Annotated in this window: 188 protein-coding genes and 2 tRNA genes (2 of these 190 cut by a window edge); 82 read left to right on the top strand and 108 right to left on the bottom strand. The window is 45.3% G+C overall.

Annotation, left to right across the window (positions count from 1 at the left end):
- On the bottom strand, positions 1-1,158 hold the beginning of the coding sequence (locus tag LDX50_RS22155) for a PD-(D/E)XK nuclease family protein (RefSeq protein ID WP_225698395.1). It extends 1,629 nt beyond the left edge of the window; 1,158 of the gene's 2,787 nt are visible here — the first part of the coding sequence; its start codon is at positions 1,156-1,158; its stop codon lies off the left edge, out of view.
- Entirely contained in the window at positions 1,155-4,307 is a 3,153-nt protein-coding gene (locus LDX50_RS22160) for a UvrD-helicase domain-containing protein (protein WP_225698396.1), read from the bottom strand. The genes LDX50_RS22155 and LDX50_RS22160 overlap by 4 nt, the downstream gene beginning before the upstream one ends.
- 94 nt (positions 4,308-4,401) lie before the next feature.
- Between LDX50_RS22160 and LDX50_RS22165 the strand changes: the two genes are divergently transcribed.
- On the top strand, positions 4,402-4,944 hold the full coding sequence (locus LDX50_RS22165) for a hypothetical protein (protein ID WP_225698397.1): 543 nt from the start codon (positions 4,402-4,404) through the stop codon (positions 4,942-4,944).
- Here LDX50_RS22165 and LDX50_RS22170 read toward each other — a convergent pair.
- From LDX50_RS22170 to LDX50_RS22200, 7 genes are all read right to left on the bottom strand, one after another.
- Entirely contained in the window at positions 4,941-5,792 is an 852-nt protein-coding gene (locus LDX50_RS22170; protein WP_225698398.1) for a universal stress protein, read from the bottom strand. The two genes, LDX50_RS22165 and LDX50_RS22170, sit on opposite strands and share 4 nt — an antisense overlap.
- Positions 5,793-5,931: 139 nt before the next feature.
- Positions 5,932-6,858, bottom strand: a complete 927-nt coding sequence (locus LDX50_RS22175; RefSeq protein ID WP_225698399.1) for a 1,4-dihydroxy-2-naphthoate polyprenyltransferase — start codon at positions 6,856-6,858, stop codon at positions 5,932-5,934.
- On the bottom strand, positions 6,839-8,623 hold the full coding sequence (gene argS / locus LDX50_RS22180; protein ID WP_225698400.1) for an arginine--tRNA ligase: 1,785 nt from the start codon (positions 8,621-8,623) through the stop codon (positions 6,839-6,841). Before argS ends, LDX50_RS22175 begins: the two co-directional genes overlap by 20 nt.
- Positions 8,605-10,164 (bottom strand): bifunctional GNAT family N-acetyltransferase/carbon-nitrogen hydrolase family protein, encoded by a 1,560-nt coding sequence (locus LDX50_RS22185; RefSeq protein ID WP_225698401.1) that lies wholly within the window; start codon positions 10,162-10,164, stop codon positions 8,605-8,607. Before LDX50_RS22185 ends, argS begins: the two co-directional genes overlap by 19 nt.
- Before the next feature lie 2 nt (positions 10,165-10,166).
- Complete coding sequence (locus LDX50_RS22190; protein ID WP_225698402.1) at positions 10,167-11,138, bottom strand: deoxyhypusine synthase family protein; 972 nt, start codon at positions 11,136-11,138, stop codon at positions 10,167-10,169.
- A 3-nt stretch (positions 11,139-11,141) separates the two neighbouring features.
- Positions 11,142-12,104: a citrulline utilization hydrolase CtlX gene (gene ctlX, locus LDX50_RS22195; RefSeq protein ID WP_225698403.1), complete on the bottom strand. Its 963-nt coding sequence runs from the start codon at positions 12,102-12,104 to the stop codon at positions 11,142-11,144.
- Positions 12,105-12,115: 11 nt separating this feature from the next.
- On the bottom strand, positions 12,116-13,033 hold the full coding sequence (locus tag LDX50_RS22200; RefSeq protein WP_225698404.1) for a dimethylarginine dimethylaminohydrolase family protein: 918 nt from the start codon (positions 13,031-13,033) through the stop codon (positions 12,116-12,118).
- A 140-nt stretch (positions 13,034-13,173) separates the two neighbouring features.
- On the opposite strand from LDX50_RS22200, the gene LDX50_RS22205 reads away from it, so the two are divergent.
- On the top strand, positions 13,174-14,577 hold the full coding sequence (locus tag LDX50_RS22205) for a type III PLP-dependent enzyme domain-containing protein (protein WP_225698405.1): 1,404 nt from the start codon (positions 13,174-13,176) through the stop codon (positions 14,575-14,577).
- A 48-nt stretch (positions 14,578-14,625) separates the two neighbouring features.
- Positions 14,626-15,117, top strand: coding sequence for a hypothetical protein (locus LDX50_RS22210; RefSeq protein WP_225698406.1), 492 nt, complete (start codon positions 14,626-14,628; stop codon positions 15,115-15,117).
- On the opposite strand, the gene LDX50_RS22215 is transcribed toward LDX50_RS22210, so the two are convergent.
- Positions 15,114-16,841, bottom strand: coding sequence for a M3 family oligoendopeptidase (locus LDX50_RS22215; protein ID WP_225698407.1), 1,728 nt, complete (start codon positions 16,839-16,841; stop codon positions 15,114-15,116). The genes LDX50_RS22210 and LDX50_RS22215 overlap by 4 nt on opposite strands.
- A gap of 2 nt (positions 16,842-16,843) precedes the next feature.
- On the bottom strand, positions 16,844-17,959 hold the full coding sequence (locus tag LDX50_RS22220) for a ferredoxin--NADP reductase (RefSeq protein ID WP_225698408.1): 1,116 nt from the start codon (positions 17,957-17,959) through the stop codon (positions 16,844-16,846).
- A gap of 274 nt (positions 17,960-18,233) precedes the next feature.
- On the opposite strand from LDX50_RS22220, the gene purB reads away from it, so the two are divergent.
- Positions 18,234-19,577 (top strand): adenylosuccinate lyase, encoded by a 1,344-nt coding sequence (gene purB / locus LDX50_RS22225; RefSeq protein ID WP_225698409.1) that lies wholly within the window; start codon positions 18,234-18,236, stop codon positions 19,575-19,577.
- Between the two features lie 3 nt (positions 19,578-19,580).
- Here purB and LDX50_RS22230 read toward each other — a convergent pair whose 3' ends face one another.
- From LDX50_RS22230 to LDX50_RS22245, 4 genes are all read right to left on the bottom strand, one after another.
- Entirely contained in the window at positions 19,581-19,979 is a 399-nt protein-coding gene (locus LDX50_RS22230; protein ID WP_225698410.1) for a hypothetical protein, read from the bottom strand.
- A gap of 153 nt (positions 19,980-20,132) precedes the next feature.
- Positions 20,133-21,620 carry a TolC family protein gene (locus tag LDX50_RS22235; protein ID WP_225698411.1) on the bottom strand — a complete coding sequence of 496 codons (1,488 nt, stop codon included), beginning with the start codon at positions 21,618-21,620 and terminating at the stop codon, positions 20,133-20,135.
- On the bottom strand, positions 21,613-22,902 hold the full coding sequence (locus LDX50_RS22240; protein ID WP_225698412.1) for an ABC transporter permease: 1,290 nt from the start codon (positions 22,900-22,902) through the stop codon (positions 21,613-21,615). The genes LDX50_RS22235 and LDX50_RS22240 overlap by 8 nt, the downstream gene beginning before the upstream one ends.
- A gap of 37 nt (positions 22,903-22,939) precedes the next feature.
- Positions 22,940-24,223, bottom strand: a complete 1,284-nt coding sequence (locus LDX50_RS22245; RefSeq protein WP_225698413.1) for an efflux RND transporter periplasmic adaptor subunit — start codon at positions 24,221-24,223, stop codon at positions 22,940-22,942.
- Positions 24,224-24,376: 153 nt separating this feature from the next.
- Here LDX50_RS22245 and LDX50_RS22250 point away from each other — a divergent pair, with 153 nt between their 5' ends.
- Positions 24,377-25,156: a class I SAM-dependent methyltransferase gene (locus tag LDX50_RS22250; protein WP_225698414.1), complete on the top strand. Its 780-nt coding sequence runs from the start codon at positions 24,377-24,379 to the stop codon at positions 25,154-25,156.
- Here LDX50_RS22250 and LDX50_RS22255 read toward each other — a convergent pair.
- The 7 genes from LDX50_RS22255 to LDX50_RS22285 form a co-directional block, all read right to left on the bottom strand.
- Entirely contained in the window at positions 25,143-26,108 is a 966-nt protein-coding gene (locus tag LDX50_RS22255) for a glycosyltransferase family 2 protein (RefSeq protein ID WP_225698415.1), read from the bottom strand. The two genes, LDX50_RS22250 and LDX50_RS22255, sit on opposite strands and share 14 nt — an antisense overlap.
- Positions 26,108-27,067 (bottom strand): glycosyltransferase family 2 protein, encoded by a 960-nt coding sequence (locus tag LDX50_RS22260; protein WP_225698416.1) that lies wholly within the window; start codon positions 27,065-27,067, stop codon positions 26,108-26,110. Before LDX50_RS22260 ends, LDX50_RS22255 begins: the two co-directional genes overlap by 1 nt.
- A gap of 10 nt (positions 27,068-27,077) precedes the next feature.
- Positions 27,078-27,608, bottom strand: coding sequence for a DUF4199 domain-containing protein (locus tag LDX50_RS22265; protein ID WP_225698417.1), 531 nt, complete (start codon positions 27,606-27,608; stop codon positions 27,078-27,080).
- Positions 27,609-27,612: 4 nt separating this feature from the next.
- Positions 27,613-28,143: a DUF4199 domain-containing protein gene (locus LDX50_RS22270; RefSeq protein ID WP_225698418.1), complete on the bottom strand. Its 531-nt coding sequence runs from the start codon at positions 28,141-28,143 to the stop codon at positions 27,613-27,615.
- A gap of 1 nt (position 28,144) precedes the next feature.
- On the bottom strand, positions 28,145-29,398 hold the full coding sequence (locus LDX50_RS22275; RefSeq protein ID WP_225698419.1) for a dihydroorotase: 1,254 nt from the start codon (positions 29,396-29,398) through the stop codon (positions 28,145-28,147).
- Between the two features lie 24 nt (positions 29,399-29,422).
- On the bottom strand, positions 29,423-31,420 hold the full coding sequence (locus LDX50_RS22280; RefSeq protein ID WP_225698420.1) for a BatA domain-containing protein: 1,998 nt from the start codon (positions 31,418-31,420) through the stop codon (positions 29,423-29,425).
- Positions 31,421-31,490: 70 nt separating this feature from the next.
- On the bottom strand, positions 31,491-31,847 hold the full coding sequence (locus LDX50_RS22285) for a single-stranded DNA-binding protein (protein ID WP_225698421.1): 357 nt from the start codon (positions 31,845-31,847) through the stop codon (positions 31,491-31,493).
- Between the two features lie 102 nt (positions 31,848-31,949).
- On the opposite strand from LDX50_RS22285, the gene LDX50_RS22290 reads away from it, so the two are divergent.
- Positions 31,950-33,911 (top strand): M1 family metallopeptidase, encoded by a 1,962-nt coding sequence (locus LDX50_RS22290; protein WP_225698422.1) that lies wholly within the window; start codon positions 31,950-31,952, stop codon positions 33,909-33,911.
- On the opposite strand, the gene LDX50_RS22295 is transcribed toward LDX50_RS22290, so the two are convergent.
- Positions 33,912-35,714, bottom strand: a complete 1,803-nt coding sequence (locus tag LDX50_RS22295; protein ID WP_225698423.1) for an OmpA family protein — start codon at positions 35,712-35,714, stop codon at positions 33,912-33,914. It lies immediately after the preceding gene.
- A gap of 104 nt (positions 35,715-35,818) precedes the next feature.
- On the opposite strand from LDX50_RS22295, the gene LDX50_RS22300 reads away from it, so the two are divergent.
- A complete protein-coding gene (locus LDX50_RS22300; RefSeq protein ID WP_225698424.1) occupies positions 35,819-36,583 on the top strand; it encodes a carboxypeptidase-like regulatory domain-containing protein in 765 nt (254 codons plus the stop codon).
- A gap of 124 nt (positions 36,584-36,707) precedes the next feature.
- Positions 36,708-37,457, top strand: a complete 750-nt coding sequence (locus LDX50_RS22305; protein ID WP_225698425.1) for a lysophospholipid acyltransferase family protein — start codon at positions 36,708-36,710, stop codon at positions 37,455-37,457.
- On the opposite strand, the gene LDX50_RS22310 is transcribed toward LDX50_RS22305, so the two are convergent.
- Positions 37,441-40,887 (bottom strand): pyruvate carboxylase, encoded by a 3,447-nt coding sequence (locus tag LDX50_RS22310; RefSeq protein WP_225698426.1) that lies wholly within the window; start codon positions 40,885-40,887, stop codon positions 37,441-37,443. The genes LDX50_RS22305 and LDX50_RS22310 overlap by 17 nt on opposite strands.
- Positions 40,888-40,962: 75 nt before the next feature.
- On the opposite strand from LDX50_RS22310, the gene LDX50_RS22315 reads away from it, so the two are divergent.
- The 5 genes from LDX50_RS22315 to LDX50_RS22335 all read left to right on the top strand — a co-directional run bounded on the left by LDX50_RS22315 (position 40,963) and on the right by LDX50_RS22335 (position 44,807).
- Positions 40,963-41,415, top strand: coding sequence for a heme-binding domain-containing protein (locus LDX50_RS22315; RefSeq protein ID WP_225698427.1), 453 nt, complete (start codon positions 40,963-40,965; stop codon positions 41,413-41,415).
- Complete coding sequence (locus LDX50_RS22320) at positions 41,412-41,999, top strand: hypothetical protein (RefSeq protein ID WP_225698428.1); 588 nt, start codon at positions 41,412-41,414, stop codon at positions 41,997-41,999. Before LDX50_RS22315 ends, LDX50_RS22320 begins: the two co-directional genes overlap by 4 nt.
- 5 nt (positions 42,000-42,004) lie before the next feature.
- Positions 42,005-42,655 (top strand): hypothetical protein, encoded by a 651-nt coding sequence (locus tag LDX50_RS22325; RefSeq protein ID WP_225698429.1) that lies wholly within the window; start codon positions 42,005-42,007, stop codon positions 42,653-42,655.
- Between the two features lie 44 nt (positions 42,656-42,699).
- Complete coding sequence (locus LDX50_RS22330) at positions 42,700-42,861, top strand: DUF1328 domain-containing protein (protein ID WP_225698430.1); 162 nt, start codon at positions 42,700-42,702, stop codon at positions 42,859-42,861.
- 146 nt (positions 42,862-43,007) lie between these two features.
- The gene (locus tag LDX50_RS22335; RefSeq protein ID WP_225698431.1) at positions 43,008-44,807 is read left to right on the top strand and encodes a serine hydrolase; all 1,800 of its coding nucleotides are present in this window, start codon (positions 43,008-43,010) and stop codon (positions 44,805-44,807) included.
- 3 nt (positions 44,808-44,810) lie between these two features.
- Here the strand turns inward: LDX50_RS22335 and LDX50_RS22340 are convergent, their stop codons facing one another.
- From LDX50_RS22340 to LDX50_RS22360, 5 genes are all read right to left on the bottom strand, one after another.
- Entirely contained in the window at positions 44,811-45,815 is a 1,005-nt protein-coding gene (locus LDX50_RS22340; protein ID WP_225698432.1) for an HAD family hydrolase, read from the bottom strand.
- A 174-nt stretch (positions 45,816-45,989) separates the two neighbouring features.
- Positions 45,990-47,360, bottom strand: a complete 1,371-nt coding sequence (locus LDX50_RS22345; protein ID WP_225698433.1) for a cystathionine beta-synthase — start codon at positions 47,358-47,360, stop codon at positions 45,990-45,992.
- A gap of 60 nt (positions 47,361-47,420) precedes the next feature.
- Positions 47,421-48,347, bottom strand: coding sequence for an aspartate carbamoyltransferase catalytic subunit (locus LDX50_RS22350; protein WP_225698434.1), 927 nt, complete (start codon positions 48,345-48,347; stop codon positions 47,421-47,423).
- 1 nt (position 48,348) lies between these two features.
- Positions 48,349-48,897: a bifunctional pyr operon transcriptional regulator/uracil phosphoribosyltransferase PyrR gene (gene pyrR / locus LDX50_RS22355; protein WP_225698435.1), complete on the bottom strand. Its 549-nt coding sequence runs from the start codon at positions 48,895-48,897 to the stop codon at positions 48,349-48,351.
- Positions 48,898-48,971: 74 nt separating this feature from the next.
- Positions 48,972-49,988, bottom strand: coding sequence for an LIC11966 family surface protein (locus LDX50_RS22360; RefSeq protein ID WP_225698436.1), 1,017 nt, complete (start codon positions 49,986-49,988; stop codon positions 48,972-48,974).
- Positions 49,989-50,080: 92 nt separating this feature from the next.
- Here LDX50_RS22360 and LDX50_RS22365 point away from each other — a divergent pair, with 92 nt between their 5' ends.
- Positions 50,081-50,602 (top strand): YfiT family bacillithiol transferase, encoded by a 522-nt coding sequence (locus LDX50_RS22365; protein ID WP_225698437.1) that lies wholly within the window; start codon positions 50,081-50,083, stop codon positions 50,600-50,602.
- Here LDX50_RS22365 and LDX50_RS22370 read toward each other — a convergent pair whose 3' ends face one another.
- Genes LDX50_RS22370 through LDX50_RS22380 form a run of 3 tightly spaced genes read right to left on the bottom strand, consistent with a single transcriptional unit; the run spans position 50,603 to position 57,506 of the window.
- A complete protein-coding gene (locus tag LDX50_RS22370) occupies positions 50,603-53,971 on the bottom strand; it encodes a methylmalonyl-CoA mutase family protein (RefSeq protein WP_225698438.1) in 3,369 nt (1,122 codons plus the stop codon). It lies immediately after the preceding gene.
- 59 nt (positions 53,972-54,030) lie between these two features.
- On the bottom strand, positions 54,031-56,325 hold the full coding sequence (locus LDX50_RS22375) for a patatin-like phospholipase family protein (RefSeq protein ID WP_225698439.1): 2,295 nt from the start codon (positions 56,323-56,325) through the stop codon (positions 54,031-54,033).
- 29 nt (positions 56,326-56,354) lie between these two features.
- Entirely contained in the window at positions 56,355-57,506 is a 1,152-nt protein-coding gene (locus LDX50_RS22380; protein ID WP_225698440.1) for a THUMP domain-containing class I SAM-dependent RNA methyltransferase, read from the bottom strand.
- An 86-nt stretch (positions 57,507-57,592) separates the two neighbouring features.
- Between LDX50_RS22380 and LDX50_RS22385 the strand changes: the two genes are divergently transcribed.
- The gene (locus tag LDX50_RS22385) at positions 57,593-58,177 is read left to right on the top strand and encodes a TroA family protein (protein WP_225698441.1); all 585 of its coding nucleotides are present in this window, start codon (positions 57,593-57,595) and stop codon (positions 58,175-58,177) included.
- Between the two features lie 67 nt (positions 58,178-58,244).
- On the opposite strand, the gene LDX50_RS22390 is transcribed toward LDX50_RS22385, so the two are convergent.
- From LDX50_RS22390 to LDX50_RS30870, 4 genes are all read right to left on the bottom strand, one after another.
- Complete coding sequence (locus LDX50_RS22390) at positions 58,245-58,994, bottom strand: succinate dehydrogenase/fumarate reductase iron-sulfur subunit (protein WP_225698442.1); 750 nt, start codon at positions 58,992-58,994, stop codon at positions 58,245-58,247.
- A gap of 25 nt (positions 58,995-59,019) precedes the next feature.
- Positions 59,020-60,954: a fumarate reductase/succinate dehydrogenase flavoprotein subunit gene (locus tag LDX50_RS22395; RefSeq protein ID WP_225698443.1), complete on the bottom strand. Its 1,935-nt coding sequence runs from the start codon at positions 60,952-60,954 to the stop codon at positions 59,020-59,022.
- 26 nt (positions 60,955-60,980) lie between these two features.
- Positions 60,981-61,658: a succinate dehydrogenase cytochrome b subunit gene (locus tag LDX50_RS22400; RefSeq protein ID WP_225698444.1), complete on the bottom strand. Its 678-nt coding sequence runs from the start codon at positions 61,656-61,658 to the stop codon at positions 60,981-60,983.
- A 140-nt stretch (positions 61,659-61,798) separates the two neighbouring features.
- Positions 61,799-61,930 (bottom strand): hypothetical protein, encoded by a 132-nt coding sequence (locus LDX50_RS30870; RefSeq protein WP_255647363.1) that lies wholly within the window; start codon positions 61,928-61,930, stop codon positions 61,799-61,801.
- 139 nt (positions 61,931-62,069) lie between these two features.
- Here LDX50_RS30870 and LDX50_RS22405 point away from each other — a divergent pair, with 139 nt between their 5' ends.
- Positions 62,070-63,326, top strand: a complete 1,257-nt coding sequence (locus LDX50_RS22405; RefSeq protein WP_225698445.1) for a M48 family metallopeptidase — start codon at positions 62,070-62,072, stop codon at positions 63,324-63,326.
- On the opposite strand, the gene LDX50_RS22410 is transcribed toward LDX50_RS22405, so the two are convergent.
- Together LDX50_RS22410 and mobA are read right to left on the bottom strand one after the other, a co-directional pair.
- Positions 63,302-65,755: a YfhO family protein gene (locus tag LDX50_RS22410; RefSeq protein ID WP_225698446.1), complete on the bottom strand. Its 2,454-nt coding sequence runs from the start codon at positions 65,753-65,755 to the stop codon at positions 63,302-63,304. The two genes, LDX50_RS22405 and LDX50_RS22410, sit on opposite strands and share 25 nt — an antisense overlap.
- A gap of 66 nt (positions 65,756-65,821) precedes the next feature.
- Entirely contained in the window at positions 65,822-66,409 is a 588-nt protein-coding gene (gene mobA, locus LDX50_RS22415; protein WP_225698447.1) for a molybdenum cofactor guanylyltransferase, read from the bottom strand.
- A 229-nt stretch (positions 66,410-66,638) separates the two neighbouring features.
- Between mobA and ffh the strand changes: the two genes are divergently transcribed.
- On the top strand, positions 66,639-67,970 hold the full coding sequence (ffh, locus tag LDX50_RS22420) for a signal recognition particle protein (protein WP_225698448.1): 1,332 nt from the start codon (positions 66,639-66,641) through the stop codon (positions 67,968-67,970).
- Here ffh and LDX50_RS22425 read toward each other — a convergent pair.
- Together LDX50_RS22425 and LDX50_RS22430 are read right to left on the bottom strand one after the other, a co-directional pair.
- Positions 67,967-68,572, bottom strand: coding sequence for an LON peptidase substrate-binding domain-containing protein (locus LDX50_RS22425; protein ID WP_225698449.1), 606 nt, complete (start codon positions 68,570-68,572; stop codon positions 67,967-67,969). The two genes, ffh and LDX50_RS22425, sit on opposite strands and share 4 nt — an antisense overlap.
- A gap of 18 nt (positions 68,573-68,590) precedes the next feature.
- Complete coding sequence (locus LDX50_RS22430; protein WP_225698450.1) at positions 68,591-69,118, bottom strand: adenine phosphoribosyltransferase; 528 nt, start codon at positions 69,116-69,118, stop codon at positions 68,591-68,593.
- Positions 69,119-69,138: 20 nt separating this feature from the next.
- Here LDX50_RS22430 and LDX50_RS22435 point away from each other — a divergent pair, with 20 nt between their 5' ends.
- On the top strand, positions 69,139-69,555 hold the full coding sequence (locus tag LDX50_RS22435) for an OsmC family protein (RefSeq protein ID WP_225698451.1): 417 nt from the start codon (positions 69,139-69,141) through the stop codon (positions 69,553-69,555).
- A 3-nt stretch (positions 69,556-69,558) separates the two neighbouring features.
- On the opposite strand, the gene LDX50_RS22440 is transcribed toward LDX50_RS22435, so the two are convergent.
- Positions 69,559-70,590 (bottom strand): hypothetical protein, encoded by a 1,032-nt coding sequence (locus LDX50_RS22440; protein ID WP_225698452.1) that lies wholly within the window; start codon positions 70,588-70,590, stop codon positions 69,559-69,561.
- 209 nt (positions 70,591-70,799) lie between these two features.
- Here LDX50_RS22440 and LDX50_RS22445 point away from each other — a divergent pair, with 209 nt between their 5' ends.
- The gene (locus LDX50_RS22445) at positions 70,800-72,023 is read left to right on the top strand and encodes a DUF3667 domain-containing protein (protein ID WP_225698453.1); all 1,224 of its coding nucleotides are present in this window, start codon (positions 70,800-70,802) and stop codon (positions 72,021-72,023) included.
- Here the strand turns inward: LDX50_RS22445 and hemL are convergent.
- From hemL to LDX50_RS22485, 8 genes are all read right to left on the bottom strand, one after another.
- On the bottom strand, positions 72,020-73,309 hold the full coding sequence (hemL, locus tag LDX50_RS22450; RefSeq protein ID WP_225698454.1) for a glutamate-1-semialdehyde 2,1-aminomutase: 1,290 nt from the start codon (positions 73,307-73,309) through the stop codon (positions 72,020-72,022). The genes LDX50_RS22445 and hemL overlap by 4 nt on opposite strands.
- Positions 73,306-75,054, bottom strand: coding sequence for an outer membrane protein assembly factor BamD (locus LDX50_RS22455; protein WP_225698455.1), 1,749 nt, complete (start codon positions 75,052-75,054; stop codon positions 73,306-73,308). The genes hemL and LDX50_RS22455 overlap by 4 nt, the downstream gene beginning before the upstream one ends.
- A 7-nt stretch (positions 75,055-75,061) precedes the next feature.
- Entirely contained in the window at positions 75,062-76,591 is a 1,530-nt protein-coding gene (gene guaA, locus LDX50_RS22460; protein ID WP_225698456.1) for a glutamine-hydrolyzing GMP synthase, read from the bottom strand.
- 94 nt (positions 76,592-76,685) lie between these two features.
- Positions 76,686-77,984 carry an amidohydrolase family protein gene (locus LDX50_RS22465; protein WP_225698457.1) on the bottom strand — a complete coding sequence of 433 codons (1,299 nt, stop codon included), beginning with the start codon at positions 77,982-77,984 and terminating at the stop codon, positions 76,686-76,688.
- 11 nt (positions 77,985-77,995) lie between these two features.
- Positions 77,996-79,345: an amidohydrolase gene (locus LDX50_RS22470; protein ID WP_225698458.1), complete on the bottom strand. Its 1,350-nt coding sequence runs from the start codon at positions 79,343-79,345 to the stop codon at positions 77,996-77,998.
- Positions 79,346-79,370: 25 nt separating this feature from the next.
- The gene (locus LDX50_RS22475) at positions 79,371-81,047 is read right to left on the bottom strand and encodes an amidohydrolase family protein (RefSeq protein ID WP_225698459.1); all 1,677 of its coding nucleotides are present in this window, start codon (positions 81,045-81,047) and stop codon (positions 79,371-79,373) included.
- 128 nt (positions 81,048-81,175) lie between these two features.
- Positions 81,176-81,520: a translation initiation factor gene (locus LDX50_RS22480; RefSeq protein WP_225698460.1), complete on the bottom strand. Its 345-nt coding sequence runs from the start codon at positions 81,518-81,520 to the stop codon at positions 81,176-81,178.
- A 4-nt stretch (positions 81,521-81,524) separates the two neighbouring features.
- Complete coding sequence (locus tag LDX50_RS22485; protein ID WP_225698461.1) at positions 81,525-82,565, bottom strand: PorP/SprF family type IX secretion system membrane protein; 1,041 nt, start codon at positions 82,563-82,565, stop codon at positions 81,525-81,527.
- A gap of 266 nt (positions 82,566-82,831) precedes the next feature.
- Here LDX50_RS22485 and LDX50_RS22490 point away from each other — a divergent pair, with 266 nt between their 5' ends.
- The 3 genes from LDX50_RS22490 to LDX50_RS22500 are packed head-to-tail and all read left to right on the top strand — an operon-like array spanning position 82,832 to position 88,264.
- The gene (locus tag LDX50_RS22490) at positions 82,832-87,292 is read left to right on the top strand and encodes a PKD domain-containing protein (RefSeq protein WP_225698462.1); all 4,461 of its coding nucleotides are present in this window, start codon (positions 82,832-82,834) and stop codon (positions 87,290-87,292) included.
- 59 nt (positions 87,293-87,351) lie between these two features.
- Positions 87,352-87,708, top strand: a complete 357-nt coding sequence (locus LDX50_RS22495; protein ID WP_225698463.1) for a carboxypeptidase regulatory-like domain-containing protein — start codon at positions 87,352-87,354, stop codon at positions 87,706-87,708.
- On the top strand, positions 87,701-88,264 hold the full coding sequence (locus LDX50_RS22500; RefSeq protein WP_225698464.1) for an NUDIX hydrolase: 564 nt from the start codon (positions 87,701-87,703) through the stop codon (positions 88,262-88,264). The genes LDX50_RS22495 and LDX50_RS22500 overlap by 8 nt, the downstream gene beginning before the upstream one ends.
- Here LDX50_RS22500 and LDX50_RS22505 read toward each other — a convergent pair.
- Entirely contained in the window at positions 88,247-88,408 is a 162-nt protein-coding gene (locus tag LDX50_RS22505) for a hypothetical protein (protein ID WP_225698465.1), read from the bottom strand. The two genes, LDX50_RS22500 and LDX50_RS22505, sit on opposite strands and share 18 nt — an antisense overlap.
- A gap of 131 nt (positions 88,409-88,539) precedes the next feature.
- Here LDX50_RS22505 and LDX50_RS22510 point away from each other — a divergent pair, with 131 nt between their 5' ends.
- Positions 88,540-89,499 (top strand): L-threonylcarbamoyladenylate synthase, encoded by a 960-nt coding sequence (locus LDX50_RS22510; RefSeq protein ID WP_225698466.1) that lies wholly within the window; start codon positions 88,540-88,542, stop codon positions 89,497-89,499.
- A 94-nt stretch (positions 89,500-89,593) separates the two neighbouring features.
- A complete protein-coding gene (locus tag LDX50_RS22515; protein WP_225698467.1) occupies positions 89,594-90,781 on the top strand; it encodes a phosphoglycerate kinase in 1,188 nt (395 codons plus the stop codon).
- Here the strand turns inward: LDX50_RS22515 and LDX50_RS22520 are convergent.
- A complete protein-coding gene (locus LDX50_RS22520; protein ID WP_225698468.1) occupies positions 90,778-91,953 on the bottom strand; it encodes an ABC transporter permease in 1,176 nt (391 codons plus the stop codon). The two genes, LDX50_RS22515 and LDX50_RS22520, sit on opposite strands and share 4 nt — an antisense overlap.
- Positions 91,954-92,002: 49 nt before the next feature.
- Between LDX50_RS22520 and LDX50_RS22525 the strand changes: the two genes are divergently transcribed.
- The 5 genes from LDX50_RS22525 (at position 92,003) to LDX50_RS22545 (ending at position 96,416) form a co-directional block, all read left to right on the top strand.
- Positions 92,003-93,235 (top strand): exo-beta-N-acetylmuramidase NamZ family protein, encoded by a 1,233-nt coding sequence (locus LDX50_RS22525; RefSeq protein WP_225698469.1) that lies wholly within the window; start codon positions 92,003-92,005, stop codon positions 93,233-93,235.
- A 27-nt stretch (positions 93,236-93,262) separates the two neighbouring features.
- Positions 93,263-94,198: a methionyl-tRNA formyltransferase gene (fmt, locus tag LDX50_RS22530; RefSeq protein WP_225698470.1), complete on the top strand. Its 936-nt coding sequence runs from the start codon at positions 93,263-93,265 to the stop codon at positions 94,196-94,198.
- On the top strand, positions 94,195-94,701 hold the full coding sequence (locus tag LDX50_RS22535; protein ID WP_225698471.1) for a dihydrofolate reductase: 507 nt from the start codon (positions 94,195-94,197) through the stop codon (positions 94,699-94,701). The genes fmt and LDX50_RS22535 overlap by 4 nt, the downstream gene beginning before the upstream one ends.
- Entirely contained in the window at positions 94,694-95,488 is a 795-nt protein-coding gene (locus LDX50_RS22540; RefSeq protein ID WP_225698472.1) for an SDR family oxidoreductase, read from the top strand. The genes LDX50_RS22535 and LDX50_RS22540 overlap by 8 nt, the downstream gene beginning before the upstream one ends.
- 172 nt (positions 95,489-95,660) lie before the next feature.
- Positions 95,661-96,416 (top strand): sulfite exporter TauE/SafE family protein, encoded by a 756-nt coding sequence (locus tag LDX50_RS22545; protein ID WP_225698473.1) that lies wholly within the window; start codon positions 95,661-95,663, stop codon positions 96,414-96,416.
- Here LDX50_RS22545 and paaN read toward each other — a convergent pair.
- A complete protein-coding gene (gene paaN, locus LDX50_RS22550; RefSeq protein ID WP_225698474.1) occupies positions 96,413-98,080 on the bottom strand; it encodes a phenylacetic acid degradation protein PaaN in 1,668 nt (555 codons plus the stop codon). The genes LDX50_RS22545 and paaN overlap by 4 nt on opposite strands.
- 87 nt (positions 98,081-98,167) lie before the next feature.
- Between paaN and LDX50_RS22555 the strand changes: the two genes are divergently transcribed.
- Entirely contained in the window at positions 98,168-102,361 is a 4,194-nt protein-coding gene (locus LDX50_RS22555) for a S8 family serine peptidase (RefSeq protein ID WP_225698475.1), read from the top strand.
- Here LDX50_RS22555 and LDX50_RS22560 read toward each other — a convergent pair.
- Positions 102,358-103,071, bottom strand: coding sequence for a DUF4197 domain-containing protein (locus LDX50_RS22560; protein WP_225698476.1), 714 nt, complete (start codon positions 103,069-103,071; stop codon positions 102,358-102,360). The two genes, LDX50_RS22555 and LDX50_RS22560, sit on opposite strands and share 4 nt — an antisense overlap.
- 98 nt (positions 103,072-103,169) lie before the next feature.
- Here LDX50_RS22560 and LDX50_RS22565 point away from each other — a divergent pair, with 98 nt between their 5' ends.
- The 4 genes from LDX50_RS22565 (at position 103,170) to LDX50_RS22580 (ending at position 108,648) form a co-directional block, all read left to right on the top strand.
- Positions 103,170-104,438, top strand: a complete 1,269-nt coding sequence (locus LDX50_RS22565; RefSeq protein ID WP_225698477.1) for a competence/damage-inducible protein A — start codon at positions 103,170-103,172, stop codon at positions 104,436-104,438.
- Between the two features lie 65 nt (positions 104,439-104,503).
- Positions 104,504-105,832 carry a dihydrolipoamide acetyltransferase family protein gene (locus LDX50_RS22570; RefSeq protein WP_225698478.1) on the top strand — a complete coding sequence of 443 codons (1,329 nt, stop codon included), beginning with the start codon at positions 104,504-104,506 and terminating at the stop codon, positions 105,830-105,832.
- 45 nt (positions 105,833-105,877) lie between these two features.
- Positions 105,878-107,017, top strand: coding sequence for a cystathionine gamma-synthase (locus LDX50_RS22575; protein WP_225698479.1), 1,140 nt, complete (start codon positions 105,878-105,880; stop codon positions 107,015-107,017).
- Positions 107,017-108,648 carry a M1 family metallopeptidase gene (locus LDX50_RS22580; RefSeq protein ID WP_225698480.1) on the top strand — a complete coding sequence of 544 codons (1,632 nt, stop codon included), beginning with the start codon at positions 107,017-107,019 and terminating at the stop codon, positions 108,646-108,648. Before LDX50_RS22575 ends, LDX50_RS22580 begins: the two co-directional genes overlap by 1 nt.
- Position 108,649: 1 nt before the next feature.
- Here the strand turns inward: LDX50_RS22580 and LDX50_RS22585 are convergent, their stop codons facing one another.
- Positions 108,650-109,207, bottom strand: coding sequence for a thioredoxin family protein (locus tag LDX50_RS22585; RefSeq protein WP_225698481.1), 558 nt, complete (start codon positions 109,205-109,207; stop codon positions 108,650-108,652).
- A gap of 98 nt (positions 109,208-109,305) precedes the next feature.
- On the opposite strand from LDX50_RS22585, the gene LDX50_RS22590 reads away from it, so the two are divergent.
- Positions 109,306-109,806, top strand: coding sequence for a metallophosphoesterase family protein (locus tag LDX50_RS22590; RefSeq protein ID WP_225698482.1), 501 nt, complete (start codon positions 109,306-109,308; stop codon positions 109,804-109,806).
- A gap of 61 nt (positions 109,807-109,867) precedes the next feature.
- Here LDX50_RS22590 and LDX50_RS22595 read toward each other — a convergent pair whose 3' ends face one another.
- A complete protein-coding gene (locus LDX50_RS22595) occupies positions 109,868-110,065 on the bottom strand; it encodes a hypothetical protein (protein ID WP_225698761.1) in 198 nt (65 codons plus the stop codon).
- Positions 110,066-110,202: 137 nt separating this feature from the next.
- Between LDX50_RS22595 and hisS the strand changes: the two genes are divergently transcribed.
- From hisS to LDX50_RS22615, 4 genes are read left to right on the top strand one after another with little or no spacing between them, the layout of a single operon-like run.
- The gene (hisS, locus tag LDX50_RS22600) at positions 110,203-111,561 is read left to right on the top strand and encodes a histidine--tRNA ligase (RefSeq protein WP_225698483.1); all 1,359 of its coding nucleotides are present in this window, start codon (positions 110,203-110,205) and stop codon (positions 111,559-111,561) included.
- Positions 111,562-111,609: 48 nt separating this feature from the next.
- Positions 111,610-113,511 carry a T9SS type B sorting domain-containing protein gene (locus tag LDX50_RS22605; protein WP_225698484.1) on the top strand — a complete coding sequence of 634 codons (1,902 nt, stop codon included), beginning with the start codon at positions 111,610-111,612 and terminating at the stop codon, positions 113,509-113,511.
- A gap of 47 nt (positions 113,512-113,558) precedes the next feature.
- A complete protein-coding gene (locus LDX50_RS22610; protein ID WP_225698485.1) occupies positions 113,559-113,891 on the top strand; it encodes a YbaB/EbfC family nucleoid-associated protein in 333 nt (110 codons plus the stop codon).
- The gene (locus LDX50_RS22615) at positions 113,892-114,920 is read left to right on the top strand and encodes a glycosyltransferase family 2 protein (protein ID WP_225698486.1); all 1,029 of its coding nucleotides are present in this window, start codon (positions 113,892-113,894) and stop codon (positions 114,918-114,920) included.
- Between the two features lie 6 nt (positions 114,921-114,926).
- Here the strand turns inward: LDX50_RS22615 and LDX50_RS22620 are convergent, their stop codons facing one another.
- Positions 114,927-115,148 (bottom strand): PspC domain-containing protein, encoded by a 222-nt coding sequence (locus tag LDX50_RS22620; RefSeq protein ID WP_225698487.1) that lies wholly within the window; start codon positions 115,146-115,148, stop codon positions 114,927-114,929.
- A gap of 221 nt (positions 115,149-115,369) precedes the next feature.
- Here LDX50_RS22620 and LDX50_RS22625 point away from each other — a divergent pair, with 221 nt between their 5' ends.
- Both LDX50_RS22625 and LDX50_RS22630 read left to right on the top strand, forming a co-directional pair.
- The gene (locus LDX50_RS22625; protein WP_225698488.1) at positions 115,370-117,169 is read left to right on the top strand and encodes a hypothetical protein; all 1,800 of its coding nucleotides are present in this window, start codon (positions 115,370-115,372) and stop codon (positions 117,167-117,169) included.
- Positions 117,170-117,292: 123 nt separating this feature from the next.
- On the top strand, positions 117,293-118,273 hold the full coding sequence (locus LDX50_RS22630; RefSeq protein WP_225698489.1) for a pyruvate dehydrogenase complex E1 component subunit beta: 981 nt from the start codon (positions 117,293-117,295) through the stop codon (positions 118,271-118,273).
- Here LDX50_RS22630 and LDX50_RS22635 read toward each other — a convergent pair.
- From LDX50_RS22635 to LDX50_RS22645, 3 genes are read right to left on the bottom strand one after another with little or no spacing between them, the layout of a single operon-like run.
- Positions 118,266-119,861, bottom strand: a complete 1,596-nt coding sequence (locus LDX50_RS22635; protein ID WP_225698490.1) for a hypothetical protein — start codon at positions 119,859-119,861, stop codon at positions 118,266-118,268. The genes LDX50_RS22630 and LDX50_RS22635 overlap by 8 nt on opposite strands.
- A gap of 51 nt (positions 119,862-119,912) precedes the next feature.
- Positions 119,913-121,457, bottom strand: coding sequence for a hypothetical protein (locus LDX50_RS22640; RefSeq protein ID WP_225698491.1), 1,545 nt, complete (start codon positions 121,455-121,457; stop codon positions 119,913-119,915).
- Complete coding sequence (locus LDX50_RS22645; protein ID WP_225698492.1) at positions 121,458-121,865, bottom strand: EVE domain-containing protein; 408 nt, start codon at positions 121,863-121,865, stop codon at positions 121,458-121,460.
- Between the two features lie 79 nt (positions 121,866-121,944).
- Here LDX50_RS22645 and LDX50_RS31055 point away from each other — a divergent pair, with 79 nt between their 5' ends.
- Positions 121,945-123,642, top strand: a complete 1,698-nt coding sequence (locus LDX50_RS31055) for a helix-hairpin-helix domain-containing protein (protein ID WP_225698493.1) — start codon at positions 121,945-121,947, stop codon at positions 123,640-123,642.
- Positions 123,632-124,648, top strand: coding sequence for a glycosyltransferase family 9 protein (locus tag LDX50_RS22655; RefSeq protein ID WP_225698494.1), 1,017 nt, complete (start codon positions 123,632-123,634; stop codon positions 124,646-124,648). Before LDX50_RS31055 ends, LDX50_RS22655 begins: the two co-directional genes overlap by 11 nt.
- Positions 124,649-124,715: 67 nt before the next feature.
- Here LDX50_RS22655 and LDX50_RS22660 read toward each other — a convergent pair whose 3' ends face one another.
- From LDX50_RS22660 to murI, 10 genes are all read right to left on the bottom strand, one after another.
- Complete coding sequence (locus tag LDX50_RS22660; protein ID WP_225698495.1) at positions 124,716-126,602, bottom strand: amidophosphoribosyltransferase; 1,887 nt, start codon at positions 126,600-126,602, stop codon at positions 124,716-124,718.
- Positions 126,603-126,611: 9 nt separating this feature from the next.
- Complete coding sequence (locus LDX50_RS22665; RefSeq protein WP_225698496.1) at positions 126,612-128,051, bottom strand: NADH-quinone oxidoreductase subunit N; 1,440 nt, start codon at positions 128,049-128,051, stop codon at positions 126,612-126,614.
- Positions 128,048-129,754, bottom strand: coding sequence for a complex I subunit 4 family protein (locus tag LDX50_RS22670; protein WP_225698497.1), 1,707 nt, complete (start codon positions 129,752-129,754; stop codon positions 128,048-128,050). Before LDX50_RS22670 ends, LDX50_RS22665 begins: the two co-directional genes overlap by 4 nt.
- 4 nt (positions 129,755-129,758) lie before the next feature.
- Entirely contained in the window at positions 129,759-131,849 is a 2,091-nt protein-coding gene (locus tag LDX50_RS22675) for an NADH-quinone oxidoreductase subunit 5 family protein (RefSeq protein ID WP_225698498.1), read from the bottom strand.
- On the bottom strand, positions 131,846-132,151 hold the full coding sequence (gene nuoK, locus LDX50_RS22680) for an NADH-quinone oxidoreductase subunit NuoK (RefSeq protein WP_225698499.1): 306 nt from the start codon (positions 132,149-132,151) through the stop codon (positions 131,846-131,848). Before nuoK ends, LDX50_RS22675 begins: the two co-directional genes overlap by 4 nt.
- Entirely contained in the window at positions 132,148-132,657 is a 510-nt protein-coding gene (locus LDX50_RS22685) for an NADH-quinone oxidoreductase subunit J family protein (RefSeq protein WP_225698500.1), read from the bottom strand. The genes nuoK and LDX50_RS22685 overlap by 4 nt, the downstream gene beginning before the upstream one ends.
- Positions 132,650-133,477, bottom strand: a complete 828-nt coding sequence (locus LDX50_RS30965) for a 4Fe-4S binding protein (RefSeq protein ID WP_275951758.1) — start codon at positions 133,475-133,477, stop codon at positions 132,650-132,652. The genes LDX50_RS22685 and LDX50_RS30965 overlap by 8 nt, the downstream gene beginning before the upstream one ends.
- A 39-nt stretch (positions 133,478-133,516) precedes the next feature.
- A complete protein-coding gene (locus tag LDX50_RS22700) occupies positions 133,517-135,469 on the bottom strand; it encodes a tetratricopeptide repeat-containing sensor histidine kinase (RefSeq protein WP_225698501.1) in 1,953 nt (650 codons plus the stop codon).
- A gap of 81 nt (positions 135,470-135,550) precedes the next feature.
- Entirely contained in the window at positions 135,551-136,633 is a 1,083-nt protein-coding gene (locus LDX50_RS22705) for a complex I subunit 1/NuoH family protein (protein ID WP_225698502.1), read from the bottom strand.
- Between the two features lie 61 nt (positions 136,634-136,694).
- Positions 136,695-137,504, bottom strand: coding sequence for a glutamate racemase (gene murI, locus LDX50_RS22710; RefSeq protein ID WP_225698503.1), 810 nt, complete (start codon positions 137,502-137,504; stop codon positions 136,695-136,697).
- Between the two features lie 154 nt (positions 137,505-137,658).
- On the opposite strand from murI, the gene LDX50_RS22715 reads away from it, so the two are divergent.
- Both LDX50_RS22715 and ispE read left to right on the top strand, forming a co-directional pair.
- Positions 137,659-138,471: an enoyl-ACP reductase FabI gene (locus tag LDX50_RS22715; protein WP_225698504.1), complete on the top strand. Its 813-nt coding sequence runs from the start codon at positions 137,659-137,661 to the stop codon at positions 138,469-138,471.
- A gap of 3 nt (positions 138,472-138,474) precedes the next feature.
- Entirely contained in the window at positions 138,475-139,281 is an 807-nt protein-coding gene (gene ispE / locus LDX50_RS22720) for a 4-(cytidine 5'-diphospho)-2-C-methyl-D-erythritol kinase (RefSeq protein WP_225698505.1), read from the top strand.
- Here the strand turns inward: ispE and LDX50_RS22725 are convergent.
- The 3 genes from LDX50_RS22725 to tgt are packed head-to-tail and all read right to left on the bottom strand — an operon-like array spanning position 139,273 to position 142,388.
- The gene (locus LDX50_RS22725) at positions 139,273-140,184 is read right to left on the bottom strand and encodes a DMT family transporter (RefSeq protein ID WP_225698506.1); all 912 of its coding nucleotides are present in this window, start codon (positions 140,182-140,184) and stop codon (positions 139,273-139,275) included. The genes ispE and LDX50_RS22725 overlap by 9 nt on opposite strands.
- Positions 140,184-141,257 carry an LptF/LptG family permease gene (locus tag LDX50_RS22730; RefSeq protein WP_225698507.1) on the bottom strand — a complete coding sequence of 358 codons (1,074 nt, stop codon included), beginning with the start codon at positions 141,255-141,257 and terminating at the stop codon, positions 140,184-140,186. The genes LDX50_RS22725 and LDX50_RS22730 overlap by 1 nt, the downstream gene beginning before the upstream one ends.
- The gene (gene tgt, locus LDX50_RS22735) at positions 141,258-142,388 is read right to left on the bottom strand and encodes a tRNA guanosine(34) transglycosylase Tgt (RefSeq protein ID WP_225698508.1); all 1,131 of its coding nucleotides are present in this window, start codon (positions 142,386-142,388) and stop codon (positions 141,258-141,260) included. It abuts the gene before it with no gap.
- 175 nt (positions 142,389-142,563) lie between these two features.
- On the opposite strand from tgt, the gene LDX50_RS22740 reads away from it, so the two are divergent.
- The 8 genes from LDX50_RS22740 to LDX50_RS22775 all read left to right on the top strand — a co-directional run bounded on the left by LDX50_RS22740 (position 142,564) and on the right by LDX50_RS22775 (position 150,617).
- Entirely contained in the window at positions 142,564-143,595 is a 1,032-nt protein-coding gene (locus LDX50_RS22740) for a glycosyltransferase (protein ID WP_225698509.1), read from the top strand.
- Positions 143,586-144,194 (top strand): RNA polymerase sigma factor, encoded by a 609-nt coding sequence (locus LDX50_RS22745; RefSeq protein ID WP_225698510.1) that lies wholly within the window; start codon positions 143,586-143,588, stop codon positions 144,192-144,194. Before LDX50_RS22740 ends, LDX50_RS22745 begins: the two co-directional genes overlap by 10 nt.
- 50 nt (positions 144,195-144,244) lie before the next feature.
- Entirely contained in the window at positions 144,245-145,420 is a 1,176-nt protein-coding gene (locus LDX50_RS22750) for a prolipoprotein diacylglyceryl transferase (RefSeq protein WP_225698511.1), read from the top strand.
- Between the two features lie 92 nt (positions 145,421-145,512).
- Positions 145,513-146,943, top strand: a complete 1,431-nt coding sequence (locus LDX50_RS22755; protein WP_225698512.1) for a POTRA domain-containing protein — start codon at positions 145,513-145,515, stop codon at positions 146,941-146,943.
- Positions 146,944-146,984: 41 nt separating this feature from the next.
- Positions 146,985-147,767, top strand: coding sequence for a hypothetical protein (locus LDX50_RS22760; protein ID WP_225698513.1), 783 nt, complete (start codon positions 146,985-146,987; stop codon positions 147,765-147,767).
- Entirely contained in the window at positions 147,745-149,634 is a 1,890-nt protein-coding gene (locus LDX50_RS22765) for a ComEA family DNA-binding protein (protein WP_225698514.1), read from the top strand. Before LDX50_RS22760 ends, LDX50_RS22765 begins: the two co-directional genes overlap by 23 nt.
- A gap of 159 nt (positions 149,635-149,793) precedes the next feature.
- Positions 149,794-150,165 carry a DUF3127 domain-containing protein gene (locus tag LDX50_RS22770; RefSeq protein WP_225698515.1) on the top strand — a complete coding sequence of 124 codons (372 nt, stop codon included), beginning with the start codon at positions 149,794-149,796 and terminating at the stop codon, positions 150,163-150,165.
- Complete coding sequence (locus LDX50_RS22775) at positions 150,165-150,617, top strand: hypothetical protein (RefSeq protein WP_225698516.1); 453 nt, start codon at positions 150,165-150,167, stop codon at positions 150,615-150,617. The genes LDX50_RS22770 and LDX50_RS22775 overlap by 1 nt, the downstream gene beginning before the upstream one ends.
- Here the strand turns inward: LDX50_RS22775 and LDX50_RS22780 are convergent.
- From LDX50_RS22780 to LDX50_RS22800, 5 genes are read right to left on the bottom strand one after another with little or no spacing between them, the layout of a single operon-like run.
- Positions 150,601-151,863, bottom strand: a complete 1,263-nt coding sequence (locus LDX50_RS22780) for a metallophosphoesterase (RefSeq protein ID WP_225698517.1) — start codon at positions 151,861-151,863, stop codon at positions 150,601-150,603. The two genes, LDX50_RS22775 and LDX50_RS22780, sit on opposite strands and share 17 nt — an antisense overlap.
- Positions 151,864-151,904: 41 nt before the next feature.
- Entirely contained in the window at positions 151,905-155,309 is a 3,405-nt protein-coding gene (locus tag LDX50_RS22785) for an efflux RND transporter permease subunit (RefSeq protein ID WP_225698518.1), read from the bottom strand.
- A gap of 6 nt (positions 155,310-155,315) precedes the next feature.
- Entirely contained in the window at positions 155,316-156,479 is a 1,164-nt protein-coding gene (locus LDX50_RS22790) for an efflux RND transporter periplasmic adaptor subunit (RefSeq protein ID WP_225698519.1), read from the bottom strand.
- Between the two features lie 28 nt (positions 156,480-156,507).
- Positions 156,508-157,899 carry a TolC family protein gene (locus LDX50_RS22795; RefSeq protein ID WP_225698520.1) on the bottom strand — a complete coding sequence of 464 codons (1,392 nt, stop codon included), beginning with the start codon at positions 157,897-157,899 and terminating at the stop codon, positions 156,508-156,510.
- Positions 157,896-158,516 carry a TetR/AcrR family transcriptional regulator gene (locus LDX50_RS22800; protein ID WP_225698521.1) on the bottom strand — a complete coding sequence of 207 codons (621 nt, stop codon included), beginning with the start codon at positions 158,514-158,516 and terminating at the stop codon, positions 157,896-157,898. Before LDX50_RS22800 ends, LDX50_RS22795 begins: the two co-directional genes overlap by 4 nt.
- A gap of 141 nt (positions 158,517-158,657) precedes the next feature.
- Between LDX50_RS22800 and LDX50_RS22805 the strand changes: the two genes are divergently transcribed.
- The 9 genes from LDX50_RS22805 (at position 158,658) to LDX50_RS22845 (ending at position 167,091) form a co-directional block, all read left to right on the top strand.
- Complete coding sequence (locus tag LDX50_RS22805) at positions 158,658-159,482, top strand: alpha/beta fold hydrolase (protein WP_225698522.1); 825 nt, start codon at positions 158,658-158,660, stop codon at positions 159,480-159,482.
- 38 nt (positions 159,483-159,520) lie between these two features.
- Complete coding sequence (locus tag LDX50_RS22810) at positions 159,521-159,886, top strand: hypothetical protein (RefSeq protein ID WP_225698523.1); 366 nt, start codon at positions 159,521-159,523, stop codon at positions 159,884-159,886.
- An 85-nt stretch (positions 159,887-159,971) separates the two neighbouring features.
- The gene (purL, locus tag LDX50_RS22815; protein WP_225698756.1) at positions 159,972-163,670 is read left to right on the top strand and encodes a phosphoribosylformylglycinamidine synthase; all 3,699 of its coding nucleotides are present in this window, start codon (positions 159,972-159,974) and stop codon (positions 163,668-163,670) included.
- Between the two features lie 85 nt (positions 163,671-163,755).
- The gene (locus LDX50_RS22820) at positions 163,756-164,331 is read left to right on the top strand and encodes a DUF4136 domain-containing protein (RefSeq protein WP_225698524.1); all 576 of its coding nucleotides are present in this window, start codon (positions 163,756-163,758) and stop codon (positions 164,329-164,331) included.
- A 71-nt stretch (positions 164,332-164,402) separates the two neighbouring features.
- Positions 164,403-164,475, top strand: a tRNA-Gln gene (locus tag LDX50_RS22825).
- 60 nt (positions 164,476-164,535) lie between these two features.
- Positions 164,536-165,468 carry a ribose-phosphate pyrophosphokinase gene (locus LDX50_RS22830; RefSeq protein ID WP_225698525.1) on the top strand — a complete coding sequence of 311 codons (933 nt, stop codon included), beginning with the start codon at positions 164,536-164,538 and terminating at the stop codon, positions 165,466-165,468.
- Positions 165,469-165,492: 24 nt separating this feature from the next.
- The gene (locus tag LDX50_RS22835) at positions 165,493-166,155 is read left to right on the top strand and encodes a 50S ribosomal protein L25/general stress protein Ctc (RefSeq protein WP_225698526.1); all 663 of its coding nucleotides are present in this window, start codon (positions 165,493-165,495) and stop codon (positions 166,153-166,155) included.
- 69 nt (positions 166,156-166,224) lie between these two features.
- Positions 166,225-166,785 carry an aminoacyl-tRNA hydrolase gene (gene pth / locus LDX50_RS22840; RefSeq protein WP_225698527.1) on the top strand — a complete coding sequence of 187 codons (561 nt, stop codon included), beginning with the start codon at positions 166,225-166,227 and terminating at the stop codon, positions 166,783-166,785.
- 3 nt (positions 166,786-166,788) lie between these two features.
- The gene (locus tag LDX50_RS22845; RefSeq protein ID WP_225698528.1) at positions 166,789-167,091 is read left to right on the top strand and encodes a thiamine-binding protein; all 303 of its coding nucleotides are present in this window, start codon (positions 166,789-166,791) and stop codon (positions 167,089-167,091) included.
- Here the strand turns inward: LDX50_RS22845 and metG are convergent.
- A complete protein-coding gene (metG, locus tag LDX50_RS22850) occupies positions 167,088-169,151 on the bottom strand; it encodes a methionine--tRNA ligase (protein WP_225698529.1) in 2,064 nt (687 codons plus the stop codon). The two genes, LDX50_RS22845 and metG, sit on opposite strands and share 4 nt — an antisense overlap.
- Positions 169,152-169,268: 117 nt before the next feature.
- Between metG and LDX50_RS22855 the strand changes: the two genes are divergently transcribed.
- From LDX50_RS22855 to LDX50_RS22865, 3 genes are all read left to right on the top strand, one after another.
- The gene (locus LDX50_RS22855) at positions 169,269-169,781 is read left to right on the top strand and encodes a RidA family protein (protein WP_225698530.1); all 513 of its coding nucleotides are present in this window, start codon (positions 169,269-169,271) and stop codon (positions 169,779-169,781) included.
- On the top strand, positions 169,781-170,566 hold the full coding sequence (locus LDX50_RS22860) for a DUF3667 domain-containing protein (protein ID WP_225698531.1): 786 nt from the start codon (positions 169,781-169,783) through the stop codon (positions 170,564-170,566). Before LDX50_RS22855 ends, LDX50_RS22860 begins: the two co-directional genes overlap by 1 nt.
- Before the next feature lie 64 nt (positions 170,567-170,630).
- Positions 170,631-171,062, top strand: a complete 432-nt coding sequence (locus tag LDX50_RS22865; protein ID WP_225698532.1) for a hypothetical protein — start codon at positions 170,631-170,633, stop codon at positions 171,060-171,062.
- Here the strand turns inward: LDX50_RS22865 and LDX50_RS22870 are convergent.
- On the bottom strand, positions 171,059-173,389 hold the full coding sequence (locus tag LDX50_RS22870) for a DUF748 domain-containing protein (protein WP_225698533.1): 2,331 nt from the start codon (positions 173,387-173,389) through the stop codon (positions 171,059-171,061). The genes LDX50_RS22865 and LDX50_RS22870 overlap by 4 nt on opposite strands.
- A 179-nt stretch (positions 173,390-173,568) precedes the next feature.
- Here LDX50_RS22870 and LDX50_RS22875 point away from each other — a divergent pair, with 179 nt between their 5' ends.
- On the top strand, positions 173,569-177,087 hold the full coding sequence (locus tag LDX50_RS22875; RefSeq protein ID WP_225698534.1) for an AsmA family protein: 3,519 nt from the start codon (positions 173,569-173,571) through the stop codon (positions 177,085-177,087).
- On the opposite strand, the gene LDX50_RS22880 is transcribed toward LDX50_RS22875, so the two are convergent.
- Positions 177,084-178,148, bottom strand: a complete 1,065-nt coding sequence (locus tag LDX50_RS22880) for an AI-2E family transporter (RefSeq protein ID WP_225698535.1) — start codon at positions 178,146-178,148, stop codon at positions 177,084-177,086. The two genes, LDX50_RS22875 and LDX50_RS22880, sit on opposite strands and share 4 nt — an antisense overlap.
- A 100-nt stretch (positions 178,149-178,248) precedes the next feature.
- Here LDX50_RS22880 and LDX50_RS22885 point away from each other — a divergent pair, with 100 nt between their 5' ends.
- Positions 178,249-179,259, top strand: coding sequence for a Gfo/Idh/MocA family protein (locus tag LDX50_RS22885; RefSeq protein ID WP_225698536.1), 1,011 nt, complete (start codon positions 178,249-178,251; stop codon positions 179,257-179,259).
- On the opposite strand, the gene LDX50_RS22890 is transcribed toward LDX50_RS22885, so the two are convergent.
- Positions 179,242-179,868 (bottom strand): NADPH-dependent F420 reductase, encoded by a 627-nt coding sequence (locus LDX50_RS22890; RefSeq protein WP_338030004.1) that lies wholly within the window; start codon positions 179,866-179,868, stop codon positions 179,242-179,244. The two genes, LDX50_RS22885 and LDX50_RS22890, sit on opposite strands and share 18 nt — an antisense overlap.
- Positions 179,869-180,135: 267 nt before the next feature.
- On the opposite strand from LDX50_RS22890, the gene LDX50_RS22895 reads away from it, so the two are divergent.
- A complete protein-coding gene (locus tag LDX50_RS22895) occupies positions 180,136-180,342 on the top strand; it encodes a YgaP family membrane protein (RefSeq protein ID WP_225698538.1) in 207 nt (68 codons plus the stop codon).
- A 1-nt stretch (position 180,343) separates the two neighbouring features.
- Here LDX50_RS22895 and LDX50_RS22900 read toward each other — a convergent pair whose 3' ends face one another.
- Positions 180,344-181,402, bottom strand: coding sequence for an SDR family NAD(P)-dependent oxidoreductase (locus tag LDX50_RS22900; protein ID WP_225698539.1), 1,059 nt, complete (start codon positions 181,400-181,402; stop codon positions 180,344-180,346).
- Complete coding sequence (locus LDX50_RS22905; protein ID WP_225698540.1) at positions 181,402-183,630, bottom strand: molybdopterin-containing oxidoreductase family protein; 2,229 nt, start codon at positions 183,628-183,630, stop codon at positions 181,402-181,404. The genes LDX50_RS22900 and LDX50_RS22905 overlap by 1 nt, the downstream gene beginning before the upstream one ends.
- Before the next feature lie 86 nt (positions 183,631-183,716).
- On the opposite strand from LDX50_RS22905, the gene LDX50_RS22910 reads away from it, so the two are divergent.
- From LDX50_RS22910 to LDX50_RS22925, 4 genes are all read left to right on the top strand, one after another.
- On the top strand, positions 183,717-185,330 hold the full coding sequence (locus tag LDX50_RS22910; RefSeq protein WP_225698541.1) for a sulfatase family protein: 1,614 nt from the start codon (positions 183,717-183,719) through the stop codon (positions 185,328-185,330).
- A 10-nt stretch (positions 185,331-185,340) separates the two neighbouring features.
- Positions 185,341-186,438 carry a Gfo/Idh/MocA family protein gene (locus tag LDX50_RS22915; RefSeq protein WP_225698542.1) on the top strand — a complete coding sequence of 366 codons (1,098 nt, stop codon included), beginning with the start codon at positions 185,341-185,343 and terminating at the stop codon, positions 186,436-186,438.
- A 253-nt stretch (positions 186,439-186,691) separates the two neighbouring features.
- Positions 186,692-187,636, top strand: a complete 945-nt coding sequence (locus LDX50_RS22920; protein WP_225698543.1) for a fatty acid desaturase family protein — start codon at positions 186,692-186,694, stop codon at positions 187,634-187,636.
- 74 nt (positions 187,637-187,710) lie between these two features.
- Complete coding sequence (locus LDX50_RS22925) at positions 187,711-188,799, top strand: Sb-PDE family phosphodiesterase (protein ID WP_225698544.1); 1,089 nt, start codon at positions 187,711-187,713, stop codon at positions 188,797-188,799.
- A 4-nt stretch (positions 188,800-188,803) separates the two neighbouring features.
- On the opposite strand, the gene LDX50_RS22930 is transcribed toward LDX50_RS22925, so the two are convergent.
- Together LDX50_RS22930 and LDX50_RS22935 are read right to left on the bottom strand one after the other, a co-directional pair.
- The gene (locus LDX50_RS22930) at positions 188,804-189,796 is read right to left on the bottom strand and encodes a ligand-gated ion channel (RefSeq protein WP_225698545.1); all 993 of its coding nucleotides are present in this window, start codon (positions 189,794-189,796) and stop codon (positions 188,804-188,806) included.
- Entirely contained in the window at positions 189,789-191,477 is a 1,689-nt protein-coding gene (locus LDX50_RS22935; protein ID WP_225698546.1) for a DUF885 family protein, read from the bottom strand. The genes LDX50_RS22930 and LDX50_RS22935 overlap by 8 nt, the downstream gene beginning before the upstream one ends.
- A 181-nt stretch (positions 191,478-191,658) precedes the next feature.
- Between LDX50_RS22935 and LDX50_RS22940 the strand changes: the two genes are divergently transcribed.
- The 3 genes from LDX50_RS22940 (at position 191,659) to LDX50_RS22950 (ending at position 194,936) form a co-directional block, all read left to right on the top strand.
- Positions 191,659-192,585, top strand: a complete 927-nt coding sequence (locus LDX50_RS22940) for a DUF3078 domain-containing protein (RefSeq protein ID WP_225698547.1) — start codon at positions 191,659-191,661, stop codon at positions 192,583-192,585.
- Positions 192,586-192,696: 111 nt separating this feature from the next.
- Positions 192,697-193,968 carry a cation:proton antiporter gene (locus LDX50_RS22945; protein ID WP_225698548.1) on the top strand — a complete coding sequence of 424 codons (1,272 nt, stop codon included), beginning with the start codon at positions 192,697-192,699 and terminating at the stop codon, positions 193,966-193,968.
- 113 nt (positions 193,969-194,081) lie between these two features.
- Positions 194,082-194,936, top strand: coding sequence for a hypothetical protein (locus LDX50_RS22950; protein WP_225698549.1), 855 nt, complete (start codon positions 194,082-194,084; stop codon positions 194,934-194,936).
- 39 nt (positions 194,937-194,975) lie between these two features.
- On the opposite strand, the gene LDX50_RS22955 is transcribed toward LDX50_RS22950, so the two are convergent.
- Positions 194,976-196,568 carry a sulfatase gene (locus LDX50_RS22955; protein WP_225698550.1) on the bottom strand — a complete coding sequence of 531 codons (1,593 nt, stop codon included), beginning with the start codon at positions 196,566-196,568 and terminating at the stop codon, positions 194,976-194,978.
- A gap of 151 nt (positions 196,569-196,719) precedes the next feature.
- Here LDX50_RS22955 and LDX50_RS22960 point away from each other — a divergent pair, with 151 nt between their 5' ends.
- Positions 196,720-197,820: an acyltransferase family protein gene (locus LDX50_RS22960; protein ID WP_225698551.1), complete on the top strand. Its 1,101-nt coding sequence runs from the start codon at positions 196,720-196,722 to the stop codon at positions 197,818-197,820.
- Between the two features lie 7 nt (positions 197,821-197,827).
- On the opposite strand, the gene LDX50_RS22965 is transcribed toward LDX50_RS22960, so the two are convergent.
- The 5 genes from LDX50_RS22965 to LDX50_RS22985 form a co-directional block, all read right to left on the bottom strand.
- Positions 197,828-198,193: an energy transducer TonB gene (locus LDX50_RS22965; RefSeq protein WP_225698552.1), complete on the bottom strand. Its 366-nt coding sequence runs from the start codon at positions 198,191-198,193 to the stop codon at positions 197,828-197,830.
- Positions 198,194-198,220: 27 nt separating this feature from the next.
- The gene (locus LDX50_RS31110; RefSeq protein ID WP_420828563.1) at positions 198,221-198,487 is read right to left on the bottom strand and encodes a GIY-YIG nuclease family protein; all 267 of its coding nucleotides are present in this window, start codon (positions 198,485-198,487) and stop codon (positions 198,221-198,223) included.
- Positions 198,488-198,919: 432 nt separating this feature from the next.
- A tRNA-Ala gene (locus LDX50_RS22975) sits at positions 198,920-198,993 on the bottom strand.
- 64 nt (positions 198,994-199,057) lie between these two features.
- Complete coding sequence (locus tag LDX50_RS22980) at positions 199,058-199,876, bottom strand: class II glutamine amidotransferase (RefSeq protein ID WP_225698553.1); 819 nt, start codon at positions 199,874-199,876, stop codon at positions 199,058-199,060.
- A gap of 35 nt (positions 199,877-199,911) precedes the next feature.
- Positions 199,912-201,300 (bottom strand): FAD-binding oxidoreductase, encoded by a 1,389-nt coding sequence (locus LDX50_RS22985; RefSeq protein WP_225698554.1) that lies wholly within the window; start codon positions 201,298-201,300, stop codon positions 199,912-199,914.
- A 132-nt stretch (positions 201,301-201,432) separates the two neighbouring features.
- On the opposite strand from LDX50_RS22985, the gene LDX50_RS22990 reads away from it, so the two are divergent.
- Positions 201,433-203,112, top strand: a complete 1,680-nt coding sequence (locus tag LDX50_RS22990) for a PQQ-dependent sugar dehydrogenase (protein ID WP_225698555.1) — start codon at positions 201,433-201,435, stop codon at positions 203,110-203,112.
- Here LDX50_RS22990 and LDX50_RS22995 read toward each other — a convergent pair.
- Positions 203,109-203,579, bottom strand: coding sequence for a C40 family peptidase (locus LDX50_RS22995; RefSeq protein WP_225698556.1), 471 nt, complete (start codon positions 203,577-203,579; stop codon positions 203,109-203,111). The two genes, LDX50_RS22990 and LDX50_RS22995, sit on opposite strands and share 4 nt — an antisense overlap.
- Positions 203,580-203,690: 111 nt before the next feature.
- On the opposite strand from LDX50_RS22995, the gene LDX50_RS23000 reads away from it, so the two are divergent.
- Together LDX50_RS23000 and asnB are read left to right on the top strand one after the other, a co-directional pair.
- On the top strand, positions 203,691-206,615 hold the full coding sequence (locus LDX50_RS23000) for an FAD-binding and (Fe-S)-binding domain-containing protein (RefSeq protein ID WP_225698557.1): 2,925 nt from the start codon (positions 203,691-203,693) through the stop codon (positions 206,613-206,615).
- Between the two features lie 4 nt (positions 206,616-206,619).
- The gene (gene asnB / locus LDX50_RS23005) at positions 206,620-208,521 is read left to right on the top strand and encodes an asparagine synthase (glutamine-hydrolyzing) (protein WP_225698558.1); all 1,902 of its coding nucleotides are present in this window, start codon (positions 206,620-206,622) and stop codon (positions 208,519-208,521) included.
- A 3-nt stretch (positions 208,522-208,524) separates the two neighbouring features.
- On the opposite strand, the gene LDX50_RS23010 is transcribed toward asnB, so the two are convergent.
- The 16 genes from LDX50_RS23010 to LDX50_RS23085 all read right to left on the bottom strand — a co-directional run bounded on the left by LDX50_RS23010 (position 208,525) and on the right by LDX50_RS23085 (position 227,685).
- The gene (locus LDX50_RS23010) at positions 208,525-209,646 is read right to left on the bottom strand and encodes a glycoside hydrolase family 16 protein (protein ID WP_225698559.1); all 1,122 of its coding nucleotides are present in this window, start codon (positions 209,644-209,646) and stop codon (positions 208,525-208,527) included.
- A 129-nt stretch (positions 209,647-209,775) separates the two neighbouring features.
- On the bottom strand, positions 209,776-210,303 hold the full coding sequence (locus tag LDX50_RS23015; protein ID WP_225698560.1) for a hypothetical protein: 528 nt from the start codon (positions 210,301-210,303) through the stop codon (positions 209,776-209,778).
- 295 nt (positions 210,304-210,598) lie between these two features.
- Entirely contained in the window at positions 210,599-213,001 is a 2,403-nt protein-coding gene (locus tag LDX50_RS23020) for an ABC transporter permease (RefSeq protein WP_225698561.1), read from the bottom strand.
- Between the two features lie 90 nt (positions 213,002-213,091).
- Positions 213,092-213,253 (bottom strand): hypothetical protein, encoded by a 162-nt coding sequence (locus LDX50_RS23025; protein ID WP_225698562.1) that lies wholly within the window; start codon positions 213,251-213,253, stop codon positions 213,092-213,094.
- Entirely contained in the window at positions 213,253-214,482 is a 1,230-nt protein-coding gene (locus tag LDX50_RS23030; RefSeq protein WP_225698563.1) for an OmpA family protein, read from the bottom strand. Before LDX50_RS23030 ends, LDX50_RS23025 begins: the two co-directional genes overlap by 1 nt.
- Positions 214,483-214,546: 64 nt before the next feature.
- A complete protein-coding gene (locus LDX50_RS23035) occupies positions 214,547-215,845 on the bottom strand; it encodes an OmpA family protein (protein WP_225698564.1) in 1,299 nt (432 codons plus the stop codon).
- A 199-nt stretch (positions 215,846-216,044) separates the two neighbouring features.
- Entirely contained in the window at positions 216,045-217,307 is a 1,263-nt protein-coding gene (gene ilvA / locus LDX50_RS23040; protein WP_225698565.1) for a threonine ammonia-lyase IlvA, read from the bottom strand.
- A gap of 3 nt (positions 217,308-217,310) precedes the next feature.
- Positions 217,311-218,360 carry a ketol-acid reductoisomerase gene (ilvC, locus tag LDX50_RS23045; protein WP_225698566.1) on the bottom strand — a complete coding sequence of 350 codons (1,050 nt, stop codon included), beginning with the start codon at positions 218,358-218,360 and terminating at the stop codon, positions 217,311-217,313.
- 42 nt (positions 218,361-218,402) lie between these two features.
- The gene (gene ilvN, locus LDX50_RS23050; RefSeq protein WP_225698567.1) at positions 218,403-218,948 is read right to left on the bottom strand and encodes an acetolactate synthase small subunit; all 546 of its coding nucleotides are present in this window, start codon (positions 218,946-218,948) and stop codon (positions 218,403-218,405) included.
- A 16-nt stretch (positions 218,949-218,964) separates the two neighbouring features.
- A complete protein-coding gene (gene ilvB / locus LDX50_RS23055; protein WP_225698568.1) occupies positions 218,965-220,698 on the bottom strand; it encodes a biosynthetic-type acetolactate synthase large subunit in 1,734 nt (577 codons plus the stop codon).
- The gene (gene ilvD / locus LDX50_RS23060; RefSeq protein ID WP_225698569.1) at positions 220,691-222,367 is read right to left on the bottom strand and encodes a dihydroxy-acid dehydratase; all 1,677 of its coding nucleotides are present in this window, start codon (positions 222,365-222,367) and stop codon (positions 220,691-220,693) included. The genes ilvB and ilvD overlap by 8 nt, the downstream gene beginning before the upstream one ends.
- A complete protein-coding gene (locus LDX50_RS23065; protein ID WP_225698570.1) occupies positions 222,367-223,257 on the bottom strand; it encodes a branched-chain amino acid transaminase in 891 nt (296 codons plus the stop codon). Before LDX50_RS23065 ends, ilvD begins: the two co-directional genes overlap by 1 nt.
- Positions 223,258-223,458: 201 nt before the next feature.
- The gene (gene leuB, locus LDX50_RS23070; protein WP_225698571.1) at positions 223,459-224,541 is read right to left on the bottom strand and encodes a 3-isopropylmalate dehydrogenase; all 1,083 of its coding nucleotides are present in this window, start codon (positions 224,539-224,541) and stop codon (positions 223,459-223,461) included.
- On the bottom strand, positions 224,538-225,125 hold the full coding sequence (gene leuD / locus LDX50_RS23075; protein WP_225698572.1) for a 3-isopropylmalate dehydratase small subunit: 588 nt from the start codon (positions 225,123-225,125) through the stop codon (positions 224,538-224,540). Before leuD ends, leuB begins: the two co-directional genes overlap by 4 nt.
- Positions 225,118-226,518 carry a 3-isopropylmalate dehydratase large subunit gene (leuC, locus tag LDX50_RS23080; RefSeq protein ID WP_225698573.1) on the bottom strand — a complete coding sequence of 467 codons (1,401 nt, stop codon included), beginning with the start codon at positions 226,516-226,518 and terminating at the stop codon, positions 225,118-225,120. Before leuC ends, leuD begins: the two co-directional genes overlap by 8 nt.
- Before the next feature lie 3 nt (positions 226,519-226,521).
- On the bottom strand, positions 226,522-227,685 hold the full coding sequence (locus LDX50_RS23085) for a 2-isopropylmalate synthase (protein WP_225698574.1): 1,164 nt from the start codon (positions 227,683-227,685) through the stop codon (positions 226,522-226,524).
- 140 nt (positions 227,686-227,825) lie between these two features.
- Here LDX50_RS23085 and LDX50_RS23090 point away from each other — a divergent pair, with 140 nt between their 5' ends.
- The 3 genes from LDX50_RS23090 to LDX50_RS23100 form a co-directional block, all read left to right on the top strand.
- Positions 227,826-229,409, top strand: a complete 1,584-nt coding sequence (locus tag LDX50_RS23090) for a hypothetical protein (RefSeq protein WP_225698575.1) — start codon at positions 227,826-227,828, stop codon at positions 229,407-229,409.
- Positions 229,410-229,487: 78 nt separating this feature from the next.
- Positions 229,488-229,874: a hypothetical protein gene (locus LDX50_RS23095; RefSeq protein ID WP_225698576.1), complete on the top strand. Its 387-nt coding sequence runs from the start codon at positions 229,488-229,490 to the stop codon at positions 229,872-229,874.
- 525 nt (positions 229,875-230,399) lie between these two features.
- Positions 230,400-230,686, top strand: partial view of an ammonium transporter gene (locus tag LDX50_RS23100; RefSeq protein ID WP_420828565.1) — the beginning only. The gene runs 907 nt beyond the window's last position; 287 of the gene's 1,194 nt are visible here — the first part of the coding sequence; the start codon lies at positions 230,400-230,402; its stop codon lies off the right edge, out of view.

Here is a 230,686-nt window from a genome sequence, read left to right on the forward strand (position 1 = left end):
CAGAATCTGACGGTAATGAAATTTGATTTCCCCGTCCTGTTTGCGGGCCAGCAGATGTAATTCAGAAATGAGTTCGATAAATCCGCTCAGTGGAGCATAGATCAGCGGAAAACCCATGGTGATATTAATGGTCTGTACAGATTCGGGCAGCGAATGCAATACGGGCAGCAATAATGTTTCATCAGCAAGTACGACCGCTATGCGGCGTTGATCAAGTTCCGGGTTTTGCTCCAGTGTCTTTTGAAGCAAACTGCTGCAAAGTTTGGCCTGTCCGACATATTGAGGCACGCCGATAATTTGAACCTCCTGATCACCTGCACCGATCATGGCAGGCAGCACTTCAGGAATGGTATGTTTCAATTGCCTGTCATGCCGGAAAGCACGGATAAATCGTCCGGCTTCCTGACGTTTGTCGTTAACGTAATATTCGTCTACATCCCAGAAAATTCGTGTTGTCGGACGCCCGAGCAGGTGCTTGACAATCTTCTCTTCCGCAAACGTGAGGGCATTGAAGCCTGCAAACCACAAAATATCACCCGGTTGTCTCCAACTATGAGTCTCCACGTTTTCTGCAAGCTGTCTGTACATACTGCCCTCATAGCAATAACCATCTTCCTTGAGACGCGCTGTGAATGCGTCATATACATCATTCAGCCGGTTCCATATTTTAAGAAATTGTTCCTGTGACTCAGATCGATCACCATCAAATCCACGCCAGAATGACTGAATAAGCGCTTTCTGTTCTTCACTGAGAAAATCAAACGCCATATCAAGCTCTTTCTGGCGGCTCAAATCTTTATAGATATTCTGAGCAGGAACGAGGTATTTATCAATCTCATCAAAATCACGGAGCAACATCTGCCCCCAGAAGTAAAAATCCTCAAAGGCTTCGCCTGTGGGAATAATTTTATGATAAACCTTATACAACTCAAAGGTGAGAAAAAGCGCATCCGGAACAACCAGGTTTGATTCACGTTGAACAAGCTCCCGAAAAGAAATGATGGACGGGGCCCAAACAGGTCGTTCTGCCCTGGTTCTTAAAATCTGGCGCAAATACAATCCGGCACGCTGGTTTGGAAATACCACTGTTACACGACTCATATCGTCGCCATGTTCCCGGATCAATTCTTCCGCAACCTGGTATAAAAACCCCTTCATTGTACTTGAATTATATTTAAATCTTCCAGGTATAAAATTCTTCCCTCCACCTTACCGGTATATAGTTCCTTTACAAGCGAGAGGTAAGTCTTCATTTGTTCCATATCCGCTGATTTGGGGATTCCGGTTTTATAATCGATCACCATGGTATGGCCCTGCCGGTGTATTACCCTGTCAGGCCTGAATTCCTGACCATTCGAAAAAATAGCCTGTTCATTTCTTACTTCCCAGGAATTATCAAACCACTGTCGCACTTCAGGCGTTCTGAAAGCTTCCTTAAGTCGCGACCGGAGCCCTTCAAACTGCTGATCAGTCAGACCTTCAGCAAAACGTGTTTCGGTAAGTACCCCGGAAACATCATCCAAATATTTAACCCTTGAAAGAATATCATGCACGAGAATTCCAATGGAAATGGAAATCTGCTGCTGCTCATTACGAATTCGCTCCGGAACAGGTTTTAACCTCGTTTTTTTCTGCCAGTCAAAGAATGAATAATGATCAATTTCTATCTCCGGGAAGGGTGTCCCTGGCGCTCCGGCATAAACAAAATCAGGATTGCCATAACTAATAATATCTTCCTCCCGCTGTATGGGAAGCGGGAAAGAAGGATTCAGCAAAAGTTCTTCCACTACCTTTGAAATTCTTGAGTCCCAATCGCCTCTCTTTGCCATAAACCAGAGGTCGTGTGCCGAGCGTGTAAAAGCCACATACAACATATTCAGACTATCCAGGTAGTTCTTATACGATTCTTCTCTGAATTCACCAGCAAAGGCTGTATCCTTCAGCCCGCTGGAGAAATTAACCGGCACACGTGTCGGACCGGTAGGATCCGTCTCATATATGAACCAGTTAACGCCCTTGTCATTATTCAAATCCCAGTTCAAAAAAGGAAGCAGCACAGAATGAAATTCAAGCCCCTTAGCCTTGTGAATGGTCATTATGCGGATGGCGTCAAGGTCATCGGCAATTCGAATGCTTTCTTTATGAAGCTTGTCATCCCAGAAATCAATAAAACCCTGAACATCCCCTTTCTCCCTTTTCATATATGAAAGGACATGGTCCTGAAATGTCTGTAAATAGGGAAAATGACCCCTGGAATCCTGCAACCCAAGAATGCTTATCAAATTTTCAACCATGGAGAAAAGCGGGAGGCGCTTTAGTGCGGCGATGTGCAAAAGCAACTTCTGCTCCATTTCATCCTGTTGAAAAACATGCCTCTCCGATCCCGAAGAATTCAGCTGTCTGTAAAAATGCAGAAGTGCCGCACGGGTTAAATCATCTTCTGCATTATTTATATAACGAAGCGCAGCAATTAAACAGCTCACTGCGGTGGAGGCCGACAGATGAAGGGTCTCATTGGAAACCACATCAAATGAATATCCCTCTTCATGGTATTGCATGAGATACTCCGCGATCTTTTTCCCATCCTTGTTACGCCGTACCAGGATTGCCGTTTCTTTCAAAGGAACCTTCCGGTCCTGAAGATTTTTAAGCACTTCCACAATCTGCGGAAACACCATTTCATCATACGTATCATTATCCAGAAACCTACCCTCTACGTAGCCTTCCGGATCCGATGCTTTGCCAGCAAAGTTTTGCTTAACGTCACTGAAAATGTCCCGTAATCTCAATTCAATATCATATACCGGATCTTCAGTGAGTTTTTCAAAAGACTTTTTTAATACTGCCGGAATCTCTGAAAAAACCGCATTATTGAAGTCGACGATATTCTTGCGGCTTCGATAATTGGTAGCCAGGTTCAGGACACGCGGACCAAATCTTTGGAAGGTGTTCTCCACTTCGGTTTGCAGTAATTCCAGATCTCCTCCCCTCCACCGGTATATAGATTGTTTTACATCTCCCACGATAAGGTTCGTCTTGCCTTCAGACAGGCTGTTTTCTATGAGTGGACGAAAGCTGTCCCATTGAAACCTGGACGTATCCTGGAACTCATCAATAAGATAGTTTTCAAAAAAGGAGCCTACCTTTTCATAAATAAAGGGCGCATCCGTCTCCTTGACAAGTTTTCGAATAAGTCGGGTTGCATCGGATATAAAGAGAATATCGTGCTCTTTTTTATTAGTATCCAGTTTTCGGAGCAGATCCCTTGCCAGCGCAAAGAGATAAATATTTTTATATACTGCCTTTGCGGTTTTATATTCAAAAATGTGGTCATCCCAGAAGGTTAGCACCTGGTATGCAATTTCCTGAAAAGCTGATGCATCCAGGGTGGCTATTTCACCAGCCAGTATCTTGGTATTAGCTTTGGAAAACCAACTTCCTTCACCGGAGGCACAGGTTCGGAAGGTTTTGGTTAGTTTCTTCTCATCATAATTTCGGGCAGAAAGATTAAACAGGAAATTTGCTGCGCTTGCCCGCATGAAATCATGCTGTTCCAGTCCGCAAGCATGAATGGTGCTTACAGCCCTCTGACCCAGCTGCTGGAGCTTATCTTCAAATCCCCTGACTTTCCCGGCAGCAATTTCACGAAGCTGTTCAAACCTTGAATCTTCATACGTTTTAATTTCATTTTCGATGGAACGAAATGACTCCTGATCCAGCTCCTTGAGAAATGCCAGCAGTTCTCTCTCCACTTCCCACGCCTTTGCATACTCCAGTTTGGAAAAACTAAATTCTGCCAGCCAGCTGCGGATGTGTTTGTTCGAATCAACCTCTTCCATCAGGTCACGAATCACCTCCCGGTAAACCAGATCCTGTTCCAGTTCAAGCCGGTACCCACCAGCAATATGAAGCTCCCGCGCAAAGCTGCGAATGATCTGCTGAAAGAAGGCATCGATAGTGGTAATGGCAAAATGACTGTAGTGATGCAGGACTTCAGATAGCAGCGCTGCGCAGCGTTCCTGAAACTCCTTCGGAGACCAATCCAGTTGGCGCTGAAGTTCCTTCGCCATAGTATCCTCCAGATCACCCCTGGAAAACTGGTCAAGCTTCGCGATGATCCGATCTTTCATCTCCTTCATCGCCTTATTGGTAAACGTCACCGCCAGGATCTTCCTGTAGGCATAGCGATCTCGGGCTGATAATGCCAGCAGAATATATTCCCGCGTTAACGTATATGTTTTACCCGAGCCCGCAGAGGATCGGTAAATGGTGAGTGACTCAGTCTCCAGGAAATCTTGTGTGATCATGTCTGACTAAACTAGGATTTAATGCCGGTTTTGGCAATATTCACATACAGATCATTTCAGGTTACCCGTTCCTTAAAAAGCGAATAAAGAGTATATGAGATCACTGTTATTATTTTTAGTTGTCGGCTTAGTTGCAATTTCATCCTGTGATGAAACAAAATTCATATCAGCAACCAGATCCACCAGCATCAGTGATAGTCTTGTTGCCGTGGTTCTGGAAGCAATGCCGAACGAAATTACCGGTGAACGGATACTGAGTACAGCGACCAATCCCGAAATCGCAGAATTCGAGGAACGGATATCAGATTTTGACGTTGATTCACTGGTCTTTTCCATTTCCGAATACGTAGGAGATATGGACATCGAACTCCGGTCTAACCAGCTTTTGCTGATGGATCTGGATCGAAATGAATTATTACCCGCCGTTAATGTTCCGGACATTTCCCTTTATGAATTTAGCGAACAGGGTGAAGACTATATTCTTCGGTTTACCGACGAGGAGTCGCAGGTGATCGCGGATAACTTCATTGCAGACGAGGGAATTATTGTTCAATTCCACTCCTACATAACCGGTAAGCCGGTTTCGTTCCGTATCAAAGCGACGATGTATCTAAAGGTTACCGGCGAAATACTTTAAATATCCTTATCCACATAGGTCAGAACAGGACGGTGAGTGTGATTCACAACCGATTCTGCCAGGCTGCCGGTTAATAAGTGCGCTAAACCCGTTCTGCCATGTGTTGCCATGGCTATCATGTCTGCATCGATCTGTTCGGCAAAATTGAGGATTCCTGCTTCTTCAGTGGCATCGTTGTACACATGCAATTCAAAATTTCTCAGGGAGGAGTTCTCTGCAATCTTTTCCAGTAATGGCAAGGAGTCATGATCAGCCTTAAAATTATTCGGTGTATTTACCCTGACAAGATGGATCGTAGCGTTAAAAGCTTCCTGAATATCTTTCAAAACGCTTGCGCAAGAATGTTCAGGTTTCTCGAGTGAGTTTGCGTAAACGATTCTCTCGATCTTCAATGCCTTCATGGGCTCATGGATCGTAAGTACAGGACACTTCGCATGGCGTACGACCCTCTCTGCATTGGAACCAATGATAAATTCCTCGAACCCGCTCGAGCCCTTGGTGCCCATTACCACCAGATCGATATTCTTCTGTGAAATGATATCCTTCACTCCATAATAAATATCGCCAACGTGTAATTCAGTATTCACCTTAAGGTCCTTCATGTCAGGCCTTTTCAGAATTTCAGCAAGCTCTTCCTTTCCTTTTTCAATCAATTTCAGCACAAACAGGCGATCCTGCATATCTGGTAAGGCCACTTCACCGGTATAATGAACAGTGGGCAGGGTACCATCTACCACTACGTGAAGAAATGTTAATTCGGCGTTAAGCTTTCGGGCAAGATATGCACCTAAATCCACGGCGTATCCCGCCTGAGTGCTAAAATCTGTGGGTACGAGTATATGTTTCATTGCTTTTTTCTCTGTTTGCTACAAACTAACCATTAACCTGTAGTAAATGTATGAAAAAAGCCCCTTACAGGGCCTGAGATTTGTCAGTTATTTGAACTTGTAAACAGTCCGTTTTCTCGAAGGCATTCAGCCTTTCCTTTCAGGAATTTGATAGGATTATTCCAGCGCCAAAGGTAAGAACAAATAACAGTGTGCTCAGCGCCATTTGCTTCAGATACGGATCAAGGGCTGCACTTGTGCGTGCATTTTTAACAGCAATCCCATTTCGGATGATCACCGGAAATGATACTACAAACAACCACTGCCAGACATCCTGGTAATTCAGTAATACAAATACGACCGAGGCAGCCATTCCGCTCACAAGCAGAAACCAGTGATATCTGACTGCTTTTTCACGTCCGATTCGAACAGGAATGGAATATTTGCCGGCTTTACGGTCAGATTCGATATCCCGGATATTATTCACATTCAGCACTGCCACGGCAAATACGCCACAGGAATAAGCGGGCAGAAGGTAGGCTGAAATGAATTGCTGAGTATAGAGATAATAGGATCCCAGAACCCCTACCAATCCAAAAAATAATAAAACCGACAGGTCACCCAATCCCATATATCCATAAGGCTTTCTGCCGGCAGTGTAGGCGACAGCTGCAAGAATGGATAATAATCCCAGTCCGAAGAAAAACAAAAGGGCCTCAGGATTCCACCCAAAGGCAACATAAAGCAATGATATCCCGCAAATGAGAGCGAATGCGACAAAGATACCCATGGCGGTTTTCATTTGCGCCAGGGAGATCACACCGGATTGTACCATGCGACTGGGACCAGTCCGTTCGCCGTGATCTGCGCCATGTACCGAATCTCCGTAGTCATTGGCCAGGTTGGAAAGAATCTGAAGCAAGATGGTTGTTAGCGCACAAAGGACGAAGACGGGCCATTGAAAATGACCGTCTCCGGCAGCCAGAAAGGAACCCATGCCGATACTCGAAAGTGCGAGCGGCAATGTGCGTAGACGAAATGCGGTTATCCAGGGAGAAACTGCCATATCACATTCGTTCTGGTACATGAATTCCCAGCAGGCTCATTCCAAGCCGGATAACCCGGGCAATTTCCGATGAAATGAGCACCCGTATCTTCAGTTTATTCGTATCCTCTTCCGCAAAAATCGGTATCTCCTGATAGAACCGGTTATATTCCTTGGCCAGGTCATAAACATAATTGGCAATGATATCAGGGGCATAATTTTCACCTGCCTCGCTCACCTTTATGGGATACTGACTTACAAGTTGAATAAGATATGTTTCAACTTCCAGCAGACTGGTATCTGAGTCGATGTTATCAAATCCAATTTCAAGTTGTTCCGCCTTTCGGAGGATAGCACAGATTCGTGCATGAGTATATTGAATGAACGGTGCGGTATTGCCCTGAAACTGGATGGACTCATTAGGGTCGAATAACATACGTTTCCTTGGATCAACCTTCAACAGGAAGTATTTCAACGCGCCCAGTCCGAGTGTCTCATATAACTCTCGAGCCTGGGCATTGGTAAAACCCTCAATTTTTCCAAGCTCCTGGGTATGCTGACCGGCTGTTTCAACCATTTCCTCCATCAGATCATCTGCATCTACCACGGTCCCCTCGCGTGATTTCATTTTACCGGTTGGAAGATCCACCATTCCATAGCTGAGGTGATAGCATTCTTTTGCCCACGAATAACCGAGCTTATCCAGGATCAGAAACAGGACTTTAAAGTGATATTCCTGCTCATTGCCAACCGTATAGATCTGCCTGATAATATCGGGGAATTCACGATATCTGAGTATCGCCGTACCAATGTCCTGGGTCATATAAACCGATGTGCCATCGGCCCGAAGCAATAATTTTTGATCCAGTCCATCCTCGCTCAAATCCACCCAAACAGAATTATCTTCTTTTTGATAGAAGATTCCCTGTTCAAGTCCTTTCAATACTTCCTCTTTCCCGAGCAGAAATGTTTCGGACTCATAGTAGAGCTTGTCAAAATCCACACCCATTCGTTTATATGTGGCATTGAATCCTGTATAAACCCATTGATTCATTTGTTCCCACAAGGCATAAACCTCCGGATCCTTCTGCTCCCACTTACGCAACATGTCCTGGGCCTCCAGCATGATGGGAGCCGATTTTTCAGCCTCCTCCTGTGACTTGCCCTGATCAATCAGTGAAGCGATCTCCTTTTTATATTCTTTATCGAATTTCACATAATAGTCGCCTACCAGCTTATCACCTTTCTTTCCGGTAGAATCGGGTGTTGCTCCTTCTCCAAAACGTTTCCAGGCAACCATCGATTTACAAATGTGTATACCCCGGTCATTAATGATCTGGACTTTGTGCACTGTATAACCGTTGGCTTTCAGTATTTCCGCGACCGACCAGCCGAGGAAATTATTTCTCAGGTGCCCCAGGTGCAGCGGCTTGTTTGTATTTGGTGATGAATATTCTATCATCACTTCCTCTCCACGCGCTGTACTGAACCCATATTGTGCATTGGCGTGTATACTGCCAATCACACTGATCCAGGCTGAGTCATGGAGCGACAAATTCAAAAATCCTTTAACAACGTTGAAGTCACGAACCAGTGGTGAGTTAGCGGCCAGCCACTCCCCCAGTTGTTCGGCAGTTTGTTCCGGTCCTTTTTTTGAAATCCTTGAAAAGGGGAAACAAACAAGAGTATGCGAACCTTCGAAATCCTTTCTGGTTGGTTGCAACGTTACATCACCTTCTGCAATTTCAGCATCAAAGCAGGCACCAAATGCGCGAATGATATCTTTGATCAGTTGTTCTTCAAGCATTCTTTTTTCTTCAGTTTTACTTCATACAGATCCTTGCGGCGATCCAGCAGGTTTCGAACACTTCCATGCATATGAAGTTCCCGCAAATCATCCAGATCTACATCGGCTATGATCGTATTTTCTGTATTCGGAGTGCCCTCGGCAACCACCGCGTTCTGAGGAAAAGCAAAATCAGATGGTGAAAAAACCGCCGACTGCCCAAACTGAATATCCATATTTTTCACTTTAGGCAGGTTACCCACACTTCCCGAAATTGCTACATAACACTCATTTTCAATAGCCCTGGCCTGGGAACAAACACGCACGCGCTGGTAGCCGTTCTGCATATCGGTGGCAAAGGGGACAATAAGTATTTCCATCCCTTTTTCTGCCATAATTCTGCTGAGTTCGGGAAATTCCACATCGTAACAAATGAGAATGCCAATTTTCGCCACATCCGTGTCAAAAACATGGATCTTATCACCTCCCGACATACCCCAGTCGCCCCGTTCCGCCGGTGTGGGGTGAATTTTATACTGAGCCTCGAATGTACCGTCCCTTCGGCAAAGATAGGCCACATTGTAAAGCCGTTCATTCTCATAAACCGGCATGCTTCCAGCGATTATGTTTATGTTGTAGCTAACGGCGAATTCCACGATCTTCTCACGGATCTGTTCGGTATAATTTGCAAGCTTCCGGATCGCCTGTGCGGTATCACTTTCATTGAACTCAGCCATGAGCGGGGCATTGAATAATTCCGGGAAAACAAGGAAATCCGCTTTATACCCGCTTACCGCATCCACAAAAAACTCAACGTTATCGAAGAAAGACTCAACCGACCGAACTGCACGTAATTGCCATTGAACCACACCGATCCGGGCATAACTCTTACGAACGCGGATAGGATCTTCCGACTCTTCATAATAAATATTATTCCACTCTACCAGCACCGCATAATTACGGGAAGCCTTATCACCCGGCAGGTAGTTGTGGAGAATTTTCTTGACATGGAAATCATTGCTGATCTGGAAATAAAGCACCGGATCATAGATTTCTTTGGTTCTTACTTTCTGTATATAATCCTTTGGTTTCAGGTCATCACTGTATTTGTGATAGTTTGGCATCCGTCCACCCGCAATGATCGATCGCAGATTCAGCTGTTCACAAAGTTCCTTCCGTGCGTCGTATAGCCGCCGTCCCAGACGCATACCACGGTACTCAGGATCAACGCAAACTTCTATCGCATACAGAACATCCCCGTTGGGGTTATGTGTGTCAAAGGTTTCATTACCCGTGATTTTCTGAAACGTATGGTTATCGCCGAATTTTTTGTAATCCACTACCAATGACAAGGCAAATGCTACGATCTCACCATGATCCTCAACACCTATCTGTCCTTCAGGGAATAATTTCAGTAATTTCTTAATCTGTGATTTACTCCAGACATCATGCATTAAATGATAGGAGACCGCCATGATTTCAGCAATACGATCATAATCCCGGATTGTCAGATTCCGGGTTACAAGCAGATGTTGGGTACTTTCATTTTTATTTTCGATCATAATTACCAGCCCAGTATGTAGGCGAATATCAAGGGTGCCACGATAGTCGCATCCGATTCAACGATATATTTTGGAGTATCTATGCCCAGCTTTCCCCAGGTTATTTTCTCATTAGGAACAGCACCGGAATAGGAACCATAACTGGTGGTTGAATCAGAGATCTGACAAAAATAACTCCAGAAAGGCGTATCGTGACGTTCCATGTCCTGATATAGCATAGGAACAACGCAAATGGGGAAATCTCCTGCAATACCTCCTCCGATCTGGAAAAATCCCACTCCTTCATCCCCGGCAGAAGCAGTATACCAGTCGGCCAGGAAGGTCATGTATTCAATGCCAGATTTCATCGTTGACGGCTTCAATTCTCCTTTTAAACAATAGGAAGCGAATATATTTCCAAGTGTTGAATCTTCCCACCCTGGAACCACCATTGGTAAATTCTTTTTGGCAGCTGCAATCATCCAGCTGTTGGACGGGTCTATTTCATAGTATTCCTGCATCACACCCGAGTTCAGTAAGCGAAACAGATACTCATGGGGGAACAAGCGCTCACCATTGTCTTCCGCATCCTTCCAAATCTTAAAAATGTGTTTTTGTATTCTTCTGAAGGCCTCCTCTTCCGGAATACAGGTATCGGTCACGCGATTCAGTCCCTGTTCGAGCAGATCCCACTCTTCCTGAGGTGTGAGATCCCGGTAGTTGGGAACCCTCTTGTAATGATTATGGGCAACCAGATTCATTACATCCTCTTCCAGGTTGGCTCCGGTGCAACTGATGATATGAACCTTATCCTGACGAATCATTTCGGCCAGTGATTTTCCCAGTTCAGCTGTACTCATGGCGCCCGCCAGGGAGATGAGCATTTTCTTATTTTCTGAGAGGTGTTTTTTATAACCACGGGCGGCGTCAACCAATGCAGCTGCATTGAAATGAAGATAGTGGTGTTCGATGAATTCAGAAATTGACTTGTGCATTTTTTATGTTTTAATGGTTTTGCTTGCAGGGAGGAATACTTCAGCCATCATGCAACGGGCACTCCCGCCGCCAAGAGCTTCAATCGTATCCAGCGAACTGTAAATAATTTCGCAATGTGCCTGCAACTGATTGAGTTGTTTCTCAGTAAGTGATTGATATGCCGCTTCAGACATCACCAAATATTTATTTTCAGGAGTATCATATGAACGTACTTGAAGCATATTCCCGGCAAATTGCTGTACCTGGTCCTCCGTAATATAAATAATTTCCTTTCCTGTTTGTTCAAGGACTTCTATTACCTTCAATTTTTCATCAGGGTCATCTATGCAATCAGCACAAACCACCGCAAATGTATCCCCTACACACATCATTACATTGGTGTGATAAATAGGCAGACGGTTTTGGCCCACACTCTGATACGCGGTAAATGTGACTGCCTTATAATCGAACGACCTGCAAAACTCTTCGAGCACATCAATATCAGTCCGTTCAGACAACGCAGCATATGCAATTCGGTTTTCCCTGTCGAAGACCATGCTGCCGGTTCCTTCGAGGTATTTCCCATCGTCCTCAAATCGTGTCAGGTCGATTTTATCAGTAACCTTCAACGAATATTCAGTACCCAGCTTATCAAACATATCTGCTCGTCGTTCTTTCCGCCTGTTCTCAGCAAACATCGGATATAGCCCGACACGACCGTCAGCGTGAAATGAAACCCAGTTGTTCGGAAAGATTGAATCAGGAGTTTCAGGATAGGGTGTATCTTCAATAACTATGACACGCACACCATTTTTACGTAAAATGGCCACAAAATTATCAAATTCAGTCTGTGCCCGTTGTTGTACTTCAGCCGGATCCAGGTCATCCAGCACCTTTTGATAATAGTTATTAACAGCGGTTTGTTCATTAAAATGAAAATTCACCGGCCTAACCATGAGGATTGTATCGGTAATAAACTTAGGCATCTGAAGTAAATTTAAAAGGTTCGCAAAAGTGGAAGTGTGGCACATCGCAGCAGACCCTCCATCTTTGATATTTCAGCAAAGTTTATCTCTTCAACAATAAACCCCCGCTCTCGTAAAATGCCATTTAACCGGGTAAAGCCTTTTTCCGAAACAATAACGTCGGGTGCAATGGAAAATACATTTGAATTCATAAAATACATTTCCTCCCGGGTAATCTCTATAAGATTTTGGCGTCCAAAAAATTCCACAAGGAATTCATAATCATCAGGATTTTTAAATCCACCCTTATAGATAATCGCTGAATCTCTGCCAATGGGCTGAAAGCAACAATCCAGGTGTAACGCATTGTCCCGCGGGTCTGTGTCGGACTTCTTTAATTCGAACGCCATAACCTTCTTGGCAGGAAATGATTCCTTCAGGAATTGGACACCCTTCTCATTGGTCCGCGCCACAACATATTTTTCAAAATCCGGGGATTTCGAATAACCGACAAAAATATGGTCCTTCCAGGGCATTACGTCCCCTCCCTCAATACGAACTTCATCTGGCACCTCCAACAAATGGTCAGGATCAATCTGATCCACGATATAATCGATTCCATCGATCTCTTTCCGGCGGTGTTTCAGAATATTTGGAATGATAAATTTATCTTCAATTACAAACCCGATATCCCGTGAAAATACCTGGTTACAGTTCTCTATGATCTGTGGCCTGTATACTGTAACTCCGTATTTTTTTAATACTGTTTCAAATTCAGTCAATTCTGACCGCAAATCGGCTTCGAGCGGAAATGAATCATTCAAAATATGTTCCCTGGTTTTTGGGTCATAGGCTTCCTCCAGTTTTGGTGTCCCGCCAAAGCTTTCCGCAGTACCTAAAACTACCGCTTTTAAGAGGGAAGTCTCATCATTAACATATACTTTGATCATAGCTCAGACTTGATAGGCTGCAAAGGTAAGGATGGCATACCTGATTAAAAAGCAGGATGTGATTTTCGATATGAGTTTATTCCTTTTATCTTATCTGATATTATGCGTACAATTGCAAAAAAATTAATTATACTTTATAGGTGAAAAAATACATTGACCTCATAGAACAGACCTTCGAATTCCCACAAGAGGAATTCAGGGTTGAAAAAAACGAATTATTATTCAATGAAGTCCCGCTGATGCCGATTATTGAAAAGTACGGCACCCCGCTAAAACTCACCTATCTTCCCAAAATTGGCGAAAACATTAAGTATGCGCGTAGAATATTCAATAACGCCATAAAAAAACATAATTACAGTGGAAGCTATACCTATTGCTACTGTACCAAATCCTCACATTTCAGTTTTGTACTTGAAGAGGCTTTGAAACACGGTGCACACATAGAAACCTCTTCTTCCTATGACATTCCGATAATCCGGAAACTTCATGAGGCTGGCAAGATCGATAAGGACCTCTTCATTGTGTGTAATGGATTCAAAAGACCGTTGTACCGGGAATACATCAGTGAACTGCTGAATGACGGATTTAAAAATACCATACCGGTACTGGATAATCTGAATGAATTGAGCCATTACGAGGAACATGTTAAAAAATCCTATAAGGTAGGCATCCGTATCGCAGCCGACGAAGAACCCAATTTCGAATTCTACACCTCCCGCCTGGGTATTCGATACAGTGACGTGAATACCCTTTATCGTGAACAGATAAAACCAAGCAAGAAAGCAAAACTGAAACTGCTCCATTTTTTCATCAACACGGGGATTCGGGATACGGCCTACTACTGGAGTGAACTAAGCAGGTTCATTTTTAAATACTGTGAATTGAAAAAAGAATGTCCTGAACTCGATACGATTGATATCGGTGGAGGATTTCCCATCAAAACCTCGATGCAATTTGAATTCGACTATAAATATATGGCCGAGCAGATTGTTGAGAATGTTAAATGGATTTGCGGTAAGAATAATGTTCCGGTTCCCAACATTTTCACGGAATTCGGAAGTTTTACCGTCGGTGAAAGCGGCGCGGCCCTTTATTCGATAATGGATCAGAAACTGCAGAACGACAAGGAATTATGGTATATGATCGATGGATCATTTATCACCCACCTGCCTGATGTCTGGGGCTTAAGCCAAAAATATATCATGCTTGCGGTGAATAAGTGGGATGATATTTATCATAAGGTCAACCTCGGCGGACTCACATGTGACAGCCAGGATTACTATAATTCCGAATCACACAGCAGCGAGGTTTTTCTTCCCATGCTTGATCCGAAAAACAAGAAAGACAAACTCTATATCGGCTTCTTCCATACCGGGGCTTACCAGGAATCACTGGGCGGATATGGAGGTATTCAGCATTGCCTGATTCCTGCACCACAACATGTGCTGGTCGACAAGGACAAAAATGGCGAGTTTACCACACGTCTGTTTGCTGCCGAACAAAATAGCGACGGCATGTTACAATTGCTGGGTTACAGCGGGTAGTTCCAACGGCAAGGAAGAATTGCGGGTCTTTCAACAAACACCCGCAAGATGAAGATCCGATATATCCTTTTCTCTCTGATATTACTCTTCTTTGGATGTAATGAAGAGGAAAATGATCCTTTTTGCCCCAACGGGAAATGTTCCATGGAAGTATTGCCAAATTCTTCCATCAAAATTACAGCGATCACATTCCATGGATTGTTTATCGATATAATCGAGGGTGAAAAACTGGTCTTTAAGCGCACCTACACGTATGATGATTCCAGAGAAATCATCGATGATGAACTCACCGAAATCCTGGTTTTTGAAGTTCCGGAGGAAGCAGAATCATTCAAATTCACGGATCAGGAACTCTCAGATGCGACTGTTCTTTTCGGAAGATTTTGCTATTGCGCAGATCCGGGATATTATCCTGTGCTGGCCGGCACACTATCGGGTGTGATGAATTCCCAGGGTATATGGAAAATTACCGCCAACCTTCGTGTATCCACGAATGCAGTCGAATATGACATTATATTTGAGGAATTTGTACGCCCCTAGAGTTTATCCAGTTCCTCCCTTACAAAGCTCATTAATTCCCTGATGTAGTTCCTGCTGAAATCAAATCGGATATCAGCCGCCGCATACACATCCGGGATAGACTTTGTATAGCCCAACTTGAGGGCATTCAGATAACCGGCGAGGCCTTTCTCCGGGTTCTCCCGGAAATTTTTCCATACCGCAACGGCCCCTAACTGGGCCATTCCATATTCGATGTAGTAAAAAGGCACCTCATATAAATGTAGTTGCTTCTGCCACAGGTTATCCCTGAATTTTTCTTGCCCTTCCCAGCTGGTTACGGTATCTGTAAAATCAGCAAAAATCGCATTCCAGGCCGTTGTGCGTTCCGCTACATCGTGACCCGGATTTTCATAGATCCAATGCTGAAATTTATCGATGGTGGCAACCCATGGCAATGTTTCGATGATCTGTTCCAGGTGCTCCTGTTTGGCCCTCTTCAAATCATTTTCATTCTCAAAGAATAAATGCCATTGATCCATGCTGATTAACTCCATACTCATGGATGCAAGTTCAGCTACCTCGGAAGGTGTATGTTTGAAGTCTGTCAGCTCCAGGTCACGCGTCAGAAATGAATGAACAGCATGACCTCCTTCGTGCAACAGAGTAACCAGGTCACGCAAGGTGGAGGTAGCATTCATGAAAATAAAAGGCACACCAATCTCTGAAAGCGGATAATTATATCCACCGGGCGCCTTGCCCTTGCGCGATTCCAGATCTAAATGCCCCATTTCCCGCATTATTCTGAGACATTCACCCAGGAAGGGATCCAGATTACTGAATGCGCGGATCGTTTTTTCAGTTAGTTCTTTACTGTCTTTAAAAGGTTTGAGCGGAGGCAGATTTTCAGGATCCACCGCCTTGTCCCACGGTTTAAGCTCATCCAGACCCAATTTTTCCTTCCTCTTCTGCGCCAGGGCGGAAAGCATCGGCACTATTTCATCCTTCACCGAATCGTGAAAATTAAAGCAATCTTCAGGTGAGTAATCGAACCGGCCCATTGCCCTGAACATGTAATCCCTGAAGTTATCAAACCCGGAATTTCTGGCTACCTGGGTCCGCAATCCAATGAGCTGATTGAAAAGGTCATCCAGTTTGTCCTTGTCTTCTATCCGGCGTCCGGCAATTTTAAAATAGATACGCTCCCGTAAGTCACGGTCTGTTTCCTGCAACATTACTCCCGCTTGCTGTAATGTCAATTCCTTCCCATCCACATCCACGGTCATGGCACCTGATATCTGGCCATATTTCTGCGTAAGTGTCTGTATTTCGGTGAATAATGGTATGTTTTCTTCCCGGAATATCTCGATATCCTTACGGATCTCCCGCAGCATTATATCAAACCCGGGCTGGGCTTCGAGTTCTGCGACGAACGGACTGTCAACGACTTTCTTATTCAAACTGTCGGAATACGGTGCGATATGAGGCTGAATATTTTGAACAAAATCGATATATGATTTATTGTATTCCTCATTGTCGGTAAAACGAGTCATCCGGATATACCTCCATCCGGCATCCTCAGAAATAACAGATTCAAGTTCACTCCTGTCCTGCAACCATTTTCGAAGTTCCGATTTATCGGAAATATCCCGATTCAACAAATCATCGAAATAGGGCTTCAGGCCTTCCCAGGATTCAACTTTGAAGTTTTCCGGTAAAAATTTTCGTTCAGGCCTTGCGGGTACTTGTACTGTTTGTTCACTCATTTCTATCCTATCTCAATTACAACATCATCTGTTAACGGATGTCCCACACAAGTGAGGACATATCCTTCGGCCAATTCAGACTCTGAAAGTCCTTCCTCCTCATCAAGCTTTACTTTTCCGGATTTACACTTTCCACGACAAGCTGTGCATAATCCACTCTGGCAGGAATAAGGCAGGTCAATACCCAGATCCAGCGCGGTCTCGAGAATGGTATCTCCGGGTTTCACAGTAAACTTGTGCTCCTCCCCGTCGTAAATAACCGTCACTTCCCGTTCCTGAATAGTATCTGCCGTGGCAGCAGTTTCGGGAGACTTAAGCTCCTTATCAATCGTTCCTGTAACGAAGCTTTCCTTGTAAATATTAGTCTCGGGGATATCATGTTCCTTCAACAGGTTCTGAACATTTTTCATCATTCCTTCCGGTCCGCACATCAGGTATGTCGTGTGTTCAATGCCCCAGTCCGGAATCCGCTCAAATATTTTCACGAGCATATCATGGTTCAAAAGACCCGAATGACCCTGCCAGTTCATAGGCGCATCATCAAGAATATGGATCACATGTAATCTTCCCTGGTTATCAGTCTGCAGTTTGTCCAGTTGATCTTTGAAAATTATACTGTCGATATTTCGATTGCAGTAAATCAGCGAAGTGATGCTGTTGGGTTCCAGTTTGAGCATAGATTTAACGATCGACATCATCGGGGTAATCCCGCTTCCTCCAGCAAAAAGGATCAGGTGCCGTTTATTATCCGAATCATATTCGGTTGTAAATGACCCCATAGGAGCCATCACGCGAATGGCATCACCTGCATGAAGGTTATCGTTCAGCCAGTTGGAAACCAGTCCATTATCAACACGCTTTACCGTTACAGCCATATATTCATCCACATCCGGCGAAGAACACAGGGAATAAGCCCGTCGAACTTCCTTGCCATTGATATCAAGTATTAGCGTAAGGAATTGACCTGATTTATACGGCAAGCCTTCCGCTTTTTCAAAGACAATCGATATGGCGTCCCGGGTTTCCTTAATGATTTCCCTTACCCGCAGTTCCCTGTATTTCCCTGTCTTAGTTTCTTCTTTTTTTTCGCTTTTCTTTTTGAAAAAGTTAAATGCCATAATTCAATTTTTAATCACAGTAAATTTTCAAATTAATGATGCCGGCGGCAGCGTTCACCATTGGCCTGTTAAAAGAACAATTAAATCAGCCGTAGGTTCATGGTAATAAACGGATTCAACAACCCTTTTAATTCTTCTGCAAAGGTAGCAAGTATTCGTGTATCCATTCAATGTTCAGCTCACTTTCGGCAAAGACTGATGGAATACTTTTAACCGGTGAATTTATCGTTCAGTCTGGTCTAATTTGGTATTTTTGCAACTTATAATTGAAATTATGGATAACGCTGCATTAAATGCCATCTCTCCGATCGATGGAAGGTACCGGAAACAAACATCGGATTTAATTCAATACTTTTCAGAATTTGGTCTGATCCGATACAGAGTTCAGGTTGAAATTGAATACTTCATCGCGCTTGTTAATGCAGGAATACCCCAGCTGGCATCGGTTGATCAGTCAGTTTTTGATTCATTGAGAAATATTTATGTTGAATTTTCATCTGAAGATGCCGCACAGATCAAGGAGATAGAAAAAACGACTAATCATGATGTAAAAGCTGTTGAATATTTCATCAAAGAAAAGTTTGATGACCTTGGGCTTTCTGAACAGAAGGAGTTCATTCATTTCGGACTTACGTCCCAGGACATTAATAACACAGCCATTCCCCTGTCCTTAAAGGCCGCAATGGAAGAAGTCGTTATGCCACTTCTTGAAGCACAGGTAGCAACATTACAAACGCTGTCAAAAGAATGGAAGGATGTCCCCATGCTGGCCCGAACACACGGTCAGCCGGCTTCGCCTACCCGAATGGGCAAGGAGATAGAAGTTTTTGCCGTACGGTTACAAGAGCAGATCAGTCAGTTGAAGGCTATCCCTTTCGCCGCTAAATTCGGAGGTGCTACCGGCAATTTTAATGCGCATCATGTGGCCTATCCCAAAACAGACTGGAAATTATTCGGAAACCGCTTTGTTGAGGAAATTCTGGGATTGAAAAGAAGTCAGCCCACTACACAAATTGAACATTACGATCATCTTGCGGCACTGTTCGATGCTTTGAAAAGGATCAATACCATCTTTATTGATTTCTCAAGAGACATCTGGCAGTATATTTCCATGCATTACTTTAACCAGAAGATCCGTAAAGGTGAAGTAGGATCTTCGGCTATGCCACATAAGGTAAACCCGATTGATTTTGAGAATGCTGAAGGTAATCTGGGTATTGCCAACGCACTTTTCGAGCATTTGTCGGCAAAGCTCCCCATTTCGAGACTTCAGAGAGATCTGACAGACTCTACAGTTCTAAGAAACATTGGCGTACCACTGGGGCACAGCCTGATTGCATTGCGATCACTGGAAAAAGGATTGGGCAAACTTGAAATCAATATTCCGGCAATCGAACAGGACCTGGAAGACAACTGGGCTGTAGTCGCCGAAGCGATTCAGACAGTTTTACGAAGAGAGGGATTCCCAAAACCCTATGAAGCGCTGAAAGAGTTAACCCGGAAAAATGAGAAAATTACACGGAATACCATGGCCCATTTCATAGCCCAGCTCCATGTATCGGATGAAATAAAAGAAGAATTATCGCGGATCAGTCCGTATAACTACACAGGAATATAGCTCTTAGCCGACAAAATCACCGGTCTGTTCTCTGCATTTCTTGCGCTCTTTCTTCAGTCTGAATTTCCAAAAGGGACCATTTCTGAACATGATCCCAATTTTGGCGCCAAAATTATGGGCGAGTCTTCCCAGTTCATTACGATAACCGGGCTGTCCCTTTATCTGAATCACGTATTCAAACCGCATTTCGTCAATTACATCGGTCATGCAACGGTTACCGAGCAGAAGCCCTTCGCTATCGTTCTTAATCCATTGAATCGGACGTTTTGATTTGGATTTTTTTCGTGTCTTATAGGTAGGATCCATATTGGTTGTATTTGTATCACCAAATTTGAGATCATCATCCTGTGCCATCAGCAGAGACGGCACACTCAACATCAGGATAAACAGCCAAATCTTCATAACGGGAAGATGCAAAAAAATATAACGGAATAAAACATTCACAACCGGCGGGACCATGGGCAAGAAAGACTGATGACAAATTTTACAAAAGGTCCCTGCCTACCCTACCGAAATCGAGTCCCCGTTTAGCAGTAAATAAATGAAAACAGAAGGTTAATTTTTGAATTGATCTTCATCTACTTCCGCATCCTGATCATAAAGCAACTCCTTCTCCACAAAATCAAAAAGAGTCAGCCTTCTCAAATCAAAATAAGCTGTCCAGAACGCACGAAGCGCATTAATATAGCTTCGTTTCGCATTATCCTTTTCAGTAAGAGCGATATTGAGGTTGGTAATATCAATCTTTCCGATCAGGTATCGGTTCTGAGCCACCTCATAACGTTCCTGGGCCACCTCATCAGATTTCCGCGTAATTTCAAGTTGAGAGCGAAGTACTTCAAATTGGCGAACCTGGGTAAGTATTTCCTGGTCAAAATTTTGCTCATCCTGACTGATAATATATTCATTCAGACGCATGTTGGCCAGGGCCGTTTGCATCCGGGCTTTATTTCTTCCCCAGTCAATTAAGGGAATGTTAAATGCAACATTTACACGTTGCTGATTATTTGGATCCTGATAGAGTCCGTCAATCTGCGTTCCTGCGTTATTCAGACCGTAGGAGGCTATCAGGTCTGTTTGAAAACGCTGCGACCTGGCTCGTGCCACCTCTCGTTCTGCCTCAAGCCTTCGTCTTTCAAAGGCGAGGTAGTCTGACCTGTTCTGCTGAGCGTACTGGAGTGCTTCCGGGTAGGTCACATCGAAGTTGGGGATATCGGTAGGCAGAATGAGCTCAATATCAATATTATCATTCAAACCGATATAAGTTTGCAGGCTAAGTCTGGACGTCTCGAGATCAAGCCGAGCCTGGGCAACATCCTGTTGAGATCTCAATAATTGCAGTTCTACCTGCAGCAGTTTATCCTTGGATGTGGTACCGATGTTGTAACGACCCATTTCGATTTTATAGATCGTATCGTTATTGGCAAGGTTAAATTGGGCGATCTGAAGATTTATCTGTGCGTCCAGATAACTAAAAAACCGCTGCGTTGCTTGACGGGAGATAAATTCCATTTCCTCGACATATTCCCGTCGCGACTCCTCGTATCGGAGCGGTTCGGTTTTCCTGTCCCATTTAAGGGAGTTAAAGCCAAATATGGGCTGAACAAGTCGCACATTCAGCAATGTGGTATTAAACTGCGTCAAATCTCTTTCAAGATCCTTAAAATGACTTAAGTTCGAATTGACCGAAACGTTACCTCCGGTCCATGGAATAGGTTGTTCAATTCCCAGGTTGACGAATGAATTGATTTGCTCCCGTCCCTGGAAAACAATCGTACCATCATCCTGCCGGTTACTGAAAAAGTCCCTGTTGTAATCAGGTGCCTGACCATTCAGGCGCAGTTGTGGATTGTAATTGGATCGGTACAGTCGGTACTGCCAATAGCGGTTTTCCCTACGCGTTTCGGCTTGTTTAGCGGATGGAGACTGTTCCTTAGCGCGCTGAATGATCTCCTCCAGATTAAAATATCGTGTCTGTCCCGGCGAGGGGAGGCTTAGTATAAAGGACAGCAGCAAAAAAGAAATGATAGATTTCTTATTCATATCGTAGAGAGGATATAGGGTTCTGACTGGCTGCACGACGGGCCGGTGCAATTCCAAAAACTAGACCAACAGATGCAGCAACTCCAAATGACAATATCACAGATGACACGGACACGATCGTAGGAATTTCAGCAAAACTGGATACTACAGTGGCAAGAATAATTCCCAGGATTACGCCCAGTACACCACCTGATATACTGATCATGACCGCTTCAAGAAGAAACTGCCAGATGATATCGGCCTTTTTGGCCCCAATTGCCAGACGAAGACCAATTTCTTTGATTCGTTCAAGAACGGAGGCAAGCATAATATTCATAATGCCGATTCCACCTACCACCAGGGATATCCCGGCAATGGCGCCCAGTACCAGGTTAAAAATATCACGCGTACGCTGCTGTTGCTTTAATAACAGCTCCGGAATACTAACCGCATAATCGATCGATTCATTATGGCGGCGCTCCAGGAGCCTGGAAGTGACATCAGCAACGGGATTTAAATGTTCAGAATCATTCACCTGGATGGTAATGCGATCCAGCTGATGATAATTATTGCTGCCTTGCTGCGGATTATTACTATTCGCATTCTGAATATTGGCCTGCGTAATGAGCGCGCGGTTCTTGTACCTCAACAAAACTGTATTTACCGGGGCATAGATATCAAGATTATAATCCCTGATACCCAGGCTTTCGATACTTTTCTCACTTATGAAACGCTCTTCAAGAACACCCTGCACCTTTAGCCAGTGGGGACCAACTTTGATCAGTTTCCCGATTGGATCCTCCTGCGGGAAAAATTTTGCTCTGATTGCCGAGCCAATGATACAAACCGCCTCCCCTTTCTCGAGTTGAAAACTATTGAAGTAACTTCCTTCTGTGAGACCAAATTGGGAAATATCAAAATAGGAATTTTCGACTCCCACGACCTTGGCAGATCTCCGCAATCCTTCCCGCAAAACATAGGTATCAACCACAATCTCGGGACTCACAAATTTAATCTGGTCACCCAGCAGCTTTTCCATGCTTCTTACATCAAGCAAAGTCAGCCCAGAAGAAAACCGCTTCTTTTCAGCTTGTGCCTGCTGCTCTTCACTTACTGCCTCTTCAAACTGTTCGACAACTGGTGTTATCACTATATTATTTACACCCACCAGCTTGATCTGGTCAAGTATTTCCTGTTGTGCACCATTTCCGATGGCCAGCATGGAAATAACAGCTGCCACACCAAAAATGATACCCAGGGCAGTCAGCACGGAACGCAGCCTGTTAGCCAAGACTGCATCCATTGCAATTTGGAAATTGGAGACTATTTTTTGCCACATACTAGTTTTCTTCTTTTACTGCGACGTTTTCAGGAACATCTGTGAGAAGAGCAAGGGGCGTATCCTCAACATCCGGAGGGATCGAAAGGTAGAGTTCATCACCTTCAGAAACGCCGTCGAGGATTACAGCCTCATTTGCGTTGGTCTTACCCACCAGAACCTGCTGACGGGAATACGTCAAACCGTTTTTACGGATCACATAGGTGAGCGAGTCCCCCTGATTATGCAAACACTCAAGTGGTACAAAAACAACATCAGGAATACGGTCGGCCAGAATGGTGTTACTCGTGGTCATGGACGGACGTAAGGTCGTATCGGTCTCATTTACTTCAATATTCACCATGAATACCTTAGCGTCTGAATTGGGCCGCTGTTCACCGATATTGGCAACATCTATCACAACTCCTGTCAATTCTTTTTCAGGATAGGCATCCAGACCAATTTTAACAGTTTGACCCTTTTGTACAGAACGGATATCTATTTCATTTACAAATGTGCGGGACATCATTCTTCCGAGATCGGGCAGTGTAGCAACAGTAGGATCCCAGGGCTCAACGGTGGCGCCAACACCCTGTTTTTGTCCGTTTCGTCCGCGTTTATACGTTACCATGCCGTCTTCAGGGGCAGTGATCCTAAACTGCGAAAGCAACGCCTTCAGTCTGTCAAGCTCCATCTGATCCTCTCTTAGATCTGCAGCCGCCTCAGACATTCGGGCTGCCGCTTTTCTTTTTGTCAATTTATAGTTCTCAAGGGCCTGCCTGTAGGCACGCTGTGCCTTTTCCACGTTAATTTCAGCCTGTTTGATCGTTGCCGGTGGTTCATATTGAGATTGAGAAAGAATAATCTCCTTTTCCTCCACAGCAAATTTCAAATTGATCAATTCGTCCCTTGCGCGTCGTAATTCAAGTGCTGTATCAAGCTGAACCTGTGTATACTCAGAAATGCTCTGCTGCACTTCAATGTCACTCGATTCAGTTCGGCTCAGAATCTCTGTCTGATCCAATTGGGCGACGTAATCACCTTTTTTAACTTTTGTTCCCTCATCTACGATATCACGAATCTCAACCCGCCAGATCCCTACAGACCGCAGCCCTGAAGGCCCCAGAATATTCACGGAGTTTCGTGCTTCCAATTCACCTGAAGTAGTGATTTCGACGGTAAAGTCACCTCTCTTCGCTGTTACCAGGATATCACGTTCACTGGTTTCTCCACCCTGAGTAAGTATATAGGTGAGTGCAATTGCAGCAATCGCCACGATAATGTAAATCCAATATCTCTTCTTCATAGTAGACAACGTTTTATAAGTCAAAGTTAGATCATAACAGTCGTAAAAGTCTTACCATAAAAACAACTACGATACCGTCGATATAATTGTATCTGCACTCATCAACTAGAGGTAAAACTGCTTTTTTCCGTACAATCTCTATCTTTACAACACATGAAACGACTCGTTAGTTTTTTACTTCGGAACGTACCACGGAAATACTTGCAGCTGATCAACAAACCGGCACTGAAAGTTGCCGGTTTATTTCTGCGCGGAAATAATGTCACTTGTCCGATAATAAACCGCAGCTATCGCAAATTTCTGCCTTATGGCCGGCTCAATCCGCGCGAAAATGCGCTTTGCCCGGATTCACTATCCCTGGAAAGACACAGACTGCTATGGCTTTATCTAAAAGAAAAGACTGACTTTTTCTCACAGCCGGCCTCCTTCCTTCATATTGCACCGGAGCAGTGTTTCATGAAACCCTTTGAGGAGATGCACGGGCAGGGGTACATTACTGCCGACCTGGAATCACCGTTGGCGAAGGTTAAAATGGATATCCACCAGATCCCGTTTGAAGAAGGTACATTTGACATCGTCATGTGTAATCATGTGATGGAACATGTAGATAATGACATCCAGGCGATGCAGGAAATTTTTCGGGTGCTGAAGCCCGGCGGATGGGCCATTATGCAGGTACCGTTCTTTTCGCCCATCCCTGAGGTTACGCAGGAAGACAAGACAATTGTAAAACCAAAGGACAGGGAAGAAGCCTACGGACAGGATGATCACGTTCGGTTGTACGGAAAGGACTATGGCGCCAGAATACGATCGGTGGGCTTTGATGTGCGCGAGGATCACTATGCCGAGGAACTTGGACCTGAAACTGTTCAAAAATATGCCTTGCCGCCCCGTGAGATCATTTACTTTTCCAGAAAACCTAGCCTTTTGTAATCCGGCGTATCCCTTCGGTAATAAAACCTATTCCATAGGCGAACAATTGAATAAATCCCGCTGGAATACTAAGCACAGCAACGAGCAGGTTTTTAGTTTTGAACAACGAAGTAATAAACAGCAGCAAAAAATAAACACCATACAAGCTTATCCCAATATTAAAAAGCTGTAATGAGATAAATGGCAAAACCCAGAGCAGGAGAAAACCAACCGTGAACAACGCGGGGAAGAAATGAACTGTCCTGATCTCACCGGGAAAAAACCTCCCTATATTGATTCTTGCACGTCCAAAAAAATGCAGCTGACGGTAGAAATCAACCAAATTAGTTCTTCGCTTATGATACACGAAGGCATCAGGAATCAGGCCGACCCTGAATCCCGATTCATGGATTCGAATACTGAATTCTATATCTTCTCCCATACGGGTAATTTTGTAGCCTCCGATGGCCTCAAAGACTTCTTTTGAAATACCCATATTGAAGCTGCGTGGATGAAACGGACCAAGACGCTTTTTCCCGCCCCTGATTCCTCCGGTAGTTAATGGGGATGTCATGACGCAACTGATCGCCTTCTGTAACAATGTAAATGAAGGATGTGACCGATCCGGCCCTCCGAAAGCATCAAGTCTGTCTGCCGATAAGAATTTCTCCACCGACTGAAAATAGGTCTCCGGAATGATACAGTCGGAATCAAATACCAGATAATAATCTCCTTTCGCAGCCTCAAAGCCTACATTTCTGCTGAATCCCTGACCGCTATTCTTTTTTTCAATGTATGTAACAGCTAATTGATCCTTGAATCTGTTCACAACATCTTCACAGCGACGGGAGGAACCGTCTTCAATGACAATTACTTCAAAATTAGTATAGTGCTGTCGTGTAAGACTCGACAGAAGTTCTTCAAGTTCATCCGGGCGATTGTAGACAGGTATGATTACAGAATAAAAATACATTACTCAAAACCAACCCTTTTGGAAACAAGGTATTCTTTGCTGGATTGTGACCGCATGGCCATCATTTCGGCAAGGAAGCCGGCAAGAAAAAGTTGGACACCCACAACGAGTGCTACAAGTGCCAGGAAGAATAACGGCTGATCAACCACTTCACGAACTTCTTTACCTGCATATATACCATAGACCTTTTGTCCGATCAGCCATAAGGTTATGAAAAAACCGGAGAGAAATGAAAGGGTCCCGAGCGTTCCGAACAAATGCATTGGCTTCTGCCGAAATTTGGAAACAAATGTGACGGACAGAAGATCAAGGAATCCCGTAATAAATCGTTCCAGACCAAATTTTGTCGTGCCGTATTTTCGCGGGCGATGCTCCACAACCTTTTCGCCAATCTGCTTATATCCATTCCACTTGGCGATCACAGGAATGTAACGGTGCATTTCACCATATACCTGAATGTGTTTAACCACCTCGCCTCTGTATGCTTTCAAACCACAGTTAAAATCATGCAGCTTAATTCCTGAAATCTGCCGGGTAACCGAATTAAAAAAACGCGAGGGTATGGTTTTACTCAGGGGATCATGTCTTACTTTCTTCCAACCGGAAACCATATCAAAACCCTCCTCGGTAATCATTCGGTACAGTTCAGGAATCTCATCGGGGGAATCCTGCAGGTCTGCATCCATAGAGATAACTACTTTGCCGGATGATGCTTTAAATCCGGTATTCAGGGCTGCGGATTTTCCAAAATTCCTGTTAAAACGAATTCCCCGAACCTGTTCAAACTTTTGATTCAGGTCCTCAACGATAGCCCAGGAACGGTCGGTACTGCCATCATCTACAAAAATTACCTCATAAGTAAAGCCGTGTGATTGCATCACACGGCTTATCCAGTCATTTAGTTCCGAGAGTGATTCCTCTTCATTGTACAGGGGAATAACAACCGAAACGTCAGGCATATTAGTCATATTACATCTCTAATTCGGGATTGCTGTTCTTTGTGAACGCAGTGATGATCAAAGATAAAATAAACCCGACTAATGTAATTATGAAAACCGCAATAAATGATATGAATCCCGGGGACATGAAGGATTCTGTCATGCTCATTGCCTGCTCAATCTGTGCGTCGGACATGCCTCTTCCTTCCATATCGGAGATCTGCTGATCGCGGATCATATCCATAACCGTAGGGTCAATCATGGTCATGTAGATATAGCTGAAGATGGCACTAAGAACCGCTGCAATCAAGGTTGTTAATGTACCTATACCAAGTCCCTTTCCGTAAGACATATATCCATCGCCCGAATCTTTATATTCCTTATGGGCCATGATAATGCCGAAAATAATGAACACGTAGGAAACAGCTCCAAGTGCCTGATTGCCAAACTGACCCATCATGTTAATCACCAGTGAATAAACGATCATGATCAGTCCAGTGATAAGGCCCCACTTAAAGGCAACTTTCCCAACTGAAGGAGGATTTACGTATTGTTCTTCCATGTTTCTAATTTTTAGGTTGACGTCTTAAGATAACAGAAATTATGATGGTTAAAAATAACCCAATGAACATACTTTTAAGCAAATAATCCACTGCGAGGTCGGTTATCGTGGTGAACGGCAAGGTTTCAACCTGATTTTTATATGCTTCTTCTCCTACCTTCTCAATTATCTCAGATTCACTTGTTCGTAAAATGGTGCCGATCTCATCAATATAATGTTGGGTATATTCAGGAACGAGGGTTCCAAAGACTCCCAAAAAAACGGAAACTACCAGTGAGATGGTCAGATAACACGCCATTCCAATAATCATTCCCTGCCAGAAATGCAGGACGTCGGCTTGTTTGAAATCACGGAATTCACGGATGCTGAAGAATATAAAAATAGCAAACAGGAGAATCCTGAAATCGAGGAAGACTGGAAACAGCTGCGGGTGATTGGTGCCGAAATAAAAAATAAACACCATCACGGCAATACCCAGCAATCCACCGAAAAAGCCATACTTAAGAGGGACACGAAGAATTGGTGGAATAGTCATCTCAAAGGAGTTCAGTAGTTGTACCCCGAATCACTGCAACCGCCTTTCCTTTTAACTTTTTACCGATGTACGGGCTGTTCCTGGAATTACTTCGATTTGAACTTCCATTGAACTCCCACTCGGCATTTGGATCAAACAGGGTCAGGTTCGCTTCTCGTCCATCATCGATAACAGCTGCAGGCATTCCCAGTATCTCCCTGGGCCTTACAGAGACTTTATCCAGCAGTTGCTCCAGAGGAATTTCTTCAGATAGCGATACCAGGTTTGCTCCAAGGGTTTGCAAACTGATCAAGCCAAAATCAGCGAGATCAAATTCAAGTTTCTTACTTTCTTCGTCCTGCGGACAATGAGCAGATACAATGACATCAACAGTATTGTCCTTCAGTCCCCGGATCAAAGCCCGACGATTGGTTTTATTACGAAATGGAGGATTCACTTTCAGATTTGTATCAAAATCATTCAAGTCCTCATCAAGAAATTCAGTCTGAAAACCAGCCATATCACAGGTTACATTCAGTCCTTCCTTTTTGGCTTGTCGGATAAGTGCAACAGATTCTCCGGCTGAGATCGTACTGAAGTGAATTTTTCCCCCTGCATAACGGAGCAAATCAATATCCCGGCTGATCATTAGTGATTCAGCCAGTTCAGGCATTCCCTTCATTCCGAGCATCGTACTTTGAATTCCTTCATGCATCGTAGCAAACTGCGTTAAATGCCGATCCTCCGGCCTGTTGATAAGAATACCATCAAACTTTTGAAGGTATTGCAGGCTCTTTAATAAAATATCTGAATGCCAAATTGGATTGAAGCCATCGGTAAAACCAACAGCACCTGCGGAATGTAAATCAATCATTTCCGTCAGTTCTGTACCATTCGTTTCCCTCGTAACGGCAGCAAGCGGGAATATTTCGGTTACACCCTTCGCTGCATTTTTCAGGGAAATAATATCGTTCTTTGATTGTGTAACCGGCTGATTATTAGGAAGAAGAGCAATGCCGGTAAATCCGCCAGCAGCTGCTGCGCTCAGGCCAGACTCAAGCGTTTCCTTATGTTCAAAACCCGGATCAGCAAGCCAGCACCACATATCAACCCATCCCGGGGTAAGAAACATACCTTTCCCATTAATTACCTTATCCGTCTTTAATCCTTCGGCTGCTATGCCAATCCTGCCCCTGTCGATGAGTACATCCTTGACCTTACCATGAAATGGTGAGTTTCTGTCACAGATCCTTGCTCCTTTTATCAATAATTTCATTCGGGATAATTAATTAATTGCAAATTAAGGCATAAATCGTATCAGTAAAACTTCCAGCAATAAAAATAACAAAGCAAGCATCAACGCCTCCTTCCATAACGTCTTCCCAATGAATTTCTCTGAAATTACACCGGCAAAATCGCTCTGACTATCAACACTTAATACATCAACCAGCTTTCCCTGAAATGCCTGAACCACTTCTTCCCGGTTCATTTGCCGGATATCCGATTCTTCGGGATCTGTATTAAAAGCCACAAGGCCAAGAAACGTTTCATCACGGTACAATTCATAGAACCCTGTGGAGAGTGTGAACCTCGGAACCTCAAAATAAATTCTGTTGCCATCAACCCGTTGTTGAGGGATAATCTCTTCATCTTCCCGAATAAGTTTGTATAATGAGTTCGTAGCTGTGCTGTCCTGTTTCAAAGAGAACGAACTGCGATTGATGTAACGATATAATTCATTCCTCTCTGATTTACCTGAAACAGCTACCTTGTACATAACCGGCACAAATAATGCATGTCTTGAGAAATTCCCATATGCTTCGGAAAGAGGGGTTGACATTAAATAAATATCTCCGGTTCCACGGCGGACCGACAGGAATGGTTTTCCATCCGGAAAGGATAATATTTTTTCCCTGAAGATATCTGATGTTACGATCGGAATGGCTGCCGGCATCTGAAGCCGATCATTTCTTTCTTCAAATACATTATCAAAGAATGGGTTATCATAATCCGGGGTTGACAACGTATTCAGACCCATAGAATCATATAGTTGCAAGCTTCCCAAACCATTGAGGTTTCTGTAAGATTCGACCGAAATATTTTCTCCCGGGATCATCATAACTGTACCGCCTGCACCAAGATACCGGTTGAGAGCGGTTGCCAGGGGAGGATCAAGTACATTTATTCCATTGATAATCACCAGGTCTGACAATTCAATTTGGTTGTAATCCAAATTTGAGGCCGGTTGCGAAACAAGGTCGAATAAATCGGAGTTTCCATAAACAAGTTCTACCGGTGTTATCGCATCCCCCCCCTTAATATCCAGGACAACAATGGTCTCAGGGATATTTAGCACAAAATTAAACTCATTATCGAAGGTCACAGGAAACTCCTCAAAGACTATCTTCCCCCGGTGCGGCCTGGAGCGATCAACAGACAAATCAAAAACCAGTTCCTGGCGACTGTTGGCCGATAATGATACGCTGGCAGTTCCCGACTGAACACCATCCAGATATACCTTTGCAATAACCTCGCCCGAACCGGATCCACCCACTTTGCTGAAAATCACATGAAGACGAACCTGCTCATCGGTGATCATCAGCGGATTTTCCACATAAAGTGAATCGACAAAAGCGTTTGCGTCATTGCTGAATTCAAATGGAACAATATTGATCTGCCGGCTTGAATCAAAGTTCAATACATCAGCACCCAACGTTGCTTTTTGAAAATCACTTAGCCAGAAAAGATTGACACTGCTACCCTGCGTGTCTGCTTCCAGCCGGCTCAACACCTCATCCATACGGCGGGGCACCCCGCTATATTCAATTTCTGTGATCAATTCCTCCATTTCCCTTGCACTTTTCAGGGTCCTGGAAGAAGCGAGAAAGTCGTTGGTGAGCAGCTTATATTGCGTTGTTGGAGGAAATTGACGCACTAATTCATCCAGAAAACCAATGCTTCGATCCAGTGCGGGTACACCATCATCCACCTCATTGCTCATACTCCATGAATTATCCAAATAAACGAATACCGGATCCCCCGACGAACTGCTTTCTGGTGCCGGCAGGAAAGGCTGGGCAAATGCCAAAACCAGAAAGAAAATGAATAACAGTCTTGATGCGAGAATAAGGTAGTGCTTTAGCCGCTTCCGCGTTGCTGTCGATTCTTTAACTTTCTGAAGAAATCTCGTGTTTGAAAAATAGACTTTCCTCGTTTTACGAAAATTAAAAAAATGGATCAGAATGGGAATGACCAGTGCAAAAAGACCAAAAAGAAGCTGAGGATTCTGAAAACTCATTTCATGCAAAAGTAGTAAAAACAGTCATACCTGTGCTACATGCTTCCGCATTTACTCCGCCAATCAACAACTAACCTTTAACAGCCTTTGCCGATTTTGGGCCGAGCATCAGGATTTCGTCGACATTAATTTCTGTAATATAACGAACCTCTCCCTTTCCTGTTTCATATTTTCTGTGTATCAGCTTTCCTTCGAGGGCTACCTCGTTCCCCTTCTTGAGATATTCCGAGGCAATTTCAGCCAGTTTTCCCCATACCACAATATTATGCCATTGAGTCTCCTCCACCCTTTCCCCGTCACCGTTTTTATAATTATCAGAAGTCGCAAGGGAAAAATTCGCCACCATTTTTCCCCCCGGAAGATTCCGGACTTCCGGGTCTTTTCCTAACCGACCGATCAAGCGAACATTATTCTTTAATTTCTTCATCTTTATATAATTTGATTAAACATGTCGAAATATGAATACTGTGACGGACTACCACAAGTACATAATATCTGCTTAAGTCAGGAAATATTTTTACATTGTACTATGAGAAAATCGGTACTTATATTGTTTTTGATTCTTTACGGAACCACCTACGGACAGGATCTTACACCAGCTATTTGTGTAAAAGGCACCAGTCCTGTTAATCGGCCAGGCTATGCTTCGCGGCCATTGGAAGACAGCCGCCTGCATGATTATGATGTAAACTTCTATCACCTGGACATTAGTGCAGATAATCTGTCAACCGACCTGGACGGTTCTGTTCGAATACTGGCAACCGCCCTGAAGGACCCGCTGGCAGAAATGGTTCTTGAACTTACCGACGCCCTGATTATCGACAGAATCGAAGACCTTTCCACATCCTCGGATATCCCTTTCACCCATGCCAACGATCTCGTTGTCATCACACTCCCCGACCCGGTCACTGCCGGTGATCCTGTTGATATTCGAATTTACTACCATGGCACACCGCCTGTGGATGCCGGATTTTTCAAAGGAATCAGCAGTGAGCTGGATCCCGACTGGAATCGACGTGTAACCTGGACGTTATCGGAACCCTTCAACGCACTGGATTGGTGGCCAACCAAACAGGTCCTGACCGATAAAGCAGATTCCGCCTACATTTACATCACCGTACCATCCTCTCTGAAGGCAGGCGCTGCCGGGACCCTGTCCCGCATTACGGAATTACCCGATAACCGGTCTCGCTATGAGTGGGAAACCAGGCACCCGATTGCATACTACCTTATATCTATGGCAATTGCTGATTACCAGGATTATTCCTACGATGTTTCCCTGGCCGGGCAGCCCACATTTCCAGTAGTGAATTACATCTATGACCATCCAGGCACACTTCCTCAGTATCAGGATGACCTGGATCAGGTTGGAGATATGCTGGAACTCTTTTCAGAACTTTTCGGACCTTATCCCTACTCCGATGAAAAATATGGCCATACCATGGCACCACTTGGAGGTGGGATGGAGCATCAGACTATGTCGACCATGGATTTCTTCTCGTTCACCATCGATGCCCACGAATTAGGCCACCAATGGTTTGGCGATCATATAACCTGCGAAACCTGGAACGACATCTGGATCAACGAAGGCTTTGCACGGTATTGTGAATACCTGGCGATCGAATTCCTTATCGATGAAAATACTGCAAGGTCCTGGATGGACTCACGCCACCAAAGTATCCTCAGCGCACCACTCGGATCTGTCTATGTACCCTCGGGACAGGCCGATGACCCCTTTCGAATTTTCGATGGCAGATTGACCTATAATAAAGGTGGGGCCATTCTCCACATGCTTCGATACCTGATAAACAATGACGATGCATTTTTTCAGGGCCTCCGGACTTATCTCTCTGCATACGGCGACGATGTGGCAACCGGTGAGGATTTCAGAGATCTTATGTCGGCCGAAACCGGGCTGGACCTTACTACATTCTTTAATGAGTGGTATTTCGGTCAGGGCAATCCGGTCTATGATATTATTTGGGAACACAGAAATGACAGCCTGATTGTGAATGCACGGCAATCTCCTTCAGCCGCCGGAGGAGTAGCCTTTTTCACAACGCCGATGCCGGTTAATGCAGTTCTGAACGGCTCTGATACGTTGCTTCGGCTGGTACCAGCTTCTGCCAGTGAAACTTTCAAAATCTATCTTCCAGGTGAAGTGAATGAAATTACATTTGATCCGGACCGCTACCTGGTAAAGCGGGTAAATTCAATTACAAGGGCAGGTGTAACGGGAATTGAAGGCTTGAACACAGCCGGCATTTCCGTCTATCCAAACCCGGCGAAAGGGTATATTCAAATACAGGGGGGAACTGAGCCACTCAGGCTTCTTCAGGTGATGGATATGCAGGGACGGATCCTTTTGCAAAAGGAAAACCTGTCAATGACAGAAAGAACAGTATATACCGGAAACCTGGGTCCCGGTATATACTTGTTACTTGTGAATGTCGGCAGCCAGCGCTACCAACAAAAAATTCTGATTGAATAGTTATTTACTCAGAATAGTAAATTCAACACGGCGATTAATCGCACGACCGGCATCTGTATCATTGGTGTCCACCGGAACACTTTCGCCATAACCGTGGGCAATGATCCGTTCATCTTCAATTCCCTGATCGATGAGGTAATTCACTACAGCCTGTGCCCTTCCCTGGGAAAGATTTATATTGTATTCATCGGATCCCTTATTATCGGTATGTCCGGCAATCTCGATGTTCACCGAAGGATTGCTTTCCAGGAAGTTTAGCACCTTATTCAGTTCCCCGTAAGATTCCGGCTTCAGGGTAGTCTTGTCGAAATCAAAGAAAATATTATCCAGTCTTACGGTCGCGCCAATCTCAATCGGATCCAGATACAAATCGCGCTGAACGAGTAATTCCGATCGGTCGTTGTGAATGCTGTCGTTTGCATTCATATAGCCTTCAGAGGTACCCGTAAGCATATACCAACCTTCTACGTTGAGCTCTTTTTCAAAATACCCATCACTGTTCGTTTTGATAATGATTTCTTTTCCATTACCCGCAGGATTATCCATCATTACGGTTCCGGAAATGGGTTCAAGCGTCTCTGCATTATAAAGGATACCAGTAAGCATTACTGCTCGTTCATTAGCCTTCAGGGCAAAATCACGAACAATTGTGGAGTCAGACAAAACCTCGCCCACTGTAAGTGAAGCTTCCAGTGGCTCATAGCCATCTGCAATTACCTCAAACTGGTAGCTGGTTTGTGCATTGATCATGGTTTCATACGAACCTTTTCCATCGGAAATCCAGAGAGTATCTGCTTCATTATGCTGGCTCACAATACGTATTTCTCCATCGATTGACTGGCGGTTCTCCTCATCGACCAGCATTCCCATCAGACGAATATTGATTTCACGTGGCTTGAGGGTAAAAATGTCAAGATTACCGCCATCGATAGTGCGGCCAGACTGTGTAACGAAAACATTCATGTCTTTATCAACACACAGATATGCATCGAATGCACGCGTGTTCACAGGCCTTCCAACGTTTTCCGGTTCAGACCATTTCATCCAGGTATCATCAAGACGGCGCGTCATATAAATATCCGCACTTCCAATTCCAACATCTTTACGACCACTTGAAAAATAAAGTGTCTTATCATCCGGCGCAAGGTAGGGAGCAAATTCATCACGACCGGTATTCAGTCCATTCAGCTTCACAGGTACGCCATAATCACCATTGTCCTTGCGTTTACTTATGTACAGATCACTGAAATTACTATTCTCACGTTCGCTGAAGTAAAGTATCAGAAACTCCCCGCTGGCTGAAATTGTCGCACCGTAAAATTTCCCCTTATTCATTTGCTTAAACTGATCGACTTCTACCTCCTGGGGCTCCGACCAGCCATCGCCATTCTTTCGGATAAATGAGAATCCCTTATTGTTTTTGCGTGAACCACCACGAATAAAGAGGACACTTCCTCCTTCGAGCATTCCAAAGACCTGATTTGAGCGATGAATATTGAATGGTTTATCAAGGTGTTTAGCCTCACCCCACTGTCCTTCGTCGTCTTTTTGAACAAACCATACATCCTGACTACCCTCTTTACCATAGTTGTTTTCGGGATGATTATGCACAAAAAAGTATAAAGTACGTCCATCCGGTGATATAACCGGACCGGCTTCATGATAGCCTGTATTCACTTTTCTGCCCAGGTTCACTAGCTCCATATTCTCGCCAAACGGCTGAGATACAGCTAAAAAGACATTTCCAACTGTAATAAGTAAGAGTAGAATGATCTTCTTCATGAGTTTAACAAACTGGTTCATATTAAATGTACGAACCAGCCCGTTGCAAAAACGCTGAGAAGGTGTTCAGGCAAAACAGTTGTAAGATTTTGTATCCAAATGGCAAAAATTGCGTACCATTACATATGCCATTGCGTATTTTCACGATTTTATTCTGCCTTATTGCATGTAAGGCAGCTGTTTTTGGTCAGACCAACTTACCATTCATAGAAATTGAGGGTGAAATACGTGAATCCGATACCAAAGATCCTGTACCCTACGTCCACATCATGAATCCGAATTCCGGACTGGGAACGGTGAGTAATACAGAAGGAAGGTTCTGGATGAAAATGATGCCCTCCGATACAATTCTGTTTTCCGCCATCGGCTATGAAACATATGCTTTCACACTAAATCCTGATCAGAACAGCCGGCGACTTCGAATTGTAATTGAACTAAATACCTCCACTCAGGTCCTTAAGCCAGTTAATATTTTCGCTTATCGCGACGAGGAAAGTCTCAAACAGGCGCTCATTGAACTTGAGGTTCCGGATGATAATCAAAACGTGGCTTTACAAATCCCGGGTGTCCGTACGGGTCCGATGACTGAAAATCCGGTATTTCAGATTGGAGGTCCTTTTTCGTTTTTCCATAACAAATTCAGCCGGGAGGCCAAAGCTTCCAGGAAACTGGAGAAGGACATTGCCACCTACGATTATACAAAAATCCTGAAAGCGAAATACAATGAACAGGTCGTAATGCAACTGACCGGCCTGCCCGAGGACGAGGTTGAGGAATTCATGAATTTCTGCAAGATCGATGAAGCTTATATCTACTCGGCCACTGAATATGATATCGCACTCCTGGTATCAGATTGCCTTAAAAAATTTAACGAACAGCCCGGGGATTAAAAAAAACACCTGCCCTTCCGGACAGGTGTATGCAAGCAAAGAGTTAAATAATTAATTTAATTCAGCCAAACTACTGCATTAATTGGATTTTTACAAACCGATTTTTTGTATGTAATTTGTCCGCATGATGTTACGAAATATCGTGGGTGGCCTTTATACTGGATGGGTGATTTTAGTTTTTACCGTCTTCATGATCATCCTGCTGCCATTCATTCTTTTTCCGGTAATGATCAGTGAAAAGCTGGGATTCATTACCTACGGAGCACTCAAGGTCTGGTCATGGATTTTCAGCATGCTCACCTTCATCCGATATGATGTCTCGGGCCGCGAAAAAGTCAACTGGAAGAATTCATACATATTTGTTTCCAATCACACATCGTTTCTGGATGCACCCGGAATCAGCCTGGGCATTGTGTCTCAATTCAGGCCATTGGCAAAAAAGGAATTAAAGAAAATACCCATTTTCGGATGGATTGTCGCGGCGGCTACCATCGTTGTGGATCGCTCGAGTCCGGAAAGCCGAAAAGCCAGCCTTAATCTTTTGAAAAAAATCCTGAGCCATGGCATATCGATCCTTATCTTCCCTGAGGGAACACAAAACAGGACCGACCAGCCGTTGCAGCCATTTTATGACGGGGCTTTTCGAACTTCATTTCAAACGGCCACGCCTGTAGTACCCATTGTGATTGTGAATGCCGGAAATCTCATGCCACCCGGAACCCTGCGCGTGCGCCCAGGAAGAATAAAGGTAATCTTTGAATCACCCATATCCCCGGAAGATTTTGAAACACCGGCAGCTTTGAGATCACATACCTATGCAACCATGTACAGGATGCTGACCGGAGAAGACCTCCAGGTCACTCAAGCTCAATGACCAGATCATCCTGTTCGACCATTTCTCCGGCCTGAATGTAAATCCTTTTCACTTTCCCATCCCGGGGAGCGCTAACAGTAGATTCCATTTTCATAGCTTCAATAACGAACAGCGGATCACTTTCAGAGATATTTTGCCCTTCCTTCACCTTTACTTCTGCAATTCTACCCATCAGGGGCGAACCTACATGTAAATCACTGCTCACCTTCAGGTGTGCCGGCCTGTCGGATTTAAAATGAATATCCTTCACTTCCAGCACTCGGGTTTGTCCGTTCATTTCAAAATACACCTTACTGATACCCTTCTCATCGGTAGGAGTTGTGTACAATTTTTTAATAATGATCGCCTTACCCTTGCCTATTTCCACGAAGATCTCCTCACTGTCATCCAGTCCGTAGAAGAACGCCTTGGTAGGCAGTCTCCATATTTCACCATACTCCTGCCATGCATGATAGAAATCAGTAAAAACCTTGGGATACAAGCTATATGACAGGAAATCCAGCTCATCGCAGTATTCATCAAACTCCTTCTGGAATGCCTTGAACTCCTTAGTGAAATCTATGGGTTCCAGGTGTTTATTCGGACGGTCTGTAAAAGGCTTATCACCCTTCAGGATGATCTCCGAAATCTTCCCGGGGAAACCGCCAAACGGCTGACCAAGCTCTCCTTTGAACAAACTGTGAACCGACTCCGGAAATGATAATGTATGGCCGCGCTCCAGTACATCCTCTACGGTAAGATTATTCGCAGTCATAAACAGGGCCATGTCTCCCACCACCTTAGATGAGGGGGTCACCTTGACCAGGTCTCCGAATAACTTATTGACAGCCGCATAATTCTTTTTAACCAGCTCAAATTTATCCTCAAGTCCGAGAGATGCTGCCTGTGGCCTGAGGTTGCTGTACTGTCCGCCTGGAATCTCATGATCATAGACTTCGGCAGTTCCGGCTTTTAAACCGGATTCAAAAGGATAATACAACTCCCGCACATCTTCCCAGTAGACGGCAAAATTATTAAGCGAATGAAGATCCATTTTCTGTTCCCTTTCATTGCCTTCCATCGCCGCCAGAAGAGAATTGAAGTTTGGCTGTGAAGTAAGTCCCGACATGGAGGAAATCGCTACGTCAACCACATCCACGCCTCCCGCAATAGCTTCCAGATAGGTCGCGGCCTGTATTGAAGATGTATCATGGGTATGAAGGTGGATCGGAATATCAACAGCCTTTTTTAATGCTGGTATCAGTAAGGCAGCTCCGGAAGGCTTCAGCAATCCCGCCATATCCTTAATCGCCAGGATGTGCGCCCCCTCATCCTCCAGCTGTTTCGCCATATCCAGGTAATACTGAAGATTATATTTGGTATCGGTGTGAGTTACATCACCTGTATAGCAAATGCATGCCTCCGCCAGCGAATCGGTTCGTTCACGTACAGTCCGTATACTTACCTTCATGGCTTCAATCCAGTTCAACGAATCGAAGATTCTGAAAATATCAATTCCATTTTCGGCAGATTTCTCGATAAATTTCTCAATCAGGTTGTCGGGATATGCCTTGTATCCAACCGCATTGGATCCGCGCAATAACATTTGAAAGAGAATATTGGGCATTGCTTCCCTCAACAATTTCAGCCGATCCCATGGGTTTTCGTGGAGAAATCGCATACAGACATCAAAGGTAGCACCACCCCACATTTCAACACTAAAGACCTCCGGATGATTCTTGGCATAACTCTCCGCTACTTTCAGCATATCGATCGTTCGCATCCTTGTTGCCAACAGGGACTGATGCGCGTCGCGAAATGTTGTGTCTGTGAATTGAATCTTCTTCTCCTCACGGAGCCAATTTACAAAGCCTTCCCTTCCGAGCTCATGAAGCCGGTCCCTGCTTCCTTTAGGATAATCCCCCAGACGATCATACACGGGCACTTTCGGCTCCCGGAATTTTTTCGATTTGTCAACTTTCTTAATGTTCGGATTCCCATTCACCGACATATGGCCGATGTAATTTAACAACCGCGTACCCCGGTTCAGCCTCCTGGGCATATCAAACAGCTCCGGATGGTCATTGATGAAGTTTACGGTTGCCTCCCCCCGATAGAATACCGGGTGATTGATTACATTTTCCAGGAATCCGATATTGGTATTTACCCCGCGTATCCGGAATTCGCTTAACGCACGATTCAAGCGCTCTGATGCTCCCTTGAGCGTGCGCCCCCAGGACGAAACCTTTACAAGCAATGAATCAAAAAATGGGGAAATAGTAACGCCTGCATAGCAATTGCCGGCATCGAGTCGTATACCAAAACCACTTGCACTACGATAGGCAATGATGGTTCCGTAATCAGGCTGAAAGTTATTGGAAGGATCCTCCGTCGTAATCCGGCATTGTATGGCGAATCCATTACACTTCACATCATCCTGAGTACGCAGGAAAATACGTCGGTCTGAAAGTTCGAAGCCGCGTGCAATCAGGATCTGACTGCGAACGATATCCACCCCGGTAATTTCTTCTGTAATGGTATGCTCTACCTGAACACGGGGATTTACCTCGATGAAATATACATTTTCCTCGAGATCGACCAGAAACTCCACAGTTCCGACATTATTGTAGGATACACTCCGGGCTATTTTAAGGGCATATTCATAAAGCTTATCCCTGGTTTCCTGTTGCAAGGTGACACTTGGTGCAATCTCCACGACCTTCTGAAAACGGCGCTGTACCGAGCAATCCCGTTCGAACAGGTGTACAGTATTACCGTAATTGTCAGCCATGATCTGCACTTCTATGTGCTTGGGCTGATCAATAAATTTCTCCAGGAATACTGTGTCATCACCGAATGCCTTCAGTGCTTCATTACGGGCCTCTTCATAGGCATTGGCAAGATCTTCACGTTTTCGTACCACACGCATACCCCGACCTCCTCCGCCTGATGCAGCCTTAACCACAACGGGAAAACCAATGCGGTCTGCTTCCTTCTTCGCAATTTCAACGGAGGTAAGTGATTCATCACTATCCTCAATAACCGGGACTTCAGCCGCGCGCGCAATTTTCTTGGCTTCAACCTTATCCCCGAGACGTTCCATTACCTCCGGTTCAGGTCCAACGAAAATGATGCCTTCCTCACGACAACGCCTTGCCAGTTTCACATTTTCCGACAAAAAACCATATCCCGGGTGAATCGCATCCACATTATTTCGTTTCGCTAGAGAAATAATCTCCTCAATATCGAGGTAGGGTTTGAGCGGATCATTATCAGCCCCGATCTGGTACGCCTCATCGGCTTTATATCGATGGAGGGAGTACCTGTCTTCAAAAGTAAAGATGGTGACAGTGCGGATTCTGAGTTCAGATGCCGCACGTAAAATACGTATGGCGATCTCACCCCGGTTGGCGACCATCAGTTTGTTTATTTCTTTTAATTCTGTATTCATGGGAAACGAAGTATTCTAAATGGATGCAAAAGTTACTATATTCGGTTATTAATGACAATTGAATCACCAACCAAGATGATACGAAAAATTTTATTAGTCCTTTTGGTGGCACTCATCGTTATTCAGTTTATTCCAATTGATACAGATGTGCCTGAAGTTGAAGCATCGAAAGACTTTATTGCAATGACCAATCCGCCGCAGGAAGTTAGCATTATACTTAAACAGGCATGCTATGACTGCCATTCCTATGAGACGGTTTACCCGTGGTATTCCAATATCGCCCCTGTGAAATTCTGGCTGAAAGATCATATCAATGACGGTCGGAAGCATTTGAATTTTTCGGAATGGGGCAACTATGAAACAAAACGTCAAAACCACAAGCTTGAAGAGCTCATGGAAGAAGTAGGTGAAGGAGAAATGCCCCTTGACAGCTACACCTGGACACACGAAGAAGCACGACTTACCCAGGATCAGGTAAATTCCCTGGTCAGTTGGGTTAAAAACGGACCTTTTATTTCGACGAAATGAACGAAGAGGAACTGCGATTTTCCGCAAAACCGATCCCTGAAATTTTTCAGTCCTATGCAACCGGAACACTTTTTGACCGATGCATAGAATGTGACCGGTATTTATTGGACAAGGAAATTCCGTATTTTATTGAAAAAGCAATCAAGAAATATGAAGGCCTCAGGGGATATGATGTGATCTTTGAATATGCCATTTGTATCAACTGTGCAGATCAAATGCGTCAGAAAATGTCACTGGAATCGATGCAGAAAATCGGCCAGTTCCTGGAAAAGAATATGAATCAGAAGCGGCGGAATGAGCTTATCGAAGATTTTCCCGATGAACCGGAGAAATGGATCGATGAATGTCTGATCACCGGGGCGTCGAGGGAAGAAACCGCTGAATATCAGATCTACGCACAGTGCATTTATGACCGTCTGCTGCTGCCGGCAATGCCCTATATGATCAGTCATATGGTATTGGACAAACTGGCGAATCTCCTGTCAGATAAAACATTGGGTGAAATGGATGATTTTATCGGGCGGCATTTCGGACCGCCATCGGAATTTGAAGTCGGTCCACGAAAAAAAATTATACTGGTATAATCATCGTGAACCGTCTTTGTATCACCGTAATCCTTCTGATCGTATTGTTTAACCTTGAACGGTGCAGCAGCATTACCCAGGTACAATCTTCCTCAACCACTTACGAGGATAAATATCTCACCCCTAATAAGGTTACCTTCAAATCAACCAGCTGGTTGATCAATGCCCTTGCAACAAATGTATCACAGGAAAGCCGGATCGAACTAACCGAACAGATCTTAAAGCTGACGGAAAAACGAATCGGTGATTCTGTTATGTTCATCACGGCGGCAATAGCAAATGGACTGGCACCCGCTGATATCGATGCCTCTGACGGTAAAATGCTCTCCACTCTTTGTGATAAAAGATTCCGTTACGTGCTTCAGCTTAACCTGGAGGGGAATGAATCGGAAGGTGGGGGATTTTCCATCGGTGCAGACGGAGAGGATAATACCGAAAATTCTGCACGTGTTGAACTGATGGTATTTACGGTACCCGATGGTGAAATGATCTACCACCACAGAATGACCGCTTGGGAAGTTACCCCTTCTGAATCTGATTTTGATGACGACGTGAATCAAATGATCATCAACAGGTCAAATGCCAAAATTCAGAAAGACGCCCTGAACTATGCGATAAAAAAGCTTCAAAAGAAATCGAATTTACCGATCAACTAAGTCGGTAAGTTTACTTTATTCCGCCGATTTTGTATATTATTATCATGTTACGCTGGTCAGTCATATTCCTGATAATTGCCCTGATCGCTGCTGTTTTTGGTTTCGGAAACATCGCAGCCAGTGCTGCAGGCATTGCTAAAGTTCTCTTCTTCGTCTTTCTCATCTTATTTGTCATCTCCCTGGTAAGCAACGCAATTAAGAGATAATTTTTTCCTTTATGGAAAATGACCTGAGTTTGCATCATATCCAAAAAGAGAAAAAGTAAAACTGGATTAAACAAATTCATCATGCACGAATGCTAGGGGCATTTATACTTTTTTAGTACCTTATAGGCATATCCAACTGCTAAAAAATGAAATCTGTCCGACTACTGTTACTGCTGTTTTTAATCCCGTCAATCGCTTTTACTCAGGCAACCGACAAACGCTTAAAAGGCATTGAAAAAGAACTCAATGAATTGCTCGGGAACTGGAAGGCCCCGGGTTTTGCCGTCGCGGTTGTGGAAGGGAATGAGGTAATCTATTCCAACGGATTCGGCCAACGGGATATAGAGAAGGGACTCCCTGTTACGGCGAACACCCTCTTTGCGATCGGATCCTGCAGTAAATCATTTACTTCGGCACTGTTAGGCATTCTTCGCAGTGAAACGGAGCTAACGTTCGATGACCCTCCTGGAAAGTATATCGACGGACTTAAATTCTACAATAATGAAATGAATGACCAGATCACAATTCGGGATCTGATGTGTCACCGCACCGGACTTCCACGGCATGACTATTCCTGGTATTTCTTTCCGACTGACAACCGGGACAGCCTCATGGCCCGAATTGAGTTTCAGGAGCCAACATTCGGTGTACGGGAACAATGGCAATACAATAACTTTATGTTCCTTGCCCAGGGGGTAATTGCAGAAGAAGTCACAGGAAAGTCATGGGAGGATAACATCCGTGAACGATTTTTCAAACCGCTCGGGATGAATACTGCGGCAGTGGATATTAAGGAAATGACCAGCCGTGCAGATTATGCTACCGGATATGAATTGAAAAATGATGAAGTCATTCGCTCCATGGATTATTATGAAATCCGGGGGATGGCACCCGCAGGAAGCATTAACAGCAGCGTGAATGAAATGACAGCATGGCTGAAAGTCTGGATCAACGGTGGCAAATTCAACGGTAAAGAAATCATCCCGGCCGATTATGCACAGGAGGCGATGAGTTCCCAAATGGTCGTTACGGCCGGATTACCTTCGGCAGAGCTTCCGGATGCCTTTCTGGCCAATTATGGGTATGGCTGGTTCCTTTCATCGTACCGGGGCCATTACCGTGTAGAGCATGGCGGCAACATAGATGGCTTTTCAGCCAGCACGTCATTCTTTCCTTCCGACAGTTTAGGGATTGTCGTACTTACCAATCAAAATGGATCGCCCATTCCCGGTATCGTACGAAACCTGGTTGCAGACCGAATGCTGGGTTTGAATAAGATTAACTGGAGCGACCGACTGAAGAAACAGCGTGATGAGCAAATAGCTGCCCAACAGGAAACAGTGAAATCCACCAGTTCTAATCGTAAGGAAAATACGCAACTTTCTCATCCCATAACAGATTATACCGGGAGTTTTGAGAATCCTGCAGCAGGAAAAATCAGGGTGACCTTTAGGAATGATTCACTCTTTGCCAACTCTAATGATGCCTCACTCTGGCTGGAGCATTATCATTACGATGTATTCGAACCACACTTTATAAATAAGTATGGCGTTGATACCACTTCCAGTCTGCTTCGCGTAGTTTATCAAACAGATGCAAGCGGGGATATTTCGGGATTTACGTTAAACATCGAACCTACACTGGACCCTATCCTGTTCAAACGCGCCATCGAAGCCGTTGATATCACCGAGGGAGAACTTCAAAAATATACAGGGGAATATGAATTGGGCGGTATGGTCGCCAGGTTCTTTACGAAAGATGATGAATTACACCTCATTGTTCCAAACCAGCCGGAATATACACTGATTCCCACGGGTGATGATTCCTTTGCGATCAAAGGACTGGACGGGTTCAAGGTGAAGTTTACCGCCAATGACTCCGGCAAAATAACAGAAGCTGTATTTACACAGCCCAATGGCGTATTTGCCGCGAAACGAAAGGAATAGAAATTACTCTGAAGCAGGGGGATAAATGGTTTTCCAGTCATTTTTCATATCGACCACAACCCAACCTTTTTCAGCTGCAATGTCGAGACCCTTATCTAATCCGCCGATGTGTGAATCGCGATCATATGCCCATTCCCTTTCCGCATCGGTGTGATGTATATACATCTGGAATGAAGGACCTTCACGGCCGTCGGTCCACTGAAGCATTTGAAGATCTCCATCTGAATTTCCGAAGGCGGCCAACGGTCTTTTTCCAATGAAATAATGAATCCCGACCGGCTTACCTTCCTTATCGTCAATGAAATTCAGTTCAGGAAGCCGCCTTAGAACAAAGCTATCCCCGGATTCTTCCCATTCCACCTTGATACTGCTTCCCATAACCTGTTCAGGCGGTATACCATAAACGGCCTCGGCCCAGGGGCGCATGAACTCTATACCCCCACCGGAAACGATGAATGTCTTAAAATCATTGGCTCTAAGATAGGCCAGCAATTCCAGCATTGGCTGATAAACCATCTCGGTATATTTTCTGCCCGAAACCGGATGTCGGGCTGTCTCTATCCATTCGGTCACAATTCCTTCAAATTCTGTTGTGGTCATTCCTGCATGCGACGCAGCAACAATCTTTAGTAATCCTCCCATTCCAAATCCGGAAACCGTCTTGACGTCTCCGCGAATGGCGGCAGACATCAACGAATCACCCTGCCATTCAGGATGCTGGTCTGCCAATTGTTTTACGCGGTCGAAAGCGAAAATAAGCTGAAAATATACCGGTTGCTCTGCCCACAGTGTGCCATCATTATCGAAGGTCGCAATACGGTCTGCGGGCGGCACATAATTCGCCCCGCCTTCATTCGTCACCGACTCTACAAATTCAATTAAGGCATCCCTGGAGTCACCCTGCCAGGAAGGCAACGGATCTACAGTTTCTATTGTCGTGGCTGAATTTTCACCACAACCTGAAACCAAGAGTAAAATAAAAATATATGGAAACAGAATTCTCAACATGACACTCGCATTTTTCGAATTAGAAAATTACGGATTATTAAGTCGTTCAACACACAAGGGTTGTTGTAAATTCTAAATCCGAACAAAAAAACCCCGGTCATGCGACCGGGGCTCTCCCAAAACTTACTTAAACATGTTATCAACCAGCATTAATTTAGCAATGACCATGCCAGATTATGAGGTAATGGCAGCCAGCAAATCATGTTGGGTAACAATATGAACCTCATCATTATTATCCCGCACGAGCACTGCCTTCGTATTTTTATTCATCATCGATGACAACACATCCAGGGTATTATCCATCGCCACGAATGGCATCGGATCATCCATGATATTATCAACCGGTTCATCCTTGCATTCAGGTCTTTCAACAAGTGTTTCCAGAATTTTCCCTGTGGTTATACTCCCGACAAAATGATCTCCATCCACCACCGGCACCTGGTCTATACCGTTGGAATTTAACATTCTGATCACATCGCCCACTCGCGTTTCCCTGGAAACGGTAAATAACTGGTCCCGTCCATTCTTTCCGGTAATGATATCCTTGGCAGTGGCAAAATCCCGGGCTTCATAAAACCCATGATCCTTCATCCAGTTGTCGTTGTAGATCTTACCCAGGTAACGTGTTCCATGATCAGGTAAAATAATGACCATCATGTCATCGTCTGACAAATGTTCCCGCGCATATTCCAATGCACCGTGCACAGCAGATCCGCAGGACCAGCCAACAAATAATCCCTCCTCGCGGGCCAGTCTCCGCGTCATTATGGCGCCGTCCTTATCCGTCACCTTTATGAAGTGATCGATCAGATCAAAATCAACATTCTTGGGTAATATATCTTCGCCGATCCCTTCGGTAAGGTAGGGATAGATTTCATTCTCATCGAATACTCCTGTTTCCTTATATTTCTTGAATACCGAACCATAGGTATCGATCCCCACAGATACCACATCCGGATTTTGCTCCTTCAGATACTTCGCCGTTCCACACATGGATCCTCCCGTTCCAACCCCTGCGGCATAATGCGTGATTTTACCTTCGGTTTGCTGCCAGATCTCAGGACCTGTGGTTTCGTAGTGTGCAAGGGTATTTGAAAGATTATCGTACTGGTTCGGATAGAAAGAGTTGGGGATATCCTGGTTCAACTTCCTTGCAACTGAATAATAGGACCTAGGATCATCTGACGCCACGTTTGTCGGGCAGACGATTACCTCTGCACCTACGGCACGAAGAATGTCTATTTTCTCCTGTGATTGTTTATCGGCAAGAGTAAAAATACACTTGTAACCCTTGGCAATGGCCGTTAGCGCAAGACCCATTCCCGTATTTCCGGAAGTACCTTCAATGATGGTTCCTCCCGGCTTCAACCGGCCGTCTTTTTCAGCGTCTTCGATCATTTTTAACGCCATCCGGTCTTTCATGGAATTTCCCGGGTTAAAATATTCAACTTTCACAAGAATGGTACCCCTGATCCCCCGGTTCACATTATTGAGCCTGACAATTGGAGTGTTACCAATGGTTTCGATGATTGAATTGTAGTACATGGAAGGTATTTATTTCATTAACAAAAGTAGCAAGAAATACGTGCATTTCAGGGATTCGCTTTATCCCTGTTTGCCTGCGAGTAAATAGAGAACGGCCATTCGTACCGCCACTCCGTTTTCAACCTGTTCAAGAATTATGCTATGATCCGAATCGGCCACATCGCTGTTTAGTTCGACTCCCCGATTGATTGGTCCTGGGTGCATGATGGTAATTTGATGATCAATTTCACTCAGAAGTCTCTTATTAATACCGTAATACAGGCTATACTCCCTCAGTGAAGGGAAATATTTAATTTGCTGACGCTCCAACTGAATGCGCAGGACATTGGCCACATCACACCATTGCAGGGCCTTTTTCACATCAAGTTCAACGCGAACCCCCAGTTCTGCAATATATTTGGGAAGCAGCGTATTCGGTCCGCATACCATTACCTGAGCCCCCATCTTTTTTAGAGCAAAAATATTTGATATCGCCACTCGTGAATGAAGAATGTCTCCAATGATCGCTACTTTGAGATTATCGAGGGTTCCGTATTTTTCCAGGATCGAGAATGTATCGAGGAGTGCCTGGGTAGGATGTTCATGTGTGCCATCTCCGGCATTTACAATATTAGCGTCGATATGCTTGGCCAGAAAATGAGGTGCGCCCGGACTACTGTGGCGCATGACCACCATATCCACCTTCATTGCCAGAATGTTGTTCACTGTGTCCAGGAGTGTCTCTCCCTTTTTCACCGAACTGCTGGAAGATGAGAAGTTTATTACATCCGCCGACAATCGTTTTTCAGCAAGTTCAAAAGAAAGCCGGGTACGGGTGCTGTTTTCGAAAAAGACATTGGCGATTGTAATGTCTCTGAGTGATGGAACTTTCTTGATGGGCCGGTTGATGACTTCCTTGAAACTTTTTGCCGTCTGGAAAATCAAATCCATATCCGCTTTTGTGATATCCTTGATTCCCAGTAAATGCTTCTGACTCAGTTGCGACATTTTATTTCAATTCCTTATTGATCAACCAGATTTTGTTTGTTTTATGACCTTGTGTCTTCCATTCCACCAGAACACGTTGTGATTCCATGGTATTCACGCTCCGCCCGATATAGTCTGCCTCAATAGGAAGTTCACGGGTATATTTACGATTTATTAAAACGAGCAACTCGACTTTTCGCGGCCGGCCGAAGGCAATCATGGCATCAAGGGCTGCCCTCACCGAGCGACCTGTAAAAAGGACATCATCGATTAGTACCACATTTTTATCCTCGATGATGAAGGAAACCCTGGTTGCATTTGCTTTCGCCGGGGTATCTCTCCTGCGAAAATCATCCCTGTGAAACGTTGTGTCGAGATACCCGAGGGGGATTTTGTTATTTGTTTCCTTTTCAAGCGTATGATGCACCAACTCAGCCAGATAAACTCCGCGAGGCTGAAGACCCAAAATGACCGAATCATTAAAATTACCGTGATTTTCAATCAGTTGCTGACATAACCGGTTGATGGTTATATCCAGAAGCGGGCTATCTAATATTAGTTTGCGCTGCATGGCTGGACAAATATAGGAAAAGTTCAAATAGATATCAGTGGAAAAATTGCCTATCAGGAAGATGTTGAATTCTCCTACTCAATAAATTTTCTAAGGAATGATTCAGACACCCTGTTCCACTTATCCAGGTGCATCGCGCGTTCGTCGTTGAGTTGTTCACTAAGCTCATCCAGGTTTCTGGCCGAATCATTTATGCCCCTCACAAGCTCATTATAACGATCTGTAAGAATTTTGCGCTGATCAGCGGATGATTCGGAATCCAGTTTTCCTTTGAGGGTTTTCAGTTCCTTCAGGGAAAGGTAATAATCTACCATCGGCTGAAGCCTTACACTTGCCTCGTCCTGGTAAAATCGCAGGTTTTCTGCAGCGGCCGACTTAAGTGTTCTGTCACCCTTGTATGCGCCTGCCCGCTCGAGACTTTCAAGCCCAGTTTGGGCCATGGCTTCAAGCGTTCTTCGTTCAGCATTGATGGCATCTGCCTCTTGCTTTTCAACAGCCCTGAACATCTGAAGTTCCTGCTGATAGGCATTGAAAAAGGTGAGATATATACGGTTGTAATAACCAAAGGTATCGTTTAACTCCTTCAACTTCTGTGCAAACTTGTCATCAGAATTAACAAGCCGGATCCCGAACTTTTTGGCGAATTCCTCCTCCGACTTCTTCATTGCCCGAGCAGCGGCACTCATTCGGACGTACGCCTCTTCCTGTGCACGAAGGTAGGTTTCCATCTTGTCATAACTATCCCTGGAAATACGTTCCATATCAACAATCCGGGCATAATCCTCGCGGACCACATCATAGCTTATATCAAGGAATCTCACAACCGAATCACGTAGTGCAGAATTTCCCCGATGCGGTGGCATCCTGCGAATCTCATTTCGTGCTTCACGGATTTCCCCCAGGAGTGATGTTCTCTGCTTGTCAATAAGATCTGCAGGCTGTCCCTGCGCAAGAGCACGGGCAAATTCCCACTGCTGTTTTAACACGGGCTCATAGGCGTCATTGATCTCCTCCAGGTATGCAAGAGGCTGTCCGTCCTGTCCGAGTGCAGCAGCCGAAATGAAAAATAAAAGGACTAAAATTCGCAGCATTCGTGTGAAATTACCATTTTAGATGACGATTTAAAAGCGTGATCCGTCGATCATGTTTTTGCCCCATATTTACAGCCACGAATATTTCCACCATGGATCCATTAAAATTCCCGATCGGACCGTTCAGTATCAGGGAAACCAACCGTCCCAGAGCTGAACGCATTGAAGATATCCGTAATTTTCCCGAGCAAATCAAAAACCTGATAGAGCCACTGCAGCCCGAAGGATTGCATTATACCTATCGTCCCGGTGGGTGGACAATCCAGCAGCTCATTCATCATTGCGCCGATAGTCATATGAATGCAGTAATACGATTCAAACTTGCTCTTACCGAAGATCAGCCAACTATTCTTCCATACCGACAATCAGCATGGGCAGAACTATACGATACACAGAAAGTAGATATCTGGTGGTCTGTCCGCCTTCTGGAAGGGCTCCATAAACGATGGACTGCACTGCTTGAAAATATGACCGAAGCAGAGTTCTCACGTACGTATATTCATCCGGAACACGCGCACAGCATCTTTACGCTGGATGAAGCCACGGCACAATACAGCTGGCATTGCAGGCACCATCTGGCTCACCTGCAACTTGCCATCAATCAAAATTCCTGATTACATATTCCGTCGATACTGGCCGCCCACCTCGAACAGAGAATGCGTGATCTGGCCCAACGAACAGATTTTTGCGGCTTCCATTAATTCAGAAAAAATATTTTTATTCTGAATGGCTGATTCCTGAACATGTTTCAGTGCCTTTCCGATATTATCCCGATGATGATCGTGCAAGTTTCTGAGCATGGAAATCTGGTACTCCTTTTCCTCCCTTGTCGCACGGATCACTTCGCCTGGAATAATAGTTGGCGAACCCTTCGAGCTTAAGAAAGTATTTACACCAATGATGGGATAATCCCCGTTGTGCTTCAGTGTTTCATAATACAGACTTTCTTCCTGGATCTTGCTGCGCTGATACATGGTTTCCATGGCTCCTAATACTCCACCGCGTTCGGTAATTCTGTCGAACTCGAGCAGTACAGCTTCTTCTACCAGATCGGTAAGTTCTTCAATAACAAATGACCCCTGCAGTGGATTTTCATTCTTCGCCAGGCCCAGCTCCTTATTTATAATCAGCTGAATGGCCATTGCCCTGCGCACTGACTCCTCTGTAGGGGTGGTAATCGCCTCATCATACGCATTGGTATGAAGGGAATTACAATTATCATAGATGGCATATAAAGCCTGGAGGGTAGTTCGAATATCATTAAAATCAATTTCCTGGGCATGAAGGGACCGGCCTGAAGTCTGAATATGATATTTCAGCATCTGCGATCGCGCGTTCGCGCCATATTTATCCCTCATAGCCTTCGCCCATATCCTACGTGCTACCCGGCCGATTACAGCGTATTCCGGGTCGATCCCGTTGGAAAAGAAAAATGAAAGATTCGGGGCGAATTTATTAATATCCATTCCTCTGCTGAGGTAGTACTCAACATATGTAAACCCATTGGCAAGCGTGAAGGCCAGCTGCGTGATCGGATTTGCACCTGCCTCGGCAATGTGATAGCCCGATATGGATACACTGTAGAAATTTCGAACATTATTTTCAATAAAATATTCCTGCACATCGCCCATCAGGCGCAACGCAAACTCTGTGGAGAAAATGCACGTGTTTTGCGCCTGATCCTCTTTAAGAATATCCGCCTGAACAGTCCCCCGCACAGCACTAAGCGTCTCTTTTTTGATCTTCTCATATATATCAGCGGGTAAAACCTGATCCCCGGTTACGCCAAGGAGCATGAGTCCGAGACCATCATTTCCTTCAGGAAGATCCCCCTGGTAGGCAGGTCTCTCCTTGCCCTTATAAATGGCCTTAATCTTCGCTTCAACTTCCTCTTCCAAACCATTCTCCTGAATGTAGAGTTCACATTGCTGATCAATGGCTGCATTCATGAAATATGCCAACAGCATCGGGGCCGGACCATTGATGGTCATCGAAACCGAAGTGCCGGGATCAGCAAGGTTGAAGCCTGAATACAACTTCTTGGCATCATCTAGACAGCATATGGATACGCCTGAATTCCCGATTTTCCCATAGATATCCGGACGGTAATCAGGATCGTTACCGTACAGCGTTACCGAATCAAACGCAGTGGAAAGCCGCTTTGCCGGCATATCCAGACTTACATAATGAAATCTCCGGTTGGTTCGTTCCGGTCCGCCTTCACCAGCGAACATGCGCGTAGGATCTTCACCTTCGCGTTTGAAGGGATAGATACCAGCCGTATATGGAAATTCCCCCGGGACATTTTCCTGCAATAACCATTTTAACAGGTCGCCCCAGGCTTCATATCTCGGCAGCGCCACCTTCGGTATTTGAAGATGGGACAAAGATTCTGAATGCGTTTTAATCGAAATCTCCCTATCCCGCACCTGGAAAGTGTACACATCATCCTTATATTTCTTCACTTTACCCGGAAACTCTTTCAGGAGCTGATCATTGCGTTTATCGAAATCCAACGCAAACTTATCATAGGTCCCGCGCAGGGATTTCAGCAATTCCGGATCACCGTCATTTTCTTCCAGCAACTTAATGGATACATGCAGTCCGTAAAGTTTTTGCGCCAGTGCAGACTGATGCTCAACCCATTCGTCATAGGAACGATTGCTCTCGGCGATTTCACTAAGGTATCGGGTTCGTTTCGGTGGAATGACCCATATTTTTTCAGACATCTCACCGCTTCGCTCAAAATTGGATTTCAACGGTGCTTCGGTCCTTTCTGAAATAACATCCATCAGCTTCATATAAAGCTGATTCATTCCGGGGTCATTAAACTGGGAGGCAATAGTGCCATAAACGGGGAGATCCTCATCGTTAGCATCCCACAGGTTATGATTGCGCTTGTACTGTTTCTTCACATCCCGCAACGCATCCAGTGCACCTCGCTTATCGAATTTATTGATGGCAATAACATCTGCAAAATCCAGCATGTCGATCTTCTCAAGCTGTGTTGCCGCACCATATTCCGGGGTCATCACATAAAGGGAGACATCTGAATGATCCGTGATTTCCGTATCCGATTGACCGATACCTGAAGTTTCCAGGATGATCAGATCAAATGCCGCCGCCTTAAGCACCTGGATCGCCTCATTCACATGCCTGGACAGGGCGAGGTTAGACTGACGTGTGGCCAGGGAACGCATGTATACCCGTTCATTATTTATTGCATTCATTCGAATACGGTCGCCAAGCAACGCGCCTCCTGTCTTACGTTTTGAGGGGTCCACTGAAACGATCGCTAATTTCTTATCTTCAAAATCCAGCAGGAATCGCCTCACCAGCTCATCAACAAGCGAAGATTTTCCCGCCCCGCCGGTACCGGTGATTCCCAACACAGGCACTTTTACCTTGCTGGCGATCTGATGTACTTCTTTAAGCTCCGGCTCAGCTTTTTCAGGGAAATTTTCCGCCGCCGAGATCAGATGCGCGATTGCCTGTACATCTTTCTCCTTCAAATGAGAGACTTCACCATTCAGATTCATACCCGTAGGAAAATCACTCTGCTGCACCAGGTCGTTGATCATACCCTGAAGCCCCAGTGACCGCCCGTCATCGGGTGAATAGATACGTGTAATACCATAGGCATGCAACTCGGCAATTTCATCCGGAAGTATCACGCCACCGCCGCCGCCGAAGATCTTAATATGACCAGCCCCCCTTTCTTTCAGAAGGTCGTGCATATATTTAAAATATTCCATATGCCCGCCCTGATAGGATGTCATAGCGATGGCCTGGGCATCCTCCTGAATGGCTGTATTTACAACCTCCTCAACACTTCTGTCGTGCCCCAGGTGTATCACCTCGCAACCTGTGGCCTGGATGATCCGGCGCATAATATTGATCGCTGCATCATGCCCGTCGAACAAACTGGCTGCAGTGACAATTCGAATTTTATTTTTAGGCTTGTATGGTTTGGTATCTTTCATCAGGTATCTCTAAAATTGCGCCAAAATTACAGATTATCACCTGATTTTACTAACAATCATTAGTTAGCCTGCCCTTCCTGAACAATTGATCTTATTTGGAGAAAAGCGTTTCTGTTTTTTTCTGTCTGAAGGTTTCGCAGCAAGCTCTCCTTTTCACGCTGGGTAAGCCGCCACGATAACGAAGCCCGTTGGGCATTTTCCATCCTGAGACTATCTGCAACGGAAAGGTTTTCCTTTGATAACTCATCCGGAATATACTGAATATCAATTCGGTCGAAAGGCACCTTCATCCAGCTATTGGCATATTCAACCTGGGTATCATTGGTGATATCCTGCATACTTTCAAAATTCTGGTAAATCGTACTGATGGGCAATGTGATCCGATCGAAAAGTGAAAGAGAATTACGCGGCAGCACTTCAGGGTTTTTGTCGGAATCACGAATCGAAATAAGCAGCACTCCACTGGTATTTCGGGCAATCCACTCCCTGAATACAAACATGAACCGGACTGCATCCGAAATCCCAAAATTATCATTGACGCCGGCATCCATAATTTCAAGCGCAGGTTCACTTGGCAACGTTACGTTCGGTGTGATATAGGGGAAAGTGGCATTCATCCGCAGAGCACTTAAAAACCGCAGATCTTCACCCCCCACGCTTTCAAAAAACCGCTGGAATTCAATTCCTGTAACTTTTTCTTCCGGATAATTATTCGTCACCGGATTCACCATATAGGAAATATGTTGTGGGGAAATGTAAAGCTTTCGTCCGTCATTCACGATCGTCGGCGCCAGAATCATCATTGGAATCAGGGCCTGCTGCTCAGGTTCTTTGAAGGCGTGGAGCGATTTATCAAAAAGCTTTCCGGTATTTTTATTAAGCTGTTCCTCAAAGGAAAAACCCCGGTCTCGGGCATATCTGTATCCTCCGTACTCAAATTTTCGCCACCCCGAAAAGAGATCATTCATTAAAAAACTAAAAATAACTGCATTGAGGTTATCCCTTCCGAGCTGTTCACGAAACATGGGATCATCCCTGTTCTCCAACTGACCAATCTTTTGCTGATAGATCAACTCACGAAAATATGCAGCGCCAATAAGTCCGCCCGAAGCACCCGTGATCAGCATCGTCTGCTCCATAAATTTTCCGCTGGTCTGATGATCAATTTCATCGAGTACGTTATAAGACCAAAGAGCAGCCCGCTGGCCCCCGCCACTGACGCAAACAAAGATCATTTTTGGGGGACGATTAAATTTCGCCCTCCAGTTGTTCAGTATTTCAACCGTTTCAAGACTGTCCTTTCTGAACATTGCCGGCTTAGTCATACTCCGGATTTGTTTATCGGAATAAACCGGTTTTTCCTCAACTGAATAGTTCAGGCCATATGCCTTATACGTCTTTTCAAGCACATTCTGCTGAACCATGAAATTAACCACGAACAAAAGCACTAATGCTGCGGTACCTGCCCAGCTTCCGAACCAGTATGAAAATGCGCCGGTAAACATGACAAAAATGGTAATAAGAATTACCGTACTGGCCGCGGCAGGAATCTGAAATACCGGGTAGTCATTAAAGACCCCGATAAACAGGAGGATAAGAAACAAGACCAACTCTACGGTTACCAGATTCAGGTGATTCTGATCAAAAACCTGGAGAATAGTAGCCTTATCATAGAACCCTTCATTGTTCGGCACCTTTCGGAAATCAAAATTCCTGTCAATGAATGTATCTACACGCAACTGCCGCTTCCGTGCAAGCTGCAATTTTTTCATAGCGCTCGCCCTTGTAACAGTAATATTCTCCTTCAGTTTTTCATCCACCTTGCACACTACATATCTGAAAATATCCTTGTTGGTGAACCGGATGTAGACATAAAACGCTATGGTCATAAGACTGAAGCCAGTAATGATCCCCAGGATGTAAATCAGAAGCGTTGATCCTTCGGTAAATTCATTGGTGATCTGATACTGCACAACCAGAACCATATAAGCAATCATGAAGGAAAGGGGTATGAGACTGTTGTTTACAGAAAAGGTGAAGAACGGCTGACTAACCGTACCGATGAATGAAAACCGCGGTCCGTCGAGGATGTACGAGGTTATGTGAAAGATCATGGACAAACCGGCAAAAACAGCTCCCATAGCCAGGAAACTAAAAAACCCTACATCATCAAGGTAAACCGGATCAAGAAACAGGTAGGGGACCCCGAGATAGTTGCCGAAATTTCCGGATATAATCGCAAACAGAAACACCCACCACAGCAACAACATCTGGTTTCGCTTGAAGTGGTTCAGCAACAACTGAACAGGCAGCGAATACCAGAGAAGCTCTGCTAGAATCTTGATCTGTTTCATAGAAATGCGACCATACTTTGTTTAATGTATCATTTTTTTCTGGATCCCGCATATAGTTCATACTCAAGTAAACGACATTCAATGCGTGCATTCAGAAAAGGTGTTCTGCTACTCGTACGCAGGCCAACTTTTTTGGCGAGATCGGGATTTCCTGTAAAAACATACCCTTTTTTACCTTTACCCCTCGATTTAAAGAAATCACCTATATCCTTATATACCTTTTCCAATGCATTGGTTACTCCCAATCGTTCGCCATATTCCGGATTAAGGATTATAATCCCCTCTCCTTCGGGAATGGAAGTTTCGGTAAAATTACAATGCTCAAAAGTGATCATCTCCTCAACACCCGCCGCACGGGCATTCATTTGCGCATCCCGGACAGCCTGCTGGTCATGATCCGAAGCAATAATAACGGGTGCGGTTTTTTCACCGCCGCTGACGTCGGACCTAACCTTATCCCAAACTTCCTGCCGATACGCGTTGCAATGCATGAACCCAAAGTTTGAACGGAAACTTCCCGGGGCAATATTTCGCGCCATAAGGGCCGCCTCGATGGCGATTGTTCCACTACCGCACATGGGATTGATAAAGGCAGAGCGCGTGTCCCAGCCGGTCGACATCACCACGGCGGCTGCCAGCGACTCCATCATCGGGGCTTTGCCTGGAATTTTACGGTATCCATGCTTTGCGATCGTTTCTCCGGAAGTGTCCAAATACACAGCAACGGTGGGTCCCACCCAGTGTAAATAAATGACTGTTCCTGACATATCCGGACCGGAATCAGGCCTAACCCCGTTCTTTTCGTTCATACGGTCGACAATCGCATCCTTCATCTTCATGAATGCGAACCTGTTATCACGTATGAAGTCGTTCTTCACATAGCCATGTATACTTAAATAGCCGTCTTTTGGGATGATTTTCTCCCAGGGAACACGCAATAGTTCCCTGTAAAGTATATCGGGCCCGGCTGCCTGAAATTCATCGATCAGCAAGAGTACACGGTTAGCGGTACGAAGGTTGAGATTCAATCTCATCGTATCTTCGAGATTGCCCTGCAACCACACAGCGGTGCGTTCAACGCGCTCTATCTGGAAGCCAAGATGAGATACTTCCTTTTCGAGGTATTCAGTGAGATATGGAAAACACTGAATAATTATGCGCTGCCTGAGTTTATTTTGCACAATTTTTTCGTTATGGTTGAGTTTTGATTTAAAATTTAATCCGTAAATTAAAATTTCATTACCCAACCTAATTAAAATTAAATACTATGTTTAAAAAAGTTACTAAAATAAGCTCGCTCGTCCTGCTGTTCGGAGGAATTGTATTTTCTTCATGTGCTCCGAAATACACAGCCAGTTTCAATAACTCCAGGGAGTTCTATAAGGATGAAAAGCAGGTGGTAAAAACGGATGATCAGAAGACCATTAAAGAAGAAAATGTGTCTGAAATCAAACCCGAAGAAACCATGGTTGCCAGCACCAATAAAAGTGTTGTAGCGCAACTCGCAGAAATTCCGTCCATAAAAAAGATCGTTGAGGAACATAAGGAAAATGTTGCCAACCTGAAATCTTCAGAACTTGATCAGAAGGAACTCAAGAAAGAAATCCGCAAGGAAGAAAAACGTGCACACAAAGAGGTGAAGAAACAGCTCGTGCGCGAGATCAAAGAAATTAAGAGTGTAAAGGATACCGATTCTTCACAGGCAATGAATAAAAAAGTTTTCATTGGTATTGTGATCGCCGCAGCCGGTATTGTTATCGCTATCCTTGCTTCTGGTGGTCTGGGTGCCGTAGCCATTATCGTTGGTGTGGGTCTGATTGCCTGGGGATTAATTGAACAGGGAGGCGTATAAATCCTTTCTGAAGAAATAAAAAAAGCGCTGTTCCCACAGCGCTTTTTTTATGTCCTTATTTGATGAATCAGATATTTTCCGATGAAACTTTAGCGGAAAAATACTCACGGTTCATCCGGGCAATATTCTCAAGCTTGATACCTTTAGGGCACTCAGCAGAACAAGCGCCAGTATTGGTACATGCACCAAACCCTTCAGCATCCATCTGTGCAATCATCTTCTCTGCACGTGATTTTCGCTCTACCTGTCCCTGTGGAAGCATTGCCAGCTGGGAAATTTTAGCCGAGGTGAACAGCATAGCAGATGCATTCTTACATGCAGCTACACAAGCCCCGCAACCGATACAGGTTGCTGCATCAAATGCCTCATCCGCAATTGCCTTTGGAATAGGTATTTCATTAGCATCGGGTACGCCTCCTGTATTCACCGAAACATATCCCCCCGCCTGAATAATTCTATCGAAAGAACCACGGTCCACAACAAGATCCTTCACAACCGGAAATGCCTTTGCGCGCCATGGTTCTACTGTGATAGTATCCCCGTCACTAAAGCTTCGCATATGTAGCTGGCAGGTTGTGGTCTGTTTTGGTCCGTGAGGTTTACCATTGATATACATACTGCACATTCCACAAATACCTTCACGGCAATCATGATCGAAATGGACAGGATCTTCTCCTTTTTTTACCAGGTCTTCGTTCAGGACATCAAACATTTCCAGAAAAGACATATCCGGCGATACATCGTCCAGATTATAGGTTACAAATCCGCCTTTATCACTGGCGTTTTTCTGTCTCCAAACTTTTAATGTAATCTTCATACTTAAATATTTCTATCCTTAAGGATTACTTATAACTACGTTGTGTCAATTTAACATTTTCGAATACGAGCTGCTCCTTTCGAAGAATTTCCGGTTTTTGCGGACCAGCATATTCCCACGCAGCCACATAACTGTATTCGTCATCTTTCCGCTTCGCCTCCCCTTCTTCAGTTTGCGATTCTTCCCTGAAGTGACCACCGCATGATTCATCTCTGTCCAGTGCATCGTCGATCATGAGCTCTCCAAGCTCGATAAAATCCGCAACCCGGTTCGCCTTCTCCAGTGATTGATTGAGCTCTTCGTTGCCACCAACAACTTTTACATTATTCCAGAACTCTTCCTTCAATTGCTGTATCTCTGCTTTAGCCTTCTTTAGTCCTTCTGCTGTTCGCGACATCCCGCAATACTCCCACATGATATTTCCAAGTTCCTTATGAAACTGGTCTACCGTCTTCGTGCCATTGATCGAAAGGAGTTTGCCGATTCGATCTGAAACTTCCTTCTCAACCTCCTTGAATGCATCATGGTCTGCCGGTACCTTCTCATATGGAGTTTGCGCCAGGTAATCACCGATAGTGTAAGGTATAACGAAATAACCATCAGCAAGTCCCTGCATAAGGGCACTTGCCCCGAGCCTGTTTGCACCATGATCGGAGAAATTAGCTTCACCGATCGCGTAGAGGCCAGGTATGGTGGTCTGCAAATTATAGTCAACCCATAGTCCGCCCATCGTATAATGAACCGCAGGGAAAATCTTCATAGGTGTTTCATATGGATTATCCCCTGTAATCTGCTCATACATATCGAAGAGGTTTCCATACTTGCTGGCGATCACATCTCTGCCATCACGTTTAATCGCATCAGCGAAATCAAGATATACTGCCAGTCCGGATTTATTCACGCCTCTGCCTTCATCACATACATACTTGGCATTTCTTGAGGCAACATCCCTGGGAACAAGATTTCCGAATGAAGGATATTTTCTTTCCAGGTAATAGTCACGTTTTTCCTCAGGAAGATCGGTAGGTTTGAGGCTGCCATTACGGATCTTTTCAGCATCTTCCACGGTTTTTGGTACCCAAACCCGACCGTCATTTCGCAGGGATTCAGACATCAGCGTAAGCTTTGACTGGTGATCTCCGGAAACAGGAATACAGGTAGGGTGAATCTGGGTGAAGCAAGGGTTAGCAAACAATGCACCACGTTTGTGTGCCCGCCACGCGGCAGTGGCATTGGATCCCATTGCATTGGTAGACAGGTAAAAAACGTTGCCATAACCGCCGGTAGCCAGTACCACAGCATGTGCACTGTGCGAATCTATCTTTCCGGTGATTAGATTCCGGGTAACAATTCCCCGTGCTTTTCCATCAACCACCACCACATCCAACATCTCATGACGAGGGAACAACTGAACTTTACCATTCGCAACCTGCCGGCTCAATGCACTGTATGCGCCCAGCAACAGCTGCTGCCCGGTTTGCCCGCGAGCATAAAATGTTCTGGAGACCTGTGCCCCACCAAATGAGCGGTTTGACAGCAATCCACCATATTCACGTGCAAAGGGAACGCCCTGGGCAACACATTGGTCAATAATGTTCACACTTACCTCAGCCAGCCTGAACACATTGGCTTCTCTCGAACGGTAATCACCGCCCTTAATCGTATCGTAAAAAAGTCTGAAGACGCTATCCCCGTCATTCTGATAATTCTTCGCCGCATTAATCCCTCCCTGGGCGGCAATACTGTGCGCGCGTCGCGGGCTGTCCTGGAAACAGAACGCCTTTACGTTGTAGCCAAGTTCACCAAACGATGCCGCGGCAGAAGCTCCTGCCAGCCCGGTACCAACAACAATAATGTCGTATTTCCGCTTATTCGCCGGGTTAACGAGCTTGATATTAAATTTATGCTTTTCCCATTTCTCCGCTAACGGGCCTTCAGGTATTTTTGAATCTAAATTCATCTATTCGATAATTTTTAAATGCTCACTTAGTTCAGGTACATCAGGATCGGAATACTTGCAAATAATGCCGGTATAACAATAGCAATGATCGATCCTATGATCTTAATGGCCGGGTTGTATTTGGGATGGTTAAGTCCGAGGGTTTGAAACGCACTCTGAAACCCATGAAACAAATGGAACATGAGGCCGATCATGGCAACCACGTAAAGGATCACCAGCCAAAGTTCACCAAATGCAGTGCTTACCACAGTATAGAGATCCTTATATTCTGCGCCATCATATTCAACCATTGGCATCTCGCCAAACTTCATTTTCCACCAGAAATTTGCGAGGTGAATCACCAGGAAGATAAAAACGATGGTTCCCAGGAAGCCCATGTTACGTGAACTCCATGTGCTGTTCGTTGAAGCGGCGGAAACCTTGTAACCTACAGGACGTGCACTACGGTTATTTACCGACAGCAAAATCGCCCAAATAATGTGGATAAGAAAGGTCGCATACAGCAGATACGAAGTCGTTTTAATGAACGTGTTCGTGGTCATAAACTTCGCATATACATTGAATGACTCTCCTCCGTCATCTGAAAGTAGCTGCAGATTTCCGGCAAGATGGACCACCAGAAATGTAATAAGAAACAATCCTGTCGCCGCCATCAGTAATTTGCGGCCCAGGGTACTCGACAAGGCATTTGTCAACCAACTCATATAATCAATTTCAGGGTTTTTAATGAATTTCCAGACGCACCAAAGTTACTCCCGGCATGTCTATCTTCCAATATGTCTAACTATTTTGAGACATTCTAAATTATAATCCCTTTTTCCCTGCCTTAAAAACAATTTCAGCGCTAAATGTTCACAAGAATAAAGCTGACTAATTCATAAAAAAGTACGATAACTGCAGAAGTGAACAGCACTGCGGGCAGCAACAGTCCTTCGCGTTTTAGATTTGTGATCATATCGTAAAAAAATTTATTCATCCACTTCCGATGTTGACATTCCTATGCCAAAATCAATACCAAAGAGATAAATAGCTTAAATTCGCTCAAAACCGACTTTTTAAAGTGGCTTATATTCCCATTTTTGGAATTATTCCCAAATTGGGACAAATTCTCAGATATGTTAAAGGACCCTTCAGCAATACTTACGCTCATCCTGGTCATCGTTTCAGCCGGATTTATCCTGGAAACAGTACTGGATTTTTTGAACATCAAAAGTCGGAAAAAGGACATTCCGTCGGAGGTTAGTTCATTTTATGACCACGCCCGCTATGAACAATCACTAAAATATAATCGGGAAGTCACAAAATTCGGATTGCTCACAGGCACTGTGGGCTTCATAGCAACCTTTCTGATGCTGATGTTTGGCGGCTTCGGCCTGATTGACCAATACATCCGCCAGTTTGTTCAGAGCGAACTTTGGATACCGGTTGCATTTTTTGGGGTGATCTTTATTGCTTCAGACATCCTTACTTTACCATTTCAATATTACAGGACCTTTGTGATCGAGGAAAAGTTCGGCTTCAACAGATCCAGCATAAAAACTTTCTTTCTTGACAAAATTAAAGGGTATCTGCTCGGAGCTCTGATCGGCATCCCAATACTTCTGTTATTGATTTTTCTGATCGGACGAATGGGGCCTGACTTCTGGTGGATTTTCTGGATTGTAGCCGCTCTCTTTATCTTGTTTATCAATGCGTTTTATACCACACTGATCGTCCCGCTGTTTAATAAACTGACTCCGCTTGAAGATGGTGAGTTAAAAACAGCCATTGAATCTTACAGCAGGAATGTGGGGTTTCCTATTCAGAATATCTATGTTATTGACGGATCAAAACGCAGCTCAAAGTCAAACGCTTTTTTTTCCGGACTTGGCAAACGAAAAAAAGTTGTCCTCTATGATACCCTTATTCAGAATCACACAACCGCCGAACTTGTAGCGGTACTGGCCCATGAGATCGGGCATTATAAACGAAATCACATCATCAAGGGATTTATCCTCAGCATCGCCCAAACCGGCCTGATGCTCTTCATCATGTCCAGGGTGATTTTTAATGAATCCTTTTCTGTGGCACTGGGAGCAAATAGTTATGGAATTCACCTCAACCTGCTCACCTTCACACTGCTGTACTCACCCATTTCTACTGTTCTGGGCATTATCTCAAATCTCATAAGCAGAAAACATGAATTCCAGGCAGACGAATTTGCTTCCGTTACCTTTAAACCAGAGGCCATGAAAAATGCACTGAAGAAGCTCTCGGTAGATAACCTGAGCAACCTTTACCCCCATCCTGCCTATGTCTTTGTTAATTATTCACATCCGCCGCTACTAACGAGGATCGCCGCCATCGATCAGGCAGCAGTTCGTCGCCATTGAAGAATACTGTAAGCCACAGCGATAAAAAAACCTAAGATCAACACGATCGTCGAAATTAAAATCACTGTATTACCTACCGCATAAACCGTGGGTTCAAACGAAAATACTACTGTATGTGACCCAGCGGGTATCTCCAGTGCCCTGAGCACGTAATTCGCCCGGAGCATGGATGCATCCTGCCCGTCGATGGTTACTTTCCAGCCATGGGGGTAGTAAATTTCAGAGAAGACAGCGAGACCATCAGAAGCATTTTCGGTTTTATAAACGATCCTGTTGGGCAGATAGGATTCTACCTCAATCGAACCCTCGTTGTAGGTACTTTTCAAACCGCCGAACTTACTCGCATCAACTACAGCTGTCTCACGGGTATTTATTTCACATGTCGCCTGCAACTCGGCATCCGCAGATTCAACAGATCGTACAGAAGTCACGAACCATGCGTTGCCATTCACGGTATTGTTCGGGATAATATTCTCACGCTCCGGACCGAAAACAATATACTTCGCATTGAGCATATTGAGCACTCCATACCCGGAAAGGTCGGGATTACCCGATTGCAGTCCCTGGATCATTTCCTGAATTTCAGGATCAATGCAATAGTCGATCAGATCCTGGTATCGACGGATCTTCGCACCGTGATACCCACCCAACGACTGGTGAAAATAGGAAGTCCGGGCCTCGCTCCACGGGTTTTGAAGATTCAGTACCCGGTATCCGGGTGATTTATCCTTTAATATTTCCTTATCAGCATTCGTGGCGGTAAGAAAACTATTATCTGATTTTCTCCGGTAATTGTCTTCGCCAAAATATCGTGCATCAACCATCCATGCATCGGCGAGCATCAGGATAACCAAGCCACCCATCCAGATCAACGGCTTTAATCTGCCTATCCAGCCAAAATAAACCAGTATACCACTTATTCCGACAATAACCAGTGAGCGAAGTGCATCTGAGCGCATGAGGGAAGCCCTGTCTGCCTGCAGTGCATTTAAGAACCATTGTGGCAATTGCTCCTCGCCCGCCCTTGTAAAACCAGCCATTCCGGCGAAAAGAACAACAAGCACGCAGATACCTGCGGGAATACCGATGCCAATGAGTAATTTTTTTCTGGTCTTTTGATCAGGCTTCAGGCTCAAAAGGCGCTCCAGTCCGAGCATTCCTAGCAATGGCATGGCCAGCAACGGCAGTATGATGGCAAAAGTGACTGACCTGAATTTATTATAACCAGGAAAGTAATCAAACATGGCATAGTTGAACCATGCAAGACTATCCCCGTAAGCCAACAGAACCCCAAGGACGGAAATACTCACCAGCCAGATCACATATCGCTTTTCGGCAAACAGAATGCCGAGCACAAAGAGGAAAACAACGACCGCACCTGCATAATATGGTGACGAATACGGTTGTGGCCCCCAGTAAGCACCAGAATAACGCGCCAGCTGATTTGCCAGCTGCGGATCGGGAGCAGTTCGAAGAGCCTGCAAAGTTTCACTATCCTCATCCTGAACGAAAAGATGGGAACTGGTGCCCCCCAGGAATGCCGGAATGAATAAGGTCATGGGTTCATCGAGGCCATAGGAATATTGAAAGGCATAATCCTTTTTCAGGCCAGACTCATTTTCACCGCTGTTAACATCGGCCTTGAGTTCCGAAACCCCGCGCATGGAATACCGGCTATATTCGGAAATGGACTTGAATTTACCGTAGAAGGTTCCAAAGGCAAGAAGTGCGGCAACAACCAGCACCCCTGCAGGCTTCACAAAACCCATCAGATCTCCAGAGCGGACGAATTGAATCAGCTGAATGATCCCATACAGCACCACAAAAAACAGCAGATAATATGTTATCTGCAGGTGATTATCGCGAAGCTGTAGTGCCACCGCAAGTGCGGTTAATCCGCCGCCTAACCAAAGATTCCTTTTAAATGCCACGTGAATCCCGGCCAGCACAAGTGGCATAAACGCGATGGCACCGATTCTGGCATTATGACCAGCGGCGATACCTATAATAAAATAACTGCTTAACCCGAATGCGAGTGCCCCCCCGATCGCCAGATAGGGCCTTACTTTAAAAGCCAGTAGCAGAATATAAAAGGACAACATGGCGAGGAAAATATTCCGTACCGGATGCGGCAAACCGAGGGAAACCGCAATTTTAAAGTTTGTCAGCAGGCTGTCACTCCATTTTACGTCAACCAGGTAAGCCGGCATTCCACTGAACATGGAATTGGTCCAAAGTGGCTCCTCTCCCGTTAACTCTCGGTTTTGAATTATTTCCTGAGCTCCGCCCTTCCACTGATTGATATCATGTTGATCCAGTGATCGTCCGCTAAAGAAAACAGGAGAGAAAAAGATAACTGTTACCACCAAAAACACCACAATGGCAACGAGATGAGGCAGAATATGGGCCTGAAAAGATATTTTTCGCATAATGAACGCTTAAGCTGACCTGTAAATTAGAAAAGAATCCCCACGTTTAAAAAATTAGACAGCCGATCATTTACGCCCTTTCCGTAAAAAATTCTGGCGTTCCTCCGGCGTATCGATGCTATCGAGTTTGTAGGACATGGCATCATCAATCACAATGATATGTATGTCCTCTTGCTGAAGAAACTGTCGAAGACTGCTCTTTCCTGATGAGGCATATTTCTGCAGCCTGTCGCGAACGGTTGGTTCCCAAATGCTTAACAAGGGTTCGGCTTTGCCATCGCGCATAAGACAGGTGACACCTTTATTCGCATCACGCTGACGGAATATACGATTGATCAATGCGCGATCCACACCCGGCATATCAATCCCCAGAACCATCCATGCGGCACGCTCATTCGATTCCATCGCTGCCAGGATTCCGGCAACAGGGCCGGTGATATTCGGTTTGTCCCTCAGCATCAGCTCGGCCGGCATGTCGGCTATTTGATCATCGTTACGAACAGAAAAATAAACCTCGCGGCAGTAAGGCGCGATCAACTGCGCAGAATAGGCCCACTGAGGCCGGTCATGGTAAATGAGTTCGGCTTTATTTTCGCCCATTCTGGTACTCGGACCACCGGCAAGTATTAAACCGTAGATAGGTGCTTCAATCACGAATTTTAAAAAATTTAATTTCAGTAAAAATAAGGAATTACCCCTTCTTTCGATAAAATGGGAGGAATCTCACCGTCGATATCAGACATTCATCGATTAGCTCTGGTCAGCCTCGTCCATTCTTTATACAAATCTGAGGAATTCATTTGGGTTATTATCATAAAACTCGTGAAATCCCTATTTTTGCAAACTGCTGGTGAAAGCCGGACTATTCAAAAGAGCTGATAATATGTTTGATAATTTAAGTCTAAAACTAGAGAAAGCATTCCAGACCCTGAAAGGCCAGGGAACCATCACAGAAGTGAACGTGGCAACAACGGTGAAGGAAATCCGCAGAGCATTGATCGATGCCGATGTTAATTTTAAGGTTGCCAAGGAGGTAACGGATGAAATTAAGGAACAGGCACTCGGTAAGAATGTGTTAACCGCCGTCTCTCCGGGTCAGTTGCTGACCAAGATCACGAACGATGAGTTGACACGCCTGATGGGCGGGAGCAATGAAGAGATTGATTTGACGGGTAATCCGGCAGTCATCCTGATTGCAGGTTTGCAGGGTTCCGGTAAAACCACTTTCTCAGGAAAACTTGCAAATTATCTAAAAAAACAAGGCAAACAGGTCATGCTGGTTGCCTGTGATATTTACCGCCCTGCAGCGATCAATCAGTTGCAGGTACTTGGAGAGCAAATCGGTGTGGAGGTATTCGCCGAACCTGAAAACAAGAATGCGGTTGACATAGCGAATAAAGCAATCAAATTCGCACGGGAAAGCAACAAGCGCATTGTAATCGTCGATACGGCCGGCCGTTTGGCAGTGGACGAGGAAATGATGAATGAGATCGCGTCCCTGAAAGAGGCGCTCAGTCCTTCAGAGACCCTGTTCGTGGTTGATTCCATGACCGGACAGGACGCAGTAAATACAGCAAAGGCATTTAATGAACGTCTGAATTTCGACGGTGTTGTGCTTACCAAACTCGATGGTGATTCAAGAGGTGGTGCTGCCATTTCAATACGCCGTGTAGTCGAAAAACCGATTAAATTCATCAGCACAGGTGAAAAAATGGATGCCATCGATAAGTTCTATCCTGATCGAATGGCTAACCGGATCCTGGGCATGGGTGATGTGGTCTCCCTGGTTGAGAAAGCACAGCAGTCATTTGATGAGGATGAGGCACGCCGGCTGAATAAAAAAATCCGGAAAAATCAATTCGACTTCAACGATTTCCTTTCCCAGCTTGAGCAGATCAAAAAGATGGGAAATATCAAGGACCTGCTTGGAATGATACCGGGTATGGGTAAGGCCTTGCGAAACATTGATGTGGACGACGATTCATTCAAACCCGTAGAAGCGATTATCCGGTCCATGACCACGGCTGAGCGGGAGAACCCTGAAATCATCAACGGCAGCAGGAGAAAACGCATTGCCGACGGAAGTGGAACTTCTGTTCAGGAAGTGAATAATTTGCTGAAGCAGTTCCAGGACATGAAAAAGGTCATGAAGACGATGAACAAAATGGGTGGAGGAAAACGCGCAATGAATGCCCTTAACCCGTTCGGCAATTAATTATAAATAAAGAATTTATTAGTTCGGGTTTCCTGATCAAGCACGTGTTTTCGAAAACGGACACGTTCGAACAGAAATTTTTCTCTTTTATCTTTCTGAAGAATCTGGAGGTATGAAAGGCGATCCTGGATATCAAGATCCAGTTCATTCGCCACATCATTTATCATGAGGATATCACCGAGGTTTGATTGATCCTTGTCGGTCATATAAGACCTGAAAATCTCGTCAAGCTCATTACCAACAGGAAAATCCGGAAAATCGAGGATGTGAATATTCCCCCCGGGATAAAGTTTACCAGGGTAATTCATGAAATAATCCACCAAAATAAACACGTCTCCTCCCCGGCAGACGATATCCGATTCACCGGTGGGATATTTCTTCATAACTTGTTCCAGGTTCAGGATGGTTCCCAACTGGTATCGGTTGTTAAGACCGGAATATAAAATTCCGAAAAGGCCGTCTCCTGCTTCCAGATCTTCCAGCAATTGCCTGTATCTCGGCTCAAAAATGTGCAAGGGCACAATTTCGCCCGGGAGTGGCAAAATGCTCAATGGAAATATTGGAAATTTCTTTGTCTCATGCATCTTCTCACTAACACCCATCAATTCACATTGTTTGAATTATTTAACACGAATCAGGGAATGTTTAAATGCACTGGTCAGATTCTCACTGCCGTTCAAAAATTCAAGTTCGATGAGGAATGAATACCCATGTACGACCCCGCCTAATTTCTCAATCAAATTTGCTGCCGCAGCCGCAGTGCCGCCGGTGGCGAGCAGATCGTCATGAATCAATACCTTACAACCAGGCCAAACGGCATCCGTGTGAATCTCAATAGTAGCCTCACCGTATTCCAGTGAATAAGAATGGGAGATCTTCTCATAAGGGAGTTTTCCCGATTTACGAACAGGAATAAAGGGAATCCCAAAATGCATGGCGAGCAGCATCCCGAATAGAAACCCACGTGATTCGATCCCTGCTATTGCATCTGGAGGGTTATTCTGAAACGGTTCTGCCAACCCCTCCACGGCTTCGGCACACGCTTCATGGTCGGCCAGCAACGGGGTGATGTCCTTAAATACAATTCCTTCTTTCGGAAAATTCCTGATATCCCGAATTTTCCCTTTAATTTTGGAAAGATCTTTCATCGAACTAAAATACCAATTGAATGGCTATCACAACAACTCATATTACAGATTATGTTTACAGCGCCCAAAATGATTACGGGCATTCAGCACGAATTGATATGCGCGAAGGTGACAAGGAGCATCTGGGTCCTATGGAACTCGTTCTTTCAGCCCTGTCTGGTTGTGTGGCCGTAGAGGTTGCCCTGATGATAAAGAAAAGGCGCAAAACGCTTGAGGCCATGGAAATTCGTGCTGAAGGAGACCGAAATGAAAATCCTCCCAGGAGCTATACAGCCATACGTCTGCATTTCATCATTACCTCCCCTGATGCAAATATCGAAGAGGTTGAGAAAATCGTCCTTTTAAGCCTTGAAAAATACTGTTCCGTGGCCGACTCACTGAAAGCAGGAATAACCCCTTCCTGTGAGATCAGAAGAGGGCTTCTTGAAAAAGAATAGTTCTTACTTACCGAATGCTTCGACAGAGTAATCAAGATTGGTGGAGAATACCGGGAAACTAACCTTAATGGCAGCATAAAATCCACGCTTTTTAAGTCCGGGACGCATCCCGATTTCGCCACCATACGCCCATGACAGGGTTCGGTTAAACTTGCCTTCCAGACCAAGTCTGAAACCTACCTTGCTGGTTTCAACGACATCTGAGGCGTATGCTTCTCCCTGAAAGAAAACATCATCCACGGTAAGCTTGGGGGTAATAATGAAGTCAAAAAATGCGGTTAAAATAAGATCATCCACACCTTCCTGGTAGTTATTGTCAAAATCCACCGCTACGTTTCGGATCCATGTGATGGACGAACCAACATATACACCCGCACCGGCCATGTTGCCGTAAACAAAAATATCACGCGGATCGCCAAATTCATCGGGTAACGTTGCCGGTAAAGGGTTTCCTTCCGCATTTACAAAATCAGTTACGTTGCCGCCCTGATCTTCCAGCGCGCTTTTTAAATCCACTGAAGTATCATAGAATATCCCTCCCAGGCGAATGCCCACAATCTTTCGGAGGGTACACGGTACTTCTGCATTTAAGGGAACCCTGGCAGCCCACTTTCCGTCTTTGTAACTTTTTTTGTAGAGAACCATCTTCGTTGTGGAACTCTTATCATAATCTTTTAAATGATAGGTGGCGCCGAATTCATAGAGATTAAAAATATTGGCTTCATTCTCCATATCATTATTTCGTTCCGCCAGATCCCTTGATAGGTCGAATTTGCGGGTGTAGCTCTTACGGGCATGTGCACGAAAAGTCATTTTATCCTGCCAGATGTAGGTAGCCTCCAAACCAAAACCAGCATTCACATTCGCTTTCCATAATTCACCGTAAATAGGCTGAAAATGAACGAAAAGCTTACTGATTGAGTATGGCTCATCATAAAGTTCCTCGTAGGTTACGGGGACTTTATCCCGACGGTCCTGTGCCTGGGAAAATGAAATAAAGCACAGCGAAGCAAAAAATAATAATAACTTCTTCACGAACTCAAAGTTAAAAAATGATACGATCGTATAACAAAATAATGTCCAATGTAAGGCATTTTTCCTAGTCAAACAACACAAAAATGCACTATACCTTACGAGACACCCTATTTATGACAGTATTGACTGAATAACAATTCACGCCATTAATTTTAAACAATCCCCGGTATTGATCATTTTTTTTAATATTTTCCGGAGATCATTACCCCATGAAAATACGAAGAAAACAAAATAATTGCCTCAACTGCGGCGCCTCACTCGACAGTGTGTACAACTTTTGTCCGATCTGCGGTCAGGAGAATAATGACAATAACGTCTCCTTCGGCACATTGATCAATGATTTCTTTTCGAATTATTTTGCTTTCGATTCAAGATTCGCCAAAAGTGCTGTTCCGTTCCTCTTTAAACCGGGTTTTCTCACCAACCGGTACATGGAAGGAAAGAGAATGACTTACGCTCATCCGTTGCGCGTTTACCTGATCGTCAGTTTATTCTATTTCTTCGTTTGCACGCTCGTGGTGAAGGATATGCTTCAACAGACAAGTGAGTTTCAGAAGTCAGTTGAGGATACCGCAAACCTTTCTTTCCTTGACAAAAATGAACAGGAAATTCTTAAAGAAACCCTTTCAGCCAAATCCATGGAAGATGTTTTACAGGAAATGGACGAAAGTGGAGAAGCTGATTACAAAACGCTATCCCGTGCAATCCGGGAAAATACGACTGCTGAAGAACGTGCAGAACTCCAGAATAAACTGAACTCCTTTATGTTCGACTCGCTTCTGTTTAACCCGCTTGACTCAAGTGCAATAAAGAAAATTGATATCTCGGGGGATGGTGCGCCCATCAGGACCAGTGTAAGTCTTGATACAAGCACAAGTTTCTTTTTGTTTGATCAGTTCGACCAGGTTTATAAGATGTCGAAAAATGAAGAGCTTACGGAAGAGGAGATTATAGACTCCTTAAGCACGGAACCAATAACAGGATTTGAGCGCTATGCCGCTACACAAGGAATTAAGATAATGAGAGCTGAACGGGAACAGGTAGGTGCCTTTATCGTTAAAAATCTGCCCATCATGATGCTGATTTTGATTCCCATTTTCGCAGCCATCTTAAAGTTATTGTACATCCGTCGACCGTTTCTCTATATAAATCACATCATTCATGGCTTTCATCTACATTCGTTTGCCTACTTTATCTATGGAATTACGCTGATCTTTACCTATTTCGTAATTAAAAATGACGGAGTTAGCATGTTCATCAATTTCCTGATTTTTGTATTGGTGACTACTTACGCCTATCTATCATTTTTAAGGGTATACAAACAGGGATGGTTTAAAACGCTTGTGAAATTCAATATGGTCGGCTTCATCTACCTGATCCTGATCACAACCTTTTTCATTCTTGAAATGATTGCATCATTCATGATGTATTAATGAATGGACTTAAGAACTTCCCTGGTCGCGGAAAGAATATGATCTGTTTCTGCCTGATTGATTGCCGTAGAAATGAATAATGATTCGAACTGCGATGGCGCCAGGTAGACACCTTTTTCCAGCATTCCCCTGAAATACCTGCCGAACAATGCAGTATCACATTTTTTCGCAGAATTCATGTCGGTAACAGGCGCTTCACTAAAAAACAGGCTCACCATGGAACCAATGGAGTTGATGGTATAATCCTTTCCAATCTCCTTTAAAATCTCCCTGTATCCCGAAACGATTGTTGCAGTCGTTTCTTCAATCTTTGAGTAAACTTCATTATGATTACGAAGGTACTGGAGAATAGCAAGCCCCGCTGCCATCGCAATAGGATTACCCGATAAGGTACCGGCCTGGTAAACAGGTCCCTGTGGAGATACAAAGTCCATAATTTCCTTTTTACCGCCATACGCTCCTACCGGCATTCCACCGCCGATTATCTTACCCAGTGTCGTCATATCGGGCAATACATCAAGCCGTTCCTGGGCACCACCAGGGGCCAGGCGAAAGCCTGTCATTACCTCATCAAAAATCAATACGATTCCGGCTTCATCACATATAGTACGAAGCCCTTCCAGAAATCCCTCGGCAGGCAAAACGCATCCCATGTTACCTGCCACAGGCTCTACAATAATGGCCGCAACCTGTTCCGGGTTTTCAGCTACCAGCCGGGAAACAGATTCCAGGTCATTGAATGCGGCAATCAGTGTATCTGCTGCGGTTCCTGGTGTGACACCCGGACTGTCCGGCGTGCCCATCGTCATCGCACCGCTTCCGGCAGCAATCAAAAAGGAATCCCCGTGACCATGATAACATCCATCAAATTTTATGATCTTGTTTCTGGCAGTGAAACCGCGTGCTACGCGTATGGCCGACATGGTAGCTTCCGTTCCGGAATTTACCATTCTTACTTTTTCAACGGAAGGAACCATCCCGGTGATCAAACCAGCCATTTGCACTTCCTTTTCTGTAGGAGCGCCGAAAGAAAGTGAATCATGAATAGCTCCACGCACCGCATTTTCAATGATCGGATGAGCATGCCCCAGGATCATCGGGCCCCATGAATTAATTAATTCGATAAATCGGTTTCCGTCTTCATCGAATACGTAGGCGCCTTCGGCACGCTGAATAAACAGCGGATCTCCACCGACAGCTTTAAAAGCCCTGACAGGTGAATTTACTCCTCCGGGAATGAATTTTTTAGCTTCTTCAAAAAGGTGCTTGCTCCGCTCAGTTATCATTTACTTTCCTCCTTCTGTCGTTCCCGAATCACAGTCCTGATTCCATCTTTATTAACCTCCAGTACCGGAACCAATTGGTTATCCTGCGCATTGTTGTATTCAAACCCAGGCGTAATGACTCCCTTCATTCTTCCGTTTTCATTCCACCCCACCTGAGGGAAGTTTCCATAATTCTTTAAACTCTGACCCAGGAACATGGCCATTTCAAATCCCTTTTCTGAATAATCTGTAGGTACTTCGCGATGCCTCCTCAGGTATTTCTTTCTGAAATCGGAGTAATTAAGGGCCTGTCTGTTAACATAACCTGGAGCATAAAGGATTGCTCCCAGTCGTTCATATACCTCATAATTTACAACCGGTTGATCCATCCAGTCGGCAGCACCCATAATCTTTATAGAATCACCCCTCGTTTCCACTGCACTTATCACCTTTGAAAAAATCAGACTATTCGACGATGCAACAAAAACATGCCCGATACTGTCAGGTTGAATTGCCATATTTTCACGCCCCTCCTCAGAAGCAGCCTCCTTAATACTCTCACTTGAGAGCAGGATCTCCAGAACTTTCCGTGTTCGATCCTTATTGATCGCTTCAATAATCGAGAGTTTTCCACCCAGTTCACTGTAGCGGTCGGCATATGACTGGGCCAGCAAACGATCATTACTTGTTTCGCCGTAAAATACGATTCCCGGTTTACTGCCATATTTTTCAAAGGCGTAATCGGCCATTACCTCGCCAATAGTAAGAACCGACGGGTTATACATGAAATAAAAAGGATTATTGGCAAGGTAATCGGGAGCGCTGGTCAGTGGATTATACATGTTAATCCCGTATTGCTGACTAAATTCATTCACCATCCTGGTCGGATCCGGAAATAATGGTCCGATGATCAGATCCATACCCTTCAATTCGTCCTTTTGCAAAATTGCACGGGTAACTGTTGTATCCCGCTGTGTATCGTAGGCATAAACCTCAATATCGATTCCTATTGAACGCAAACTGTCAAACCCAAGCTTCAACCCCTTGTACATATCAATGACAAATTCATTCACCCTCTTCTTATCATTGGGCTTTAATGATTTGATGAGAAAAGGCATCATCACCGCAACTTTGTAGGAATCTTTAATTTCTGAAGCATGTGCCGTAGCCAGGTATTTATCCGGGTCGAGATTATAGGTATTCACCAGGTTTTCCAATGTTTCCCGACCTTCCTTATCCAGTGCTACTGAACTTAATTTTGCGGCATAGATCTTTCCGATCACCGGAGATTTGTATCGGTCATACAAGGCCTTCATTTCTTCGGGCGTGGTGTCTGGCATGAGGTAATTATAAATCAGTCCCTCACTATCGTTCTTTATCTGAGGATCTCTGATACCGGCAATGACGTTCATAGCCAGAAAATCATCATTATTATCAAAGTATGACTTCGCCAGCCAATAGTTAACCTCATCAATTTTCGACCAGTTGGGGAATCGCTCCCGTGTCTGCAAAAAGACATCCTTTGCCTGCTCCTCATATCCGGCCTTGTAGGTGGATACACCTAAAAAATAGGACGCATACGCGGCAAAAGGATTCTGGGGGTCGCGCTTGATGAGCGGCTTGAATGCTTCCATGGCCAGTGCGTACTGACCTTCCTTATACAGGTTCTTCGCATTCAGATATTGCTGCTGGTAATTGATTTGAGCCTGCGATACCCCTGAAATAAAAATAAAGACAACAACGATCAGGTAATATAATTTCTTCATATACAGATTATTCCCATTCTATAGTAGCCGGTGGTTTAGAACTGATGTCATAAACTACACGGTTGACCCCCTTCACGGAGTTAATGATTTCATTCGAGACGTCGGCCAGAAACTCATAGGGTAAATGACACCAGTCGGCCGTCATACCGTCAACACTGGTTACTGCCCTCAGACTAACGACCCGCTCATAGGTGCGTTCATCTCCCATAACGCCAACAGACTGGATCGGAAGCAGCATTGCTCCGGCTTGCCAAACATCATCATACAAGCCATGCTGTTTCAGACGGCTGATAAAAACGTGATCCACTTCCTGCAAAATTTGTACTTTCTCAGGTGTAATATCACCCAAAATGCGAATACCAAGTCCGGGCCCCGGAAAAGGATGCCTTCCTAAAATGGCATCATCGATTCCCAATGTCTTTCCTACCAAACGCACTTCATCCTTAAATAGTGTATTGAGAGGCTCCACTACCTTTAACTTCATAAAATCGGGCAAGCCCCCCACATTATGGTGCGACTTGATGGTGGCCGATGGTCCCTTAACAGAAACCGATTCGATCACATCCGGATAGATAGTACCCTGTCCCAACCAGGCAACATCCTCGATCTTGTGTGCCTCGTCGTCAAATACCTCAATAAACGTACGGCCTATGGCCTTTCTCTTCTCTTCAGGATCCGTCAATCCCTTCAGTGCATCATAAAAACGATCCCTGGCATCAACCCCGGTAATATTGAGCCCCATTCCCTTGTAGGAGTTAAGAACTTCCTCGAATTCGTTCTTTCGCAGCAATCCGTTATCCACGAATATACAATGAAGACGCGGACCAATTGCGTGATGGATCAGGGTGGCAGCCACTGAACTGTCGACCCCGCCGGAAAGCCCCATCACTACCTGGTCATTGCCGATCTGTTCTTTAAGCTGCTCAATAGTAGTTTCAACAAAAATATCGGGAGTCCAGTCCTGATGACATCCACAGATATGTACTACAAAGTTCCTGAGCAGCGTTTTTCCATGTTCACTGTGAGTTACTTCAGGATGGAATTGAATACCATAGGTCTGCTCCCCTTCAATTCGGTAGGCTGCCACGTTTACTGAATGTGTACTGGCGATCACCTCAAATTTTTCTCCAAGTTCGCTGATGGTATCTCCATGTGACATCCAAACCTGCGAACCAATGCCAATCTCCTTCATTAACTCATTATGCTGATCCACCCTGGAAAGTTTTGCTCTTCCATATTCACGTATTTCCGATGGAAGCACATTACCTCCGGATTTATGCGCCATGAGTTGAGCACCGTAACATACCCCGAGAACCGGAACTTTCCCGCGGAAAGACGAAAGATCAACATCCGGTGCATCATCCTGACGAACGGAACAGGGGCTGCCAGAAAGGATTACACCTTTTACCTCACCGGTAAGATCCGGGATTTTATTATATGGATGGATTTCACAATATACATTCAACTCCCGCACCCGACGCGCGATCAGCTGGGTATACTGGGATCCAAAATCAAGAATAAGAATCTGCTCAGACATGGCGCAAAAATAGTACGCACACAGGGGAAATACTATGAAAATAAAAAAAAGAACCCCAAACAAAACGTCTGGGGTCCTCATTACCAAATTCCGGTTATTTGGATAATCCGGGACTTCGTTTTATAAACTCATCATACAATTCGGTTTGCCGGCTTTCCATTGGAATTTTCCATCCGCTGATAAATACCTGCTCCACTTTCGTCTGTGTCTCAAAAATATCTCCGGTCGCAATGAATATATTGGCAGCTTTACCCACTTCTATAGAACCGGCCCGTTCTTCAATTCCAAATATCTCGGCAGGAATCAGCGTAATCGACTTCAGGGCATTTTCACGGCCCATTCCATATGCTGCCGCAAAACCGGCATGATACGGAAGGTTCCGGACATTTTCAGCCTCAGAAGTTCTGATCGCCACCTTTACGCCTGCTTTCTGCATAAGACCGGCATTCGCATAGGCTTTGTCATAACGATCATAGTTACGTGTTGGCTGACTTAGTACAGGTCCTGTTATGACCGGAATCCCTGATTTAGCGAGTTCTTCTGCCACACGCCAGCCCTCAGCTACCCCGGTGAATATCACATCAAGTTTGTTATTATTCACCCATTCAATCGCTTCTTTGATGTCCTTGGCCGTATTCACCTCGATCATCAGCTTGCCTTCACCGCGCACGATGGGCATCAGTGCTTCCATTTCAGGGTAGTAACCCGGGCTTTCACTTTTACCGGCAAGGGCTGAATCAATCCGTGCGTAATTTCGTGCCTGCTCCCATACAGCGTTCAATTCCTTTTTTGTTTTTTCTACCTCCTTTTCAATCTCCTCATCCGAGCGGCGATCCCACCATCCCCGTCTTCCTGTTACAGGAAAGTTCATAACAACCGCTTTGAATCCAGCATACATCTGGTCCGGCGTATAGCCATACAAATCGATTAGCGCAGCGGTACCCGGGATAATACCACCCGACGGAACTGCGAGCGCAGTGGTTACACCGCTTACACGTGTCACAGGAATCAGGGCTGAATTGGGGTTTACAGCAGTTAGTGCCTGCATCTGTGGAATCACATCCCCGATTTCATTGAAATCCCTTGTCCTTGGATCGGAATTCACCTCCACAAGACCAAGACGGGTTCCCCCGTCAATCAGACCGGGATAGATCGTTTTTCCGGTGCAATCTATACGTTCTGCATCAGCTGGAACGGTAACATCGGCACCCACCGCAGCTATTTTTCCATCCCTGATTATAACCGTTGCATTCTTCAAGGTTCCATTGGCGACGGTTTCAACCGTTGCATTGGTAAGCGCATATACACCTGTTTCTCCCGGTGCCGATTGTGCCATTGCCGTTGCTGCGACAAACAGCATTCCCATGATCATAATATTTATAAGTGATTTCATTATCCCCGGGATTAATAGTTAAACAAAAATTCTGTGTCCTGCATGCATCGGTCCTGATGATCATGATCGGTTAGCATGACATCGATCTTTTCTGTCACATCCGGATAGATACGCATATCATCGGGATCATTTGACCGGTCGAACCGAACGATTCCATCAACAATTGTCATTTCAGGAATGGCATATATACTCAGGGGATGTCCATTGAACACAACCACATCACCCTCCTTACCTTCTTCCAAAGAACCAACGCGATCATCAATACCCAGCTGACGGGCAGGATTGATCGTAATTAGCGCCAGTGCCTCGTCATCGTTAAGGTCACCATATTTCTGTGTTTTTGCCGCTTCATGATACAAGTGACGAATCAGCTCTCCCGAATCTGAGTTGATCGAGGTTACAACGCCATTCCTGGTTAGGATGGCCGCATTGTAGGCTGTTGAATAGTAAACTTCAAATTTATACGCCCACCAGTCCGAAAATACCGAAGCCATGGCTCCAAATTCAGCGAGTTCAGGTGCAACTTTAAACCCTTCATTCACATGTTGAAAAACAACGCGCTTGATACCAAAATCCTTGCATACCTGCATAAGCATATAAATCTCATCAGCACGGTAGCTGTGACAGTGGATGATAATCTCACCACGCAAAATATCCGCGAGTGTTTCCATGCGCAGATCGTATTCAGGGGCCATTCCAACAAATCCTTTTTTATCCTTATTGGCGTTGTAGGTATCCCACTTCTGCATGTACTCCCGGGCCTCCGAAAATGCCTTTCTGAAGACAGATTCAACACCCATTCTTGTTCTGGGAACAATATTATTGCCTGCGCCATGCACCCGGGTCGGGTTTTCACCAAGGGCAAACTTGATCGTACGCGGAGCTCCATCCATTTTTAAGACTTCCGGATCGGTGGTTCCATAACGGTGCTTGATGGTCTCGCACTGTCCTCCAATTGCATTCGCTGATCCGTGCATGGCGTGACTGATGGTCACACCACCGGCAAGTGCTCGATAAATTCCGATATCAAACGGATCCAGGGCATCTCCCGTCCAAACTTCTGCAGTTACCGGATTCGTCGCTTCATTGATCGCGTCCAGTGCAATATGTGAATGAGCATCAATGATCCCCGGCATGACGTATTTTCCGGTACCATCAACTTCCTTCACATCCCTGGGAGTTTTCAGTCCTGTGCCGATTTTGTCGATTTTACCATCACGGATCAGTACATCCGCATTTTCCAGCGTGCCATTCGTAATGGTAATTACTGTAGCATTTTTAATAATAATGTCACCGTTCTCCTGCGCCGACAGAACGAGCGGAAGAAGCGACAAAAGAAAAGTATAAAGTAGGTTTCTCATTTTCTTGATTTTTATAAGGTCAGTTTTATTCAGGGATCCTTTCGCCCTTGATCGGAAATTTTCCAATTGAGCCGCCGTCGATCATTCCGGAAAAAGTATTTCCGTCCATCTCAAGATCGACTTTCAGGGGCAACTGACCGTTCCCATCGTTATAGGTAAATTCAAACATGACATTTTTGCCATCCACTGTTATATTATCGAGGTCGAAGCGGTAGCCCGACTGATTATCTTTAATCTCTCCGGTAAAGGAATCACCGGATTTATTGATCTGTATTTGCCCGGTTCCTGTACCATTCGGGGTCTGGGCAGAGTAGGACCATGTACCTTCAGGACCTTCACTCTTCTTGCCATTTTTATTCGATGCCTTTTTAGCTTCAAATTCATACATCTTACCCTCAACAAATACATATCGTACCTGTACGCCTTCTTCAAAGTAACTCTTATCTGTAACAACCAGGTTGGCAAGTTTTCCGGAAGAAACTGTTCCTGCAACCCGCGACAAGCCAAGCATCTCTGCCGGATATGTTGTTAAACCGGCAAGCAACACATCCTCTGAAACTCCCTTTTCCTTCATTTTCAGAAGGGTTTTATGGATATCAGATTCCTTTGCTCCCATCGAACTGAATCCGAAACGGATTCCTGCAGAGGTAAAAGTAGCAGGCAGCGTATAATGTTTTTGCAACAAGTCCGATTTGCGTTCTTCAAGTCGCTTTCTTTCATCGCTCCAGGAGGCCTCTTCAGCTGAATCCTTTTTATCTTCCTTCCACTCTGGCAAATCCAGGCTCAGGAAAACAGGCACTCCCGCACTTTTTAAATCATCCTGCACATCCCATCCCTGCTTGATACCGCCAATCATTAACTTGAAGCCAAGCTCATTTCGGAGTGTGAGTACGCGCTGGATTGATTTTACATCCTCTGCGTGAAACATGACAGGCAGCGTACCATCAATCACCGGGTAAAACGCCTCCAAAACGCGATCAGATGATGGCCGTTCCATTCCTGATGGGTTTTGAGAATAAGTCAATGCATTGTTCTTTGCAAGTTGAGCCTGTCGGTATAACTGACGGTATTTCGCCATCACACCTATAACTGTGCTTGGATAAACCCCGCGCGCTCCTTCAAGCTGCGAGTAGAAACTAACAGGGTCCTTGTATACCAGGTCATCTGCATGATCGCCCGAAAGAAGGATGATCGCGCCGGTTCCTGGCAGCATTCTGCCATATGGAACCGCATGCGCCATGGTGAAACCCAGGTTTCTCAGCGCACCGATCGACTTGTCAGACGGATCCAGCATCAGCCGAATATCTGCTTCAGGCGTAATGCCGGCAAGCTCATTTGGCGGGTTGCCCGGATTTTCCACGTTGTTTCGGCGGTTGTTATCTTCCTTCGGCTTTGGAATGCCTGCATTCGACAAACCATCGATGAATCCGGCATAAACAGTCATGGAATCTGCTTTCACATAAATCGCATCCGGAGGGATCGCGATGTTCTGTCCCACTGCATGGATAAGCCCGTTTTTGATGACAATGGTTGCATTTTCCACAATGTTGCCAGGTGAAGTAACCACGCGAACATTCTCCAGCGCATATACGTCGGAGACAGGTCGGAGCTTACTATCCTGTGCTGGTAAAATGTGATAGGAGAAAAGTAGTAGTAACGCCATCAGGAATCTGAAGCGTTGCCTTGTAAAGGTTGAATTCATATTTGCTTTGTTGATTCGTTCCAATTTGCAGTATTTCCTGCAATTACGAATTTAACCAACAGTCAAACAGAATGTTACTTCCTTTTATATAAGCGGTCAATTAATTTTGGCAGAAGAGAAGAGCTGTATCAGGAAACCTTGTATCCCTCATTCATCAGATACTGGCGCGCCTTGTCCCTGAAATCTCCCTGAAGTAAAATTTCACCGTCCTTGATACTGCCTCCAACACCACAAAATGATTTGAGACTTTTCCCAAGTTGCTTGAGGTCTTCTTCACTTCCGCGAAAACCCTGGATAAGCGTCACCTTTTTTCCTGCCCTGGATTTTGTGTCCAGCATCAACCGTAATTTTTGATTTGCGGGTGCAGGTTTGGATTCTTCCTTATCAGAGGAATATTCGTAGTCAAAGTTTTCACTGGTTGAGAACACAATCCCATCCCGCTTCTTCCAATCATTATTTCTTTTTCTTGCCATTTCGTTAAAAGTCTGGACAGGGTATTCTCATTACGTCCTTAGGTGGTTTTCTGGGGTCCCGGTTCGACCAAATATAAGACAGTGAAATCTCATGTGCACCACCACTGGCCGTTCCAAGTTGGGAAATGGTGTAGTCGTAGCTGTATCCGATATTAAAGGTATCCTCGGGTCCTTTTTTTGTGAATCCCAGCAGGAATACTATCGATTCATTATTATTAAATCCATCGATCTGTTTAATGGGCAGCCCGCGGTACCAGGCTCCGATAATTACAGGTTCCAGGGTGAGATACAGGCCCAGATCAAACTGATCAAATTCTCCCTGGGATTTATATTGAAATGTCGGAGTAAGACTTCGCTCCTGCCGGCGCGCGAACAGTCCGCTGCCCATCACACCCGGTTTGAATTGAATCTTATACCCTCCATGAATGGAGTACTTGATAGGAAGTTCCTCTATTTCCACATTTTCTTCAAATGACTGTCTGGGCGTATTCAGATGATTCGCAGAAAAACCAAGCCATGCGTTGGGTGTATAAAGTACACCCCCTGCAGAAAGATCCAGAAAACTTTTATTCGTATTTCCAAATACTTCCCCGGTGGGTTGAATCACTTCACCAAATTCATTGAACTGGTCTCCAAAGGTGAGGTCTGCAAAATTGACATTCCGGTTAAACCAGGCTACCTGGAAGCCGGGCCTGAAGAAAAGGTTTCCAGTAATCTGAAGTTGATACGCATACTGCAATGCCACAGAAGTTGACTTCAACCCGGCCCTTCCTTCCTTGTCGTGCATGAACAGTAAGCCAACCCCACTATTCTTACTTTCAAAGAAGTGATCGATATAACCCGAAAAAGTAACAAAGTTCGCTTCAATTGACGGCCACTGATTTCGATAATTCATTCCGGCACGGGTATACTGTGTGGAACCCGCAAAGGCCGGATTCAGGTACAGGGGTGCCGCATAAAATTGGGAAAATTGTGGATCCTGCGCCTGTGCACGATGGCCGGCGAACAGAATAAAACATATTAATACGAGCAAAGTAAAACGCATCGATCCCAGATTCAAATTCTCACAAAAACCAAAAATAACAAAAGTCTGCTGTAAAACACCGTCGTTTACCAGTCAAAACTTACACTTCATTCTCCGGTTACTATATTTTCCGTAACCTTATAGAAGAAAATACAACAGATATTGAACTGAATAACGTACTAAAACGCTTATTTGTATAATCAACGCTCGCATAATTAAACAAGATTGACAGATCTCGCACAATTTTTGCGGCTCAACATAGTTATAAACATATATCCCGAGGGTTCATGAGCAAAGATTTTTTCAGACAATTTATTCTTGGCTTTTTATTGTTGTTTGTAACAGCTTCATCATTTGCACAAACGCAATCTACTATCTATTGGTATTTTGGCAATAGTGGCAATGGTTTCCGCTTTATCCGCCCGGGATATGCTGCAGAAGCAGTAACGATTCCCCGGAATCTGGGCACAGGCATGAGCGCTGTGGCGACAGACCCGGTTTCAGGCGTTATTCTTTTTTATACTGACGGAATCAATGTTTACGATCGTGATAATAATATCATGCCCAACGGCACCGGACTTTCGGGCTCTGCCGGGGTAAATCAGGGAGTGGCGATATGTGCCAACCCCAATAATTCAAATCAGTATTTCATTTTCACCAATAATGGATCCATACGGGTAACTACCGTTGATATGACCCTGAACGCCGCCAATGCCAATGCCATACCGCGGGGTGACGTTACCTTAAAAAATCAACCTGTCAACGGTCTGCCTGGAACTTATGATCCGGGCATGATCATTCTTCCTAAAAACAGTCGGGATGGCTTTTGGCTGATCGCCCATCAAACAGCCAGCACCAGTTACAATGCGATCGACATCAGTGCCACAGGTACAGCTGCACTACCCCCAACATTTATTGTGAATGCTCCCACCGTGGTCGATAACTTCTCATATAATGCCGAAACCGGGCAACTGGCCATAGCCCCAAGAACCGGTGCAGAGAACGCTGCCATTGTAGCTTTCAATACAGGTACAGGGGCATTTGGTGGGGCTGCAACCACGATACCAGGCACCAGTGGGTCTACACAAGTATATAATATCTATGATACCGAATGGTCGAATACAGGAAGATATCTTTTCCTTTCCGGCAACTTCTCCGGCGCCACCGATGTATTAATGCAGGTGGATTTTACGGATTCACCGCTTACGCTTCGCCCGGTGCCCACACAGAATATGCTGCGCAGCTACGGATTGCAAATGGCGCCCGACAGTTCTATTTATCATCTATATCAGCACACAAACGGTTCTCTTCGCGTAGGCCGGATCAATGATCCGGATACCATAGCGGCCCAGGTTCGATATACTCCAAACGCATTTGGTGGCAATATCAACTACCAGGGAAGACAGTTTCCGGCATTCCTGCCTCCTTTCGATCCAATGATCACCGCAACAATTGAAATTGCCGGCACCTGTGCCAGCGTTCCATCCTTGTTCTTTCCAACAATCGAGCCGGGGGCCGACAGTGTGCGATGGGATTTTGGCGATGGTTCGGGTTCAAGGGATCTTGCACCTTTTCATACGTATGAACAGGGCGGTTCCTACACGGTTTCCTTAATGGTTTACCTGAATGGCGATTCCACTATCTTCTCACAGCCGGCGAATATTACACAGTTTGATCTTCAGATCAGCGGATTCCCACAGTCAGACACCGTTTGTGCTGAGGATTTCGCTGTCGAGTATACCGCAGAGGCACAGTCAGCAGGGGGCGGACAAGGACCGCAGCCTACTTTTAGGTGGTCCAACCAACTCATTGACGATGCAACGACTACCATCGATTCTGCCGGAAATTATTATGTCACGGCAACTGATCCCACCACCGGATGCGTTGCCTATCAATCGCTGCGGGTTGTGGAATACCGTGCGATCCAGCAACGCGCTTTCATCTGGTATTTTGGTGAGCACGGCGGTATCGACTTTAATCCGATTGTCGATGTGAATAATCCCGGCCCTGCGCGGCCTATTCCTTTTGGTGATCCAAATGATCTTTTCGGCGGCAACCAAATGATTGCCCCTGAAGGATGTGCGATTTTCTGCGATGATAATGGAATACCTCTTTTTTACAGCGATGGGGTTGATCTCTACGACAGGCTTGGACAATTGGTAGCAACGGATATCGGTGGCAGTAAAAATGCGACACAATCTGTTTTTATCGTTGATTTCCCCAATGATGCAACTCTGTTCTATATTTTCCTGGCACGCGAGGTTTATGATCCTAGCGGAAACAGTTCTTATGAGCTCAATTATACCGTTTTCGACCTGAAGCAGCGCGACGGTCTGGGCGATCTTGTAAGGGACACCAACGATGATGTCATTATTACCAAACTTTACAGTCCGAATACAGAAAGAATCACCGGTAATCAGAACTGGGTGGTTGTGCACGAATGGGGGAACAGTAATTTCCGTGCATACCCTGTGAATGCGGAAGGCATCGGAGCCGCAGTGGTGAGTAACGTAGGTTCCGTCCATAATTCGGCTTCCAGCAATACTGCCCAGGGCTACATGAAACTTGCGCCTACCGGTAAGCTGGCCGTGGGTGTTTCGCAGTCCAATTCAGAGAATTATGTTGAACTGTTTGATTTTGACAATGCCACCGGCGAAATCAGCAATCCGTTAAGGCTTGATTTTGGTAATGAAACCGGTCAGGTTTACGGTGTGGAATTCAGCTCCGATTACAGAAAAGTCTTTGCAACCATTCGAACCCCGGGTTCAAACGGTCCCAGCAAGGTGTATCGCTGGCAAATTGATACAACAACGGTTGCAGGCAATGAAACGGATCCGTCATTCATCCGCAATTCGCGAAACCTGGTGGCCAATGAAGCGGCCATTGATCTGGGTGCTATGCAACTGGGCCCGGACGGTCAGATTTATATCGCACGTGAAGGGTCTGTAAACCTGGCGACCATTACAAATCCCAATGCAGACATGACCACTGTACCAATTCAGGATGCAGGTTATTTACTCGACGGATTCGGCCTTGGTGAAAATCTTGTTGACGGAGGTTTTACCCGCAGTCTGCTGGGATTACCCAATTTTGCCAGTCAGTACGTCACTTCTCCACAGGAAATCAGTGCGGAAGTTTTCTCAGGATGTATCGGTGAGACACTTGAGTTTAATGTAATTAACACCCAAAGCCTTGAAACCTACCGCTGGAACGTCTATGATTCCGACAGTGTACTGGTTTCCTCAGGGACTGGTGAGACATTTGAGTTCTCCTCCATGACACCCGGGATTTATTCTGTACGGGTAGACGTCATTCCCGATTGTCAGATCGTTGAAAGCATGCCGCTGCCAGCTTTTGCTACATTTGAAATTTTCGGCGAACCGGTGGTAAACATCACCAATATCATCGATCCTTCATCCTGCGGAAACAGCAACGGTCAGTTCACCGTTTCGATTCCTGAATTAACCGGCTCCTATGCATTTGAGCTTTCAGGCCCTATAGCGTTCGTAAGTGACACTATTCCCGGTCCTGTCAATCAAACAGTTAACAACCTACCTGCGGGAACATACAATGTGTATGTGATCAACACCATTACCGGGTGCCAGTCGGCCACTTCTGCAGTCCTAACCGATCAGGGTGTGCGATTTACATTGAATGCTACCCCTACAGACGCTTCCTGCAGCGAGGATGACGGCGAAGTTTCTGTCGCATTGATTCCGGATGCCGGGTATACCATAGGCTATCCTGTTGACTATATCCTGCGACTCGAGGGTTCCAACAACGGCATCATTACCGGTACTTACGATAACGCTGATGGGCTTCAAACCATCAATGCGACCGGATTGCTTGCCGGCGTCTATAACATGGAGGTTACCGAATTGAGCGGTGACGGCTGTACCAACACAATTGAGAATATCGTAATAGGAACACCTCCTCTGGCTACACTTGAGGTTCCTGAAGAAGTTGTTGCCTGTGATGTGAACGAAGCACAAATACCAATAACCACCAATGCCCCGGGCATCCGCGTACTGGATCCGGCGCCCGGAAACTATGAAATAATCAATGGCGAACTCCGGGTTTTTGCACAGGGCGACTGGATTCTTGAAACCGTTGATCAGTCAGGAGCACTTTGCCCCGAAACGGCAACCGTTCAGGTTACTTTCGCTAACTCCGATCCGCTGCCTGCATCCATAGAAAGAAGTTACTCAATTTGTCCGGATGATCCGGTTGAAGAAAACCGATCTGCCATAATTGATCCCGGGAATGCCGTATACTTCTCTCTTGAGTATTTCGATGAAGAGGGTAATCCAATCATCGGCACTGGACCGGATTACAGCCTTGATGGCGATGTGTTAACCGTATATAAGGAAGGTCCGATTCAGATTGAGATTACCAATGCCTTCGGTTGTGTAACGCGCGCCACTATTAACGTGCTCATCGATTGCAAGGCCCGAATCAGTGCACCGGATGCCTTCAGACCCAACAGCAATATTCAGGACAACCAGGTATGGAGGGTATATCCGTTCCTGGTTTCAGAAGATGATTTTCAGGTATTTATTTTTAACCGGTGGGGAGAAATGATCGCTCAGTCATCTGATCTTAATTTTGAATGGAATGGCGGATACGACAATAATCCTGGCAAACCGGTTCCCGGAGGAACCTATGCATACCGTGTTATCTACAAATCCATTTATGAAGACGGACGCGGACTGCAGGAAGAACGGGGCGCTATTTTGCTCATCCGGTAGACAATTCATACTTTGCTAATAACGGACAATTGATACCTTTGTATTAAGACAACATAACTATGAAAAAGAACTACTTTCTTGCCGCATTTTTCCTGTTCCTCCTATCGTTCGCCTCAGCAGACGCGCAGGTCTTCAATACCTCCATCCGAATTACAGTATTGAATGAACTTGGCAACCCTGTTGAAAAAGCGGCTGTCCGGCTATATGTTTCTGAAGAAGACTATCGTAATGAGACCAACCCGGCCACGGAAGTCTACTATACAGATGATAAGGGGCAGGTGAAAATTAAAGACCTCGAAGCACGCATTTATTACGTAAATGCAGAAAAAGGAGACAAAAACAATATCGGGGCAGGCGTTATGACCGACAAGCTGGAAGAAAAGAAATTGAATAAAATTACCATCATCATTGAATAACCTCAGGGGAAGAGAAAACCTTCTGCAGGCTATCGCATCCTATCAACCCTGGGATGAACAGGAGAAAGCACATCAGGAATCAATGGTTGCCTTTTTGCAACGCGAGCCCAATTGCTTTGACAGATCTGTGCTTGAAGGGCATGTAACCGGTTCTGCATGGATCATTAATCCTGAGGGAACCAAATGCCTACTTGTTCATCACAAAAAACTCAATCGATGGCTGCAACCGGGCGGTCATGCTGACGGAAACCCGGATATTTTTGATGTTTCAAAACAGGAAGCAAGGGAGGAAACCGGACTTGAAAACCTGGATAGTGATGGCGACATTTTCGACATCGATGTACACCTGATACCTGCAAGAAAGTCAGACCCTGCCCACTTTCATTATGATGTTCGGTTTAAGTTCACTGCCAGCACCACCGATTCCATTCAAATCTCCGTAGAATCCAATGCGGTTCGCTGGATTTCACTCGATGAGCTGGACGAATATGCGGGAGACGAGCCGTCCATTCGCAGGATGGCCGACAAGACCCTCACTTCACCGGGAAGCGAATAGTAATAATGCAAATCCGATGATCGCCAACCAGAATTTATAAGCAATCAGGGCAGGGATAATGATTATTTCAAGTTGCATGACCACTGCCAGGATAACCAATATTACGGCCAGTGCCTTTAATACATTTCTTGATTTACTACTCATGGTTGAGGCGGTTTAAATGATTGATAGCTGTAAAATTAACCGAATAATCATACCGGCCAAATAAGGAGGGATTGAGATCCGCAGGAAGACCATAAATTGAATAAAAATCCCCAAATTAGCGCTTTACACGCATGGCAATCACTGGAACCGATATTAAATATGCATGCAAAATTCTCTCAGAGGGAGGATTGGTGGCAATTCCTACAGAAACGGTGTACGGTCTGGCGGGCAATGCCCTGAATCCCGAAGCAGTTGCGAGAATCTTTGAAGTAAAGAACCGTCCTTCATTTGATCCGTTGATCGTGCATGTCTCCAATGTTCAGGAGGCCAGGCGATATTCTACTGAATTCCCTGAAAAAGCAGAACTTCTTGCAAGTCATTTCTGGCCGGGTCCTTTAACCCTGTTACTGCCTAAAAATCCTGAAATACCAGATATTGTCACATCCGGAATGCCCGATGTTGCCATTCGCGTTCCGGACAATAAACTCACACTCGAGTTGCTCACAGCCCTGCCCTTTCCTCTGGTAGCCCCCAGTGCAAACCCCTTCGGCTACATTTCACCTACTACTGCACAGCATGTTAATGATCAGCTGGGGGATAAGATTGACTACATCCTCGACGGAGGTGCGGCACGGGTTGGTCTTGAATCAACTATTGTCGGATTTCCAGCGAATCAGCCTACGATCTATCGGCTCGGCGGCCTGAGTGTTGATGAAATTGAAAAGTTGACCGGACATTTGGAAATCATGCCCCATTCAAGCTCAAATCCAAAAGCGCCCGGAATGTTGAAAAGCCACTATGCTCCGGCAAAACCATTCAGACTCGAATCGGCCGTTAAAGATAATGTGACAGACGGCAATAACGGTTATCTCCTTTTTTGTGATTCAATTGGTTCAGTACCTATTGAAAACCAACGAATACTTGCGCCCGATGGAAATATGAAGACCGCGGCAAAAAACCTATTCAAATATATGCGCGAACTGGATGCCCTGAATGTAGCACAAATTATTGCGGAGCTCGTACCGGATGAAGGCCTGGGACGTGCGATCAATGACAGGCTGCGACGTGCAGCCTCAGATTCGCAGGACTAATCCGGAACATTCCCTTTCCCGTATCAACTTAGCAAATTCAAAATGCGCATAGTTCACGCGTCATTCGTATATTTAGGACTTCAAAATAATTGCTATGAGATCTATAGACGACATTAACTTTAAAAATAAACGGGCATTAATTCGGGTTGATTTTAATGTTCCCCTGAACGATAAGTTTGAAATTACGGATGACACCCGCATCAGGGCTGCTGTACCTACTATTGAAAAGATCCTCAACGATGGTGGTTCTGTAGTGTTAATGTCGCATTTAGGCCGTCCTAAGTCCGGACCGGAAGATGAATTTTCACTTCGCCATCTGATACCGGATCTTAGTGAACGCTTTAACCAGCAGGTTAAATTTGCCGATGATTGTATTGGCGACAAGGCTGAGGCAATGTCGTCCTCCCTGGAGCCCGGAGAAATCCTTTTGCTTGAGAATCTTCGGTTTTATAAAGAAGAAACCGCAGGGGATGAAGAATTCGCGCGCAAGCTATCCCATCACGGTGATATCTATGTGAACGACGCCTTCGGAACTGCGCACCGAGCCCATGCCAGTACGAGTATTGTAGCGCAGTTTTTCGATACCAAGGTCTGCGGATATGTCATGCTGGCTGAAATCGAAAATGCTAAGAAGGTTCTTGACAATGTGGAAAGACCCTACACCGCGATCATGGGGGGAGCAAAAATCTCCGATAAGATTCTGATCATTGAACGGTTGCTCGATAAGGTAGATAACCTCATTATCGGAGGTGGAATGTCCTATACCTTTTTCAAGGCACTGGGTGGCCAGATAGGCAATTCCCTGGTTGAAGAAGACAAGGTTGACCTGGCGCGTGAACTCATCAAAAAGGCTAAGGAAAAAGGTGTGAACCTTGAATTGCCAATGGATTCAGTAATAGCTGATGCCTTCAGCAATGACGCCAACACTCAGGTATCCGTTAATACCGCCATTCCCGATGGCTGGATGGGACTGGATATCGGACCTCAGGCACGCGAGGTATTTTCCAGGATTATCACTTCAAGCAAAACAATTCTATGGAACGGTCCGATGGGTGTTTTTGAAATGAGCAAATTCGCCGCAGGTACGGAGGCCATTGCTGAAGCCGTTGTGAAAGCAACGAAAAATGGTGGTTTCAGTTTAATTGGCGGTGGCGATTCCGCAGCCGCAGTGAACAACCTGGGCTACGGAGATGATGTTTCGTACGTTTCTACGGGCGGCGGCGCACTTCTGGAATACATGGAAGGCAAAGTGTTGCCGGGTGTGGCTGCACTAGAAGATTAATCGAACCGTATACTCTTGATGGGTTCCACCCGGCTGATGGCGAGTGTGGGAATAAGTATGATCAGGGCTACAACAACCAGCGTTAAAACATTCAGGAAAACGACTATCTCCCAGTTCCAACCGATCGGCACAAAGCTCATGTAGTAGTCCTTTGGATTTAATGGTATTATCTTGAAGAAATACTGAATAAGACAGAGGCCCAGTCCAAGCACGTTACCAAGGAGAAGTCCCCGGGCAATGATACCAATGCCGTGATAGGAGAAAATGCGTCGAACCATCCTGTTGGTTGATCCAAATGCTTTCAGCAAACCAATCATCTGGGTCCGCTCCATGATCAGGATAAGAATTATCGAAATCATATTAACGCACACCACCAGTAAAATGATGGTAAGAAAAATATTTACCTGCCTGCTGATGAGGTGCAGCCAGTCGAATACCTGAATATATTTGTCGCTCACCTTCTGAACAGCCATGTCGTAATTCATCAGGCGAAGGACGCGGGCTTCAGCCTCATCCATATTACGGGTATCCTTAACAAAGATTTCCATTCCGCCGGCGACGCTGTCAGCCCAGTTATTAAGACGCTGAATCAGCCGGATATCCCCGATAATAAACTTGTTATCATAATACTCAGAGAGGTTCGTCTCATAAATACCTACGATCTTAAGACGTCTCACCCGTGGCGGATTCTGAAAAAAATGAACAATTACATCCTCATTGAGCTTCAGGTTGAGCTTATTTGCAATTTCCTTACTAAGCAGTACTTCCTTGCTATACGAAGGGTCATCAAAATTAATGAATCGACCTTCCACCAATGATGGTTCAAACCGCACGGTATCAAATCGGGTACTTACGCCCTTGAAAATAATGCCCAGCACTTCATTTTCAGTCTTGATCAGGCCAGCCTTGTGGCTATATTCCTGTACATGATCAATAAAATCATATGACGCATAATTCTGATACAAATCATTATTCAATGATAGCGGTGCCTCTTCAAATGTATCATTACTGGTATACTTGGTGACGATCATGTGCGCACTGAAGTTATAGATCTTGTTGGTGACCGTTTCCTGGAATCCAATCATAATCAGAAAAGAAATGATCATCACAGCCAGTCCGACACCGATACTGGCAATGGCAATACGGTAGATTGTGGCCGAAAAACCACCCATCTCGTTGCCGGTAATTCTTTTAGATATGAAATAAGGAAGGTTCAAGAATATGCGTACTTTTGATCGTAAGTCACAAATAAACATAAATCTGGTGAACCGGCTTACGATCTTTCTCGCTATTTTCCTTTTGAATTTTTCATGTGCCCGGACGCAATCTGCTGAAACACCCGCCAATGCAACTGCGGAAGTACCTGCAGAATTGACCCTGGGAGCTGCGCGCATGGATGTTTATCTTCCTTTACTGGAAGGAAAACGGGTTGCGCTTCTGGTAAATCACACATCACTTCTGAATGATGTACACCTGGTCGACACACTCCTGTCCAGGAATATTAATATTGTAAAGGTTTTCGCACCCGAACATGGCTTTCGAGGTACGGCAGACGCGGGTGAATCAATTTCAGACGGTAAGGACAAGAGTACGGGCCTGCCGATTATTTCCCTGTATGGATCTAATAAAAAGCCTTCAGCTGAACAGATGAAGGATGTTGACCTGGTTCTTTTTGATATCCAGGATGTAGGCGTTCGTTTCTATACCTATGTCTCCAGTATGCAGTATGTGATGGAAGCATGCGGGGAAATGGACAAGGAAATGATGGTATTGGACAGGCCAAATCCCAATGGCCGGTTTGTGGACGGACCGGTCATGGAAAAGGAATTCATGTCTTTCGTGGGCCTTACGCCGATCCCTGTGTTGCACGGCATGACGGTGGGCGAGCTCGCAGGTATGATCAACAAAGAGGGCTGGTTGTCTGGCGGCATCGAATGTGAGCTTACGGTAGTTCCTATGAAAAATTATCAACATGACTTGTCCTATTCGCTTCCCGTGAAACCTTCCCCCAACCTTCCGAATGATCTTTCCATTCAGCTCTATCCTTCACTATGTCTTTTTGAGGGCACAGTGATTTCGGTGGGCCGCGGTACGACACTTGCCTTTCAGCAGATCGGGCATCCGCTTCTTACTTCGTTGGAGCATTCGTTCACCCCGGTCTCAATTGAAGGCATGGCAAAGTATCCCCCCTTTGAAAATGAAAAGTGCTACGGCACACTATTTACGAGCCGGAATGCGATCGAAGGCTTTGACCTATCATATCTCATTGATTATTATAACCGCTTTCCCGAAAAGGATAAATTCTTCAATAACTACTTTGAAAAGCTTGCCGGTACCGCGGCCTTACGGAAGCAAATAATAAACGGGATGCCGGAAGCGGAAATCCGTGAATCGTGGCAGCCTGATCTGGATGCCTTTAAAAGTCTCAGGAAAGGTTATCTGCTGTACCCGTAATAATTTCGAAAAACGTAGCTTTGCTGCATGAATGATCTGCGCATTGTTTTCATGGGAACACCGGATTTTGCTGTACCCTCCCTTCAGATCCTGGTAGAAAACGGCTTCACCATTGCCGGCGTAATCACTGCGCCGGATAAACCCCAGGGTCGTGGAAGAAAGCTGGCCCCCTCACCTGTAAAAATGTATGCCGAATCTGTTGGACTCCGTGTACTTCAACCTGTAAATCTGAAAGATCCGGCCTTTTTAAATGAGCTGAAATCTTTGAATGTGAATCTTCAGATTGTCGTGGCATTCAGGATGCTTCCGGAAGTCGTCTGGAATATGCCTGCGCTCGGAACATTCAATTTACATGCCTCACTCCTGCCCGATTACCGCGGTGCAGCACCAATACACTGGGCCATCATCAATGGTGAAAAGGAAACGGGTGTTACCACATTTTTTCTGAAACACGAGATCGATACAGGAGAAATTATTTTTCAGGAAAAGGAGGAGATCAGACGCGAGGATAACGTGGGCAGCTTATATGAACGGCTGATGACGAAAGGAGCCAACCTGGTCCTGAAAACTACACAGGCAATAGAATCAGGCAGTTATCCAAGCATGCCGCAGGCAGAAAATCAACCCCTTCATGCCGCACCGAAGATCTTTCGTGAAGACTGTCAGATAAATTTTAATCAGCCATCGGAAAAGGTCTATAACTTCATTCGTGGATTGTCTCCGTTTCCTTCAGCCTGGTTATCTATCGATGACCAAATTGTGAAAATTCTAAAGGCGCACATTTCCGGAGAAAGAAAAGGAATGCCCGGAACAATTTCAACAGATCAGAAATCATTCTGGCATATTCATACAGCCGACGGTTCGATCGCCATCGATGAATTACAATGGCAGGGAAAAAAACGCATGCAAATCGGAGAGTTTCTGCTGGGAAACAGGATTCCGGAAAAACCAGTAAACCAATGAAAATATCAATGATCGTCGCAGTGGGAAAAAACAGGGTCATCGGAAAGGATAATGACCTGATATGGCATCTTCCAGATGACATGTCCTACTTTATGAAAACCACTACCGGCCACTATGTGATCATGGGACGAAAGAACTATGAATCCATCCCTGAAAAGTACCGCCCATTGCCCAATCGCACGAATGTCATCATTACCCGTCAGAGCGAATATGAAGCACCCGGGGCCGTAATTGTCCATTCCATGAATGAAGCCCTGGATTTGGCAAAAGAAGCACAACAGGAAGAGGTATTTATCATTGGCGGCGGGGAAATTTATTCTCTCGGGCTTCCGCATGCCGATTTATTGTACATTACAGAAATTGACGAGTCGTTTGATGGGGACGCTTTCTTCCCTGAAGTTGACTTCTCCAACTGGGGGGAAGTTTCACGCATTCATCATCCTGCAGACGACCGGCATAAACATGCTTTTGATTTTGTGATCTATCAACGGATTAATGGCTGATCAGAAAGTAGTATGGATAACAGGCGCCTCTTCCGGTATCGGAGAGGCACTCGTGGATGAATACCTGAAAGATGGCTACAGTGTAATCCTTTCCGCACGCAGCAAGGATAAACTGGAAGCCATTTCTGATCAGGCTTCCCTAACCTATCCGGGAAAGACCGCTGTTGTTGTTGCCGACCTGGAGGATACTGATTCTTTACCTGCTGCCTGTGAAATGGCTATTCAGCAATTTGGACACATCGACTTACTCATCAACAATGCCGGAATCAGCCAGAGGTCCCTCACTCTGGAAACCGACATTTCCGTTTATGACCGGTTGATGAAGGTGAATTACCTGGGAAATATTGCGCTCACAAAAGCACTGCTTCCCCATTTCATGGGTCGCGGCAAAGGACATGTAGCTGTCATAAGCAGCCTGGTTGGCAAATTTGGGAGCCCGTACCGTTCGGGTTATGCCGCTTCCAAGCATGCACTTCATGGTTTTTATGATTCTGCCCGTGCCGAACTGCATGATTCCAACATTCACTTCACCATTGTTTGCCCCGGGTTCATTCGTACCAATGTATCCGTTAATGCACTTACGGCCGACGGGCAGCCTCTTAATCAAATGGATGATGCGCAGGCCAAAGGCATGTCGCCCGAACGATGCGCACACAAAATCAGGCAAGCCATCAAAAAACGAAAAAATGAGGTCTATATCGGGGGAAAGGAAGTTTATGCGTTATATCTCAAGCGATTCTTTCCTGGCATTTTTGCGAGGATTTTACCAGGGGCCAAAGTTCGCTGAGGCATAAAAGTTATCCCGATGACCAGCCCTCGCACCTCCGTTAATGCTTCGGCAGTGTAACCGGCCGGTCAGAATTTCATGGTGGGGGTTCACAACATTTTTCAAAGGGACGAACAGTTCCAATCATAAATTCTCATTGATAAATTAAAAAAACCTGTTAAACTAGCGGGGCATGGAAATTCTACATCTATTCTATCTTTTCATCGCCGGTATTATTGCAGGATTCATCAATGTCGTTGCAGGCGGTGGCTCTCTGCTCACGTTACCGCTGCTGATTTTCATGGGCTTACCCCCCGCCACAGCCAATGCCACCAACCGGCTTGGGGTAATTACAAATAGTATTTTCGGAGTACTTGGATTTCGTTCAAAGGGCGTATCAGCCTGGCCTTACTCCCTGTATCTGGGAATATCCGGGGCAATAGGTGCATATCTCGGTGCACGGATATCCATGGATATACCGGAGGATATTTTCAATAAAATCATTGCGCTCATCATGGTGATGGTGGTTTTAACGATCATCTTTCAGAAGAAAAGCGGACAGGACGGTTTAGCTGAAAGAATGGGTTTGAAACATAAAGTCGCCGGATACGTCACCTTCTTTTTTATCGGTATTTACGGGGGGTTTCTCCAGGCAGGAGCTGGATTTCTGATCATGGCAGCCCTGGTAGGAATCAACCATTTCAGTCTCGTAAAAACGAATAGCGCCAAGGTTCTTATTGTTCTAATCTATACCCTTTCCTCCCTCGTTGTATTCATCATTGCCGGAATCATTCATTGGGGTTACGCCATTGTCCTGGCAGCCGGATCATCTATTGGTGGCTGGATTGCCAGCCGATGGTCTGTCGACAAGGGAGACGTCTGGATCAAACGCCTCCTTGTCGTGATGGTAATTGTGCTGGCAATCAAACTTTGGTTTTACGACACCTAGACCGTTGCGGGTTCACGATGACCTACCCAGGTAAACCGCTTGATCACATATTCAGGATTGGTAAATGAGGCATTTCCCGAAGGGTTCCCTCCTGTTACATGGAAGTCGCTGAAGCTCGCATTCTGATTCATGTAGATGCCCCCTACCAGGTTAAATGAAACCGGCGTTGCGGCCAGGGACATTTCCTCGGCAATCATTTCCCGCACATCCGGGTCTGTGGTATATGCACCGCAGCTGATCGCGCCGTGGTTTTCGGCCATTTCACGAGCCAGCGCCACAGACTCCTCGATACTTCCTGTACGGATGAGCAGCGCGATCGGACCAAAGAGTTCTTCAGAATATTTGTCCTTATCTGAAGCCTCAACAACTACAACTGCAGGGGTTGCCGTACGTGCCTTGGGAAACATCGGATTTTCAATTTCACGTGATTCAAGCAACACCTTACCGCCAAGCTTTGAAATGCCATTTACCCGATCACAGGTCCGCGCGTTCTGAATCGCGCCCAGTACAAAAGGTCCGGCTTTCGGATTATCCACCAGGCCGTTGATCTGCTCGATTAATTTGGCAGCAAAGTCATCAAACGAAACCTGTCCTTCCGGGGTTGAGATCCCTGAATCAGGAATATAGAAATTCTGGGGGGCTGTACACATCTGGCCTGAGTAAAGGCAAATACTGAAGGCAAGGTTAGCCGCCACTTTATCAATATTTTGAGCGGAATGAAGGATCACAGAATTTACACCTGTCTTTTCAGTAAATACAGTTTTACTTCGAAGTTCCTCCAGGTAATTTCCAAAAACAGAGCCTCCTGTATAATCAATCAGTTTTACCGCCGGGTTTTCTGCCAGGTCCTTTGTGATCAGGTGATCAAAGGTGTCCGGTGCGAGCTGACAGATATCAGGATCCATTCCATTTTCCCTCAGTGCGTCACGAATTTCCGAAACAACGATTGCAATGGGAAGGACTGCGCCAGGATGTGGCTTTACAATCACCGGATTCCCTGTGATCAGGGAAGCATACAAGCCCGGAACGGAATTCCAGGTTGGGAAGGTTGAACATCCAACCACCAGACCAATTCCCTTGGGAACAGCATGCCATGTTTTATCAATGACCAGATTGTATTTTCCCATCGGCTTGTCCCAGCGTGTTTGCGCCGGAAAACGCTTAAGTTCTTCGAAACCTGCTGCAACCGCCTCCAGTGCACGGTCGGCGGCATGCGGACCTGAGGCCTGAAAAGCCATCATGTACCCCTGCCCGGTAGTATGCATGGTTGCATAGGCAATCTCGAAAAAACGATTTTGCATCCCGAACAATGATTCGATGAGAACACCGGCACGATCTTCGGGAATTACTTTTCTCCAAGACTCCCTCGCCTTTTTGGCATTCGAAATCAGCGTATCAACACTCAATGCCGGATATTTAATATTCAACGGCTCCTGAAGGTAGGGGGAAACCTCATCGGAGACCCAGCTTTCAGGTTCATCTGTGTGCATCTCTTCAAAATTGGTGTTCAGATGCGCCTTGAAATCTCCACGGCCTTTTTTATCTGCCTCTTCACCATAGACCGATGATCCTGGGTATTCGGGAAAAGCTGCATAAAAAACTCGTTCATGTAAGGCCTTGATGGCTTTTTCGAGTAATTCCTGATGTTTATCGTATAAATTCATGTTTCGAAAACGTTTTAAATCGCTGTTAGCGAAGATACAGGTTCTGTTATAAATAATTAAATTTGTCTCTCTGCTTTGACTTATCCTATGCTCAACATAGTGAATCGTATTCCCTGGAGACTACTCCTGATCATCACCCTTACCTTTGGTTTGGGTATGCAGTCGATGGCGCAGGAGAAAGCAGAAACACTTCCAGGTCGAATCGTAATTCGTACTACCCCGGGAGTAGATCCCGGCATACTCACATCTAAATCAAAATCATCCGGGGGAAGGGTAATCAGCGCTGAAAAAGTAAGGGAGATAAACCCTGCATTGCCCTGGATCAAATCATCTGCAGCAGCGAAAAGTGCACAGCATCCGCTTTCGGATATTTATTTTATCGAACTGAATGATCCCAATGATCTCAAAGAGGTCATGGAGGAGTTGAATGGCCGCAAGGATATCCTGTATGCCGAGCCATACTATCTGTTCGAGCCACTGCATACACCCAACGATCCGCTTACGGCCGACCAGGAACATATCGATGTGATCCGGGCCCGCGACGCGTGGGCGCTCGAAAAAGGGGACAGCACCCTGGTGATCGGAATTCTGGACAGCGGAATAAGTCTTGACCATCCAGACCTGGTGGATAATATCGCCATCAATCATGATGATCCTGTAAACGGTATCGACGACGACGGAGACGGCCTGGTAGATAACCGGAGGGGTTGGGATATTTCGGATGATGACAACAATCCTTCGGATGATACGGATCCGCATGGAACATGGGTAAGCGGAGTGAGCAGCGCAAGTACCAACAATAATACCGGCATATCCGGCACAGGTTACTACACTAAAATTATGCCTTTGAAAATATTCAAAAGCAACAGCAACAATTTCAGCAAGGGATATGAGGCTATTGCGCTTGCTGCAGACCTGGGATGTGACGTGATCAACCTCTCCTGGGGTTCTGAAGGGTCCTTCTCGCAATTCGGGCAGGATGTAATAGACTATGCCGTGCTGGTGAAGGATGTCGCCATCGTGGCAGCGTCAGGAAATACAGACGGACTGCGCGATTTTTATCCCGCCTCTTTCAGGCACGTATTATCGGTGGCCTCCACAGATTTTACAGATAAAAAAACATCCTGGAGTACTTACAGTCGAAATATTGATCTCACGGCTCCTGGCTTGTCTATCCTCACCACCGACGGCGGAAACTCATACATCCGGAAACAGGGAACCTCTCTTTCAGCACCCCAGGTGGCCGGTGCGGTGGCACTGGTAAGAGCCCGATTTCCGCAGCTAAACGCACTGCAGGCAATGGAAAGGGTTCGCGTCAATACGGATCCCATTGATGACCTTCCCGGGAATCAGCCATACTCGCAATTTCTTGGAAAAGGCAGACTTAATATGTTTGCGGCACTGGCAAATATCACCTCCCCCGCCGTTAGAATTTCAAATCTGAATGTGAATAATGGTGCCGGACCAACCGTGTTCTACGGGGATAGTGTTCGGATCAAACCTGAATTGACCAATTACCTTTATCGAACCAATAATCTTGGAGTCACTTTAAAATCCACGTCTCAATATGTGACAATCGTAGAAAATACTATGAATTTCGGGGTGATCAATACACTTGAAGCAAAGTCTCCTCAAAAGGAGTTTATTGTTGTTCTGGCCGAAAACACACCGGCAGATGAATCGATTCATTTGACCCTGGAATATAAGGATGGGACATATTCAGATTTTGAGCACTTTACTATCCATACATCTCCCGACTGGGTCAACGTTCAAAGCGGTGACCTGGCAGTTTCAATTGCCGGAAATGGAAATCTGGGCTATGCGGCTGATCTTTTCTTTAATGGCGAAGGAATTACTTTTAAAAATGAAACGATTCTGCAGAATATCGCCCTGCTGATCTCCTCCGACGGAATTGTTGCTGACAACCTGCCTGGCAATCTGATTCTTCCATTTCGTGATTATGATTTCAGCAATAATATTCCAATCAAACTTCGGCAAAATTCCATCGCCGACACTTATGCCGTGAGTACATTCAGGTCAGATAACGCAGCGAGTCAATTGAATATCGAAGTGGAACAGGAAATGATGAGCTGGTCGGATGGTGATGCCGTTGTCCTGGAATACAGGGTTACGAATACCGGGACCACTAATCTTGAAGATGTGGCTGTCGGACTTTTCGCGGACTTTGAACTGACTGATGCTTCACTGAATAAAACCAGCTGGATCGACAGTCTGAATATCAGCGTTACTGAGAACAACGAAGGAAATCTATTCAGTGGAATTGCCCTGATCCGGGGTCCGGGCGGATATCACCATGCCATTGATAAGCGGAATGCCAATGGCAATATTTCAGATTTACCCGGAACAATCACCGATGAAGTAAAGATAAATCTGCTGTATGATCCTGATCCCAAACAGGAATCCGGAGTTCAGGGCGGTGGCAACGACGTAGCATCAATGCTTATCTCCCGTTTATCAGTTCTTAATGCTAAATCTGGTGAAAACATTGCCATTGCAATATCAGCAGCCACCACCCTGGATCAACTGATCAGTAATATTCGTCAGGCGAGAGATCAATATGAGTCGTTCCGAAACAGTCCGCCTATTCTCTACACGGCCGAATACTGTCCGGGAGATGTACCTTTGGTCAATCCGCCGGGTGATGTTTTTAATTTCTACAAAGACCCGGAAGCCACCCAACTGATAAGTACCGGCACCGAAATTTCCTCACCCGGACTCGATACACTGAACGCCATATTTGCCACATCGGTCGTGAACAACATTGAGAGTGACATCTTCCGCATTCCGATTCGTAAGAGTTTGATGAATACGAATTTTACCATGGATCCTGACACTGTCATTCTCGACGAGAATAACAGAACACTGGTTCAGTTTACAGATATCAGCAACCGCGCAACATCATGGAATTGGACCTTTTCCAACGGGTTTTCTTCGGTAAAATCTTCCCCTGCAATTCATTTTACAACGGAGGGGATCATGAATATCACCCTGGAAACAACCAATGCTATCGGTTGCAAAGAGCAAATTACGCGAACCCTGCCGGTAATCGTCCGTACGCCGAGGCCACAGGAAGCCTATGTGAATGGTTGCAGCGATCTTTCTTTGGAGATCCCAGCGCTGAATAATTTTATATACCGTCTCTACAAAGATGAAGGTATGACCGGATTGTTAGGGGAATCGGATAGTTTCTCATTTGTCAATATCGATAATGACTCTGTTCTTTTCCTTACGCAAACTGCTCCGGGCGGACTGGAGAGTCTGCCGGCACGTATTGAATTTGACAAATCTGATTTGACCACTCAATTTCAGTGGTCACAGGACAGTACGAACCTGGCCACCATTTCGCTGCTGCATTTTACCAGCAGCTCCCAAAGTCCAAATATCAATTGGTACGTCCGCCCCGACGGTGCCCCTGAAGAATGGATAGGCTTTGGACCGCAGGTGAGCTATAATTATCAGGGTAACTCTAATTTCACAATCATCCACGAAGTATCAAATATTGACGGCTGTACGGGTCGTGCTGAGCAATTCTTTAACCCGACTTCATCTCCAGGTCCCATTCCCTCGTCGGATGTCATTTGTGCCGGAAGTGATTATTTGCTGACTCCGGGGAATTCGTTCTATCATTTCTACACCACCGATAATATCCTTCTGCATAAAGGCAACTCGTTCAATATCAGCAACATTTTATCTGATACCGTATTCCTCGTCAGGGATGCCTCAGGACTTCTGGAAAGCGACGCTGCGACAGCAACCATAGAAATTTCACAGGCGAATGCATTCTTTGAACTGCCACCCGCGCCTTTCAATATGGCGTTTGGCACGCCACTGGTACTGGTACCGGAGAACACAGCAAATACGGCTACCTGGTTTATCAACGGAGTCGAGGAAAGCATGGAAAATGAGCTTCGCTACACCTTCACTAATCCCGGCAGCTATCTGATCGAACTTGTGGTTTCAAATGATCTTGGTTGTACAGACATTTACAGTCAGGCGCTGGAAGTAGTTAACATCACCGGCCTGGATGATTTTCAGGAGATTGAAGGCGCTGTTTTCCCAAATCCTGCAAGCCGGTATCTCAATATCAGTCTGCCGGCTTTACGGCAAATCAATATGCTTGATCTCCACGGCAAAGTAATCAGAACGTGGTTAAATCCTGATTCCCGTTTATCAGTTGAAGCAATCCCGGCAGGGGTTTACATTTTCATGATACAAACCGATCTTGGGAATTTCTATAAAAAGGTAATGATCACCCGTTAATCCTGCATTCTGAATACCTTCTTCAGTAAATCAGAAGTACGCTCCAGCGGGTCTTCACGGATCTTCTTCTCCTCCTGGGCAATCAGGTAGAACAGTCCGTCCATTGCCTTCCGGGTAACGTATGAATTCAGGTCGGGATCTACTTTTTGAACGAGCGGAATTTTATTGTAGGTATTAATGATGTCCCCGTAATACCTTGTAGCATTTACCTTTTCAAGAGAGCTCTCTACTACCGGCTTGAAGGCAACATAAAGCTGATCAGACGTCTTTTCACGAAGATAGATTGTTGCGGCGTCATCATTCCCTTTGAGGATTCCCCAGGCATCCTGAACGGTCATTTCCCTTACAGCCCTTTCGAAAATCGGCACAGCCAGTGCGGCTGCATCCTCAGCACCATGATTCATCGATTCCACAAATCTGTCGACCTCACCGCCCAGACCGATTTGTCTAAGTCGTATTTCAACTTTCTGTACGTCTTCAGGAAACGGTATTTTGATTTCAGGACGCTTTAGAAAGCCGTCCGGAACACCTGCCATTTCACCGCTTTCCTGAACTCCTTTGATAAGTGCTTCCTTGAGGCCCATAGCCACATCACTTTCGGTAATACCGCCCCCGCTAATGGTATTGTTGATATCACCAAGGGTTTGATTAATCTGTGCGGAAGTACAGGAGACCGTAAAAAATATGAATAACAGCAGGTAATTCTTCATGTTTGTATTGTTGATTGTTGTGTAAATATCAAATTCCAGACCAAAATTAATGGGCAATCATGGATATTTGTTAAAGTATTGAAGTAACCAGGAATGTAATGGATGAAATAATAAAGGCCGAAATTCTCACCATTGGTGATGAAATTCTGTACGGACAAATACTGGACACTAACAGCCAGTGGATCAGTGATGTGCTGGATCGCGCAGGTATACGCATTACACAAAAAACGACGGTTGGTGACAACGAGTCAGATATCCTCCGGGCTTTCCGGGAAGCAGAAGACCGGGCTGATATCGTCCTGATCACAGGGGGTTTGGGGCCTACCAAAGATGACCTTACAAAGCCTCTTCTCGCCAGGTATTTTGATTGTCCGATGGAGCCGAATCCCGATGCACTGCGTCAGGTATCGGAGTTTTTTCAGTCCAAGGGCCTGGAACTTACCCCTGTAAATGAGCTTCAGGCCACCTTACCCGTATGCTGTGAGGTTGTGGAAAACAAACTTGGTACAGCGCCGGGAATGTGGTTCCATCGTGACGGAAAGGTTTTTGTGTCGATGCCGGGAGTTCCCCATGAAATGAAAAAAATGATGACCGATACGGTCATTCCACGCTTGCACGAAGTGTTCGAAACCGCAGTGATCTATCATAAGCTGATCAAGACCATCGGGATTGGTGAATCATGGCTTGCCAGTAAAATTCAGGACTGGGAAGATGCATTACCTGAAAATATCAGGCTCGCCTATCTGCCCAGCCTTGGCCAGGTAAAACTTCGCCTCACAGCATTTGGGACCGACAGAAGTGTGTTGGAGGAACAGGTTGCTGAACAGATTGAAAAATTAAAGCCTTTGGCCGGAAACTTCATTTATGGGTTTAACGGAGATGAGATTCAGGAAGTGATCGGTCGGATGTTGTGTGATCAATGCTGTACAATCGCCACTGCCGAAAGCTGTACAGGTGGATATCTCTCCCATCTCATCACTTCGGTTCCAGGAAGCTCTGAATATTATGTAGGGTCTGTCATTGCCTATGAGAATACAATAAAGGAAGCCCTGCTGGGAGTTCAGCATCAAACGTTGCTTGATCATGGAGCTGTTAGCGAAGAAACGGCCCTTGAAATGGCTGCCGGAATCCGGAAAAGAACAGGAGCCAAAATCGGTGTATCAACAACCGGCATTGCAGGACCCGGAGGAGGCACTCCCGAGAAACCCGTGGGCACTGTTTGGATTGCTTATGACGATGGAAAAGAGGCCTATGCACGCAAATTACAGCTTTGGAAAGACCGTGATGTGAATATCAGGGCAACCGCTGTTGCGGTATTAAACATGATTCGTATAAGATTATCGAAAACGATTGAAGTAACAGAGTAAAATAGTAAATTTACAGTCGGATTATCCGGAAATGACTTGAGTTTTGTAAATCAAAACACGTTAGAATGGCACAAGTAGAGTTAATTATGCCCAAAATGGGTGAAAGCATAATGGAAGCAACCGTACTCACCTGGTTAAAAAAAGAAGGTGATACTATTGAGGAAGATGAAAGTGTACTGGAAGTTGCGACCGACAAGGTAGATACCGAAGTACCTTCCACCCACGGCGGGGTGCTCACAAAAATTCTTGCAAATGAGGGAGACGTGGTACCGGTGGGAAACCCCATTGCAATCATCACCACAGAAAAAGAAGAAAAATCAGAGTCCAAACCTGCACCACCGGCAGAAGCACCTGCTGTGGAAAAACAACCGGTTGTCGAGAGCAAACCTGCTGCAGCTGTCGTATCCAACGGCAGTGCGAGCAACGGACAGGACGTTCCATCAAATTCAAATGGTCGTTTCTACTCTCCACTGGTAAAAAATATCGCACGGGAAGAGGGTATAGGGAAAGATGAGCTGGAACGAATCCCCGGAAGCGGCAAAGAAGGCCGTGTAACGAAACAGGACATCCTGTCATACCTGGAAACAAGAGGCAGCGAAGTGAGTACGCTCACTGCCCCAGCTCCCGCACAGACGTCTGTACAATCGTCATCACCTGCTCCGAAAGTAAATATTTCTGTAAGCGGGGAGGATGAGATCATTGAAATGGATCGCATGCGTAAAATGATCGCCCAGCGAATGGTTGATTCAAAGCGAATTTCCCCGCATGTGACATCCTTTGTGGAGGCCGACGTAACCGAGATCGTTTTCTGGAGAAACCGGAATAAGAATGAATTCAAAAAACGTGAAGGCGACAACCTTACCTTCACACCCATTTTCATCGACGCAGTCGTAAAGGCGATCAAGGATTATCCGATGATCAACATCCAGGTAGATGGAGACCGAATCATCAAGAAGCGTGATATCAACATCGGATTGGCTGTGGCGCTTCCCAGTGGAAACCTGATCGTTCCCGTTATCCACAATGCAGATCAATACAACATTACCGGGCTGGCAAAAAAGGTGAACGATCTGGCAAAGAGGGCACGAAATAACCAGCTTAAGCCGGATGAACTTTCCGGCGGAACATTCTCCATTTCAAATGTCGGATCATTCGGAAACGTAATGGGTACGCCCATTATCATGCAGCCGCAGGTTGCGATCCTGGCACTGGGGGCTATTACCAAAAAGCCGGCTGTTGTGGAAACTCCCCATGGAGATGCCATTGCAATCCGACATAAAATGTTTCTTTCACACAGCTATGACCACCGCGTGGTTGATGGCTCGCTGGGAGGAATGGTCGTAAGACGCGTGGCCGACTACCTGGAGCGGTTTGATCCCAACACATCTGTTTAATTATTGTACGGAGGGGCATTTCTCCCCTCCTTTTATCTTTTTTATATGAAATTCGGAACCAAAGCAATTCATGCAGGGGTGGAACCTGATCCCTCAACCGGGGCCATCATGACCCCTATTTTCCAAACCAGCACTTATGTTCAGGCATCCCCTGGTAAACACAAGGGCTATGAATATTCAAGAACCCATAATCCCACACGCACGGCGCTTCAAAACAGCATCGCCGCCCTGGAGAACGGGAAATTCGGATTATGTTTTGCTTCCGGGCTGGCCGCTATCGACGCAGTGATAAAATTACTGAAGCCCGGTGATGAAGTGATCGCTGCCAACGACCTGTATGGCGGTACTTACCGGATTTTCAAAAAAGTCTTCGAAAAATATGGAATTCGGTTTCACTTTACCGGAATGAATGATGTAAACGAAATCACTCACCATATCAATGAAAATACCCGGCTCATCTGGCTGGAGACCCCCACCAATCCAATGATGAACGTGATTGATATTGCAAAAGTCGTAGAACTGGCAAAGAAAAATAATATCCTGGTAGCGGTGGATAACACTTTTGCAACCCCTTATCTTCAGAGTCCGCTTGACCTGGGTGCCGATATCGTGATGCATTCTGTAACAAAATATCTTGCCGGGCATTCAGATGTCGTAATGGGTGCCCTTGTGGTGAATGATCCGAAACTTCAGGAAGATTTAGCTTTCATTCAGAACTCTTGCGGGGCAACCCCCGGACCGCAGGACTGTTTTCTGGTTTTGCGAGGAATCAAGACATTGCATTTACGGATGGACCGGCATTGTGAGAATGGCGAAAAGATAGCTCATTACCTGAAGAATCATCCCCGTGTTGAAAAAGTATACTGGCCTGGATTTGAGGATCATCCCAATCACCTCGTTGCAAAAGAACAAATGCGCGGATTTGGAGGTATGATTTCCTTCACCCTGGTGAATGGAAATCAGGATGACGCTTTCCGCGTTATGGAAAAGTTCCATTATTTCTCACTGGCTGAATCCCTTGGGGGCGTAGAATCACTGGCAAATCATCCGGCAACCATGACACATGCCAGTATTCCAAAAGAAGAACGGCTGAAGGTCGGACTGGTAGATTCGCTGATTCGTTTAAGCGTTGGTGTTGAGGATGCGGATGACCTTATCGCAGATCTTGAACAAGCCCTTTCCTGATGATTAAAAAAAGCCTATATCCGGTCGTACTGATTCTCCTCCTGTTGTCATTTAACGGGATGGGACAAAATTTCACGAGACAGGATACACTTCGCGGCTCCATCACCCCTGAAAGAGCCTGGTGGGACCTTGTTTACTATCATCTTGATATTACGGTTGACCCTTCAGATTCAACCATCAAGGGGAGCAATACCGTTACCTACAAAGTGCTGGGAGATGTAACTGCAATGCAGATTGATCTTCAGCCACCCTTAAGAATTACCGGCGTTGAGCAGAATGGAAATGTCCTTTCCTTTCGTCAGGATGGTAATGCCTATTTTATTGACGGATTGAAAAATCAAGGGATTGGGACAATCGGAACGGTTAAAGTACTTTATGAAGGCAAGCCCCGTACGAGTCCCAACCCACCCTGGAGCGGCGGCATTACGTGGCAGCGGGATGAAAAAGGCAATCCTTTTGTTGCCAGCAGCTGCCAGGGGGACGGTGCCAGCCTCTGGTGGCCATGCAAAGATCATATGTATGATGAACCCGACAGCATGCTGATCAGTGTTGCGGTTCCGAAGGGATTAATGGATGTATCCAACGGAAGACTGAGAAAAGTTGAAAAGGGAAAGAAATTCACTAAATATCACTGGTTTGTTGAGAACCCGATCAATAATTACGGGGTGAACATCAATATCGGCGATTATGTACATTTTTCAGAGACATACGAAGGAGAGAACGGTCCGCTTACCATGGACTATTACGTATTGCCTAAAGACGAAAAAGCGGCCCGGGAGCAGTTCAGGGAGGCACCCAGGATGATGGCAGCCTTTGAACACTGGTTCGGGCCCTATCCGTTCTATGAGGATGGGTTTAAGCTTGTTCAGGTCCCCTACCTGGGTATGGAACATCAAAGTTCGGTAACCTATGGAAATGGTTTTCAAAACGGGTATCGGGGCCGTGACCTGAGCGGGAGTGGATGGGGACTGAAATTTGATTTTATCATCGTCCATGAATCCGGACACGAATGGTTTGCCAATAATATCACCTACAAGGATATCGCAGATATGTGGATCCATGAAAGTTTCACAGCGTATTCAGAAAATTTATTCCTGGATTACTATTTTGGAAACGAGGCAGCGGGAGCCTATACACGCGGCACACGTATGAATATCCAAAATAAAGAACCCATTATTGGAGTTTATAATGTGAACCAGTCGGGATCCGGGGATATGTATTACAAGGGTGCCAACATGTTGCATATGATCCGGCAGATTGTGGATAATGACAGCCTTTGGAGGGATGTTTTGCGTGGCCTGAATAAAGAGTTCTACCATCAGACAGTAACCACCCAGATGATCGAGTCGTACCTGATCAACCATACAGGAATAAATCTTGCTCCGGTATTTGACCAATATTTACGCGACGTTCGTGTGCCGGTACTCGAATATGCACGTAAGGGCAATACCCTCTTTTATCGCTGGAATAATACAATCGACCGATTCAACATGCCCGTGGATGTATCCATAAACGGGAAGGACATCCGGCTGAACGCCAACGAAAGCTGGCAGACCTTCGAGGTCTCAGAACTGAATGTTGATTTTTCGGTTGATCCGGATTATTATGTCAGTGCGATGGAAATTAAGTAATTCAGGATTTCCACTTAATGTTACATCCCTGGCTTGGGATTTGATTTTCACTAACGGGATTCCCGTTGACCAGGTCATTGAGTGCCTGTCGCATATCCTTACCATCGAGTGGTTTACCGTTGCCCGGGCGGGATGAATCCAGCTGGCCCCGGTAGACCAGTTTATCCTGGTGATCGAAAAGATAAAAATCTGGAGTACAGGCCGCCTGAAAATCCTTCGCCACACCTTGAGTCTCATCGAAAAGGTATGGAAATGAATATCCCCATTTACGTGCGACTTCTCTCATACGATCCGGACCATCTTCGGGATATTTCTCCACGTCATTTGAACTGATGGCAACAAAGCCGATTCCTTCACCGGAATAGTCCACAGATATTTTTACCAGTTCAGATTGAACATGTTTAACGTACGGACAATGATTGCAAATGAACATGACAAGAGTTCCTTTTTCCCCACGCACATCGGCATAGGACAGGTTTTGCCCTGAAACCGTGTCAGGCAATGTAAAATCGGGTACTTCGGTCCCGAGAGGGAGCATTTTAGAAGGCGTTAATGCCATAGCACTACAAATTTAAAGTCCAAAGATATGGAAATACACCATGGGATTGTGATGGATTCCCTTTAACCTTGCTAAAAACTATCGTTTGAGCATTCAACATGAAACGGATAGGATTGTTATCAGACACACACGGATTTCTCAACCCAAAGATCTGGGAATACTTTCAGGAATGTGATGAGATCTGGCATGCCGGTGATATTGGCACGATTGAAGCAGCAGATGACCTGGAAAAATTCAGGCCTTTACGGGCTGTTTACGGGAATATTGACGGCAAAGACCTTCGTGTACGGTACCCGGAAGATCTTTTCTTCACGCTGGGCGGGGTTCGCGTGTACATGACCCATATCGGGGGTTACCCCCCGCGTTACAATCCCCGGGTCCGTAAAATAATTCAGCAGGAAAAACCGGACCTTTTTATTGATGGTCATTCCCATATCCTGAAGATCATGCGCGACCCTGGCTTACCCAATCTGCTGCACATTAATCCGGGTGCCGCCGGAAAGCAGGGATTTCATAAAATTTCAACACTTGTGCGCTTCAGCCTGGAGGCCGGACGCATATCGGACCTGCAGGTAATCGAATTAGGAAAAAGGGCATAAAAAAACCCGCCTTTTCAGACGGGTATATGATAAACAGGAGCAATTCCCGATCAGGGGAAGATCAGTCCTCGCTCTTGTCTTCTTTTTTCGTTTCTTTCTTGGCTGGCTTGGAAGATTTCTTTTCGAATTCTTCTTTGATCGCCTCAACATCTACCGATTTGATCACCGGCTTGGTATTTAAACGCTTGATGTTGGCCTGACGTACAGAAGCCCTTGTTTTATTTCTCTTTGCTTTTCTCTTAAGTCTGGTAATCGCCATGTCCGTGAATTTTGATCAAATAAGGGTGCAAAGATAATAGAATAATTAATTTAATTAAAAGCTTCTCCAACTATTTTCAGATCACAGGCCGAAAAGTTGAGCCTGTGGCTTCATACTTTTTTTGTAGTTTTGCTTCCATGAGCTCAAAACCATCCTTACCGAAAGGTACCCGTGATTTCGGCCCGGAAGAAATGGCCAGGCGCAATTACATTCTGGATATCATCCGCGGGGTATTTCGCAAATTCGGATTTATGCCGCTGGAAACACCTGCCATGGAGAATCTCGATGTTCTTACTGGTAAATACGGTGATGAAGGAGATCAGTTATTGTATAAAATCCTGAATAGCGGAGACTTTCTTTCCCGTACAACTGAATCTGATTACAGGGATGGCTCCAGGCATTTCGCCTCCCTTATCAGCGAAAAAGGGCTGAAATATGATCTGACTGTACCTTTTGCTCGATACGTGGTAATGAATCAGCACAAGATCAGCATGCCTTTTAAGCGATATCAGATCCAGCCTGTATGGCGTGCCGACCGGCCCCAGCGAGGCCGATACAGGGAATTTCAGCAATGTGATGCAGATGTGGTTGGAACTGATTCCCTTCTCTGTGAGGCAGAAGTGATCTGGATGATACGTGAGGTATTCAATGCCCTTGGTATTATTGATTACAGCATTCGAATAAATCATCGTAAAATTCTCCAGGCCATCGCAGAGGCCATTGGGGCTCCGGGTAAGGAATCTGAATTATGCGTGGCCATTGACAAGCTTGATAAGATAGGTTCTGAAAAGGTAATTCAGGAACTCACCGAACGCGGCTTTACCGCAGAATCTACCAGCCGACTGAAACCGCTGCTCAATGATTCTTCAGCAAACCTCGATAAAATGGAACAATTCATTGGCTCCGGCAATTCAGGGATCAGTGACGTTCGTGAGGTTTTTGATCTCATCAGGTCATCCGGAATGGATCATGTCGATTTCGACCCCCTCCTCGCCCGTGGATTATCGTATTATACCGGCTGCATATTCGAAGTAAAGGTGAATAATGTGAGTGTAGGTAGCGTGAGCGGAGGCGGCCGGTACGACGATTTAACCGGGGTATTTGGATTGCCCGGACTTTCGGGGATTGGGTTCTCATTTGGTGTGGACCGACTGTATGATGTGATGGAGGAGTTGTCTCTTTTTCCGGAATCGGCCAATACCTTTACCACTGCCCTTATTGTGGCATTTGATCAGAACGCCTGGTCGTACGGTTTGGAATTCCTCCGGGAATTGCGTACCGCCGGGATTCACGCCGAGTTATACCCGGAAGTGGCCAAAGCGAAAAAGCAATTCTCCTATGCCGACAAAAAGAATATCCCTTTTGTGCTGGTAGCCGGTGAATCGGAAATGGAAAAAGACGGATTTTCATTGAAAAACATGAAATCCGGAGAACAGGAACTATTGTCGAAGTCAGCCATCATTGAACATCTTATAAGTTTTAATGGTGCGCAATGAGATGATTTATTATTCGTTTTAGTTGAAATCAATTATATTCCGTTTCGAATGAATTTCAGCCGTTTCATATATACACTTAGTCTTGCTGTTTGTTTGTGGCTTGGTTCGGGTATCCCGGCACTGGCCCAGTATTCCAGTGAGAACGGGTTGTATGAGGTGGACGAGATCAGGGGTTGCCCGGGATTAACGATTACGATCACCAACAATAATCCTTCGTGCGACTGTACTGCGGGATGCTCCTGTGATTTTGACTATAATGGGGATGGCAATTTTGAAGTTAAGCCGAATTTTTATGAATACACGTATACAGATCCCGGGACATACCGGATGGAGATCCTGTTTGATGCTGTTTCTGATTTTATCACCATCACCATTGAAGATAAGCCCGCACCAGCATTTGAGATTTATGCCTGTTCCGGAAACAGTATCGCACTCGAGGTACTGGATGATAATTATGATGAATATGAAATTAACTATGGCGACGGAAGTCCGGTAGTCACCATCCCGGTAAATTCTCCGGTTCAAACCCACACCTTTCCCGATGGTCTGGCACGCACCATTACTGTAAAGGGACTCGATGCAGGATGGGCTAATAATTGCAGTCCGGCCATGCGTACCTTCACCCCTGTTCCCTCCCTGCCGGCAGGTCAGATAACAGGTCTGGCTGTTACCAGCGACCAACAAATCACACTCGGGCTTGGTACGCAGGCGGATATCCTTTACAGGATGTATATAGCAACCAACGGAGGGCCGTACACTCTTTTAAAAGAATTCAGTGACACCCGGTCAACGGACATCATTGATCTTCTGTCGACCGATGAGAATTATTATTGCTTCCGGCTTGATGCCATAGACCCCTGCGGCGGTCCAGCCGCCAGTTCTCAGGAGGTTTGCTCCATTCAGCTTTCGGGATTTAATCAGAATAATATTAATCAGCTTGATTGGGCGACCAATACACCCTCGGGAAATTTCAGTATTTACAGAGATGGTGTTTTTCTTTCGTCGGCAATGAATACCGAACGAATGTTAGAGGATCCTGATATTAATTGCGGGATCACTTATTGTTATAATCTTCAGGCATCTTACGGCGGTGCTCTTTCAACCTCGGGAGAGATATGTATACTTGCCGACAACGAGCTGCCTCCTGCTGCTGTTGATCATGTCAGTACGGTACCAAACGGAAATGAAGTGACCCTCACATGGAACTATTCAGCTCCCCCGGGGTCGACAATTTTCAATATATACCGAAGCGGAGACACGCAGGTGCCTGCATTGATTGGAACAACTACCGATTTGACGTTTGTTGATACGCAGGCGGGTAATTCCGGTTTTACGACATATTGCTATGAGGTTTTCCCGGAAGATCTTTGCGGTAATGCCAACACCGAAAATGTCGTTGCCTGTGTAATGCGACCGCAGGGTGCCATTAGTTTGCGTGATGAGGTCCAGATATCCTGGCCCCAATATGAAGGGTATTCAACGGGTGTTGCCTATTACTTTGTCGAAAAATCGTACGACGGGACAAACTTCTTCAATGTACTGCAAACATCGGATACAACATTTACAGAAACAGACAATCAGCCAGATCAGATTCTTTACTATCGTATACATGCGTTCCCAAATGACGGATCCATTCCTGTTTCATATTCGTATACCATCCAGCTTTCAAAATCAAATTTACTGGCATTCCCAGAGGCCTTCACACCAGACGGTGACGGGCTCAATGATGTGCTCGAGATTCGGGCCCGGTATGTGCAATCCTATTCAATTGATGTTTTCAACCGATGGGGGGAACTCATCTTTCACAGTGAGGATATTAATAATCCCTGGAACGGTTTTTATAATGGGGAACGGGTTGCCCAGGGGGCTTATGTTATCAAGATAAGGCTTGTGGACGAATCCGGGCGTGTTACGAACAGGGACGGAAGTATTTTAGTCCTCTCCCATTAATTAGCCCAACAATTCCTACTTTTGTGCGATAACAAAATAATACGGTTATGTTCGATATGATGAAAATGATGGGCAAGGTTAAGGAAATGCAGTCCCGCATGAAGGAAGCCCAGGATAAACTTGCCGACATTGAAGTGGAAGCTGAATCGGGTGCAGGCATGGTGAAAGCTCGCGTCAACGGACAGAAAAAACTCATTTCGGTGACGATCGATGAGTCACTAATGAAAGACGAAGATCGCGAAATGCTGCAGGATTTGATTGTAGCAGCGGTGAACAAAGCAACAGATGAAGCAGAAATTCAGGCCAAAGAGGAGATTCGCAAAAGTACAGAAGGAATCATGCCAAACATTCCCGGACTGGATCTGAGTGGAATGATGTAAATGAAAGACCTGGCAATTGTAATTTTAAATTTCAATGGCAAGGAACATCTGCGACAGTTCCTTCCGTCGGTCATCATGCACAGTGAAGGGGCGCGTATTATTGTAGCAGATAATGCCTCTACAGATGATTCGGTGGCATTTCTAAAGGACGCATATCCTTCCGTAGAAATCATTCAACTGGAGGAGAATCTTGGGTACAGCGGCGGCTATGATCATGTTCTGAAGCAAATCAGTGCAGAATTCTTTTGCCTTCTGAATTCTGATGTGGAAGTTACCAGCGGCTGGCTTGAGCCGGTTTTGCAAATATTCGCTGAAAACGAATCCATTGCCGCTGTTCAGCCAAAAATACTCTCATATTCACAAAAAAATACCTTTGAATATGCCGGTGCAGGCGGCGGTTTCATTGATCAATATGGATTTCCCTTTTGCCGGGGAAGAATCTTTGAGTCCTACGAAAAAGATGAGGGACAATATGATGATTCACGGGAAATTTTCTGGGCAAGTGGCGCATGTTTATTCATTCGGTCTTCGGATTTTCTGTCATCGGGCGGACTTGATGAAGATTTTTTTGCGCACATGGAAGAAATCGACCTCTGCTGGAGACTTTGGGGCATGGGTAAAAAAGTTTATTACCAGGGAGCCAGTACTGTATACCATGTTGGCGGAGGAACGTTGAGCAAGTCAAATCCTAAAAAAACGTACCTTAATTTCAAAAATGGACTAAGCCTTCTCTATAAAAATTATACTGCTGATTTACTGATCAGAACCATGATCATTCGGGTATTATTCGATTTTGTAGCTATTTGGCGTTTCATTTTCATTTTACAATGGCGCCATGCAGGTTCGGTGATCCGGGCCCATGCTGATTTCTGGTCACAAATGAGCCTGAATCGAAAGAAACGATCCGAGAGTCAGTCGCTTATGCGCATAAGCGAGACCCAAGTGATATATAAGGGAAGTGTTGTTTTGCAGTATTTTGTTGGCAGGCGTCGCAATTTCCGGCAACTCAAATCCATTAAGGGGTTTTAAACCTCCTTAATAATACCAGACGGCATTATTTCTTCTGCGCAGGTGTTTGCGCATATTCATAATAAATGCCAGTGCCAGGTATATTAAAACAGGTGATCCGAACGTCAGGAAAGATGCATATATAAAATACATTCGAATACTCGAAGATGATATTCCAAGCTTTTCTCCCATCCGTGTACATACACCAAAAGCCTGCGCTTCAAAAGTATCCTGGAGTCTTTTTAGCATAATTGGTAAAGAGTTAATTAAGGTCTATTTTATAATACACTTAAACGCCTTAAAAAGTTTACTGATCGACATATATGCACATTCACAAATATAATATGCACTTATTCAATTGTACCTTCTAAATTCCTGAAATTTTAGTTAAATTTGCACTCAAATGTTTTATTAAGGAAATAAATAAAGATATTTACACAATTCAACCAGTCATTTAAAAATAAAAACCAATGAGAAAATTATTCTACGCTATTGTACTATTCGGATTGATAGGCCTTTCGGGTTGCGCTCTGAACCAAATGGTTAAAATGGCTGAAGATCAAAACCTCACTGTTTCTCCCAATCCTCTCGAGGTACATGCAGATACGGTAGCTTTTGACATGTCTGCCAACCTACCAGTTAAAATGTTGAAAAAGGACAAAGTGTACACAGTACGCACTTTTTACAACTATGGAGAAAGCGAAGTAGAATTAGAAGCCGTTCAATTCCGTTCCGAAGATTTCCCTAACGCCAAGGAAGAAGCTCCTCAGCAGTCGAAAAGCTATGCATTCCCTTATTCGCCTGCAATGAACCCTGGCGAACTTCAGGTACAGGGTGTGGCGTCCGATCCCAAAAACGGGAAAACAAAGGAAACTCCCCGTATGACCGTAGCACCTGGTTTAATCACAACTTCTAAAATGGTGATTCCGGTTGCTTATGCTGCTGAAGCAGATCACGGTTACAACAATCAGGAAGAGCTGATCCCTACCCGGGTTAATTTCTATTTCAACCAGGGAAGTTCTGTATTGCGCAGTTCTGAAAGAAGCGGTGATATGGGTAAAAAGCTTGACGCGTACATCGCAGCCAAGAACCTTACCCGCACAGTTACCATCACAGGTACTCACTCTCCTGAAGGTCCGGAACGTGTAAACTCCAACCTGGCAAAAAATCGTGCCCAGGCAATCGAGTCTTTCTACCGTCGTGAAATGGACAAATATGATTACGAAGGAAAAGCTGATTCCATCAACTTCATCATTAAGGATGTAGTTGAAGACTGGACTGTATTCAAAGATTCCCTGGCCCTGTATGATGGTCTTTCTTCTGAAGAGAAGTCAGCATGGTTGAATATCATCAATGCTGGAGGAACATACGAGCAGGTTGAAGATAAACTTCATACACTGCCCACATACAACAAGGTATTCCGTGAGCTGTATCCTAAACTGCGTACTGCAAAAACTGAGATCCTTACAGTAAAGGAAAAGAAAACAGATGCAGAGATCGCTGTTCTTGCGAAGCAGGTTGTTGGCGGATCCGTATCTGCTGATACATTATCAGCTGAGGAAATGATGTATGCTGCATCCATGACTCCTTCACTTTCAGAAAAAGAAGCTATTTACAAGGCGGCTATTCAGAAAGAAGACAGCTGGAACGCACACAACAACCTTGCGGCTACATACATCGCAATGGCAAACCAGAATCCTTCGCGCCGTGCAGAATACATGGAAATGGCTGAAACTCAGTTAGAGATTGCAGCAAATCAGAATCCTACTGCTGAGGTTCATGGTAACCTGGCTTCTGTAGCGCTGGCTAATGGCAATCCTTACAAAGCACATGAGCATGTAACCAAAGCACTTTCAATGAGTCCTTCTAATGAGGTAACTCAGGGTCTGAATGGTGTTAAGGGTGCAGCTGAGATCATGATGGCAGATTACACTTCTGCTCAGACTACGCTTGCGAATGCTACTCAAACTAAAGAGAACGTATTCAACAAGGCGCTGGCACAGGTTCTTGATAAGAGATGGCCTCAGGCATACGAGACCCTTCGTGGTGAGTATACCAACACTTACGGATCTGAAAAAGATGAGATGTACGGTAAAGCTGCTTATCTTACAGCAATCGTAGCTGCCCGCCGTCAGGCAGGTGAAGATGATATCGCCACCATCCTGAAGGAAGCATTCTCTGCTGATCCAAGCCTGAAAGAAAAGGCAATGAACGACCTTGAGTTCCTGCAGTACAGAAGCTACCCGCAGTGGACTGACGCGATGAAATAATCGTTTAAAACATCTGAAAAAAGGCTCTTCCGTAAAGGAGAGCCTTTTTTATTTTAACGAAAATTGTTTTTTGATAATCTACGCTGATGTCCTAATTTTGGGGACCGTTTAACAAAGGTAAAAATGAGAGAAATTCAATTCAGAGAAGCGCTCGGCGAAGCCATGAGCGAAGAAATGCGTCGAGATGAAAAAGTGTTTCTTATGGGCGAAGAAGTGGCCGAATATAATGGCGCTTACAAGGTTAGCCAGGGAATGCTTGATGAATTCGGTCCGAACCGGGTAATAGACACCCCTATCGCTGAGCTTGGGTTTGCAGGCGTAGGCGTTGGTGCCGCAATGAATGGACTGAGACCCATCATTGAATTCATGACGTTTAATTTCTCTCTCGTAGCCATTGATCAGGTTATTAACAGTGCTGCCAAAATGATGTCGATGTCAGGAGGACAGTTTAACATACCTATGGTATTTCGCGGACCTACCGGTAACGCAGGGATGTTAAGTTCACAGCACTCACAGAACTTTGAGAACTGGTATGCGAATACCCCGGGTCTGAAGGTAGTCGTTCCATCGAACCCTTACGATGCGAAAGGTTTGTTAAAGTCATCCATTCGCGACAATGATCCGGTTATCTTCATGGAATCAGAATTGATGTATGGCGATAAAGGCGAAGTCCCTGAAAGCGAATACCTGATTCCGATCGGATCAGCAGATATCAAACGCGAGGGAGAGGACGTTACCATAGTCTCATTTGGAAAAACCATGAAGGTTCTTTACGAAGCGGCTGATGAACTTGCCAAGGACGGCATCTCTGCTGAATTGATCGATATGCGTTCTGTACGTCCGCTGGATTATGCTACCGTGGTGAATTCAGTAAAAAAGACAAATCGCCTGGTAATCGTTGAGGAAGCATGGCCGTTAGCAGCGATCAGCTCGGAGATCACCTATCATGTTCAAAAATATGCCTTTGATTTCCTTGATGCCCCTGTGCATCGTGTGAACAGCATGGATGTACCTCTTCCTTATGCACCCACCCTGATTGATGCCATTCTGCCGAATGCAAAGAGAACGATCGAGGCGGTGAAAAGTGTGATGTACGTTAGTTAATTACCTCCGGGAAAAACAAGGCATTAATATAAATGACATTTCTGCGCCCGGAATCCCCCTTGACACGGTGACTTCCCCAGGCGTAAAAAACGTCATTATTGATCGACCATAGCCCGTTCACATCATTTAGCTCATAAACGAGTGATTCATTCTCATTCTTGAGTACCAGTGGGAAAATGAATTCCTCCCCTTTTGTTGAACCAAAGGAAGATTCCGCATAAACAATGCCTTCTTCGTGTTTGTACCCATATCTCAGTACAGTATCATCAAAGGCAGCGGCAGTTAACGGGGCTGCACTCGCCCGGTCCTGCTCCTGAACAGCCATGGAATTATCCCACTTTACTAAACCATTAGGATCAAATCCTACCGACCAGCGTTGCAAAAATTCCGGAATGACCTCGGCATTTTCACTGGGAGATTCAAAAAAGAGCTTTCTGAACAGTCTTAATTTATCCGGATATAGGGCATCTGCAAATACATTGTTTCCATATCCATTGTGTGGGTTGCTTCTCGAACCACCAAAATTTCCATACGAATTCCGAACACGTCTCTGTCTCGCAATCTGCCGTGGCACCAACTGGAACATCTCTATATCCATCAGCAGTTCATCACCCACCAGTTGAAGATCATTGACAAAAAGGACCTTATTGAACTTTATATCATTGCCGCTGACCGACTTGCGCTCTACCTTCTCTGTCAGTCGCTCCTTTTGGTTAACATCGGCATAGTCAAAAAAATGATCAAATTCACTTATGCCATGATAATGTACAACATCCTTATCCTTACCGGGTTGGACGGATACCATGAATGTTCCCTGTGTCAAATTAAGTTTGTTGGATCCGTAAGTACCCGCGATGATGATATTCCCGTTAATAAAACCAAGCGACCGTGCAGTTACCGCTTCATTTTGCATTACAATTGTTTTCTGAAACAGCATTGAAGTACCTCCGTATGTAGTCACATGAAGTAAAATGACATTACCGCTTCTTTCCTGAGTGACCAGATTGATTGATTCCTGATCATTATTTAAGCTTAAATCGAGAAAATCAGCACTTAGTGGTCTCACTGGCAGTAATGAAAGCGTCGATTTACCTTCTTCAAATACCATTATTGTTGGTACTCCGCGAACATATCCGCCAAAATAAATTTTGCCCCTAACAGACATGGCTTTCACCAGATCAAAAGGCAACTCATTTTTAATTGAAAATGGCTGTACCCTGCCGGATGAAAAGTCTATTTTAACTATTTTATAACTTGGGATCTCTATTTCCGACTGCTCATAGATAAGAAACACTTGTTTATTTTCATGTATTACCCGTTTCAGTTCAAAGGAAGGATCGGTAATCAATGTATCTGTCGCGATGGTTCTTAAAAAAGGATCAAGTAAATTGACTTGCACATCGAAAAAATCAACCTTGTGCTCTCCCCTCACTTGTCTCAAAAAAACCAGACCGTTTTCTCCAGCCGGAAAAACCGCAAAATCTTCATTTCGCAAAGAGATATTGGTTTCGTACCGGAGTTGTTTAACCTGGGCAATGGCGGATTGAAGTGCAATTGCACTTACCAGCAAAATGAAAATGAATCGCATAGGCTGTTTGTTATTCCATTATTAGAATAACAATTCTTAGGCGAAAGGTTCTTAAAAAATTACTTTGTTTATAAAAATCACATTCCGTTTTCCTTCGGCACTGGCAACCCGGTGAAATCCCCACACATAAAAGGCATTGTTGAACCAGTATCCGACACCACCGGTCTCTTCATCGGTACTTTTTATATTATCCTGATCTTTTTCGAGGCGTAATGGAATCCAGTTCTCTTCGACCGGTACAGATGAATAGGGAATTGATTTATAAACGATCTCCTCCTCATGCTTATAAAGCATATGAACAAAGCTCCTGTCGGCATAGGCATCTACCATGCTTGAAGTGGATGTTTGCTCCAGGTCTTCAACGACCAGGCTGTTATCCCATTTCACATCTCCATCACCAGACAAACCTATCACGATGGCTTCCAAAAACTCGAATTCCAGTGTATTCTGTATATCATCATACCCGCGATATGCTTCCCTGAAATAACGATATCGGTATGGATTGTAAATGGAAGTAAAACGGTCGTACGGGGAATAATAGTAAGGTACATTTCCACGCTGATAATTCTGATCATAGACCTCTGCAAACAAAACATACTCACCGTTGACCTCTATCATATTGTGAAGGAAAAGCCGAAGACTTAATTTCATATCCTTCCCTCTGCCCGACATTTCAGAAGCCTTTTCTTCCAGACGCTCAGCGCGCCTCGGACTTGTATAGTCGAAGAAATGTTCAAAATTTCCAAAGTCATGGTATTTGACGGTATTATCCTGCCCCTCCGGCTTAATTATAGCAAAATACAGGCCCTGAATAAAGTTGGAATTCTGCGATCCGTAGGAACCCGCTATCGCGATATTTCCGTTAACAAAACCCAGTGTCAGTCCGTCAATAATCTGCAAATTATCCCGCATTTGTACTTCACGTTCAAAAAGAATATCGGAATCATAGCTGTAGGTACGCAGCCGCAGGAAGTATCCAGAATAGGAACGTTCCATGGTCACGATGTTATAGGTGATCCCGTCCATATTGGGCCGCAAATCAATGATATCGCTCTTGGCAGTAAAGTATCCCGGAACTACATCGAATTTCTTATCATTAACGGTGTAGGATAGAATTGTAGGACTCTCACGAACATATCCTGCCATCACCAACCGGTCCTGTACAGCGATTATATTGGTGAGTTCAAATGCCAGCTCATTTTGAATGGCATAGGGTACAATTCTACCGGACTCAAGATCGATCTGAAGGATGAGAAACTCACTTACTATACGATCTGCTTCCACAAAAACAATGTACAGGTGGTTCCTGAAATGCTCATAGGCGCGGAAGTCAAATTTTGACTCAACGGACAGTTCCCTTGTCCACTTTTCTTCGAGGTCAGTATCCAGGTTGGTCAGAATCCATTTGTTTTCCCTGCCACGAACAGAATTGTCTTCGCGCACCAGCAGTATTCCGTATTCACCTCCCGGAATTACCGTGAAGTATTCACCATTGTCTTTCTTTTCCTGTTCATAGCGCGCTACCTGCTCCTGCGCTGAAACTGTTAATGTTAGAAGCAGTAAACCTGCAAAAAGTATCAGAGTTGTTCTCAACATTCAATTCTTGCTTTTCTCAATAATCAGGTCAAATTCATTTTTGGTAACCGGCTGTACGGACAGCCTGGAATTTCTGACCAGCACCATATTGGATAATGCCGGATTCCCTTTTATGTCCGCCAACGTTACGGGCTTCTCAAAGGTGGATTCCGGTTCAATATCAACGGCTACCCACCGGTCGTCATCGGTGGATGGATCCTGATAGGATTCCTTCACCACCCGGGCAATTCCCAAAATACGTTTTTCATTTACACTGTGATAATACAGGGCCAGATCTCCTGATTTCATTTCCTTCATGTAATTCCTGGCCTGGTAATTTCGAACGCCGTCCCAGAATGTCCTTCCATCCCGTAACAAATCATCCCACGAATAGGTGCCCGGCTCTGTCTTTAATAACCAATAGTTCATGTGTTATTTATTGATACAACCAAGATCATTTGGTTAAATTTACATAATTATCAATAACATCAATAACCATACCGCGCACGTGGAAAACAAGGAAATTATCAGATTATTACGCAGGACCGCTTCACTTATGGAAATCAATGGAGCCAATGAGTTTAAGGTACGTGCTGTTAATAACGCCATTTTCAACCTGGAACGTGTGACGGGCAAACTGGAAGACATGAGTCCCGAAGAATTACAGGGGCTCAAGGGAATCGGAAAAAGTATTGCTGAGCAGATTGCCGAGATTATCGCAGAGAATGAAAGTACTGAATTGCGTAAACTCCTGGATGAGACTCCCAAAGGCGTCGTTGAATTACTTAATATCTCCGGGGTCGGCGCAAAAAAAATTCAACTACTCTGGAAGGAACTCAATATTACTTCTCCACTTGCTTTGAAAGAGGCAATTGAGGCGGGCAAACTAAGCAGTGTGAAGGGCTTCGGCGAAAAAACCATCCAACAAGTGACAGAATCACTGGATTTTTACCTGAACAATAAACACAAGCTGCTGATCTCAGAAGCCCTGACTTGGAGCGAATCGATAATCAGGACGTTTTCAGATCAGTTAAAGGAATATAAAATAAGTGAGACAGGTGCCTTGCGGAGGCGGGACCTCATTATATCAGAGTTTTGCTATTTGGTTGAAGACAAGGATGATGTTTTCGAAAAAATCAGCGGCATCGATGATTTTGCCATGGACAGAAAGCGATCAAGTCCGTTCAACTGGCGCGGAATACATGAACCTTCCGGTATGCACCTGCGCTTCCGTAAAGCTGATCCGGCTCACTTTGAAATTCAAAAAATGCGGACAACCGGGCCGGAAAACCACCTGAAAGCATTAGGCCTGGGTACTGCCCCATATAAATTTTCAAATGAGGAGGCGGCCTATAAAAAAGCAGGATATCCGTTCATTCCACCTGATGTAAGGATAGCCCCGGACATACTGCATGCCGATCCGTCAAAAATAGAGAATCTGATTGCTGAAGACGATATCAGGGGAATCCTGCATGCACACAGTACCTATAGTGACGGACAGTATTCCATCAAAGAGATGGTTGAAGCCTGCCGCAAAGCCGGCTATTCCTATCTTGGCATGACAGATCACAGCAAATCATCCTTTTTTTACGCTAACGGGTTATTTGAAAACCGTGTTCAGGACCAGTTCAGGGAAATCGATCAACTCCAGCAGGAATATCCTGATTTTAAAATATTCAAGGGGATTGAATGTGATATCCTGAGTGACGGTTCACTTGATTATACCAATGAATTTCTTGAGGGTTTTGACTTTATCATTATTTCAGTGCATTCAGTTCTTCATATGGACATCAAGACCGCGACGGCAAGACTTGTAAAAGCGATTGAAAACCCCTTCTCTACCATATTGGGTCATCTCTCCGGACGGCTTCTGCTGCGCCGGCAGGGTTATCCCCTGCACATGCCAACGATACTCGATGCCTGCCGTGACAACGGAGTTAGTATTGAGATTAATGCAAATCCGCGCCGACTTGATATAGATTGGTCATACCTTCCTGAAGTACTTGAACGCAATATTAAAATCAGTATTAATCCGGATGCTCACAACATTAAAGGGATTAATGATGTTAAGTTTGGTGTTATGGCGGCTCGAAAAGGCCTGGTAACACCCGCCGATAACCTTACTTCGCTACCTGCTGATGAGCTCACCAGGTTTTTCAGCGAGCGTAAAGCAAAAAGCATACAGAAAGTAAGTCATGAGCATTAAAAAAATCCTTATCATCCGGTTTTCTTCGATTGGCGACATTGTACTTACCACTCCGGTCATTCGAAACCTAAAGACACAACTGGATGATGCTGAAGTCCATTTTTGTACCAAGAAGGCTTTTCATTCCTTACTTGTGGCAAATCCATATATCGATAAGATCCACTTGCTTGATGATGATCTGTCTGCCCTGATACAGCAACTCAGGCAGGAAGATTTCGATTATGTGGTGGATCTTCATAATAATTTACGCACCCGCATAATTAAAGCCCGTCTAAAGACAGATGGCAGGGCTTTTAATAAGCTTAACCTGGAAAAGTGGCTGATGGTCAACCTGAAGATCAATAAGCTGCCAAATCGACATATTGTTGACCGCTATATGGACACCGTTGCTCCCCTGGGGATAAAAATGGATAATCTTGGTTTGGATTATTTCATCCCGGATGACGAGAATGTATCTCTAAGCAGGCTTCCTGATGCCTTCCGGAGGGAATATGTGGCATTTGCAATCGGAGCACAGCATGCAACAAAACGGCTTCCGCTGAACCGGCTTATTGAACTATGTGATAAAATTAACAAGCCGATCATTCTGCTGGGAGGAAAGGAAGATGCAGAAACCGGTGATCAGATTGTGAAATTCTTCGGGCGAAATGAACAATCCCAACCTTTTGAGGAGGGATTGCTGGAATTAAATAAAAAAACGATCATCTATAATGCCTGCGGAAAATTCTCAATCAATGAATCGGCATCACTGGTAAAACAGGCCAGGTATGTATTCAGTCATGACACAGGCCTGATGCACATTGCTGCTGCATTTAAAAAAGAGATTTTCAGCATATGGGGCAATACGATTCCGTTATTTGGCATGTACCCCTACAGGACACGATTCACCGTATTCGAAAATAATCGGATCAATTGCCGCCCGTGCAGTAAAATCGGCTACAATAAATGTCCGAAAGGACATTTCAAATGCATGAATGAGGTAACTTTCGACTTCTACCTCCCCTAACCAATCACTACTGACTACCTGCCGGCAGGCAGGCCTGCCCTCCTGGAGGCGGGCTGACTATTGACTATCAATAGGCTCTCACCATCTTCCCTTCCATGTAGTTCACAAATGACCGGTTTGCCACGCGCATACCGCCACGGGTAGGAAAATTCCCTGTAAAATACCAGTCGCCCAGGTGGTTCGGACAAGCCTCGTGGAGGTTTTCAACGGTTTGGTACAGAACTTCAAGATCCGCCGTCATTTCTTCAGGTTTAACTATCTCGGCAATTTTTGCAGAGATCTCTTCTACGCTAAACTCATTATACAATGTGTTTACATGATTGATAGCTTCGCCTTTTTCCAGTGCCCACTTGGCGCGTTCGTAAACCTCTCCGAGCAGATGCTCCTTATTATGGTCTTTGATCAGCCCTACCATGGCCCGAAAAGCGACGAACTCACTCATTTTCGACATATCGATGCCGTAGCAGTCAGGGAAGCGTATTTGAGGAGCAGAAGATACGATTACAACCTTCTTGGGTTCAAGGCGTGCCAGCATCGTAAGGATGCTTTTCTCAAGGGTAGTCCCGCGAACGATGGAGTCATCCATGATCACTAATGTATCCACCCCTTTCCTGATCACCTCATATGTTGTATCATAAACATGGGCAACCATCTCATCGCGCGAGTTATCATCGGTAATGAATGTACGCAGCTTCGCGTCCTTCAGGATAATTTTTTCCACTCGTGGTCTGAACGTAAGAAAATCCTCGAGTGAATCCATGACAGGCTTCTTTTCAAGGACAACTTCCTTGCGAAGAGCACTCAGGTAGTCTTCCATACCCGACATAAGTCCTAAAAATGCTGTTTCCGCCGTGTTTGGAATATATGAGAAGACTGTGTTCTTCAGGTCGAAGTTAATCGCCTTTAATACCTGTGGTACGAGCAATCTTCCAAGCTGTTTACGTTCCTGGTAAATATCAGGGTCCGTTCCTCTGGAAAAGTAAATCCGTTCAAAACTGCAGGAGGTCTTAGTGCCCGGTTCAATAAATTTAAACTGATCTGCTTCCCCATTCTTTTTCATGATCAAAGCATGACCAGGTTTGATCTCTTCTATTTGCTCATAATCGACATTGAAGGCCGTTTTTATTGCGGGCTTTTCAGATGCCACTACGATGACTTCATCATCCTTGTAAAAATATGCAGGGCGAATTCCATTCGGGTCCCTTGCCACAAAGGCATCCCCGTGCCCAACCATTCCGGCCATCGCATACCCTCCATCGAAATCTTTACAGGCCCGGCTCAAAACACGCTGGAGATCTATCTCGCTTTCAATGACCTCGGTGATCTCCTGGTTTGAATACTCATCCTTGTATTTCCTGAAGATCTCGTTATTCTCTTCATCGAGGAAGTGACCGATCTTCTCCATTACGGTTACCGTATCCACTTTTTCCTTTGGGTGCTGCCCCAGCCGAACGAGAATATCAAAAAGCTCATCCACGTTGGTCATGTTGAAATTTCCTGCAACAACGAGGTTTCGGCTTCTCCAGTTATTCTGACGCAAAAAAGGATGACAATTCTCAATACTGTTCTTTCCGTGTGTACCATACCGCAGGTGGCCCAGCCACACCTCACCGGTAAAGGCACAATTCTCCTTCATCCATTGCTCATCATAGAAACGTTCCCCGCCTTCATTCCTGGCGCGCTTATATTTCTTGGCAATTTTCTCAAAAATTCGCTTAATGGGTTCCTGATCGATTGATCGATAGCGGCTGATGTACCTGAGTCCTGGCTTCTGATCTATCTTTATATTTGCAATTCCAACCCCGTCCTGACCCCGGTTTCGCTGTTTCTCCATCAGGATATACATCTTGTTGGCAGCGTAGGCGGGAGTCCCGTATTTTTCAATGTAGTAGGCTAACGGCTTTCGCAAACGAACCATTGCGATACCACATTCATGCTTGATCTGCTCGCTCATTGCATATATTTAAGGTACAAAGCTAATACTATTGATCGATCCCATCAACCACTCGGGTTTAAAGAATATAATTAATACGGCTAAAACTAAAATTGTTCCCAAAAAATTCTCCTTTGTCCATATTTTTTCCGCCGACCACAATTGCGCCTCACTCTTCCGAAAGATCATGTAATACGGAATCTTCAAATAATACGCCAGCGATATAACAGCGTTAACGACTGCAAACAGCAGTAGCCAGAGAATGTAACTGTCTTCCAGTACCGAATAAATTTCCGCCAGTCCGCCAAAGAGGAACAGTTTTGCCGTAAATCCGGCGGTTGGCGGCAAACCTGTAAGTGCGATCATCCAGATGACCATGCTCACGGTTTTCCAGCCCGACACAGCAGAGGCACCTGTCATGTCTTCCAGTGTTTCAGTTCCAAACCTGATTTCATAATAATTCAACAAATGAAATGCACCGACGGTCATCAGAACATAGGTCGCAGCATAGAAGTACACATACGCCGGATTATCCCGTACCAGCAGTAAACCTGCCAGCATGAAGCCGGTATGCGCAATGGCCGAAAATCCCATCATCCGTTTCATATGTTGTTGCCGGAGTGCTCCGAAATTTCCGGCAAGCATCGAGAGACCAGCCAGGATTGCGGTAACATACATTGATTCTGTTAAAAAATCAGTCCATCTCAACAGAAATGCTATGGCAGCTACTTTTGGAACGGTCGATAAAAGCGTAATTACCGGCATCGGCGTAGCTTCATAAACGTCGGGTACCCAGATATGAAACGGTACAGCGGCCACTTTGAACATCAGGCCAAAACTGATTAATACCAGCACAGTGTAGCCAAGCGGGGTTGACCAATGATCACTCAGGGAATTGGCGACAGCCAACGAAAGGTTTCCTTCCAATCCATAAAACAGTGAAATCCCGTACAGCATCAATGCGGATGAAACAGCCCCGAAAACGAGATATTTAAATCCCGCATCAATATTCTTTCGAAATAATGGCAACGCTACCAGCATGTAACCCGAAAGGGACATTATTTCAACTGAAAGGTAAACCAGAAATAAATGGTTCGCCATCACGAGGAAATGGGCCCCCAGTAACATCATCAGTGTAATAATCACGTATTCACCGGAGATCGTTCTCAAATGCCGTGATGTGCGAAACAGGAGGATTGCCACAACAGCCGAATCCAGCAATGTCTTCCACCAAATTGCCGATTCATCAAATGTGAACCAATCTCCCGGAAGATAAGTGCTGTTCATTTGGCTCAGTACCAGCGAGACAAGAATTCCTAAAATTCCAATAATATGCGCGACCTGATGTGGAATGCCTCTTTTTAGCGTTGAAACAGTGACCAAAAGTATAGTTACTGCCAGCACAACTTCGGGCAACAGGAAAGGCAGCAGGTTTGTAAGATTATCAAGAATTTGTGCTACGCCCTTCATACTCCCCTGCTGGTCATTAACAATTCCTTCGCATGAACGCTAATCAAATCGATCATTGAGTTGATCATTGGGTTTATCCAGTCGAGAAACAACGAAGGAAATATACCTAAAACGATCGCAAGAATGCCGAGTGGAATGAGCATCACATATTCACGCCGGTCCAGATCCGGCAGGCTGGCACCGGATTTCCGAACAAAAAACTCACCGAAATACATTCGCTGCAATGTCCATAAATAATAAGCAGCACTTAGAATCATCCCAAGGACAGCAATGGCCGCGTAGGTTCGGCTCACAAATCCGTTCACCAACTGGGATGCGAAGGCACCGAGAAGAACAAGGATTTCAGCTATAAAACCAGACATACCCGGTAAACCCATGGAGGCAAAAAAGAACAATACGGAAAGTACTGTAAATGCCGGCATTTTTGAAGCCAGTCCGGAATAATTAGATATGGATCTGTCGTGAGTCCTGTCGTAAATCACTCCCACCAGGATAAATAACGCCGCAGAAATAATACCATGACTGAAAAGTTGATAAATCGCGCCACCGATTCCCTCAGCGGTGTTCGATGCAATGCCGAGCGCAACAAAGCCCATATGGGAAACCGATGAATATGCAACCAGTCTTTTCAGGTCTTTACTGGCAAGGGCATTCATGGCTCCATAAATTATGCTGATGACCCCAAGCAGTGCAACAAGCCATGCAAAGTGCGTGGCTCCGTCTGGAAAAATGAAGTAGCCAGCCCGGATCATGCCGTAACCTCCCACCTTCAGAAGCACGCCGGCAAGAATTACCGAGATTGCCGTGGGAGCCTCCACGTGTGCGTCCGGGAGCCATGTATGAACAGGTACGAGCGGCACCTTAATGGCAAATCCGGCGAATACCAGAAGAAATGCCCACATTCTAAGAGATAGTCCGACAAATACGGTTTCGTTGAATTTATCAAGCAAACTGCCGGGTATAATATTTCCCGGATCAGTCATGAAAATCATATTGAAAGTATGTACGATGCGGTTGGCCGGAATTTCTCCGTTCTTCAGCAGAATCTGCACTGTTTCGGCATCTACCATCAGTTCACCGGCGGTGGAAACCGGGTCGATTACTGAAAGGTAAAGTGCGATCATTACGATCAGGATCAGAACCGATCCAAACAACGTATAAAGAAAAAACTTGATGGCTGCATAATCTTTTCGGGGACCGCCCCATAATCCGATAAGGAAGAACATCGGAAGCAGCATAAATTCGAAAAACAGGTAGAACAGCAGAAAATCCAGCGATGTGAAGCATCCTATGATGGCACCATTCAGGAGTAGGAAAAGGGCAAAATATCCTCTTCTCCGGTCTTTCACCTTCCAGGAAGCGATTACACTTACGAGGAGAATGAGCACACTGAGTACAACCATCCAGACATTCAGTCCGTCCAAACCGAGGAAATAATGCGCAGAAAGAATCCCAAGATTACCCAGGTCCAAATTGATCCATTCCCTGTATTCAAGCCACTGAAAGCCACTCATAGATCCCGGATCCGACAATGAAGGATCGAAGCCATTGAACACAGGTATGAGCAGCACTGCCTGAAGAAGGCTTACAACCAGCGCAATCCATTTAAAGGAATGGTCCCATTCCTTCGGAAGGATTAGCATTACCACCGATGCGGTAATGGGAAGAAAGATCAACAGACTCAGAAGGTAATCCGTTATCATAAAGTCAAATTACAAAGCAAATAATAATTATCACGCCAAATAAGGCAACTAAAACATAATATTGAACATTTCCTTTTAATAACCCGGAGGTAAGCTGTCCGATCTGCCGTGCAATGCCGGCAACCATCCGCACAAATCCATCGATAATCGTCCTGTCGAACCACCCCGCCACTTTAGACAGGATAACATATCCGACAGCAATAGAATCGATTATCCTGTCAATTACCCGGGCATCCAGCCATCGCAGGACATCTGATATCTTTAGAAGCGGCCCCACCACGGCCTTTGCATAAATTTCATTTAAATACCAGTTATTAAGGGATATCCTTCCCGGCAAGTCCGCGGGGCCTGGCATGGTTTGATATCCTGCTACATAGGGGCCTGAAGCCCTGAATTTACGCAGTGCAATGATGGATCCTACGATGATCATGCCGATTGAGAAAACCGAAATCAGGACATGGTAATGATGTGTCTGTTCGAGCAGCATCGACTGAAATCCCGCGGGAATATCCGGGGCTGCAAGTACAGGTGGCCGGAGGGCCATAAAAATAGTGCTGCTATATGCATCGAACGGATTAAATGACCAGACCAGGCCAAATGACATCAATGCCAGAAAGATCAGGATACCCCTCATCAATACTGGCGGATCTGTAGGCTGATAAGAAGTCAATCCAGCCCGGAATTCACCGAAGAAGACCAGCAGAAGCTGACGAACCATATAAAATGCTGTTAGTGCCACTGTAACCAGGCCTGCGATCGGGACAAGATGTTTCCATGAAGGTGATTCACCCGCCCAGGCAAAAGCACCTGTGATGATGGCATCTTTGGAAAGAAACCCGCTGAAGAGTGGCAATCCAATGAGGGCCATGGAAAGAATGAGATAGGCGATAAAGGTGACCGGCATTTTTTTACGCAGGCCGCCCATCTGGCGCATATCCTGTACGTCAAAATGAATGTTGGTCTGAGCCTCAAACTGATGAAGTGAATAAATCACCGCACCGGCAGCCAGAAAGAGCCCGGCCTTAAAAAAGGCATGCGTAAGCAGGTGAAACATAGCTGCATCATAAGATCCTGTACCCATTCCCATTACCATATAACCGAGCTGACTGATGGTGGAATACGCCAGTACGCGCTTGATGTCATTTTGTGTAAGGGCAGCTACGGCACCCATAAACGCGGTAACAGATCCGATAACTGCAATAACATGAAACACATCCCATCCGAGCAAAACAAAGATCCTCGAAAGCAGAAATACACCGGCAGCCACCATTGTTGCTGCATGGATCAGGGCAGACACAGGGGTTGGTCCGGCCATGGCATCGGGCAGCCATACCTGCAAGGGAAATTGAGCCGACTTACCCACGGCACCCATGAATAAACCAACTCCGGCAAGGGTAAGAAGTGAGGCGGGTAATGATATACCCGACCATTGCCAGGTTCCGTTCATCAATTCAGATTCCTGCATCCGGATTGTCAATTCCTGGAGATCCGCCGTTCCAAAGAACATCCAAAGGACAGCAATCCCGATCAGAAATCCTGCATCACCAATCCTGTTTACAATAAACGCCTTCTTGGACGCATTATTGGCGATGTCCTGCTTGTACTCGTGATTGATGAGCATGTAGGAAGCCAGACCCACCAGCTCCCAGAAAATAAAAATCATGATAAGATTATCAGCCAGGACTATTCCCAGCATACTGAATGTAAAGAAGCCGATCATTGCATAATAGCGAAGCTGACCAGACGCAGCGTGCATATAAACCTGACTGTAGAGGCTGACAAGGGTGGCGATCAGTGTTACCACAACGGCCATCAGAGCTGCTGCGCCATTGATCAGCAATCCAACAGTAAATATCTCATCCCCTGCTTTAAACCAGGTAATGCTGGTATGAAAAACAGATTCGGGGTTGATACCCTGCAGATAAAGCAGGGATACAGCCGCCAGAAAACCTCCAAAAAGAAATAAGGTTTGCAAAAAAGGGATGGTCCTTTTTAAAAGACGGGAAACCAGAATCAGCATAACCGCCCCCGTCAGTGGCAACAGAGCTACCAACAGCGCAAGGGTAACGATTAACGCATCATTCTGAGGTGTCATCCTTTTTGAATTGAGTTTACACGATCCAATTCTGTTGTCCGGAATTTACGGTACATCTGAACTATTATAGCCAGTCCCACAGCTGCCTCTGCCGCTGCCAGCACAATCACAAAAAGTGAGAATAACTGCCCATCCAGAACATTATCTGCCTGCTGGCTGAATACTATGAAATTGAGATTCGAGGCATTGAGCATAAGTTCAATGCCGATCAGAATCATGATTGCATTTTTGCGGGTTATACTCAGAATAAGTCCGGCACAGAACATATAGGCACCCAGGAGCAGCAACACATTCAGATTCATGACGTCCTCCTTCTGTTAGTGATATAAAACTTTCCCGCAATCGTTGCTGCACCGATCAATACTACAAGAAGCAGCATTGCGATGAGCTCCATGGATACCAGGTGTTCCGAAAGGAGCCGAATACCGAGCTCACCGATCGGGTCATCAGATTCCACAGCCTTTGGTGCAAGTGGGAATTTCCAAAGAAGGGAACCCAGTAAGATAAGCAGCACAGCAGCCGAGAACGGAGCAATGAATAACCTTGAAGTACCTGAAATTAACACGCCGGCATTCGTTCGTTGGGTAAGCATGATAGCAAACAGCAGCAGGACAATAATCCCTCCTACGTAGATCATCAACTGCGATACAGCCACAAACTCAGCACCGAAAAGCACATATATTCCCGCCAGGCTGATCAGTGTTGTTACGAGTCCGAAAGCCGCATACATTATGTTCCTGGTAAAGAGCATGAACGTAACGGACAATGCTGCCAGCGAGCTGAATATGATCATGAGCACATTACTCATTGTCGTCGTCTTTTTTCTTTTTCGGAATAATGGGCCTGGGTCTGATAACAGGTTTGGGCTTCATTTCAGGCTTGGGCTCAATAACGGGCTTTGGTTTCATGACCGGTTTTGGTTTCATAACCGGCTTTGGTTTCATGACCGGCTTTGGTCTGATAACAGGTTTTGTTTTTTCTCCGGGAGCGGCAGTGGATGTTGCACCAGGGATTTTAGGCGTCATCTTCGGTCTGGGGCTCGATGTGGTGGCCTGATCAGGGGTATTCGTATCGGCTTTCTTTTGCTGAAATTCTTCGAATTCCTTCTTCTTTTCCAGAATTTCCAGGGGGGTCATCGTTGCAAAGGAATAGGTATGATCTTCGACATCAAATTCACTGAAGTCATAGGACTTCGTCATCGTGAGGCATTCGGTCGGACAAACCGTGGTACAAAGCCCGCAAAAACAGCACTTACCCATATCGATGTCGAACTTCGCCGCGTAAATTCTCTTGGATGTCCCGTCGGAGGTTTTACCAAACTCCTCCACGGCGCGAATGGATTCTATCTCAATGCAATCAACCGGGCAAATCTTAGCACACTTGTCGCAGACGATACAGTCATCAATTTCGTTGTGAAGCTTGTAACGGCCATTATCCGGAACCGGAATACTCTCGTGCGGATACTGAATCGTCATGATACCATCGGGTACCTTGAAATATGCCTCATCTGAGATACTGGTTTTCGTATGGGTATGACGGGCCTGTAAAGTATGACGAAAGGTCAGACCCAGACCCTTTAATAAAGTTGTAATGGTTGTCCTGATATTATTCCAGTAGGAATTGCCCATATATCGATGCTTCGATTATGAACCGAAGATAAAAAATTGTCAGGGCCTATCAGGTATTTTTAGTGTAAATTTAAATACACTTCCTTCATCCTTGGTACTTTCCACCCAAATTGCCCCTCCCATTCGGTCTACAAACTCCTTACAAAGCTTCAACCCAAGACCAGTACCCTGCTCATTGGCAGTTCCGGGTGTGGAATAGAGTGCTGTCGTATCAAATAATTTTTCGGCCTGCTCAGATGTCATTCCAATTCCATTATCCGATATACAGATCACGAGCATATTATCCGAACCAACTTCGGTATCGATCTCAATGAACCCGCCTTCCTGCGTGAATTTTATTGAGTTCACGATAAGATTACGAAGAATGAGTTCGAGCATGTTATGATCAGCCAATACCATTGTGTTCTTTTTCACTTTATTAAAAAACACGATATGTTTCTCGTTGGTCTCGTGGAAGAAATCGATATTCTCCTGGGCTATCTCATGAAGATCGATGGATTTCATCTTAATATGGATCTCATCCATCTGAATGAGCGTCCAGTCAAGTAAATTATCCAGCAGCTTACGGGTATTATTCAATCTGTTCTTGAGTGAAAGCATTAAATCCCTGGATTCCTTCTCCGTCAGGTGACCCTTATTGAGCATATCAATCGTGCCCAGCAACGAATTGATCGGTGATCGCAAATCATGGGAAATAATCGACAGGAATTTATCCTTCATGGAAAGGAGACCCTCCATTTCCCTCGACTTATCTTCTATCTCCTTCTGATGCGCCAACAGTACCTTGTTCGATTTTTTACGCTTCACACTGCTTCTGTGAAGATTAAACAGGATAACAGCACCAAGAGCAAGGATTACGACCAGGATATTATTCTTAAACTCCTCACTTTCCAGCAGAGAGCGCTGCTGCTGTTCCTGCTCCTTCATTAACCGGATCTCTGCATCCTTCTGTGCAGTTTCATGCATGATCTGCATGTTGGCAAACTGTTCATTACGCTGTTCGGATTTTAAGGAATCATTCAGTTGATAATACTTCTTCTGAAGATCGTGTGCGGCTCGGTAGTTGCCTTGAATCTCATTCAAAACAGCAAGCTCAAGATAAACATCACGAAGCAATGGTTTATTCTGTTTTTCGCGGGCAATGTTCAGTGCCTGTTCCAAAAATGATCTTGAACGCGTAAAATCGCCCAGCTCCATCCATACACTTCCCTTACCAATAAAGCTTTCACCCAATCCCAGGTAATTTCCTACATTATCATGTAATTCCCCAAGTTTATCATAGTATGTAAGTGCGCTGCTGTATTGTTTCTTTCGTTCATATGCAATTGCAAACAAACTGTACACCTCTGTCTTCAGTGACTGGTAGTTATTGGATTCGATAGTAGATTCAGCTTTGATCAGGATATCCAGGGCCTGTTCAAGATCTCCCGACTCCATTTCGATTTCAGCCAGTTTCAGGTTACAATAAACAATCCCTTCAATATCGTTAATGCTGGTGCTGATTTCTTTAGACCGCTCGAGATAAAAACGAGCCCTGTCCAGCTGCCCCTGCGCACCCAACACCTTACCCACATTGTAGGTAGTAATGGCGATAAGCAAGGAATCATTCGCCTCTATAGCCCGCTTTCGAGAGCGCTGGTAATGATCATAGGCCATTCCGAAAGCACCCTGATCAAAATAATCTTCGCCCAGGTTATTCAGGGCATCCGAGCGGATTTTATTATTATTTAATTTCGTACCGATGTCGAGTAACAAGAGGTCATATTTCATAGCCTCCTTGAAATTACCTTTTGTTGAACTGATTTGAGAGTAGGTATAGTAGGCACTCGCGATGTTCATACTATCCTGCTGCTGTTCAGCCGATCTCAATGCCCTTTTGAGCATGTTTTCAGCTGAATCCGGATTTTGGTAATGATAGATGCCTGCCAGGTCGATGGTAGCTTTCGTTCTGACCGATATATCAGCATTTGGATCATTGATTATTGATCGCAAACGGTCTATATCCTGCGTAAAAACAGGACCAGCCGAAAAAATTAAAAGCCATATGATGACAAATACTCTCAAATTAAAAAATTAAACCATCAATAAACGGTAAAGACCGCATACGAATAATAAAAATAAAATCATCGGGGTAAGGTATTTCCATCCCAAAACCAGCAATTGATCCATTCTGACCCTGGGATAGGTCCATCTCACCCACATTTGTATTAATACGAAGAATAATGATTTGGTAAGCAGCCAAAAAATGGCCCATACCTCCAATGTCCAGCTTCCCGGGGTACCGGTTGTCCAATCAGCCAATGCAACAAAACCGATATTTGGAAGGGGAGTATTCCAGCTTCCGAAGAATAATATTGTTCCCAGAATACTAACCAGGAGCATCATCCCGTATTCGGAAAGCATGATGACAGACCACCTGAACCCGGAGTACTCAGTCTGAAATCCGGCTACCAATTCAGATTCAGCCTCGGGTAAATCAAACGGTGCCCGATTTGATTCTGCAAGCGTTGTGATGAAGAAAATGACCCAAACCGGGAGAAGAACAGGAGCCTGTAGGATATTCCACATCAGTATCCCGCCAATTTCGTCGACGCGAATTCCCCAGGAACGGATTCCGAAAAGAAACGATTCCTGGCCACTTAAAGTGCCCTGCATATAGGAAATTTGCTGCAAATCCAGTGTCTGGGTTATTACCAGCACGCAAAGGACACTGAGAGTTAACGGAACCTCATAGGCAATGATTTGTGCCGCAGAGCGCATAGCGCCCACAAGTGAATACTTATTATTGGAACCCCATCCTGCCAGGATGATTCCCAGCACATCCAGTGATACAATTGCCAGAAGCAGGAATACTCCGGTGTGCATCGCAGCGCCGCTCCATGTGGGCGTCAGGGGAAGAACAGAGAAACCTGTAAATACAACCGCAAAAAGAACAAATGGTGCTACAAGAAATAAAGGTTTATCTGACTTGGCCGGAACAATATCTTCCTTCTGCAATAATTTAATCAGATCTGCCACGGTCTGCAGAATGCCATAACTACCTGTCTCCATCGGGCCATAACGATCCTGGATAAAGGCAGACACCTTTCTTTCGGCATACACGGCAATAACCGTATAGGCAAGTATAAAGGGCAGAAAAAACAGGATCGTAGACATTAAAAAAAATTTTACTCACGCGTCTATGGCATACAAATAAAGAAAAAAACATTCACTAAACTTATTCCCATAGTCGATAATTTGTCAGACGTACCTTCTCACCAAAAAACAAGCGTGTTGAGGCCTGAAATGACTCCGTGTAATCGGATACCAGAAACTCATCTTCTCCCTCACACTTTTCGCACAACATGTCTTTTTCTTCCAGTAAATCTTTCAGATGGAGGGCCGTGATGAGTGAGCTGTCGAGAACAGATACCCCTCCCCCGTAATAGGCATCAATCTGCTGCCGGATTAGCGGATAGTGTGTACAGCCCAGAATAATGGCCTGAATATCTGCCAGGGATGGATCATCGAGGTAGGTTGCAATAATTTCGGAGCTGATCCTGTTATCAAAAAAACCCTCCTCAATCATCGGTACCAGCAGGGGTGTGGCCAGCGATGATAAATGCACTGAATCTGCCACTTCGGCAATCCTTGTGGCGTAGATTTTTGAATCTACAGTACGACGTGTACCGATCAGACCAATATTGGAATCCGGGAAATTAGACCTGACATGCTCGATCATGGGATCGATCACATTCACCACCAGGGCTTTGCTGCCAACATATTCCTTCAGGAGCTCATAGGCCGAGGAGCTGGCTGAATTACAGGCAATAACGATTGCCTTGCATCCACGCTGTAACAAGACATCAGCTATCTTAACCGAATAAGCCTGAATTGCCGCTTCAGATTTATCACCATACGGCAAATGAGCAGTGTCACCAAAATAAATAAGTGATTCACGTGGCATCAACTCCTTGATGGCATGTGCCACAGTGAGTCCTCCAATGCCGCTGTCAAAAATTCCGATAGGATGTTCACGGGTGTTCATGACGTAAAAGTGATACAAATAATCCAATTCAGAAAACCCACTTTAGCATGTGAATAACCCGTCACCGGGTAAAGGTTGAACAAAGGGATGTGATAATTGAGTATTTTCGTAATATTGTGCAATAATCTTACTATCAACCTTATCTCATCTGACCATGGCACATCAACTGCTCGAAGGAAAAAAAGGAATTATTTTTGGCGCACTCGATGAAAATTCGATCGCCTGGAAAACAGCTGAAAAAATATATGAGGAAGGAGGCAGATTCGTTCTGACGAATGCTCCGATCGCCCTTCGCATGGGAACTATCAATGACCTGGCAAAAAAATGCGAGGCGGAGATCATACCTGCTGATGCCACCAACCTTGAAGACCTTGCACTTCTTTTCGAACAGTCAAAAGAAACCCTTGGAGGCAAGCTTGATTTTGTGCTTCATTCCATTGGAATGAGTCCGAACGTTCGTAAAGGTAAAGACTATGGGGACCTCAATTATGACTGGTTTCTCAAGACACTGGATGTTTCCGGGATATCATTCCACAAAGTACTTCAGATCGCTGAAAAAACGGAATCAATGAATGAGTGGGGATCGATTCTGGCGCTTACCTACATTGCTGCACAACGCACATTCCCTGATTATGGTGACATGGCCCAGGCCAAGGCTGTACTGGAATCCATCGCAAGAAGCTACGGTTACCGTTTTGCGAAGAATGGCAAAGTGCGTGTGAATACCATTTCACAGTCTCCTACAATGACCACAGCAGGAACCGGTGTACCGGGATTTGATGTATTCTTCGACTATGCAGATAAGATGTCTCCACTTGGAAATGCCCCTGCAGAAGATTGTGCGAACTATATTGTAATGATGTTCTCAGATTACACCCGGAGGGTCACGATGCAAAACCTGATGCATGATGGCGGATTCTCATCTTCGGGAATTACTGAAGAAATCATTGCCGAACTATCTAAATAATGGATGGTTGTTTTTCCAAATGTTAAGATCAACCTCGGGCTGCATGTTCTGAGGAAACGGCCCGATGGGTACCATGACCTTGATACCTGCTTTTATCCGGTCCCGCTGTCTGACATACTGGAAGCCATTCCCTCAAAAGAGTTTGAATTCAGTCAAACCGGCCTTGAGGTGCCCGGCGGTGAGGATTCCAACCTCTGCATAAGGGCATACTCCCTGCTTAAGGAAAAGTACAATATTCCACCCGTAAAAATGCATTTGCATAAAATCGTGCCGATGGGAGCAGGCCTGGGTGGTGGATCATCTGACGGTGCGTTTACCATTCGGTTGCTGAATGATCTTTTCCATTTGAATCTGTCACCCGTGGAAATGAGTGAATATTCGGCGGTTCTGGGTAGTGACTGTCCGTTTTTCATTTACAACAAACCCATGATCGGAAGTGGCCGGGGAACCGACCTGCTGCCCGCAGATATTTCACTCGCGGATAACTACATTCGGATCATTCACCCGGGAATTCATATATCTACAGCCCAGGCCTTTGCCAACCTGACACCCGCCGACAACCGGCTGCCTGTCGCGGAATTGCTGGCTCTTGACAAGAGTTTATGGAAAGACAAGCTGACCAATGACTTCTGTAAAGGAACATATAAAAATTTCAGTCAGTTATCTGAGATTGAATCTTCCCTTTACAATGATGGCGCATTTTACGCATGCATGTCAGGCTCTGGCTCCGCCGTTTACGGTCTTTTTGATAGCGAACCCCCACCGGCGCCCAAATCGGGCTATTTCATCTGGACGGGCCGCTTAGCGTAAACCATCAACTTTCAGATATCTGCGTCTGTAATATTTGTTCAGAAGTGGATACAACAGAACAGAAATAATAATGAGACCTGTGCCCAGGTAAAAATTGCCGGGCATTTTTTCCTTTTCCGGAAAAAGGATAAGTGCCAGTATTATCCCATAAACCGGTTCCAGGTTTACAGTAAGATTAATTATAAATGCAGAAAGACGTTTCATTAACTCGACCGATTCGCTGTAGGCATACACTGTACAAATGATGGCCAGAATCATTAAATAAAGCCAGTCCAGCGGAACGGGAGCCAGGTGAAGTAAGCCATCAGGACTGAGATACGCCTGATAGAACGGCAGAAACAGTACGACGCTCAGCCATGCGCCTATCATCTCATAGAAGGTAATGGTATAGGCATTATGACGTTTCGTGAAACTGCCGTTGATTACCGTAAAGAGTGCGCTCAGGAAGGCCGAAATAACTGCCATGATAATACCCCACTTATACTGGAAATCAAACTGGAATATAACCCACAGCCCAATCAGTCCGAGTAAACCAAGCAGAACTTCATAAAACAGTATCTTCTTCTTATTGAATAATGGCTCCAGCAGGCTGGTCCACAGCGAGCAGGTCGCCATTCCCGCAAGGCAAACCGAAACATTTGCCACCCTGGCAGCGGCGAAAAACAAGATCCAGTGGGCCGCGATCAATCCGCCTGTACCTAATATCTGAAGTGCAGAACGGCGTGGCATTTTGAATGATCTTCCCCTGAATTTTAAAAGTATCCCCAGTCCGATAAAGGCAATGAGTGTTCTGTAGAAGACAATTTCAACCGAAGGAATGGTAATCAAAGCTCCGAGGATCGCCGTAAATCCCCAGAACAGCACGATCACATGCAGACGAACATAATCCCGGGTTGCAGTCATCAGCGTGGCAAATATCTATACATGACCAATGAAATTCCTGCGAAAATGATATTTGGGATCCAGACCGAAAAAGCCGGATCCATTGAGCCTGCTTCGGCATAGGTCTTTCCAAGCAGAAAAAAGACCAGGAATAAAAAGGACAGCACAAATCCAATCGCAATTTTGAGACCGGCCCCTCCCCTCGTCTTCCGGGAAGAAACAATAACTCCCATAAAAGTGAGAATGAGTACAGCAAATGGCGCTGAATAGCGCGTATACTTCTCTACAAGATAGATCTGAACACCACTTGCTCCGCGCATCACGAGTTTATCTATATGCTCGTTGAGCTCATTCAGTGTCATCGCATCATAGGCGCGATAGATGTTTTCAAAATCACCCGGATGGATATTCAGCAAGGTATCCATTTCCCGTCCCTCACTGAGTTCTTCCCGCATCGAATCCAAACTTCGATATTTCCAGTTTGTGAGTTTCCATTTTTGCAGTTCCTCATCCCAGGACATTCGGTTTGCGGTAAGCTTTCCCATTACCTCGGTCCCTTCCACCTGTTCAAGGGTAAAATCAAATCCCATATCCGATTCGTTGTTATAAGTTCGGATATAAAGGTAGGTATCGGGTGTGGTTTGCAGATGAATGTTGGACAACGACGGATTTTCTGCCTTGCCCAGGTGTTCCATTTCGAAGGCCGTCGCCCGTTTATTGGAATTCGGGATTACCCAACCGCTTAGCACGAAAGTAAGTATAGCGATGCACGAAGCGCCAATAAAATAGGGCATCAGCATTCGACGAAAGGAGACGCCGCTCGAAAGAATAGCTATGATCTCTGTGCGGCCCGCCAGCTGTGCAGTGACAAAGACAGTGGCGATGAAGGTGGTAATGGGCGTGATCAGATTGGCAATCCAGGGAACGAAATCAAGGTAATACTGTACCACTTCCCATGATGTCGCTTCAGACCGGCTGAATTTATCCAGTTTTTCGGTGATATCAATCACAACGATCACCGCAACGAGGATGAGTACAGTGAATACAAAAGCGCTCAGAAACTTTTTCAGTATATATTTATCAATAAGTTTCATTCAGAGTCGTTGTGATACTGTTTTGGTCATTTTTTCCTTCCAAATGGCAAAATCTCCCGCAATTATATGCTCCCGGGCCTGTCCAACCAGCCAAAGGTAGAAAGTCAGGTTATGAATACTAGCAATTTGCGCGCCCAATATTTCCTTACTGTGTATCAGATGCCGCAGGTAAGCCCTGGAATAAAACGTACTCACATAGCCTCCCAGTTCAGGGTCGATCGGGTTCAGGTCATTCTTCCATTTTTCATTTCGGATATTTATGATGCCCTGGGTCGTGAACAGCATGCCGTTCCTGGCATTGCGTGTAGGCATGACGCAGTCGAACATATCTATACCCAGGGCGATACATTCAAGAATATTTGCAGGCGTTCCCACACCCATCAGGTATCGGGGTTTATCCGAAGGCAGAATATCGCACACAAGTGACGTCATTTCATACATTTTTTCAGCCGGCTCGCCAACAGATAACCCGCCAATAGCATTTCCTTCCCGACCGAATGCTGCAATAGCCTCTGCCGATTGTTTCCGCAAATCGGGATAGACACTTCCCTGAACGATCGGAAAGAGGGTCTGCTGATAGCCGTATAAACTTTCCGTTTCATCAAAGCGCTTACAGCAGCGATCAAGCCAGCGATGGGTCATCTCCATGCTTTCTCGTGCATAGGTGTACTCACACGGATACGGCGTGCATTCGTCGAAAGCCATTATAATGTCGGCACCAATCCTGCGTTGTATATCCATTACGTTTTCCGGCGTGAAAGTATGCCGTGACCCGTCGATATGCGACATGAACGTGACGCCATCCTCCTTGATCTTTCGCGTACCTGAAAGGGAATATACCTGATATCCCCCCGAATCGGTAAGAATAGGCCCATCCCAGCCATTAAATTTATGAAGGCCTCCGGCTTCCCCGATTATGTCCAGGCCAGGGCGGAGATATAAATGGTAGGTATTCCCCAGAATAATCTGTGCTTTAATATCATCCTTCAGCTCCCGCTGATGCACAGCTTTCACAGATCCGGCTGTACCAACGGGCATAAAGATCGGGGTTTGAATTACTCCGTGATCTGTGGTAATACTGCCGGCACGTGCCGAAGACTTGCTGTCTTTATGGGAGAGATCAAACTTCATCCAGCAAAAATAACAGATTATACGATGTTCCTTCATTGAAAAGATAAATCCCTGCCGGATATTGTCATATTAACCCCTGTAGTATATTTGTTCTTATTTTCAATCCATGCCCTACCCCTTGCTTCTCACGGTATTTTACATTTGCATCCTCATTCAGGTATATTTCCTAATTCGGATGCTAAGGGCCTTTTCCCGGCATCAACCTGTGAATGACGATCAAACTCCTGCTGTTTCTGTGGTAGTTTGTGCCAGGAATGAGGAGCATAACCTGGAAAGGCTGATTCCTGCGCTTTGCAGTCAGGATTATCCTCACTATGAAGTGATCATTGTAGATGACCGGTCTGAAGATGAAACCCGTCAGGTAATCCGCGCATTCCAGGAAACATACAGCCATCTTCGCCTGGCCAAGGTGGACCACCTTCCCGCAAATCTCAATGGAAAAAAATATGCCCTGTCGATAGGCATCATGGCAGCACGCAAGGAGTGGATACTTCTCACAGATGCCGATTGTTTTCCTGAATCTGATCAGTGGATACGACAAATGATGGCTGGCACTGATACTAAAGATTTCGTGCTTGGGTTTTCAATGTATACACCGGGGCCCGGACTGCTGAACCTTTTCATCCGGTATGAAACCATCTGGACCGGAATCCATTACCTGGGAATGGCCCTCGCAGGCAAACCCTATATGGGGGTCGGAAGGAACCTGGCCTATCGACGGCAGATTTTTGTGGAACAAAAGGGCTTTCGGGGTTATGGTAATGTGACCGGGGGGGACGATGATATTTTTGTAAATAAGCATGTAAGACCTCACTCGGCAAGTGTTGTTATCGGCAGGGATGCCCTTACCTGGAGTTATCCCAAAAAGACGTGGAAGGAGTATTACCGCCAAAAATTGCGGCATTTATCCGTTGGGCGGCATTACCGACCAGCAACCCGCAGATTATTGGCTGTTTTGTCTTTATCGCATATATTTGGTTATATCTTCATGGGTATTCTTCTTTTCCAGCCAATGGGTTGGGTTTACAGTGTTTCAGGGCTTTTTATACGAACCCTTTTTCTGCTGTTAACGTTTAAAAGGACATGTCAAAAACTCGAAATACCTTTTTCCACCGGGAAGGTTTTACCCATGGATTTGCTGTTTGCCATCTTATATCCGGTCATGGGTTTGGCAGCTACATTTAGAAAAACAGTCCGATGGAAATAAAAAAACAGTTCTCGGATAAGGCGCTTGAAGATTTTGACCTCATTGATGATGCGGTCAATAACGGGGACGAACAGGCCTTTGCGAAACTTATGGAGCGTTATAAACGCCCGGTCTATCACATGATCCTGAAAATGGTTCGTAATGTTGATGACGCGGAGGATCTTACCATTGAAGCATTTGCGAAGGCATTCAAAAATCTTCATCGCTTCAAGAAGGACTATACATTCAGCACCTGGCTTTTCAGAATTGCAACCAATAATGCAATCGATTTCATCCGGAAGAAGAAACTGGAAACGATGAGTCTCGACACCTCGTTTCAGGATGACAACGGGGACGCAGTTACCATTGACGTGGAGGATCATAATCTGAACCCGCAGGAACGTGCCATCAAAACACAAAAAATTGAACTCATTCAGCTTTTCGTAACCAAACTACCCCCTAAATATCAGCGTCTGGTACGACTCCGCTATTTTGAAGAACTGTCTTACGAGGAAATCGCCGATGAGCTGGACGCCCCACTGGGTACTGTTAAAGCGCAATTACATCGTGCCCGTGAACTCCTGTATGACCTTGTAAAGAATAAAAAGGAGCATATGTAAAAGGCATTCTGTCCAGATTTGCTTATTCTTGTGGGCAAAATAATATTAGAATGCTACTCTCCTACCTGATTTGGGACACCCTTCCCGAATTCTTTTATTTCCCTGATTTTCTCCCGCTGATGGGCGGCAGGCCTGTTAGGTATTACGGACTCCTGTTTGCTTTAGGCTTTATCGTCAGTCAACAGATAATGTTTTATATCTATAATCGGGAAAATAAGCCTGAAAAGGATGTTGAAACACTTACGGTCTTTATGGTGATCGCCACTATCATCGGTGCCCGTCTTGGCCATGTGCTTTTCTATGAGCCGGATAAATACCTGGCCAACCCGATTGAGATTCTGAAGATATGGGAAGGCGGACTTGCCAGCCACGGAGCGGCGTTTGGAATTTTGTTTGCACTGTGGCTTTACAGCAAATATGATGTTCATTTTAAAGGGATTAAACCCGTATTTACGCCGATCAAACGGCCGGGCCAAAGTTATTTACAGGTAGTAGATCGAATTGTGATTGTTGTCGCGCTCACCGGATGTCTGATCCGATTTGGAAATTTCATGAATTCTGAAATTTACGGTAAACCCACTCACAGCAATTATGGAGTTGTTTTCGGAAAGGACGTCAGGGAATTCCTGGAACGCCCCTCCCAAACCGGTATTGAGAACGTGGATTATCAAAGGATCGCAGATTTGCCTCCGAACGATGAACAATATGTCCCGATCAATATGATTCTCACCTATGAACCGCAGGACAATGTGAATACCAGGGATGCTGTTGAAAGATTTGTTCTGAATAATATTCCAAGGTACCTGTCAGATTCCAGGTATTATCTCAATGATCACTTCATGTATGATTCTATTCTGTACAAGGGTTATGAGGTGGTACAGTTGGAGGATAACAGGATTCGCGCCACAGTACCGGTTTATGGAATCGTCCGACATCCTACACAATTATATGAGTCGGCCACCAGTTTGCTGCTCTTTTTCCTGCTGTTCGCAATCTGGTTTCACTATAAAAGTGAATTACCGGAGGGGTTGCTCCTGGGGCTATTTCTGATCATTTTATTCGGTTTGCGTTTTGTACACGAGCTGTTCAAGGAAAACCAGGTAGCATTTGAAGAGGATCTCACGTTCAACATGGGACAAATTCTGAGTATCCCGCTAATCATTGCCGGAATATTCATACTGTTTCGTGCTTTAAAGCGTGGCCGGGAACCAAAAACCATTAAATAACCTTCCTATTCAGGATATTCGGGTGGGTTACCCAACTGAAAATCTGATATAAATAGTATATTTATCTTTCCACCAAGATTTAATTTCCGGGCATGCTCGTTGTGCTGATCTCTTTATGTTCCCTTTTCACGGGCAGTGGCCTGCCGCTGAACCACTCCGTACATGCTGATAGTGTATCTTCAGATACCATCCGCTATTATCAAGTGGGCAAGATCATTATTGTCGGAAATAAAAAGACCAAAAATCCCATTATTCTGCGGGAAATGACGGTAAAAACGGGTGATGTGTACGAGTCAAAAGAACTGGCCATCATACTGGAAGGCGACCGTAAAAAAATTATGAACACCCGGTTGTTCAACTCGGTGAAAATCACCGTTATGCCCCCCTTTCAAAGCAGAACTGATATTTTGATTGAGATTTCTGAACGGTGGTATACCTTTCCCGTACCTATATTTTCCCTGGCCGACCGAAATTTCAATGACTGGATCCAAAACCAGGGTGGTGATCTGAGTCGTGTATCCTACGGACTCAAACTATATCAGAATAATACCCGCGGACGAAATGAACGTTTGCGGCTTGACGCCCAGTTCGGATTTACAAAGCGGTTTGCCATCGCATATCAAATGCCTTATGTGGACAAGTCACAGCGACACGGACTGAATTTTGCGGCTCAATATGCAGATAATAAAAATGTAGCATACCGCACGGTAAATCACGTTGCACAGTTTCTTGACAGTGAGGATGTATTGAGAACCCGCCGGCTGATCAATATAGGTTATACGTTTCGCAATTCTTTCTTCACGAGGCATAATGTAGATATAACCTACAATAACAATGACATTTCAGACACATTGCTCATTTCCAATCCTTCCTATCACAGTGATTCTTCTTTAAAACAACAGTATTTCAGCATCTCCTATCAGTTCGTTATCGACAGAAGAGATTTATTTGCCTATCCACTAAACGGGCACTTTTTTCAGGCCACCTTGCGGAAGGACGGACTGGGTATTTACAAGGATCTTGATAAAACAGAACTGGTCGTAAAATACATTCATTATTCTCCGCTTGGCAAGGATTATTATCTTTCGAACTATTCGGCAGCGTACATTAGTGCACCCGAAAACCCTCCCTACTCCTCTCTTTCAGGCTTGGGATACCGGAGCGACTATATCCGGGGATATGAGCTTTACCTGATCGAAGGCCAGCACCTGCTGCTAAACCGGACAACCTTTAAAAAGAAAATATTTTCTACAGATCTGTATGCAGGATTTATTCCCGTTGAGCAGTTTCGAAGAATTCCGATCGCAATTTACCTGAAGACCTATTTCGATATGGGTTATGCCCGGAATTATGAATTCTATGAGACTGAAGGGCTTAACACACGACTTTCCAATAAATATCTTTTTGGAACGGGTCTCGGAATTGATTTCGTGACCTTTTATGATGCGGTCCTCCGTCTTGAATATAGCTTCAATGCTGAAAAGGAAGGGGGGTTCTTTCTTAATTTCAAGAAGGAATTCTAACGGCCAGCCATTGTCCATAACAATAATGACATTGTTGATGGATGCCATTTCTCTTTACAATTTATTGTCTGATCATTCCATCAATCCTGTTTGCTCAACTGGATTTTCCCGTTTTTACAACGCACCAAACCGCCCTGGGAGGTTCAGGCACCACCGGCACTCATGGAACCTCGGTATTCCACAACCCAGCCGGGATGATGAGCAGTCAGATATCAGGAGGATTAGGTAAATTTTATGGGGATTCAGGTGTACAAAATGGCTACATCTGCACGACACTGAACAGGGGAAACTGGGGGGCCGGCGCAGGAGTCCACGCATTCTGGAGTAAGGGACACTCCATAGTTGGCAGTGTACTGGCTGTCATGCTCCACTTACCCAATATCCGTGCTGGTTTCCAGGGCGGACTTATCACTCAAAGATCCGATCAAATTATAAATGAGCGGCTTTTTACCGGAGCCGGTATTCAGTTTGATCTGGGTGAGCAACTTATGATTGGCGCATTATTTCAGACCCGATTGTTCTATGGCAGCCCGGTCTTTTTCAAATCCATCGCCGTCAAAATTCATATTTCCGGAATCACAGAATTCAATGTACAATACAACCATGAACCTCCATATCCGTCAATATTAATTTTCGGAGGGGAAATAAGTGTCCTGGAAAAATTGAGGGTCCTCTTTGGAATCGAAACAGCGGGATGGTCGGCAAGTCTGGGTATCCAGTTTCACTATAAACAACTGAAAATCGGGGTTTCTGTCACCGGCCACCCTTACCTGGGAGCGCGGTCAATTACAGGTTTCAACTATGTTCCGAAATCTGAAAAATAGTTTGACCATCCTTGCCTGGGTGATTGGCAGTTTGCACGTTCATGCGCAGGCGGGTTTGCTTTTTGAATCTGCTCTTGAGGAGGGTAACTTACCCGACGCCATGGGCGAACTTCCCCAATACCTGCAGGAAGCAACCCCGGAACACCTTCAGATGATTGATATTCTAACCTCAAAGGACATTGAGGAATTCATACAGTATCGAAGAAAATTCGGCAGAATTATTTCACCATATGAACTGCAGGCTATCCCCGGATTTACCCGGGAAAAGATCAGGTCGTTACTTCAATATTTCATGATTCCGGAGCTAGCTTTTAATTATGAAACATCCGAGGGGTTTTTGAGTCGGCCTGAATCATTGGAATTCATGCTTCTGGCGGAAAAACAAACCGCCAGACCGGGAATACATTTCCGCGGAAGAATGACGCTCGATAAGCCCGGGCAATGGAAGGCAGGCTTGCGATTTGACCAGGATCCGGGTGAAACATGGAAGATCAGCCCGGCACAGGGATATTGGGGAGCGGATCATATCAATGTTTTTTTCCAAAAGCAACCTTCCGGGATCATTGAAAGGATGATAATTGGAGATTTCAGGGTTCACACCGGCCAGGGGCTGATTCATCAGGGATCTTTCCAGCTTGGCAAGGGATCAAATCTGCCGCTTCCTTCGGCAGCAAGTTTTATAACCTACCATGGATCCTTCAGTGAATCCAGCGGCATGAGCGGTGGCGCAATTACACTCTCAAAAGGACGATGGAAGACATCCGGTTATATTAGTTTTCGGCGCAGGGATGCCAGTATTTACAACGATAAAACATTCAGAAGCTTCATGAATTCCGGCGATCATTCCGACCAGGCAAGTCAGAAAAAGCGTAAGGCAGTTGGAATAATATCGATTGGGCATTTCACGGAATACCATGGAACCAATGGTCGTTTCGGATATGCGATCAATTCAGACAGGCTTACCCATAACCTGGCATACGACCGGATGTATAAGGATCCCTTGCCGGAAGGTTCATCATTCGGACAAGCTTCCCTGTTTGGGAATTACCGATATAGAAATCTGTTGATGTGGTTTGAAATTGCAGCAAATCCCACAGGTTCTACAGCCTGGGTATCCGGGGTTTCAATATCAGCTGGCAGAAATCTGGAATGGATTCTATTGCTACGAAGATATCAGCCGGGGTATTTTACGTTTTATGGTAAAGGTTTTTCTGAAACAGGTTCGGGGTTCAGTAATGAACGCGGACGGTATCTGGGCTTCCGGTACTCCATTCGAAAGAAACTGTTGCTGGTTGCCTATGCTGATTTTTATCTGATACCCTGGTATTCATACCGGCATAACACTGCGGTAAGGGGCCGGGATGGACGTCTGGATCTGACATATACAATTCATGATCATATGAATGTCAGGCTATTAAGTAAAGTCGAAAAAAGAGATCAGTCACCTGGCAATTCCCAATCACTAACAACATACAGGCATCAATTTCACTGGGTATTGAAAAAGAACTTGCATGAAATGAGAATCCGGGTACAATATAACATGAGAAGCAGCCTTGATGCCGAACAGGGATGGCTGCTGTCCTGCGAATGGATCATCGACAATCCGCGAACCTCCTGGAACATGCGCTTCATGTATTTCAGAACCGACAGTTATTATACGCGGGAATTTACATTTGAAAGGGATGTTTGGGGATCATTTTCCTTACCTTCGTATTACGGAAAAGGATACCGTGCTTTCCTGCTGGTGAGACACAGGTTTAACCGAAGCCTGACGGGCTGGTTTCGGTGGGCACTCACAGTTTCATCCCCTGAGAAATCAGGTTACCGTGAACATGAATTAAAAATTCAGCTAAAATATACAATATAAGATGCATGCCGTTGAACAGATCGATGCGACCACACTCTTCATAATTCTTGTTGGCGTACTCATATTTTTATGGGTCATGCGACTTGTATTCAGAAAAAAAAGATAAAGTTGTGGTAATCGCATGCCACCCCTTAGTTTTGTAGAAAACAGTACTCACTCATGAATGTAAAAGGTAAAATTTTAGAGATCTCCACTACACAAAAAATTTCAGACAAATTTCAAAAACGTGATTTTGTCCTGGAATACGTAGAAAACCCTCAATATCCAGAATTTCTCCAATTCGAAATGATCCAGGACAAATGTGCACAGCTGGATCAGTTTTCGGCCGGCGATGAGGTAAATGTATACTTTAACCTGAAAGGACGTAAATGGACCAACCCCCAGGGACAGGTAAAATATTTCAACTCACTACAGGCATGGCGTCTTGAAAAGGATGTGGAAGGAATGCCCCCTGCACCCGGAATGGACAACATGGAAGAGCCTGAATGGATCAATAACGAATCCAACGGGGAAGAAGACCTGCCATTTTAATGATCAGAATAGGCATACTTTTGCTGGCAATTTTTTACAGCCAGGAAAAAGCGAATGAGCCTGTCAGGCAAATGGAGTATGAAGGCAAGGTGTATAGAACCGCCTATAATGTTTCGCGCTTCAATGGAAAATATTCCGGGGCGAAAGACGGGTACCTGGAAATCCGGGAAGATGGTACCGGCACATATGTTTATGATATTTTTGGATTGGCGCTTAACGGCTGCAAAAAAGGTCCCATTGAAGTTGAGTATGGATTTCTAATCAATGAGAATGACAGTCTCGTACGGATCAGCAGGGATTATGGTTATTCCTACCCGATCATTCTGCGTGCAACGGGAGAAACTTCATTTCAGGGGTGCAGGACACCCGTAATGCTCGATTTTCTTATGGAGTATCAGGATGGTACCATCGGGGTATCATCCAGTGATGACTGGATCAAGCTGGAGGATTAATACCTTTTTTTAAGGTTATCAGCGTAATTTCAGGTGGAATTCCTATCCGACCCGGATAACCGATGTACCCATATCCCCGGTTCACATAGAGATATTGCTGATCCTGCTGATAAAGTCCGGCCCACTGCTTGTAGGCATATTGTGCAGGACTCCATTTGAAATCACCCCATTCTACACCGAATTGAAAACCATGGGTATGCCCGGCAAATGCAATATCCACATCCGGATAGTTGGGTCTTACCTGCGCATCCCAGTGACTTGGATCGTGCGAAAGAAGTAATTTTACAGGGGCCTCATTAGTTCCCTTCATGGCTTCATCAAGTTTGCCATATTTGGCAAACCGGCCAGCCCCCCAGTTTTCGATTCCGATGACCGCAATTTTCTCTCCGTCAACCTCGATATAACGATTTTCATTCATCAGCAGATCGTATCCCATTAAACGATGGGCTTCTTTCAGATCTTCGAAATTCTGTTTTTTGGCTTGCTCAGAGTTCCAACTGCGGTAGTCTCCGTAATCATGATTTCCTGTAGTGGAGAAAACGCCCAGCGGTGCCTTCACCTTTTCGAATATTGGCACATAATCCTTCACTTCCGACGTTTCATTATTTACCAGGTCGCCGGTAAAAAACACCATATCAGGCTTTTCAGCCATCAACATTTCAACTCCGCCCTTAACAGCTGTTTTGTTAAAAAAACTGCCTGAGTGAATATCTGATAACTGTGCAACGGTAATCCCGTCAAAAGATGAGGGAAGATTGGGCAGGTAAATGGTCTTTCTGCGAATTCTGTAATCATGCGCCCCGGAGATAATACCATAACTCATCGTAAGCAATGGCACAGTTCCTGCAACGAGTGCTGTCTTCGTCAGGAATTCACTTCGGGTAATGGTCTGTCCTTCAGAAACAGATGATCCACCGGATTGAAACAGGCCTGCAATCCACCGGCCGAGCCGAATGATATCATCTACCACGAGGAACAGGGCTGCAAAAACTTTTGAAAAGTAATTGATGAAAATAATGGTGAATACAACGCTCCGGGTACTGCCCTTCCATATATCCGGATCACCGAAATTATATAGCAGAATGACCGCAAATGTTGCCGCTGTAAAGAACCAATAGGTATAGCGCACGATTTGCTGACTGGTCGAGGAAAAATTTCGCATAACAAAGCTCACCGCCTGATAAACATATATGTCAATCAAGAGGAGAATTGCTAAAACAACACCGATCACAAAAACTCTATTCATTATGTCTGATGGAGGACACCTGTTCGATGTCCCCCTTTAATTTAACTTATATTCAATTTGCGATTGATCTTCGCAAAGAACTGATACATGACCGGAACAACAATTAGCGTAAGGAAAGTTGCAAACGTCAATCCGAAAATAATGGTCCACGACATGGGTCCCCAGAATACCACGTTATCTCCCCCAATGTAGAAGTCGACTTCATAGGTTGCGAAGAACTTAACAAAATCAAAGTTGATCCCGACCGCCAACGGAATCAGTCCGAGGATCGTTGTAATAGCCGTCAGCAGAACCGGACGCAAACGTGTTTTTCCTGCCTCTGCGATCGCTTCATTGATATGCTGAAAATCAAGACGGTCTACGCCCAGTTCCTTTTGCTTGCGCTTCCGGATCAGCTCAATGAAATCCACCAGCACGATGGCATTATTTACAACCACACCGGCAAGTGAAATAATTCCGATCATCATCATGATGATGACGAATTTCATATCGAAAATGAATAATCCCAGCAGCACGCCTGCCGTACTTAGGGCCACTGACGACATGATGATAAGTGGGGTAGTAACTTTATTGAACTGCGCAACGATGATCATAAATATGATGAAAACCGCAAGAACAAGCGCCTGTTGCAGGAATGCCAATTCCTCTGCTTGTTTTTCCTGCTCACCCCCAAATTTATAGGAGTAGCCGGCCGGCATTTCAAAATCCTCCAGAAGTACCTTCAGCTGGTCATTGATCTCCGTTGCATTGGCGCCAGCCAGAACATTGGAATAAAGGGTAATCACGCGATCAAGGTCCTTACGACGCACAGATCCATAGGTAGTACTGAGTTCGAGCTCTGCCACCGATGAAATGGGAATTTGCATAATGCGCCCATTCACCTGGTTTCTAAACGTGATGGATTTGTTTCTGAGCGCTTCCAGGTCATAGCGATATTCATCCTGAAGCCGTAGCTGGATCTCATAATCGTCCTCACCCTGTTTAAATTTTGAAATTTCCTTACCGAACAAAGAGGTACGAATTTCATTCGCGATCGTCTGGGTTGATAATCCGAATCGACGTGCCTTTTCCCTGTCTATATTAACGAGCAATTCAGGCTTTCCAATGCTCATATCACTTTGAAGCTGTTCAATACCGTCTATTCCCGCCTCATTGATATACTTCTTCATGTCTTCCACCACGCTGATCAACTTTGGAATATCCTCTCCCGTCACTTCAATATTTACAGGCTTACCCGTTGGGGGAGCCATATTATCCTTATCTACAGCTATATTAACTCCCGGGTATCCCTGCACCGCTTCCCTGATTTCTGACATCACTTTTCGGGTATCTACCCCCCCTCTTTCCTTGAATTCAACGAAATTTACAGTAATGCGTGCCTTATTGGGGGTGTCCGACTGTCCGAAGGCAGACGGATCATTTGGATCTGCCGTATCCTGGCCAACCTTGGCAATCATCGATTCCACTATTTCGTTATAGGGCTCTATTACGCGGGCTATACGGCTTTCTATCTCCTTCGAAAAGGAATTGGTTTTTTCAATATCCGTGCCATCCGGAAACTCAATGAATACATTGACATACTTTGGCATATTCTCCGGAAAGAACTCCACCTTAGGTGGAAATGCAGCATTCAGGAACACAGCAACTACCAGAAGTGCAACTGTTCCCCAAAAAATAAGATATGGTCTGAAACCGACAAGGGCATAATTGACGGTGTTCCAGTAGATTTCCTCAAGCCATGGAAGAAAACTTCGCTGAAAGCGGTCCGACAAAGGCATCAGAATATATACATTCAGCAGAATCAGCAAGCCAAAGAAAATCAATATATTTCCAAGCCACATGACCGGTGTAAAAACAAGTGCGATTCCGATCAGTAACAGTATTCCGGCATTTCGCAACGTCTTAAAATGGTCAATTTTGGAATGATCCTCAATCTTCATAAACATTGATATCAGCGCAGGGTTGATCACCAGGGCTACAAATAATGAGGATGCCAGCGTAATGATTACCCCTATTGGCAGGTAGCGCATGAATTCACCGATCAGACCCGGCCATAACACAAGTGGCAGGAATGCCGCCAGCGTGGTAGCTGTTGAGGTAATGATGGGCCACGCCACTTCACTAACGCCCAGTTTGGTTGCTTCCCAGGGTGTCATGCCATCTTCCATCAGGCGATAAACGTTCTCAACAATTACAATACCGTTATCAACCAGCATCCCAAGTGCGAGGATCAGTGAGAAAAGGATCATCATATTGATCGAAATGCCCAGGAAGCTCAGAATAAGAAATGACATGAACATGGATACAGGAATAGCGATTCCCACAAACAATGCGTTGCGTGTACCCAGGAAGAACAGCAGTACAAGTACAACCAGTATAACTCCCGAAATAATATTATTTTCAAGGCTATTCACGAGATCCCGGGTCATCTGGCTTTGATCGTTGGTAATATTGAACTCCAGATCAGCGGGATACTTCTGTTTCATCTCATCGATCTTCTGATTAATCTTGTCGGTGGCGATCAACAGGTTCTCACCACTTCGCTTCACGACATCCACAGAAACAACCGGGCGCTGATCCAGGCGTGCATAGCTTTGTTTTTCCTTGTAATCAAATTCAACATCAGCCACATCCCGCAGATAAACAATGTTATTATCCTGATGCTTGATCACAATATCCAGCATCTGCAGGGGATCGCTAAATTCACCAACAACACGAATGGTACGCCGGATATCTCCTTCCCTGATGCTTCCGCCGGAAAAAGTGATGTTCTCTCCCCTGATCGCGTTCTCGATATCGGAAAAGTTCACCTGCCGGGCGTCCATCAGGTAGGGGTCTGCCATTATTTTTACTTCCTTTTCATCTACGCCACGAATCTCAACGTAGGAAACCTCGGATATTTTCTCGAGCTCATCCTTGAAGTCCTCGGCAATCTCTTCCAGTTTTTCGACCCGGTAATTTCCCGAAAGGTTGATGTTCATAATCGGGAATTCCGAAAAATTCATTTCGAATACGTTGGGATCCTGATCGAGGTCGGAAGGAAGATCCTGCTTGGCCCTGTCAACGGCATCTTTTACCTTTTGAAGCGCATCCTCAATATCAATATCGGCATCAAATTCAGCAATGATCGTTGAAAAATCCTGAACCGAGGTTGACTTGATGTTGTCCAGGTTCGAAATATCATTGATCTCCTTTTCGAGCGGCCTGGTAATGAGATTTTCAATATCCACAGGTGAATTGCCCGGATATGCGGTACCGATATATACCATCGGCTGGGTAACTTCGGGATAGCTTTCCTTGGGCAATGAGATATAAGAATTGATACCCATTACCACGATCAGGAAAAGCAGGAAAAACACGGTTGTCCGGTTATTGAGAGATGCGACCGTCAACCCGAATTCCTTCTCCTGGAAATCACCCTTTTTTATTTCGTTATTATCAGCCATGTTAAATTAGAGTTTGGCAGTTTCTGTAGACTTCTCTGTTTGTTCGACAATGGTTCCTTCGGTGAGATCACGGTACCCCTGCAGCACGACTAAATCCCCTATTTCCAGTCCGTCAAGGATTTCAGTCTTCCCTTCACTTGTCATTCCAACACTAATGCGGGCTTTGGCGGCGACCTGCTGATTATCCTGATCCTCCACAACATAGAGGAACTTGCCGTCGGCATCAGACAAAATAAGTTCGGTAGGTACGACAATCGTAGAATCCCGTGTATAATCGATTAGCTGAATCACCACAACCTGGTTAGGCTTCACGACAAAATCCACCTTAGGCATGCGCATCTCAATTTTGAACGTACGGTTTTCCAGGTTAATGATTTCGCTCACCGCGATGATGGAAGTTTCGATCTTTCGGTTCACAATCGGGAAAAATACTTCTACATGATCCCCTTTCTTAAAGTCTCCAATAAAGCGCTCCGAAACGTCTGCTTCAATGTACATGTCATTTTGATTTACAATCTGCACCAAAGGCATCCCAGGCTGAGCCATCTGTCCAACCTTTGCTTCTACGGCATCGACACTTCCGGCAAACGGAGCCCGGATGATGGTCTTACTCAACTGCGTCTCAAGTGTTGTTAGTTGCCTTTCAAGTGATTCCTTACGGTTTTTTGCTTCGAGGTATTGAATTTCCGTTCCGATCTTTTTCTCCCACAGGTTACTCTGGCGTTCAAAAACTGCCTCGGCAAGCTCAAGCGCTGTTTTTACCTCTGCAATATTATTCCGGATGATCGCATTGTCAATTGTTACCAGGATGTCCCCTTTCTTCACGACATTTCCTTCTGAAACACGAACCTGTTGAATGGCACCTCCCGTTTCAGAAGAGAGAAAAACATTCGTACGGGAAGCAACATTTCCGCGAACATCAATTGCGTGTGTAAAGCGGGTAGGCTGAACCGGGCTTGTATTCACCAGAATTGCATTACTTCGTTGCTCTGATACTCCCTCCAGCGAGGCGATCTCGCTTTCAAGCTCACGGATTTTCACATTGATCTCGTGTAATTCTTTTTTGTATTCCGCTACTTTTTCTTTTTTCGCTTCCAGCGAATCGTTCCCACTGGAACAACCAGCCAGAACAGCGGCAGATACGGTGAGATATAAAAGGATATTTTTCATTCGATTTGAGGTTTCTAAGTTGTTATTTTCAGTTTTGTTCTATCAGGACGCCATATGCCTTTTGAAGCTCAACCTTCGCGATAAGCGCATCATAGAGGGCGTTGTAGTAATTCGTTTGTGATTCTTTATAGTCCGCATCGGCATTGGTGACTTCGATGCTGGAACCCACTCCTTCTTCGTATTTTATCTTCGCGACATTATATACTTCCTCGGCGAGATCCATATTCTCCAACTGGGCCTTCAGGTTATCTACAGCGAGCTGGTAGTTGGTGGCCGACTGCTGAATTTCGACATCGATTGAGTTCTGCAGTTGTTCCCTGGAGTTTTCGAGCTGTAACGCCTTGATCTTGCGCTGCTGGATCTGATGACTTTTTCTCAGGCCATCGAAGATGGGTAATTGCATTCTCACACCAACCGCACTGTAGTCAAACCAGTTTGTCCCCGGTTTGAATAATTCACCACTTGATTGCGTTCCGGCTGTTGCACCCAACGCACCATAGAGGTCGATGTCTGGCAGATAGCCCATTTTCACGTTTTTAATGTCCAGCTGATTCAATTCAATATTGGTTTGGAGATAGGACATCTCAATCCGTCGATTGTAATCGAAATCCTGAAATACCTGCGCAGGAACTTCCTGGAAAATCAATTCATCGATGGTATCCTTCAATTCGAGGTCGTCTTTTGGTGACATGCCCATCTGAAATTTCAGCAGGGCCTTGGACAAGGCAACTGACCTGGCAATGTTATCCTGCTGGACCCGGATATTGTTGAATTGCACCTGAATCCGGTTTACATCAATTTTTTCAGCAAAACCATTTTCATACAATGCCTGGGTTTCCTGAAGGAGCGTATCAAGACGCTGATAGTTTTTGAGAATCAGTTCCTGCCGCTCCTGATTCACCATCGCCAGATAATACGCTTTGCTAACTCCTTCGACAACATCGATCTTGGTACGGATCCGATCCTTGTAGGAAAGCTCTGCAAATGTTCTGGCTGCCCTCAGTCCTACAAAGAAACTTCCATCGAAAACCATCTGGTTTAGGCTAATATTGGCATTTCCCGCATACTTGGTCCCGAACTGAACCGGGAAGAATTGAGGATCCGGGGTAGGCCCCGGTTCCAGCAATCCCTCTCCCTGAAGGACGTCATATACCGCCGGGGAGATGAAATCCTGGATGAAACTTGTCTGAATTTTTATGTTATAGGTAAGGTCAAGGTTGCCGTTCAGCTGGGGCAAGCCGTCGGAAATCGTTTCCTTCACAACGTAATCGGAAATCTCCGTTTCAAGGTTCGCATTCAGGTATTCCTGGTTATGCTCAAGTGCATAATTTATACACTCCTCGAGTGTTAATGCAGTTTCCTGTGCGAAAGATGTTGTGGCGACAACGGACAGAATTAGTAGGACAATTATATTTCTCATAGCTCTGAAGCTTCTTTTTCATTAAGGTAGCTTTCATACAGTTTCACCCCTTTTTCAGTGAGTATTCCCCGTATGAAATGTTCAAAAAACTGCATTTGAGTAGACGGAAGATCAAATTTATCCGGTGGAAAGAGCTGGTTATCAAATGCCATCTGCACCTGTTCCAGGCGTAATTTGGCCATTACCTCTACATCTATATCCTTACGAAAACATCCCATCTCGATCCCTCTTTTCAGGTTGTCGGTGATTGTTCCGTATATGTGGTCGTTTTTAAATTCCAGCCAGATCTCCCATGCAGTCGGATGATACTTGCGGATATCAAAAAGCAGGGATGGATTAATGTTCTTAAAATCCTTCCTCATGCAAACAGAAACCCTTGTAAGCTCGTCTATAGGGTCTTTGGATACCTTGTAGATTTCATCGTACTCCTCCTTCTCCTTATCCATATGGCGGCGGAATGCCGTCGTTACGATCTCATCCTTATCCTTGAAATACTGATAAAGCGTTTTCTTAGACATGGATAAATGATAGGCGATGTCATCCATCGAAACACTGCGCACACCGTATCGCTGAAATAATTCACTGGCTGCGGCAATTATCTTCTCACTTATTTCCATTGTTTTAACCAACTTAACATTAACTTAACACCGTGGAAACTTTTAACATGATCAAAGTTTCCTGGGTTTATAGCAGTCCTAACGAACGCCATTTGAAAAGGTTCAGTAGAAAGTGTATTTTTTTTAAATTATTTTTCAATCATGAAACAGGACGGAAAGGAAGAACATCTTCACCTGAAGATTCGGGGGCATGAAATCGTCATTCATTATTATCGCCATGGGTATGGCAAGCGCCATCTGCTTACATTTCACGGCTTTGGTCAGACAGCCCCGGATATGTTCCCGCTGGAAGACAATTCAGTTTATACAACCATCCACTTCGATATATTTTACCATGGAAAATCATTTTGGAGCGATTCACTGGGCTCGCTTCAGCCTGATATCTGGAAGGAGATTCTGGTGGCTTTCCTGGATCATGAAAGAATTGAACGATTTTCACTGATGGGCTTCAGTATGGGCGGGAAGTTTGTTCTTGCATCACTGCACGCGCTTCCGTCCCGCGTGGAATCGATCATCATGCTGGCACCCGACGGCATTAAAACAAGTACCTGGTACAGCCTTGCCAGTTATCCGCTGGTGATCAAGCCATATTTCAGAAGTATGATCGTGAAGCCCTGGCGATTCTACAACCTGGTGAACCTGGTGGAAAAAGCCGGTCTGCTGGATAAAGGTCTGAGTAAATTCGCCTCCCTCCATATGGATACACGCAAAAAAAGACGACGGGTCTATTATTCCTGGATTATGTTCAAACCCCTTACATTCCGAATGAAGGAAACCGCAGACCTGATAAATCAATATGAAATCCCATTAACCATCTACGTAGGAAAATATGACCGTATCATCACCCCCGATGCGATGGAAAACCTGCTTAAATATGTAAGAAAGGCCGACCTGATAGAAATTGAAAGTGGTCACAACCAGCTAATTGCAAAGGTTGCCGCAATACATAGGCAAAAAAGTATCTAATTCATTATTTTTGTTATTCGGATAAACCCCTGATACTCTTGAATACACGCATACGAAATAAATTAATTCAGCTTTCACGTACCGATCCTATGCCTGTATCCTATCGCAGGCTCATTGTTACAACGGATCTTGGTTTGAACATGGATATAAAACATGAGAAGCAGCTTCTGGGAGAGATCCTGGATGAAATATCCGAAACTGAACATGAGGCGGGAAGACCTTTGCTTAGTGCGCTGGTGAAAAATGGCAAAAACGGACAGGACGATCGCTTTTATAAAATGTGCGAACGACTGGGTCTGGGAGAATGGAAAGAATTGAAAAAAGATAAATCATTCAAAAAAGACCATATCGATGCTTGCCATGAATTCTGGTCGGATGAGAAAAACTACAAGAAGTTCTTCTAGCAGGCCTCTTTTCCAATTCAGCAAAAGACCGTACTTCTTTATTTTCTTTTAGCTACTTTTGCAGCATAATAGCAATGCAATCATGATGATCCGTTTCTTCCTTGGACTGCATGACACCGTTTATGCCGTCGGAACCTCCCATACCCTTTCTCAAGAAGATATAACAAAACTGTGCTGGCTGTTCGGTGACGCCGAGTCGCTTGAGCAGGATGAACTCTCAGGCACCCACATAGGGCCGAGGAAAGAAATGATCACTCCGTGGAGTACAAATGCGGTGGAGATCACTCAGAATATGGGAATCAGGGGAATTCAGCGTATTGAAATGTTCCACCGGGCCGATGAAGATCATCTTGAATTCGACCGGATGCTGCAAATGAAATATTCAGGGCTTGACCAGGAAATTTTTGATATTGCCCATGACCCGGAACCCGTACGTGAAATCAAAGATATTGCAGCTTACAACAAAGCAGAGGGACTGGCGCTGAGCGATGAAGAAATTGAATACCTGGAATCGGTAAGCAGGGATCTGGGAAGAAAACTCACCGACAGCGAAGTATTCGGATTCTCACAGGTAAATTCTGAACACTGCAGGCACAAGATATTTAACGGGGAATTCATCATTGACGGTGAAACTAAACACCATACGCTGTTTCAGCTCATCAAGGAAACTTCCAAAAGAAATCCCAATTTCATCGTTTCCGCCTATAAGGATAATGTTGCCTTCATCGAAGGTCCGGAAGTAGATCAGTTTGCGCCTGTCCGACAGGACATTGCCGACTTCTTTGCCACCAGACGCATTGAAACCGTTCTCAGTCTGAAGGCTGAAACACATAATTTCCCGACAACGGTAGAGCCATTTAACGGAGCGGCCACCGGCAGCGGCGGCGAAATTCGCGACCGACTGGCCGGTGGTAAAGGCAGTTTACCGCTCGCGGGAACAGCCGTATACATGACCTCCTATCCACGCACTGCGGATGACAAGCCGTGGGAGAATGAAGTTCCGGAACGTCCGTGGTTGTACCAGACACCCCTGGATATTCTGATTAAGGCCTCAGACGGAGCCAGTGACTTTGGAAATAAATTTGGGCAGCCGCTGATCAGTGGAAGCCTGCTGACATTCGAGCACAAGGAAAATGATTCGGTCCTTGGGTATGATAAGGTAATCATGCTTGCCGGTGGTATCGGATTTGGAAAAAAATCCGACAGTCAGAAAGGTCAGCCCGTAGCGGGCGACAGAATCATTGTCATGGGTGGTGATAATTATCGAATCGGTATGGGCGGAGGAGCAGTCTCATCGGTTGATACCGGTGAATTTGACAACCGCATTGAGCTGAATGCTGTACAGCGAAGCAATCCGGAAATGCAGAAACGTGTAATGAATGCCATCCGCGCGATGCAGGAACAGGCGGAGAATCCCATCGTTTCGATTCACGATCATGGTGCCGGTGGGCATCTTAATTGTCTTTCCGAACTGGTGGAAGCATCAGGCGGCCGAATTGAGGTGAACAAGTTACCCGTTGGCGACCCGACCCTTTCCGACAAGGAGATCATCGGAAACGAATCCCAGGAGCGCATGGGACTCGTGATGCATCAAAAGGATGTGGAAACCCTCAGAAAGGTTGCTGAACGTGAACGCGCGCCTATTTACGAGGTCGGTGAAGTAACCAGTGATCATAAATTTGTTTTCGAAAATAAAAAAACCGGTCATAATCCGATGGATTGGTCTTTAGGACACATGTTCGGATCATCTCCCAGGACGATACTTGAAGATACGACCTCAACAGAATCCTTTGCCCCTGTTTCCTATGATGCTGATATGCTCAACCAGTATATCGAACAGGTATTACAGCTGGAAGCAGTAGCTTGTAAAGATTGGCTGACAAATAAAGTAGACCGTTCTGTAACCGGAAAAGTTGCCACACAACAGACCTGCGGGTCAATTCAGCTTCCGCTGAACAACGTAGGGGTGATGGCGCTGGATTATAGCGGATTTGAAGGTGTGGCTACTTCGATTGGCCATGCGCCGGTAGCAGCCCTGGCCGATCCGGGTGCCGGATCAAGACTTGCTGTAGCTGAAGCACTAACCAACCTGGTATGGGCGCCGCTGCGTCACGGCCTGAACGGCGTATCCCTGAGTGCCAACTGGATGTGGCCAACACGAAACGCCGGAGAAAATGCCAGGCTCTATGCAGCCGTAGAGGCACTTAGTGAATTCGCAATTTCGCTGGGAATCAACGTACCTACGGGAAAAGATTCACTGTCGATGACGCAAAAATATCCAGATGGAAAAACCGTTTCTTCACCTGGAACAGTCATCGTAAGTTCGGTGGGTGAAGTGAGTGATATTCGCAAAACCATAACCCCCGTAGCGGATAGCCAGGCCGGAGGCAGCATTTACTATATTGATTTTGCAGGAGGCGCGTTTTCCCTTGATGGAAGTTCTTTTGCCCAGGTAATCAGCAAAATCGGCGCGACACCGCCGGATGTGCAGGATAGTGAATATTTCGCCAAATGCTTTCATGCCATTCAAATTCTGGTAGGTAGAGAACAGCTGGTCGCCGGTCATGATATTGCATCAGGAGGATTGATCACGACACTGCTCGAAATGTGCTTCCCTTCAACCGAGTGCGGCCTGGATCTTGATCTTTCTGAATTACCGGAATCGGATCTGGTTAAAATACTCTTTTCTGAAAAACCCGGCGTTGTTGTTCAGGTAAGGGATAATGATATCGCAAATGAGGTTTTTGAGAAATATGATCTGCTTGCCTACAGAATCGGACAGGTAACAACCAATCATTTGGTGGACCTGAGGCATCGTGGAAAACGTTTTCAGCTGAATGTTCATGAGTTAAGAAATACCTGGTTTACCAATTCATATCTCATGGACCGGAATCAACGCGAAACCAGCCACGCGGAGCAGCGATATGCAAACTTTGCCGTTCAGCCCCTAAACTTTCATTTTCCGGAACAATTCAGTGGTTCCCTGGCAGATCTTGATCTGTCACTTCGCCGTACTTCCCCTGGTAAAATCAAGTGCGCAATCATACGTGAAAAGGGCGTGAACGGTGACCGTGAGATGGCCTGGACCCTGTATCAGGCAGGTTTCGAGGTGAAAGATATTCACATGACTGATCTGATCAGCGGACGAGAAGACCTTTCGGATGTTCAAATGATCGTTTTCGTCGGTGGTTTTTCCAATTCCGATGTATTAGGATCAGCTAAGGGCTGGGCAGGAGCCTTTATTTATAACGAAAAAGCCAACAAGGCTCTGAAAGACTTTTATGCAAGGGAGGATACATTGAGCCTGGGAGTTTGTAACGGCTGTCAGCTTATGATGGAATTAGGTTTGTTATACCCGGACAGGCCCCATCATCCGAAAATGCACCATAACAGCTCAGGGAAATTCGAGTCGGCCTTTGTAAACATCGAAATACCGGAAAACAATTCAGTCATGTTAAGTGCGCTGGCAGGATCACGGCTGGGAGTATGGCTTGCACATGGTGAAGGAAAATTTGTTTTGCCTGAAGGCAAACAAAATTATGGTATCGCGGCACAGTATGCATACGAAAATTATCCGGGCAATCCGAACGGTTCAGATTTTGCGACAGCGGCACTCATATCGGAGGATGGGCGTCATCTTGCCATAATGCCGCATATTGAACGGTCATTATACCCCTGGAACTGGGCATACTATCCTTCCAATCGAAGTAAAGATGAAGTTTCACCCTGGATTATACCGTTCATTTCTGCACGAATCTGGCTTGAAAATCAAAATGTTTTGTAGCCGACAAAATTGTTTTTATTTCCAATTGTATTAACGAATTGGGTTTTTTTAGGTAATTTCATAGGCCCTAAATTCTAGAAGACCCATGAAAAAACTCTACTCAATTGCACTCTTAATTCTTCTGACGGGTTGTTTCAGTTACAAAGAATTGCCCGTCGAGTACGACTACAGCTACCGTGGCCGGTTTGATAAGTATAATTCCTATGATTTCATTCGTCAGGAAGAGAACTTCACTGACTCAAAGACAGAGATCAGCGGCATGATCCGAGGTTCTATTGAATCACACATGAATTTTCTGGGTTACAAATTAAGAGACCGAAAGCCCGATTTACTTCTTTCCTACACTGTTTACATGGACAGTCTGAATTTCCGGGGTTATTCACAGCCGGATATCGAGGAATGGATGCGAAAGAAAGATCGCGATCTGTCCTATGATCAGTTAAAATTAAATATTCCGCGGGGCACACTGCTGATTCAGGTTTTTGACCGGAAGCAAAATGTTTCTATCTGGCAGGGGTATGCAACCGACAATTACGGAGATGTAAATTTTGCCGATCAGCGCGAAGTACGCAATGCTGTTCGCTCAATCCTCAACAAATATCAGTTCTTTGCAGATGGGTTCCTGGAGGAAAAGAAAGAACTCATGACACAAACACCATAAGAATTTTAAAAGGCACTTGTAATTTTTTAAAAATAAATATTACCTTTGCCATCCCAAATTCGAGGGGAAAATGCCCGATGGTGTAACTGGCAACACGTCTGATTTTGGTTCAGAAGAGTCTAGGTTCGAGCCCTAGTCGGGCAACTTATCAAAAAAACGAGGGTGGGCCGCTTGTCCACCCTCGTTTTTTCACCGAAAATAGGTATGTCGAAAGTAAAAATATTTTCCGGAGAAAGTTCACTCTACCTGGCTGAAAAGATCGCCAAGGCGTATGGAAAGCCCCTGGGCGAAAGTACGCTTCAGCGCTTCAGCGACGGTGAAATCTCTCCATATTTCGGCGAATCTGTTCGTGGTGCGGATGTTTTTCTGATCCAGTCAACCTTCCCGCCTACCGACAACCTTCTTGAATTATTATTAATGATCGACGCAGCCAAACGCGCAAGTGCAAAGTATGTGACGGCTGTGGTTCCTTATTTTGGCTATGCGCGACAGGATCGGAAAGATAAGCCGCGTGTATCGATCGCTGCCAAACTAATGGCAAACCTGCTTTCTGCGGCCGGAGCAGACCGGATTATGACATGCGATCTTCATGCAGATCAAATCCAGGGATTCTTTGATATTCCGCTGGATCACCTCGACGGAACATCCATTTTCATACCGTATCTCAAATCAATTCAATTGCCTGATCTGATCTTCGCGTCTCCTGACGTAGGTGGTGTAAAGCGGACAAGGGCATTTGCAAAGTTCTTTAACGCTGAACTGGTTGTCTGTGACAAACACCGTCAACGTGCCAATGAAGTGGCTTCAATGCGTCTTATTGGAGATGTGGAAGGCAAGGATGTGGTCATGGTCGATGACCTGATCGATACGGGAGGAACCATGTGCAAGGCAGCAGCCCTGCTAAAGGAAAAAGGAGCGAACTCGGTACGTGCGGTGGTAACACATCCGGTACTATCGGGTAATGCCTATGAGAATATTGAAAATTCAGTTCTTGAAGAGCTCGTGGTTACAGATACCATTCCATTGAATCGGGAATCTTCAAAAATAAAAGTACTGACCGTAGCCGATCTCTTTGCAGGCGCGATCAGGGCCATTCATGAACATGGCTCCATTAGTGCATTATTTATACAATCGTAATTACTAAACTAAATTAAATATAAGATGAAAACAGTTGAGATTATAGGGTTTAAAAGAGCAAATCTCGGCAAATCAGAGTCCAGAAGGCTTCGTCTGGAAGGAAATGTACCATGTGTGATTTATGGTGGTGAAGAACAAGTTCACTTCCACGCGCCAATGTATCTTTTCCGTGACCTGGTTTATTCCGACCGTGCCCATTTTGTTACCCTCAACATTGAAGGTGATATTTATCAGGCAATTATGCAGGATATCCAGTTCCACCCGGTAAGTGAGGTACTCCTTCACGTCGATTTCCTTCAGCTTTTCGAAGGCAAATTTGTTAAAATGGATATTCCGGTTCACTTTGAAGGAACATCCCCTGGTGTAACGAAAGGTGGAACACTGATTAAGAAAAGAAGATACCTGAAAATTAAGGCGCTGCCTAAAAACATGCCTGAATTCATTGAGGTTCGTCTTGAAAAACTTGACTTCGGACGATCTATCAAGGTAGGTGAAATTAACGAAGTAGATTTCGAAATCCTGGATCCGAAAATCGCATCCGTTGCGGTTGTGGAAATTCCACGTGCACTTCGCGGTAAAACTGCTGAGGAAGAAGCTGAGGAACTGGAAGAAGAAATGGCTGCAGCTGAAGCTGCTGAAGGTGCCGAAGGTGCTGAAGGCGCTGCTGAAGAAAGTGCTGAATCCTAATTATTCCGCATCAGAATACAAAATCCTGTCATGGCTTCATGACAGGATTTTTTTTATCATTTTTGTCCTATGAAATATTTGATTGCAGGTTTGGGTAACATCGGAGCCGAGTATGAACTAACTCGTCACAACATCGGCTTTCTTGTACTCGACTACCTGGCCAAAGAGAAAGATGCCTCTTTCAAGGTCGAGCGACACGCGATGAAATCAGAGTTCGCACATAAAGGCCGGAAAATTCACCTCATCAAGCCCACCACATACATGAACCTGAGCGGCAAGGCTGTCCAATACTGGCTGCAGGAGTTAAAAATACCAAAAGAGAACCTGCTGGTGGTCGTTGATGACTTCGCCCTCCCCTTCGGTAAACTTCGTATGCGTGCGAAAGGCTCCTCTGCCGGTCACAATGGCCTCAAGAGTATTGAAGACCTTACCGGCGGACAAAATTACCCCCGATTAAAGTTCGGGATCGGTGATAATTTCCATAAAGGGCACCAGGTTGATTATGTTCTGAGTAATTTCAGCAAGGAAGAATTCAGGGAGCTGGAATTCCCTATTCAGAAAGCCTCTGAAATGATCCTCTCCTTTTGCAGTATCGGGATCGTCCGCACCATGAATGAATTTAATGACTAGCACATGAAACATCAGATCAACGCCTCCCTGCAGGTGATACCGATCGGCCATCCTGCAGACAAAACAGCTTATGGACTGATAGACGATGCTATCGGGGTCATCAAAAAATCGGGGTTGCGATTTCGTGTCACACCGATGGAAACTGTTATCGAGGGGCCTTATGATGAGGTCATGAACGTGATCAGGGCAGCTCAGGAAATTCTTCTTGACAACGGAGCCCAGGAGTTAGTGGCACATATCAAAGTGCATATTCATGCCTCCCGGGATATTTCTTTCGAGGAAAAAACAGCGAACTGGGAATCCTAGCTCACTGTTGATCCGTTATCAGCGCTGTCTGTAGGAGCGAGAAAAATAAGTCTTCCATCCGAATCTTCTGCCATAAGAATCATTCCCTGTGATTCAATACCCATCATCTTTCGCGGTGCAAGGTTCACCAGAATTGTAACCTGCTGGCCGATGATTTCATCCGGGTGAAAGTGTTCTGCAATTCCGGAAAGAACCACGCGTTGATCCACACCGGTATCCACCAGGAGCTTCAGCAGTTTTTTTGATTTATTCATTTTCTCGGCCGACAGGATGGTTCCCACCCGCATATCCAGTTTCGCAAAATCATCATACTGAATTTGCGGTTTAACCGGTTCTGGTGCAGTCTTTTCGCTGGATTCTTCTGATTCATTGGAAACCCGGGTTGCTTCCAGCTTATCAATTTGCGCCTGTATGGCATCATCTTCAATCTTTTCAAACATGAGTTCGGCTTTGTTAATTTCAGTACCGGGTTGCAGTATATCGGGCTGTCCGCCGTACTGCCAATCTACCGAATCAATTCCAAGCATGATTCTTAATTTCTCCATTGAAAAAGGAAGGAACGGATATCCGACGATAACCAGGTTGGCCGCAACCTGAAGCGCCAGATTTAAAATGGTCGCAACACGTTCCGGGTTCGATTTTATTTCTTTCCAGGGTTCGGTGTCAGCGAGATATTTATTCCCCGCCCTTGCAAGGGCCATGAATTCGTTTTGAGCTTCCCTGAATTTAAATTGATCAAGCGCCTGGCCCACCAACTGCGGCGCCTTTCTGATCTGTTCAATCAATTCCTGATCAATATCGAAGAGACTATTGGCAGCAGGCACAGACCCTTCAAAGTACTTATGTGTAAGGACCAACGTCCGGTTGATAAAATTTCCCAGTATCGCCACCAGCTCGCTGTTATTCCGCGCCTGGAAGTCCTTCCAGGTAAAGTCATTGTCCTTGTTCTCGGGCATATTGGAGCACAGGGCATATCTCAGCACATCCTGCTTTCCGGGAAATTCTTCCAGGTATTCATGCAACCATACTGCCCAATTCTTTGAAGTACTGATTTTATTCCCTTCGAGGTTCAGAAACTCATTGGCTGGTACATTATCGGGTAAGATGAAACTCCCCTCAGCTTTCAGGATAGCCGGAAAGATAATACAGTGAAAAACAATATTATCCTTGCCAATAAAGTGAATCAATCGGGTCTCCGGATCTTTCCAGTAAGGTTTCCAGTCCTTCCCTGTTTCATCGGCCCATTCCTTGGTGGCAGAAATGTAACCAATCGGTGCATCAAACCATACATACAATACTTTTCCTTCTGCCCCTTCAACAGGCACTTTCACCCCCCAATCCAGGTCGCGGGTCATTGCGCGGGGTTTAAGCCCCCCATCAATCCAGGATTTACACTGGCCGTATACATTCGATTTCCATTCCTTATGGTCTTCCAGAATCCACTTACGAAGCCAGTTCTCATAATCACCCATCGGCAAATACCAGTGCCTTGTTTGTTTGAGAATTGGTTCCGATCCGCTAAGGGCAGATCGCGGGTTGATCAATTCAGACGGACTAAGCGATGTTCCGCATTTCTCACACTGATCACCATAGGCATTGTCAAACCCGCAATTGGGGCATGTACCAACGATATATCTGTCGGCCAGAAATTGCCCGGCCTCTTCATCATAATACTGTTCTGAGGTGGTCTCCTCAAACACCCCTTTCTCATAGAGATCACGAAACATCTCAGAGGACGTTTCGTGATGTACCGCCGAGGAAGTTCTTGAATATATGTCGAAGTCTATACCAAAATCACGGAAGGAATCCCGAATCAGGGCATGATAGGTATCCACAATTTCCTGGGGAGTTTTCCCCTCCTTGCGTGCCTTAAGGGTAATAGCCACCCCATGCTCATCCGATCCGCAGACAAAAACAACATCCTCTTTTTTACTTCTCAAATAGCGGGCATATATATCTGCGGGAACGTAAACTCCCGCCAGATGACCAATATGCACAGGACCATTGGTGTACGGCAATGCTGCCGTTATGGTATGACGTTTGAAAGATTTTTTCGACATAATCAGGTTTTATCCTGACAAAGATAATAATTCGCCCGAGGGGTATTGAATTCATTGGTAGCTTTTTGCAACCGATTGTATACGACCGGGTAATTATTTATCTTGATTTAAAAAAATATGAAAAGATTTTACCTCATCCTCGGCCTGATATTGTTTTCATTTCCCGTTTTGTCGCAATCACCTGAAGACAGGCTCGAAGATCTCGGGATCACCCTGCCTGAGGTTTCGAAACCGGTTGCCAATTATGTGAAATACGTCAGAACAGGAAACCTGATTTTTCTGGCCGGCCACGGGCCTTGCGGGGGTGAATTCAAGCGCGGGAAAGTCGGACAGGACCTGACGGTTGAAGAAGGCTATGATGCTGCCAGGCTTGCTGGTGTTTGCGTTCTGGCTACATTGAAAGATGCCATAGGCGACTTAAGTAAAGTAAAAAGGGTTGTACGCGTATTGGGTATGGTGAACGCTACAGACGATTTTACTGATCATTCCAAAGTGATCAACGGCTTTTCGGATCTTATGACCGAAGTCTTTGGAGAATCAGGCAAACATGCACGTGCAGCGGTTGGAATGGCCTCGCTGCCAACCAACATTCCCGTTGAAGTGGAAATGATCGTAGAAATAGCCGAGTGATGCACAATTGTATCAACTGCGGGAAACCACATGAATATGAATACTGCCCCTGGTGCACCCAAAAAAAAGTAGTCGGGCGTCTCAGTTTCCGTGTCTTTTTTGACGACCTCCAGGATAAGCTCATCGGATTTGATTTCAAATTCAGCCGGACGTTTCTTGATCTTTTTTACAGGCCCGCAACGGTTGCCAAATCTTACATTGCAGGCAACCGTGTTCGCTATGTGGGACCTGTGGGTTATTACTTTGTCATGCTCACCATTCTGGTGCTGCTGATCACCATTATGGATGTGGACATGATCGGCTATACAAGAAACGAAACATCCTTTTTTCAACAAAGTGGATTAACACCTGAACAGATCGAACAACAGGAAAGCATGCAGGGGTGGATATACAGTAATTTTAAATTCGCGTCCTTCTTTTTCTTCCCTTTCTTTCTTTTCGCAACTGCATTGCTATTTCGAAAAAGCAAGTTTAATTTGCTGGAAACCAGTGTATTAGTATTGTATTCATTGGCACATTCACAGGTGTTCAATTATTTTTCCATCACCATCTTCAAATTTACCGGAATCTCATTTTCCGGTATTGTAACGGGAATAAGTATGCTGTACACTGCTTTTTTCGCCATGGATTTTTATCGACACAATAAACGGATACATGCCTTTATTAAAGGTTTACTTATTTATCCCCTCGGACTCCTGTTTCTGATGATTTTTTTGCTTGTGGTATTGTTCATCCTGGTATTAATCTTTCCTGAAAGGATGAGAAACTTTTTAATTCTAACATAAAACTTACATCATATCCGGTTACACTTTGGCTTTATCCAGCATATATAAGTCAAAATGACTATCCATGCGATACGGATTACTATTACTCGTCATACTATTTACTCGCTGCAGTCCGGAACCTGTGATGCATGTTCAACACATGACTTATCTTGAACAGGGCAACCAGGGAATACAGCTGTTCGGTATATCCAGTGATATTTCCTATGGGTATTCCGCCAACAATCCGGTAAACATTGGCGGTGACGACCTTTCACTTGGCGCTATCAGACAACGTTTGTTCCTTAATTCACTCGCCGGTCCGGAAGGACAATCACTCAAATACATGCGAATTGGCAGTTGCTGCACGTTCGAAACAGAACATGGATTTGATGGCATGGGATTATTGGATAAATATCAGATCACCTGGGAAGGACAATCCGAACCTGTTGTTCTGTATCTGAATATGTACGACCCCGGGGAAATCCGGGCGCCGGTAGGATTTACAGTTCGGCTTTAATTACCAGTTGGATTCACTACTACCGAATCGCCCGGTACAGTGGATTCAGCTGGTCTATTTTCCTCCAACACACCATCAGGAATGCTGTCCCTTACATCATACTTAATCAGAAACGTAGGCTGTAAATACACCGACATCAATCCTTCATCTTCAGTTTCCTTCATTTCTGCGCGTTCAGGACTTACACCCTTCTCCTGATAGAGATATTCCGATACCAGGTTCCACTGACTCTCACGAATGTATGCAACACGTTCGTCAAGCATGCTTTCCCCGATGAGTTCTATACACATAGCTTGAACAGATCGCTGCCCCAGGCCTCCGACCTTGTCCTCCAGGTACAAAACAAATAATGAATCCCTGTTGGATACCTGGTCCCGGCCCAGGCCTCGGATTGAATCCGGCGCCTGCTGAAGGTACTTCTCCTTGGCATACTGAAGTGCAATAATTTCCTTTTCTTCCTTTTCGTTAAAGACGTATTCCAGCAATACTTTCAAATCTGATTTTCGCTCCAGCACACGGGCAGTGAGGTCCATTGTCTTAATCTGGGGGTTTGCAAGTGAATCCTGGTCATTTCCGAATTTGATGGATTTTAGGTCATCCTCATCCGCATCAAACGCCCTGGCCAGTAAATTATATGGAGAAGCCACCGCCTTGGCGAAAAGATTCATTATCACCTTCAAAATCACTTTGCCCAGTTTATATTCCGGATCATGCAGGTCGCCCTCGATGGGAACCTCCAGTCGGATATCACCGTTAACATCCTTTAATAATCCCACAGCGAACCGGAGAGGAATCTTATATTCCGACTCGATATCCAGTTTATTTCCCACTTTGACATCCAGGATATCAATTTCATTCATACTTTGAACCTGGTAGTCACGGATCGTCGTTGAACTTTTCATGTTCATGACACCTTCCCACATCGGATGTGCGGTGTAGTGCCTTGAATAAGGATCAAAGGAGGTCAAATAAAAATCAGAAAGTTCCATATTTATGCCCATATTTGAAAGCCCCGCCCTGTAGAGCGTCATGTCTCCTTTGAACTTTCCCGTTTTATTGATCCTCGAATTTATGAGCATGGAAAGAGTTGAATCTTCCGGACTTACTTCAGGGATGAGGATATTTAAATTTTCCAGGGTGATCTGCGCATCCTCTAGATGGGAATAGTCAAGGAAATCGACCCTGCCTTTATGAATCACCATACTGTCTGCGCCATAGGTCGTTAATACCTCCTCATCAATAAGGTAGTAGATGTATTCTGAAATATATTGAAACGGATTTTGAAACACGATCTCCTGCTGGGCGACGGAAACGGTATCGAGCACCTGGGCAGAAGTCGTATCCAGCAATAAACCGGAGAAGCTGTCGCCCTCCTTGAAATATTTAAATAATATATGGGGTGCATCGAGTGTCGCTGTACCCATATCATAGAGCCGTTCTTCAGTATTTACCGAATCCACAAATATTTCTGCACGCTTCCAGGTAATGAGACTGTCGGAATTATTGTCAACCAGCAGAAACTTGTCAAGCGTACTGTAGGCAGATGCCGCAATGCTTTTCTCATCTGCATACTTTCCGGCTATATTAAGCTGAAGATTGTACAAGCCGGCAAAATCCTGAATTGCCAGGTAGGAATTAAGATAGTTTTTATACGGGCGCAGTTGCCAGTCGGCAATTTCCCCATTCATGGCAAAATTTGATTCACCCCAGTTTACAGAACCATCAAAGCCCAGTTCTCCACCTTCCCGTTGTGTTCCCGCCAGGATAAAGTCTAATCCCGGGTAATCATAGGAAACCCTGGGGATTTCAAGCCGGATCCTGTCGATCAAAATACTCGAGGATAAATTATTATCGATGTATTCAAAGGCCCCGCCGGTAAGAAGTATTTCATTGATGATATACCTGGGCGGATCGCCAGCTTCATCATCCTCACCGGTGGATTCAGACTCGCCCGGTTTGGCGAGATCATCAAAGTTAAACGATTCGCCTGTCTGAACGATCCGAAGGAGGGAATTTGAAACTGTAACATATTCCAGTTCAAAAATTCCGGACAGAAATGATAACATCCGAATATTTGCCTCAAATGATTCGAATCTTAAAAAAGGTGTGGTACCGTCTTCTTCAAAAAGAAATGCATTGTACACTCCTACTTTACCGGTAAATAGATTGATGTCAATATCCGCCACTTCCACCTCACGACCCAGCCATTCGACATCGTTCTTTTCAAGATAATATTCCACAATCCACGGGATTGAAAACAGAATTATAGCGAATAATAAGGCAATTCCAATCAGGATTTTCTTAGCTAGCGGGGACAACTTTTTCATGAATTATAATTTCCAAACGGAAAATAAGAATTTGCCAATTGATTTTTACATTTAAACAATTTGGATTGTTTCAAATTATATTGTGGATCATGTTAAATCCATTTTTATGGTAAATTACAGAAGAACACTTTCCTGTTAATTTCCTATTTTAACCCACAGTTCAATTATTATCACAACAAATGAATAACCCCGAAGCAACGGTCGTACGGAAACCTTTAAAAAGAAGAAAAAAGCGGCTTCGGAAAATTCTGATTGCTTTGTCTTTTCTCCTTTTGGGGGCAGTTTGCATCGGACTGATATACTTTAAAGTACAAGGCTTCAAAAAAACGCTCATCGATCTGGTCGACAAACAAAGCAACGGTACGTATGCACTCACGATTGGAAACACTAAAATAGATTATCTTGAACTGGATTTCGCTCTGTCGGGTGTGGACATCGCCAAGGTGGACAAATCTGATTCCACAGGGCTGTTAGGCATCAGGATTCCGGAAATCGAAGTAAACCTGGGATCTTTTTTCGATCTGCTTGGTAGTGGTCAGCTTAGGATTGAATTATTCAGAATCATAGAACCGCTGGCACGGGTAAGCGCACAGCAGCCCGACGAACCAACGGATAAAAAGGAACCCGTAAACATTGCCCATGAGATCGTGAGTTTTTATCCGGGTATCAGGGCAATTCTGGACAACTTCGACATTGAAGACTTCCGGATCGACAGGGCGGACCTTCAGCTGAACAAGTCTGATCTGATCATAGAAGTTCAGTTGCTGGATCTGCTCATTGCCAACTGGAACATGCGCGATCTATCTGATGATGCACAATTTAAAATTATGCTGGGCAAACAAGGCATTGACTTTGAAACCAGTTCATTTTCCTTTGATGCCATCACCTGGAGCTACGATGATCACAAGCTTGAGATCGATAACTATTCATTCACACAGAAGGATTCACTGGACCGAACCGTTCTCATACTTGATGGCGCTTCCGTGGTAATCCAGGATATGGATTATGAAAAACTTCTCGATGAGGAATATATCTTTGATTTACTGCAAATCAATCAGCCTGTCGTTACAGCGAATATCTTCCCGCATGAGGCAGATCCCTCAAAAATAAAGAGCCGTCAGCCGGTATCTGACCTCCTCAAAAAGAATTTACGGGAATTACTGATTAGAAATGGAGAGATCAATAAGGCTGAAGTACACCTCAACATCATGCGGCCCAATGATACTGTACGTCTCCTGCTCCCCGAAATGACATTGAAAACCTCAAACTTTGTGGTGACTGAAGACAGCAGTACACTCATGATAGAGAAACTCAGGTTGTCATTGAGCGCTACTGAGCTGGATATGGGAAATGGACTGGCTGTAAAATTTTCGGAAATGGTCTACGATAAGACCTATAATGTGGATATCAAGGACATTGTCCTTACTGATACCGATATCAATGCAGAACTCCTGAGAAGTGAGTCTTTGGCCCTCTACAATTTTAATATCTTCAATTTTATTTACACAAATGACCTGTCTGCCGATTCGGTCCTCATGAAAGGTGGAAACCTAACCTTATTTGAAGCCACGGGTGATATTGTACATACTTCCGGCTCCAGGCCTCCAAAGCCGGCAAGGGAACGTTCCACTGTTCATTTAGGCAAGGTTGTCCTGGACAGTATTAATATTATTTACGATTACCTCGAAACCAACGCCCAAATACAAAATCTGAATGCGGTTACTGAAAATCTTGTGATAGAAGATGGAACGACCTATGATCTGCGATATTTCAAATCACCTTCCGTAACCTTCACAAGCGGTAAGAATGATATCCGGGCATCACTCACCGGCGTTTTTTTTGAACCAAAGCGCTTTGAGATATCTTCGGTTCAAGGTTCGTTCAAAGACATTAACCTAACCCTGAAGGGGTTTACGGCCACACCGGAGAACTTTAATCCGAACAAGCCATTTTACCACGTCTGGAATACCCTCCATATCAGCGAAATTGATATCAGCGGTTCATTGCCTCAACCAGATACAACACAGAAAAACACAGCCGATAAACCGGTCCAGGAATTCTTTTTTGAAAGTATCATGCTTGACCGGATTACAGCCAACCTTGAACTTTCTCAGAATAGCCAATTGTCTTTTATTTCAGACAATTTAAAGGTCAAGGAAGTATTGGTAGCAGGCAAGGCTTCAACATTTGGTGAAATACAGGCTCAAATGCACCAGCTGAAGCATTCCTCCGACAAGATCAATATCAGTGTTGACGACGTGAACATCGCTACAAAAGAACAATCTGAAATAAGCGGCGTTTCCCTATCCCTGGCATCCGGTGATAATCTTCAGTTACAGAAGATATCATTGAATGAAATAATAAAATCAGATTCAGTATGGCATATTGAAATGGCCAGTGTTAACCAGGTATCATTTATTCAGTCAGAAAATACACTGAATTCAACATTAGACAGCATATCCCTGGAAAATATCACCTGGAGCCCGTCAGCGCTGCCACATGTCGGGGAAATTGGAGTTTACAAACCGTTCATGCAAATAAAGAAAAAGCCGGTTGATTCCACATCAGTAAAAAAATCAGATGCATCTCAAACGAAACAAACGAAAAAGGCAATAGCACCATTATCCTTGTTTGACGTGCTAAAAATATCACCGGGGACAGTGGCCATCAATGATCAACTCATTGCTTTTGGCGACATCAGCATACGAACAGCTGATAACAAAGTGGCAATAGATATGGGTGACCTCCGTTTCGATACGCCATCTTCAACCTTTAATATTGGTGAAATAAAGAATACCGGGGAGCAGCTTCATATTTATGACGTACGCATCGATGCAAAACCGGAATTCGTTGAGAAAATGGAAATTGAGAACGATGTGATATCCGGAAATTTCGATCATCTTGTCTTTAACGGGGTTGTTTGGGACTCACTTCTCAGGAAAAATCAATTTATTTCGGAACAGCTTCAGATCGAGGGGTTCAATGTGAGACTGCGGCGGGATAAAACGCTGCCCGACCCGGAGGCAGTTAATAAACCCTATTTGCTGAGGGAGCTCCTGCCACTTTCAGAAAAATTTCAACTGCTGGGCATCAAGGCTACTGATGGAGTTCTCACCTATCGGGAAGTTGGAGAAAAAACAGGACAGGAAGGTTATATCGTATTGAATGATATTGATTTTAAAATGAATCTCAGAAAGCCAAAAACCGAATCTGAAAACGTACTGACAGGTACAGCCAAGTTATACGATTCGGGTTTAATGGCTTTTAACTATTCAAGAATAGATTCAAATCATTTTGATCTTGAAGTACGTCTTACCGACATGGTGCTTGATTCGCTGAACCACATGATCGACCCGCTTGAAGCTGTACGACTGAAGTCGGGGTATCTTAAGGAATACGATCTTTCTGTTACCGCGAATGATTCCATTGCCACTGGCCAGGCACTGATGACCTATGAAGACCTGCACATTGAAATTTTCAAGAAGCATTCCCCTGACGTAAAAAACTTTGGTTCTTCCCTGCTTACCGCTCTGGCAGATGGCATCATTCTGAAACATTCGAAGACCGATGCCATCGGAACATTTGAACAGGAGCGTATAACGTTTAAAGGCCCGATAAATTATTGGGTGAAATGTGCCATTCATGGTGCAATGGCTGCCGTCAGAAAAGGAAAAAGCGCATCCAATGTTTCAGATTAATCTGAATCAGGCTCATCTCCCGTTTCAAAAAAGATTCCATAGACTTTCAGATCAGGATGACTTTCAAACAGGGATTTAAGCACACCCAGCAATGGAATAAACAACACCATCCCGGAAAAACCCCATATCATTCCACCCAGTATCACTGCAGTAAAAACAACCATTGCGTTCATTTTCATCTTATCACCTACAAGCTTTGGCCGAAGAAAATTTTCCTGCATCAGATTTGCACTGTAAAGTGCTAATCCACAAAATATGGTGAGTCCGATATCATGTTTGGTAACATAAACGAAAAGCAGTACCACAACAAACGCAGCAAGATTGCCTATGTACGGAATTAGATTCAGGATCCCGATAAATATGCTGAAGAAGAAGGCATACTTGATCCCGAATAAAAGTAATATCACAAAAGCCATCGCAGCTGTCACACCAGTTAAGATCAGTGTGCCCCAAAGGTAATTCTGTATTGAATACTGACTTTTCGTATAAAAGGTCTCGAGCTGTTCTAGTTGCTTGCCCTCATATCTGGTACGGGTGAATTTCCATGCTAGTCCGCGGTATAGCAACAGAAAAAACAAAAACATGGGAATCAGCGTAATCGTCACAATATTCTTTCCGATCGAACTGATTTCACGGGCCGCAAAATTAATTACACGGCCGAGTGAATCTGACCCGAACTGGGCCCCTTCCTTTGGATGAAAAATCTCTAGTCCGAGCTTATCATAGAACCACATACGCATATTTTCATAAGCCTGTGAAATGGTATCATAAACAGCCCCTTCCTGCTGAAGAATCCGAACTGACTGATAAACAAGGTAAAACAACACAACACCACTCAGAATGGTAAATAATAGTGTAGCGATCAGTGATGACCAGGTTCGTCCAATTTTTTTTCCTTCCATCCAGTCACAAAATGGAAACAGAATAAAAGCAAACAGCAGAGACCACGTCAGCGGGATAAACAACTGCTGACCCAGGATCATCATAGCCAACGAAAGACCAATCAACAATAACCACGCAGTTGCGCGCACAACACGATCTGATTTAAACTCATTTACCATGACAAATGAAAGATAGTTAAAATTATACGGCTTTGTCAAAGACTCCTTGGTACCCCAAGGGTATTTTTCGTAAATTCCGATTCTTAAAAAAATGAGTCCGATGAAAAAAATTCGATGGGGAGTCCTGAGTACTGCTAAAATTGCACGTGAAAAATTTATTCCAGCCGTTCAGAAAAGTCAGTTCGGCGATGTGGTCGCCATCGCCAGCCGATCCATGGAAAAAGCTGAGAATACTGCCAGTGAACTCGGCATCGGGCGTGCTTACGGCAGTTATGAGGAACTCCTCGACGATCCGGAAATTGATGCGGTTTACAACCCGCTTCCCAATGACATGCACGTTCCATGGACAATCCGTTCGATGGATCTGGGTAAGCATGTTCTCTGTGAAAAGCCTATAGCGTTAAATGCACGCCAGGCGGAACAGTTATTACAGCACGCAAAAACAAAGCCGGATATCCTTGTAATGGAAGCATTCATGTACCGCTTCCATCCGCAATGGCAGATGGTCAGAAGTCTGGTAGATAGTGGTTCAATCGGCCATATTAACCAGGTAAACAGCCTTTTTACCTACTTCAAGGACGATCCCTCCAATATCCGGACGGATCCTGAAAAAGGTGGAGGCGGGCTCATGGATATCGGTTGCTATTGTGTTTCCATTGCACGCTGGCTTTTCAATCATGAACCTTTGCGGGCATTCGGAAGCCTTAGAAATCACCCCCAATGGCATGTCGATATTCTTGCCAATGCCATTCTTGATTTTGGTGAAGGCAGATTTTCCTCATTTACCTGCGGAACCCAAAGCTTTCCTGATCAGTACGTGGAGATAATCGGAAATCACGGCAGGATTCGCGTCAACCGGCCGGTGAACGTTCCTTCGGATATGAATTGCACCATCGATGTGGAAAATGAAAATGGCACAGAAATCATCGAAGTTGTGGCCTCCGATCACTATACCTTGCAGGCGGACTACTTCTCCCGCTCCATTCTGGACCAAACGGAAGTGCCCACGCCATTGGAAGATGCATATAACAATATGAAAGTTATTGAAGCGATATTCAAAAGTGCAGAATCCCTTCGGATGGAAAATATTCCATCAGGATCTTCGCACTAACCGAAACGCCATATCCCGGCCCTCGCCTTGAAAGATCGCCAGATTAATCCAGGCATTAGCCAGCTGCTCAATGAGAAAAAATTTGTCATTTCCTCCCATGTCATGGACGGCGCCAAAACCAATATCCCGGGCTAGTTGTGAGGCTGCCTTTTTCCCCCGATCACTGCTACCGGCAACAAACATGTCGATGCCTTTGCCCTGGTAAACAGGATCGGCCATGTTTTCAAAGCCGGTAGTATTAAAGCATTTTACGACATCTGTTGCCGTGGTATTTGACAATATCGCATCAGTAGTATTTGAATATCCTTCAGGCCCCCTTCCCATAACTACGTTCATGGTATCGATAATGATCTTTCCTGTTGTATCACCCAGACTCTTTGCGACCTCTATGGCAGAGGTGGCAGGAGTGGCTAAAACCAACAAATCTGCGCCTTCCACAGCCCGGTGTATTTCCAGGGCTTTCAGTCCGGCTGCTTCCAGTGTTTCTTTTCCTTTGTAGCTGTCGGGGTTACGAACCCCAAGGATCACAGTGTGACCGGCGCTGTTGAATGCTTTGGCAAGTGTACCTCCTACATTCCCTGTTCCGATGATGGCTATCTTCATATTCAAAAGTAGATGATACTGTTTACTTAAACTTCAAGAGCCGCCAATAGGTTGGGTCTGCCACCAAATTTCTGGCCATTATATTGATATTGCGAATAAATATTAGTCTGTTTCCTGACGAACATCACTTAAATACCCTTTTATACCTGCTATATTAGCCCTGTGACAAGTAATAAGGTTATACGGTTTTTGCTGGTCTGCATGATCTGCCTGGCAATCATTACCGGAATTGTGCTGCTTGTGGAATATTTTGTAACCTAAAACTATGTAATCATGAAAAAAAACATGGGAAGCGCCGACAGGATCATCCGTTTGCTGATTGCTGGCGTGATCGCCGTTCTGTTCTACGCCAATGTGATTAGCGGAACGCTTGGAATTGTCTTACTCGTACTGGCCGGTGTGTTTGTACTCACCAGTTTCGTAAGTTTTTGTCCGCTCTATGCACCCTTCGGGATTTCAACGTGCAAAGTGAAGGAATGATTTAAGCAGAAGGATTCTCCGAAGTATGGGATTCTGCAAGAATCAGATAATTTATTGCCATGGGATCATATTGCTGCCATACCTGGTACGTATGATCCCATAATTTTTTACCTTCTTCCGGAATATAGATCTTCTCGTCCATTTTCTTCACATTGAACATATGCAGGTATTCATTGGTCTTTCCTGCGTAATCCTCCGAGATACACATATAAACAGCCGGCTGGGCAGCATCTTCAGGAGATTTGAATACAATTGAAAATATGCCACCCAGGATCTTCCGCAGCAACCAGGGTGCCTCCTTGATGATCTTTGAATCAACAGGGCCGGGACACATGACATTCACGATTACATCAATATCTCCCTCGTGATTAAGTCTTCTGGAAAGCTCAGTAGCATACGTATTCAGCACAAGCTTGTAGTAACTATAGTAATTCATGCCTTTGGTTACCCCGTATTTTTCATAGGTCCCGAATTGTTCATGATCGATATAGGATGAACCCTGATGTGAATCTGAGGAGATAAACAGGAGGCGGGGAACCTCGCCTGCAACGGCATTTCCCGCTATGGCCTTATTTCGAACAACTCCTGACGCGAGCAATCTTGAAACAAGTATTACGTTCGACATGTAATTCACCAGGAACATCTCTTCCAGACCGCTTTCGGTTGGCCGGGATTCGGGCAGTGCCACCCCCGCATTCAAAACTAGGATATCGATGTGAATACCGTCCTTTTCAAGTGCATCGGCAAAATCATGAATAGTCCCGATTTTACTGAAATCCACATACCGCATCTCAATCTTATCGGAGCCACTGAGCCTTTTTACTTCTTCACCGGCCTCCGGGATCTGACGCCGGCAGGCCATAATCACGTGGGCACCACGTTTGGCAAATGCAACGGCCATCCCGAAGCCCAGACCGGAATTAGCACCCGTAATCAGTACGGTTTTACCATCAGCCCTGTCGGTTTCTTTGAGGCGATCTGTAAGATCCTGTTTTCTAAAAAAGTCCTTTACCCCGGCTAATGCTGCAATAACGGGGTTATCAAATCTTCCGTGTGCCACTATTCTTCGTGTTCAATTTTTGAATTAATGCCTGACCATGTCGGCTGAAAATCTCCATCAGATTTTCTGATGCGTACAGGTATGCCTGTAAGATGTGCCATACCCGATACCCTGTCAATATTATCCGGACCATCCTTTGCCAGTAAGTTCACATTTACACCCCTGGTCTTATTCGCAACCGACAACCCCCTGGCATGCTGATGTCCCCATCCGTGAGGAACGGCAACTGTCTTCGGCATGAGCGTATCGAGAGCTTTTGCCTGAATTCGTATGGTTGCCGCATCGGTGCTGATATCCACCAGGTCCAGCTCTTCAACCCCCAGTGCATCCATGTCCAGTGGGTTGAAATACGCATAATTCGTATCTCTGCCTTTTGCGATCATACGGGGTATGTTGTGGGTCCATGAATTATGGGTCGTTACTGCCCTTTTTGTAATCAGTTTAAATTCTCCTGCCATCTTTTCTTCCGCCTTAAAATCTGTTTCCAGTTTGCTGGCATAGGAAAGAAGAATCTCAGGGGCGAGCTGAATCTTTCCATCAGGGGTCATTACACGTTTCCTGAGGAATGATCCGGGCTTATGCGGCTCACGCTCGATGCCGTGCTGATGCTTTAAGAGATTTTTAAAGGACTTCTGGCGCGACAGGCGAAGGAGTCCGTTAAGATATGATTCCTGGGGTATCCCCCGAATTTTCTTCCCCTTTACCCGCGAATGAAACGCAGCTGTGAACTCAAAGAACCGCTGTGCCACTGCCGAATCAAAGATTGAAACGCCGGATGCACGTGCGAGATCCAGGTAAATAGACGCTTCATCACGCTGCTCCCCTTCCGGGGGAACAATGGCACGGGTAGCCTGGAGATAGGGTTTCATTTGTAATCCCAGCATGAGTGGAAAAATAAAAGGCAGGTCCGGCCGCTGCAATGGGTCTGTGCAAGGAAGCACATAGTGCGCCTCCGAACTTGTTTCGTTCTGATAGATATCAAGCGTGACAAGTAATTCCAGTTTTCGGAAGGCTTTCCTGAGCCGGCCTGAATTTGCCATGGTGATAAGTGGATTTCCTCCGGTTACAAAAAGCGCCTTCAACTGCCGATCACCCGGCGTGAGAATCTCATCGGCCATGATACCGCCGGGAAATGCATCATTTACAGCAGAGAAATTGCCCACCCGGGAGGTATCATCCCGCATGAGAACCCCATTTTTCACCCCGAATTTTATGAAATCTATGATCCCCTTTCCCACAAGTGTTCCACCCTTCCGGTCCAGGTTGCCGGAAATGGCATTGATAGACTCCTGAATCCAGAACGCCAGGGTTCCGTTACCGCCCATATTCACGCCGGTGGAACAGTAGAGCGCTGCCCCATCCGCGCTGATATAGTCGGCCACCATCCTGCTGAGTACATCTGCTGGAATGCCTGTAACCGCTTCAGTCCGGTTTGCCGGCCAGTTGGTTGCGAGTTCCTTCAGCGAATCAAAACCTTCTGTCCATGAAGACACCTGATCCCTGTCTACGCCTCCCTGCTCTATCAACTCATGGAGAAATGACAGATAAAAGAAGACATCAGTGCCCGGACGAATAAATACGTGACTCCCGGCCACCTGCGCAGATTCGGTTTTGCGGGGATCTACAAAGTACAACTTTGCTCCTCTACGCTCCAGTTGCCGCAGCTTTTCAATCGGATTTGGAACCTGCAGGAAGGACCATTTTGAAATGACCGGATTTGCCCCAACCACAATCAGGCATTCGGTATTCTCAAGATCCGGAAACGGAAGTGTAAACGGGAAACCGTACATGTGTCTTGATACGGCAAATTTGTTGGAGCAGTCCTGCGTTGCCGATGCATACATGCTTTTAGAGCCAATACCGGTCATAAATCCCTGCGCAAATACCGGGTGCAGCACACCAAACCCGGCGGCAGTACCTACATACATTCCAATTGAATCAGGACCGTCATCAGATCGAAGCTTTCTCACTTTCGCCCCAATCTCCGAAATAGCCTGTTCCCACGATATCCGCTCATAATTTCCATCATCCATCCGTTTCAAGGGATATTTGAGACGATCAGGGGACTGGTACATTTCGTGCTGCCGCAATCCTTTTACACATGAAAATCCTTCCGTCGCCACATGGTTCGGATCGGGTGCAACAGAGACAACCTTATCTCCGTCCGTCACAACCTCCAATCCGCATAATGACTCACAAATCCTGCAAAAAGTATGGTGTTTTTTCATTTTCTGTCCGCCCTAAAATTTCGATGACGATTTTTTACCTTCGTAGATAGTCTTATATTTTGTGGCTGAAAATAACCGGAAATTCATTGAAAAAGAAAATTAAAAATCTTTTCGTCCCTTCCATCATCATTATTCCAAGCTTGCTGATCTATATGTTCATACCCATGGACAAAGGTTCATACAACCTTGAGCCGGATACCAGGCTATTAAATGGTAAAGAAGAATATTTAAATAAACCCGGTGGTTTGGCCGATTCATCAAAAACAAATATTCTCTGGCTTATCGTAGATGACCTTAGTATCGCAGATACAGACCTGTATACCGATGGGCCTGTTCATGTGCCCAACCTGATACGCCTGGCAAAACGCGGAGTAAAGTTCACGAATGCCTATGTTTCCTCACCGGTTTGCAGTCCTTCGCGTGCCTCCATCCTCACAGGAAGGTACAATCAGCGTTTTGGTTTTGAACATCAGCTGCACGAGCGTTACCTTTCGAACCGGATTGAATACTATGCCTTCAAATACCTGATTGACAGTTATCCCTGGGAGCCTCAGTACCAGACAGAAGTTCCGGATGAACAGGTCATCGCTGAAATGGGATTGCCTTTATCGGAAATCAGCCTTGCAGAAATAGTAAAAAAACAGGGTTATTCGAGCGCATACATTGGAAAATGGCATGTGGGAAAACTTGAATCGAATTCACCGCTGGCCTTTGGTTTTAATGAATTCTACGGATTCATGGCTTCACACAGTCTTTATGTGCCTGAGGGAACACCGGGTTTCACCGACCAGAAGATCCCGGAGGACTTCACCGATGAATACATCTGGGAGGGGCAGCGGGAAGGCTTGCACGCGATCCGGAAAAATGGCCAGGAGATCAGTGAATCAAGATACCTGACTGATGCCATCACCGACGAAGCAATTGAATTTATCAGCAAAAACAATGACAACCCATTTTATTGTGTAGCTGCCTATAACGCACCGCATACACCGCTACAGGCACCGGATGAGTATGTGAACGAATTTGCAGGTGTCGAAGATCCATACAAGCGGGTACATTATGCGATGATCAAATCACTCGACGACAACATCGGGCGACTGTTGGATTACCTGGATGAAACCGGGCTGGCACAAAATACGCTTGTGATGTTCATCAGTGATAATGGCGGTGCAGAGTATAATCTAACTACCGACAATGGAGATTACCAGGGAGGAAAGATCACCAATTTCGAGGGCGGTGTAAAAGTGCCGATGCTCATGTCCTGGCCGGGCGTTATCCCTGAAAATAGCACCTATGACCAACTTACACATGCAACCGATCTTTTCATGACATCTGCGAATGCTGCAGGCGCTTCACTGTCAGGTGATCGTATTTATGACGGTGCCAACCTTCTGGAGTCGGTATTGAAAGCACAACCCGCGCATGAGTATGTTTTTTTTCAGATGGGTGACAACCGGGCGGTACGTAATGCACGATGGAAACTTACCTGGAATGAGGATAACGGCGATTCGTCACTCTATTTTATCAAAGAGGATCCTTTTGAATTCACAGACCGGTATGCTGAAAAACCTCCTGTAATTGATTCCCTGGTTGCTGCTTTTAAAGAATGGTCGGCATTAAATCGGAGTGCTGCCTGGCCGTCCATGATCTATTATCACTATACCGACGTTAATGGAAAGGAACATTATTTTGATGAATAGCGCCAATCACATGCGCAGATTACTCGTAATATTCGCACTGCTTATTTCTCTCACCAGTTATAGTCAGACTGAAAAACCCCTGCGCGTTGCAGTCGTGGGCCTGGTACATACGCACGTTCACTGGATTCTGGGCCGGGAGGACCGCGGCGACATTGAAATTGTTGGGATTCAGGAAAGTAATACGGATTTGGCCCGTCGTTATTCAGTTCAGCATAATTTTTCAATGGATATTGTGTACAGTGACCTGGATACCATGCTTGAGGAGGTGAAACCGGATGCTGTTTTTGCCTTCAATACGATTTACGATCATCTTCAGGTAGTTGAAAAATGTGCACCGCGTGGCATACATGTAATGGTGGAAAAGCCACTGGCAGTTAGCCTGGACCATGCGAAGCAAATGGAGGCACTGGCTGTGAAGCACAATATTTGGCTGCTAACGAATTATGAAACCACCTGGTATGGTTCGAATCACGCGATATTTGACCTGGCCGTGAAGGAAAATAGACTGGGAGATATTCGCAAAATGGTTATTCATGACGGGCACCAGGGCCCGGAAGAGATTGGTGTGAACAAGGAATTTTTAGAGTGGCTCACAGATCCTCATTGGAATGGTGCCGGTGCGCTCACCGATTTCGGATGTTATGGCGCGAATCTGAGTACGTGGTTCATGCAGGGTGAGCGGCCAATAGAGGTATTCGCGTTTACACAACAGATGAAGCCCGACAAATACCCTAAGGTGGATGATGAAGCAACTATTCTTGTAACATATCCCGGGGCGCAGGTCATTATTCAGGCATCATGGAACTGGCCTTTCAACCGAAAGGATATGGAAGTGTATGGCGCTGTTGGATATGCTATTGCTGATGACGGATCCAATATGCGTATCAGGCTTCCTGGAGACGAGAAATGGCAAATGCATAAAGCTGCACCGTTGAATTCACCGGCGGATGATCCTTTTGCCTATTTCGCAGCAGTGCTGAACGGTGAAATTCAACCAGAACCTTATAATCCCTCATCGCTTGAAAACAATATGATCGTCATGGAAATTCTTCAGGCGGCAATGAATTCGGCACAAAGCGGGAAATCGATAGTTCTGAATAAAGACTAAAATGGAACGTAAGTTAAATTTCTACCGTTTAAAGGATATTAGGTCTAAATGTATAATTTAATACCGGGTATCAGGAAACTATCCTACCTTTGTAGAAACATCATCAAAATTCATTATCATCAAAAATCTCAAATTTTCTACCGAAACCGGTTCGGAGTTCACAAAAACGCTCAACGAACGGGTTAATCATTATTTTAAATCGAACGGTATTCAACGTCAGGGAAATGGCAAAATGGTGTTCAAAACCATTTTTATGCTGTCCATATTTCTGGGTCCGCTGATTGTTCTATGTCTGGGTATTGTGAGCAGTGTTTGGCTCATGTTCGCATTGTATCTGCTGGCCGGTATCGGCATGGCGGGTGTTGGTATGGGTATCATGCATGATGCACTTCATGGCTCCTATTCAAAGAACCGCCGTGTAAATAAAATCATAGGGTATTCCATGAACCTTCTTGGTGCGAATGCGAATGTCTGGAAAGTGCAGCATAATATCCTGCATCATACGTATACGAATATTCAGGAGCATGATGACGACATCAATGCGCCGTTCTTTTTACGCTTCTCTCCTCACGCAAAGCGCTACTGGGTACACCGGTATCAGCATCTTTATGTCTGGTTCTTCTATGGGTTATCAACACTTTCATGGTTTGCCGCAAAAGATTATGTCCGCCTGATCAAATATCACAAAATGGGGTATTTCAAGGGCAAAAATGAGGTGTATAAGGAACTCGCCAAGATCATTGCATGGAAGATTGTTCATATTTCGATCACACTGATCATTCCATTGATTATGATTCCACTTTCGCCGTGGCTGATCGTTCTGGCCTTTTTATCGATGCATTTCCTTACAGGGCTGAGTATCACGATTGTATTTCAGGCAGCACATGTAGTGCCGTCAACGGATTTCCCGTTACCCGATGAAACTGGTCTCATTGCTAATAACTGGACAATCCATCAGCTGGCAACTACCAGTAATTTCGCTCCGAAAAATCGACTCTTAAACTGGTTTATCGGGGGTCTTAATTACCAGGTGGAACACCATTTGATGCCGAACATCAGTCATGTACATTACCCGCAGGTTTCTACCATCGTGGAACGAACCGCGCGGGAATTCGGATTGCCCTATTATTCCAAAAAAACCTTCGTAGGTGCTGTGGCCGACCACGCTTCCTGGCTGAAGCAGTTGGGCAGGCAGTAACAATTAACCTCGGTATCTTCAACACCATAAAATTCAGGATTCTTTTTATCTTGAAGAAAATACGTATGCCCCCAATGAAAAAGATTGCGACTATCATGCTAATGGCCGGCTTATCTGTGAACCTGCTGGCACAGGAAAACGATTCCAATTTCCCGGATGTACCGGGCTATGAAACACTGAAGGTTGATCTGCATATGCATACCGTTTTTTCAGATGGCAGCGTATGGCCGGATATCCGGGTGTATGAAGCGGTTCGTGAGGGGTTGGACCTGATCGCCATGACAGAACATCTCGAATATCAGCCACATGAAGATGATATTCCGCATCCCGATCGCAACCGTTCTTACGAAATTGCTTCAAAAATCGCGGCAAAAGAAAACCTGATCGTTGTTCCGGGATCTGAAATCACCCGATCGATGCCTCCCGGGCACAGCAATGCCATTTTCATTCAGGATGCCAATAAATTGCTGAAAGACGATGTACTGGAAGTCTTCCGTGAGGCCAACCGGCAAGGCGCCTTTACGTTCTGGAACCATCCCATGTGGGCCTACCATTATAAAGACGGGGTCGCGAAACTCACTGATCTTCACAGAACGCTGATTTCAGAAGGTCTGCTGCATGGAATTGAAGTGGTTAATGAACACATGTTTTCCGATGAGGCGCTGCAGATTGCACTGGATAATAATCTTACCATATTAGGGACGTCGGATATCCACGGTCTTGTCGACTGGGAATTTGACATACCGGAAGGCGGTCATCGTCCGCTTACCCTGTTATTTACAAAGGACCGGTCGGAATCTGAAATAAAAGCAGCCCTGAAAGCAGGCAGAACCGCCGTTTGGTTTAATGATCTGCTGGTAGGCAAGGAGGAGAATATTCTGCCTCTTCTTAACGCCTCCCTCGAGACCGGTAAACTTCAATATAATGAACAGGTTGCAAGAGTACAGATCAATAATAAAACCGGGGTAACTTTTATTCTGGAGAACCTCTCTGAATATACATTTCATTCACATTCGGATGTAATTGAGATTCATCCTGGTGAAAATTTAATCGATGTAAAAACGATTGACTTCAAGGACCAATTCGAGCTCAGATTTCGGGTCCTAAACGCGGTTACTGCCCCAAAGACCCATCCGGAGATTATTCTGAAAGTTGAGTATTAGGTTTCTAAAAAATTATCAGCGTTAGTAAAATAAACAAAACAAAAACGGCAGGAAACAGTATTCGCGAAGTACGGTCGATTAGCGCTGAAAGCTCTTTCTTTCCCCTGTCCTCATGATAGCTGGTAATGAGCGTTTCCAGGAAAGCCATGAACACAAAAATATCAGTACCGATAACATATTTATCGAGCGAAGTAAGATAAGGCAGTTCAGGTAACGTTTGTGCCACTGAAAACTGGAATACAATTAAGGTAAGAATGGCCGTAACTGAAACAGTGAGTTGTGCAGAAATATTTTTCGGGTCGATCCAGAAAACCGACCACGACATCAATACCACCAGCACCATCGGAAAAACCACTTTCCAGATATAAAACTCTGAAATTCGGACAAGCGAATAGCTGAATACGATTGACTGAAATGGTATGCCATATTCAACATCTGAATAGGTTCTCATCCCGTTGTACATGACCTTCCAATTCGGTATGCTGAGACTATCCGGTTTGAAGATGCCCTGGTAACGATCATCCGGGATTAGCCTCACATCCTGCTCAACACTGGTATCAAAAATACTAATACCGAGCGTCTGCCGGTCAAATGGGAATTTTCGAAAATTAAATTTCGTATTTAAGATACCTGTGAGCCGATGCCGGGAATTTACCTCGCCATTCGGAAGGACCGTTACCGATCGCTCACGGAATGATCTGTAGTCAATCACATTCCGGATCTGAATTTGCGGAGGGTTTACCGAATCATATGGCAGAATGATGGGAGCTGTTTGTCCGGGTCTAACCAGTGAGGTATCCGTCCAGCTCAAAGTAAACACAAATTCTCCGCTCACAGTACCTTTAACATTATCTATATTGAAGAGGTCCAGCAACACAAATCCAACCTTCACTTCCTCCTTTTGCCCGGGTGTACCGGGATTTTGTGCCAGGCAGATACCTGAAAAACATAGCAGGAGCAAGATAAGGGGCAAGACTATAGTCTTTATATCACTCAAGGTCTTCCAGTTTACTTTCTGTTAGTGCCTTATCCAGCATCGACCGGTCACCGGTCATCTCCCAATAGATTAATGAAACAGGGATCACACCTTTAGAATTAAATTCATCAAAAAATTCCCGGAGTGAATACTGGCCTTCACGCTGCCGCGCATATTCGGCAAGTAATTTTTCTATTTCGATCTTTCCGATCACGTAGCTCGTTCCGTAGGCGGGCTGGGTCAGGTAAAAATGCTCCTCCACCTGAATTGTTCCCCCGTCTGCAGGCAATAATCCCCAGGGCGTGTATTTTGATGCGATTTGTGTTGCGCCATCAAAATCAGTTAATAAACCATGCTGATGCAACGCTCCCAATGCCCGTGCCGCACGCTGGGCAAGCATTACCCACACTAATTCACGTCCGCGCGGCCGGCCTTCATACAATCCCGCATGCATGAACATTTCCTCCGCGCCAGTGGCCATTCCTTCGGCCCTGCCATCGAAAATATTAAACTGCAATGGTGTACTTCGAATAATGCTCGGATGTGGTTCATCCCTCATTCGTGCCAGGTCGAGCCAGTGATAATGGTGTGCCCGCATGGTCATCGGATCGCGGTAAATCACTTCGTCAAAAAAACCGCGAAGGCCGTCTGATTCCACGAATGTTCCTGCTCTTTCACGTAATGCCGGATCCATATTGGGCACAATAGTCAGGATCTCTTCCTTTTCAAAGAAGCTCATCATATCATCAATTGCCTCCTTCACAGCCTTATCGTATGCTTCCGGGGAATCGATCTTTTCCCACCCCGGCAGATTGCGGTTTCGGTTTTCCTCCAACCTGAGCGAGGAATGCGCCCGGGACAGCTCCCGCTCAATGAGTGTGAGCTCTTCCTCCCATGTGTAGGGCAACAGGTGAACCTTCTTCAAATTCCATGAATAATTGGCCTTACCCACGCCGGACTGGCCTGTCTTCTGTGAACTTTGGGATGCAATCCAATCAGCAAAATCCTCCGAAGCATCACGAACTTCCAGTGCTGCGGCAGCGAGATCCGGATGTTCAGACTGCATCAAAGCTGAGAACTGTTCAAGATCGGCACTTTGATCCCGGAAGCTCCTTTCACTCAATACCCATAAATCACGGGCGTTACCTGTCAGATTTTTCCTGGCCTGCTCCCAGAGAGCCGGTGCCTTACGCAATTGATGGCTGATTTTATCCGCATCTTCAGCTGATAAGGGTTTGGGGTAATAGTCATATTCCACTGCACCCCACGCATTGGAGGCCTCTCGCTCTGGTACGTCGGTCGGATAGGAAAAGAACCAGACATAGAAGGACGGGTCCCTTTTCCAGGGTTTTTTCACCCGATGGGCGAATTCAAGTCCGTTCATCTCTGCCCAAACCAGGAACCAATCCACCTGGTGTGCCACTGGCCAGCCCGCCGTATCAATCGCGTCCAGCCGATTTTTCCAATCGGATAGTTCATCATACTGTTGTGCCATCGCCTCATCACTGTAATCCGGAATGCCATTCACCTCATCGGGCCTGAGAAATTCACGCCATTCCAGAAAGAAAGCCTGGAGCTCCTGATAGGTGGCAGGGACATTTTTAATTTCTTCCGGCACGGCAACAGAATCTTGCTCTTGCTGAGTACAGGCGCTGATCAAAAGGATGATCAGGAAAATCGGAGTAATTCTTTTCAGGTTCATATTTCCACAATATGCAAAAAAGTATCAAAATATGGTCAGTTTAAACATTTGTATGCGACTACTGTTTCTTATAGCTGGAAAAGACCCTGTTGAATTCTGAACAGAATTGATTAAAAAATATTGAATTTAAGAAGGTCAAAACCAAGGATGTTCTAAATTTGGCACTTCAACTCAACATGCTATGAATAAACTATTTACGACTATTATTTTTCTATTGGCTGGCTTGTATTCATACGGACAAACGATCGATGAATTAAAAGCGATTAAAAAAACAAAGGAAGATTCCATCAGTGCGATCCAGGGACGGGTTGATGCGCTGCAGAAGCAGATTGACGCATTCCCGGGATGGAAAACAGGTGCTTTCGGAACCATTGGGGCAAGTTTTTCAGAATTCAATAACTGGTATGCCCAGGGAATACCGAATAACGCATCGGGAAAGATAGGCATTACCATCAACCCTTATGCGCGACTGGACCGTGATAAATACTTCTGGTACAATGCGGGTCAGATCAACCTTGGCTGGGTAAAACTGGATGACAAAGATGATCCGGATGACGAGGCGGGATTCCGGGCAACTACAGATGTATTCAACATTCAGTCACTCTTCGGCTATAACCTTTCTAAAAAGATAGCGGCATCATTCCTGATGGAATACCGGACTACACTGATCAACAACTTTAACGATCCCGGATATCTCGATGTGGGGGTTGGTATTACCTGGAAGCCTGTGGCTGATCTTGTAGTGGTTATTCACCCGCTCAACTATAATTTCGTTTTCAGCAGTACTGATGATGTATTTGAATCATCTGCCGGTACCAAGATCGTGGCCAACTATGGCAGAAAATTCGGGAACTTCTCATTGAAGTCGAACCTCTCATCTTTTATCAGCTACAAGAGCAGTAACCTTTCCAACTGGACGTGGACCAATGCTTTTTCCTATAAAGTATGGAAGAATATCGGGATGGGTCTTGAATTCGGCCTGCGTGATAACAAGCAGGAAGCACTCAATTATGCGCGTGAAACTCTGGAGCTTCCGGATGCGACATTCGACAATATTGACAACAAACTTCAGACCTACTGGCTGTTTGGAATCACCTATGATTTCTAACAGTTTGCAGGATAGATATCAGGAAAAAAGGACCGGCTTGTTTAGCCGGTCCTTTTTTCATTATGCCATAGATAAAAAATATTAGTATTTTCAACGGACAACCTGAAAGCCATGGATATTTTTCTGATCAGCACAATCCTGATAGTACTTGCCGCGATTTTCGGCTATGTAAATGAGCGCTTCCTTAAGCTCCCCACGACCATCGGGTTGATGCTCATTACCATTGTGTTCACACTGATCGTACTCGGGATTGCCCAATTTGATGATACCATCCTGGAGGCGGAAAAAGAAATAATTTCCAATATCGATTTCGAGGAACTGCTGCTGGACAGCATGCTGAGCTTTCTCCTTTTTGCGGGTGCCCTTCATACCAATTTCGAACAGCTTCGTATTCAGCGCGGCCCTATACTGGCATTCTCGACGCTTGGGGTTTTACTGTCGACCTTCCTCGTTGGAATTGTTACCTACCTTCTCCTGATGCTGTTGGGCATGGATGTGGCATTTATCTATTGCCTGCTTTTCGGTGCACTTATCTCCCCGACTGATCCCATTGCCGTATTGGGAATTCTCAAGCAGGCCGATGCGCCAAAAAAACTCGAAACCAAAATTGTAGGTGAATCCCTCTTTAATGACGGCGTGGGAGTCGTTGTTTTCATAACGATTTATCACATTGCCTCCTCCCCCGGCCAGGCGATTGATCCGGTGATGATCGCCGAATTATTCGGACTCGAAGTGCTGGGAGGCATTGTACTGGGATTAATCCTTGGTTTTTTAACCTATCGTATGCTACGGTCTATCGATGATTATGACACCGAAGTCATCATAACCCTGGCTGCCGTGATGGGCGGAACCGTGGTGGCACAACGATTTCATCTCTCTGCACCGCTTGCCATGGTGACTGCCGGACTTATCGTGGGAAATGATACGATGCGGGCTTCGTCGATGTCCAAAATTACCGAGACCTATGTCGACAAGTTCTGGGAATTGCTGGATATTCTCCTGAACACGATCCTGTTCGTTTTGATCGGCATGGAAATTCTTGTGTTGACGATTGAAATGAATTACCTGGTGGCCGGCCTGATTGCCATTCCGCTTGTGTTGCTGTGCCGCTACCTATCCTTATTACCGCCCATTTCTTTTTTTCAGAAACGCCTTGAATTCGTACCTGGTACCAGCCTGGTCATGACCTGGGGCGGACTCAGGGGAGGAATATCCATAGCCCTGGCACTAAGCCTGTCCCAGGAAATGAACCGGGAGCTGTTTCTGGTGATGACCTACGTGATTGTTGTATTCAGTATTCTGGTCCAGGGGCTGACCGTTGGAAATCTGGTGCGACGGGTTTCAGTAAAGACCGAAAAGGCTGACCTTCAGGAAGATCAGTAAGCACCCAAATCTCTTGATTTTATGCTTGGATTAAAGTCTAATTCGGGCCAACTTACAGATATCGGTAAGTGATCAAATCTGTGGATTATTTTCAAAAAAAGAATACAAAATTCATGATCCCCGGAACAAGAGGATTCAGGTTCATCGCCTTTTTATTCGCTCTAAGTCTTGTTAGCAGCCTTGCTTTCTCACAGAGCTATATCAATGAAGAACAGGATTCGCTCTCGCCCAAACTATATATGTCGATGGGATATTATTTCCCAAAAATGACAACACGTGTACGCTTTGATTCGGATTTTGGACTTGGTACAGAGATTAATTTCGAGGATGATCTGAAACTGGACCAGAACCTGAATGTATTTCGGATCGACGGACTTCTTTTGTTGAGTAAGAGATCGCAGATGAACCTTACCTTTACGCGCATGGCCAGGTCAAATTCCCTGACACTGGAAAAGGATATTGAATTCAACGATACCATCTTTTATGCCGGAGCGTCTGCAAATATCAAATTCGATGTCAACTATTTCGGGGCCACCTGGCGGTACTCCTTCTTCAGCGAAAGAAACTGGAATGCGGGATTATCATTCGGTCTTCGTGCTGTACGTTTTAATATGGGGATGTCGGCGAGCCTGAATAACCGGAGTTATGCCGAAAGCGAAAAATTTATCGCCCCGGCTATACTACTGGGTGTTCATGGGGCCGGATATATGAGACCCCGACTGCTGGCCCGGTATTCACTGGAATATTTTTACGTCGACGTTAGCGATATTAAGATCAATGTTCTTGAGACCAATGTTTCGCTTCAGTATTTCATTTTTAAGCAAGTTGGTTTGGGGGTTGCCTATTCAAGTAATACGTATCAGATCAGAAATTTACCACTTAGTGACAAGTTTACAGGAAGAGTAATATTTGGGTTTGGAGGATTTAACCTGTTCCTGACTGCCCGGCTTGCACAGGGCAGAAAATAATTAAATCTAACCCTCCGACGAAGATTGAATACGTGAACTTCAGTCTTTTACTGCAGAACCCCACCAGTCATTATTCGGATCAAAGTCCTCTGAGAGGAATTGAAGCCTTTGCTGTTCCAACCTGGGTAACACTTCGTTCTTTACTCTTTCCAGGTGTTCTTGCTCCAACTCCGGGGAATACCCGGGATCCGGAACAGGCCTTTTAGCATTCACCTGCCGAAGGAAATTAAATAGTTCATCGAGTAGCCGCTCAACGATTTGCGGATTATCAGCGGAAACATCTGACTGTTCCCCCGGATCTTTCTCTAAATCAAACAATTCGGTTCGCCCGTCTTCGTAATAGTAAATCAACTTCCAGTCACCCCTCCGAATGATCGACGAAGGCTCTCCTCCCTGATTTCCGTAATGCGGATAATGCCAAATCAGCAGTCGTGTTTCAATCGAATCCCCTTTTAATACATTCACCAGGCTTACTCCATCAGAATGTTCCGAAGTTCGCAAGGGCAGACCTGCCAGTTCGAGCAGGGTCGGATAAAAATCAGTTCCGGTCACAGGTATATCAGAAGTTCGTCCGCCCGTATTCATCCAGGGTACCTTAATGAAATAAGGCTCCCTGATTCCGCCTTCATACTGATACCCCTTTCCCGCACGCAAGGGCAAATTAGAGGTGGAATAGGCGTCTCCGGCGGCTACACCCCCATTATCCGAAGTGAATACTACAATGGTATTCTCATCAAGATTCATTTCCCGCAAGGCTGCGAGTACTTCCCCGATGGCATCATCCATTTGTTCAACCAACCCGGCATAAACCGGATTATCCTGTACCTGGCGAATGGGTAAAAATTTTCCCATTTCATATCCGTGATCAGCAATACCATTATGCACTGCCAGGTCACGGTATTTTTTCCATTTTTCCTTAGTGGTCTGAATGGGTCCGTGAACAGCATAAAAGGACAGAAAAGCAAAGAAGGGTTTATCACTCTCACTTTGCTGGTGGGACTGTATAAAATTAACAGTTTCACGAGCGAGGCGCATTGAAAGGTTTTCTCCGGCAGGGCCGTCGGCTAGATTCGGATTTTCATATGGTGAAAAATAGCCGCCCCGCGGACTGCCGGCGTCCCAGCCGCCGATATTGTGATCAAATCCATGATCGGTGGGCCAGGAACCCTTGCTTCCCAGGTGCCACTTCCCGGCAAAGAATGTCGAATACCCTCCTTCCCTTAATGCCTCCGGGAGGGTGATGTAGGCAGTATCCAGCTGATGCTTGTAATCAGGCGGCAAAAGTTTGTTATACCGGTTCATTCGTCGCCAGTCCTCCCCGAACGGTGCGCCGATCCAGTCGGTAATCCCATGGCGGGCAGGAAATTTTCCCGACATGATACTGGCGCGGGACGGACTGCAGACCTGGCATGCCGCATAGCCGTTGGTGAAAATCATGGATTCCGATGCCAGCTGATCCAAATTGGGTGTTTGATAAAAACTGCTTCCTGTATATCCTAAATCGTGATTTCCAAAGTCATCTGCAAGAATGAAAATGATGTTGGGTGCATTTCCCGATTGTTCCGAACATCCCGCTGCCGTAAGGAATACTATCAGGAGACAGATCAGATCAAAACTTCGAAAATTTTTCATAGATCAGATTTAATTCAAGATACATATTTATTCAAAAAAGACCTGTCCGAAGAATACTTCGGAAAGAACAAGCAGAATGATAATTTTAAAATGTATGATCACATAAGTATAATTTATATTTTGGAGTCGTGGTCGAAACCCGCATATCAGCATGAACGCCAATATATCCACTGCCAGAATTGAATCCATCGATGTCGTACGCGGACTTGATATGCTTGGGATCATACTCCTGGACCAGTTTTTCTGGGCGCTCTACAGCGGCGTCGACACGCCATTTACGCAATTTATGGCGCATCAGTTTGATCACCCAGACTGGACCGGCAATACCATATACGACATCATTATGCCCCTTTTCCTTTTTACTGTGGGCGCCGTTATTCCGTTTTCCCTATCCAAAAGAATCCGGGAAACAAATTCAAACAGGGATATCTATTTAAAAATAGGCCGGAGGTTTTTAATCCTGTTTGTACTGGGCTGGATTGTACAGGGAAATTTGCTCGAGCTGGATATTGACAGGTTTTATATTTTCAGCAATACGCTGCAGGCGATTGCCGTGGGATATGTCGTGAGCTGTCTTTGCTACATGCACCTCAGCAAAAAAGGGCAGTATGCGGTTTTTACATTCTGCCTGGTCGCCTTTACCCTGATACTGCTCACCATCAGTGTTCCGGGTAGTGAAGCCGGACTGCTGCTGCCGGATGAAAATATCGCGTTGTATTTCGACAGGCTTGTATTCGACCGGTTTGAGGATCAGACACAGTACACCTGGCTGCTCAGCAGTTTCGGGTTTGTCGCCACCACCCTCTCAGGCATGTTTGCGGGCGAGTGGATCAAGTCGGGCATGAGTCAGCCAAAGGTTCTGAGAAATTTATTGCTCGCCGGCGTAATCGGACTGGCGGCCGGTTTACTGATGGGTATCTGGCACCCGATCATCAAGAAGCTTTGGACTTCCTCTTTCGTGCTGGCTTCATCGGGCGTTTGTTACCTGATCCTGGCGTTTTTCTACTGGCTTATCGATATGAAAGGGATCCGGCGATGGGCATTCCCTTTGAAGGTGATCGGGATGAATGCTATCACCGCCTATGTATTGTCGCACGTGATACGTTTTTCAACGATTGCCGGGTTTATCCTCTTCGGTACCGAACAATATACAGGCCCATATTATGGTGCCCTGGAGGTATTCGGGGGGTTCCTGATCCTCTACCTGATCCTTTGGTATATGTACCGGAACAAGACGTTTGTGAAGGTGTAGGGTGTGGTTATTGTTGGAAGGGAATAGTGATGATCTTATTTGATTTAACCTTGGTTTGATTTTGCCATGCAGGATGAAATTTGAGTTGTTTAGCGATAATCATAGCGATTGAATCTGCTGCGGGGCACAATGATCTGACGATTTTAGGCTGGCGTACATTTCCGGAGGTATCAATTTCCATCTGCACATATACTTTTCCAGGGTGGCAATTATTCTCTTTTTCAACAATTTTTCGGATCGCTTGAGTAACTGACAAAAGACTGTCATATGAACCATACATCACTGCACTTATCTCCGGCTCATCCAGTGTCTGTGCAGAACAGCTGATTGAGATAACACAGAAACACACGGAAAGATATTTTATGATGGTCATGGTATAAATTAGTTTAAATTGATAAAACTAAATAAGGTGCCTCTTCATAAATGCCCTTCCGCTTCCCGATTTTAAATATTTCTCAAATTGAATCGCCAAAAATTGGTTTTCAAAAGAGCAATAGTAAATCATTCGTACCGGTCTGCGTGATTGCGTATATTCCACCTCTCCGTTATTATGTTTCTTGATTCTTCTGTATAAATCATTCGTTCGCCCAACATAATAAATACCGTCGTAACACTTCAGTATATAAACATGAAAAAAGCCAGTCATTTGGTAAAGTAAAACCTTCATTCGGACATGAAAAAGCCCGCCTTCGCTTCTATCGAAGCATATGAAAGGAGCATTAACAGTGGAGTCCCTCCGCCGCCTTCGTTCATCATAGCTTTAGCGACAATGAAAGCCCGCCTGCTGATAAAAGCAGAATGTTATGGTAGGTAGAAATGAAAATGCCCGCCTTCGCTTCTATCAAGCATATGAAAGGAACATTAACAGTGGAGTCCCTCCACCGCCTTCGTTCATCATAGCTTTAGCGACGATGAAAGCCCGCCTGCTAATAAAAGTAAAATGTTATGAAGGGTACAAATGAAAATGCCCGCCTTCGCTTCTATCGAAGCATATGAAAGGAGCATTAACAGTGGAGTCCCTCCGCCGTAGCCCGAAGAAGCGACGTGCAGACATAAGAAAGCCCGCCTTCGCTCCTTTCGGAGCTTCGGCGGGCGGAGGTGGAGCTAGTGGGAGTCGAACCCACGACCTCTTGACTGCCAGTCAAGCACTCTAGCCAGCTGAGCTATAGCCCCAAAGGGATTGCAAATATATAAAATAAACCTCCATAAAATAATCGGAAACCTACAATTTTACGACTCAGATTTCCGGCCGGAAATCCTCAACGGTAACTCTTCCCTTATCGATCATCACAAAACTCGATTCGGGGATTTCCTCCCAGAATTCCCGCAAGTCACCCAGCGGTTCGGATACAATCGCACGCGCGTCATCTGAAAAGCGCGCCAGGTCGGGGTTGATCTTTTTCATCGCCTCAATGCTCGTGCTGTGGTAGAGGCTTCTTGACTTACGCTCACTGGAATACCGCACCGCCATCAGCCGCTCTCCGTCACTGATCCCCAGGGTCATCTGAATAGTCTTGCCCTGCCCGTTCCTTCGGCCCAGGTCCTCTGCAAAACCGGCCATCACCTGTAGTGCCTGCTTGGGATTCTTTTCCAAACCAAAGGTTATCGCCAGGTAAAACAACAGCTCCGAATCGGTTGTGCCATGAATGAGATAATACAGATCCGGATCAATGGTAAATGCCATATCCCTTTTAAGTTTTTCAAACCCATAGATCACACCATTATGAACCATCATCCAGTTCTTGTAGTGAAACGGATGACAATTGGTCTTCTGAATCGGGGTGCCGGTGGTGGCACGCACATGGGCTAAAAAAAGGGGGGACTTGATATGCCGGCTCAGGACTGCCAAATTATGATCATTCCATGCAGGCTCTATAGACTTAAACACTCCGGGCTCCGGCTGATCGTCGTACCACCCAACGCCAAAACCGTCACCATTCGTAGGCTCAGCTCCTTCCTTGGATAGTAAACTTTGATGAATAAGGGAGTTGGTCGGTTTGAATAAAAGATCATCCAGTAAAATCGGACTGCCAGTATAGCCTAACCATCGACACATAGCTGAATCTAGAAAAAATAGCGCTTTGAATCAAACTAAATCGTTGATTTCATTCCGGTATCATCCAAGGGTATATGCTCAGTATGCAACAGGCGCCGGCCTATATCTGAATTGAAATGCCATTCCGGATCGTACTTCTGTTTTACCTTCATCCATTCCCCGTAATTTGGATACATTTTTCTGAACATATCCATATCAAGAAACGCATCCTTGCCCAGGTAAATCCTGCCTCCTGCGTCCAGTACCATCTCGTCCAGGCGTTTCGTAAAAGGCTCAAGCTGATCGGTTATAGGAAAATCAATAGCGAATGTATAACCTTTCATTGGGAACGAAAGCGGACCCCCGGAAGCCTCCCCAAACTTCTTCAAAACGTTTAAAAATGGCTTGCAGTCGCTTTCAGTGATCTCTTTCATGATCCGGCGCACACTTTCGCGTCCGCCCTCCTCAGGAACGACAAACTGGTACTGAATAAACCCACGTTTTCCATACCCTTTGTTCCATTCATTGATCGCGTCCAGCGGAAACAGGAAGCTGTCGTAATGGGTAAAGGGCTTTCCATGGCTCTGCAAATAATGCAGTACACTGTTCAAAACACTGATGGTAAGTTTATTCAGGGTAAAAGAAGGTAAATAAACCGGCACCGTAATTTTTGGTTTGGCTCCCACTGCAAGGGGATCTTTTTGAAGCTTTGGAGGCAATTCATCAAACCGGGCTTCATTCCCCACCGTAAGCACACCCCGCCCCAGGTTTTTTCCCTTCGCCAGTGAATCGATCCAGGCGACCGAATGACGGTACGTTTGCTCCGTCTCGTCAAGCGCATCCATCATCTCCTCAAGATTTCTTGCTACAATCGCCTTCTGTGAAAAATATGTGGTTTCAACTTTCCGAAGTTTCAACGTTACCGTCAGAATCGCACCCAACAGACCCAGTCCGCCGAAATTAGCCCAGAAAAGGTCGTCATTTTCCTCGCGGCTGGCCGTAAGAACCCGCCCGTCGGCCAGCATGATCGTGAACTCAATCACACTATTTACAAATGATCCGTCAGCATGATGCGCCTTCCCGTGAATATCATTGGCAATAGCCCCGCCCAGTGTCACATATTTCGTTCCCGGATTGATCATTGTAAACCATCCCCGGGGGGCAAAGACATTAATTATTTCAGCAAGTGTGACACCAGCCTGCGCTGTAAGAATACCGGTTCCAGGATCAAAAGAAATGAACCGGTTCATTTTCTCCATCTTCAGCACCAGCTCACCGTTATTGGTAGCCTGATCTGCATAACTCCTCCCCTTCCCCCGTGAAATCAGCGAACCGTTTTTCAACGCACGGGAAACATCACCTTCATCATGAGCAAAGGCAATTTTACCCCGCACCATCGGAATATTTCCCCATCCTGACAGATATTCTTCCTTAAGATCGCTCATTTCATGATCGCTTGTTTCTGCACCTAAATATACGCAATTCATGCGTCAAGTAACCGGCAAAAGCAACCCTGAAACTTCCACAAACAGGAGTCTTCCATGTTTAAAGAATTCTTTTTATTAGATTTATCAGGAATGAGATTTTACACACTTGTTGCATTTGTACTTTCAGGCATTCTTCTGGTCGCCTGCAACCAAAGAAGCGCGTATACCAACGATCCGGAAACAATCGCAAAAGGAAGAAAACTTTTCGAAATGCAATGCGCGTCCTGTCACAACTTCCGACAAACCGGAATTGGACCCGCCCTTGGCGGTATAACGACAGTAGTATCGGACGAATGGCTTCAACGCTTCATCCGGAATCCGGCCAGGATGATCTCCGGCGGGGATAACCGGGCCGTTGCCGCATTTGAAAAATTTAATACCTACATGCCGTCTTTTGAGACCCTATCGGATGCCGACCTGAAAGCCATCCTGGCCTATATGCACACTTATCCGGATAAGCCGAATTCAACAGCAGCTGCTGGTCTTCAGCCCCTGGACGATCCCATTCCTCAAAAAATTCCGGAATCCGGTATTATTCTCATTTTGAAAGAAGTACTTACGGCTCCTCCAACAGCCAAAAATCCACCCGTGGCGCGCATCAATAAAATGATCCCGGAATCAGGCCGGCAGTTCATTTCCGACCTGAATGGAATTCTGTATGAAATAAAGGACCAGCAATGGATTCCGTTCCTGAAGATGGAGGATTACTTCGAACATTTCATTGCCCAGCCCGGACTGGCCACCGGCCTGGGAAGCTTTGCCTTTCACCCTGAATATGACCAAAACGGAATCTTCTATACCAGTCATACCGAGGATCCGAAGACATCTGCACCCGCTGATTTCAGTTATACAGATACCATTCCGAGAACAGTGCGTTGGGTGCTCGACGAATGGAAACACGATGATCCAACATCCTCTGTTTTTAGTGGCACACACGGAGAGCTTATGCGCATTGATATGGTGAGCCAGATCCACGGAATGCAGGAAATCGCCTTTAATCCCCATGCCAATCCGGGCGATCAAGACTATGGTTTGATGTACATCGGAATTGGCGATGGCGGCGCAGTTGAAAACGGGTATGCATTCCTGGTTCAAAATCAGCAGCAGCCGTGGGGCACCATCCTTCGAATTGATCCCGCAGGTAATAACAGTATGAATGGGCATTATGGCATTCCTTCTTCTAACCCAGATAAATCAGAGGTTTATGCACTGGGATTTCGCAATCCGCACCGGATCTTCTGGGATGCTGACGGCAGGATGCTGGCTTCCGACATCGGGCATACCAATATCGAAGAGCTCAACATCATTGAAAAAGGAAGGAATTATGGCTGGCCGGAACGGGAAGGAACCTTCCGCCTGTTTAAAAATGAAAGCATGGATAAGGTATATTCACTTGAGACCGACGATGCCGGTTTTGGATTCACCTACCCAGTGATTCAGGTTGACCACGACGAAATTGCCGCCATCTCCAGCGGATACATTTATTACGGTAAGCAGATTCCGGAAATTGAGGGATACTATCTTTTTGGAGGCATTATAAACGGACGCGTATTTTTATCCGATGCGTCTGATTTTAAGCAGGGTAAGCAGTCAGCGGTTTCCGAGGTTCAGCTTCAATTTGATGACGGAAATATTTCCTCATTCCGTGAGCGCCTGGGCAAGGCCAGGGTAGATCTGCGGTTCGGCATGGATGCCGCCGGTGAATTATACATCCTCACAAAGGCCGACGGGAAGGTGTATCAGATCACAGGAATTAAAAAATCAATTTAATCGATGGGTCTTCGGGCGTGAAGGAATCGTTTGGCGTAATATGACGTCCCCAGGCTGCTTTCGATCACACCCAAAGAGGAACTGCTGTGAATAAACCAGACTTCACCCTTTTTAATGGTAGTTACCAGTCCGACATGCGTCACCTTCTTTCGGCTGCGACCCGTGGCAAAAAATACGAGGTCGCCTGGTTTAATGTCCTCTTTTTTCACTTTCTGGCCCACTTCACTCTGCGCCGCAGAAGTGCGCGGCAACTGATAGTCAATACTCGCGAAAGCATTGCATAACAAACCGCTGCAATCCATTCCCGATCGTGTGGTACCTCCCCATTTATAGGGCGTGCCTGTGTAACTCCGGGCTGTTTGGATAACGGTATCCACCCGGGTATCGGTTTTTGCTGTTTTTTTCGAAGATGCGCACGAGGAAATCAGCGATGCGATCAGTAAAAAATACCATCCTATTCGGTGCATGGTGTTAGAATTAAAAAATACGATCATGAAACGCGTATTTAAATTACCATTATCTTTTTAACAATGTCAAAAAGAATTTAATTTTCCACTTCACATTAGAACCATCCCGCTTTGTCAATAACACTGGAATCATTAGGAGAACGTCTGCAGGGCCAATTGTATTATGACGACACCATGCGGAAACTGTACGCAACCGATGCCTCGGCATACAGGGAACTGCCACTGGCGGTTGCGATCCCTGAAAATGCAGAAGATATCCGGCAGCTAATCAGCTACGCAATCGAAGCAAAAACCAGCCTGATCCCGCGCACAGCAGGTACATCACTGGCCGGACAGGTCGTGGGCAACGGTATTGTGGTGGATGTTTCAAAAAACTTTACCAAAATCGTCGAACATAACAGCGTGGAACAGTGGGTACGGGTTCAGCCCGGGGTGATCCGTGACGAACTCAACATGTATCTCGAGTCTCATGGGTTTCTGTTCGGACCGGAAACCTCAACAGCCAACCGTGCCATGATCGGCGGCATGATCGGGAATAATTCATGCGGATCCAACAGCATCGTCTATGGAAGTACACGGGACCACTTGATGGAGGTTCACGGATTTCTCAGTGATGGCTCTGAAGTGGTATTCGGTGAACTGACACTCGATGAATTCAGTGAAAAATGCAGTCTGAAAACACTGGAGGGAGAAATTTACCGCCAGATACGGGATATGCTGAGCAACCCTGAAAACCGGGCGAACATTGACAGTAACTATCCCAAGCCGACGATCCACAGGCGGAACACCGGCTATGCCATTGATATGCTGAAGGACCTTGAGCCGTTCATAGAGAACGGGGGAAAATTCAACTTTTGCAAACTCATCGCCGGCTCCGAAGGAACCCTCATGTTCATTACCGAGGCCAAACTGCGTATCAATCCCTTGCCTCCCCCGGTTTCAGGGCTTCTGTGCGCGCATTTTGAATCCATTCATGACGCCTTGCTTGGAAACCTGGAAGCAATCCGCTACGAGCCCTATGCTTCTGAACTGATGGATCACTATATCCTGGAATGCACCAAGGGTAATATCCAGTACCGGCAGAACCGGTTCTTCCTGCAGGGCGACCCGAAAGCGATCCTGGTGGTGGAGCTGCGCGGGTCCACGCTCGAAGAAGTGGAGAAAAAAGCGGCTGGGCTTGTCGCAGATCTGAAGGCGAAAAACCTGGGCTATCACTTTCCGCTGGTGACGGGTGAAGACACGAAAAGGGTATGGTCACTCCGGAAAGCCGGACTCGGACTGCTGAGCAATATTCCGGGCGATGCCAAACCTGTTCCCGTCATCGAGGATACTGCCGTGGATGTTCAGGACCTGCCGGCCTATATCGACGAGTTTAATGAAACGCTGAAAAAATACAATCTCTTTTGCGTTCACTATGCGCATGCCGGTTCCGGGGAACTTCATTTACGCCCGATCCTGGATCTGAAGACCCAGGAAGGCAATCGCATGTTCCGTGTGATACTGGAAGAAATTGCGGCGCTCGTAAAAAAATACAAGGGCTCCCTTAGCGGAGAGCACGGCGACGGCAGGCTTCGGGGTGAATTTATTCCGTTTATGATCGGGGATGCAAATTTTGCCCTACTGAAAGATATCAAGGCTGCCTGGGATCCTAAAAACATTTTTAATCCGGGCAAGATCGTGCATACCCCTGCCATGAATGAACAGCTTCGTTATACGCCTGGTCAGCTGACGCCCGAGTTTCATACTATTTTTAATTTCGACACCTATCATGGGATCGTTCGTTCAGCAGAGCTGTGCAATGGTTCCGGTGATTGCCGGAAGACGCACCTGAGCGGGGGGACCATGTGCCCGTCCTACATGGCCACAAAAAATGAAATGGATACAACACGGGCACGGGCCAATATTCTCCGGGAGGTTTTAACGAATTCAAAGCGTGAAAACCCCTTCGACAGTGAGGAGATCAAGGCCGTTATGGATCTTTGTCTTTCCTGCAAAGGATGCAAGTCGGAATGCCCGTCGAACGTCGATATCGGAAAGATGAAAGCTGAATGGCAGTACCAGTACTACAAGAGCCACGGTATTCCATTTCGCACAAAAATGATCGCCCAATTCACGTCAAATAATCGTAAAGCTTCCAAAGTAGCGGGATTATATAACACGTTTGTAGCGGGCGGACTCACCGGAAAGCTGGCTAAATCAATTATGGGAATTGCACCTCAGCGTTCGATGCCAAAGCTTCACAAGGTCACCCTGCGAAAATGGGCAGAAAAGAATCTGGCACAGCTGCAGCCGAAACATCCGAAAAGAACGGTTTACCTGTTTTGCGATGAATTCACCGATTATAATGATACTCCCATTGGAATTACAGCCATTAAATTACTCACGGAGCTGGGGTACGCGGTTAAAATGGCAGATCATGAGGAAAGCGGCCGGACGTTCTTTTCCAAGGGTATGCTTGATGAGGCCAAAGCCATTGCTGTAGAAAATGTACGCCTGTTCTCCGAGCTCATTTCGGATAAGGTGCCGCTCATTGGTATTGAACCCTCGGCGATCCTCTCATTCCGCGATGAATATCCTGAAATCGTTGGTGAATCCCTTCAGGCACGCGCTAAAATTTTAGCAGAATGCAGTTTTATGATCGATGAATTCCTTGCTGAGGAAATTGCGGCAGGACGGATTCAGTCGGATCAGTTCACCACAGAGAAGGCGCGCATTCGCCTCCACGGCCATTGCCATCAGAAAGCCCTGTCATCGGTCGTGCCGACGAAGAAAATTTTATCGCTGCCAGTAAATTACGAAGTATTGATGATCCCTTCAGGCTGTTGCGGGATGGCAGGATCATTCGGATACGAAAAGGAGCACTATGACGTTTCAATGCAGATTGGCGAGCTTGTTCTCTTCCCTGCAGTTCGTGCGGAAGAATCTACGACGATCATTGCAGCACCGGGAACCAGCTGCCGCCACCAAATCATGGACGGTACGGGCAGATCAGCCAAACATCCGGTAGAAGTTCTTTACGAAGCCCTGAAAAAATAATTCTATGTGCGGTATTACCGGAATTTACGCGTTTAACATGATAGGCAGGGTAAGCATGATCCATCTTGCGAAAGCCACACAAGTGCTGGATCACCGCGGACCCGACTTCCAGAATACCGTGCATGATGAAGCTGTTGGCCTGGGTCACCGAAGACTTTCCATCATTGACACAACGCCTGATGCCAATCAGCCCATGACGGATCCAAGCGGCCGGTATACCCTGATTTTTAATGGCGAAATCTTCAATTTCAGTCAGCTTCGTCAGGAGCTGGAGGCCCGGGGTATAACCTTCAGAAGTCTCAGTGATACGGAGGTATTGCTTCATCTGCTGATCCTGGAGGGAAGTGAAGCACTGAATAAACTCAATGGCTTTTTCGCCTTTGCCCTTTACGACCGCCGGCAGAAATCCATATTCATGGCCCGCGACCGCATGGGCATCAAGCCGCTGTATTATTTTTCCGACAATGACAGGTTTCTCTTCGCGTCGGAAATGAAATCCATCCTGGCCTATGGGATCGAAAAGCAACTGGATTTCGAGGCGCTGCATACCTACCTTCAGCTGAATTACATTCCTGCGCCACGAACCATTATGAAAGGCGTGAAAAAAATGCTCCCCGGGGAATCCATTTACATCGATGCGAATATCTTTGAAAAGAAAATATGGTATACACCTCCCCGCTATAATGAAAAGCCTGCATCGGAAGGTTATGAGGACCAGCAGAAACAGCTGGCTACGTTACTCGAAGATGCTGTACTGAAACGCCTCGTGTCGGATGTTCCGCTCGGGTCTTTCCTGAGTGGTGGGATTGACAGCTCGGTAATCGCCACATTCGCTGCACGGCACAAACCCGGGCTGCATACATTTTCCATCGGGTACAGGGATGAGCCATTTTTCGATGAAACCAATTATGCGCAGCTGGTGGCTAAAAAAATAGGAAGTCAGCACCATGTTTTCTCCCTTACCAACAGTGACCTCTACCGGCACGTTCACGAAATTCTGGATGGCATCGATGAACCCTTCGCCGATTCATCTGCGATTGCTGTAAACATACTTTCACGAGAGACCCGAAAGCATGCTACCGTAGCCTTGTCGGGCGATGGGGCTGACGAGCTATTCGGCGGATACAATAAACACGCCGCCTTTCAACGGATAATCGAAGGTGGCGGGGCAGTAAGAGCAGCAGCAGCCCTGGAGCCACTCTGGCATATCCTCCCAAAATCGAGAAATAACAAACTCACCAACCTTTTCCGACAACTGGACAGACTCGGCGAAGGCATGAAGCTCTCACCAAAAGACCGTTATTGGCGTTGGGCTGGCTATGCACGGGAAAGCGAGGCATTTGCTTTGCTTTCTGCTAATTCAAAGGAAAAATTCGACGCGGACAATTACAATAAATTACGATCAGCATTACTTGAAAATATCCCGGGGCACAACGCCACACTTAACGACTTCCTCTATGCAGACCTGCGGCTGGTGCTGCCGGATGATATGTTAACCAAGGTTGACCGGATGTCAATGGCGCATGCATTGGAGGTTCGCGTGCCGTTTCTGGATCATCGTGTTGTTGAATTTGCCAACAGTCTTCCTGTTTCATCAAAAATAAACGGAGGGATACGAAAGCGGATCGTACAGGATACTTTCAGGGAAATACTGCCGGAAGAATTATATAACCGGCCTAAAAAGGGATTTGAGGTACCATTACTGAAGTGGCTTCGAACGGATATGCGATCCATCATTGAAGATGACCTCCTTGCAGATTCCTGGCTCAGGGAGCAGGGCATTTTCAACCCGGAGAAGGTTCATAAGCTGAGAAAGAAACTATACTCATCAGACCCCGGTGATACGCATGCGCGTATCTGGGGCCTGGTGGTTTTTCAATGGTGGTATAAGCGATATTTTATCTAAAGATCAGTTCGCCTGGAAATAGCGCACATAATCGACGATCATCTCTTGTGGAAATTGTGTGGACGCATTCGGTGATCCGGGCCAGTTTCCGCCAACTGCCACATTGAAGATCATGTAAAACTCACCTTTCAGTTCGCTTAATCCTGATGGTGAAATATCAATCACATGATATTCCACTCCGTCGAGATACCAACGGATGAAAGTTTCATCCCAGGTGATGGAAAAAACATGGAACTGATCTGCAAAGACCCCGCTGGACAGGCTTACTTCCCCTCCGTAATTGGCATAATTGCCATTATTATCCCAGTGAACCGTTCCGTGAACAGTATTGTCTTTACCGGCACCGCCGCCTACCATTTCCATGATATCGATCTCGCCACAGGAAGGCCAGCCTACGTCATCGATATTGGTTCCGAGCATCCAGAGTGCGGGCCACATTCCCTGGCCTCTGGGAAGTACCGCGCGAATATCGATTCGGCCGTACTGAAATGTTTGTGCGTCTTTGGTAATAATTTTTGATGAGGTATAATTCTTTCCTCCGAATGATTCCTGCTTTGCAGTGATCCGTAGGAATCCGTCGGCCACCAGCGTATTTTCGCTCTTATAATATTCCAGCTCATTATTGCCCCAGCCACAGAGATCAGGGCATCCATCCCCAATATCATAGGTCCAGTCATCTGAAAGCGCATCTCCGTTGAATTCATCACGCCATACAAGGGTATAGCCATCATAGCTTTCGGGAGATTCATATCCCAGCTCTGTCGGGTCAGGTAAGGTAATGGAGACATCCCTGGTTGTGGAGATGAAGGATGATTCTGATGAATGTGCCTGAACCGTTACTTCGAAATCCCCTGAGCTGATATAAGTATGCTCAATAGTACCGGTTGAGTTCTGAACGATCGATGGTGAATCCCCGAAATTGAATTTATAATAACTGGCATTCGTCGCGGTTGCGACCACCTGGATCAGGCCCGGAGTATCCGGATTTGGAGTAATGCTTACTGTCAGGTTCGACGGCGGCATTGCATTATCTGAACCGTCATCACCTCCACAGGAAGCAAAAAACAATCCGGTAATAATCAGTGACATGGTAAACATACCCTTTGAAAATTGACGTATCTGCATTGTATTGATATTTTTTTAATAGACGTACCTGATTTCTATACACAAGCAATGATGTCTCATATTCCTTCAGGTTTTAGCCTTTTAAGATAAACATAACTATGGAAATATTTGATATTCAGTGATAAAACATCAGTCGGCCTGCCACAAATGAAGCATGACTACTTTTCCTTCCCTGAAAAAGACAAGAATGCGATATTCAGTATCTGTATCGATTGCACAAACGAGGTGCGGTCGAGGATCTCCGTAAACTGAAATCGGCTGGGGATCTGCACAGAATTCGGGAAACAACCTTGCAATATCAGCAATGGTCGTACTTCCGGTAATTTCAAAAATACCAATATTGAAAGTGGTGACCTGTTCATCAAAAACAACTGACCGGAGAACACAATCTGTTTCAAGCCCCCGGGATTGGGTATTATTACCAGAAAAATAGTCGAAATCCGTTTCGCCAATATAGATCACAGAATCCGACAATGTCGAATTCTCATAAATATCAAGAGCAACGACGCTGTCGATCCGGAATGTTTTCTCAAGATCGCTGCGATTGCAGTAAACGGGAATTTGGCCATTGATCAGCAGCGATTCAAGACGAACATTCTGGGAGAATACCGAGGTAACGGCAAGAAAAATGAATGTTGCTGCAAGTTGAAATTTCATTCTTAAATAAACGAAGAAATAGTGAGTATCGTATTCCAGGGCAACCCTTCTTTCACACGTCATCCCTGCCTTCCGGCAGGCAGGCCGGTGTAATCTCCCGACCTTGAGCCGCAACCCCTTTTTCGCACGTCATCCCGGTATAATCTCCCGGCCTTGAGCCGGGAGTACCGCCGTGATGACGGCAAGGAGTGCAGGCTAGCTTCCAATTACCTACTCCTTACTCCCTATTTGTACCACTACTGACTATTGACTATCCCAAAGGGACGCCCCTTCGGCGCTGACTACTGACTACAACTCACTCTTCCTTCAGCGAATTAACCGGATTTACGACCGCTGCAGCACGTGCCTGGTAACTGACGGTAAGGAGGCCAATGGCCAGAGCGGCCAGTCCCGCAGCCAGGAAAATAATTAGGTTCAGGGGAGTGAGCAGATCGATCCGATATTGAAATTCACCCAACCAGTTGTTGACTGCCAGGTAAGCCAGCGGCCAGGCAAGGACCATGGAGATTCCGATGAGAATGATGAATTCCTTCGACAGCAGCACCATTACTTGACCTACGGAGGATCCCATAACCTTCCTTACTCCAATTTCCTTCCTGCGTTGATCGGCCATAAAAGCCGAAAGACCAAGCAGTCCCAGGCACGCGATAAATATGGCCAGCCAGGTGAAGCTTACAACGAGTTTGGAAAAGCGCTCATCAGCGGCAAAAACCTGGTTGAATTCCTCATCAAAGAATTGATACTCAAACGGGTATTCGGGATAAAACTCATCCCATAGCTTCTCAGCAGTTGCCATCGACTCACGGATATTTTCACTATTCAGCCGGAAGGAAAGATTCCCGTTAGGCCCCGGATTGTAAAACATGATGATAGGTTCGATGGAGTGCTTCATATCAGCGAAATGAAAGTTCTTTACAACTCCGATGATGGTACGTTCGGTATTATTCCCCATTATTACCTTCATTCCAACAGGATCTTCCCACCCTACCTGTTCTATGAAAGACTCATTCACCATCACCGCCTCATTCTGATCCGTTCCGGATGCAGCGTCAAATGCCCTGCCATTCACGACCTCCATACTCATCATATCGATGTAATGTTCATCAAACGATAAAACACTCACGATCCACGTATCCTCATTCGATTCGGGATCATACCCTTCCGGTGTAATTCCCGTTCTGCCAAAGGTGCGACCCGGCATATTATTTGACAGGGATGCCTTTTCAACACCTTCATATGTCATAAGCCTGTCCCTGAAGGCGACCAGATTTTCGCCCATACCGGGATCGGTCATCTGAAAAGTAACGATCTGGTCTTTCGAAAATCCCAAATCCTTATTTTTTACATAGTCGATCTGGCGATAAATAAAGACCGTTCCGATGATCATAGTAATTGATGCCGTGAACTGCAGAATCACCAATGCCTTCCGTAAGCCTACGCCGCTTTTGCTGCCACTGAATTTTCCACGTAAGATCGACGCGGTCTGAAAGCCGGACAGCACAAATGCCGGGTAAAGACCGGACAATAATCCAATAATGATGGATGAAAGGAAAATGACTCCCAGTAATCCGGGGCGATTGAAAAGAAACGTCTGAACAGGCTCATACAATCCAAGGTTAAGCATCGGGCTGGCAATGATCACAAGGATTATGGCAATGAAAGTAGCCAATAAAACGAGCAGCACCGACTCCCCGAGGTGCTGGCGCACTAAATGCCTTCGGGCTCCACCTAAAACTTTGCGGATACCCACCTCTTTCGCCCGTGAGGATGATTTTGCCGTGGCAAGATTCATGAAATTGAAAGCGGCGATCAACAGGACAAAAATGGCAACGGCGGAAAGGGAATAAACATATACCTTATCGCCTTTATTGATGTGATAGTAATCAAACAATATTTCGGAAGACCCAAGATGAATATCGGTAAGTGGCTGCAGCTGTGGCACCCAAAATTCAGGAACATCATTGGACCAGGCGATTTCACCCAACTGGCTTTCCACACTTGCTTCCGAAGAGCGATCATCCAATTCAACATATCCGATCATACCCAGTCCGCCCCAGGCATCAAGATATTGTGCAGTTGACGAATCCGCTTCCGTTGGATATAAGGACATCAAAACATCAAGACCCAGGTGTGAATTTTTTGGTGTATCTCTGATGATCCCCACTATTTCCCAATCCTGGTCATTAATACTCAAAAGTTCACCAACGGCATCACTGCGGCCGAAAGTGGTCTGTGCCATTTCCTCGGTAAGGATCATCTTCAGGGGTTGATGAAACCTTTCTATCGCATTTGCCGGCTCTACAGAATAATCAAAAATTGAAAAGAAGTTCTGCTCAACAGACTTGGCATTTTCCGAATAGAAAAAATCATCTCCTTTTTCGATACGCACTCTGCCTTGCTCAAGAACACGGGTTGCATCCAATACCTCAGCCACTTCCTCACGGGCTGCGGCGGGCATTCGCGGATTTGTGATCGCAACATTGTTGCTGGTTACCCCCAGGGCCTCGTCGATCGTTGTAAGCCTGAAAATACGATCGGCTTTTGAATGAAACCGGTCATAACCGGTCTCATTTACCACGTAGATCATGATGAGAATATAGCAGGCCAGACCTATGGATAATCCAAGAATATTAATGATGGAGGCACCTGAATTCCGGCGCAGGCCGCGAATTGCGACCTTCAGGTAATTACGAAGCATGGTGTTGTATTTTGAGTTACTTCAATATACGCTACGCTCTGCTTCGCGGTTTCATGTTTTTACACAAACGGTGCCTTGCCAATAAGGTGTTTAGCCAAGGCATGAAATGGACCAGTGATAAAACCGGTCCCTGGTCTGCAGAATTTTCTGAGGATTGATATCGATCCTGTTGACGACAAACCGGACAACAAGAAGCTCCAGCAGCAGATAGAAGAGCCACTGACAATACGTGAAGAACTCGGAAAGCAGCATTATTCTTCGAGAATTTCTATTTCAACACGAACATTCTTTTTGGCAAGGGAGCTGTTTTTGTCATAAAGCATCCGGCGTCCGCCCCAGGCCTTGATCTCCATTCTGCCTTCCTCGATTCCCTGCGATACCAGATAGGATTTAATCACCTCCGCTCTTCTTTTCGACAGCATCTTTGCGGATCCGGAACCGTCCTTATTCTGATCGTCGAGTCCGAAGAAATTCTTTGAATCGCCCATGGAGATAATCGTTCCGGAACGGTTTCCATTGGTATGTCCGTGAATCCGGATTTTATAGTTGGGATTTTCCCGCATCATATTCAGGAGGCTATTGACCTCATAACGGGATTCCGGCCGCATGACGGCGGCATCATTGTAGAAATACACATTGTACATGGTGGCAATATCCCCCTTGTGGTAACGCACAAGGTCGAAGAACACCACGTAGTAATCATTAACCATCTGAACATCTTCATTCTCGGCAAAAGTCTGATAGTTCAGTTCTTTCTGATCCTTCCGATAACCGAATACATCACAGATCATGGTAAGATTCCCGGTTCCATTTTCCGGGTCGGCTATAGTCGCGATCTCCCCTGAATTTTGAACATTGATCAGTTTTGACCGTTCCGTATCGATGATCTGAACGTCACCTGTGACTTCTTCGTTATTTCTGGCGTTGCTCAGGATAAACACAACCTGTTTAACATTTGCCGGCGGCTCGAGGCGGTCATTCAGCTCTTCCAGGGCATTTTCATTCAATTCGCCATTTTCGCTTACCGAATCAATTTCTGCGACAGTTTCAGGCGTTGAAATAACAGGAGTTTTTTCGTTCTCTTCGATCTCAGCCTCTTCGGTTTGATTCTTATTCGTTGAATTCTTCCTGTCGGACATGTCCTCAACAACCTCCCCTGATACAAAAACCCATGCATCGGGAAACCGGGGGTCCTTTCGTGATTCCCTCATTTGTTCTATTGCAGAACGGTAATCTGTATGAAACTGGCGATATACAAAGTACATCTTCTTTCCCGGGACATAGGCATAGTGCACCTCGTCGCCATCTCCCTGAATTTTCTCATAGTACCTGCGGGCATAGTCTTCTTTGCTCTGAGCATATGCATTGATCACCACATAGTACCCTTCACCCGCTACTTCTCCAGATTGCCCAAAGGCCTGCAGGGTAAAACCCATGCAGGCCATCAGAATGAACCACCAATTCCGCATATTATTTTTCATAGTTTAAAAAGCCGCCCATCCTTAGGTGCTCACCTGCAGAGAGGGCGGCCAATTGAAACCAACATTAATCTTCCACAATTTCTATTTCAACACGCACATTCTTATGCGCCTGTGTATCATGCTTATCGTATATCATTTTCTTGCCACCCCATCCTTTGATGGACATCCTGTCTGCTGGGATGCCCTCCGAGATTAGCCAGTCCTGAATGGTCTCGGCGCGATATGTACTTAATGCTTTCGCACTTCCAAAATCCTCCTCCTGGTCTGCGCGCAGGCTGAAGAAATTCTTTTCCTCATCATCCAGATGAATAATCTTTCCTTTTGCATTTCCGTTGGTGTGACCATGAATACGAACTTTGAGTTTGTCGTTTTCTTCCAGCATATCAAGCAGGCTGAGTAATTCATATTTTGATTCAGGCTTCATGACCGCCGCATCCTTGAAGAAATATACATTGTACATTACCAGGATGTCGCCTTTCTTGAATCGCTCAAGCTCAAAATCCATAATGATTGAATCACCAACAACCTTTACAAATGATGCTGTTGAATCTGTTAACGGCTGATCGAGGTTAATCACATGATCTACCTCCTTAAAACCGAATATCTGGGTTGCTGCCTTCAATCGGTTGGTTCCATTATTAGGATCCTTTAATTCAATTAATTCCTGTGATTCAACAATTTCCAATTCTTTAAATCGCTCCGCATCAATTACGCGAACCCGTCCTTTTACCTCCTTCATGGTCTTTTTATTGATCGTATTGAAGTAGAGGTAATAATAGCCCTCCTTGGGTTCCAGGTTGGCTGGTTTTTCAGGTTCAACAACCGGCGTTTCTTCCACTTCTGCCGAAACAGCCAGGGCTTCATTCACCGGGGCCATCTCTTCCTGAGCCTGCTCCACTACGGCCTCACGCTCCGACATCATCGCTTCCCACTCCGCATTTTCGGCCTCGGTGTACTCCTGGGGCTCATTACTTTCACTCAATACCGGCGTTACCATCTCACCTTCATCCAGGGCTCCCAGCGAACCGGAAAAAACCCAGGCATCCCAAAGGTCAGGATGGTCTGCGCGTACTTTCAGAACGACATCCACAGCATCCTTTCGTTCATCTGAGCTGTACATGTACACGTAGTACAGATTCCGAAGAGGATTAATGGCAAATTTGGCATCAAAGTCCTTTTCTTCCTGCGCATATTTGGTGAAACGCTCTGCATTTCTGATGAATGCAAACGCTCCGATAACTACATAGTTTGAATTTCCAGGTATAGGATCCGGATCCCTGTCCGGAACCGAATTACCCGTAATCGTAATCAGACTTGCCATGAATATCATGACAACCCTGGTAAAAGTTGTTATTCGTAACATAACGCTAATGCTTAAAAAATGATGTTACTTACTCGTTTAAAAAATATAAGTCAGCACATAAAACGCGCCGAATTATGGTTCCAAGGTATAATTCGTTTTACTTTTGACCAAGCAAGGGTAAGTTTTTTTGCACTTATGCACTAATTCTGAGCTATTTAGCTCATTATCAGGGCAATTTTTGAATGGAAAATGTAATATCTTATATCAGGTAATGAAATAAATGTGGCTGATCATTTACGTATTCGTACCTGATTTTCTTTTCATCCATACGATCGATCAATCCCTCCAAATCCGCATGATTTTTCAGTTCTATTCCAATCAGTGCCGGACCTTTCTCACGATTATTCTTTTTGTAATATTCAAAATGACTTATATCGTCATTGGGGCCAAGTACATCGATCAAAAATTCACGAAGAGCTCCGGCTCGCTGTGGAAAATTAATGATAAAGTAGTGTTTCAGTCCTTCAAAAAGCATTGACCGCTCTTTAATTTCACTGGTACGTGTAATGTCGTTGTTGCTTCCGCTCACAACGGCCACCACATTTTTTCCCCTGATGCGTTCTGCCAGCATATCCAGGGCTGCAATCGTTAATGCGCCCGCCGGTTCCACAACAATGGCATCTTCATTATACAGGCGCAGGATTTCGCTGCACACCTTACCTTCCGGAACGGTGATGACCTCATCAATCAGCTCACGGCAAATCTGGAATGTCATTTCACCCACACGCTTTACCGCGGCACCATCGACAAACTTATCGATGCGATCAAGAGTAACCAATTCATCTTTTTCCAGCGACTTCTTCATCGCCGGCGCTCCGGCAGGCTCAACGCCAATTATCCGGGTATTCGGACTCAATGATTTTATATAAGTACTCACACCGGCCGCAAGTCCGCCGCCGCCGATGGGCACAATCAGATAGTCAATCGGGTATTCACTGTCTTCCAGGATCTCTTTCCCGACAGTTCCCTGTCCTTCAATGATCAGCGGGTCATCAAAGGGGTGGATAAACTCGGCACCGTGCTCCTCTCCGTATTTCCGGGCTTCATGATAGGCATCATCAAAGGTATCCCCGGTAAGCACTACCTCAACAAACTCCCTTCCGAAAAACGTAACCTGTTTCACCTTTTGATCCGGTGTAGGAACAGGCATATAGATCCTCCCCTGAATTTGTTTTTTACGACACGCCAGTGCCACACCCTGCGCATGATTGCCGGCGCTGGCACATACGATCCCGTTGTCCAGTTTTCCCGGATTGGTGTTATGGATCTTATTGTAAGCACCCCGTATCTTATAGGAACGAACTACCTGAAGATCCTCACGCTTCAAAAGGATGTTTGCATCGAGCTTCTCACTTAACCCTTCATGACGCAACAACGGAGTCCTGACGATGACATCCTTCAGTACTTCAGATGCTGTCAGGATTCCGTTTACGGTAACTGTCTGTGTCGTAATATTTTCCATCGGCTATTTTGCCCGCTCAGGCCGCAATTCACGAACTGCCTTGCCCGCTCTCCACATTTCAGATTCACGCAATTCAGTAAGTTCCTCTTCCAGCTTCGCACGGTAATCTTCCTTGGAGTTCGAATCGATCGACTTCTGGGCTTCCTCACCGGCAGCTACCTCTTTGTATAAATCAGAGAATACTGGTTTTGTCGCATCCTTAAATTTCTTCCACCAGTCAAGTGCGCCGCGCTGTGCAGTGGTCGAACAATTCGCATACATCCAGTCCATCCCATTTTCAGCGACAAGCGGCATCAGTGACTGGGTAAGTTCCTCCACTGTTTCATTGAAGGCCTCAGACGGAGTATGTCCGTTTTCACGAAGCACCTCATATTGCGCTGCAAAAATTCCCTGGATTGCTCCCATGAGCGTTCCGCGTTCACCGGTAAGATCGCTGTAAACTTCCTTCTTAAAAGTAGTTGGGAACAGGTATCCCGATCCTACGCCAATCCCGAGTGCAACAACACGCTCCTTGGCTTTGCCTGTAGCATCCTTGTAAATCGCATAGCTTGAATTCAAGCCACGCCCTTCAAGAAACATTCTGCGCAATGACGTTCCCGATCCTTTTGGTGCAATGAGGATGACATCAACATCATCTGGCGGAATAATTCCGGTGCGCTCATTATAGGTCACACCAAAGCCGTGTGAAAAGTATAATGCCTTACCCGGTGTGAGATGTTTCTTCACCGTTGGCCAAAGTTTGATCTGTCCTGCGTCTGAAAGTAAAAACTGGATGATGGTTCCGCGCTCGCATGCTTCCTCAAGCTCGAATAAATCTTCGCCCGGCACCCATCCGTCGGCAATTGCCTTATCCCATGTCTTGGAATTTTTACGCTGACCAACGATTACGTTGAATCCATTATCTTTTAAATTCAATGCCTGACCAGGTCCCTGAACACCATAACCCAATACGGCAATGGTTTCGTTCTTTAATACCTCCCTGGCTTTATCCAGTGAAAACTCTTCGCGTGTTACGACTTCTTCTTCTACTCCTCCAAAATTGATCTTTGCCATCTTTTTATTTTGTTGATTTGGTTAGTTAATTCATTTGTTAATTTATGCACGCTGCGACTGCAGCTCCTCCTCCATCTCATTGAGATATTCGCTCAATTCCTTCATAGGCTTTGAAATGGATACCCGTCCGGAACGGACGAATTCCAGAACCCCGAATGGCTGAAGCAACTCAAGCAACTCCTGAGTTTCGCTCTTGTGACCGGTTTTCTCAATGACCATATATTTATTTTCCACCGAGAGTATCCGCGCCTGGTGTGTTCGGATCACAAACTCAAGGTTATGCTTTCCGTCAAGGAATTTTGTTGAAACCTTGTATAAGGCAATTTCCTGGTGGATCGTTTCGTCATCGCGGTAGTAGAATGCTTTCAGCGCTTCTACCTGCTTTTCAATTTGTTTCACCACACGCTTTACCTGCTCTTCAGTGATCTTGACGACAACCGTATAGCGATGAACCCCCTTCACTTCAGATTCTGATACGGTAATGCTTTCGATGTTGATATGCCGCCGTGTAAAGATCAGGGTGATCCGGCTAAGCAACCCGATGAAATTTTCAGTGAAAATTGTGATCGTATATTTATGCTTTTTCATATTTCAATTGTTATCGTCATTCAAGACGTATTTCTGATACACACGAACCAGTCGGGATCATTGGAAATACATTTTCCTCCTTTTCCACTACCACTTCGAGAAGAAAATGTGATTCTGAATTGAGCATTTCTTCAATACTCGCATCCAAATCCTTGCGGTCTGTGAGTTTCTTAGCAGTGAGGCCAAAGCCTTCTGCCACTTTTACAAAATCAGGATTTACCATCTCGGTAAAGGAATAGCGGCGGTCGAAAAACAGTTGCTGCCATTGACGCACCATGCCCAGGAAATTATTATTCAGCAGCAGAATTTTAACATTCACACCATACTGAAAAATGGTAGCGAGTTCCTGGATATTCATCTGTATGCCACCGTCGCCAACAACGATGACCACATCACGATCCGGAGCCCCCAGTTTCGCGCCCAGTCCGGCCGGCAGCGCAAATCCCATTGTCCCCAGTCCGCCCGAGGTAATATTGCTGCGGCTCTGACGGAAATTGAAATAACGTGAGGCCGCCATCTGATGCTGACCAACATCGGTTACCAGGATTGCATCACCCTTCAGCCGTGCCGATACATTGGCGATTACCTCGCCCATCAGAAGACCATGTTCATCTCCCGGATGCAGTGATTTCTCAATTACTTTCTGAAACTCCAGGTTACTGCAAACCCTGAATTCCTCTATCCATTCCTCATGACCGGCAGGATCCACCAGATCAATCAGTTTTTCAAGCACTTCCTTTGCGTCTCCGATCAGCGGTACATCGGCATTTACATTTTTATCGATTTCCGCCGGATCAATTTCTATATGAATCACCTTGGCCTGTCTGGCATAGCGATCGACATCACCGGTTACCCGGTCATCAAAACGCATGCCCACAGCGATAAGGACATCACATTCGTTGGTTTTTACATTTGGCCCATAATTCCCGTGCATGCCCAGCATTCCGGTATTGAGGTAATGATCCGTTGGCATTGCTGAAAGTCCCAGTAATGTCCAGGCGTAAGGGATGCCCGTCTTTTCTACAAACTCAGTCAGAATATTTTCAGCACCTGAAAGAATTACACCCTGGCCAACCAGAAGAAAGGGCTTTTTTGCATTGTTGATCAGTGTTGCCGCGGCATTTAATTGTACCGGATCAATCGCCGGACGGGGGATATAGCTCCTGAGCATTTCACAAGGAGCATAGGCAAATTCGAGTTTTCCGAACTGTGCATTTTTTGTGATATCTACCACCACCGGACCAGGCCTTCCCGATCGTGCAATAAAAAACGCTTTGGCAAGAGCCTGGGGTATATCTTCTGATTTGGTGATCTGAATATTCCATTTTGTTACCGGCATCGAAACGCCAACCACATCTGTTTCCTGGAATGCATCGGTTCCCAGTAAATGGGAAGCAACCTGCCCCGTGATACACACAACAGGCGTAGAATCGATCATCGCATCTGCCAAACCTGTAATAAGATTGGTAGCACCCGGGCCGCTTGTTGCCAGGCAAACCCCCACCTTACCGCTGGCTCGTGCATATCCCTGCGCGGCATGTACTGCTCCCTGTTCATGACGCACCAGGATATGCCTGAGCTCTTCCTGATAATCATAAAGCGCATCATAAACCGGCATAATGGCGCCACCGGGATAACCGAACATGGTATCAACACCCTCGGCCAGCAGCGATCGTATTACCGCCTCTGCCCCGCTGATCGTTTCCGTAGTTGTAAGCGTTTTATTTGCCTGTAATTCCATATTATCCATCTGTTATGCAGCCTTCTGATGCGGTTGACACCATCCTGGCATATTTGTATAAGATCCCGGAAGTCTTTTTCAAATCCGGTGCCTTCCAGCTTTTCCTCCTTCGGGCCATTTCCTCCTCGTCGACCAGAATATCCAGCCTGTTCTCCCGGGCATCAATACGTATTCTGTCACCATTCTGAACCAGGGCAATCGGTCCGCCATCCTGTGCTTCGGGTGTAATATGCCCCACCACAAAACCATGTGTTCCGCCGGAAAACCGGCCATCGGTAATAAGAGCCACTTCCTTACCCAGTCCGGCACCCATGATCGCCGAAGTGGGCTTCAGCATCTCAGGCATTCCCGGGCCCCCTTTCGGACCTTCGTATCGGATCACAATGACATCTCCTGCCTGCACCTTTCCGGCGAGAAGTTCATCGTTGGCCTCGAATTCACTCTCGAATACACGGGCCGGACCTTCAAAAAATTCACCCTCCTTTCCAGTGATTTTGGCTACGGCACCATCCGGACTTAAATTCCCGTACAGGATGCGCAAATGCCCGGATGATTTTATGGGATCCGCAACAGGGTGGATCACCGTTTGTCCGTCGGCAAGCGCTGCTTCTTCAATATTTTCCCCAATTGTCTTGCCGGTTACGGTCATGCAATTTCCGTCGAGTAGTGACTCCTTCAGCATAAGTTTCATCACGCCCGGAATACCGCCTGCTTCGTGTAAATCTTCCATAACGAACTGACCGCTGGGTTTCAAATCTGCCAGGAAAGGCGTACGTGCACTGATGGAACTGAAGTCCTGTAATGTCAGGTCAATGCCGAATGCATGGGCCATCGCCAGTAAATGAAGAACCGCATTGGTTGATCCTCCCAGCACTGTAATGAGTGAAATCGCATTTTCAAATGATCTTTTCGTAACGATATCCCGTGGCTTCAGGTCCATCTCCACGAGGTGTCTCATTTGTTCACCTGCTTTTCTGCATTCTATTTGTTTGGATTGATCCCTGGCCGGATTCGATGAACTGTAGGGTAAGCTTAATCCGAGTGCTTCAATCGCAGAAGCCATCGTATTGGCTGTGTACATCCCGCCACATGCGCCCGGACCCGGACAGGCATGATGAACCACACCTTTAAAATCTTCTTCTGAAATGGTCCCGGCCATTTTTTGCCCGAGCGCCTCAAACGCTGAAACCACATCCAGTTTTTTGTTGGCATAGCAGCCCGGGGCGATCGTGCCTCCATAAACAAGAATAGCAGGTCTGTTCAAACGGCCAATGGCAATCATAGCCCCTGGCATATTTTTATCACAGCCAACAACCGCAACCAGGGCGTCATATGCCTGTGCATTTACTACTGTTTCAATACTATCGGCAATAATATCGCGCGATGGAAGTGAGTACCGCATACCCGGTGTTCCCATTGAAATTCCGTCGCTTACTCCGATCGTATTGAATATCAGACCTACCAGATCAGCGGAGGTAACTCCGCCCTTTACATCCCTGGCAAGGTCATTCAAATGCATGTTACATGGATTACCCTCAAAACCCGTACTCACAATCCCTACCTGTGCTTTCTTCAGGTCGGAATCAGTGAGACCAATGGCGTGAAGCATGGCCTGTGCGGCAGGCTGAGTGGGGTCCTGTGTTACAACACGGCTGTATTTATTTGGCGCAGAACTCATTAAACAATCGTTAATCCCTGGTATTCATTAAACCGAACCTTCTGACGGTACATCAGATAAAGCTGGTGTCCCGCTGAATCTTCCCAGGTTCCCTTCAGTTTTTCACCATTGATCGCGGCGATTGGTGCAATTTCTACAGCAGTTCCTACGAAAAAAGCAGTGTCTGCATCATATACCTCCTCCACTTCGAAGAATTTCTCCACCACGCGGATGCCCAGCTCCTGCGCAAGCTCCATGACCGTCCTGCGGGTAATGCCCGGAAGTATGTGACCAGCGGGGGGTGTATAGAGGATACCTTCCTTTTCAAAAAAGAAATTGGCTCCCGGACCTTCAGCAACATTGCCATGCATATCAAGCAGCAAAGCTTCATCATAACCCAACTTCCTGGCTTCGGATGTGGCTAGAATGCTATTGGTATAATGTCCAACGATCTTGGCATCAATAATTGTTGATTTCGGATTAGGTCGCTGATAGGATGAAACCATTACGCTCAGCGGATCATTACCCAGATATTTTCCCCAGTTCCAGGCTGCCATGAAAACGTGACACTCATCGGAAGGCTCCAGGCTCATATTCATACCGCCGTATACCAGCGGCCGGATATAGGCATTGTGCAGATGGTTCTCATCAAGAAGCTGGTATGCGATCTGCACCATTTCTTCAGGGGAATAAGGCATTTTTAACTGCATCCGATCCGCTGAATAGGCGAGGCGGTCGAAATGTTCCCTGGCACGGAAAATATTGCATCCCTCTGCATTCTCGTAGGATCGCATTCCCTCAAATACACCATTGCCATAATGCAGCGTTTGTGTATAATCACTGGACATGGCTTCAGCCGCCGGAATCATTCGGCCGTCTTTAAATACGATGGTATTCTTATTGTAATACATATGTCATGGGGTTAAAAAAAAAGCGCCATCCCGGGGGATGGCGCTTTTCAATGTTTATCTTATTTCAGATTCACCAATCCCGGTCAGCATTCAATCGAATGACGTTAATAATGACCAGTGATATGATGAACAGGTTTCTCATTAGTTTTTTTAAATGTAGTGAATAAATCCCGGTTAAAACAAACTAAATGCTGCATATTTCTAGGATTTAAGGGAAACTGAAGATTTCAGCAGTGAAATAATATGCGCACCAACCTCTGTTGTGCCATACGTGGAAGACGCATCGATATCCGAAGTGACGATTCCTTCAGTAATAGAAGCGGCTACAGCCTCGCGAATTGCAGCACTTTCTTCCAGCATATCAAATGAATATTCCAGTAACATGGCTGCCGACAGGATCGCGCCTACAGGGTTCGCTATATTCTTTCCGGCTGCCTCAGGGTAGGAACCATGAATCGGTTCGTACAATGCATAGGAGTCACCTGTGCTTGCTGAAGGAAGCATGCCCAACGAACCCGCAAGAACACTGGCTTCGTCTGTGATGATATCTCCAAACATATTCTCGGTAAGAATCACGTCGAAGAATCCCGGATTCAGAATAATTTTCATCGCCGCATTATCAACAAACATAAAGTCAAGCTCAACATCAGGATACCCGGCTGCCATAGATTTCACGACTTCCCGCCATAGTCTCGAGGTTGCGAGTACATTTGCTTTATCCACCAGGGTCAGATGCTTACCTCTTTTCTGAGCCGCCTGAAATGCCTGATGTGCAATGCGCTCGATCTCGTGACGACTGTAAACACAGGTATCAAAAGCTGTTGCGCCATTTTCTGTACGTCCACGCGGCTCACCGAAATAAATGCCTCCGGTAAGTTCACGAAAGACCACAAAATCTGTCCCGTGCACAATTTCATTTTTCAATGGAGACTTGTCCTCCAGCGCTTCATAGCTGGTGACAGGTCTTACATTGGCATATAATCCTAATTTTTTACGCATCGCCAGCAAACCCTGTTCGGGGCGTACCTTTGCGGAGGGATCATTATCGTATTTAGGATGGCCGATCGCACCGAACAAAATGGCATCAGCATTACGGCAAACCTGTTCTGTATCTTGTGGGAATGGATCCCCGGTCTGGTCAATGGCACATGCGCCAATGAGGGCCTCTTCAAAAATAAATTGATGGCCAAATCTGTCGGCAACCGATTCCAGTACCTGAACGGCCTGGTGAGTTACTTCCGGACCGATACCATCACCCGACAACACGGCTATTTTCTTATTCATGATCTGTTCTTTTCAAATTCCTCAATTGCTTCCCGTTTGCTGAGCAAATAATCGATATCATCATATCCGTTAATGAGGCAGTATCTCTTATAGGGATTCACATCGAATTCCTCGCTTTCACCTGTTGATTCCAGTGTGATCAGTTGTTCTTCGAGGTTTACCGTGACCCTCAGGTCTTCATCCCGTTCCCTTTCCAGGAAGATCCTGTCCAGGAATTCTTCTGAAACCTGCACGGGAAGAAGTCCGTTGTTCAATGCATTATTTCTGAATATATCTGCAAAGAAACTTGAAACCACCACCTTGAAGCCATGATCATAGATAGCCCAGGCCGCGTGCTCCCTGCTGCTGCCACATCCGAAATTCTTTCCCGCTACCAGTATTTCTCCTTTGATATTATCCTGGTTCAGAATAAAATCCTGATTCGGCGTTCCATCTGATTTGTACCGCCAGTCTCGGAAAAGATTATCGCCAAAACCTTCCCGTGTTGTGGCTTTTAAAAACCTTGCGGGAATTATCTGATCCGTATCAACATTCTCCAGCGGCAACGGAACAACGGTAGATTCTATTTTCCTGAACTTATCCATTAGTCATTAATTCTCTCACATCCGAAATATATCCATTGAGTGCAGCTGCTGCAGCTGTGAGCGGACTCGCCAGCATGGTACGCGCACCAGGACCCTGCCGGCCCTCAAAATTTCTGTTTGACGTGGAAACGCAATATTTCCCGTCCGGAACCTTGTCCTCATTCATGCCCAAACAGGCCGAACATCCCGGCTGACGGAGTTCGAACCCCGCCGACTCAAGTACCTTGTCAAGGCCCTCGCTTTTCGCCTGTTCCTCTACCTGTCTCGAACCTGGTATGATCAATGCTGTCACGTGATCCGCCTTTTTACGCCCTTTAACCAGGTCTGCCACCAGGCGAAGATCTTCAATCCGGGAGTTCGTACAGCTTCCAATAAATACGTAATCAATTCGCTGTCCGAGTAAGGGTGCTCCGGCTGATAAATCCATGTATTTCAGCGCCTTTTTCAGGGTGGTATCTTCCTTATTTCCTTCCATTTCCGGAATTCGCTGGGTAATGCCGATTCCCATGGCCGGGTTTGTACCATAGGTGATCATGGGTTCGATTTCGCCGGCATTAAATGTGTGAACCTTGTCGAAAACAGCATCGTCATCTGTAAACAGCTCGCGCCACTCCGCTACTTTGCGGTCCCACTCTGCGCCCTTCGGTGCGAATGTTCGTCCCTTCATATACTCAAAGGTTGTTTCATCCGGAGCGATCATACCACCCCGGGCACCCATTTCAATGCTCATATTACAGATGGTCATACGCGCTTCCATGGAAAGGCTGCGGATCGCTGATCCGGCAAATTCCACAAAATGACCCGTACAGCCGCTGGTACTGATTTTCGAAATGATATGAAGTATGATATCCTTCGACAGTACACCGGAGCGCAGTGATCCGTTTACTTCGATCTTCATTTTCTTTGGCTTTGTTTGGAGAATGCACTGGGTTGCCAGTACCTGTTCCACCTCACTTGTTCCGATTCCAAATGCAATATTTCCAAATGCCCCATGCGTAGACGTATGGCTGTCTCCGCAAACGATAGTCATTCCGGGTTGTGTGATTCCCAGTTCAGGTCCGATAACATGCACGATTCCCTGGTAAGGATGCCCGAGCCCGTATAATTCAACCCCAAATGCTTCACAGTTCTTTATAAGGGTGTCAACCTGATGCCTGGATAAGGCATCGCGAATCGGCAAATGCTGGTCGATCGTAGGAACATTGTGATCAGCGGTTGCGACGGTTTGTTTCGGACGAAAAACGCCGATTCCCCGTTTTCGTAATCCGGCAAAGGCTTGCGGACTCGTTACTTCATGGATAAAATGCGTATCGATATATACGACTTGCGGGCCGTCGGGAATAACCTCCACAACATGACGGTCCCACACCTTGTCAAAAAGTGTCTTTCCCATAAATCAGGCTACGTCTTGAAGTTTCGCTACGATTTCCTGCAAATGCTCGTCTTCAACCACAGAAACCTGGTCTGCGACAGCCAAAAATTCTTCATAGGCAGATTCAAGCTCCGGGCGGGCAAGCTGGATACCCAGTTGACCGAGGCGGAAATTCAGGGCGGCACGACCACTCCGCGCGGTAAGTATGATGGAAGATTTATTAACTCCTACTTCTGCAGGATCGATGATTTCATAATTATCCCTGTTTTTAATGACACCGTCCTGATGAATCCCGGAAGAGTGCGCAAATGCATTTGCTCCGACGATTGCCTTATTAGGCTGAACCGGCATATTCATGGTTTCCGAGATTAGCCGGCTCATGGAATAAAGCTTTTCTGTGTGAATTCCGGTGGTGTAGTTGAGCCAATTGTGTTTTTTGAGGATCATTACAACCTCCTCGAGCGAAGTGTTTCCAGCCCTTTCACCAATTCCGTTGATGGTACATTCCACCTGACGGGCACCCTGCTGTATGGCCTCCACACTGTTGGCAGTAGAAAGTCCGAGATCATTGTGGCAATGTGTAGATATAATCACATTCTCGATGCCCTTCACATGATCAATCAGGTATTTAATTTTTTGACCGTATTCCGAAGGCAGGCAGTAGCCCGTCGTATCAGGAATGTTTACTACTGTAGCACCAGCATTCACGGCCTCCTGAATCACCTGGGCCAAAAAGCTGTTCTCTGTTCTGCCGGCATCTTCCGCATAAAATTCAACGTCATCCACATACTTTTTAGCCGTGCTAACACAGAAATGCGCCTTTTCAAGGATCCGGTCGCGGGTTGTACGAAGCTTGGTAAAAACATGCTGATCGGAAGTACCGATTCCTGTATGGATACGTGGACGAACCGCATTTTCAATCGCCCTGGCTGCAGTAACAATGTCCTGCTCAACTGCCCTCGATAAGGCACAAACAGATGAATTACGAATCACTTCGGCAACAGACTTCACAGCTTCGAAATCTCCCGGACTGCTTATCGGAAAACCCGCCTCAATTATGTCTACCCCTAAATCCTCCAGTGCCTGGGCAAGACGTACCTTTTCCTTCTTGGTGAGTCCGCACCCGGGCACCTGTTCACCATCCCGCAACGTGGTATCAAAAATGTAAATTCTGTTCTCTGTAGCCATACTTACTAATTTGGTCAAAATCAAAGGTATGGTTACCCGCAACGGAAGTAAATGCCAAAAAGTATTATATTTACGATTCCTGAATCAATAATATTGATTATTATACGGCTTAAAAGATATTTTTCGTCATATTTATTACGATGGCAAGATCAAAATCCACAGCATTGCATTCGCTTGTTCAAACCATGAAACCAGCTGAAAGAAGATATTTCAATGTGTGGGCTTCGCGCAACGGGTCTTCGGAAAAGAAATTCATTCTTTTATTTAACGGGCTTTCTGAACAAACTGAGTACGATGAGGAAGCACTTCTGAATTCTATTCCGGATATTTCTCCAACACAGATCTCCAACCTCAAGGCTCATCTGTATCAGCGTGTACTTCAGTGTATGCGTCAGTACAGTCAGTCCCACTCACTTGAGATCCAGATACGCGAGATGATCGATCATGTGCAGATCCTCTTTAACCGGGGTTTATACGACCAATGTGTTCAGATATTAAAAAAAGCCCGTAAAAAGGTTGGCAGCATCGACAACCTGGAGTTGCAGCTCGAAATTCTTAAGTGGGAAAAGAATATACTTACCCAAACGGTTGGTGCCGGTAATGAGCAGCGGGTGAACCGCATCGTGCGGGAGGTTCAGCAGGTGAATGAACGTATCAACAATGTAAACAAGTTCACCAACCTGGCTGCCCGACTGAACGCAATCTATTACAGAATCGGATTTATCCGAAATCAGAGTGATTATAATCACATCCAACGACTTTTTGAAAAGGAACTGCCTGATTTTATTGAGCAAGAACTCTCGCTTACGGAAAAACTAAGCCTTTATCAATTACTTTCCGGGTATTATTCATTTATCCAGGATTTTGACAGCGGACTCAAATACGCCCGCAAGTGGCTTGATCTTTTCGATGAGCATAAGGAGATCCGCTACTCACGGACCAATGATTACCTGAGTGCGATCAATACACTGATGATTGCCCAGTACAAGATGTATTCCTACGATGATTTTGTTGAAACCAGCAGAAGGCTCAGGGAAATCCGCCATTATCCAAGGCATACAATGAATGAAAACATCCGGATGCGCCTGTATAAATATACGTACGTGCATGAATTCAACCGAATCTTTATGCTGGGCGATTTCGGCCATGGTGTTTCTTTGATCGAAAAAATTGAACCGCTCCTTGAGCCTTTTATCAGGCAACTAGACAATCATTCACGCATCATACTTTTTTACAAGGTGGCCTGTCTTTATTTCGGGGATCAGAAATATGGGAACTGCATCCGTTGGCTGAACCGGATTTTCACTTCCGAAAATATTGATCTGCGTGAAGATATTCACTCTTTCGCGCGGATATTAAGTCTGATCAGTCACTATGAACTGGGCAATACAGATGTCATAGATTATTACATCCGGTCGACATACCGCTTCCTGCTTCGAAAGAAGGACCTGTACTCCTTTCAAAAGTATATCCTCAGTTTTCTGAAAAAATTGGATGCCCACTTATCCGAAGAAGAATTAATGGAAGCATTCAATGAACTGCGCGACCAGCTGGTTCCCCTGCAGCATAACCCCTACGAACGAAGGGCATTCATGTATTTCGATATTATTTCATGGCTGGAATCAAAAAGCAATAATCATAAAGTTGGAGAGATCATCCACCAGAAAGCAATGCGGAGAATAGCCCGGCAACGAACCATGGCGAGCGAGAACCAGACTTTGTAACGAAGGCCGGCAAGGATTGTAACTTTCGTTACGCGACTACAGCATTTATTAGGTAATTTTGATCAAAAGTCATTTCCCATGCGAACACAATACATATTACTTTTTATTTCTTTGGTCCTGTTTTCCGGATGCAGTAATCCGTCTGAAGATTTGTTTAACGAAGTAATGGCCGTTCATGATGAGGTCATGCCCAAAATGGACGATATCATGAAAGAAAAGGGCCGTATTCAGGAAATGATCAATTCTGAGAATGATTCCGCCCGTATTATCATGCTGCGTGAAACAATCAGCAACCTGAATTCAGCAGACGAATCCATGATGGAATGGATGCGTTCATTCGACCGCGATAAATTCAGCGAGGATCCCGATGCACAGATAAACTATTACCGTGAAGAATTGATCCGGATTAACGAAGTAAAGGAAAAAATGCTTACAGCTATTAATGAAAGCAAAGCAGTTCAATAAGACTGATTAATTCACAGAACCGGGTATTTTTTAACCCACACCTCTATAAAATTGAATGCCCATGTAACAAATGGGTATTTTTTTTTAGGCGAAAACAAAATTTTAGGACAATTGTTTCAATGCGAAATTATTTTCAAAAAATTATTAATTTTTCACAAACGAGGGTCATTTTATACCCTATATTGGAATATCATTACAATTATCTGAAGTATAATGGCATTTAATTAACCTATAAGCATAATAAATTGTAAATTTTTCAAGAAACAGGGTTATTTTTTATCATCAATAATTTCCTTATCTCTCAAAACATTATTTTCTTGCCCGCAGATTCAGGCATATTTTATTCTGCCTTATACCACTAACAAGAAATAAAATATTATGAGAGAACTATTTACACTCGATCTTAGTGTACAATTATCCGGTATCCTTGGAGATGCAGGAACAGCTGCTGTTCTGGAAACAGCGGAAGTGAGTCAGACCATCAGTGATGGAACACAGGCGTTGTTTACTGCCAACAACGTATGGATGATGCTGGCTACCGCCCTTGTATTCATTATGCACCTGGGCTTTGCTGGTGTCGAAGCTGGCTTCACCCAAGCTAAAAATACCGTAAACGTACTCTTTAAAAACACGTTAACCCCAATCATTGGAATTCTCACGTATTACCTGATTGGCTTCAGCCTGATGTATCCGGGATTTGCAGAGCCGGGCTGGTTCGGATTTGGCGGGTTCCCGTTAAGTCTTCCGGAAAATGGAAATACGGTGGAATATGCCTCAGCGGGTTATACGTACTGGACCGACTTCCTCTTTCA

Source organism: Fulvivirga sedimenti (assembly GCF_020328055.1).

Coding starts and splice junctions, on each gene's coding strand:
- asnB (WP_225698558.1), top strand. CDS start 206,620: ATGTGCGGTATTACCGGAATTTACGCGTTTAACATGATAGGCAGGGTA.
- LDX50_RS22740 (WP_225698509.1), top strand. CDS start 142,564: ATGCTAAGGGCCTTTTCCCGGCATCAACCTGTGAATGACGATCAAACT.
- LDX50_RS22385 (WP_225698441.1), top strand. CDS start 57,593: ATGTTTAAAAAAGTTACTAAAATAAGCTCGCTCGTCCTGCTGTTCGGA.
- LDX50_RS22510 (WP_225698466.1), top strand. CDS start 88,540: ATGGCAATCACTGGAACCGATATTAAATATGCATGCAAAATTCTCTCA.
- LDX50_RS22270 (WP_225698418.1), bottom strand. CDS start 28,143: ATGACTATTCCACCAATTCTTCGTGTCCCTCTTAAGTATGGCTTTTTC.
- LDX50_RS22340 (WP_225698432.1), bottom strand. CDS start 45,815: ATGTTGAGAATTCTGTTTCCATATATTTTTATTTTACTCTTGGTTTCA.
- LDX50_RS22995 (WP_225698556.1), bottom strand. CDS start 203,579: ATGCACCGAATAGGATGGTATTTTTTACTGATCGCATCGCTGATTTCC.
- LDX50_RS23065 (WP_225698570.1), bottom strand. CDS start 223,257: ATGTATTACAATAAGAATACCATCGTATTTAAAGACGGCCGAATGATT.
- LDX50_RS22870 (WP_225698533.1), bottom strand. CDS start 173,389: ATGAAAAAGTTGTCCCCGCTAGCTAAGAAAATCCTGATTGGAATTGCC.
- LDX50_RS22265 (WP_225698417.1), bottom strand. CDS start 27,608: ATGGAAGAACAATACGTAAATCCTCCTTCAGTTGGGAAAGTTGCCTTT.
- LDX50_RS22895 (WP_225698538.1), top strand. CDS start 180,136: ATGAAAAAAAACATGGGAAGCGCCGACAGGATCATCCGTTTGCTGATT.
- LDX50_RS22540 (WP_225698472.1), top strand. CDS start 94,694: ATGGCTGATCAGAAAGTAGTATGGATAACAGGCGCCTCTTCCGGTATC.
- purB (WP_225698409.1), top strand. CDS start 18,234: ATGGATAACGCTGCATTAAATGCCATCTCTCCGATCGATGGAAGGTAC.
- LDX50_RS22250 (WP_225698414.1), top strand. CDS start 24,377: ATGAAACGACTCGTTAGTTTTTTACTTCGGAACGTACCACGGAAATAC.
- LDX50_RS22535 (WP_225698471.1), top strand. CDS start 94,195: ATGAAAATATCAATGATCGTCGCAGTGGGAAAAAACAGGGTCATCGGA.
- LDX50_RS22920 (WP_225698543.1), top strand. CDS start 186,692: ATGCTGTCCATATTTCTGGGTCCGCTGATTGTTCTATGTCTGGGTATT.
- LDX50_RS22760 (WP_225698513.1), top strand. CDS start 146,985: ATGCCATTTCTCTTTACAATTTATTGTCTGATCATTCCATCAATCCTG.
- ctlX (WP_225698403.1), bottom strand. CDS start 12,104: ATGCCTAAGTTTATTACCGATACAATCCTCATGGTTAGGCCGGTGAAT.
- LDX50_RS22160 (WP_225698396.1), bottom strand. CDS start 4,307: ATGATCACACAAGATTTCCTGGAGACTGAGTCACTCACCATTTACCGA.
- LDX50_RS22805 (WP_225698522.1), top strand. CDS start 158,658: ATGAAACAGGACGGAAAGGAAGAACATCTTCACCTGAAGATTCGGGGG.
- LDX50_RS22685 (WP_225698500.1), bottom strand. CDS start 132,657: ATGAGTAATGTGCTCATGATCATATTCAGCTCGCTGGCAGCATTGTCC.
- LDX50_RS22290 (WP_225698422.1), top strand. CDS start 31,950: ATGAGAAAATCGGTACTTATATTGTTTTTGATTCTTTACGGAACCACC.
- LDX50_RS22275 (WP_225698419.1), bottom strand. CDS start 29,398: ATGAAATTATTGATAAAAGGAGCAAGGATCTGTGACAGAAACTCACCA.
- LDX50_RS22615 (WP_225698486.1), top strand. CDS start 113,892: ATGAAAGACCTGGCAATTGTAATTTTAAATTTCAATGGCAAGGAACAT.
- LDX50_RS22435 (WP_225698451.1), top strand. CDS start 69,139: ATGGCTATCACAACAACTCATATTACAGATTATGTTTACAGCGCCCAA.
- pyrR (WP_225698435.1), bottom strand. CDS start 48,897: ATGCAGCGCAAACTAATATTAGATAGCCCGCTTCTGGATATAACCATC.
- LDX50_RS22645 (WP_225698492.1), bottom strand. CDS start 121,865: ATGAACTATTGGTTATTAAAGACAGAGCCGGGCACCTATTCGTGGGAT.
- leuC (WP_225698573.1), bottom strand. CDS start 226,518: ATGGGAAAGACACTTTTTGACAAGGTGTGGGACCGTCATGTTGTGGAG.
- LDX50_RS22875 (WP_225698534.1), top strand. CDS start 173,569: ATGAATAACCCCGAAGCAACGGTCGTACGGAAACCTTTAAAAAGAAGA.
- LDX50_RS23025 (WP_225698562.1), bottom strand. CDS start 213,253: ATGCTGCTTTCCGAGTTCTTCACGTATTGTCAGTGGCTCTTCTATCTG.
- LDX50_RS30870 (WP_255647363.1), bottom strand. CDS start 61,930: ATGAATAAATTTTTTTACGATATGATCACAAATCTAAAACGCGAAGGA.
- LDX50_RS22915 (WP_225698542.1), top strand. CDS start 185,341: ATGCGCAGATTACTCGTAATATTCGCACTGCTTATTTCTCTCACCAGT.
- LDX50_RS22795 (WP_225698520.1), bottom strand. CDS start 157,899: ATGAGAAATATAATTGTCCTACTAATTCTGTCCGTTGTCGCCACAACA.
- LDX50_RS22505 (WP_225698465.1), bottom strand. CDS start 88,408: ATGAGTAGTAAATCAAGAAATGTATTAAAGGCACTGGCCGTAATATTG.
- guaA (WP_225698456.1), bottom strand. CDS start 76,591: ATGTCTGAGCAGATTCTTATTCTTGATTTTGGATCCCAGTATACCCAG.
- LDX50_RS22405 (WP_225698445.1), top strand. CDS start 62,070: ATGTTAAAGGACCCTTCAGCAATACTTACGCTCATCCTGGTCATCGTT.
- LDX50_RS22330 (WP_225698430.1), top strand. CDS start 42,700: ATGTTACGCTGGTCAGTCATATTCCTGATAATTGCCCTGATCGCTGCT.
- ilvN (WP_225698567.1), bottom strand. CDS start 218,948: ATGAAAAAGCATAAATATACGATCACAATTTTCACTGAAAATTTCATC.
- LDX50_RS22750 (WP_225698511.1), top strand. CDS start 144,245: ATGCTACTCTCCTACCTGATTTGGGACACCCTTCCCGAATTCTTTTAT.
- LDX50_RS22935 (WP_225698546.1), bottom strand. CDS start 191,477: ATGAACCTGAAAAGAATTACTCCGATTTTCCTGATCATCCTTTTGATC.
- LDX50_RS22185 (WP_225698401.1), bottom strand. CDS start 10,164: ATGATCGAAAATAAAAATGAAAGTACCCAACATCTGCTTGTAACCCGG.
- nuoK (WP_225698499.1), bottom strand. CDS start 132,151: ATGAATCTGAATGTGTTGCTGCTCCTGGGTGCCTATATGTTCTGTGCC.
- LDX50_RS22980 (WP_225698553.1), bottom strand. CDS start 199,876: ATGTGTCGATGGTTAGGCTATACTGGCAGTCCGATTTTACTGGATGAT.
- LDX50_RS22305 (WP_225698425.1), top strand. CDS start 36,708: ATGATGTTACGAAATATCGTGGGTGGCCTTTATACTGGATGGGTGATT.
- LDX50_RS22770 (WP_225698515.1), top strand. CDS start 149,794: ATGAATGTAAAAGGTAAAATTTTAGAGATCTCCACTACACAAAAAATT.
- LDX50_RS22965 (WP_225698552.1), bottom strand. CDS start 198,193: ATGACCATCATAAAATATCTTTCCGTGTGTTTCTGTGTTATCTCAATC.
- metG (WP_225698529.1), bottom strand. CDS start 169,151: ATGTCGAAAAAATCTTTCAAACGTCATACCATAACGGCAGCATTGCCG.
- LDX50_RS22940 (WP_225698547.1), top strand. CDS start 191,659: ATGAATAAACTATTTACGACTATTATTTTTCTATTGGCTGGCTTGTAT.
- LDX50_RS22215 (WP_225698407.1), bottom strand. CDS start 16,841: ATGAGTGAACAAACAGTACAAGTACCCGCAAGGCCTGAACGAAAATTT.
- LDX50_RS22620 (WP_225698487.1), bottom strand. CDS start 115,148: ATGCTAAAAAGACTCCAGGATACTTTTGAAGCGCAGGCTTTTGGTGTA.
- LDX50_RS22285 (WP_225698421.1), bottom strand. CDS start 31,847: ATGAAGAAATTAAAGAATAATGTTCGCTTGATCGGTCGGTTAGGAAAA.
- LDX50_RS22365 (WP_225698437.1), top strand. CDS start 50,081: ATGGATCCATTAAAATTCCCGATCGGACCGTTCAGTATCAGGGAAACC.
- LDX50_RS22475 (WP_225698459.1), bottom strand. CDS start 81,047: ATGAATTCAACCTTTACAAGGCAACGCTTCAGATTCCTGATGGCGTTA.
- LDX50_RS22610 (WP_225698485.1), top strand. CDS start 113,559: ATGTTCGATATGATGAAAATGATGGGCAAGGTTAAGGAAATGCAGTCC.
- LDX50_RS22260 (WP_225698416.1), bottom strand. CDS start 27,067: ATGCCTGACGTTTCGGTTGTTATTCCCCTGTACAATGAAGAGGAATCA.
- murI (WP_225698503.1), bottom strand. CDS start 137,504: ATGAACACCCGTGAACATCCTATCGGAATTTTTGACAGCGGCATTGGA.
- ilvD (WP_225698569.1), bottom strand. CDS start 222,367: ATGAGTTCTGCGCCAAATAAATACAGCCGTGTTGTAACACAGGACCCC.
- LDX50_RS22705 (WP_225698502.1), bottom strand. CDS start 136,633: ATGTCTACGATCCTGTTTTTTCTGCCCTTTATACTTGCCTATACGGTT.
- LDX50_RS22990 (WP_225698555.1), top strand. CDS start 201,433: ATGAGATTTTACACACTTGTTGCATTTGTACTTTCAGGCATTCTTCTG.
- LDX50_RS22575 (WP_225698479.1), top strand. CDS start 105,878: ATGAAATTCGGAACCAAAGCAATTCATGCAGGGGTGGAACCTGATCCC.
- LDX50_RS22655 (WP_225698494.1), top strand. CDS start 123,632: ATGAGCATTAAAAAAATCCTTATCATCCGGTTTTCTTCGATTGGCGAC.
- LDX50_RS22950 (WP_225698549.1), top strand. CDS start 194,082: ATGATCCCCGGAACAAGAGGATTCAGGTTCATCGCCTTTTTATTCGCT.
- LDX50_RS22845 (WP_225698528.1), top strand. CDS start 166,789: ATGAAACATCAGATCAACGCCTCCCTGCAGGTGATACCGATCGGCCAT.
- paaN (WP_225698474.1), bottom strand. CDS start 98,080: ATGAATTTATACGATAAACATCAGGAATTACTCGAAAAAGCCATCAAG.
- LDX50_RS23035 (WP_225698564.1), bottom strand. CDS start 215,845: ATGTTACGAATAACAACTTTTACCAGGGTTGTCATGATATTCATGGCA.
- LDX50_RS22670 (WP_225698497.1), bottom strand. CDS start 129,754: ATGATAACGGATTACCTTCTGAGTCTGTTGATCTTTCTTCCCATTACC.
- purL (WP_225698756.1), top strand. CDS start 159,972: ATGATCCGTTTCTTCCTTGGACTGCATGACACCGTTTATGCCGTCGGA.
- LDX50_RS22165 (WP_225698397.1), top strand. CDS start 4,402: ATGAGATCACTGTTATTATTTTTAGTTGTCGGCTTAGTTGCAATTTCA.
- ilvA (WP_225698565.1), bottom strand. CDS start 217,307: ATGGAAAATATTACGACACAGACAGTTACCGTAAACGGAATCCTGACA.
- LDX50_RS22390 (WP_225698442.1), bottom strand. CDS start 58,994: ATGAAGATTACATTAAAAGTTTGGAGACAGAAAAACGCCAGTGATAAA.
- LDX50_RS22630 (WP_225698489.1), top strand. CDS start 117,293: ATGAGAGAAATTCAATTCAGAGAAGCGCTCGGCGAAGCCATGAGCGAA.
- leuD (WP_225698572.1), bottom strand. CDS start 225,125: ATGGATAAGTTCAGGAAAATAGAATCTACCGTTGTTCCGTTGCCGCTG.
- LDX50_RS22785 (WP_225698518.1), bottom strand. CDS start 155,309: ATGGCTGATAATAACGAAATAAAAAAGGGTGATTTCCAGGAGAAGGAA.
- LDX50_RS22235 (WP_225698411.1), bottom strand. CDS start 21,620: ATGAATAAGAAATCTATCATTTCTTTTTTGCTGCTGTCCTTTATACTA.
- LDX50_RS23010 (WP_225698559.1), bottom strand. CDS start 209,646: ATGCAGATACGTCAATTTTCAAAGGGTATGTTTACCATGTCACTGATT.
- LDX50_RS22955 (WP_225698550.1), bottom strand. CDS start 196,568: ATGAAAAATTTTCGAAGTTTTGATCTGATCTGTCTCCTGATAGTATTC.
- LDX50_RS22635 (WP_225698490.1), bottom strand. CDS start 119,861: ATGCGATTCATTTTCATTTTGCTGGTAAGTGCAATTGCACTTCAATCC.
- LDX50_RS22485 (WP_225698461.1), bottom strand. CDS start 82,565: ATGCGTTTTACTTTGCTCGTATTAATATGTTTTATTCTGTTCGCCGGC.
- LDX50_RS22885 (WP_225698536.1), top strand. CDS start 178,249: ATGAAAAAAATTCGATGGGGAGTCCTGAGTACTGCTAAAATTGCACGT.
- LDX50_RS22715 (WP_225698504.1), top strand. CDS start 137,659: ATGGCACATCAACTGCTCGAAGGAAAAAAAGGAATTATTTTTGGCGCA.
- LDX50_RS23095 (WP_225698576.1), top strand. CDS start 229,488: ATGCGAACACAATACATATTACTTTTTATTTCTTTGGTCCTGTTTTCC.
- LDX50_RS22830 (WP_225698525.1), top strand. CDS start 164,536: ATGTCGAAAGTAAAAATATTTTCCGGAGAAAGTTCACTCTACCTGGCT.
- LDX50_RS22300 (WP_225698424.1), top strand. CDS start 35,819: ATGCCATTGCGTATTTTCACGATTTTATTCTGCCTTATTGCATGTAAG.
- LDX50_RS22280 (WP_225698420.1), bottom strand. CDS start 31,420: ATGAGTTTTCAGAATCCTCAGCTTCTTTTTGGTCTTTTTGCACTGGTC.
- LDX50_RS22595 (WP_225698761.1), bottom strand. CDS start 110,065: ATGGCGATTACCAGACTTAAGAGAAAAGCAAAGAGAAATAAAACAAGG.
- LDX50_RS22375 (WP_225698439.1), bottom strand. CDS start 56,325: ATGAAACAGATCAAGATTCTAGCAGAGCTTCTCTGGTATTCGCTGCCT.
- LDX50_RS22545 (WP_225698473.1), top strand. CDS start 95,661: ATGGAAATTCTACATCTATTCTATCTTTTCATCGCCGGTATTATTGCA.
- LDX50_RS22985 (WP_225698554.1), bottom strand. CDS start 201,300: ATGAGCGATCTTAAGGAAGAATATCTGTCAGGATGGGGAAATATTCCG.
- LDX50_RS22570 (WP_225698478.1), top strand. CDS start 104,504: ATGGCACAAGTAGAGTTAATTATGCCCAAAATGGGTGAAAGCATAATG.
- LDX50_RS22410 (WP_225698446.1), bottom strand. CDS start 65,755: ATGCGAAAAATATCTTTTCAGGCCCATATTCTGCCTCATCTCGTTGCC.
- LDX50_RS22495 (WP_225698463.1), top strand. CDS start 87,352: ATGAAAAAGAACTACTTTCTTGCCGCATTTTTCCTGTTCCTCCTATCG.
- LDX50_RS22880 (WP_225698535.1), bottom strand. CDS start 178,148: ATGGTAAATGAGTTTAAATCAGATCGTGTTGTGCGCGCAACTGCGTGG.
- LDX50_RS22800 (WP_225698521.1), bottom strand. CDS start 158,516: ATGGAAATAAGTGAGAAGATAATTGCCGCAGCCAGTGAATTATTTCAG.
- LDX50_RS22245 (WP_225698413.1), bottom strand. CDS start 24,223: ATGAAGAAGAGATATTGGATTTACATTATCGTGGCGATTGCTGCAATT.
- LDX50_RS22455 (WP_225698455.1), bottom strand. CDS start 75,054: ATGAAGAAATTATATTACCTGATCGTTGTTGTCTTTATTTTTATTTCA.
- tgt (WP_225698508.1), bottom strand. CDS start 142,388: ATGAAGTTTGATCTCTCCCATAAAGACAGCAAGTCTTCGGCACGTGCC.
- LDX50_RS22220 (WP_225698408.1), bottom strand. CDS start 17,959: ATGGCATTTAACTTTTTCAAAAAGAAAAGCGAAAAAAAAGAAGAAACT.
- LDX50_RS22175 (WP_225698399.1), bottom strand. CDS start 6,858: ATGTACCAGAACGAATGTGATATGGCAGTTTCTCCCTGGATAACCGCA.
- LDX50_RS22790 (WP_225698519.1), bottom strand. CDS start 156,479: ATGAAAAATATCCTTTTATATCTCACCGTATCTGCCGCTGTTCTGGCT.
- LDX50_RS30965 (WP_275951758.1), bottom strand. CDS start 133,477: ATGGGCAATTCCTACTGGAATAATATCAGGACAACCATTACAACTTTA.
- LDX50_RS22190 (WP_225698402.1), bottom strand. CDS start 11,138: ATGCACAAGTCAATTTCTGAATTCATCGAACACCACTATCTTCATTTC.
- LDX50_RS22465 (WP_225698457.1), bottom strand. CDS start 77,984: ATGAAATCACTTATAAATATTATGATCATGGGAATGCTGTTTGTCGCA.
- LDX50_RS22295 (WP_225698423.1), bottom strand. CDS start 35,714: ATGAACCAGTTTGTTAAACTCATGAAGAAGATCATTCTACTCTTACTT.
- LDX50_RS22560 (WP_225698476.1), bottom strand. CDS start 103,071: ATGAAGAATTACCTGCTGTTATTCATATTTTTTACGGTCTCCTGTACT.
- hisS (WP_225698483.1), top strand. CDS start 110,203: ATGAGCTCAAAACCATCCTTACCGAAAGGTACCCGTGATTTCGGCCCG.
- LDX50_RS22490 (WP_225698462.1), top strand. CDS start 82,832: ATGAGCAAAGATTTTTTCAGACAATTTATTCTTGGCTTTTTATTGTTG.
- LDX50_RS22590 (WP_225698482.1), top strand. CDS start 109,306: ATGAAACGGATAGGATTGTTATCAGACACACACGGATTTCTCAACCCA.
- LDX50_RS22230 (WP_225698410.1), bottom strand. CDS start 19,979: ATGAAGATTTGGCTGTTTATCCTGATGTTGAGTGTGCCGTCTCTGCTG.
- LDX50_RS22350 (WP_225698434.1), bottom strand. CDS start 48,347: ATGTCGCAACTGAGTCAGAAGCATTTACTGGGAATCAAGGATATCACA.
- LDX50_RS22585 (WP_225698481.1), bottom strand. CDS start 109,207: ATGGCATTAACGCCTTCTAAAATGCTCCCTCTCGGGACCGAAGTACCC.
- ilvC (WP_225698566.1), bottom strand. CDS start 218,360: ATGGCAAAGATCAATTTTGGAGGAGTAGAAGAAGAAGTCGTAACACGC.
- LDX50_RS22855 (WP_225698530.1), top strand. CDS start 169,269: ATGAAAAGATTTTACCTCATCCTCGGCCTGATATTGTTTTCATTTCCC.
- LDX50_RS22605 (WP_225698484.1), top strand. CDS start 111,610: ATGAATTTCAGCCGTTTCATATATACACTTAGTCTTGCTGTTTGTTTG.
- LDX50_RS22745 (WP_225698510.1), top strand. CDS start 143,586: ATGGAAATAAAAAAACAGTTCTCGGATAAGGCGCTTGAAGATTTTGAC.
- LDX50_RS22445 (WP_225698453.1), top strand. CDS start 70,800: ATGAAAATACGAAGAAAACAAAATAATTGCCTCAACTGCGGCGCCTCA.
- LDX50_RS22200 (WP_225698404.1), bottom strand. CDS start 13,033: ATGATCAAAGTATATGTTAATGATGAGACTTCCCTCTTAAAAGCGGTA.
- fmt (WP_225698470.1), top strand. CDS start 93,263: ATGAATGATCTGCGCATTGTTTTCATGGGAACACCGGATTTTGCTGTA.
- LDX50_RS22425 (WP_225698449.1), bottom strand. CDS start 68,572: ATGGGTGTTAGTGAGAAGATGCATGAGACAAAGAAATTTCCAATATTT.
- LDX50_RS22945 (WP_225698548.1), top strand. CDS start 192,697: ATGGATATTTTTCTGATCAGCACAATCCTGATAGTACTTGCCGCGATT.
- LDX50_RS22310 (WP_225698426.1), bottom strand. CDS start 40,887: ATGAATACAGAATTAAAAGAAATAAACAAACTGATGGTCGCCAACCGG.
- LDX50_RS22335 (WP_225698431.1), top strand. CDS start 43,008: ATGAAATCTGTCCGACTACTGTTACTGCTGTTTTTAATCCCGTCAATC.
- LDX50_RS23085 (WP_225698574.1), bottom strand. CDS start 227,685: ATGGCTACAGAGAACAGAATTTACATTTTTGATACCACGTTGCGGGAT.
- LDX50_RS22210 (WP_225698406.1), top strand. CDS start 14,626: ATGAAGATCCGATATATCCTTTTCTCTCTGATATTACTCTTCTTTGGA.
- LDX50_RS31110 (WP_420828563.1), bottom strand. CDS start 198,487: ATGAAGGTTTTACTTTACCAAATGACTGGCTTTTTTCATGTTTATATA.
- ffh (WP_225698448.1), top strand. CDS start 66,639: ATGTTTGATAATTTAAGTCTAAAACTAGAGAAAGCATTCCAGACCCTG.
- LDX50_RS22480 (WP_225698460.1), bottom strand. CDS start 81,520: ATGGCAAGAAAAAGAAATAATGATTGGAAGAAGCGGGATGGGATTGTG.
- LDX50_RS23020 (WP_225698561.1), bottom strand. CDS start 213,001: ATGCTTCGTAATTACCTGAAGGTCGCAATTCGCGGCCTGCGCCGGAAT.
- leuB (WP_225698571.1), bottom strand. CDS start 224,541: ATGAATAAGAAAATAGCCGTGTTGTCGGGTGATGGTATCGGTCCGGAA.
- LDX50_RS22255 (WP_225698415.1), bottom strand. CDS start 26,108: ATGTATTTTTATTCTGTAATCATACCTGTCTACAATCGCCCGGATGAA.
- LDX50_RS22515 (WP_225698467.1), top strand. CDS start 89,594: ATGAGATCTATAGACGACATTAACTTTAAAAATAAACGGGCATTAATT.
- LDX50_RS22345 (WP_225698433.1), bottom strand. CDS start 47,360: ATGTACTACAATTCAATCATCGAAACCATTGGTAACACTCCAATTGTC.
- LDX50_RS22555 (WP_225698475.1), top strand. CDS start 98,168: ATGCTCAACATAGTGAATCGTATTCCCTGGAGACTACTCCTGATCATC.
- pth (WP_225698527.1), top strand. CDS start 166,225: ATGAAATATTTGATTGCAGGTTTGGGTAACATCGGAGCCGAGTATGAA.
- LDX50_RS22865 (WP_225698532.1), top strand. CDS start 170,631: ATGCGATACGGATTACTATTACTCGTCATACTATTTACTCGCTGCAGT.
- LDX50_RS22780 (WP_225698517.1), bottom strand. CDS start 151,863: ATGAATAGAGTTTTTGTGATCGGTGTTGTTTTAGCAATTCTCCTCTTG.
- LDX50_RS22580 (WP_225698480.1), top strand. CDS start 107,017: ATGATTAAAAAAAGCCTATATCCGGTCGTACTGATTCTCCTCCTGTTG.
- ispE (WP_225698505.1), top strand. CDS start 138,475: ATGGTTGTTTTTCCAAATGTTAAGATCAACCTCGGGCTGCATGTTCTG.
- LDX50_RS22640 (WP_225698491.1), bottom strand. CDS start 121,457: ATGTTGAGAACAACTCTGATACTTTTTGCAGGTTTACTGCTTCTAACA.
- LDX50_RS22925 (WP_225698544.1), top strand. CDS start 187,711: ATGAAAAAGATTGCGACTATCATGCTAATGGCCGGCTTATCTGTGAAC.
- LDX50_RS22170 (WP_225698398.1), bottom strand. CDS start 5,792: ATGAAACATATACTCGTACCCACAGATTTTAGCACTCAGGCGGGATAC.
- ilvB (WP_225698568.1), bottom strand. CDS start 220,698: ATGGATAATATGGAATTACAGGCAAATAAAACGCTTACAACTACGGAA.
- LDX50_RS22525 (WP_225698469.1), top strand. CDS start 92,003: ATGCGTACTTTTGATCGTAAGTCACAAATAAACATAAATCTGGTGAAC.
- LDX50_RS22675 (WP_225698498.1), bottom strand. CDS start 131,849: ATGACACCTCAGAATGATGCGTTAATCGTTACCCTTGCGCTGTTGGTA.
- LDX50_RS23015 (WP_225698560.1), bottom strand. CDS start 210,303: ATGAAATTTCAACTTGCAGCAACATTCATTTTTCTTGCCGTTACCTCG.
- LDX50_RS22835 (WP_225698526.1), top strand. CDS start 165,493: ATGAAAACAGTTGAGATTATAGGGTTTAAAAGAGCAAATCTCGGCAAA.
- LDX50_RS22625 (WP_225698488.1), top strand. CDS start 115,370: ATGAGAAAATTATTCTACGCTATTGTACTATTCGGATTGATAGGCCTT.
- LDX50_RS23030 (WP_225698563.1), bottom strand. CDS start 214,482: ATGAAAAATAATATGCGGAATTGGTGGTTCATTCTGATGGCCTGCATG.
- LDX50_RS22905 (WP_225698540.1), bottom strand. CDS start 183,630: ATGAAAAAACACCATACTTTTTGCAGGATTTGTGAGTCATTATGCGGA.
- LDX50_RS22370 (WP_225698438.1), bottom strand. CDS start 53,971: ATGAAAGATACCAAACCATACAAGCCTAAAAATAAAATTCGAATTGTC.
- LDX50_RS22960 (WP_225698551.1), top strand. CDS start 196,720: ATGAACGCCAATATATCCACTGCCAGAATTGAATCCATCGATGTCGTA.
- LDX50_RS22730 (WP_225698507.1), bottom strand. CDS start 141,257: ATGAAACTTATTGATAAATATATACTGAAAAAGTTTCTGAGCGCTTTT.
- LDX50_RS22520 (WP_225698468.1), bottom strand. CDS start 91,953: ATGGGTGGTTTTTCGGCCACAATCTACCGTATTGCCATTGCCAGTATC.
- LDX50_RS22775 (WP_225698516.1), top strand. CDS start 150,165: ATGATCAGAATAGGCATACTTTTGCTGGCAATTTTTTACAGCCAGGAA.
- argS (WP_225698400.1), bottom strand. CDS start 8,623: ATGCTTGAAGAACAACTGATCAAAGATATCATTCGCGCATTTGGTGCC.
- LDX50_RS22320 (WP_225698428.1), top strand. CDS start 41,412: ATGAACGAAGAGGAACTGCGATTTTCCGCAAAACCGATCCCTGAAATT.
- LDX50_RS22725 (WP_225698506.1), bottom strand. CDS start 140,184: ATGACTGCAACCCGGGATTATGTTCGTCTGCATGTGATCGTGCTGTTC.
- LDX50_RS22470 (WP_225698458.1), bottom strand. CDS start 79,345: ATGAGAAACCTACTTTATACTTTTCTTTTGTCGCTTCTTCCGCTCGTT.
- hemL (WP_225698454.1), bottom strand. CDS start 73,309: ATGATAACTGAGCGGAGCAAGCACCTTTTTGAAGAAGCTAAAAAATTC.
- LDX50_RS22395 (WP_225698443.1), bottom strand. CDS start 60,954: ATGAATTTAGATTCAAAAATACCTGAAGGCCCGTTAGCGGAGAAATGG.
- LDX50_RS22660 (WP_225698495.1), bottom strand. CDS start 126,602: ATGAGCGAGCAGATCAAGCATGAATGTGGTATCGCAATGGTTCGTTTG.
- LDX50_RS22565 (WP_225698477.1), top strand. CDS start 103,170: ATGGATGAAATAATAAAGGCCGAAATTCTCACCATTGGTGATGAAATT.
- LDX50_RS22240 (WP_225698412.1), bottom strand. CDS start 22,902: ATGGATGCAGTCTTGGCTAACAGGCTGCGTTCCGTGCTGACTGCCCTG.
- LDX50_RS22360 (WP_225698436.1), bottom strand. CDS start 49,988: ATGCTGCGAATTTTAGTCCTTTTATTTTTCATTTCGGCTGCTGCACTC.
- LDX50_RS22665 (WP_225698496.1), bottom strand. CDS start 128,051: ATGAAGGGCGTAGCACAAATTCTTGATAATCTTACAAACCTGCTGCCT.
- LDX50_RS22430 (WP_225698450.1), bottom strand. CDS start 69,118: ATGAAAGATCTTTCCAAAATTAAAGGGAAAATTCGGGATATCAGGAAT.
- LDX50_RS23090 (WP_225698575.1), top strand. CDS start 227,826: ATGGCAAGATCAAAATCCACAGCATTGCATTCGCTTGTTCAAACCATG.
- LDX50_RS22765 (WP_225698514.1), top strand. CDS start 147,745: ATGTTCCGAAATCTGAAAAATAGTTTGACCATCCTTGCCTGGGTGATT.
- LDX50_RS22400 (WP_225698444.1), bottom strand. CDS start 61,658: ATGAGTTGGTTGACAAATGCCTTGTCGAGTACCCTGGGCCGCAAATTA.
- LDX50_RS22315 (WP_225698427.1), top strand. CDS start 40,963: ATGATACGAAAAATTTTATTAGTCCTTTTGGTGGCACTCATCGTTATT.
- LDX50_RS22755 (WP_225698512.1), top strand. CDS start 145,513: ATGCTCGTTGTGCTGATCTCTTTATGTTCCCTTTTCACGGGCAGTGGC.
- LDX50_RS22820 (WP_225698524.1), top strand. CDS start 163,756: ATGAAAAAACTCTACTCAATTGCACTCTTAATTCTTCTGACGGGTTGT.
- LDX50_RS22860 (WP_225698531.1), top strand. CDS start 169,781: ATGCACAATTGTATCAACTGCGGGAAACCACATGAATATGAATACTGC.